The organism is Thalassotalea sp. PS06 (genome assembly GCF_007197775.1).
In the GTDB taxonomy this organism is placed as follows: Bacteria; Pseudomonadota; Gammaproteobacteria; order Enterobacterales; family Alteromonadaceae; genus Thalassotalea_A.
Genome location: NZ_CP041638.1, coordinates 2,825,900 through 3,056,585, shown reverse-complemented (window position 1 = coordinate 3,056,585; position 230,686 = coordinate 2,825,900). Strand labels below are relative to the sequence as shown.

Genomic DNA, 230,686 nt, shown 5'->3' with positions numbered 1-230,686 from the left:
TTTCGCAGCCAAAAATTTCCCGCCATCTGGCGCTGTTAAAGCAGCAAGGGCTAATTGCAAGCCGCCGACAAGGGCAGTGGGTGTTCTATTCCCTGGCTGATTCTTTACCCGACTGGTGCTTACAGACACTAAAACTGTGTTTTGAGCAAAATAGCAGTTACCCCGCCGAGGCACTTGCAAGTCTAACCCGCTTAGCACCCAATTGTTCTTAAATTTAAAAATGAAATGTTATTAGGAAGTTCGTATGACGATTACAGTAGGTATCAATGGCTTTGGCCGTATGGGGCGATTAGTCCTGAGAGCCGCATGGGACTGGCCGGAAATTGAATTTGTTCACATCAATGACCCGGCGGGTGATGCCGCTACCTTAGCCCACTTAATTAATTTTGACTCGGTTCATGGCCGCTGGAATAAAGAAGCATCAGCAACCGAAGCGCAAATGATTGTTGAAAATAAGGTGATTACCACCAGCCAAAATAGCACGATTGAAGATACCGATTGGTCATCTTGCGATATTGTCATTGAAGCCAGCGGTAAAATGAAAACCAAAGAAAAACTTGCTGCCTATTTGCAGCAAGGGGTAAAAAAGGTTGTGGTAACAGCGCCTGTGAAACAAGAGGGTGTCCTCGATATTGTCATGGGGGTTAACGATGATTTATACGATGCTGACAAATACGATATTGTTACCGCGGCATCTTGTACCACCAACTGCCTGGCACCTGCGGTAAAAGTTTTGCATGAAGCCATCGGCATTAGCCACGGCAGCATGACCACCATTCATGATATTACCAACACCCAAACCATTCTTGATGCGCCGCACAAAGATTTACGTCGCTCACGTGCTTGTGGCATGAGTTTGATCCCAACTACCACTGGCTCAGCCACGGCGATTACTCACATATTTCCTGAGCTTAAAGGGCGTTTAAATGGTCATGCTGTGCGCATACCACTTGCTAATGCGTCATTAACCGATTGTGCGTTTGAAATGAGTCGCGATACCGATGTTGAAGAAGTGAACCGCTTGTTTGCCGAAGCTGAACAGGGCGAATTACAAGGTATTCTTGGTTATGAGGAACGTCCACTGGTATCAATCGATTACAAGACTGATCCACGTTCTTGTATTGTCGATGCCTTGTCGACCATGGTAATCAACAAACGTCAGGTGAAACTGTACCTTTGGTACGATAACGAGTGGGGTTATGCTAACCGCACCGCCGAGCTAATGTTAAAAGTCGCGAAATCTTTATAGGTCTCTGGGTTTTCCAATGCTAGCTAAGATTCAAGCTTTACCGGATAAGGTGCGCCAGTATTTGCTGGTCACCATGAACTACTGGGCCTTTACTCTGACCGATGGCGCTCTTCGCATGTTAGTGGTTCTGCATTTTCATGAGTTGGGATACGACGCCCTGCAAATCGCCATGCTGTTCTTGTTCTATGAGTTCTTTGGTGTGGTTACTAATTTAGTCGGAGGCTGGCTTGGCGCCCGGATAGGCTTGAATCGAACCATGCAAATAGGTTTAGTGATGCAGGTTATCGCATTGCTAATGCTAACCTTGCCGTCGGAATATCTGTTTATTCCTTGGGTGATGGCGGCGCAGGCCCTGTCGGGTATCGCTAAAGATCTCAATAAAATGAGTGCCAAATCCAGCGTTAAGCTTTTGGTTTCGGCTGAGCAGCAGGGGCGTTTGTATAAGTGGGTTGCAATATTAACGGGCTCGAAAAATACTCTCAAAGGCGTTGGCTTTTTCCTTGGCGCAGTGTTGTTGTCCACCCTTGGTTTTCAATACGCGATGCTGGCGATGGCGCTGTTTTTGTTGGTGATGGCAATTATCTCAGCAATTTATTTGCAGCAGGATATCGGTAAGGCCAGCTTTAAAGCCAAATTCAAAGAAATCTTTTCCAAAAGTCAGGCGATTAACCGCTTATCGTTAGCGAGAATGTGTTTGTTTGCCGCCCGTGATGTCTGGTTTGTGGTTGCATTACCGGTTTACTTTGCCAGCCAGTCTGGCTGGGATGACTGGAGTGTTGGTGCGTTTATGGCGTGTTGGGTAATAGCCTATGGGGTGGTACAGGGTATGGCGCCAAAAATCACAGGCCGAAGTAAGCGTAATGCGGTGCAAAGCGCAACCTTCTGGGGCTGGGCACTGACAACCTTAACCTTAGTATTAACCCTGGTTTTCATTTTCTATGCGTCCGACACTCAACCTTTAACCTGGATACTGGTAGCGGGGTTAATGCTATTTGGTTTTACCTTTGCCATTAATTCCTCCTTGCACAGTTATCTAATTGTTGCCCTTGCCAAATCCGATGGCGTTTCTCTGGATGTTGGATTTTATTATATGGCCAATGCCATGGGTCGTTTAATTGGCACCCTGGCATCTGGGTATATGTATCTCAACTATGGGCTAGAAGCTTGTTTGGCGGTGGCAACCTTCTTGTTGGTGATTGCCAGTATTACGGTCAAATTAGTACCGTCTCCAGAGGCCCCTTCGCAAGAGCCACCCGAATCATCAATACATACATCAAATTAGGAAGAGAAGGTTATGTCAGCGAAAGATAAAATGTTAAAACAATCGCAAAAAAGCATCTGTCACCTGTCTTTAGGATGCAATAACCTGGAGCAGATGATTGCATTTTACACTCCACTTTTGGCGACTCTGGATATTGAAATTACTGCTGAGCACACCGATGCGATTGCATTTGGTAAAGGCTACCCAACTTTCTGGCTGCAAAATCCTTACGATGGCGGCGTGGCGACGGTGGGCAACGGTAGCCATATTGGTTTTATGGCCACCAGCAAATCTCAAGTGGATAACTTCTACCAGCAAGCACTGGCTTTAGGCGGTCAGTGTAATGGAAAACCCGGTCCGCGTAAGGACTATGGAGAAGCCTATTACGGTTGTTTTATTGTTGACCCGGAAGGGCACAAAATAGAGGCAAGCTTTTGGGATTTTGAACTTGCCGAAGCACTTAAGAATGAGTAATGATTGCCTAACTTAGGATGAATTTGGCGACAAACTAATTAAATTTTAAGGAATATTTTATTTTCGCTATTTAGCAACAGCTAAATATCGGATAAGCTAGGGTAATAACAATAATACGCAGTCAGGCCGACAGGCGAACCTCCAGGAAATTGTAATACTATGTCTGATGCAATTGATATGAGTCTGGAAGGGATTGAACAACTTCCCTTACGACGATTCACAGAAGATGCCTATCTCAATTACTCCATGTACGTCATCATGGACCGTGCACTTCCCCATATTGGTGATGGCTTAAAACCCGTTCAACGACGCATTATTTATGCAATGTCTGAGTTGGGTTTAAATTCACTCGCTAAATATAAGAAATCTGCCCGTACCGTTGGTGATGTATTAGGTAAATTCCATCCTCATGGTGATTCTGCCTGTTACGAAGCCATGGTGTTAATGGCACAGCCATTCTCCTACCGTTATCCATTGGTCGACGGCCAGGGTAACTGGGGTGCGCCAGATGATCCGAAATCCTTCGCGGCAATGCGTTATACCGAAGCGAAATTATCCAAATTCAGTGAGGTGTTATTATCTGAGTTGGGTCAGGGAACCGCAGACTGGTTACCTAACTTTGACGGTACGTTAAAAGAACCAAAATCCTTACCAGCACGTTTACCGCACATCATGTTAAATGGTATTACCGGTATCGCCGTTGGTATGGCGACCGATATTCCGCCACATAATGTTCGCGAGGTTGCAGATGCTTGTGTGCATCTTATCGAGCAACCCAAAGCCGAACTGAGTGAATTACTTGAGCACGTTAAAGGTCCGGATTATCCGACCGATGCTGAAATCATTACGCCAAAAGCGGACATCGAGAAGATCTATCAAACCGGCCGTGGCAGCATTAAGATGCGCGCCGTTTATGAGATGGAGCAGGGTGAAATTGTCATTACCTCGCTACCACACCAGGCTTCCGGCGCAAAAATTCTTGAACAAATTGCCGCTCAGATGCAGGCCAAGAAACTGCCAATGGTTGTCGATCTTCGCGATGAATCGGATCATGAAAACCCAACGCGATTGGTCATTGTTCCGCGCTCAAATCGTGTCGATATTGAACCGGTAATGGCGCACTTGTTTGCATCGACGGATTTGGAAAAGAACTACCGCGTTAACCTGAATATGCTAGGTCTGGACAATCGCCCGGCGGTTAAAGACCTTAAACAGATTCTAAGTGAGTGGCTTGAGTATCGTCGTGAGACCATTCGTCGTCGCTTGCAATATCGATTAGATAAGGTTTTAGCGCGATTACATATTCTTGATGGTTTATTGATTGCTTATCTGAATATCGATGAAGTGATTGCCATTATTCGCGAATACGATGATCCGAAAAGCGAGTTAATGCAGCGTTTTGGCCTGTCGAAGATTCAGGCTGAAGCGATTTTAGAAATCAAACTTCGTCAGTTAGCCAAGCTAGAAGAAATAAAGATCCGTGCAGAGCAGGAAGAGCTAAGTAAAGAGCGCGACCAACTGGAAAAGATCTTAGGTTCAAAAGCTCGTCTTAATACCTTGATGAAAAAAGAGATCCTGGCCGCAGCCAATGATTACGGTGATGAGCGTCGCTCGAAACTGGTTGAGCGCGCAGAAGCCAAAGCCATGTCTGAGAAAGATTTAGTGCCTTCTGAGCCGGTCTCTGTTGTAGTTTCCGAAAAAGGCTGGGCACGTTGTGCGAAAGGTCATGATATCGACCCGCAAGCCATGTCTTACAAAGCTGGCGACGGTTATATGTGCTCGGCTAAAGGTCGAAGCAATCGACCTGTGGTCTTTATTGATTCCTCCGGTCGAGCGTTTGCTACCGATGCCCATACACTTCCTTCGGCGAGAAGCCAGGGCGAGCCATTAACCGGACGCTTTAATATTGCCGCTGGTCAAAACGTCACCCAAGCAGTGATGGCCGACGATGAACAGGCATTTTTATTATCCAGTGATAGCGGTTACGGCTTTATCGGCAAGTTTGCCGATATGGTATCGCGTAATAAAAATGGTAAAGCTTTGTTGAGCTTACCCCAAGGCGCACAGGTAATGACGCCACAACCGGTAACCGATATCGACAATCAGTCTTGTCTGGCGATAACCTCGGAAGGGCGAATGCTGTTGTTCCCGATGAAAGATTTACCGCAGCTTAGCAAAGGTAAGGGTAACAAGATCATCAATATTCCTTCCGCCCGCGCGAAAGCCAGAGAAGAGTTGTTGGTTATCCTCAGCGTTATTGGTAGTGAAGATTCTGTCACTCTATACGCAGGTAAGCGCAAGCTGACGTTAAAACCTGGTGATCTCGAGCACTATCGTGGTGAACGTGGACGCCGTGGTAATAAACTACCGCGAGGATTACAGCGGGTTGAGCGAATGGAAATTGATTCGCCAAAACCGGCAGAAGCAGAAACTCCTTCGGAAGAATCATAAAAAAAGCCGGCAATCGCCGGCTTTTTCTTTTTCTAAATTGTAAGAAGCTTTCCTCAATTCCATACAATTGTGTATAATTGCGCACCTTATTATCAGGCTATTTGGGCTTCAGAGGTATATTGTGTTAGCTATTTTGCGCATTTTGACATTAGCAATTTCGTTAATTTTGACGTCACTTGCATCGATTTTGATGTGTATTGTTCGTCCGTTTCATCGAGATAATGTTTATTTCCCCGCTAATATCGTTGGTAGCCTTTCACCAGTCATTGGTGTTGAGCTGGATATAAGACGACCTAAAGAAGTCGAAGATTTAGGTTCGGTTGTCTATGTCTGCAATCATCAGAACAGCTATGATATTTTCACGGTGAGTAAATCATTGCCAAAAGGCACGGTGAGCATAGGTAAGAAGAGCCTGAAGTGGATCCCATTCTTTGGGCAAATGTATTGGTTTACTGGCAATATTTTGATTGATCGTGCCAATCGTTCCAAAGCTCACAATACCATTGCTTCAGCAGCACAGAAAATCAGAGAAAAGAACATTTCGGTTTGGTTGTTCCCAGAAGGTACCCGTAGTTATGGTCGCGGCTTATTACCATTTAAAACCGGCGCGTTTCATACCGCGGCACAGGCAGGCGTACCTATTGTTCCTGTTTGTGTGAGTAATTCTCACGACCTGGTGGATTTAAACCGTTGGAACAACGGCAAAATGATCATCGAGTTTTTACCGCCGATACATATTCACGACACTTCAAAAGAAGGTATCCGTCACATCGCCAACAATACCCATGAGTTAATGCTGGCGAAAATTAACGAGCTAAGCGAGGAAGCGGGAAACCCTTTCCAAACGCTTCATAACAGTCAACAGGCAGAGCAGAGCTAAAATGGAACAGTCAGATTTAAATGAGTGGTTAGCCCATACTTCAGGTTTAATTGAAGAATTACTGGAAGATGGTTCCAACCCTGAAGCCGTGCACACCATTGAACATCACTTTGCCAGTGAAGACTTTGGAACCCTAGAAAATGCAGCAGTGATGGCATTTAAACAAGGCCTTGAAGTTCAGGAACCTGAACAGGCTGAATTGGAAGACGGTACCCCGGTATTTTGTTTCGACATCGTTACCGAGCAATATCTCGATGAGGACGTGTTGTTGGAAGAAACCAAGGCAATGTTTGCATTGGCAGAAAAATTTCAGGTCGAATATGACGGTTGGGGCACTTACTTCGAAGAGTAATGTTTCTTTAGTTATATATTGATGGGAGATGTTTAAATCTCCCATTCATCCTCATCAAGCAATTCTTTTAAACGTTTTTTCTCCAGTAATTCATCGATTCTCTTTCGCGTTTTGGCATTCGCCTCATCGTCTTTCGGCATATCGGTATCGGTTTCTTCGGCATCCACGCCGTCGTCCATATTCTCTTCGAAATCGTCATCTATCATGTCGTTGCCAGTCATTGGGTTTACCTCAGAATATAAAAGAAAAATAGAAAATGGGGTCGTAAACTGAAGGATAGAGCCTGCGTTATCGCGTCACTTCCTGCTCCATAAATGCAAAAATAGGCAAAAATTTTTATAAGATCAAATGAAAAAATAACTGTCTGATTTGATTGTTTTTAAATTGCTCAAAATGTCGAAAATTTGCATATTAATTGCTGTTAACGTCCACAGCACAAGGGCTATGGGGAATGTGGCGATTATTTTGCTAGCGCTTTTTATCTGGAATTCTACGCTGATCTTTGCTTAGGATTTGCAATCTCTTTTGGTATTCGTGAATAGTTAGGTTAACGTATAAGCAAGGTTAAAATTGCAACTAGAATAATGGCTTATGAGAAACAACATTCTGATCACAGGTGCCAGCTCCGGGCTTGGCCAGGAAATGGCACGACAATATGCAGCGATGGGCAGGAATTTGGTTCTTTGTGCCCGTCGTGAACAAGCATTAAGCGAACTTGCGACTGAATTAACGGCAAAATATCCGCAGCAAAAAGTCTTAGTTATGCCTTTAGATGTGAACGATCATGATGAGGTCTTTAAGGTGTTTAAGGCTGCCAGAGAACAGCTTGGACAATTAGATCGAGTTATCGTTAATGCTGGAATCGGCCAGGGTGGCTCCATTGGTAAGGGTTTTTTTGCGGCAAATCGTCGTACCGCTATGACCAATTTTGTCGCCGCTCTTGCACAATGTGAAGCGGCAATGGAAATCTTCAGGGCGCAGAATGATGGTCACTTAGTTACTATCTCATCGGTGAGTTCCGAGCGCGGCTTTCGCGGCGCCTTTACTACCTATGCTGCTACCAAAGCGGGCCTTGCATCTTTAACCGAAGGGATCCGCATTGATGTTCTGCACAAGCCAATATCGGTGACAACGATTCACCCTGGCTATATCGCTACGGAAATTATCGAAGAAGGCAAAACTCCGCCTTTTATCGTCGATGCTGAAACTGGTTGTAAGAGTATTATCAAGGCGATTGAAAAAGAAGTAGATAAGGCATTCGTTCCAACCTGGCCATGGGCGTTCATCCGTTTTGCGCTTGCCTGGTTACCTCTAGGTATGATGCGAAAGTTCAGTTAACGAAAAGAGTGACAAACGAAATAAGCGCCTCTTCCGAGGCACTTATTCCTGAGCTTATCCATTATTTTAACATCGCTAGATCTGTGATTTGCGTATCACCGATGCTATGTTCAAGGCGATTCGCGGTTTTGGTTGCGCCTTGTTGTTGAGCGAAGCTGATAATGTCCTGCTCGTTACACATTACATTCAACGCTACGGTTTGATGATTTAAACGATAGCTCTTGATGGTACGGTCTAGTCGAAATACGTTGTCACTGGATGCTGATTCACAGATATCCTGCAATGCTGATTCCACAAAAGGATCCATAGAAGCGTTTGCCTGGGTTGCTGCCAAAGCAAACATAGTTGCTGCACAAGTAGTAATCGCGGTTAATGTTTTCATAGTCTCTTCCCCATTTGGTCAATTTTTGCTGTTGCAAGTTATACCAATCACATTAAATTATTGCTCACTCAGTGAGAATTTAATGTGATTGGTATTAATAGTGGGGGATAAAAAGAGAAAAGTTGTTAATGGCTAATCTATGGATGTAACCAAACATTTATTGAGTAACTTATCGGTGTGCACTGTATAGGTTGGGGCAGGCCCTTATTAATGCGGCGTAGTGTCAATCAGTCGTATTTCCTGAAGACATAAACCTTTACATTGGTACATGCTTTTGCACAAAAAATATCAACGGATCTGGCAGTTAATTGATTAATTTGGTAATGTACTGGATAAATATCCACTATATTAGTCCGCTTAACAAAAAGTGGACGAAACCCGATAGATTGAAATGAAGGGATAATTATGGCTGTAGAGAGTCGATTTGTAGTAGTACGCAATGGCGTGGAGGTCGAAACGTTTATGGATAAGAAAACGGCTGATGAGTATGACAAGATGCTCGACATGGCGGATAACTTAAGCGTTTTGCTGGAGCAATCCGAATTGAAATTAAATGATGATAGCATCGAAGAAATCAGCATTTATCTGGCGAAACATCGTGAAGATATCCTGATTGCATTGCAGGCGAAAAAGCCAAAGGTAGTAAAGCCTAAAGTGGTTGAAGCATTAGAAGAAGCTGTTGAAGACGAAGCTAAGTCCGAAGCTAAAACCAAAGCTAAAGCAAAACCTAAAGCCAAGACGTCTGCGTAATTGTGGAAAGCCGATAGCAACCATTCCGATTTATGTTTTTTAAAAACAAAAATACCTCAGCCGCCGTTTTAGATGGTATTGAGATCGTCCGTTCAGCTCGTCGCAAAACCCTGTCATTGCAAATCAAGGCCGGCAAAGTTCGGGTATTATCTCCGAGCTGGCTAGATTCCTCGAAAATTGCTCGCTTTGTTGCTGAAAAGCAAACCTGGATAGATGAAAAATTGCGTCAGCAGCAGGAGATATTATCCGAACCTAAGACGTTTTGGCTTGCCCCGGGGGAAAAGATTTTTATCGCAGGGGAATCGTGGCAAATTGCTCAATGCCCGTTGCAACAATTTAATCGACAACAGATTTCTGCAGATAATACCGGTAATGGGGACGATTTCATTGAAACCAGGTATGTAACGATTCGCTTGAACTGGCAAGCAAAGCTTTGTCACTTTTATCTTTCAGAGCGGCTTTTTCAACATGACGAAGAGCAACAACAACGACTTCTGTCTGATGCATTCAATAAGTTTTGCCAGCAAAGAGCCACTTCATTATTTGCCGCACGCCTTAACAATTGGCAGGGTATTACCGGCCTTGAATCGTCTTCTCTGAAAATTCGCTTTTACAAATCTCGCTGGGGAAGTTGTGATAACCAGGCGAGAATCACCCTCAATAATCGTTTGGTTATGGCACCGGATTCGGTGGTTGATTATGTTATCGTCCACGAATTATGTCACTTGGTTCATCAAAATCATTCATCTGATTTTTGGGCGCTGGTCGAACACTTCTATCCCAATTTCAAAAAATCCAAACGCTGGTTGCAACAACACCAAGCTGCTCTTTTAGTTAGATAAAACGCTCGCCGAAACAATTGCACCTATAATTGTTAAAAACATGTTGACAGTCGATTATTTGTGCGGCAGAGTGAATCCATGAACATTTTTACGCACCTTCTCCACATTATTACTACCACCACCATTATTATGGTGGGCATTGGCTAACGCGTAAAAAAAGACTTTACCTAAGCCCGTGACCTGCAAAGCTCACGGGTTTTTTCGTTTTAGGGCCTGTCGATATATTCGACCAAAGGTTAGCAATTTTGTTTAAGGGATGTCGGTATATCAATTACATTAAATTATTGCTTACTCAGAGTAATTGGTATTAGCCCGATATAAAAATAATCAATCAGGAGTAGATAGATATGCGAGTACTGAAATTTGGTGGTTCTTCATTAGCCAATGCGGACAGATTTTTAACCGTATATAAAATTATCGTCGATAAAAGCCAGGAATCTCCGATTTCTGTGGTGGTATCGGCACCACAAGGCGTTACTAATCATTTAGTGGCGTTAAGCGAAGAATTGCCAGAAGGTGAGGCGCTGGAAACCGGTCTTGCAAAGCTGCAGCAGGTTGTGCAGTCTATCTTTAATGGCCTCGCCGAGTCTGACACTGCGTTTGATCAGGAGATTGCCGACGATGCGTTAAATACCTGGTTAAATCAATTACGACGCTACCTGCAAGGCGCGGCAATGCTTAGCCACTGTCCGGACCATATCAAAGCTCGTATCATCAGTATCGGTGAGCGTTTGAGCGTTGCCACCCTAAAAGCACTTTTAAGTGCGAGTCTTCGCCAGTGCTCGGTACTTGACCCGGAACAGTTTTTACAAACCAATGATTCTCCATTAAATGCGATCGCCGATTTAACTGCCTGTCGTGAAAAGTTCGCTGCAGCTTATCAGGAGCTGGAAAATATCGCCCTAATGCCCGGTTTTATCGGTGTTGACAGCCAATCACAATTAACGACCCTTGGTCGTAATGGCTCGGATTATTCTGCCGCAGTGTTGTCGGTTTGCTGTAATGCCGAGTGTTGCGAGATCTGGACCGATGTTGATGGTGTTTATAATACCGACCCGCGTTTGATTAAAGACGCAAAACTACTCGATTATCTTTCTTATCAGGAAGCGATGGAGCTTTCTTACTTTGGTGCGAAAGTACTGCACCCGAAAACCATAGGCCCAATCGCCCAGTATCATATTCCTTGTTTGATCAAAAACACCACCAACCCGCAGGCGCCGGGCACTTTGATTGCTAATGAAGATGAAGGCAAGAAGCAGGTTAAAGCCATTTCTAACCTTGATAACCTGACCATGGTAAATGTTTCCGGTCCAGGCATGAAAGGCATGGTTGGCATGGCTAGTCGCGTATTCGAATGCATGAGTCGTGAACAGATTTCGGTGGTAATGATCTCCCAGTCTTCTTCTGAATACTGTATTTCGTTTTGCATCCATAGTCAGGATGCACCGCGGGCGCAGCAGAGTTTGCAACAGGAATTTGAACTGGAATTATTAAACCAACTGCTTGAGCCGGTAGCTTTACAATCAAATCTTTCGATCATTTCGTTGGTTGGTGATGGCATGCAACAGCAACGTGGCGTTGCCGCTAAATTGTTTGGCTCTCTTGCCCAGGCACGGGTCAATGTCGTTGCTATCGCTCAGGATTCCTCGGAACGGAGTATTTCCGTTGTTATTGAGCAACGAAAATGTACCGACGCCTTGAAAGTGTGTCATCAGAACTTCTTCTCCCATCGTCATACCATTGATGCTTTCGTTATCGGCACTGGCGTTGTTGGTAGTGAATTACTGGAACAGATCAAGCGTCAGCAGGCCAGTCTTAAAGACCAGCAGATTGATTTGCGGGTGCATGGCCTGGCAAATAGCAAAGGCATGGTTGTTGACAGTAATGGTCTGGAATTAAGCAATTGGCCAGAGTTGTTAGAGAAAGGTCAGCCATGGAATTTAGATACCTTAAAGCAGTTTGTTCGTTCGAATCACTTAATCAACCCGGTTATTGTTGACTGTACATCCAGCGACCAGACATCGGAACAATATGAAAGCTTTCTGTCAGAAGGTTTTCACGTGGTTACCCCGAACAAAAAAGCCAACACCATGTCGATGGAGTATTACCAGAAACTTCGGGTAGCGGCAGCGAAAACCAATCGTTTATTCTTATACGAAACTAACGTTGGCGCAGGCCTGCCGGTCATCGATACGCTGCAGAACCTGTTTAAGGCCGGGGATCAATTGTTACGCTTTGAAGGCGTTCTTTCCGGTTCTCTTTCCTACATCTTTGGAAAATTAGATGAGGGCATGAGCCTTTCTGAAGCGACTGCGATTGCTAAACAAAACGGTTTTACCGAGCCAGATCCTCGAGATGATTTAAGTGGTATGGATGTGGCACGCAAACTGTTGATCATGGCTCGTGAAGCCGGCATGGCACTTGAACTTGATGACATCCAGGTGGTATCGGTATTACCGCAAGGGTTTGATGCCGAAGGCAGTGTCGATGACTTTATGGCAAACCTTAACCAATTGGACCAGGTATATGCCGATAAAGTGGCGTCTGCTGGTAGTGAAAACAAAGTATTGCGTTACGTCGGAAGTATTGATGACGATGGCTGTAAAGTTTCTATCGAAGCTGTTGACGCCTCGCATCCTTTATACGCTATTAAAGATGGTGAAAATGCGTTGGCTATTCACTCACGTTACTATCAGCCAATCCCATTCGTATTGCGTGGTTATGGTGCTGGTGCCGAAGTTACCGCCGCAGGCGTATTTGGCGACCTGCTGCGGACGTTGGCCTGGAAGCAGGAGTTGTAAATGACCATTAAAGTTTTTGCTCCTGCCTCAATCGGAAACGTCAGTGTAGGTTTTGATGTGCTGGGTATGGCAGTGCAGCCAATCAATGGTGAATTACTCGGTGATATCGTTGCGATTGAAGGCTGCGATGGCGGCGATAACCAATTGCAGATGGTTGGCCCTTTTGTTGATAAATTGCCTGCCGATCCAAAACAGAATATCGTGTTTAGCTGTATCGAACTGTTTCAACAGCATCTAAAACAACAGTCTCAGGAATTTGACTGGGTGAAGTTAACCCTTGAAAAGCGGATGCCGGTTGGCAGTGGCCTTGGCTCCAGCGCTTGTTCAATTGTTGCGGCCCTGGTAGCGTTAAATGAGTACTATCAAAAGCCATTTAATGATGCGCAACTATTGGCCATGATGGGACAAATGGAAGCACAAATCAGTGGTAGTTTGCACTATGATAACGTCGCGCCGTGTTTTTTAGGTGGCTTGCAGTTAATGGTTAACGATGCAGATATCATCAGCCGTGAAATCCCAAGTTTTCAGCAATGCTATTTTGTGATGGCCTACTCAGGAATTAATGTATCCACTAAGGCTGCGCGGGAAGTATTGCCTGAGCAATATTCGAAAGCGACAGCGATTGAATTTGGCCAGAATCTGGCGACCTTTATTGATGCCTGCTATCGCCAGGATTTGTCTCAGGCAATGAATCATCTACGCGATGTTATCGCCGAACCCTATCGCGCTAGCCTGTTACCAGGGTTCGAAGCCTGTCGCCAGGGCGTTGCCGAATTAGGGGCATTGGCAAGTGGCATTTCCGGTTCCGGCCCAACCATGTTTGTGGTTACCGAAGACAAAGAAAAGGCCGCGCAAATTCAAACATTTTTACAAGAAAATTATTTACAGTCATCAGAAGGGTTTGTTTACATTTGTCAGACAGACGTTCACGGTGCAAAGGTATTGGTAGGGTAAAGCATGCAATTTTATAATTTAAAACATCCAGAAGAGAAAGTGAGTTTTAGCCAGGCGGTTCGACAGGGACTTGGCAAGGATCAGGGGTTATTCTTTCCTGAATCGATTACGCCTTTGGACGATATTGAAGGTTTATTATCCCTACCTTTAGTTGAGCGCAGCTGTAAAATCCTGGAGCCTTTTGTTGGTGAAGACTTAACCGGCGAAGAATTAAAAGATATCGTTACCCGTGCCTTTAATTTTCCGGCGTTAGTTCAGCCAATTTCAGAGAGCTGCGCTGTGCTTGAACTATTTCATGGTCCGACTCTGGCGTTCAAAGATTTCGGTGGTCGTTTTATGGCTCAGTGTCTGCAGGCGTTTACCCGCCAGAGCAAAGAAAAAATTACCATTTTAACAGCCACCTCTGGCGATACGGGAGCTGCGGTTGCACACGCATTCAGTGGTCTGGAAAATATCAATGTGGTGATCCTGTACCCGAAAGGCAAAATCAGCTTGCTACAGGAAAAAATGTTCACAACCTTAGGTGGCAATATTTCTACGCTTGCGGTAAATGGTAGCTTTGATGATTGTCAGCAATTAGTGAAAGATAGTTTTGATGACCATGAACTAAGTAAATCCATCGGCCTGAACTCTGCTAATTCGATCAATATTTCCCGCTTGTTGGCGCAAATCTGTTATTACTTTGAAGCGGCCGCGCAGCTGTATCGCCAACGTGGCAAATTTGATGATTTAGTATTCTCTGTGCCAAGCGGTAACTTCGGTAACCTGACAGCGGGTATGCTGGCAAAAGCTTTAGGTTTACCCATCAAACGCTTTATTGCTGCCACCAACGCTAATGACACTGTGCCTCGTTATCTTCGCTCTGGCACCTGGTCGCCGAATCCGACGATAGCGACTATGTCCAATGCTATGGATGTTTCGCGTCCTAATAACTGGCCTCGGGTTGAGCATCTGGTAACGGCGGGTTTTATTCCGAAAGAGAGTCTTAGTGCGCAAACCATCGATGAAGAGCAGACGCAAATGACCCTGATCAAGCTAAACGGTCTTGGGTATATCAGTGAACCCCATGCCAGTGTTGCTTATCGTGCATTGCAGCAGGATCTGGAAAACGACGAATTTGGCGTATTTTTAGGGACTGCGCATCCAGCGAAGTTTAAAGAGACGGTTGAAAGTGTTTTAGGTCAGCCGTTGGCATTGCCAAAAGAGCTGGCAGCCTGTGCCTCAGAAAAAATTCTGTCATTGCCTATGGACAATGAGTTCTCACAATTAAGAACTTTATTGATGGGCAAATATGCATCACCGCTTTTAAATGAGGCCGTCAGTTAGTGTCTGACTGGAAAATTCCGCAAGGTACCTGGCAGGACTTTTTTGCATCGCAAACCAGCCTGCCTTACTTCAAGAACATTAGCGAAACTGTAAGGTCTGAGCGTGATGCTGGTCAGGTTATCTACCCTGAAGATGTTAACGTATTCAGAGCATTTGAACTCACACCTTTAGATATGGTTAAGGTTGTGGTGTTAGGCCAGGACCCCTACCATGGCCCGCAACAAGCCCATGGTCTGGCGTTTTCCGTATCCAAAGGCGTGAAAATTCCACCATCACTTCGAAATATGTTTAAAGAGCTGGAACAGGATATTGCCGGTTTTTCAGCACCTGATTCCGGAGATTTAACCGCCTGGGCAGAGCAGGGTGTGTTGCTACTCAATACGGTTTTGACGGTTCGCCAGGGTAATGCCCACTCCCACAGTAAACTCGGTTGGGAGGACTTCACCGAACAGGTTATGGCCGAGTTGAATCGTCAGCAGCGGCCAATGGTTTATTTACTTTGGGGGAGCCATGCTCAGAATAAGGGTAAGGTTATCGATAACCCGCAGCATAAGATTTTAACCTCAGCCCATCCTTCACCATTATCCGCTTACCGGGGTTTTTTTGGATGCCGGCATTTTTCCAAAGCCAATGAGTTCTTGCAGAAAAAAGGTTTGCAGGAAATTGACTGGTCGCTGCAATCGAGCGATCCAAGGGATCAGCAGACACTGTTTTAAACCAGTGTCTGCAAGCTTTAAGAGAGCAAAGGACAGGGGTTCGACTAGTTGTCGAAATAAATGATCATTTCCGCCGCGACACAATGGCACTCGCCACTACAAACAGGACAATCATAACCTTCGACCGAATCCTGATGCCATTTATCCGGATGGTCTTTAATCAACTCGCCACCACATTTGGTAAAATATTTTACCGCGCTATTACCCGGGCTTTGTCGCCATAAATGGCTGACTCCCGCTTTTGCACCTTGCTGCTCTAGGGCAGCTGTCGCCAGTTTCAATAACTTTGAGCCGATACCATAACCTCGGTAAGTGGCATCAACGGTATTGCATTTAAAATAGGCCGTTTGTGCTTCACTGGTTTTCCAAAGGGCTGGGCTCGACCATTTATCCGTTTGCCATTGTCCCGGACTGTAACAAATGCGGAAACCCACTAATTTGTCTTCATCCATGGCGACAAAATTAGAATTAATCTCGTCTTTGATACCTTTCTCGACCCATGACGCCATTTTCTCTGCGTCCAGGTAGCCATCTCCATGTACTTCATTGCCCAGCGCAATTACCGCATCGTAATGACTTTTATCCAATTCTTTGTAGTTAATTTTACGATCTTGCATAGACTTTTACGTAATCAAACCTGTTAAACCATGGTGTATTTTGCCATGATAAGCGCCTTTATGTCTGCAAGTGATTATAACAAACCATGTACGATCCGCTTCATCATACCTCCCCAGGAGAAAATCTTGCCTACCCTGATAGCTATTGGGCAGATAGCCTAGGCCTGAAACCAAAAATTCAACCGGGTTTAGAAGGTGAGTTTGATACCGATGTATTGATTATCGGTGCTGGCTATACGGGGATGTCGACAGCATTGCATTTGGCTCGAGAGCATAACATTGAACCCATGGTGATTGAGGCGAATCAGACGGCTTGGGGATGCAGTGGCCGCAATGCTGGTTTTATTCTCAAATCCACTGGACGTATGGCCTGGACGGCGATGCAGAAAAAATGGGGTGAAGAGGTTATGCGAGGTATCTACCAGGAGGCCTGCTCCGGGGTGGATATCGTTAATAGTCTGATAGCCGAAGGAATAGATTGCCAGGTACAGGACAAGGGGTATATCAAGGTTGCGCACAAGCCGAGTATGATGGCAGGCCTTGAGCAACAGGCGAAATTGCTGAATCAGCTATTTAGTTATGATGTCGAGGTATTGAATCGACAAGCTCTGCACCAGCAATACATGCGCGATGAGAACGCCTATGGAGCGATTCGTTTTAATGATGGTTTTGGCTTAAACCCTCTAAAGCTTGCCCTAGGTTATGAACAGCTGTTGGCTAAGTCTGGGGTAAATATCTATACCGGAACCCCGGCGCTGGCTTATCAGCGCTTACCCGATGGCCATCAAATCAAAACCCCAAATGCCACTATCAAGGCCAAAAAACTGGTGATTGCCACCAATGGTTATACTCCCAAAGGCTTTAACCCTGTTGTTAATAATCGCTTTTTACCGGTATTGTCGCAGATTATTGTCACCCAACCGTTGACTGAAGATCAGCTCAAGTCATGTAATTTCCTAACCTCTAATGTGGTAATGGATACTCGTGCGCTCAAGTATTACTATCGCAAGCTACCAGATAACCGCATCCTGTTCGGTGGCCGTGGTGCTATCACAGGCAAGGGGGCGGAAAATCCCTATTACGCCAACCGATTATTATCAGTATTGAAACAAAGTTTCCCTGCTTTGGACAATATCTGTTACGACTATGCCTGGGCTGGCTGGATTTGTATGTCGCTCGATGATATTCCTCATGTCTATGAAGATGATGAGATTTTTTATGCAATGGGATATTGTGGTTCTGGTGTATCCTTCTCGGTACAGGCAGGTAAACGCCTGGCTGAGCGCGTCGCTGGCGTGAAAATACCCGAACTTCCTCTTTATCAACACGGATTGAAGAAATTTCCGCTACCAGCGCTCAGGAGGTCGGGGCAGTGGTTGTATTTTCAATATGGTAGGATTCGAGATAACTATTTGTAAAGCCGTACAATAAATAGTTGTCAGTGATGATTAACTTAGTTACATTAACTGGCGAGATATGGAAAGGATTCTGAAACTAGCTGGTTCGGGGAGGCTATACCAAGTCCACTAAGTGTTTCCCACTCAGTGAGAATTTAATGGAATTGGTATTAAATCAGCTTATATTGAACAGATAATAAGAAAAATTAAAATTTCATATCGGATAATACATGAAGGTTACCGTAATCTACTACGACAACAACTCACTTGAGTTACATCACAAATACCTGACCGTAAAAACTAAAAGTAATGGTCGGGTTATTATCCCGGAAGACTATAAGAAAGGTAAATCCATTATTGCTGTTTGCGAAGGCGAAGTGGATGTTCTCAATAAAGTCGGCGATCGTATCTTACCCGTTTCGGCTTGTGCTTAACGGCGAGGGGGCTGAGGTAACCGAGTTGTTGCCTGTTAACATCCATCTAAAAGGTCATTTAATACCAGTTTCTGAAGCTTAAGCTACACGATTGGTTAAATGGCCTTTTTTGTAGTTAGAGATATTACTGCCCGTGGTATCAATCAGCCTTTGCTGAGCCTGACGGCTTCCCCAGGCGATGTGAGCGGTGATCATCAGGTTAGCCATTGACTGCTGTAGCAACACATGATCCGCTGACGGAGGCTCTTGCTCCAGGACATCAAGGATAGCACCAGCGATACGCTTGCTGCGCAGCGCAGTAAGTAAATCCTGACTATTTACCAGTTGCCCTCTGGCGGTATTAATAAGTACAGCAGAGCGTTTCATTAACCCAATGGTTTGTTTATTAATGAGATTGTCAGTTTGCGGCGTTAACGGGCTGTGTAAACTGATAATATCGGCTTGTGCCAGCGCATCTTCAAACTTCACTCTTCCCGGGCGAACATCACGGGCACCCTGACGCTCACTGACCAATACCCGCATATTAAAGGCTTTGCCGACGTTAGCTACCGATTGACCAATGGCACCAAAGCCGACAATTGCCAGAGTCTTCCCTGCTAATTCATCAATTGGAGCGGCGAAATGGCAGAACACAGAACTGTTTGGCCAGGCACCAGCATTAATATCCGCTACCTGATGGCTGGTTTTTTGAAAATACTCCAACAACATGGCAAAAACGTATTGAGTGACGGACGTAGTAGAATAGCCGGCAACATTACAGACCTGAACGCCAGCTTGTGCGGCTGCCTGTAGGTCGACATTGTTGGTCCCGGTGGCGGTAATACAAATCAATTTTAATCTTGGTAGTTGAGCAATAACGTCAGCGCTAATCACCACTTTATTGGTGATAATGATGTCGGCAAATTTGGCGCGAGTAACGATTTTTTCGTCACTGCTACTGGCGAAATGACTAAAATTATCAACAGCATTCTCAATTGAATGGAAACTGATGTCCTGATTGATGGTGCTGCGATCCAGAAAAACGGCGCGCATTAATTGACCCTGCCAAGATAAATAAAATAGCTTGGTATCATAAATGGAAACTTTTAACTTTGCCATAAAAACGATAGGTCAGGATGTTTTGTTCTGGCGCCAGTAGCATCGGTTTTAGTAAAGGTTGTATGTAATGCCTACAGCAAATTCGAACTCGCCGTTTTTGCTATTATCATTGAATACCAGATCGTTGAATTTCCCTTCAAAGAATATCTGGCCGCTAATATGATCAAAGCGATACTCGCCACCAAACAAGGTGTGATGAAGGTGATATGGAGTCGACGAATCTCTTGCCTGAAGGTCATTGTAGCCCGCATAGATTCCGTAGTTATTCGTAAAATTATATTTCACCATTAACTCCGAACCCCTGGCATCGTAAAACAGACCGCTGTCGTCAACTTCATGCAAAGATGATTCGTTGTACATTAACGCCATGTAAAGCCCATCACTGCCAAATTCCCCATATTTAATGCCGGCTCCCCAGATTTCATCTTTGCCATCTTCAACCCCAAGATTCCCGAAGATTGGGTCTATATCAATCGTATTTAAGTTGTAAGCTACCGTAAATAACCAGTCTCCAAGATTATAACCAAGGGAAGCACCATAGCCATTGCCTGTTCGGCCCAACTGTTCCCCGTCAAACTGGCGAAATAACCGGCATAGGTCCTGACTTAAATCAGTTTCCTCACACGTTCCGATATCAATGTTTAATGGCTCGTCCTGGATATGTATTTGAATACCAAAATCGAATGCACCGTATGACTTAACCCAGCTTAGTGCTTGCTCTGCTCGCCCTGTTCCGGAGAATCCTCCATCGGTTCCTAAGTTAAAAGCACCATTTGCAGAACCTCCCCAATAGTTGTACCAGTCTGTGTGATAGAGAGCGAGATAGTAGATTGCGAGTTGCTTACCAAGCGTTATTTGTCCCCAATCATCATGTTTTACAAAGACATTCCCCAGCCTTGAAGTTAATGCGGCATCGCTGCCATCGGCCGGGGGTTGCGAATTGCCGCCAATAGAGAAATTGCCGTTAACCTCAAACTGGGTACCCCATTCGACATTAATTCCTGTGGTCCAGTCATTCTGAATATCGTGGAATATCTTAAAACCCAGGCGCGAACCTGAATCCGTAAATTGATCAAAGTCATCGACTTTTTGATAAACCACACGGATAAAACCCTGGGTTACGATGGAAGTATTCTCGTCTTTATATACTTCTATTGCTGAAAAGGCTGGTGCGCAATAGCTGGCAAGTAGAACCGCAAGACACGACAACTGCTGGTTTGTTTTCATTGTTCAGTTCTCAGTGTTGCTATTACCAATTTATTTATTTGTTAAATCGGAAATTTTTAAAAGCGATGTTTTTCAAGTATATGCAAGGAATTCCTGCTTTAACAAAAACTTTATCGAAAGGCGATAATATTCAGATACATTATTCGTTAAATTCAGAAAAATCAGCAGCTTTGACATTGTTCAAAAAGTCAGGCTTATAACCTAGTGTTACTAGATATAATTATGTAGAATAAGTCCTCGTTGTTTCCCGATCATCCTTAATTGTTATGTTGAACCTTACCGATATTCAGCCGCAGGCAGACGAAATTTATCTTGATAATAATGCAACTACGCCTGTGCTTCCCCAAGCCGCTGAAGCTGCTATCCATACCATGAACCTTTGTTATGGCAATCCAAGTTCCAGCCATATGACGGGGTTAAAGGCAAAATACATACTCGAATCGACCCGTATGCTTGCTCGTCAGGTTATTGGCGCTGACTCTGGTGATATCATCTTTACATCGGGCGCTACCGAAGGTATTCAGACTTCCATTATTTCTGCGCTAAATGCATGTCGGGAAAAAGCGAAAACCATCGCTAATCCGGTTTTACTGTATGGCGCAACTGAACACAAAGCAGTGCCTGAAACCTTAAAACACTGGAATGCGATGTTAAATATCGATGCCAAAGTGTTAGCGATACCGGTCGACGAAAGGGGCATTCTTGATTATCAATTTATCGCTAGACACGCGAGTGATGCCTTGATGATCTGTACCATGGTTGCCAACAACGAAACTGGTGTTTTTCAGGATTTGAAGGCGTTAGAGCAGGTCATTAGAGATAACAATCCGGGCGTACTCTGGATGGTTGATTGTGTTCAGGGGTTAGGAAAAATTTCCTTAGATATTGCCAAAACCAGTATCGATTATGCGCCATTTTCGGGGCACAAACTTTATGGTCCTAAAGGCATTGGCATGCTGTATGTTCGCCATGGGTCGCCTTATACACCAATTATTGCCGGCGGTGGTCAGGAAAGTGGCTTAAGATCCGGTACTGAAAATTTACCGGGTATTGCTTCGTTGAATGCAATCTTCAAGTTGCTAAACGATGAGCAGGATGACACCTTTAAATCTCATGATGTGTTGTGTGGTTACCGCCAACAATTAGCAGATACGCTGAATAAGGCATTTGAGAATATCGTTTATAACCATGATTTTGATTGCTCGTTACCTACGACCCTGAACTTTTCAGTAAAAGGGTTATCTAGCAAAGACATTATGGATTTGTTTGATGCCGCTCGCATTCGTGTTAGCAGTGGTTCAGCTTGCAGCTCAAAAGTCACAGGTAGCTTTGTTCTCGATGCAATGGGTAAACCTAAATGGCAGAGTGAAGGGGCGATACGTTTGTCGTTTGGACCGGCTTCTACGCAAGAAGAAATTGATCGAGCCTGTATAGCCATCGAAGATGCTGTGGTTGCCATGCAACATCACTGCTTATTGCTTACTGACGCCAATGGCGAATCCGACGCCGATGTAGATGGTTTGCAACAGTGGGGATACGATAATCAGGTGACCTGGTGTTACGTGAGCCAGGCATCTCGACAAATTTTATTAATTGATCCGGTTGCTGAGCTCAGTGAACGTTTTCAAACCTTAGTTAATTGCCGTCAGTTTGAGGTAGTTGGGGTATTAAATACCCATCTCCATCAGGATCAGGAAGATTGCTCACAAATGCTGAGAAGCCTGATGCACGATGCAATGCAACAAACCATTGTAGATAATCTGGGCTGGCCTGAAACTCATGGTCAGGTAACGCTGGAAAACGGTCAAACCGTCAGTGCTATTGAAGTCGGCGACAAGGTTTTAGCAAACCTGCCTCTACCTGGTCATACCGAAAATTCTCGTGCCTATTTGTTAGGTAAGCCAGCAGATGGGGTATTAAAGAAAGAGAATATCGATTATGTATTTGCCGGCGATTTGATTCAGATTGGTGGTATCGGTCGCAGCGATTTACATGGGTCGATGCCTGAACATTTATTTGATTCTATTCGGTTACTTGCTGAAGTTGTTACACCGGATACACTATTGTGCCCGGCTCACGATTATCAGCAACTGTTTTCAACGACCCTTGCTCTGGAAGCAAATGCTAATCCATTGCTTGCAAAATTATTAGCTGATGAAGTGTCAAAAACCGAGTTTATTGAGCAAAAGGCGCAACTAGACGCACAAATTCTGCAAGCAGGTGAACAACAGCTGTGTGGTTTGATTGCCCAGCAAAATAGTACCCTCATAGATGTTTTTCCGGATAAACTGCAAAACTTTCTGGCTGACAATCCGGACGTTCAGGTGGTTGATGTCAGGGAACCTCACGAATTTGAGGCTCATCGTCGCGAGTATTTGGATGACCAGAAAATCGTCAATATTCCATTAACCCGGATCACTGACTTTATTCATCGTTTTAATGGCGAAAAGGCAGACACTAAGTTTATTTGTATTTGTCGCAGTGGTAGTCGCAGTGCCGCCGCCGCTAACGCGTTAAAACGACTGGACTTCGAACACGTTTATCACGTGCCAGGTGGATTCGCGCTGGTTAATTAATACAATATTTTTTCCCATCTAAAAACCCGTGTTTTCACACGGGTTTTTATTTTTACTATGCTTTAGGGTGTCGCTTTTTATTGGAGATTTCCTATGGGATTAAAATGGATCGATTCGTTAGAAATCGCATTGGATTTGATCGAACAACATCCCGATGTCGATCCCCGTCAACTGCATTTTCCAGAATTGATGCAATGGGTGCTGGCGCTCGAGCGTTTTGATGATGATCCAAACCATTGCGGTGAGCGCGTCCTTGAAGCTATCCAACTCGCCTGGATGGATGAAATGGACTAAACACGCCTGAGTGAATCTTTAACCATAATGTTCAATTAAGTAAGGCCTTGGTATTACCAGCGCGGCGTTTTGTTAAAATTCGGCAACAAATTACTTATAAACAGGTCTGATCTGCAACGAACAGGTGTTAACCTGCGCTAAAACTCAGTACAATACGCGGCCTTCTGCACCATTGGTATTCATTGACAAGCGACGTAGTTATGACAAAACCTTCTGAAAAAGGACCCTTATACATTCCCTATGCTGGGCCGACTCTGTTAGAGACGCCTCTGCTTAATAAAGGTAGTGCTTTCTCTGCTCAGGAGCGAGTGAGTTTTAACCTGACAGGATTATTACCACCGCGTTTTGAAACGATTGAAGAGCAGGTTGAGCGCGCATACATGCAGTATTCGAGCTTCCGTGATTCGCTGAATAAGCATATCTATCTTCGTAATATCCAGGATAAAAATGAAACCCTGTTTCATGCGTTGGTGCAGGCACATCTGGAAGAGATGATGCCAATTATTTATACCCCGACCGTTGGCGATGCCTGTGAGCGATTTTCTGATATCTACCGCTCTAACCGTGGTCTGTTTATCTCTTATGCAGAACGTCATCAAATTGACGATATCCTCCATAATGCAACAAAACAAAAAGTAAAAGTTATTGTTGTTACCGACGGTGAGCGTATTCTTGGTCTTGGCGACCAGGGTATTGGTGGCATGGGGATCCCGATTGGTAAGCTATCTTTGTATACCGCCTGTGGTGGTATCAGCCCGGCTTACACGCTACCGGTGATGTTAGATGTTGGAACTAACAATGAAAAACTACTGAATGACCCTATGTATATGGGCGCTCGTCACAAGCGTATTAGTCAGGAAGAGTACGACGAATTTGTTGATCTGTTCATTAAGGCGGTGAAACGTCGCTGGCCAAATGTTTTGTTGCAGTTCGAAGATTTTGCGCAACCGAATGCCATGCCATTGTTGCAACGCTATAAAAACGAAATCTGCTGTTTCAATGATGACATTCAAGGTACCGCATCGGTTACGGTTGGCACCTTAATGGCTGCCTGTCGTACTAAAAAGCAGGCGTTGTCAGAGCAAAAGGTGGTGTTTGTCGGCGGTGGAAGTGCAGGTTGTGGTATTGCCGAACAAGTGGTCGCGCAAATGAAGCAGGAAGGCCTGAGCGATACCGAAGCCCGTGGACGTGTCTATATGATTGATCGTCATGGTCTGGTAACCGACGATATGCAGGGGCTTCGTGATTTCCAACAACGATTAGCACAACCAACTGCCTTAACCTCTGGCTGGGCAATTGAGGGTGAGCACGCGTCATTACTGGAGGTTATGGCAAATGTTGAACCTACGGTTCTGGTTGGTGTTTCCGGAGTTGGTGGTTTGTTTACTGAAGAAGTTATCAAAACCATGAAACGCGGCTGTGACACGCCAATCGTATTTCCATTGAGTAATCCCTCACGTCAAGTTGAAGCCCGCCCTGAAGAAGTGATTGAATGGACCGATGGTGACGTCATTGTTGCCACAGGTAGTCCGTTTAAGCCAGTAACCTATGACGGCAAAACCCATACGATTTCCCAGTGTAATAACGCATACATTTTCCCGGGTATTGGTCTTGGGGTATTGGCTGCTAATATCAAATTTATCAGCGATGAAATGTTGATGGTAGCCAGTGAAACGCTTGCCAATGCGTCGCCATTGGCGAATGAAGGCGAGGGCGATCTGTTACCACCGTTAACGCAAATAGCCTCTTTGAGTAAAGATATTGCGTTTGCGATTGGTAAGCTTGCTCAGCAGCAAGGCTTAGCATTGGAAATAAGTGATGAGCAACTGTTGAAAAATATTGAGAGGAACTTCTGGAAACCTCAGTATCGACAGTATCGCCGTTCAACCATTTAAGGCTTATTCCTATCTAAAAAAACCGGGACTTCTCGGTTTTTTTAGATTTTAGTCAAATAAAAACTATTCTTATGTCCCTGTCACCATTCTAGAACACGTGCATCGCTAATTGTTTTTGAGTACTCGTTCATAAACTTTAAAGCAATAGTTATGAGGGTTTTTATCGTCTGCAAGATGCTCTTGTTCTGAAACACATTGCCAGGCGTTATCGGATAAATAGTCGGGGAAATAGGTATCGCCATCGGTATTCAAAGCAATCTCGGTAATATAAAGGCGATCAGCAGATGCCAGGCAATGCTCGTAAATACTGCCACCGCCAATAACCATAATCTCTTCGCTTTCTTGTGCGGAAGCTAATGCCGCATCAATACTGGAAACCACTTCAATACCATCGGCGCTATAATCTTTGTCTCGGGAAATAACGATATTTCGACGTCCAGGCAGAGGGAATCCGATGGATTCAAAGGTTTTACGTCCCATAACTACAGGCTTTTTCAATGTAGTTTGCTTGAAGTATTTAAGGTCCGCAGGCATGTGCCAAGGCATTTGATTATCTTTGCCAATAACGCGGTTATCCGCATGGGCAACAATCATGGATAAAACAGGCATGAGATACGCTTATTCAGTTGTATTGAAAGTGAGGCAATTGTGTCATGAATCCTTTATGTCAGCAATGACATAGCGGTAGCCTAAAAACAAAAAACTCCCGTTTAGGGAGTTTCTAATTGAATAGCTGAAGGCTCTCTAATGGCTGAGGGCTCTCTACTGGCTGAAGGCTCTATTTACGATATTCGACTTCTACGTCGTAATCGTCTTCATCCCAGTCATCATCGTCGAGATCATCGTCTTCGAATTCGGAAATGGTATCCTTGTGATAGGTATCCCACTTGAATTCAACTTCCTGTTCCTCTTCCAGAGCTTCTTCAACGCTTGGCAGGGTTTCAATAAAGTTCATTAACTTTTCTGTTAATGTTTTCGTGCCTTCATGGTTGAATGCAGAAATTTCAACAACCTCACCTTCCCACTCAAGGGCATCGATCACGCGGTCCATCACTTCTTTGGCTTCATCTTCTAACAATAAATCCATTTTATTGAAGACCAACCAGCGAGGCTTATCCGCAAGCTCTTCAGAGTATTGCTCAAGCTCACGAACGATTGTCAGGGCATTTTCTGCCGGATCGCTCTGATCAGCCGGTAATACATCGACCAGATGCAACAACACGCGACAACGTTCTAAGTGCTTCAAAAAGCGAATACCAAGGCCTGTACCATCGGACGCACCTTCGATTAATCCCGGGATGTCAGCGATAACAAAGCTGCGCTGTGCATTTAAGCGAACCACACCCAGGTTTGGTACTAAGGTTGTAAATGGGTAATCGGCAACTTTAGGCTTGGCTGCAGATACACTGCGAATAAGGGTAGATTTACCGGCATTCGGTAAACCTAAAAGACCAACATCAGCTAATAACAGTAACTCGAGTTTCAGGTTACGGATTTCGCCTGGCGTACCATTGGTTTTCTGACGCGGAGCACGATTGGTACTGCTTTTAAAACGCGTGTTACCAAGACCATGCCAGCCGCCTTTAGCGACCATGAGTTTTTGTTTATGGTGGGTTAAGTCACCAACCTGCTCACCTGTATCAACATCAATGGCACGGGTTCCCACCGGAACTTTTAGTACCAGATCGTCACCGCCTTTACCGGTACAGTTTCGAGACTTACCATTTTCACCGCGGGTTGCGCTATGAAAACGCTCGAACCGATAATCGATCAAGGTATTGAGATTTTCGTCGGCAATTAGATAAACGTCACCGCCATCACCGCCATCGCCACCATCAGGGCCGCCAAATTCGATATATTTCTCACGGCGAAAACTGACACAGCCGTTACCGCCGTCTCCGGCTTCAACGCGAATCTCAACTTCATCAACGAATTTCATGAGAGGTTATATTACTCCGATTTCATCTATTGAAACTTAAAGCTCAGTAGACTCTCTATTTGAGAGAACAATAGATTTCGATTAAAAACTTTGTCTATTAATTCTAGACTCTATTTTGTATATAAACCCTTCAGGGTAAGTAAAGGGATTTACAATGTCGATATATCATCGACGCCAATATCTCGACGAAGCATATCTCCAGCATACCCGTACCGCGTCCTGCTATACGAAAATTGCTCCTGCATTTTCGATATATACACCATCCATGGCGAAATCCGGGCATACTTAGCCTTCTTAGACATAAACCCCCACTAGAATCGATTGTCAGTTCCAGACACAATCGATATATCAACATCCTTGTAGGAAACCATCCATGGGTCGTGAGGATATGTAAAAGGATTTACGGTATGTCGAGATATCATGGACGCCAATATCTCGACGAAGCATATCTCCTGCATACCCTTACCGCGTCCTGCTAACCGGGCATACTTACATCCATGTAATAAAAAAAAACCTCGCAGAGCGAGGTTTTTTTGGAACTCTGTCCCGTAGATTACTCAGCAACGATGCTTACGTACTTACGGTTTTGAGGACCTTTAACTTCGAACTGAACTTTACCGTCAGTTAGAGCGAATAGAGTGTGGTCTTTACCCATACCCATGTTGTTACCAGCGTGGAATTTAGTACCACGTTGACGAACAATAATGTTACCCGCTAAAACAGTCTCACCACCAAAGCGCTTAACACCTAAGCGTTTGCTTTCTGAATCACGACCGTTACGAGTACTACCAGCTGCCTTCTTATGTGCCATTTTTAAAGACTCCTATTAACCGTTAATACCAGTAATCTTCACTTCAGTGAACCACTGACGGTGGCCCATTTGCTTGCGTGAATGCTTACGGCGTTTAAATTTAACAATTTTTACTTTATCGGCACGGCCCTGGCTGACAACTTCAGCTGTAACCTTACCACCTTCAACGTAAGGCGCACCTACGTTGATATCGTCGCCATTGGCAACCATTAATACATTATCGAACTCAACTGTCGAACCAACTTCCAGCTCTAGTTTCTCTAGGCGAATGGTTTGACCTTCACTCACACGGTGCTGTTTACCACCACTTTGGAATACCGCGTACATAGCTACTCCGTAATGCGTCGAATAAATTGACGCGCAAATTAAAATAATAGGTCGCGGATTCTACGCTAAGAATCTTCCCAGAGCAAGCCTAATTATAAAATTTCTGTAAGTTTTTTCGCCAAAGTTATATTTATGTCAGAAGCAGCTCTGTCGGGCGTTACCTTTAATTCACACAAGGGTAACCGGGCTTTTAATTGCAAACCTTAATAAAGGTTTGTTATCCCTTAAAATCGTGTAAAATCAGCAATCTTATTTTACTATCAATCTATGGCTTTTTCGTTAATTACACTTACCGTAGAAGAACTAGCGAGTAACAGTAGCAAATCTATATGAAAATTGAACAGATTCAGTCCTTAGCGCAATCGGATATGGATGCCGTCAATAAGCTGATTTTTGAGCAGTTGGCATCGGACGTGGCGTTAATTAACCAGCTCGGGATGTATATTGTCAATGCTGGTGGCAAGCGTATGCGACCATTACTTACGGTCCTTGCCGCTCGGGCAATGGGATACGAAGGAAAAGATCATGTATGCCTTGCGGCGATTATTGAATTTATTCATACCGCAACACTGTTACATGACGATGTAGTTGACGAGTCAGAATTACGACGTGGTCGAGAAACCGCAAATGCATTATTCGGCAACAGTGCCAGTGTTCTGGTTGGTGACTTTCTTTATACCCGTTCATTTCAGATGATGGTAACGCTGCAAAATATGACGGTGATGGAAGTGCTATCCGATGCAACCAATATTGTTGCCGAGGGTGAAGTCCTGCAGTTGATGAATTGTAATGATGCCGACACGACTGAAGAAAGCTATATGCAGGTTATCTACTGCAAAACCGCGAAGTTGTTTGAAGCGGCTACGCGTTTAGCTGCGGTTATTATGAAGCAACCTCATGATGTCGAAGATGCAATGACGCTTTATGGTCGTCATTTAGGTACTGCATTCCAGCTCGTAGATGATTTATTGGATTACACTGCGGATGCTCAGGAAATGGGTAAAAACGTCGGTGATGACTTAAGTGAAGGAAAGCCTACCTTGCCATTGCTCTATGCGATGCAAAAAGGAACCGATGCTCAGGAAAAGCGTATTCGCGAAGCGATTGAAACCTGCAATGGTATGGAACATCTGGAAGAGATCCTTGGTATTTTAGAAACCACAGGGGCACTGGAATACACGTATCAAAAAGCGATGGAAGAATCGCAAAAAGCAATTGATGCGTTAAAAGACCTACCCGAAAGTGATTACAAACAGGCATTAATCGCATTAGCGGGAATTGCCGTGGAACGTTCCGCTTAACTTATCTCTGTTACAAACTTTAGAATTACTCTGCAATATCTTTAAATGGCGCTTGTTGAAGCGCCTCCTCAACGGCCTGGCTATGCGGGTTTTAGCCATTGAACCTTCCGCTATATCTATAAAGTTGACCGTCATCCCGCACTTGATGCGGGACCTGCTAACGCATGCTGTTATCCTGTTTATTTCAACTTCTTAGCTCAAGAACTAAGTAAACAAGTCTCAGTACACCGAAGGGAGGTCCCGTGTCGGAGCACGGGATGACGATGTAAATAAACAGGATGGCATGTGGTTCCGGCTAGCACTTTCGAGATATGTAGCTTGAACCAAGATTCCCTGTAGTATCAGGGAATGACGCAAGGGTTTTTGCTTTTCACTCGAAGCGACGTTTTATGTCGCGTACCTGGAACAATCTTTGATTGTGCGCTCGAAGTATCGCTTGCGATACATACCAAGAGAAACTCAATTTCTCGACAGCGTCCTCTACGACAGCGTCCTCACAGAAAATTGCTCCCGCATTTTCTGCATATAAGCCATCCATGGCTAAAACAGAAAATTGCTCCTCGATAACTGCTCCTCGATAACCGCTCCTGCGTTATTCTACCTACATACTTCCGTGTATTAGTGCGTTATTCTATCTACATACTTCCATGTATTAGTGCATTTTCTGCATATAAGCCATCCATGGCTAAATTCGACGCAGTCCTCTCCCAAAAACAAAAAAGCCCGCGAAGCGGGCTTTTTTAGAAACTCAAGTTCGGATTACTGGTTGATAAAATCAACGCCTTCCTGAATGTCTTTGTTAAGGGTTGCTAGCATGTCGTCTTTTGCTTTTTGCTCAAACGCGCTTAGCTCACCGTAAGGTAGGTATTCTTCAACACCGTTTTTACCTAGACGAACTGGCTGCGCGAAGTATTGTGCGTCGCCAGTGTTACCTTCAACGTATGCGTAATCGATAACGTTTTCTTCGCCTTGCAGACCTTTAATAAGAGAAAGACAAAAACGCGCTGCAGCTGCGCCCATAGAAAGTGTCGCAGAACCGCCACCGGCTTTAGCATTAACAACTTCCGTACCCGCGTTTTGGATGCGTGGAGTAAGTGCGGCAACTTCTTCTTCAGTGAACTCAACACCTTCAACTTGGGAAAGAAGAGGAAGGATAGTGGTACCAGAGTGGCCACCAATTACCGGAACCTTAGTGTTAGCAACATCAAGACCCTTAAGTTCTGCAACGAAAGCTTCAGAACGGATAACGTCAAGAGTGGTTACACCGAAAACACGGTTTGCTTCATAAGTACCGGCTTTTTTGAATACTTCAGCAACGATTGGCACAGTGCCGTTTACTGGGTTAGTAATTACCCCAACTAACGCTTTCGGACAGTTTCTAACGATGCCTTCAGCAAGAGTTTTGATGATGCCGGCGTTTACAGCGAATAGATCAGCACGATCCATACCGGGCTTACGAGGCATACCTGCAGGGATCAATACAACGTCAGAACCCGCAAGTGCAGAATCTAAGTCTTCTTTACCGAAACCTTCAACAGATACTGCAGTAGGGATGTGTGATAAATCTACAGCAACACCAGGAACTACTGGAGCAACGTCATATAAAGACAATTCTGAACCGGCAGGTAATTGGGTTTTTAATAGTAAAGATAACGCTTGACCGATACCACCAGCTGCGCCTAAGACAGTAACTTTCATTTAACTTCTCCGAGGATTGAGTAATTACTTTAATTTATGCTCGATTGATAGTCGTCCTGGATTCAGGATACGTCAAAGTTTAGTTCAAAACTTATATGAGAAGTGGCAGGAATTTAGGGGGCAAAATCTGTCGCTAAACCAGCTACTCCCGAAAACGTTAATATCCTGGTTGAAGCAATTTGAACTTCACCGGAAAAAATCAACCAAATTTTGGGTGCACAAACGATACAGAAATGTAACTAAAAATACAATCGATTTATATCAACATCAGGTATTTGATGGTATGCTTTCGGGAAAAAGATTCAAGTTTACTTTCGTTAGATAGAAGAACAATCAATATGTCATTACAGCAAAAGCAGGAAGCATTGGTGAATGCTTTTAAAGATTTACTGAAACAGGAAAGATTTGGTTCTCAAGGTGAGATAGTCGAAGCGCTTCGCGCTCAGGGCTTTGATAATATCAGCCAGTCGAAAGTGTCCCGGATGTTGAGTAAATTCGGTGCCGTGCGCACCCGTAACGCACGGCAGGAAATGGTTTATTGTCTGCCAGCAGAGCTTGGTGTTCCTACCGCCAAAAGTCCGCTGCGTCAGTTAGTACTCGATATCGAAGCCAATGAAATGATGATAATCCTGCGCACCAGTCCGGGTGCGGCACAGTTAATTGCTCGTTTGTTGGATTCATTGGGTAAAGCCGATGGCGTACTGGGTACTATCGCCGGTGACGACACCATCTTTATCGCACCCACTAAAGTCAGCGAGATTGACGCAACGTTAGAGAAGCTGCACGTACTTTTCCAGAAAATGTAACGTTAGCAGCAATCGCACAATGAGCACTTGCTTATACCAATCCACTTAATTATGTGGTCTAGTCAGAATGTCAGCCGAGGGAATTATACAAGGCGTCGGTATTTAGGAATGGTCATTCCATTTCAAATAGCGAGTACGCCGTAGAATTACCTCACGGGCATTCCCGGATGGGCAAGTTTGAATGAAAAATCTATTAAATTGCCCCAGTTTTTTCTTCATACCATTCGACGAATTAATTTGTGAGCTATACCTTCTAGAAAATTTGCTGAGTGACTAGAAATTAATGTGGAATGGTATCATTCTCAGGTGCCAGATTCTCAATAAAGTCTATTGATGGTGCAAAAAACGCTGCACCGGTTTCAGCTTGTGTGTACTTGAGGATATGGTCGTAGTTACCCTCAGAGTCGCCGTTAATCATACTGTTAAGAATCAATTCAAAATTATCGGGATTGTTGCAATAAGCGACAAAAAACAGCCCCTGAACTTTCATGTGACCGTACGGCATGCTTTGTCGAACTAACTCCAGGGAATTACCTTGATCATCCTTTAGGTTTGCTCGTTTAGTATGAGCGGTATCGGCTTTATCTGCCGCGGCATATTCAATGTCATCACGTTTGGTTCGACCATAAACATCTTCCTGCTGCTTGGTTTCCAGGGTTTGCCAAAGCTTCATGTTGTGGCGATATCGTTGAATATGCAGGTAACTACCATTCGCAAATGTCGGTTGGTTTTCACCTTTTACCAGCGCTACTTCGCGTTTATGTGGTCCTTTAGGGTTCTCTGTACCGTCAACAAAACCGGTCAGGTCCCGTCCATCCAGGTAGCGAAACCCTTTGACCTGTTCAACCAATTCAACGCTGGAGTTGAGCATCTCGCATACACGAGTGCTGACAATATGATTTACATCAGCGCGATCGCTGCGAATTTCGATATAAAGGTCTATGTTATTTGCTGGCGCTACTCTATCATCCCGCTGCATTGCTGCAAACGGGCGCAATCCGACGGGCTTAGCCCGAGGGTAAAATTCATCCCAATAGGCGGCACCAATGGCAATTACAGCATTTAAGTTTGATTCAGAAAACTGCTCCTGGTAGTCGGCAAACATTTCTGGAAGCTTTGCCAGAGTGTGACGAACATAATCATTTTTATTTTCAAGAACATTAAAAAGCAGGTAATAGCTGTGTAAATTCGGTTCGGCACAGACACCAAATTGCTCTCTTGCCATTGAAACTTCCATCTAAGGTTTGGGGGTTTAAGCCTAAGTATATGGTTTTATCGGTTAATGAAAAAGAGTATTTGTTGCCTAAATGTTATGGAGATATAAATGAAGTGTTTTTGCCTACTGTAAGGAAGGAATAAATTACCCGGCACGTTTGATCGACGGAACACGAAAAATTTTCTTATCCTGCCAACGTAGCAAAGTCATATATCCACCCCAGACGCAACCGGTATCCAGAGCGTAAACGTTGGGATTGGAACAATTGCCATCGAGGGTCGCCCAATGACCAATAACCCATTCTGTCTCGCCTAGATTACCATCCAGTTCGAACCAGGGATACAGGCCATTATCAGGATTGTGGTCGGGGTGTTCTTTATGAGTAAATTCCAGATCGCCAGAAGAGGTGCAGTACCGCATGCGGGTCAAGGCATTAACGCTGTAGCGAAATCGCTGCTCGGCATCTTCAGCCTGGTTCCATGCTGCAGGATTGTTGCCATACATAATGCCAAGATAATAACGGCGATCCCGTTGCAGGCAAGACTGGACATAGGCGGCTTGCTTTATCGCGGTTTCCACATCCCATTGTGGAGCAATACCCGCATGGCTCATGTAGGCATTGCTATCAGGAAGTTTTCTCAATAATGGTTGCTGTGCCAGCCACTCGATAAGCTCAGGTGCATCACTGGCTTCTAGCAAGGGCTCTAATAAATCTTTTTTGTGTGGCTTTTTAAAACCTTCCCAAATCGCAAGCAAGTGTAAATCGTGATTACCGAGGACAGGTTTGGCAACACTACCAAGCGATTTAAGAAACCGTAATGTAGCAAGAGAATCGGGACCGCGGGCGACGAGATCGCCGGTTAGCCAGAGTTCGTCATGTTGCGGGTCGAAGTTAGCCTGGTCGAGTACCTGTTGTAACTCAACGTAGCATCCTTGCACATCACCGACCAGATATATCGCCATACAACTCTTCGTTTATTAATTCAGTATGTTTGGCACCGCTAGACGGAATACCGGGATCTGAACCTTATGTTCGTTTCCACTTAGATCTTTTAAGGTATAAAAGCCTTCCATGGTGCCTAAGGGGGTTTTAATAATGGAACCACTGGTGTATTGATAAGATTGGCCTGCGGCAATAACGGGTTGTTGGCCAACTACGCCGTCGCCTTCCACGGAGACTTTATTGCCATTGGCATCAGTGATCAGCCAGCTGCGGGCAAGAAGCTGTAAGGTTTCTTCGCTGCGATTTTCTATGGTTATAGTGTAACTGAAGACAAAACGCTCATTATATTGATCGGACTGCTCTTCAATAAAATGTACCTGAGCATTAATGTCTACCTGAGAATTATCCTGGCTACTTAGGGTGTTCATCAAATCGATTACTCTGGTGAATTATCGGCTAAATAATTGGCTATCTGCACATACTGCTGCAGGCTAAGGTTCTCGGGACGCAAACTTGGTTTGATACCCAAAGATTCCAATTGTTCAGCGGATAGCAATTTACTCAAACTGTTTCGGATTGTTTTTCTTCTTTGGTTAAAGGCTTCTGTACAAACTCGGCTAAGCCATTTGACATCCTTGGCAGGAACAGGGATTTCCTTATGAGGGATTAATCGCACAATCGCACTGTCAACTTTCGGTGGTGGCTGGAATGCTTCCGGACCAATTTCCATTACAGGAACCACCTGACAGTAATATTGGCACATAATAGACAAGCGGCCATACGCTTTGCTATCCGGTGCCGCGGCCATGCGATTAACCACTTCTTTTTGCAACATGAAGTGCATATCTTTAATTTTATCTTTAAATGTCAATAAATGAAAAATTAAAGGCGTTGAAATATTATAGGGGAGATTCCCAAAAACACGCAGTGGTTGTTCATCGGCCAGTGTACCGAAATCAAATTTCAGTGCATCAATTTCATAGATAGTAAGGTGTTTGGCAATGAACGGATGATGGCGCAGGCGGTGGGCCAGGTCGCGATCTAATTCGACAACGCTAATATCGCCAGCTCTTTCGATAACCGGTTCTGTCAGGGCGCCTAAGCCTGGGCCAATTTCAATCAGGTTTTCACCCGAGCTTGGGTCGATAGCATCGACAATTCGACTGATGACGGCATCGTCATGTAAAAAGTTTTGACCAAACCGTTTCTTGGCCTGGTGCCCTAAATGGCTTTTGTTACTCATTTTCTGTTGGTTACCAACTCTATCGCGTGGTTAAGGGCGGCACGAAAACTGCCGCAATCCGCTTTGCCTTTACCGGCAAGCTCAATGGCGGTGCCGTGATCGACACTGGTGCGGATAAAGGGTAGGCCAAGGGTGATGTTTACCGATGCCCCGAATCCTTTATATTTTAGTACGGGTAATCCCTGATCGTGATACATAGCCATCACAGCATCGGCCTGAGCCAGATATTTTTCCTGAAAAATAGTGTCAGCAGGCAAAGGGCCAACCAAGTGAATACCCTCGGCTCTGAGGCTATCAAGTGCAGGTGAAATCACATCGATTTCTTCACGACCTAAGTGACCATCTTCTCCAGCATGGGGGTTCAGGCCACACACGTAAATTTTCGGCTCTTGAATACCAAATTTCTGTTTTAAATCGGTATCAAGGATACGGGTAATTTTCTGAATACGTTCAAATGTAATCGCTTTAGAGACATACGCCAAAGGGATGTGGGTTGTCATTAAAGACACTCTTAAACCTTCGGTTGCCAGCATCATCACTACGTCAGAGCAATTTGCCTGTTGGGCAAAATATTCGGTGTGACCACTAAATGGAATACCTGATTTATTGATCAAGCCTTTGTGCACAGGACCGGTGACAATGGCATCAAATTCACCGCTCATGTTGCCTTCACAGGCAAGACGCAAGGTTTCTACCACATAGGCGCCATTATTTGGGTTTAAGGCGCCCGGTACACAGGTGTCAGCAAGCAAAACAGGTTTGACCGTAATCCGGCCAGCCTGGTGAGCTTTTGCAGCCTCAGACTCGTCGTATAAATCGACTTCGATGCTAAGACCGAGTTGCTCTGCGCGCTGCTTCAGGAGCTCAGGGTCGGCAATCGCAATTAACTGCACCGGCCAGTTTTCCTGAGCCAGTTTTATTAAAATATCGGGACCGACGCCTGCCGGTTCACCTGGTGTAATTGCGATTTTGGAGACCATTAGTCGCTGTTTCCTTCATCCATAATTTCAATATACGCTTCGTCGCGAATTTCTTTCATCCATCGAACAGACTCAACACCAAACTTACGGTTGTATATGAGCTGGTAAGCACGGTTGGAGTTATTGGTGTCTGTAGCATCTAAGGTGCGACGACCGGTTAACTGCACTAAGTGCCAGCCAAATGATGAACGGAATGGCTTGTGGTATTCATCAACGTCTAATGTTGCCAACGCGTTTTTAAACGCTGGGTCATAGCTTTCTGGATCAGCCCAGCCTAAATCACCGCCACGAGTCGCTGTCGGACCTTCGGAGTTTTCACGGGCTAAGGTATCAAAATCTGCTTCGCCAGCTTCAATTTTCGCCAACATATCAAGTAGCATTTGCTCGGCTTTTTCTTCCGATAAGATGATCGACGGCTTGATAAGGATGTGACGGGATTTAACCTCCTGCACTTCGACTTTTTGCTTACCGCGGATATCGAGAATTTTGATGATATTAAAACCTAGGCCAGTACGAACCGGGCCGAAAATGTCACCAGAGTCTTTTCCATCTACTAATTCTGCAAACAGGGTTGGCATTTCATTGATGCCTCGCCAGCCTAGATCGCCACCTTCTAACGCAGTAGGAGCACTTGAAGATGCAATGGCAATCTTTTTAAAGTCTGAACCGTTTTTCAGAAGATCAACAACTTTGTCGGCACGCTCTTTTGCGGCTACTAAGTCTTCCTGGTTAGGATCATCTGGGAAAGCGATGAGGATGTGACCAAGGTTGTATTCGATATCAGCATTGGTTTGCTGTTGCATCATAGAAACCAGGTTATCGATCTCCTGGGTAGTAATAGAGACGCGGCGACGAACACTGGCACGGCGGACTTCACCGGTTATCAATTCCTTGCGTACGTCTTCACGATAGCTGTCCCATTGCAGGCCGCTATTTAAAATTTGCATACGAAAATCGACGATATTGTTAAAGCCGTTTTCACGGGCGATATTTTTGATGGTCTCATCCAGTTGAGCATCACTGATTTGTACACCCATCCGTTCACCAAGCTGCATCATCAGGCTGTCGGTGATCAGCTTTTCCATGGCCTGGGTGCGAAGTGCGTTATCAGATGGTAACGCCTGGCCTTCATCCTGGGCACGTTGTTTTACCTGATCAACCAGAGCCTGTACTTCAGATTCCAGGACGACACCTGAATTCACAATAGCTGCGACTTTATCAAGAGGTTGTTCCTCGGCTTTTACAGCAGCGTTGAAACTCAAAGCACTGATCATCAGGCCTGATGCCAAAACGGCCTTTCGGATTATTGTTTTATTTAACATACATCTATTCATTAGTTTGAGAGGAAATATGGCCGCTTATAGCCAAACAGTCCTGAGCGTAACATATCATCAATCGCCAGAGGCTTCTGATCGCCACCTAAACCTTTGAGCACAAATTGCAGGGAAACCCCAGTATCAAAGGCATCGCGATCTTCGGCCAAAAAGTCCTGTTCGTCAAGGTTGGTATTGATATTACGGTGGTAGGCAACGCGTACCGCCCAACAGCAACTCTCGTATTGCAGGCCTGCATAGGCTTCCAAAGAGCGACTACGTACCAAATCTTCGGTGACATGACCGATAAACTGCCAATGGCGGCTCAACGGAAAACTGGTCAATGCAGAGACTTGTTCGATCTCATTACCCGATAAATTTCGGATGTAATGATGGTTCAGTTGCACCAGATTACGTTCATTTTTACGATAATCAATAGTTAGCTGACTTTTTTCGGTACTATTTTGCTCAGTGTCATACTGAATATCACCACGAAATTGCCAACGTTCGGTCAACTGAAGGAATAAATCTGCGGCTAAAGCAGACTCGCTTTCTGGCTCATTGTCTTCGTTCAACGCGATATTGCTATCGTTGAAGTAGACGATTTGACCCAGGCTAAGGTGGAAAAGTTCCGTGTTTGATTCATCTAAAAGGCGTGATGTCAAACCCCAGGAAATCTGATTGGCCTGAGCGATTCGGTCTAAACCGGAAAAACGTCGGTCTCGAAACAGTCCGTCAAAATCATCCTGCAATGGCGTGGTATCGTAATTGGCGATCATCGACTGATCTTCGTCCGGTATATACAGGTACTGCAATTGCGGCTCTAGGGTTTGCACAAAGTTCTGTTTGAAGTAATTGGCAAAACGGTCAAATCTTAACCCTGCATGGATGCGGGCTTTTGGAAGTGTCCGGCTGACATCTTCGTCCAACAGAGGGTTATTGTCGATATTGTGTTGCTGATACTGGGTATGCATCAACCGCAAATCGGTATTTACGAACCAACCTGGCATAGTGTAAGGAAGCGCAAACCCCGCTTCAACGTGGAAACGATCCGCTTCTGGTTTAGTCGGATCACTGATCTCAAACCGGGTATATTCGCCAAATACATTAAATGAGCTATTCAAAAATCCAAGCGGTTGATAAGCCTGAAAATCCAATTGCGGGATCGTTTGATAACTGTCCTCGCGATCACCCAATACTTTCAGCCCCTGTACTTTCATGCTCGTTTGCCAGTTCTCAGCAAAATAGGATAACTCACCGATACGCCACAAATAGGCATCGGTAGAAGAAAATTGATCACTTTCTAAATCGACCAGATAGTTGTCATCACTGATGTCACTGTAATCGACAAATACCCGAAAGTTTTCGGCAAAAGTTCCCATGTGTTGATAACGACCTAGGTAACGTTCATCGTTACTGGATAGTTCGCTGTCAGAGCCCAGATATTCAAAATCTACCTGACCAAATTGCTCACCAAATAAATAACGAAACTGGCTTCGTAACTGGGTTCCACGCTTGGACATATAATATGGCGTAATCGTGGCGTCCATATTCTCGCGAATATTCCAATAAAACGGCAAACCTAATTCAAACCCGGATTTACTGGAGGAGGATATTTGTGGATATAAAAAACCAGTCTTACGTTCATTGGTAAGTGGGAAGGTGAAGTAAGGTAAGTACATTACCGGAATATCTTTTACCCGAAAGACCGTGTTGTAGGCACTACCGGTATTGTCTTCTGTCGATAAATCGATTTCACTGGCGGAAATTTGCCAATCTGGTGTCTCTCCCAAACATGAAGTGAAACTTGCATCTTCGAGGATTACACCTTGTTCGGTAATTTTTAATTGATCAGCGGCGCCACGGCCTGGGGACAACCCCAGCTGATAATTGGAATTGCTCATCACCACCGAATTCTTGGCATTGTCAGCTTCTAGCTGGCTCGATTGGATGGTGATATTACCATCCTGAAATTTGGTATCACCGGCGGTGCGAATCTTTCCGGCGTCGCGGTCGATCAATATTTCGTCGGCGACAATGCGTTTATCTTCGTAAGCGAGTTTCACGCCACCGGAAAATTTGGTCGCTTTGTCGGCGACGGTTTCTGAAGATTTCGATTCGATAACGATGGAATCAAAACGTTGGCTTAAATCTTCTTTAAGCTCAATTGGAACTACTTCGGGTAAAGGACATTGAATGAAGTCGCCAGACAGCGCCAGGTTATTGGATTCCTGGGCAAACACGGGTACGCTAACAGCGGTTAACAATACAGCAATACGGGAGCTTGGCATGTACTTTCCGAAAGAATTAGACAATTTATTGTTATCAAATAATTCAATTATTATAGTCTTGGCCTGATACCACATGTTGATGGTTTGGTATACTTCGACCCGCTCTGCGAATCGTAAGGGATAACTTCAACTTACGAATATTTACATTGGCGACTATGATATAGCAATTCCTTCGAAATTACATTATACCAATCACATTAAATTATCGCTCACTCAGTGAGAATTTAAAGGCTTTTAGACAAGGCTTTGATTGCAGAGAATGGTCTAAAGCTGAGTTGCTGCAAACTAATTGTTGCGAGGCTTTCGGGGATTGATACATTTGAATACCAAAGTAGCATTGCAATAGTCGGGGGGAAGTTTGTAACATAGACGCCATTATTGAAATCAATTTAATGACTTGATGGTTTTCTAATGGGTTGTAAAACCGGTCATTTTTATTTGCGAAAGGTTAATTGATGAGAATTTGGGGTAGAGTTTTTGGTACCTTATTTGGCTTTTTAGTCGGACGAATTATTGGCGCCGTTTTAGGTTTCTTTGTTGGCTGGAAATTTGACAAAGGACTTGGTGGAGATTTTGCGGCCTTTAATCAGCAAAATGAAACGGAACGTCAAAACCAGTTCTTTTATATCACGTTTTCGGTAATGGGGCATATAGCCAAGGCCTCAGGACAGGTCAGCGAAGATGAAATCGCCTTTGCTACCGGCCATATGAATCGCTGGGGGCTAAGTGGAGAGACACGTAAGGCAGCACAAAACGCCTTTCGAGAAGGCAAACAACCGCATTTCAATCTGCAGGAGCAAATGAAAAAGTTAAAGCAAGTTTGCTTTGGCCGTAAAGACTTATTGCAGATGTTCGTAGAAATTCAGATTCAGGCGGCGTTTGCCGATGATGACTTGCATCCGAAAGAGCGTGAGATCCTTCATGGTATCGGTGGTGCTTTGGGTATTCCGGCTCGTCACCTGGATTTCATGCTGGATCGCATTATTGCTGGCGAGCACTTTCATCAACAAGGTTCGCAACAATCGCCGCAACAACAGCAACAACGTCTTAACGACGCCTATAAGATCCTTGGGGTGACACCTCAGACTCCTGCCAGAGACATCAAAAAGGCGTACCGCAAGCTGATGGCGCAACATCATCCGGATAAATTGGTGGCTAAAGGCCTGCCACCGCAGTTAATGGAAGATGCCAAGCAAAAGGCGCAGGATATACAGGCCGCCTATGAGTTGGTAACTAAACAAGCGGCTTAATTGACGACTTAGTGACATGATGTTGCTCCATTATTTCTTTGCCTCCCAGCTAGCTTCCCAACGTTGTTTTGCCACGCCCAAACACATATCCTCAACCTCTCATTTTGTTAGTTAAAGCAGCGATAAATCAATGATTTATGCTATTGAAAAAATCTATCGTAACAATCTATTAAAACAATTTTTTCTATTCTAAATCACCCACTACACTTAATTGGTCGAAAACAAATAAACAATCGCTGAATTGTTGTGCGATTTTTATCGTTGCACAACATCTCAGTTGCAATACCTGAATACTGGAGGGTAGCAAATGAAGTTTACTTACAAGTTTCAACGTTCCGCGGTAGCAGTGGTAATTAGTACATTGCTGGCAGCAACGCCGGCCGCTGCTGAGCAAACCTCAAGCAAACCAGCTGGGGTAATGGGGTCTGGAGATGCTACGGCGCTTCAACCAAAATCCAATCAATTCTGGTGGCCGGATCAACTTGATTTGTCACCGCTTCGCGATCATCGTCCAAGTTCAAATCCTTATGGCGTAGAGTTTGACTATGCAGAGAAATTTAACGCTCTGGACTTGGACCAGGTTAAAGCTGACGTCGATAAGTTGCTGACCGATTCACAGGACTGGTGGCCAGCAGATTTCGGTAATTACGGGCCTTTCTTTATCCGCTTGTCTTGGCACAGCGCCGGGACCTATCGCACCCTGGATGGCCGAGGTGGTGGCGATGGCGGGCAGATGCGTTTTGATCCTCTCAATAGCTGGCCGGACAACGGTAACCTCGACAAAGCTAAACGTTTGCTCTGGCCTGTTAAACAGAAATATGGTGAAAGCCTTTCCTGGGCCGATCTAATGATTCTGGCGGGTACTGTGGGCCTTGAAAATATGGGCTTTAAAACCTATGGGTTTGCCGGCGGCAGAACCGATGACTGGGAGCCTGATTTGGTTTACTGGGGGCCGGAAGTGGAAATGCTTGCCAGTGACCGAGAAGACAAAGATGGTGAACTGCAACGTCCTTTAGGGGCTACCCATATGGGGTTGATTTACGTAAACCCGGAAGGTCCGAAAGGCAAACCTGACCCGAAAGGCTCGGCGAAAAATATTCGCGTCGCCTTTGGTCGTATGGCGATGAATGATGAAGAGACGGTAGCTTTGATCGCTGGTGGCCATACTTTTGGGAAAATGCATGGTGCCGCGAAAGCGGGCGAGTGCCTGGGCAAAGAACCTGGCGGAGCGGGCATAGAAGAGCAGGGCCTTGGCTGGAAAAACGGCTGTGGTAAAGGCCACTCTGAAGATACGGTTACTAGTGGGTTAGAAGGTGCCTGGACGCAACAACCAACGCAATGGACCACCCTGTACCTGCAAAACCTGTTAAATTTTGAATGGGAACAAACCAAAAGCCCTGCAGGTGCCATCATTTGGGTACCAAAGGACAAATCCTTACATGAATCGGTACCCGACGCCCACGTGAAAGGTAAGCGTAATCCACCGGTAATGACCACCGCAGATCTGGCGATTAAGTTTGATCCTGCATATCGTAAAATTGCTGAGCGATTCTTGGAAAACCCAGAACAATATCGACTCGCGTTTGCTAAGGCCTGGTACAAGCTAACCCATCGTGATATGGGCCCGAAAAGCCGCTATCTGGCCGACTCAGCTCCGGACGAGGCGTTAATTTGGCAGGATCCCGTGCCTGCTGTTGAGTTTAAAGCCCTTGATGATGATGCTATCGAGTCATTGAAGAAAGAAGTGTTAGATTCCGGCTTATCGGTTTCGGATTTGATTCGAACCGCCTGGGCTTCTGCTGCAAGCTTCCGGGCTTCGGATATGCGCGGTGGTGCCAATGGCGCGCGTATCATGTTGGCGCCGCAAAAAGACTGGGCGGTTAATAATCCTGAATCTTTAGCAAAAGTGTTAGATAAGCTTGGCGATATTCAAAAAGACTTCAATGATGATGCTTCCGGTGGCATGGGTGTCTCCATGGCAGACTTGATTGTTCTGGCTGGCAATGCCGCGGTTGAAAAAGCTGCCAAAGATTTCGGTTATGAGGTAACGGTACCTTTTGAATCCGGCAGAACGGATGCAACTCAGGAGCAAACGGATGTTGAATCATTTGCCTTGCTAGAGCCTAAAGCCGACGCATTCAGAAATTACTTCAATGCCGAGACCAGCTATAAAGGCCCGGCTGAGATGCTGGTTGACCGTGCCGATCAACTCAACCTGACGGTACCTGAAATGACAGTATTAGTTGGCGGCCTTCGGGTACTTGGTGCCAATGCTGAAGGCGACAATAATGGTGTGTTCACGGACAAAGTGGGTACGCTGAGTAACGACTTCTTCGTGAACCTGCTGGATATGTCAACTAGCTGGCAAAAAGCCGGTGAAGAGGGTATTTATCAAGGCATGGATCGCGCAAGTGGTAAGCAAAAATACACCGCAACTACCGTAGATTTGATCTTTGGTTCTAATTCAGAGCTCAGAGCGGTTGCCGAAGTTTATGCTTATGACACCTCGAAAGAGAAATTCGTTAATGATTTTGTCGCGGCCTGGAGTAAGGTAATGCAGCTCGATCGTTTCGACCTTCGCCATCATTTGTAAAATGTGATGAGTGTGGCAGCACTATGTCGCTGCCACGCTTACTTTTTAACGTTAGCTTCGGCTAACCTCGACTTGCCTTAAATAGGCATTCACTTGTTTACCTATTTCTAATAACGATTTTGCCTCAGCTTCCAATTCTGCTTTTTTGACTGTTTCTGAAAAATTCGTATCAGCGTCAACGTTAATTGCTTTTACATCCTGAGTGCTGACCACAGACTGAATGATGATCCCTGATCTGACATCAACAACAATGGCTTCAACGGCACAATAAGCTTTACTCTCGTTGGGGTCGAGAAAACGATACTTTTGATAGGAATCACATTGGCTGCGATACGTTAAAAGTAAGTCAGCCTGAAATCTTGCCGCAGCTTCTCGCAATGCGTTGATGGATGTTTTTTCTGGGATCAACATAGCCGGCAAAAACGAAGCATCATAGACTTTCTCGGATGACCGTAATTCACGAATAAATCCATCACTTAAAGATTGCGTAAGAGCAGTAAAATCCGAAGAATAATATTGCCAATGCTGATGGTTATTCAGCTTGAGTATGGCAATGCGATTTAATGCCGGCAAGCTGACACGGTAGGCCAACAGCTCATTAATTTTTTGATCGTTGTCATCTGCGAGAAGCTGGCTGGTAAGTCCCGGCTGAGTGGTCTTATCATTGTAATAGTTGGCTGGCCGATGCTGGGAGCCTACCGTTGTGCATGCACCAAGCATGAGCGTCATTGCAATAATGATGATTCTATTCATTGTGTTCCTTTAGTTTATTCTTTGGTTATTTAAGGAAGATTTGTAGCTGTAACGTATCATAAAAAATCGTAAGCCCTTGCGACCATGATTTGCCAATGATTCTTAAAAGCCCGGAACTTTGACTGAATTGATTATTCAGGGCTTCTCGCCAGAATCAAATTCCTGGTCAATTACTGACAATTCTTTGAGCTTTTCTTCGAGTTTGGAAATGCGCTTGTGGGCCATTAGTGCAAAGCTAAATCCACACAAGCCAAAGATAAATCCGAGTATGTCCATGTTATTTTCTCAGCAATTAACAAAGGTTATTTTTCCCATAAATACTGAGAAAAGTAAATTGTGTTTGAGCAGAGGTTAAAAGGTTGGCTCGGTCTCGAAAGTCATCTTTTCACCACTATGGGGGTGAAACAGGGTAAGGGCTTTGGCGTGCAGTTGCAGGCGTGGACTTAGCGCTAAAGCTTGTGGATGAGCATATAGCCTGTCGCCAATAATCGGATGCCCCAGGCTTAACATATGGACACGCAACTGGTGGGAACGACCGGTTACTGGCATCAGTTTTACCAGGGTGGTTTGCGGTTCTCGTTCTAGCACCTGATATCCCGTTATGGCTTTTTTACCACGTTCATGATCGACCATTTGTTTGGGACGATTTGGCCAGTCACATATCAAGGGTAAATCAATTTCCCCGGTATCTTTTTTAACGCTGCCAAATACCCGTGCCAGGTAATATTTTTCGGTTTGTCTTTTTTCAAATTGACGGGATATAGCGACATGGCTGGGCTTGTTCAACGCCATAACCATCACCCCGGAAGTGGCCATATCAAGACGATGCACTATGGTTGCCGTTGGCAACACCCGTTGCACTCTGTGTTGTAGACAATCCTGATGCTCGGGCAAACGACCGGGTACGGTTAATAACCCACTTGGTTTATTGACAATCAGCAAGTCATCATCTCGATACAAAATATCGAGATAAGGCGTCATCGGCGGCTTGTAAACAAAATCTGGATTGGCTGACATAAGAAAAATTACTTCAAAACAAATTTAGAATTCGGAATTTAGAATTAAGAATTCTAAATTCTGACGGCAGACGGCAGACAGCGGACATCTTGGCAAGTATGCTCTTTTCTTTGGTCTGCTGTCTGTGCACTGTGCGCTTCGAGATTTTACCTGAAAAATAAAATCTCGAGAATTTAGATTGCAGACGGCAGACAACGGATATCTTGGCAAGTATGCTCTTTTCTTTGGTCTGCTGTCTGTGCACTTCGAGATTTTACCCGAAAAATAAAATCTCGGGAATTGAGATTGCAGACGGCAGACAACGGATATCTTGGCAAGTATGCTTTTTCTGAACTCTGCCGTCTGTGTACTTCGAGATTTTACCCGAAAAATAAAATCTCGGGAATTCGGATGGCAGACAACGGATATCTTGGCAAGTATGCTCTTTTCTTTGGTCTGCTGTCTGTGCACTTCGATATTTTACCCGAAAAATAAAATCTCGGGAATTGAGATGGCAGATGGCAGACAACGGATATCTTGGCAAGTATGCTCTTTCTAAATTCTGTCGTCTGTACACTGCCGTCTTTGTTCTTCCGTTTAGTGACTCACAACGATTAAGCGAATCGCTTCAAACTTTAACTGCGCGTGCTCGATATAATGGGTAAGTTGCTCCTGCTGTGCAACAATAAATTCAAGTTCCGATTCACGAACATTCGGATTCACTGCGGCTAAGTCTTTAAGTCGAGTTAATTCTTCGTTTAAACCTGACTGCATCTTTTCCAACGCCTGTTGCTGTAGTCCTGCGACTTGCTGTTTGCACAGGGCTTCGGCTTTATCAACAATCGGCGGTACAAAGCTGCGCAGGGCTTTCACTAATTGCATCCCGGTTTGCTTCTTCACCGGTTTTAACTGCTGATCAAACCCGGCTTCATTCACTTTATCTGCGAGATTATTACCATTTTTATCCAGCAACAAACGAATTGGTGTGGTTGGTAAATAGCGACCCAATTGTAATTCACTCGGCGCCATGCCCTCCAGGGTATAGATACATTCTACAAAGAAGCTGCCCACTGGAATCGCCGGGTTTTTAAGGATAGCTAAAGAAGCGTTACCGATTTCATCGCTAAGCACTAAATCAAGGCTGCCACGAACCATAGGATGATCCCAGGTTAATAACTGATAGTCCTCGCAGCTAAGCGCGGTCTGGCGATCAAAGGTTACCGTTGTGCCGTCTTCCCCAAGACCTGGGAAGTTAGGGCTTAGCATGTGCTCACTTGGTGTCAGGGCAATGGCATTGTCGGCTTTGTCGTCCTGATTAATACCAAACACATCAAATACCGAGAACATATATTGCGCCAGTTTAATATCTTCATCCTGGGCTTCAATATCCTTGACCAGTTGCGCGGCTTTACCATGACCAGATGAGTGGATTTCTAAAAGCTTGTCGCGGCCGGTTTCTAATTCTGCTTTAAGTTTGAGGTGCAGCTCACGGCTGGCGTTAACCAGGTTTTCGAGGCTGCTATCGTCCCAAATTCCCTGCAATGCGCTTTGCACCAAAGGTCTGGAAAATTCATCATAGATGGCGCGGGCGGTTACACAGGTTTGTTCGAATGCATTCATCGCATTGTGATACCAATTCATCAGCATTGATTGCGGAGATTGCTCAAAATACGGGACATGAATTTTTATCGTTTGGGTCTGGCCAATACGATCTAATCGGCCTATACGCTGTTCCAGTAAGTCCGGGTTTTGTGGTAAATCAAACAGCACTAACTGATGAGCGAACTGGAAGTTACGACCTTCACTACCAATCTCTGAACACAACAGCACCTGGGCGCTATCTTCTTCCTGAGCGAAATAAGCCGCAGCTTTATCGCGCTCAAAAATACTCATACCTTCATGGAACACTGCAGCGCGAATACCTTCTTTAACGCGCAATGCTTCCTCTAAATCTTTCGCAGTTTGCGCCTGTGCGCAAATGACCAGGACTTTGGCTTTGCGATCCTGATTCAGTAACTCAATCAGATAATCAACACGTGGGTCGATGTCGGTCCATGAAGATTGATGAGGGCCAAGCTGATAAAAACATTCCGGGGTGAATATGTATTTGCAGCGATTATTGGTTAACAGCTCATCGGTATCACCTTGAGCAATAAAATCCTGAATGCATTCGTCATAGGCTTCTGGTAACGGCAGGGCTTTGGCATGAAGTTGGCGTTCAGGGAAGCCTTTGATGGTATTACGAGAGTTTCGAAACAGAATACGGCCGGTACCGTGCCGATCCAGCAATTGATCGACTAAATCGGCTTTGATTTTATCGCTGTGTTCATCATCGCTATTGATTGCCATCAACTCAGCGCTGATATCTTTTTCCGAAAACAATACCTGCAGGCTATGTTGTTGAGCATCATTCAATGCTTTATCTGCCAAAAGGGCATTGGCGGCATCGGCTACATCAGCATAGTGCTGTTCTTCTTCGACAAATTTTTGATAATCAAAAAAACGATTGCGGTCTAACAAACGCAGACGGGCGAAATGGCTTTGATGTCCCAGTTGATCTGGGGTCGCCGTTAAAAGTAACACTCCCGGGATATATTCGGCCAACATATCAATGCATTGGTATTCCATGCTTGGCGCGTCTTCGCTCCAGGCAAGGTGATGGGCTTCATCAACAACCATTAAGTCCCATTCTTCATTGGCAATGTTTTCGAATTGGTCGGCGTTGCTGGCTAGAAAGTTAAGATTGACCAACACCAACTGCTCACTACTAAACGGATTTTCTTCCTCGCCGTACTGTTGACAGCGCTCTTCATCGAAAATGCTGAATTTCAGATTGAAACGTCGCATCATTTCCACCAACCATTGGTGGGTAAGGGCTTCAGGAACGACGATTAATACCCGTTGGGCACGACCGGAAACCAGTTGCTGGTGGATAATCAAACCCGCTTCAATCGTTTTACCTAAACCGACTTCGTCGGCGAGTAACACCCGCGGTGCATAACGCTGGCCAACTTCTTCAGCGATATATAATTGGTGTTCAATCAGGCTGACGCGGCCACCAATTAACCCGGTTAATGGCGATTGTTGTTGCTCGTTGGCAATTGCCAACGAGCGTTTACGTAACTGATACCAGTCAAGGCGATCAAACTGACCATTTAACAGGCGGTCGTGAGGTTTATTAAACTTGATGAAATGATCCAGCATCATTTCTTTTAGCTGCACGGTTTCGTCTGTATCCTGATGGGTACCTTCATAGGTGTAAAGGTTGTTATCTTCGATAACGTTGGTGACGGTTATGGAGAATCCTTCATGGCTGGGAATCGTGTCGCCGACATTGAATACTACCCGGGTTAACGGGGCATCTTTAATGGCATACTGTCTGGATTCACCGGTAGCAGTAAAAAGAATGGTGACAAATCGATTTTCTACCGCAACCACGGTGCCTAAACCTTGATCTGACTCACTATCTGAAATCCAGCGTTGACCAAGAAAAAATGACATAAAACTCTCCGTAAAAATCCGCGCTTGTCAAAACGGGCGCCATGTTAGCGCTTTCTTGTCCCGGTTGAAACTAATTTAAAACTTGTTTGTTTTCAGGGGTCACTATTAATGCAATTTGTAGTAAAAACAACCAGCGAATATAGCCCACAGCCAAGCAATTGCTAAGAATACCAATTCCATTTAATTCTCACTGAGTGGAAAAACACTTAGAGGAATTGTTTTAAGGATAGATTCGAATCCGTCTTCTTGCCGTCAGCTTTTAATCAAGGGCTAAATCGAATCGTTTGCAATGGTGAATAACTTTCATCCATTGACTTCAAATTGTTACTTGCTAGTTGCTTAATAAACTGTCAAAGTGGTTACAAGGTAATCGCTTAAAGGGAGGTTTTTCTTGCTCAAATAGCACCACAGGCTCCGATGGCCGGTCTGGGAGAGACAAGGACGGTGACCCAACGATATGCTTACCCTTTGTTCTGCTCCGCACAGCTCCGGTATTGGCTCACAATGAATTTGTAGGCAGCAGGATTTTATATGACAGAACAAAGTACCATCTATGTGTTAGATACCAATATTCTTCTACACGAACCTTTCGCATTCCTATCCTTTCAGGAACATGATGTGGTCATTCCGATGACCGTACTCGAAGAACTAGACAATATTAAAGACCGCAAAAAAGACGTTAGCCGAGATGCCCGCGTGGCGATCCGCGCACTCGAAGACACCCTTGTTGATGCAACCCCTGAAGAGGTAATGGCAGGTGTTGAACTGGCGAATAAATCGGAAACTCAGATAAAGCCGGGCAGATTGTCGATCTTTAATGATTTTAAATTACAACAAAAAGCCGGTTCATTATCTGATAACGAAAACGACAACCGCATTATTAATACCGCGCTTTATATTCAGGAGATGAACCCGAAAAAGCGGGTTGTGCTAGTTACCAAAGATATTAATATGCGCCTTAAAGGCAAAGGTGCAGGTCTTGCTTATGTGGAAGATTACCGTACCGATCAGCTAGTCGATGACATTAAGTTTTTAACCTCGGGCTACCATAAATTTGAAGGCGATTTCTGGGAGCAGGTCAGTAATTGTCAGAGTGAGACCGATGGTCGTTATACCCAACACTTTATCGATAAAAACCTCATTCCAGCCGCTTTCATTAATGAGTACCTAATAGATGAGAATAAAACCTTTGCGGGTAAAGTTGTTGGTATTGAAGGCGATACCGTTGCGGTTCAGGATTTAGGCTATGAACGCTTGATGGGGCGGCAGGCCTGGGGTATTCACCCGAAAAACATTTATCAGGGCATGGCGCTGGACGCCTTACTCGACCCGAATATCGATTTAGTGATATTAACCGGACCGGCAGGTTGCGGTAAGACACTGTTGGCACTGGCTTCAGCGTTAGAATTAACGGTTGAGATGGGGCAATATGATAAAGTGATTGTTACCCGCTCAACACCGGAAATAGCCGAATCTATCGGTTTCTTACCAGGCACCGAAGAAGAGAAAATGGCGCCCTGGTTAGCAGCCATTACCGATTCCCTGGAAGTGCTGCACAAACAGGATGAAAGCATGGCCGGCAGCATGAATTACATCATGGAAAAAGCTAATATTCAGTTTAAATCCATCAATTTCATGCGAGGTCGTTCGATTCAGAACGCGTTGGTAATCTACTACCCCGGAACTAAAAACTCTTTAAACTGTTCACATCCTTGTGTTTTCGCGGCTTCTAGCGTGGTGAACAAAAAATTTGAACAAAAACCAAAAATACGTCCTTATTACGTTTCTGAAAAACGAGAGTATTCACCAATTAACCTTGTTCGTGAAAGTGAAAACCCCACTTTAAGCATGAATTTTTTAACTCAATTAGATAAGGCGGCTTAATATGAATATTGAAACTTATACCCCTCGCGTTTTAGATACAAGTGCCTTAGTACACGATCCCAAATCACTGCTTTCTTATAGTGAAGATATTTATGTGTGTTTAACTGTTTTAGAAGAATTAGACAATTTGAAAGAAAGAGTAGACAAGTCAGTTAGCGCAGATGCGAGAGTTGTCATTCGTATGTTGGAGGACATTATTAACGGCCATTCTGCAGAGGAAATGGAAAAGGGAATTGATTTACCTGCTCCAGAAATTGGTACCCGTGGAAAACTTTTCGTTTCAATTGACACTAATGTCGAGTTAGATGATGCCTTGAAACATGGTATAGGCAGTGATGCTGATAATAGGATCATAAACTTTGCTATATCCCTCCAGAAAAAATTGCATCAGAAGGTATGTATTGTTTCTAGGGACATCAATATGCGATTGAAAGCTAGGACAATGGGGGTGCAATCAGAAGATGTTAAAGTAGATAATTCCATTGCTGATGTAGACCTACTATATACAGGCGTGGAGGAGTTTCAAGGGGATTTATTTGATAAATTAACTGGAGACAATGACTTTAAGTTAAGTGGTGAAACTTATCGATTTGACCGAAGACTATTTAATGAAAACTGTCAGCCTAGAATGTATTGGTACGATGAGGCAGGACATATTGGGAAAATATTAGAAGTCACCGAAGAACATGTATTTACTGAACTTCTTCTAAGAAAGCAGGGTTCGGTGTGGGGAATCACACCGAAGAATGCTAGGCAGGCTGTAGCGTTAGAACAGCTTACTAATGATGACTATGATCTTAACATTATTCTCGGGCCTGCAGGTTCCGGAAAAACTTTTTTAGCTGTGGCGGCTGCGTTGCATCAGGTTCTTGAAACTAAAAAATATAAAAAAATAGTGGTTGTTAGAAGTAGAGATTTTATGGATGACGATCCAGGCTTTTTGCCCGGGGATTTAAAAGAAAAATCTATGCCATTAATGGCAGGCGTTACGGATGCACTGATTTCAATGCATAGCGATGATTCTGACACGGAAAATACCTATGCAACGATTGAACATATCATTGAGAAAGCGTCGATTGAATTTACTTCAATGGCCTATTTTCGTGGTCGCTCGTTGGATGACGCATTTCTGATAATCGATGAAAGTCAGAACATGACCAAAGCTCAAATGAAAGGTATGTTGAGCCGAGGGGGGCGGAACTGTCGCACAGTTGTACTTGGGAATCTTAGTCAAATAGATGATAAGTTCATAACTCCTGCCAGTTCAGGAGCAGCGGCAGCTGTGAATACATATAAAAATTTTGAACGGGGCAGTGTGCTTATTTTTGATGAGGTAGAGCGAAGCCCATTGGCACAATTTACTGAACAAAATTTCTAAAAGGTCTATTGAATAAAAGGCTCTCGAAACATATTAGAGAGCCTTTTTCTAGTTTTAGCTTACAACTAGGAACTAATCTGATATTTGAAATTGAAAGGCTCTGATTTTGTCTGGAAGTTAGTAGTCAGCTGTGGGGGCGAAAGGTCAACGCGATACCTTAGGTAAAAAGTTGTATCGCTCTTCATTAACCGAGTCTAGAAAAACTAATCGTAAAAAGGTTTCCTTACATTTGAGCCGATGACACGGCCTAGGCAAACGCCCTAATTACAATTACTCCCCGCGACATTAATACATTTCAGCTTAATTTCTTTAGTGCTAGCAATTAGATATCGGCTTTGCTAAAAATAGTTTTCAGAAAGCTGCGCATTCGACTCACTGTAAACAAGTTATCTATACAAATGGTGATTGTATGAAGGAAATTTTTTTTATGTGGTTATACTTTTTGTTAGTTTGGCTAAGGGTTGGTTTGTGCATGATTGGCTCAAACCTAACCCGACTGAAAAGATCTACATTACCTTTGAACAAGCGACCAAACAGTCAAAATTCAATTTAGCCAGAGATGATATGACTGAGTATTGCTACATTTGCGAAGATAAAGGGACAGGGCCAAACGTTAGTTTTGGCGCACAAGTAACATCGAAGCTAATAGGGCAAACATACAAGATGTTGCGAGCTAGTTATTCTTATGAACTGGGCGCATGAACAGAACAAGACAGGTATGGTCTGAATCAGATTGGGGTGTAAAATGCGAATTATAATTTTAGACCTCTTAAATACGCATAGACGATGCTTGTTGGCTACGAACATTTTTCGAGAATCATATATTGATCTCTGCTCTCTTCAATTTAGTTAGAATACATTACTCCGTCAGTACCATTGACGAATGATATGTCGGCCTCTTTGTCACACGCCAATAATCCTAAGAAAATGAAATATCTTTAAATATCTTATAGACTGGCTCCATCTTTAATTTGAACTTTATATTTTTTAAATGGATTTACTTGAAAATATTGTTGTAAATTTACTAAGTGATACTTACACATTGATTGTAGGTTTTGTAGCAATAGGTATACCTTTAGCCCTTCAAATGGCGGTCAATGCCTCGGAAAAGTATGATAACGCACTCGTCATAAAAAGACTTACAACCGGATGGATTATCAATCCTATAACTCTAATATTGTTCTCAACAATATATGTGACCTTAAGCTTGTCTTTGGAGGTTGCGTTTCCTGAACTCTCTAAATTTGATTATTTTGTGAGTCATTATTTAACTGAAATAAGGTCCACCCTAGGTGGGGTGTTTATTTCAATTATTATTGGCGCTGGTTACTTTTATATTCGCTTTTACTATCGTGTTTTACAATCTACGGAGAAGTATATTGATGGTTTTTTATTCCCAAATACATCTTTGGTACCAGCAATATATTGGCTAAACGGAGCATTGACATGGAGAGTGTTTTCTATACTTGTTGATAAAATTGAATCGAAGAAAATCGCAAAGAAAGATTTCAAAAGCATTAATGCTGGTTTGGAAGTATTGATTACTCAGTTGGAGGAGAAAAGCTGGGAAAAACGTTATATCGATATATTATTCAAATTTAATTGCAAAATAAGAAAGGCCTATTTGAAAGAATTTAAAAAATCAGCCCCTAAACTATCCCCTTCAGATATATTGATTATAAAGATGTATTGGGATGCGTTAATAAGAATAGTTAAGTTATCGAGGGGGAATCAAGATACAAAATTATCCTTTCATTCTCAGAGACTTTTATCTTCTCTAGCAGTAAATTTCATACATCATCCTCAATATAACGACATTGCGTCAAGCAATTTTAGCACCACAACAGAAGAAAAAATAAATTGGTCACATGATTTGTATGAACTAGCTCGATGGCAATCTCAACAAGATTCGAAAGGGATTGATTTAGTTCTTGAATGTGAGTGGATTCGTGACCTATGCGGAGTATTAGCGGAACCTGATTATAGGTATAGTAGGGCAGGTACAATGGAGGCATTCAAAACATTTGAGAATATTTTAGAGTTAGTTGCACAAAATCATCCAAACAAAATATTCAATGTGTACAAAAATTTCTCAGAAGGTATGCCGAGCTTTCATGGATATGATCATTTTCCGGCTGCCTGTGATAAAGATACTGTTTGGATAAATGACTTTTGGGCAAGTTTTGATAGAAAAAATTTTAGTCTTGAAGGAGATGATAAAGTCTCTGAAGAACTTTTGTCATTAAAAGATGGAAGGGCTTACATCAAACACGCCAGCTATGGAATGTCTCGCCCTTTGACAGAGCAAGAAGTGGTCTTGGAGTGGAATAGATTGAACTATAAGGAAATATATAAAAAATCTTATCTAGACTATTGCGGCTTTTTAGCTCTTAAATTTGTAGCTATATTAGCTTACTTTCAAAAATGGAATGAGCTTAAGTATTGTCTTGAATGGGCCAAGCCAAGGGATTCTCAAGTAAATTACATTGGGAATGTGCTGTTAGCTAGTACCGATAAAGAAATTGAGCGAATTATTTTTTCAAAATTTGAAACAATAAACAATAATCATTGGTTTTTCGAACGCCACGATATTTTGCCTTTTGTATGCCGAGGGTTATTGTTTCAACTCGTATTTTATTATGAAAAAACAGGTGATTTTAGTCACTTTTTCACTAGTGGAGGACTATCCGAATCAAGGAAACAAACCAGAATACTGGAATTATTAATTAATCAGCAACAATTTATAGAATATTGCGGAGTCTTTGATTCTAGCTTGATTTCGAGAGTTGTATCTTATCTTAAAGACTCACTGGCAAATTTAGAATCAAGAACCAATAAATTGTTGGTAAATTGCGAGCCATCTGCTAGCCGCTGGGAGCAGTTTAAGATTGCGATCGAAGAGGGGTGGCACACAAAAGCAACTACAGATCCTCTGGCTAACATGTTTTTGAGTATGCTGAATTTCAAGTTCACAGAAAAAATTTGCCCAGTTGAAATTAAATTAGTTATTCAGGAGTTTCCAAAAGAAGATTTTATTGAAGGTTTTCCATCTGTAGCCAATAATGAAATATTTGGCGAAATTGCCTTAGATAGAACCTTACACTTTGTTTATGAGGAAATAAAACGTAAAGCTGTTGAAAAGCCAGGTGGTGATATAAACCCTACTGACAAAGCTCTAGTAATAGCTTCTGCCGCAAAGTTAGCCGAAATGGGTGTTAATTTGCACTTAAAACTGATCCACGATTTGCATTGAAAACTGATCCGCCTAAGTTGGTCTTATTATGACCAATATCTTGAAAATATCTCCAGTTATTTTTCCTTATTTTTTGCAGCCGATGATTCTTTGAATCGATAACTGTCGTTGCCAGTTTCGATGATATGGCAATGATGAGTTAGTCTGTCGAGCAGTGCTGTTGTCATTTTTGCATCACCAAAGACTTTGGCCCACTCAGAAAATGACAAGTTAGTCGTAATGATGATGCTGGTCTTTTCATAGAGCTTGCTAAGAAGATGAAATAGCAGTGCACCGCCATTTTGGCTGAAAGGTACATAGCCAAGCTCATCTAGAACCACCAAATCAACGCTGCTAAGCCGATTGGCAATGCGGCCGCTCTTGCCATCTAGCTTTTCCTTTTCAAGCGCATTGATAAGCTCTACAGTCGAGAAGAACCGTACTCTGAGGTGGTGATGCTGTACCGCTTGGACAGCAATGGCCGTTGCCAAGTGCGTCTTGCCTGTGCCTGGGCCACCGATGAATACGATGTTTTGACTGTCTTCGACAAACTCACATCGATGTAAGCCCCGTATCACCGTTTCGTTAACCGCACTGTATTGGAATTCGAAGCCGAATAAGTCTCGATAGGCAGGGAATTTTGCGACTTTCATCTGATAAGCGATTGAACGAACTTCTCGGTCTGCGACCTCGGCTTTAAGCAGGGTTTCGAGAACGGGTAATGCTTGTTTGAACGCTGGTGAACTCTGAATCGATAAATCGTTCACGCTGGCCTTCATGCCATGCAGTTTTAGGGTTTTTAAGGTGTTTAATAAGGCTTCAATGTGCATGGCGTTGTCCTTTCAATTGCTCATAGATACTTGTGTCTGCCGTTGGCTCTTGCTCAAGCTGTAACGCTTTTTTGATGGGTAATGGATCCGGTGTTGGTATATCCATCAGTCGATGCAAGCAATTGATCACATGCTGCTTTGACGTCAGGCCAACGTTCAGGCTTTGCTCAATGGCTTCTTTAACCAGTTGCTCATCGTGGTGCAGCACCAATGACAAGATATCTACCATATCTCGATCACCACCTTCATATCTCAACAGGGTATCCTGAAGGTGCTGGAAGCACTCGGGAAGTTCTTTAAACGGGGCACCGTTACGGAGTGAGCCAGGTTTACGCTGAGCAACGGTAGTCCCCCCAACAAGCAGGTAGTGACGCCAGTCATAAGTCACAACCCCTTTGGAATTGTGATCTCGGCTGAATTGTCTAACGTGCTCTGCGACTTTATTGCCCTCGGCAATAAACAAAATGCGATCAGGGTACACACGAAGGCTTACCAAGCGATTCGCAAAACTGGTTGGGACACTGTATTTATTGCGTTCAAAGTTCACCAGGCAAGTCGATGACACTTTCTTAGTGTGTTCAATGAATCCGTCAAATGGTGCCTGGACCTTCATCAGGTGTTTCCTCTCGTCGAGCCAGACTTGTTCAATCGTCCGGTCACCATAATTTGGATGCGTGGTTGATTGCCACAGTGACATGCATTTTTGCTCAAGCCAGTCATTTAATTCATCGAGCGTTTTGCATTTTGGGGCATCGTGCCAAATGCTTTGACGAGCATCTCTGACCATCTTTTCCACTTGGCCCTTTTCCCAGCCTGCGGCAGGGTTACAAAACTCCGATTCAAACAAATAGTGGCCAACCATGGCTTGAAAGCGACGATTTACATCACGTCTTTTTCCATTACCAACTCTATCGACAGCGGTTTTCATATTGTCGTAGATACCGCGCTCAGCGGCACCTTGAAACACGCGAAAGGCATGATTGTGTGCATCGACTAGCATTTCATGAGTCTGAGTCCAGTAGGCACGCAGATAGAACGCTCTGGAATGGGATAACACAAAGTGAGCAACCTGAAGCTTTACCTTGCGAGTACCGACATAAGAATAATTTTCACCCCAGTCAAACTGAAACGCTTCACCTGGCGCAAACACTAATGGGGCATAGGCTTTTTTGTTCAGACCGTGAGCCGCAATTTTCTGTTCCTCCCGCCATTGCCGAGCGAATGCCGCAACGCGATCGTAAGAGCCACTAAAGCCCAGATCAACGAGTTCTTTGTGCAGCCTCCTGGCTGATTTTCTTTCTTTGCGCCGACGCTTCGATTCACGCAGCAACCAAGCAGATAGCAGTTCTTTGTAGCCATCAAGTTTGCTAGTGGATGTTCGTTTGGGATACGCAGGTTCAACGCATTCCTTGGCTAGGTATTTCTTAACGGTATTTCTTGAAAGTCCGGTTCTTCTGGCTATTTCACGTTGGGACATCCCTTCCCGAAAATGCCAGCGCCGGATAACGCTTAGTAATGACACATCAATCACTCCAATATTTCTCCCGCAATTTGAGTGCGAGAACTAATTAAAGAAGTGGATCAATTTTGGATGCAAATTAGGGGTTGAAGTGGATCAATTTTCGATGCAAATTAACAGATATTTGGCTCAAATTGAACTGGCTGAAAAAGATTAATTCAGTACTTACATGAATATTACTCTATGTGGCTTAAGATCTAAAATGGCATGTTATGACTGGTGAATATAAATCTTAAACAGGTATTTCGGGGTACACGGTGAACATTTAGATCCGGGGTAATTCTCGATGAATGCCAGAACCTTACCGCATCGCAATTAAAAACCATTATCACTCGTTGTGGTGAAGGCACTAAGATTGTCTGTTCTGGAAACCTGGCACAAATCGATAGTAATTACCTGACTGCCCTGACATCCGGTTTAACCTATATTGTTGAGCGTTTTAAGGATTACCAGGGAAGCGCTACCATCAACCTAAACGGAGTGGTTCGCTCGTCTCTGGCATCTTTTGCCGAAGAAAACCTTTAAACTAAGACAAAAAATTAAATGTTTTGACTGCCTGTTTAATATCATTCATTTGATGTTAGCAGGCAGTGTCACTTTGATAAGCGTGCGCTTTCGCGACCATTGCCCATTGGGCAGTTTATTTATTGATTTAATACCATTTACTGCAATCAAAGCCTTGTCTAAAAGCCTTTAAATTCTCACTGAGTGGACAATAATTTTATGTGATTGGTATAAAGTAAACCTTCCTCGCAAACAATACGTAGCGAATAAGTAATATTGGACGGCGAACCGTTAACCTTTTGCTCAACTTAACTTAGTTTTAATGCTGCTCATCGATTTACCCGTATCCAAATAGGTAAAAGATTGGTTAACTTTTAAATATTTACCTTTAGAATATTCATCAAATACTGGGCGACCACGAGTTAAAGGTACGAATGACGTCCTGTTCGTTGTTCTAAAAAACACTACTTAATCTTCTGTTTTATTGAATGTCTCTAGAAGATTTTATTCATTAAACTACGTTTGACGTAAATTAGAACCTATTTAAGGGATTTATGAAACTTTTCATTGTTTATGCCATGGCAGCAACCTTATTATCGACATCGGCGATTGCCAACGAGCGCAAAAGACCGCCAGCCAATGTCGTAACCGAACAACTGGTGTTTGAACCAATAAAGGTGACGATTGAAACCGTTGGTACGGCCGAGGCTAAAAAGTCCGTTAACCTGTATCCTGCCGCCGCTGATCGCGTTACTAAGGTCGCATTCAAACCCGGCGATTACGTGGAAAAAGGCGATGTTTTGTTGGAACTGGATTCTCGTCGTCAGGTAGCCGCTCTCAAAAGAGCGCAAATCGATTTAGCGAATAAGCAACGAAGCTTTGAACGTTTGATTAAAAGTAAGGCCAAAGGTGCGGTAACTGAATCACAAGTTGATGATGCGCAGGCGTTGCTGGATTTAGCCCTGGTGAGTGTTGCCGAAGCCCAGGCAGATTTGGACGACAGACGTGTGGTTGCGCCATTTAGTGGCTATCTGGGCCTGACAGAAGTCGAAGTTGGTGATCGTATCAATCAATCAACAATGATCACAACCATTGATGACAGGGAACAATTGTTCATTAATTTTACCGTTCCTGAATCTTCTTACAGTCTGGTTGAATCAGGGACAAGCATCTCAGTACAACCCTGGAATAATCGTGACACCCGTTATATCGCAGCGCTTGAACATCTCGATAGTCGTATCGATACCCAAAATCGTACCTTGAAAGTCCGGGCATTGCTGGGTAATAGCGATGATATATTTCGTCCCGGCCTGAGTTTTAAAGTGACCCTGGATGCCAAGGGTAGTGTCTACCCGGTAATCCCGGAAGCTGCATTAGCCTGGGGCGCGACAGGCTCCTACATTTGGCTGGCTGAAGATGGCAAAGCTCGCAAGAAAAACGTGGTGATTAAACAACGCCTGCGAGGGTCAATACTTGTCGAAGGTGATTTGGCCGAGGGCGATATTCTGATTGTCGAGGGGATACAGCGTTTACGGGAAAATACACCCGTATCAACAGCAAATACGCTGGCAAATAGGTAAGTCTATTAAAGGATTAGCATGATTAAATTATTTGAAAACCGAGACGACCTGCCTTCACTCTCAGTTCGAAGACCTGTCACCGTTGTTGTATTAAATATCCTTATCATTATTGCCGGCTTGTCGGCGATTCTTGGCCTCGAAGTTCGGGAATTACCGGATGTTGACAGACCCATTGTCAGCGTTGTGGCTAATTTTCCGGGTGGCGCTCCGGAAACTGTGGACAATGAAGTTACCCGCAGAATTGAGGGAGCAGCAGCCAGGGTCAGTGGCGTTAAATCGATACGAGCTTCCAGTGAAGAGGGCTCTTCGCGGGTGCGAGTTGAATTCCGTCCGGGCATTGATTTGGAAGATGCCGCCAATGAACTACGCGAGTCGGTAAGCCGGGTGCAGCGTCAACTGCCAGAAGAAGTGGAGCGATTATCTATCGTTAAAGCTGACAATGATGCTCAGTCGGTTCTTAATCTGGCAATCGGGAGTGAGAGTATTGATACTGAAACAATTGCGCAAATCGTTGATCGCGACATATCGCCAATGTTTCTGTCGATCCCGGGTGTCGCTGACGTCAGGTTAAATGGCGAAAGAAAACGAGTGCTGCGTGTCATTGTTGACCCCATTCGCCTGGCAAGCTATCGCCTGTCATTTACCAACGTTGCTAACGCACTGAAATCCGTACCTTTTGATGTCGCCGCTGGCAGCCTGCGTTCAACCGATCATCAGGTGATTGTTCGCGCAGATGCAACCTCGGTTACCGCAGCAGAAATTGAAAAAATTATTGTCGCCAATGATATTCGTCTAGGTGATGTTGCCACCGTTTACTTTGGCCCGGAAGATGCAAACAGCATTGTTAGGCTAAATGGCCAGCCAGTGGTTGGTTTAGGCGTAATTCGTCAGGCAAGTGCCAATACAATAGAAATATCCGATCAGGCACTGGCTATGGTCGAAGAGATTAAATTACGCTATCCAGAATTGCAGATCTTTGTCACTTCGGATGATGCTCAGTTTATTCGCAGTTCCGTAGAAGAAGTTGTGAAATCACTTGGTTATACGATAGCGCTAGTGGTATTTACCCTTTGGCTGTTTCTCGGTAGCTGGCGAGCAACTATCGTTCCGGCACTATCGATTCCTGTATCGTTAATCGGTGTGTTAGTTATTGTCTGGGCACTTGGCTTTTCTATCAATATTCTTACCTTGCTGGCATTGGTGTTAGCGACTGGTTTGATAGTCGATGATGCCATTGTGGTTTCGGAAAATATTCAACGCCATAAATCCCTGGGAGTGAAATCGAGAGCGGCGGCAGTGGTTGGTTCCAGGGAAGTATTCTTTGCCGTTGTTGCAACTACCGCAGTGCTTGTTGCAGTGTTCCTTCCTATCGCCTTTTTACCATCAACAGCCGGTAAACTATTTCGAGAGTTTGGTGGTGTCCTGGCTGGTGCGGTAATCATTTCTTCATTAGTAGCACTGACTTTAGTGCCAGCGTTGAAAGCTAAATTAAAACCAAAAAAACAAACTGATCAGGCAACCAGGTTTCAAAATCTTGGTAGTGGTTTGGTGAACGCTTATGGCAGCTCTTTGCAGTATTGCATTAAATATGGTTGGTTAGTTTTATTGCTTAGCCTGATTGCGGGTACCAGCGCGACATTTTTATATAACAGTATCGATAAAGAACTATTACCAACCGAGGATAGAGGTACGGTTATGATTTTTGCCCGAGGCCCCGATGGAGTCGGTCTTTCCTACATGGACAGGCAAGCTCAGGCCATGGAAGATATAATGTTGCCTTACGCCGAGCTTGGTGAGATTGATTCGATCAATACCACCGTAGGGCAGTGGGACCCAAACATTGTATTTATGAGTGTGAACCTCAAAGATTGGGCTGAACGGGATAATAGCCAACAAACCATTGTCAATGAAATCCGTCCAAAACTTGCGGCTATTCCCGGTGCTCCTGGTCGCGCCTTTGGTGCCAACAGCCTAAACCTGCGAGGACAGGGCGGTGGTCTGGAGTTTGCAATCACCGGTAATGATTACGAAGAGATTTTTTCAATCGCTCAATCATTCAGTCAAGTTGTAGAGTCTCAATATCCACAATTTGGTCAACTTAAAATTTCTTATCAGCCAACTCAGCCGCAAATGCGTGTACACATTGACCGCACTCGAGCCGAGGAGTTAGGTGTTCCATTTAGTGATATTAACCAAACCTTGCGTGCTGCAATTGGCGGTGATGATTTAATTGATTTGAATGTCGGCGATGAAGCGGTGCCGATAATCTTGCAGTCTTCCTATAAAGATTCGGCAAACCCATCTGATTTAACCAACCTATACGTTGCCGGGGAAAATGGCGAGTTAGTATCATTATCATCTATTGCTTATATCTCTGAGGAAGGTATCGCGGCGGAATTGGAGCGTCATGCACAACGTCGGGCGATTGAAATGGACGCGGAATTACCGGAAACCATGCCAATGGCTGAGGCCGTGCAAATTTTGCGTCAACTGGCACGAGAAAACTTACCTAATGGCTTTGATTTAATCTTGTTAGGCGAGGCAAAAACTTATCAGGAGACCGATCAACAGGTTTCAATGACATACGTGGTTGCCTTCTTAATCGTGCTGCTGGTATTAGCAGCGCAATTTGAAAGTGCCTTAAGTGCGTTGGTGGTGATGTTAACGGTTCCGTTTGGTATCGCCGCGGCAATCTTTGCGGTATGGCTTACCGGCACAACTATCAATATTTACTCGCAGATTGGCTTAGTAATGCTGATCGGATTGTTGGCGAAAAACTCGATTTTATTGGTTGAGTTTGCTGATCAGTTAAGAGACCGTGGGGTTGCGATTGAAACAGCCATTGTGGAAGCAGGTAAAGTACGCTTACGACCCATCATGATGACCTTGCTATCAACCGTCTTGGGTGGATTACCCTTGATCCTATCCAGCGGTGCCGGTGCGGAAGCAAGAAATGCTATCGGTTGGGTGGTTTTCGGTGGCTTAGGTATTGCTGTCATTTTCACTTTGTTTTTAACCCCGGTACTTTATGTTTGGTTAGCGCGTTTTGCTAAGCCCAGAGCTGATCAGGAAAAAATTCTGGTTGATGAATTAGCCAGCGCCCGCAATTCGCAATAACCCTAACGGGGTCAGAGTCAATTATGAGATTGTCTTATCTTTAAATTACAATAAGATAACCTCGATTACTTGATGACTCTGTCCCCGTTTCTCGTATCCCACAGTCCTTATTCTGCCGCTTTTTCACCTGCCTTCATCAAAAAAGACTTTACACCTTAGGTTCGCTGTCGCTATATTTAAACAGGTGTTTAAATTAGTGGTTTTAATTAAGGGTTTGAATTCGGCGCATTGATGGCACTTTGTTTGTCATACTTCCCAAATAAACTCGGTCCTATACCTGTACCTATACTAATAACAAACCACTGAAGTTAATTTTCCAATAAGATTTCATAATGGAGGCCATGGTGGCTGAATATAGTGTTGCATTAGACGATATGAATTTTCTGCTGTTTGATGTGTTTCAGGCGGACAAAATGTGGCAGGAATTGCCAGAGCTCGCAGAAGCGATTGATAAAGATACTGCCCAGGCGATTCTGCAGGAATGTGCAAAGATTGCCGAGCAGGAAATTGCTCCTATCTCTCGTCAGGGGGATGAGGTTGGCGTTAAGTTCAATGAAGGTAATGTGACTACTCCTCCAGGGTTTAAACAGGCCTTTGATACTTACGCTGAAGGTGGTTGGATTGGCCTTGGTGGTGACATCAACTATGGCGGCATGGGCATGCCGAAAATGCTTACCGCGCTTCAGGAAGAAATCGTTTGTGGCGCCGATATGTCGTTCTCGCTATATCCAGGCTTAACCTCAGGTGCGGCATTGTCGCTTTCTAACCACGGCTCTGAAGAACTGAAAGAGCAGTACTTACCACGCATGTACAGTGGTGAGTGGACCGGGACTATGTGTCTGACCGAAGCCCATGCCGGTACCGACTTAGGGATCATCCGTACCAAAGCAATTCCAAACGAAGATGGCAGCTATAGTCTCAACGGTGGCAAGATTTTCATCACCGGCGGTGAGCAGGATCTAACCGACAACATTATTCACCTGGTACTCGCGAAACTTCCAGATGCACCAAAAGGCCCGAAAGGCATTTCTCTGTTCCTTGTGCCTAAATTCAATGTTAACGATGACGGCACACTGGGCGAACGCAACGGCGTTAGCTGTGGCTCTATCGAACATAAAATGGGTATTCATGCATCCGCGACCTGTGTGATCAACTTTGATGGCGCTAAGGGTTATCTGGTTGGTGAAGTTAACAAGGGCCTTGCGGCAATGTTTACGATGATGAACTATGAGCGTATCGGTGTTGGTATTCAAGGCCTTGGTGCAAGTGTTCGCTCTTACCAGAATGCTCTGGAATACGCGAAAGAGCGCTTACAAAGCCGTTCTGCAACCGGACCAAAATCGCCGGAAAAAGAAGCAGACTCTATTATGGTTCATGCCGATGTTCGTCGTATGCTGTTAACCATGAAAGCAATGAATGAAGGTAACCGTGCCCTTGCGATGTATATCTCTCAGCAGCTGGATCTTGCCAAATATGCTAGCGGTGAGATGCAAATGAAAGGCGAAGCTCTAACAGCCCTGATGACGCCATTAGCGAAAGCCTTCTTTACCGATGTTGGTCTGGAAAGCACTATTGCCGGTCAGCAAGTTTTAGGTGGTCATGGCTATGTTCGTGAGTGGGGTCAGGAGCAGTTGGTTCGTGATTGTCGTATCGCTCAGATTTATGAAGGTACCAATGGTATTCAGGCGATGGACTTAATTGGCCGTAAGCTAGCAGCGAACCGCGGCGAATTTATGAAGCTATTCATTGGTGATGTTCGTACCTTTATTGCTGAAAATTCTTCTGCTGAAATGGAAGAATTTATTACACCATTAGCGCAAGCAACGGACGATTTAGAAGCCTTAACCAAAGATATTCTGGTTGCTGCTGCGGCTGATCCGAATCAGCTTGGCAGCGCCGCTTGCGATTACCTGCACGTATTTGGTTACACAGCGGTAGGCTTTATGTGGGCGCGCATGGCACTTGCCGCATTACCGAAAGTTGAAAGCAGTGATTTTGCAAAATCCAAGATTCATACCGCTCGTTATTACTTTGCCCGGTTGTTGCCGCGTCGTTTATCACTGACGGCATCTGCGCGCAGTGCTGCTGAGCACTTGTATAACCTTGAAGATGAGTTGTTTTAGGCTTGCCTTTAGACGGCAGACGGCAGACGGCCGCTGAATGCTGCCTCCTGCGAGCAGTCGACCAATACTTTTATTGTCGACTGCGGTCTCAGAAAGAAATAAGCATTAAATATGCTTATTTCTTCATATTCATATAATCGATAGTCAGATTGGTTAGCAAGGCTACCCCGGTTTTTAAACCGCTTTCATCAATTTTAAATTCCGGCGTATGATGGCCCGGTGCCTCTTCTGCTGACATGCCTTTAGGTTTGCCGCCAACAAATAGGTAAAGTCCAGGAACTTCCTGTTGGAAGAAAGAGAAATCTTCGGCACCGGTAACGGCTTTCGTCAATTTTACATTTTCAGAGCCTGCACTGCTGCGAATGGTTGGCAACATCTTCGCCATTAACTCCGGTTCGTTATAGGTTACCGGATAGTTGGCACCATACGGCACTTCAACATCAACGGTGGCATTCATGCTAGCGGCAATGCTCGTTGCTTTACGGGTTACCGCCTCGCGAATTTGCATGCGCATATCGGTATTTAACGAACGTAGCGTACCGATTATTTCCACTTCCTCAGGAATGATGTTTGAACGGGTACCACCATGAATAGAACCTACGGTTACAACCGCAGCTTCATCAATGAGTTTTAATTCACGGGATACAATAGTCTGTAGCCCCATAACTATTTGTGCGGCGGTGACAATAGGGTCAACACTGATCCACGGGTAAGCACCGTGAGATTGTTTTCCCTTCACTAAAATACGGTAAGTATCTACCGCGGCCATAATGCCACCAGGTTTGTATTCAACATCGCCAACGGTTGTGTCGGAGCTGATGTGCAGACCAAATACCACATCTACGCCTTCCATAACGCCTTCTTTAACCATCATCTCGGCACCGCCTTCTTCACCGGCTGGTGCACCTTCTTCGGCCGGCTGGAAGATGAATTTCACTTTACCGTTTAATTCACCTTTCATGTCCTTAAGGATTTTTGCGGCGCCTAATAGCATGGCAATGTGGGTATCGTGACCACAGGCATGCATTACCCCAACGTGCTGGCCATTAAATTCTGTGGTTTCTTTCGACGCAAAATCCAAATCAACCGATTCCGTTACCGGCAATCCATCGATATCGGCACGAAGCGCGACCATAGGGCCAGGCTTACCCGAATCCAGGATAGCAACCACGCCGGTGTGGGCGATGCCAGTTTGCACTTCATAGCCCATGGCTTTTAATTCTTTCGCTATGGTTTCAGCGGTTTTAAATTCACGGTTAGATAGTTCAGGGTACTGATGGAAATGACGTCGCCAGTCAATAACCTGCTTTTCGTTTTCCAAAGACAGTTTTTCTACCGTTTGATACTGATCTGCCATAACAGCAGGTGCGAACGTAAAGAGTACAGCACTACAAAGTGCCAGACGTGAAAGGCGTGTTTTCATTGAGTTACCTGTTATTGTTTTACTATTGGTTAAGGGGATTCCATATCGGGAGTTACTCCGAGTCTACCTTAACTAGCGGGAATTAGAAGGAATATTTTACTCCGAAAATCAGCAGGATATCTGTTTTTTCAGGGACTTCCCCCAACTCATTCGGTATGGGATCAGCAATAAAATCGAAAATCGTTTTAAGTTGAAAGTCGAGGTCGTCTATTAACTCAATATCCAAAGACGTTTCTATGTGGTGTATCAAGCGCCCTGACTCGTTGGATGTGGAACGGCCGACATATTGGGCGGAAATGGTGATATCTTCAGTAAAGTCATACCCTAAATCTGTACCAATTAATAGTCCTCCAGATGTATTAGAATCAGGGTTCCCCGCTTCTACTTCAACGAATCGAGTGTATTGAATACTCGGCCCGATATAAGCTCTCCAAAAGTAATCATCGTGATCCAAAATTACCAGGCCCGCCGCTAAAGATAGCGTAGTTTTTAAATCGATGTTTTTAAATTTATCTTCCTGATATTCAATGTCGGGTATTCGAAAAAAAATTTTACGACTGTAGAACCAATCGTACGCAAATGTCACCCGCTGGTTTTCTTCAGTCTGTACGGTTTCGCCGGTTTCAAAATCTTCGGAACGCGCTAACAGCCCTAAGTAATTCAAGGATATTCGGTCCAAAGCGGTCAATCGTTCAATGTTGAGAGATATTGTATAATCAAGCCGCTCAGAGTTGCCGGTTTTAAAATTAATACCTAGACCGAAGTTGCCGCTCCAAATACTGTCTTCGCTATCTCTTGATGGCGATATCGAGAGTAACTCATTTCTGGGGAAGCTTAAATGTGGCTTATTAAAGAAGGTAACTTTGGTGCGATCAATAAGTAGCTGACCTTCGTAAATTTGATTGTTTTCAAGGCGGATGCTCATAATATCATTGCTACGAATTTGTCGGATGTCTTCGAAATCGAGTTCAACTAAGCCCAGTTCATCGCTGTCAAACCGAACTTTGTCTCTGTACATGGACAGTAGATCGCCACCAAGTAATTCGCCGTTTTCCAATAGCACCCAGTCGAAACGGATTGGCATAGTTGGGCGGTTAATCGGCCATTCATCGGGCTCCTCCCATTGTGCTAGTGCAAAAGGCACAGCGGTGCTCCACCCGATAAGGGCGAACAACAGGCAGGCGAATAGTCGAAAAGACGCTGGTATCACTTAGCTTATTCTTATTCTGAGATTTATTTTAGTTAATCTTAACTTTAGGAAAAAACTGAAAATTTTCCAGATAGGGCGTTGTTTTGGGAAATAGAAACCAGTTTGTGAGACAAATAAAAACCCCCGGAGATTGCCAGGGGTTTACTATGTGCTATTCAGTGTTAACTACAGAGCTTCGATACTCTGCTTTTGTTCATTGAGCTTCTCAAGCTGCGATTTTGCATCGCTCAGTTTGGCTCGCTCTTTATCGATAACTGCGGCAGGCGCTTTGGAAACAAAGTTTTCGTTGGCCAGTTTGCCTTCGGTGCGTTTCACATCACCGCTCAGCTTTTCAATCGCTTTGCTAAGACGAGCAAGTTCCGCTTCTTTATCGATTAGACCTGCCATTGGAATTAACAGGCTCATATCGCCAATAACCGCCGTTGCAGACGCAGGGCCATTATCATCATCGGCAAGTACATCGATGCTCTCAAGCTTAGCAAGGGCGCTCAGGAATTGTTGGTTGTCTTCAAGACGACGCTTATCTTCGCTGTTCACCTGTTTTAACATCACCGGTAATGGCTTGCTCGGCGCAATATCCATCTCACCACGAATATTACGAACGGCGATAATAAACTGTTTCACCCATTCGAGATCGTCAATGGCCTGGTTATCCAATAACTGCTCATCAAATTGCGGGAAGCTTTGCATCATAATGCTATCGCCTTCGGTAAAGTTACCGGTAAGCGGTGCAACACGCTGCCAGATGGTCTCGGTAATATAAGGCATTACCGGGTGCATTAATCGCAACAAGCTCTCAAGAATATTTACCAACGTGTGACGAGTGCCACGTTGCTCGGCTTCACTGCCTTTGAAAAGAACTGGCTTAGTCAATTCCAGGTACCAGTCACAGAACTGGTTCCAGGTAAATTCATAAAGGGCTTGTGACGCTAAATCGAAACGGAATGAGGCAAAGGCTTCATGCACGGTTTTTACCGTTTGCTGGAACTGACCGATAATCCAACGGTCGGCTAATGACAGCACCATATCGCCGCCATTGGCACCACAGTCGTGCTCTTCGGTATTCATCAATACATAACGGCTGGCATTCCAAAGCTTGTTGGTAAAGTTTCGGTAACCTTCCAGGCGCTTCATATCCCAGTTGATATCGCGACCTGTAGAAGCCAATGCGGTTAAGGTAAAGCGCAGGGCATCGGTACCGTGAGCTTCTATACCGTTCGGGAATTCTTTGCGGGTAGCTTTGGCTATTTTTTCTGCAAGCTTCGGCTGCATCATGTTGCCAGTGCGTTTTTGCAGTAAATCTTCCAAAGAAATACCATCGATCATATCTAATGGATCGATAACATTACCTTTGGATTTACTCATCTTATCGCCGTGCTCATCACGGATAAGACCGGTAACATAAACTTTCTTAAATGGTACCTGAGCCTTGCCATCTTCATCTTTATTGAAATGCATGGTCATCATGATCATGCGGGCAACCCAGAAGAAAATGATATCAAAGCCAGTAACCAATACATCGGTAGGATGGAAGGTGGCTAAATCTTCAGTCTTCTCTGGCCAGCCTAAGGTTGAGAATGTCCAAAGGGCAGAGGAGAACCAGGTATCAAGAACGTCATCGTCCTGAGTAAGGGTTACATCAGGGCTTAAGCCATTTTGCTCGCGAACTTCGTCTTCACTGCGACCTACATAGACATTGCCGTTGGCATCGTACCAGGCCGGAATGCGATGACCCCACCAAAGCTGACGGGAGATACACCAATCCTGAATATCACGCATCCAGGAGAAATACATGTTTTCGTATTGCTTAGGAACAAACTCGATATCACCGTTTTCTACCGCTTCGATGGCCGGTTTGGCTAATGGCTCAACACGTACATACCATTGGTCGGTAAGCAGAGGCTCGATGACCACGGCAGAACGGTCACCATATGGAATGGTTAATTCGTGATCTTTAATTTCATCAAGAAAGCCAAGCTGTTCAAATTCAGCAACGATTTGCTTACGGGCTGCAAACCGATCAAGGCCAGCATAAGCTGCAGGCAGTTCGCTGCTGTAGGCATCGCTTGGCTCACCGTTAACATCATAAACTTCAGCAGTGGCAAGCACCGCAGCGTCCTGATCAAAGATATTGATCATTGGCAGTGAATGACGCTTACCAACTTCGTTATCGTTAAAGTCGTGGGCTGGGGTGATTTTTACACAACCCGTGCCTTTTTCCATATCTGCATGATCGTCGCCAACAATTGGAATTTTACGGTTCACGATTGGCAATACGACGTGTTTACCAATCAGATGCTGATAACGCTCATCGTCCGGGTTAACGGCAACACCGGTATCACCTAGCATGGTTTCTGGGCGCGTAGTTGCCACAACGATGTAATCTTTACCATCTTTGGTGGTTGCGCCATCGGCTAGAGGATAGCGGAAATGCCACATATGGCCTTTCTTGTCTTTGTTCTCAACTTCCAGATCAGAGATGGCAGTATGCAGTTTCGGATCCCAGTTAACCAAGCGCTTACCACGATAGATAAGGTCATCTTGATATAGGCGAACGAATACTTCCTGCACCGCTTGCGACATGCCCTCATCCATGGTGAAGCGCTCGCGGGACCAATCAATGGAGTTACCTAAACGACGCATCTGCTTGCCAATAGTGCCACCGGAGTGTTCTTTCCATTCCCAGATTTTGTCGATAAAGGCATCACGGCCGTAGTCGTGACGGGTTTTGTCTTCTTCAGCCGCGATTTTACGTTCCACTACCATTTGCGTGGCGATACCAGCGTGGTCGGTACCCACTTGCCATAGGGTATTTTTCCCCTGCATGCGTTGATAGCGAATTAGCGTATCCATAATGGTTTGCTGAAACGCGTGGCCCATGTGCAAACTACCGGTTACATTCGGTGGCGGGATAGCGATGCAATAGCCATCGCCTTTGCCCGTTGGACTGAAATAGCCTTTCTGTTCCCAGTGGGAATACATGGCTTGCTCAATAGCTGAAGGATTAAATGTTTTTTCCATGGAATTACTGCTTGTTATGCGACTTTGCTGGCAGGGCGAGTCTCAACATGAAAGCCAGCTTGCTGGTAACGACGATAGCGTTGCCTGGCTTGCTGCTTTTGCTCTTCCTGCTCGATGACAAAATCAATAATTTGAGAATACTGAGGCGCAAAGTCCGGGACTTCGCTGGCCAGATTAATTAACACCTGTCTGGAAGAAGTGGGGGCGAGCCAGCTGATTTCAACGGGGGAACCCTGATTTCCTGCTTCTCCCGGCAGGTTATGTGGCACAAAACTTTGTGCATCTGAAGACCATAACAGCTCATCTATCTGATGCGCCTCATCCTGATCTTCGGTGTAAATAAAAACGCGTTTATTTTGACGAAAGGCCAGAGTTGCCTGAGCGCAAACAAAGCGCAGCAACTCCTGTTCACTGGCATGACCCAACAAATAGAAAATGGCCTGAAGGGTCATTTATTCGCCTTGCTCCTGACCGCTGCGGTTTAATAAAAACTGCGTCAGCATACTTACCGGACGACCAGTAGAGCCTTTGTTTTTACCACTGCGCCAAGCAGTGCCAGCGATATCGAGGTGAGCCCAATGATATTTCTTGGTAAAACGAGCCAGGAAACAAGCAGCGGTTATAGTACCGGCAGCTCGGCCACCTAAATTGGTGAAATCCGCAAACGGGCTTTCCAATTGTTCCTGGTAATCGTCCCATAACGGCAGACGCCATGCGCGGTCACCACTTTGTTCAGAGGCATTTAACAGCTCGTGCGCAAGAGGATTATGATTACTCAAAAGACCTGTTGCATGGGCACCTAACGCGATAACACAAGCACCAGTTAAGGTAGCAACATCGATAACCAGCTCTGGCTCGTATTGCTCTACGTAGGTTAGGGCATCACAAAGAACCAGTCGGCCTTCGGCGTCGGTATTTAATACTTCGACGGTTTGGCCTGACATAGTGGTTAAGATATCGCCCGGACGATAGGCGTTGGCATCAGGCATGTTTTCACAACCGGCCAACACGCCGATAACATTGATAGGTAAGTCAAGCTCTGCAAGGGCATGCATGGTACCTAGAACACCAGCGGCACCACCCATGTCGTACTTCATCTCATCCATGGCTTCGCCTGGTTTTAGAGAAATACCACCGGAATCGAACGTCAGGCCTTTACCAACAAGTACAATTGGCGCTGCATCTTTTTCGCCACCACCGTAGTGGATAACACTCATCATCGATTCATTGGCGCTACCGCGACCCACGGCTAAGTACGAACCCATACCGAGTTCCTGCATTTGCGCTTCATCAACCACTTCGGTGGTGATCTTGCTGTATTCCTCGGCAAGCGCATGGGCCTGATCGGCAAGATAAGCTGGGTTACAGATATTAGGTGGCAGGTTAGCCACATCTTTACATTCTTTAATACCGGCTGAAATACCTAAGCCGTGAGCGATTGCACGCTCACCAATGGGCAGTTCACGGCGGGTAGGAACGTTAAATACGATTTTGCGTAAAGGACGGCGAGGTTCTTCTTTGCGGGTTTTTAAGCTATTGAAGCTGTATAAACAATCCTGAGTGGCTTCCACTGCCTGGCGCACCTTCCAATAGGTGTCGCGACCTTTAACGTGCAATTCAGATAAGAAACAAACCGCTTCCATTGAGCCGGTTTCATTAAGAGTATTGATGGTTTTAGAAATGATTTGACGGTAATGGCGCTCATCCAACTCACGCTCTTTACCACAGCCAACGAGTAATACTCGTTCGCTTAAGATATTCGGTACCTGATGCAATAACAGCATTTGACCAGACTTACCTTCGAGGTCACCGCGACGTAGCAGGTTGGAAATATAACCACCACTAATTTCATCCAATTGCTCAGCGACAGCAGATAAACGACGTGGCTCATAAACACCGACAACAATGCAGGCACTGCGTTGTTTTTCCGGGCTACCACTTTTTACACTGAACTCCATGAACACTCCTAATTTATGGTTAAATACAAATTTCAGGCTTAAATTGTTGCTATATGCTTGCTAAAATCTGTTGCCAGAAGATAGACTTAAACCGATAGCGAACTCTCTTCAGGCTATTATTATAGCCAGATTCGTCGCCATGACGGCATATTAGCCATATTAATTTTTTATAAAAACGGTAAGTTTACTTAAAAATCCTTTAGTTGTCAGAAAAAAACTAAGTTTTTTGGATTAAATCTGTGATTATTTTTCGATATTTATTAGGTGAAGTCAGCCGCACGCAACTGGGCGTATTTTTGGTGTTGATGACCATCTTTATCAGTCAGAAGTTCGTGCGTGTACTGGGCGATGCCTCCGATGGTGGTATCCCTGGAGATATGGTGATGACATTCATCGGTCTTACCATTCCTCACCTGATTGGCATTATGCTGCCGCTAAGTCTGTTTTTGGGCATTTTGCTCGCTTATGGCCGCATCTATGCGGAGAATGAAATGACCGTGTTCCACGCCTGTGGCGTCAGTGAATGGTATGTGGTCAGAATAACCCTGGTAGCGGCTTTAGTAACGGCATTCATTACCGGTTTGTTTACTTTGTATCTATCGCCATTGGCGGCAGAAAGCGAATACCAGGTTAAAGAAAAACTTGCCAAAGATATCGGCATTTCGGCGCTCGTTCCCGGACGTTTTCAAAAAACCTCCAATGATAAAGCCGTGGTGTATGTGCGCGATATTGGTAAAGATAATCGCTTACAGCAGGTGTTTGTGGCGCAGCTTCCCGATGATGAAGCGGATCAAAGCAAGGATGATAAGGTTAGCCTGATATACGCAGCCAGTGGCCGGGTTATTGAAGAAGATACCGGTGAACAACGTCTGATGCTGGATTTAGGAAATCGTTATCAAAAAGATAAGCGAACTGGCGAATTCGAAACCGTCACCTTCGGTAAATATGAGATGCAGATTCAGGAACAAAAGGTTGAGCACAAGCGTCGTAAACTCACCGCGCTACCAACTCTTGAGTTGATGAAAGATAAGTCTGTGGAAGCAATTGCGGAAGTGCAATGGCGCTTCTCATTCCCGCTTTCAGTAATGATACTCACCTTGATAGCCGTGCCTTTAAGTGTGGTTAACCCGCGTCAGGGTAAGTTTGCTAAGATGTTCCCCGCACTGCTGTTATTCCTGTGTTATTTCCTATTGTTAACTAGCGGCCGAACTGCCATTGAAGATGGCATTCTGGCGCCTGAAGTTGGTTTGTGGCCAATACATATTATTGCCTTGTTCCTGGGCTGGACGTTATTACTGCGCAGCCGTAGTAGCGGTAAAAAAATAAAAGCAAAATTAAAGAGGCGCTAGGGCATGAGAATTCTCGATTTTTACATTGGCCGGGTGATCGCCTCCACCACTTTTATCACTCTCGCGGTACTGGTGAGTATTTCCGGCATCATTAAATTCGTGGAACAAATGCGTGCTGTCGGGCGGGGTAGCTACGATTTAGCCGATGCAGCCCTATATGCCCTGTATTCCGTCCCTCGAGATGTGGAAATCTTTTTCCCAATGGCAGCATTAATCGGCGGTCTGATTGGTTTAGGGATGCTGGCCAATAATTCTGAGCTGGTGGTGATGCAGGCCTCGGGTTTGTCAAAGCTACAAATCATAAAATCGGTGATGAAATCTGCTGCGTTGTTAATTCTGGTTTCGATGGCCATTGGTGAGTGGGTAGCACCAGAAGGTGAAAAAAACGCCCGTGAATTAAGAGCCCGGGCGATATCCAGTGGTAGTCTGATATCGGCAAAAAACGGAGTCTGGGCCAAAGATGGCGATCTCATTGTTCATGTCACTGAAGTTCAGGATACAATGAATTTAACAGGTATCGCCATTTATCGATTTGACGATCGATTTAAGATGTCGTTATGGAAGAATGCCGATAAAGCTACCTGGCAGGTTGATAAGAAAAAGTGGTTGTTAGAAGAGATAGAACAATCTCAGCTGACCAACAAAAAGATCACTACCTCACGCCAGGATTCTGAACTTTGGAAATCTTCGTTGACCCCAGATAAATTGCGGGTGGTAACGGTAAAACCCGAATCATTATCGGTTGCTGGCTTAGTCAGTTATCTAGACTACCTGGAACAAAATAAGCAGGAAACCAGTCGTTACCAATTAGCATTCTGGCGCAAATTAATGCAGCCGATAACCGTTGCGGTAATGTTGTTAGTTGCCCTGTCCTACATCTTTGGTCCGCTTCGCAGCGTGTCCATGGGGGCGCGGATCATGATGGGTATTGGTACTGGTATTAGCTATGATTTCCTGAACCGTATGTTTGGTTCGATGAGCCTGACTTTCCAGTTTCCGCCAATTATTGGCGCGATTCTGCCAAGCCTGTTGTTTGTGGCTATTGCTATCTACCTGTTGCAGCGAAAAGCGTAAGCGACGAAGTAGAAGGTTTTGGCCATGGATGGTCTATATGCCGAAAATGCAGGAGCAATTTTCGGTGGAAGAGTGCTCGTCAGATTCCGTCATAGCCTGCTCCGACAGGATATCAAGGCCAAAATCCTTACAATGCAAAGCTTCGGAGTTCGGGGAATATTGCGTTGTCGATAGACGCAAATCGGTTTTTTCATTAAACTCCCCAACAAGTTTTTATTGCAGAGCAATCCAACGTGGTAAACCAAACGGCAAACGACAATTCAGCAACTAATCAGGTTTCCTACATGAGCCAGTCAGGTCATCCCCGGGCAGGCTTTAGACGCCGTTTTGGTTCCTGGGTTTATGATGTGTTAATCGCCATTGCCGTGTACATGTGTGCCGGTGCTGTATCTTTTGGTATTTTTGGCGCATTGGTTTCCGCAGGAGTGATTGATAGCCAAGGGTATAGCCACCCAATCGATGTGCAGCAACATTCCCTGATTTGGTCGTTACTGATTTACCTTTGGAATCTTGGCTGGGTAAGCTTTTTCTTTATCTATTTCTGGGCCAGAAGCGGCCAGACCATTGGCATGCGCGCCTGGCGATTACGGGTACAAAACCGTGATGGTTCGCTAATCTCGAAAACCACGGGTATCAAGCGCCTGATATTTACCTTACTAGGCCTGGGTAATTTACTGGTCATTTTTGATCGCAAAAACAAGCTTGCCCTGCAAGACAGATACTCAGATACCGAAGTCGTGGTTTTGCCAACGGTTAAGTAATTACAGAACGGTTAAATACATGCGTCTTTCCGGTGTAGACCGGAATCTAAGTTTGATAACCGTCTTCAGTCGTATATTTCTTGCACAGACAAACCTAAAGGCAAAGAAAACACTTGCGAAGGTGTTATTCTTTCGTATAATGCCTCCCATCAACCAACGATGTTGATGCACGTGTTGCCGGAGTGGTGGAATTGGTAGACACGACGGATTCAAAATCCGTTGCCTTTGCGGGCGTGCCGGTTCAAGTCCGGCTTCCGGTACCATAATTAACCTGCTGATTTTTAGCAGGTTTTTTAGTTTTTGGGGTTTGAAAAATCGTTATTGCTGCATCTGATTAGCTAGTTAAGGGCACCAATTTGGGCACTTTGATTAGTCCTTGTTAATTAAGGTGGAGTTACAATGGCGACAATTCGGAAAATCCAAAACAAGTCTGGTATATCATACAAGGCGATAATCAAACTGCCGTTCGGCAAACAGAAATCTAAAAACTTCTCTCAGAAAAAGCTAGCTCAAGAGTGGGCGAAAAGGCTTGAACTCGATATTGAAAAAACTGAAGCATACTTATTGCAAGGTAATAAAATTCAACTTCAAGATTTAATAGTCGAATACCTTGAACAATGGGAAGGCAAGGATGCTTCAATGGTTCAGCGATTAGCTTTTTGGTCAAAGCATATAGGCACTAAACTACTGGTTGATATATCGACCCTACATATCCGAAACGGTCTGGATGTATTGTCTAAGACTAATGCATGTAAATATTCGGGATCTAATAAAACGAAAAAAACTGTATTCACAAGTAAGAAGCTAAGTCACTCCACAATAAACCGCTATAAGGCTGCCCTTTCGTCTGTTTTAAGTTACGGAGTGGACAAAGGCTATATCGATATTAATCCTTGTCACAGAATCAAATCATATAAAGCCTCCAAGCCTAGGTTGCGGTATTTAAATACTGAAGAAATTACTCGACTTTTGGCATCCTGCCAAGCGTCCGAATGGTCAAAGCTTTACCTGCTTGTCTTAATGGCGCTGACATCAGGAGCCAGAAAAGGAGAGCTTTTAGGTTTGAAGTGGTGTGATATCGACTATACACACAATTTTGCTTATCTTGAGAATACAAAAATAATGAGAGGCGAGTAATACCACTCTCTAAGCCCGTTGTGCAACTATTAAGTTGCAAACAAGGTCACCTTAGTGATCTGATATTTACATCAGATAAGAAAAAGCTCATATCGAGTAACATCGACAAATGTTGGTATAAAGCGTTAAGTGATGCAAAAATTACGAATTTTAGGTTTCATGATTTAAGACATACTGCCGCAAGTTATCTAGCAATGAATGGTGCTAGTTTGATAGAAATCGCTGACATTCTAGGCCATAAAAGCTTCGAAACGACTAAAAGATACGCTCACTTGAGTAGTTCTCATAAAACTAAACTCGTTAACAAAGTCTTTGGCGATGTCTATTAATTAATCGGTGGAGCAGGAAAGCAACCCAAACAAAGGTGCATTATCTGTGTGGCCTTTTTTGTGGTTACACAGTTACGCCCCATTCTTCTCAATATTTTTCAATATATTCGTTATAAGAAAAGTAAGACCTTGGTTCTAAATTCTCTAAACGAGGTGGTAAATGTTGATAAAATTCTTAAAAAATATCTTAAAGTGGTGCAAAGAGCTATGGGAACTATTAAAAGTCGTAGCTGATATTCACCCTAATACACCTACTTATTCATACAGCGAACCTGTAACCAAGAAAACGCAACGCCCAAATGTTCTACACAATTGGCAAAGTGGTGACCGCTCTACCGAGGTTGCACGCCATCGATATATCGAAGTGGATGGTTATGCTGAAAACTTTAGAATCGATCGCTTAGGACGTTACGACCTATTACAGATAGAGCGATTCTGTGAGAATTTAGTCTATATCAGCCCTGATGCAATAAATGACTTTATTGATGAAACCATCTATTACAAGCGCAGTATTATTGACGGCGAAGATGTGCTTTGGGTGCCGAAAGGTGATTGTATTGAGTGGGCTTATCACCAGTACCCAGCATTCGCTGACTTGTTGTAACTATGCGAATCTAATAGGTTGTGGTGATTTATAATTTTTGTCCTTATATTTGTTCTTGCATGATGTGCAACCCCAAAGGTTGCTACCCCCACCCTGTAATCGTATTAACTTTTCGTCATTGTCATAACATTGCTGGCAAAATGGACCATCTCTTTCGTCATTATTTTTGAGTACGAAATAATAAGGCTTCTCCCATATAACTGACTTCCTTGTATTTAATTTAGTAGTCAGCTTCGCTATCTCTTCGTCTTTACTTATTAAAATCTGCTGAACTTCTGCTAAGTCAATTTTGGTATCAGCTAGTGCACCGATTAAATCAGCCATTTGAAGTTTGATTTCCGCTTGCTCTAGCGATGCTCCACTATTCTTTATAATCTTCGCCAATTCTGTAGCACTCTTTAGGCTACCTAGCGCAGCTGCTAGTGATGTAATGTCCGCCAATTGTCACCTCATATAATCTCAATCACTTGATTAGCATACCCCTAAAGCAACTGTTTTGGAATTTGTTTTTCGCACTCTAACCCTCTAAAAATCAACGTTTTACCTGGAGTGATAGTGCATTCATCGTCGCCTTTTTTCGCATCACCTTAAAATAAATTTAGGAGGTGCCAATTAATGGACAAAAAGAAACGCAACAACATGATCCTAGCCCTAATAGTTATGGGCTATTCCCCTGCGACTGTGAGTGCATTCATGGCTTTAAACAAGTTAACTACTCGCGCAATACAAATTATCAAAAGGAAACATAAAAACGATGAAGATACAGTTTAGTGAAGACGAATTCACTTTCATCATGAATAAGTCTCAGCAAGAGAAAAAATCAGCAGTACGCGTTGTTCGCGATTGCATTAATGAAGTAATTAATCAAGAAACGAACCAAGAAGGATGTTCACATGGAAGCGACAAACAGTAATTTAACACCAGAACAATTCAGCACATTACCGCCGGCTTTTTTACAAGCGCAATTTGAAGCGTTTACCTCGTTACCTGAGGATACGCTAAAAACATTTTCGGGTGAGCAGCTATATCAGCTAGCGTACAGTGATATTCCGGCTACACAAAGTTCAGCCAAAGCAAGTCTATCCGACTTACGCACAACAAAGTCTGTATTGGAACGGTATATAGAAGACACTAAAGTCGGTATTAACATATCTTCCTACTCTAAAGGCGGTAAACCTTCGAATGTAGAAGAGGTTCTCGATGACTATATTGAGTGGTGCCAAAACAACGGTGTTAAAGGTGAGTATTACCGAACAGGTGTTGAAAATGCGCTTCGTAGTATTAAACGAAGTGTTTATAAAGAAGTGGTAAACGACACCTGGGGAAAGTTAAAAGGAGAGCCTGATGATGAACTAGTTAATCAGTTTTTTAGCGATTTGGGACTATCAAAAGCAGAGACGATAGCAATAAAGTGGTGGATGTCGGATACGAAGCGTCGGTTAAGTGACTTGGCTACGAAGATCGAGGTTGATGTTTCAGTACAGGTTCCTTATCCGGTTTTCTATGGCGGGCAAGGCGTTGGTAAGACGTTTATTTGTCGAGAGCTAAGAAAACCATTCGGTGAGCTAGGAGCTACTGACAAGGTATCGTCTTTGATGGATGAGTTTAACCAAAAGAAGTATGGCTTGATGCTTATATCTGACATGGATGACATCAGTAAAGTTGCCGAGCGAGATATGGCAAACCTTAAAAACTTTGCGACAACAGACATACTAAATCCGAGAAAAATGCGCAGTGAAGAACAGCACTTTATCAGAAAAATAACCACTATTATTTGCAGTAGCAATGACCCTATACATGAAGTGATACCTGATACTACAGGTGCGCGACGATTTTTCCAGATAGATGTACCTTCAAGCGGCTATGTCGAAGCAATAGGCAAAACCGATTTTGTAAAGCTTTGGCAATCGGTTGATATAAATTGGCAACCGAGTAAAGAAGAACGCTCTACATTAATAGAAAGCCAAAGTGAGCAGCGTAAACGAGATGTGGTCGAGGTCTGGTGGGATGAGATGTACGAGTACGGCCACTTCGGAAAAGATGTTAAAGCGGCGAACTTATTTGAGCAATTTGATACCTGGCGTGAACACTCTAAACACTTGCAATTAACCCACACAACATTTAGCAACAAAGTGGCTAAGTTTCTCAGTAACAAAATTGAAAAGAAGCGGAAGAATTCTGGCAATGTTTACAATCGGTTGACGCCAGAGCCAAGAATTAGGTCTGCAACAGTGAGGGACGTGGATGTGAATGTTGCTTCATTCGAAAACATAGACCACGGTGGTTACATAGTCTAAAGGGTGTATGGTGGTGTATGGTCATGTTTTAGACCCTACATCACTTTTACTAACTCGGCACTAGTGTTTTTGCAAAGGTGTATAGTGTGCATAGTCGAATGCCTTAAGTTGTTGTTCCATATAGGTTTTGCATTGCTGACTTTTAAAGTAACCCTACATCTATACACCATTCACTATTTCTCCAACGCATAGTTATCGTTTTCAAGTGTAGGGTTTAACTTGAACCCTACGCCAACTATGCACTTTTTATTATAACTCTACACCAGAAGGAGCAAAACTAATGGATATAGAGAAACTAATGGCAGAGTTTAATGAACCTGCTACGTTAACGATATTAAAGGCAGTATCACCAGCAGTACCAATGACTAAGATATTTACTAAAGATGGTACTAAGCCTTACCCAAATGCATACAAATTCGATGTTAAGCAGTTTGATATACCTAACATTGAAGAGTTAGCTAAAGCTTTAACTGATTTGCAACGTCAACCGCAAACTTGTGTCATTAGAGGTAAGCTAAAACAAGGTACTTCAGCAGAGCAAGTACAGCGCAAAGTAAGAGGCGATGAATCGCTTTTTACCGATGCTGCCAATAAGATAATTCACATTGATGTGGATGGCGTGGAAGCACCAGAAAGTATGGCTATTGAGCAGTGGCCTGAATATATAATTGAGAAACTGCCAACCCCTTTTCATAAAGCTAGTTACTTTTACCAATACAGTAGCTCAGTAGGCATGAAGCCAGGTATTCGGCTACACCTTTGGTTTATGTCGACAATGCCATTCGATAACAGTGAATTTAAGCGCTGGTATTCACATTTGCCTGACGAACAGCAGTTACTAATCGATGATGCGGTATTTAGACCTGTTCAGGTCAACTACATTCAGGCACCAATATTTGATGGTGTCGAGGACCCCTTAGCAGACTTAACGCGTTCAGGCTTAGTTACCAAGTCAGAGCAAACAGTAAGTCTTGTTATTCCGGAACAGCAACTGAAAATAAGACAACCACTAAATACTGAAGTACCAGAGGTGTTGCTTAGCAAAGGAAACCCAATGAACGCCTTTTATAAAAAAGAGTGGCAAATTGAGCATTCAGGCCGTTTACATATACCCATTCTAGCCGCCTGCTCAGCATACAAATGGGCATGCGAGGCTAAAGGTGTCGATGAAGATGTTGATTGGTGTGTGGATAGACTACGTGACGCGGTTAGCAGGTCATCGCATATCGACAAGGATGGTGTTTACTCAACTGATGATTACCTATATGCCCAGTTTGAAAGTGCTCAAATAGCGAAGACGTGAGGGCTGTAATATGGAACATGCACTTGTAAACAAAAAGTTGGTTCAAGCTAAGCCTGGGCAATATGGCACTTGCCCAGAGTGTGGTGGTGTGGTTTTACCTAAACGAAACCGAAATTCAACAAGCTATCACTGGTATCACAAAGAAGCAGGTGAGTGTACTCTGCCCCTGCCAGTAAAGCAAAGCGCCCTTCTTTGTCTGATAGCATTGCTATCAGGTCAGAAGAATCGCTTGTTAACTTTCCTATTTCCGGAAATAAAGACCATTATGTTAAAAACTCTGACTTTAAAAAGTATCAAACGCTGCAGAAATTGCTTAAATCTGGTAATGACATTGCCTTAATTTCTGACTGGTTTAAGGTGATGAGGGATTTGAAAATCCCACAAAAATCGATAGCAGGGAAGTGGGGGTATTTGAAAAGTAAGCTTATTCAAAAACATGGGAAAGATATAAGTTTGCTTAATAAGTACGATATTTTAGTTACTCAAAATGCTCCCTTGTAATCTACTGATTGTTGCCTATATTTTGGTGTGACTGTAAGGATCTGTTAGTGGGGACCCATTAGATTGTACAAGCGGTTAAGAGCCGCACCAACTACTAATGGAGAAACTTATGGATACACAAAAAATTTTAGGTATTGCTACCATTACAGCTGCAGCAGTTATAACACTGACTGTAATAATGGATTTCGATGATGTTGAGTTTGAATGCAGATGGTTTAAATACCGCGGCAGGAAGAAGCGAAAAGATACTTAATTAAAAGCAATCATGGGTCGTCATTATGTGGTGGCCCATTTTTTTGCTAACTCAGTTTGAAAAGTGATATCAATAAAGGTTACGTTTCAAAGGTTGGAACAGCTATATTTTATGGGCTGCAGTATATGTAACCATGTAACCCAATCAACTTTATATCACTGATAAAAAAGCCAAACGATGCTTCAAGTCGAAACATGGTTTGGCTTTACCCACCCCAATCCCTGTTTACTAAGGATTTTTTCAGCTACTTGGCGTACCGTTCACCTAGCCGTTGGCAAATCACATAGTACCGAAATGTATTATGCGACCTCATTGTTAAGATGAGGTGGCATTGCAAAGCTTACATTTAAATTTAGTTGTTGATTCCAACTATTAATGGGGGTTAACCCCTTACTGGCTTTGGGTTTCAATTGATTATCTATTATTCGCGGGTAAAGTCAAAAATATCTTCTGCTTGCATGCCTTCATGTAATAGCTTTTTTCTAACTGAATATTGAATTTCTTGCGCTGAAAATTCAAATGTCTCAGAAGGGTGAAGCTTATGAGCTCGCATGTCGTTTGCGAAAAGATCAATATTTTCGATTAGTTGATACCCTGTTAAGTTACGCATTAACCTGAATGTTAGCCAATTTGCATCTTCAAGATCACAATGAGCTAAATCATCTAACCGTATTGAATGTCGTTGCTCTTGTGGGTTGAAGCCTTTTCTATATTGTATTAGTAGATGAAATACGTCGTTATTTTGCAAAGCTACAAGCCGAGCAAGGGATATATGAGAGCTTCGTCTTTCAACGCTTACTGGGAGGCGGACAGTGTGTTTTAGAAAAACATCGCCATTTAGTTTTACGAAACGAATTCCGCCCTCATTGTCCATTGAAATAAGATTCTCAGATTGACGGCGTAATAGTTCACCAAACTCTTTACGAAAATAAGCCATTTGACGTTCAGTTGCTAAGGTTTTTCCTTGTTTCCAACGAGTCACCAGAGAAATCGATGTAGCCTTTAATCCTGCTTTTACTGCTATCTCAGCGTTTGTCATTCCACTCTCAGATGCGAGCTTAACAAGTCGTTTAGTATCTTTGCACTTGGGCCCTTCTGTTTTCTTATTCACTAGTTAATCCTTTAGCTGGTAGATAACGCATTATCTACCAGCTGCTACTTTTATTCATCCCCTAAATAGTCATCGTTATTGGGATTGTGGCAGTCAGCCCAATCGTCCATATCAGCATCATTATTTGGGTTGTTTATATCAGACCATACGTCTAACTCGTCTTGTGACATATCTGAAGTGTTCGGCATATTGCTCTCCTTACTTGTTACCTTTGTATAGCTTGTTGTTAGGGTTTAATTGGTTACTTCGGTTGTCTTGTGCTTTTTGATAAGCAGGGTTGGTACCTGGTGTTTTAGGGTTCGAGTTTTTTTGGTTTGCTTTGTGATTGTTGTTACTCATGACGTTCTCCTTTTGTTGCGTCAGAGTTATCTTAGGACGATAGGAAAATTGTCGGAAGTGATGAAACGGTGAATGTTTAGTGAAAAACAGTGAAAGTTAGTGATAGGAGTATATAAGCAACCAATTTATAGAAAGAAAGAAGAAATTGAGCAGTATTTAGCGGCGAATGACTAGGGTTGTAAACATTAATCATTATTCTTGTTATAAGTAACATGTATACAAAAAGCTTGCTTCGGCGAGCTTTTTTAATGCCTAAATTACTGGTCTACTAAGGGTATACCATACCCTTACCCCCCCTGCAGGTACATTTTAGTACCAAGCCACACCCTAACTTTACTAGTTCGATTTAATTACCCAAATCATACCAGGAGGATCGCTCATGGGGTTTATCCGTGCCTATTTGCGCGTCAGTACAGAGGAGCAAGACGTGTTAAGGGCTAAGAAAGAAATATTGGAGTTTGCGAATAGCTTTAATCAAACCATAGCTTCTTATTATTTCGAAAAGTTCACAGGGACAAGCCTGGAAAGGCCAGAACTAAACAGAATGCTTTCTGAAGTATTACCTGGTGACATCATATTGATTGAGTCAGTCGATCGAATTAGTCGTCTAAATAGTGATGATTGGCAGCAGCTCAAGCGAAGCATTCAAGCTAAAGGTGTATCTGTTGTATCACTGGATCTCCCCACGAGTCATGTCGCTCTGCGCCAACAAAATCAACACGATGAATTCGTTGGAGCTGTTCTCAAAGCGGTAAATAACATGCTGCTCGATATATTAGCAGCAACGGCTAGAAAAGATTATGACTTGCGTCGCAAGCGAACACTGGAAGGGATCGCCCGGGCAAAAGCTTCGGACCCAAGCAAGTACCAGGGCCGAAAAAGAAATAAGACTTTGTGGCTTTCAATAAAGAAGCTACTACAAACCTCGCACTCGTACACGCAGATTCAACAAATAACCGGCGCCAGCAGAATGACTATTGCTGCTGTTTCCAAAGAACTAAAACAGGAACTAAATCATGAAACAAGAAAGACCGATTAACTTTAAACAGATCGTAGATTTCGTCGCTGCAAACAATGAACGTTTTAGCGCTAAAGATTTACGGCAGCTTTATCGAGTTGATATTACCAAGTTTATTGTATTACTGGACGAAGCCATAGGTAATGCTGGCGTAGTACCTGCAGCAGTGATGCCTTTTTACAAAGAAGTTCAACAAATAAGTAAGTTAGTAGAACAACAGGAGAATCTTATGAAAAATAATGACCAATCTAACCGTAATAACGAAAATAACCAAGAAAGTAGCTACAACCAGAATCAAAAATCATTTCGTGAAAGCCTAATGGAAAGTGTCATCTCGATGTACAACCGTATAAAGTCGTTTATTGCTGGTCATATAGATAAGGTCAAAATTCTTGGAGCGACCGCTTTCGCACTAGGCGCGGCATATTTGACTAAAGCTAATGCTAGTCTTTTGGTCGCTTTAGCTGCTCTTAAAAGCGGAGGGATGTTCGCTACTTTTACGACGTATGGCAAAGTCGCAATTAATAAAGTCATGAGTGCAAAAGACGCAGTGATAGAACGAGGTAAACACTTCGTTTTATGGATTAAAGATATTTTCGCTCGTCGCATAACCGCATAATCAACATCGCCCGAAGGTTCGGCCACCCTTCGGATAATTCAGAGGTAAATATCATGCAAATACTCTCATGCATTAAACGTATGCTCGATTTCTTATCACCAATAATTATTTATTTGGCTGAATCCGTAGCGAAGATTGCAAGTGTCTTTGCTAGTTTATCCTGGCTGATAAACCAAGCTTTGGATTATTTAATACAAAAACTGGACGCTTAAGGAGGGGCGATGGCTTATGTAAATAAAGTCTCCGTGACGGACGAACAAGTCATCAGTAAAGCAATAGAAATAATTGAAAAACGATTTGCAGATGGACCATTATTTACAAGTTCGAGTGACGCTAAAGACTATTTAAAGTGCCGACTTGGTACAAAAGATCATGAAGTGTTTGCGGTAATGTTTCTTGATAATCAACATTCGCTTATCGAATACAAAGAGATGTTCACAGGCACTATTGATGCAGCAACAGTTTACCCTAGAGAAGTAGCTAAACGAGCGCTTCTAAAGAATGCAGCTGCCGTTGTGTTAGCCCATAATCACCCATCCGGAATATCCGAACCATCACTTGCTGACAAGCAAATCACCCAACGTATCATTAAAGGCCTGGCTTTAATTGATATTAAGGTACTGGATCACATTATTATCGCTAAAGAATCACTCTCATTTGCCGAAAGTGGATTGCTTTAGTTAACCACCCCTTCAAATTCAAGGAACTACTATGAAACTGACCTTTAACCATGGCCAGCGATTTGCTGTGCCTGAAAAACTAATTGCAATACTTAACAGTGAAATATCGAAAATCGATAAAATTGAGCCAGATGTTAGTGCTATTACATTCAATTTTAGAGATGAAAACTACTCAAGCAGTCATGGCGGGTTTCACCCTGTTGAAATTCGATTAGTAAATTCTGACAACCTGTGGCAATTCGAATATATAACGGATTTTAGTTATCACGGAGAACCTTATCCTGAGCTCGTTAAAGAAATAGATGTATGTTTTCTAAGTGGGCAGATTGGCACGATCTACAGTGGTTGTTTGCAAGGGGAAGCGGCAACAGAGCTTATCAGTTTATTTCTATCCAACTTTATAAATTATATTGAAATGAACGTATTTACTGTATCCGTGACATTTGATTAAGCACCTGTAATTTAAAACTTTAATTTACTGTTTATTCGCGTTTAAGTAGTATCTTAAACAAAGGCCAGAGTCAACTTTAGAACACTTTGGTTCTGGTCTAGATGTATCAACAATAATAAATAAAGGACTATATATGGCATTTGTAAATAAACTGGATAACGTATTTGGCGGCGAAGATATCTTTCTAGACGGTATTTTTAAAGGATCAACCCAGCCAAATATACTAGGTGGTAATAATGTCTTCGATGCCACAGGAAGCATGGCTGGAAGCACGCGTGAAAATATTCTAGGTGGTGAAGATATGCTCTCCTCTTCTGGTGAACACCTGGGGCACACTCAAGCATTTGGAGACAACATTGCTATATTCGACGGAACGGGTTCTTACGACGGTTTTGTTTCCCAATTTGGTGATATGACTACTGCATTTGATGCATCTGGCGGCATCGAAGCCATAAACATGGGAGGTACTATTCTTGGAGATATCGATTTAGATCCAGACGCGCTAGTGGAAACAATTACTAATTTTGTATAAGGAAATTCTCATGGATGTAAATGTAAAGGATATTAAAGCCAGAACCGCTTTGGCTTTCACCAAAATAGCAGACTCATTAATTGAATCGAAAACCATAAGTCGGCACGATGCTTACTTTCAAATGGTTACTTTACCCACTAAATTTTTAAAGCATATTTGTCAAAAATTTGATCAAGATATATGGCAGCATGTAGCCATTCCCGAAAAACAAATCCCTCAGGCTTTTATGACAGTCAAAGCTATTGCTGAAAGAGAAGTGTCAACAGCAGCCAGTGCACTTAAAACTGCATCATATATTTTTAATCCTGCTTTGGCACACGCCAAAGATCAACTTCTCGACAATAATGAGCAAAAAGCGGCAAAGTTTATTGCTAAGAATGGCACTCAAATATCGTTATCGATATTCGAAGAGTTATATCGCCGTGGTGTCTCATTTGAAGAGCTAAAAGAAGCGATTGTGGAGTTTCACTTTGATAAACTCGAATTGGATCGAAACGACAAAAAAGCGATAGAGTTTTATGAAAATGATGTCGATTTTGTAATATTGAAGAACGATTCAAAAGACTTGGCATCGAAGGCTCTGAAAGAGACGACGGAAAAAGCTAAAGACTTATCGAAAAAAGGGAAAGAAATGTTTAGCAGCTTTTTCAGCTAACAGTATGGAACTGGCTATTTAATTGAGGCTGCTAAGCTTTGGCAACCTCTATAGAACAGCTGTAATAGGGAAATGCTTTTGCCACCTTAAACAGCTGTTCACACTGTTCCTTATATTGTGGTAGCATCACTTGATATAAAAGGTAATAAATGGATTTATCGAACAAATTGGTACTGGCATATTTGCAGCCAGGTTCATTCTTTTCTGATACTTTCCTGCTTTAATTTTTCCACTCTTTCTTCAGGATTTTTATGGTTCAACAACACCAGCAAGAGCTGCAAAAACAGCTTTGGAACATCGCAAACACCCTTCGTGGTAATATGTCAGCCGACGATTTTCGTGATTATATTCTTGGTCTTATATTCTATAAATACTTGTCAGATAAACTAAACCGTTATTGTGATGGTCTTTTACTCGAGGATAACATCACTTTTTCACAAGCGGCGGAAGATGAAGAACTGATCACGGATTTGCGTGAAGAGTGCATTGAGAACCTCGGTTACTTTATTGGGCCAAGCCAGTTATTCGCGATCTTGGCAAAACGCGGTGAAAAGCATGAGTTTATTCTTGATGAACTAAGCCGTGTCCTTAATGATATCGAACAATCTACAACAGCGGCTGACTCTGCGGATGACTTTAACGGTTTGTTCGAAGAACTGGACCTCAATTCAAGTAAGCTAGGTAAGAACCCTGATTCACGTAACAAGCTCATCGGCCATGTTCTGGCTCATTTAGAGAATATCGACTTCCACATAGAGAACACTGAAATTGATCTCCTTGGCGATGCCTATGAGTATCTGATTGGTCAGTTTGCCTCTGGTGCTGGTAAGAAAGCAGGTGAGTTTTATACGCCTCAACAGGTTAGCAAGATCCTAGCTAAGTTGGTTACCATAGATGATCATGGTAATCAAAGAGCGGTGAAGTCTGTATATGATCCCACCTGTGGTGTTAATTTGCATCGAAAATTGATCCACTTCAACCCCTAATTTGCATCCAAAATTGATCCACTTCTTTAATTAGTTCTCGCACTCAAATTGCGGGAGAAATATTGGAGTGATTGATGTGTCATTACTAAGCGTTATCCGGCGTTGGCATTTTCGGGAGGGGATGTCCCAACGTGAAATAGCCAGAAGAACCGGACTTTCAAGAAATACCGTTAAAAAATACCTGGCCAAGGAATGCGTTGAACCTGCGTATCCCAAACGAACATCGATTAGCAAGCTTGATGGCTACAAAGAGCTGCTATCTGCCTGGTTGCTACGGGAATCGAAGCGTCGGCGCAAAGAAAGAAAATCAGCCAGGAGGCTCCACAAAGAACTCGTTGAGCTGGGCTTTAGTGGCTCTTATGATCGCGTTGCGGCATTCGCTCGGCAATGGCGGGAAGAGCAAAAAATTGCGGCTCACGGTCTGAACAAAAAAGCCTATGTCCCATTAGTGTTTGCACCAGGTGAAGCGTTTCAGTTTGACTGGGGTGAGAATTATTCTTATGTCGGTACTCGCAAGGTAAAGCTTCAGGTTGCTCACTTTGTGTTATCCCATTCCAGAGCGTTCTATCTGCGTGCCTACTGGACTCAGACTCATGAAATGCTATTCGATGCACACAATCATGCCTTTCGCGTATTTCAAGGCGCCGCTGAGCGCGGTATCTACGACAATATGAAAACCGCTGTCGATAGAGTTGGTAAAGGAAAAAGACGTGATGTAAATCGTCGCTTTCAAGCCATGGTTGGCCACTATTTGTTTGAATCGGAGTTTTGTAACCCTGCCGCAGGCTGGGAAAAGGGCCAAGTGGAAAAGATGGTCAGAGATACTCGTCAAAGCATTTGGCACGATGCCCCCAAATGCAAAACGCTCGATGAATTAAATGACTGGCTTGAGCAAAAATGCATGTCACTGTGGCAATCAACCACGCATCCAAATTATGGTGACCGGACGATTGAACAAGTCTGGCTCGACGAGAGGAAACACCTGATGAAGGTCCAGGCACCATTTGATGGATTCATTGAACACACTAAGAAAGTGTCATCGACTTGCCTGGTGAACTTTGAACGCAATAAATACAGTGTCCCTGCCAGTTTTGCTAATCGCTTAGTAAGCCTTCGAGTGTACCCTGATCGCATTCTGTTTATTGCCGAAGGCAATAAAGTCGCAGAGCATGTAAGACAATTCAGCCGAGATCACAATTCAAAAGGGGTTGTGACTTATGACTGGCGTCACTACCTGCTTGTTGCTCAGCGTAAACCTGGCTCACTCCGTAACGGTGCCCCGTTTAAAGAACTCCCCGAGTGCTTCCAGCACCTTCAGGATACCCTGTTGAGATATGAAGGTGGTGATCGAGATATGGTAGATATCTTGTCATTGGTGCTGCATCACGATGAGCAACTGGTTAAAGAAGCCATTGAGCAAAGCCTGAACGTTGGCCTGACGTCAAAACAGCATGTGATCAATTGCCTGCATCGACTAATGGACATACCAACACCGGATCCCTTACCCATCAAAAAAGCGTTACAGCTTGAGCAAGAGCCAACGGCAGACACAAGTATCTATGAGCAATTGAAAGGACAACGCCATGCACATTGAAGCCTTATTAAACACCTTAAAAACGTTAAAACTGCATGGCATGAAGGCCAGCGTGAACGATTTATCGATTCAGAGTTCACCAGCGTTCAAACAAGCATTACCCGTTCTCGAAACCCTGCTAAAAGCCGAGGTCGCAGACCGAGAAGTTCGTTCAATCGCTTATCAGATGAAAGTTGCAAAATTCCCTGCCTATCGAGACTTATTCGGCTTCGAATTCCAATACAGTGCGGTTAACGAAACGGTGATACGGGGCTTACATCGATGTGAGTTTGTCGAAGACAGTCAAAACATCGTATTCATCGGTGGCCCAGGCACAGGCAAGACGCACTTGGCAACGGCCATTGCTGTCCAAGCGGTACAGCATCACCACCTCAGAGTACGGTTCTTCTCGACTGTGGAGCTTATCAATGCGCTTGAAAAGGAAAAGCTAGATGGCAAGAGCGGCCGCATTGCTAATCGGCTTAGTAGCGTTGATTTGGTGGTTCTAGATGAGCTTGGCTATGTACCTTTCAGCCAAAATGGCGGTGCACTGCTATTTCATCTTCTAAGCAAGCTCTATGAAAAGACCAGCATCATCATTACGACTAACTTGTCATTTTCTGAGTGGGCCAAAGTCTTTGGTGATGCAAAAATGACAACAGCACTGCTCGACAGACTAACTCATCATTGCCATATCATCGAAACTGGCAACGACAGTTATCGATTCAAAGAATCATCGGCTGCAAAAAATAAGGAAAAATAACTGGAGATATTTTCAAGATATTGGTCATAATAAGACCAACTTAGGCGGATCAGTTTTCAATGCAAATCGTGGATCAGTTTTAAGTGCAAATTAACACCCTCCGGTTGGCGAGGTAATCGTTACAACGCATAAAGGCGTAACCGTGATTACTAAAGACAATTACCGTGAACTATTTACAGGTCGAAAGCCTTAACACTTAGGTGCTGAAACCTTGCTGTATTGGCGCTTAAATATAAAGGCTTCTAAAATGCAAAAGTCTTAACTAGCCGTGTCAGTTGACGCGAATGGCGTTTAACCAAATCGGACAATTATTTTAAAATTAGTTCGAGGAGCAATGACCGTTTTGTTAATAGGTGCCCCTTAGCAATTGATAATATTCGCGCAGTTTTGATATCTCAGCCCTCGATTTTCAGTTGGCGGCTTGATGCGATTGTTATGGCTCCAACAACTCGTTTGACCTTTTCATCACATCTTCTAGCGAATCAGGGCACTCCATATAGGGAGTAAGACTCTCGAATGAGAACGAAGACATTAAGACCGCTAATTTAAGTAGCTCATCCCTTTCTTTGCGACAATGAGGACTTGATAGATGGCCTTCACTGCCATATTGGCGAGCAATACTTTGAACACCTCCATGGGTAAAGTCATGCATGTTAGCCATTATTGGCTCTATAGTTGATTTAAGGCTGTGGAACTGATCTCGCTCATCAACAGCATTCGCGATCTCTCTTAATAAAACCTCTAACTTCTTTGGAAAATGAAGCTGTTCACACCCTTCCTCGATCTCAGATTCATCTAAGCAGTGTTTTACCCACATAGCCCTCAAGTAACTCTCAACCATCGGGCGAGCAAGAGCAAACGCAGAGCTAGTCAACTCTTCTTTATCCAAAACATGAATAGCGATACTTTGCTCGATAGAGGCAGAAAATAATGGAATATAGAGGCTATTTTTTTTGTTGTATGTAAACTCAATCGTATTACAACCATCATAAATAGCTTTGAAATAGTCCATAACACTTGTATCTAACTTCACGGAACTCTCCTGAGGTATAACGCCTCACTAAGTGGCAAATAATAGTTGGTTAAAATAAGCCAGAAAAAGCAACTAATCATACAATTCAGATTAGTAAATACCAGTTTTTTCTTTTTCGAGAAAAAGTTTATGTTGTGTGCTTTACCTCTCCCTTAAACATTGCTGCAAATCTTTCCTGCATTTCACGTTATCTCCATCTGCGTTATATTCACATAGAGTGAGAACCCTAGAAAAAATAAATATACTTGGTTTAATCAGAACTTATAAAAGGAATGAGATGAAGAAGTGGACGGAGGAAATGATCTCTGAACTTGCGAAATCGTATAGCACTAGACGTGAATTTAAGCTCTATCATCCACAAGCTTACAAAGCAGCATGGCGATATGGTTGGTTGGAGACATCATGCGCTCATCTTAAAAAAGATATCCGTTGGACTGAAGAACTGATCCAAAAGGAAGCCATAAAATATAAAACGAGATCTGAGTTTAATCTAGCTTGTAAGGGTGCAGTTAAAGCAGCTAGACGCTTAGGAATAATGGAAAGTGTATGCAGTCATATGGATTCTGGTCGAAATATTAAGTGGAATAAAGAAGCAATATTAAAAGAAGCTAAAAAATATTCAAGTAGATCTGAATTTCAAAGGAAGGCTGGCAGCGCCAGGAATGCAGCACAGAAAATGGGGATTATGGAAGAAGTTTGTACTCATATGACGCGTCCAGAAGCAAAGAATAAAAAGTGGACACCAGAAGCAATCTTGAAAGAAGCAAAAAAATATCGCCATCCAAGTGATTTTAAATGTGCAGCCCCAGGCGCATACCATGCTGCTCATAATAAATATGGAATTCTTGAAAAAGTTACTGAGCATATGAGCTATAAGCAAATTCAGTGGTCAAAGGATCTTATGCTTCAAGAAGCCAAAAAATTTCGTACTCGTGTCGAATTTACAAAAGCGTACCCAGGTGTATTTAATGTAGGAAAGCGGATGGGGATATGGGATGAGGCATGTGCTCATATGGAATGTGGTTTAGCTTTGTCAGCCACAAAGTGGACAGACGACGCTATCATCACAGAGGCAAAAAAATATACCACAATTTCAGAATTCCAAATTTGCCCTGCTGGAAGAGCGGCACGTAGGCGTAACATAATGGATGCCTGTACAGCCCATATGGATAGGAGCCATTATCATTATTGGACGAACGAGGAGCTTGCAGCCGAAGCAGCTAAATTTTTGACTCGATCTGAATTTACATTTAAATCACCCAATGCCAGAGCGGCGGCACAATCACGCGGAATTATGGAAGAAATATGCCAACATATGACTCGAATGACTGGTGATGCAGATTCCATTTATATATGGGAGGCAAAGGGGCAGTTTTTTAAGGGAAAGCAGATATACAAACTTGGAGTTACAAGTAAACGACTAGGATTGAGACGTATAAAGGAAGTTGCAAAAGTTCATGGTTATGAATATGAAATTATAATACTAAAAAAGGTAAAAAATTATACGTTTTTTCTTGAGCAACTAATCTTGTCATATGGAGATGATCCAGAATTCTCAGAAGGAGACGGTAAAACTGAATTTAGAGCGCTCACCGAAGAAGAGTTGATGGAACTATTGGATATTATTGAAGAATATGATTAAGCTTTGCCGCAAAAGAGAATAGCGAAAACAAGAATTTTGAATGCTAGGTTTGTTTTGAATGTAACAAGCTTGTTCACGGGATCGTCACTACGCTCCTCCCCGTGACACATGCGTCAGCAATTACTAATAGACCATTCTTGGCACTTAAGTGATATTCGGTTCCTAGCATAGGCTTTATTTAAATTAAACCTCACGGGTCAAATTAAAAAACGTATAAAGTTTATTCAATATCTTTCATTTCTGATAAGTCTACTTGAGGTGGAATTTTTCCTGTCGTTCTAACTTCTTGTTTCTTAGCTACTTGCAGATCTTTTCTAATTCCTCGTATCTCGTCATACATAACAATAAATAATGAACACACTGCCCTATGCTTCGCTACACTTCAGTGTTAACGGGCTCTTCGGAATTATTCATGGATGAAATTTCGCCAAGCAATATTGCCCCATTGCCTTTAATTTTTTTCCAGCATAAGAGAAGTTTTGTGGATATCATGGCGATATTTGATTGTTATACTACAATTTTTGCTTGACCCCTAAGTGCTATTAAATTCTAGGGAATAGTTAACATCACCTTTCATATAAATGCTGTGCTTTCGATTTATAATATTAGCTTTTTAAGAAAGAAACCTATCATGAAGACCTTTAGTCTTTCTGGGAGAAGGGTTTACAGGCCGGATGTTTAGATTATAGAGTGGTTTGACCATAATGAATAACCCAAGTATCAAGTCGCACACCCAGACACCTCACGAATGGATCGCGCTTATTTTAGTCACTGTAGGAACAGTGTTGGCGCCCATGTTTACAAGTTTCATGGAGAACAGCAATTATATCTGGAGCTTAATTCTTTATACGGTACTTTTGTATGCAGTAGCTTTTGTTATTCTTTATTTTGGAAAGCCCTGGAAAATTGGCTCAATCAAGTCTTTAGACTATTGGTACTATGGTATGGTTACTATTGGTGCAATAATGTTGGCAGCCCATAATACTGAAGAAAGAAAAGATATAGAACTAGATATTTTTGCAGGCCCCATTGGAGTGTTTAACGCTTCTGAATACCCGGAGCTTATGACTGTTTGCAAAAGTCATTTGTATAAAGAGTCCGCACTTTGTGACGTGTTCAGGGAATTTCCAGATTTATTCCAAAGTAATGAAATTGATGATTTAGAAGAGGCAATAAAATTAACCAAATCAGAAAATGTTGGTAGAAAAGTGTTATGGCTAAAGATAAAGAGTCTTATTTGGAAAATGGACCGTACTAAAGCATTGGATTACGGGAGTATTCATGGAGAAATGCATACAATGTATAAACTAGCCAGAAATAAGCTTTTCACGATTAATACAAACGAAAAGAAGGCAACTGATTGGATTAAAAGTTTTGTCGTATTTTTTTGGCCTTTTGTGTTGATATTAGCCTTCGCGCTTAAGCTATCAAAAACTTTGGTTGAGCATAAAGGATGGTCGGTGGTCCCCGAAAATACTCAAAACCAAGGTGTTAATGAACAAGTCACTTAACCTAGCGCCCTAAGCGGTGAAATGGTAAACAATAAAGGTTAAAGTCGTAATAGACCACAGGCCTAGTATCAAGGCATCAAAGCCACTAAAAAAGTTGGCGTATATTTTATTTATTTTGCTATCCCTCCTATTTTGATGCCTATTCCCTTAACACTTCTATGTTCGTTAGTAACCCATCTTATTGGTTGCGCAGTGTGGTAAGGCTCAATAGGTAATTTTCTTTGTGACTTGGCTGGTTGCGTGATGTTTTATTTGTAGGAAATATCACTGAAATTGGCGCTAGGCTACCACCAAAAAATAGGGGCAAAAAAGGGGGTGAATTAAAAGGCTTATAACAGTTTTTAATGTTGCAACGGAGTTTACATCCGTTTAAGATGCCCTAGCAATAACGCTTTGAAGTGTTTTAGTGTCAAGCGTTGTTTTACACGATACCTATGATCGGATTCAAAATCCGTTGCCTTTGCGGGCGTGCCGGTTCAAGTCCGGCTTCCGGTACCATTCTCTTCTTATCACCCATCCGATAAGAAGAAACAAAACCTAGCGTATGCTAGGTTTTTTTGATTCTGGGGTTTGAAAAGTTGCTTTCTTAATCTCTCGGCAACGCCTTAAAGCCCCAACGCCATAAACCCCCAGCGCCTTATAACCTCAGAGCAGATCAACTAAATGCTCCTGTCACAATATCGACATCTCAATTTTTATAGCTAGAACAGGGCGCTTGCCTGTGAATCTAGTTAACAGAATTTATGTTCAATGCAGCGGCTATAACCTGATAATAGTGTTTAGATTAAACCACTTATCGAAACAGAGCAGTGGCTCGCATAACTGGATATTTATCCCATTAAAGCTAGCATTATTAGTTAAGCCGCTTGATTCAATCTGTCGAAGCTCTCTTCTACTTTAATCCGTTAGGTGGTCCATTTTGAATAAACACATTATTCTCGTAATTTCATTTCTATTGCTTATAACGTCCTGTTCAGAAAATCGTGGTAAAGCGTCGGTATCGGCACAAACCATTTATTCGGGCGGCACCATTCTAACTATGAATGACGACCAGCCAATCGCTGAGGCGGTCGCCGTCAAAAATGGCCGAATTCTCGCTGTCGGCTCGATGGCTGATGTTTCAGATTACAAGAGTGCTAACACTAAGGAAGTTGACCTTGAGGGACGGACGCTAATTCCAGGTTTTGTCGATAGCCACGGGCATGTGGTGTTTGGTGGCCTGCAGGCATTATCCGCAAACCTTTTGTCGCCGCCTGATGGCGAGGTTGCCGATATCGCCAGTTTGCAGAACACCCTGAAAAAATGGGCTGAAGATAACGGCGATGCCGTGACGGCGTCGAAAATGATAATTGGATTTGGGTACGACAATGCGCAGCTTAAGGAAGTGCGTCACCCCACCCGCGATGAGCTTGATAAAGTATCCAAGGAGATTCCAGTACTCATTGTCCATCAATCTGGCCATATCGGGGTTGCAAACTCGAAAGCTCTGGAACTGGCAGGTATCAATAAATCCAGTAAAGCGCCTCCAGGCGGAGTGATCCAGCGAGATGAAAACGGCGAGCCCAACGGTGTGTTAGAGGAATATGCATTTTTCTCAGTATTGGCGCCGCTATTGAGTCAGCTTGGCGAAGAAGGGTTAGTAGCATTTGCTGAAGCGGGAAGTAAGATGTGGGCTAGTTTTGGGTATACCACTGGACAGGACGGACGCTCTTCCGGGGGCAGTGTTGAAGCGCTAAAAAAAGTCAGCGCTATTGGAAAATTGCCCATTGATGTGGTTGCCTTTCCCGATGTTTTGGAATCCCGGGATTATATCGAAGCGAATATGTCACAAGATTATGTAAACAAGGTAAGGGTAGGTGGTTGTAAACTGACCATTGATGGATCGCCACAAGGGTTTACTGCCTTAAGAGACCGCCCTTATTACGACCCTGTTGGAGATTATCCGGAAGGGTACAAAGGTTACTCGGCGATTACCGAAGAGCAACTTCAAGATGCGGTAAACTGGTGTTTTGAGAGAGGCTTTCAGATTATCGTTCACTCCAATGGCGAAGGCGCATCGGATATGCTTATTGCCGCATTTAAGTCTGCGCAGGAGAAATATGGCGATCCGGGTAATCGTCCGGTTTTGGTTCATGGTCAGTTTCAACGGGAAGATCAGGTAGACAGTTTTATGAAACTAGGTGTCTTCCAATCGGTATTTCCAATGCACACGTTTTACTGGGGTGATTGGCATCGCGAACATACCGTAGGTCCGGAAAATGCTGAAAATATATCACCAACCGGCTGGATTCGTGAGCGCGGATTAATGTTCGGTACTCACCACGATGCGCCGGTCGCATTTCCCAATAGTATGCGAGTGCTATCGGCGACGGTTAATCGGGTAACTCGCTCTGGCTATGTCTTAGGCCCTGAGCAAAGGGTTGATGTCACAACTGCTTTAAAAGCGATGACCATATGGCCAGCATGGCAGCACTTTGAAGAAGAGGATAAAGGCTCGATTGAGGTCGGAAAGCTCGCGGATTTTGTCGTGCTCTCCGATGATCCCACGGCCGTGAAGCCAGAAACCCTGGCCGAATTAAAGGTACTGAAAACCATAAAAGAGGACATGGTTGTCTACCAGGCCGATAACGAAGAGAACATCACTTATATGGATTTCTCTCCATTCTCCAGTGATCCGGTTGTCGCCCATCACTTTCTGCACGCTTTAGATGATGCGTTAAGTACTGTGAAAAATGAGTGAAACCCTATCTACATACTTGGCTGTAATTTGTTGTAGCCTTGTTTTTTAGCATCTAGCGGAGAGCGCGAATAGGACTCAGGCGTTAACAGATAAAAACCTAGCAATTGCTAGGTTTTTTACTTTGAGGATTAATTGCGACCTTTTCAAATACAATACACTCATAAGCCTTTGCTCCCTCTCAGGCTGACGATGCTAAACTTAGTTTTAATCTATATGCTCATTATTGACGCTATTGAAACGACCGGGGAATTCTGCCGTATCCTCTAGAATGTTATTTAATCAAGAAGTAGCAGAGGGAGATTCTGATGAGACTTATCCGCTTTCCATTAATAGTAGTTCTGGGCTTATTTGTATTGGGGTGTGCATCATCTGAGAAAGAAATACCAACCGATCAACTTGATGATGCGCCAAGCATTGTCAGGCATAGTGGAGTCGTTACCAATATCCGAGAAGTTAAAAAGGACGCTTCGTTAGGGAAACAGTTTGGCGCATCATTTCTTGGTGCTTTAGTTGGAGGACAAATTGGTGGTGGCAGCACTAGCACGATTTTGGGAACCTCAGGGGCGTTTATCGGTCAGGATATCGCCAATGAAAAATATGGTGAGGTTGTCGATCGCCTGATACTTAAAGATGCCAATGGCGTTGAATACAACTGTCTGGTTCATGGCCATGATTTTAAAGTGGGCGATAAGGTAACCTTTACGGTTGTTGAAAACCATGTTTCAGCGATTATCCATTATACCGCTGAAGCGGAGGATTAAAGGTTTTGGCTTTAGCCTGATGACGTGTAAACCTTTCAAAGTAACCTTGCCGTTTTGAGAGTAACCTTGCCGTAGAGAAACATCGCTTTATCTACTTTAACTTTGTTAAAGCTCGCACTGAAGTATTAATGTATCTCTACGAACTGGGACTTTCAGTCGCTAAAACGCATGTAGGAGGAATCTTGATTATGCGATATAGGTGTGCTTCAAAAGCAAAACTTGCTTATTAAATTCACTAACGCGTATGCTTAATATCTGAGGGTTATTCAACAAACGGAACCGGGTAACACGGTGAAGCTTTTTCACTATCTGAAATTTTCGCTGATACATGTCGTCGGCTTGTTTTCTCTTATCTCCATTCTTGCCGGAGGCAATTGGATTAGTCTGGGATTATTGGTTGTCGTGGTATTTTATGTGTTTGGTGATGCCATATCTGGCGATGACATTAGTACGCCGAAAATCGAAAAGCCGATGATACTGACGGTGCAGCTTTGGCTAGCATTGCCTTTGTTAGCCATATTAGTGTTTGCTTCGGTATGGAGTGTCAGCGCTAACGACACTTTAGGCTTTGGCGCCTGGCTTAGCAGTATCAGTGGTTATGATGTGGTTGCAGCAAAACAGGCGACTAGCTTAGGTAATCATATTTCTGGCCTGGTACTGACCGGCTTGATGATAGGTTTGCTCGGAACCATCACCGCCCATGAGCTTGTCCACCGCACCCGCAGCAAAGCCTCAGGTATCATTGGACGATGCTTGCTGGCTTTCAGTTTCGATACGGTATTTTCTATTGAGCATGTTCATGGTCATCATCGTTATGTAGCCACTGAAGAAGATCCGGCAACGGCGCCTAGAGGTCGCAATGTCTATGCGCATATTCTGATATCCACCATCAAAGGTAATATCAGTGCCTGGCAGATTGAAAAGCATCGATTAGAAAGGCGTCAAAAAGCGCTTTACTCACTGAACAACAGAGTAATACGCGGACATCTAATGAGTGTCGGTTTAACCTTAATCGCTTTTGCCATGGGCGGTATAACTGCAGCCTTGTATTTTCTTGCCTGTGCATTTTGGGGTAAAGCTCTGTTGGAAATCGTCAATTACATGGAACATTACGGGTTGGTGCGGGCTGCAAAGACCCGGGTGCAACCCCATCACTCCTGGAACACCAATCGTCGCTTGAGCAGCTGGACCACCTTTAACTTGACCCGGCATTCCCACCATCATGCCCAGGGGCAGGTGCCTTATCATAATTTAAAACCCTATGCCGATGCGCCGATGATGGTAGGTGGCTATCTCACCACGATTATCGTAGCGATGATCCCGCCGTTGTGGCACAAACTCATGACACCGAAAGTCCTGGCCTGGGACGAAACTTACGCGACCGATGAAGAGCTGGAGCTTGCTGCCAAAGCGAATGCTGTCAGCGGTATCAAGGGATTCCAAAATCAGGTGCGGTAATCGAGTAAAAGATACGGAGAATGATTTCGGCAGACGGCAGAGCGGTCAATTAAACCTGAGTTCTAAAGCTCTAACTCATTTATCAAGCTGTTTTGTAATGAGTTTTGTTTTATTATTGAGCTTTAGTTTTAAAACAACCTGCGATTTATCATATTCACCAGGTTTTCTCAGAGGTATTCATGGAAGAGGTAAAATCTACTCACGCGGGTCAGGCGGTTTATTCAAACTTCACCCTTAAACTTTACGATTGGTGGGTATTAGAGATATCAAATTCTTATCTGTGGTGTTGTCCAACGCCTATCTTGGAACAGCATTTTGCCGCACACGCATCGAAGAACCATTTAGACGTAGGTGTTGGAACCGGGTACTTTCTTGAAAAGTGTTTAGCAAGCGACACAAAACTGGCGTTAATGGACTTGAACACTAGTAGCATAGAAGCTGCCGCGGCTCGAGTACAACATTTAGCACCTAAGCTTTATCAAAAAGACATTCTGCAACCAATAGAAGGTGTTGAGAAAACCTTTGATTCCATCAGTATTAATTATCTACTGCATTGTTTACCCGGGCCGATGAGCCATAAAACTCAAATGTTCGAACATCTGGCGCCATTGCTTAACTCAGGTGGAAAGGTTTTCGGAAGCACGATTTTAGGTAATGGTATCGAGCCGAACTGGGGCGCGAGAAAATTAATGGGGTTCTACAATCGTAAAGGCATTTTCGATAATGCTCAGGATAGTTTTTCTGAGCTGAAACTAGCGTTGGAAAGACATTTCGTTGATGTTGAGATTAACCTTGTTGGATTGGTTGCAGTATTTGCAGCGGTTAAAAAGTAACAAGATCTCCGATATTAATAAGCTTAAATTTGAGTTCATCGCATTACTCACAAAAAGCGCCTAGGGCGCTTTTTTTATTGGCTAATTTTAGGGCGGCCGCAATCACTAACCCGAGTATTTGTGTTAGCTGGTCAAATATTTAAACTAATTTGTTGTAAAATTACACTTTTGAGATGTTTTTATTGAGTTTAATTATATAAACAAGAAAATTTCAGCCATAAATTGCCGTATTTTGTAAGTTTATTACAAAAGTGCGTGCAAATGTAGAGTCTATACTCTAGAATAGTCATCAGTTAGAGCTTTTACTTAACTTTTTAAGAATACATAACGGGAATGACTATGAAATACGGTTTAGCACTTACACTTTTAACATTGGTTTTATCATCAACAGCAAATGCGGAAATTTCTTATAGTAAATTTACTGATAAAGGAAAATTCGGTCCTTATGCACGCCTTTTAACCTCATTTGATCAGGTCAAAGTTGTAAAAACGACAAGTGGTAATGAAGTGAAGTGTCGTGTAGACGTAGCCCAAGGTGATACCTTTTTACAAGGTACCGAGCGCAGTGTTGCCGTCAGCGAGTTAAACAAGAACCCTCTTCGCGCTTGTTTAACCAGAGTTGAGGCTAAGCGCCTTTCTTATCGCAGCGAATACTGGGCGAACTAATTAGATTTAGTCCTTGTAGATTTAAGACTTCCCAAGACAGGCTGGCTCTAATGAGCTAGCCTGTTTTCTTTGTACATAACAAAATTCACTCAAACACCACTTTCGCGTTATTCCTCGCAATTTATTTTTATCATGGTATTGTTGACAATCAACAATAATTTATAAGCCGTGATAACCTGTGATGTCTTTTGAAATTCGAAAACCTTCTGTTTTTATTGCTTTTATCTTACTTTTCGTGGGTAGCTTTGTTCGTGCTCATGCAAGTGATTTTAATGATAACTGGCGTTTTATTCTCGATGATAATCCGAAATTTAGTACAAATGATCTGGATGATAAATCCTGGCAAATACTTACACTTCCCCATGACTGGAGTATATTGCAGCCTTTTTCAAAGGAGCTAAATGGCGCTACCGCGTATTTGCCGGGTGGTATTGGTTGGTACCGAAAATCTTTCAAGACGCAAATCGATTCAGATAAGGAAAAACAGTTCCTGTACTTTGATGGTATTTATAACCACTCGGAAATTTTCCTGAATGGCGAACGAATCGGCGGCATGATTAACGGTTACACGCCGTTTTATATCGAAATCAGTAAATACCTACAGCCAACTGGGCAGGAAAATGTACTTGCCATTCGTGTGGACAGAAGGCGTTATATCGACAGCCGTTGGTACACAGGCTCTGGTATCTATCGTGACGTAAAGTTGATCACCAAAGATAAACTTCACATACCGATTTGGGGGGTGCAGTTTTTGACACCAAAAGTTGGCGCACAATGGGCACATGCTGAAGTTAATATTGATGTTCAAAACGATTTTAATAGTGACAAGACATTTGAATTACGAGCCAAACTTTCTGACCAACAGGGTAAGGTTGTCGCAACTGCGAAACGTGATATCAGTTTGTCGGCTAAGGCGTCAGTGAGAGAGTCGTTTAACCTCGCGGTAGTTGAACCGCAATTATGGTCTCCGGATACACCGCATCGTTATCAATTAACCACACAAATCTATGTCGACGATAAACTCGTCGATCAGCAGTCACAAGCCGTTGGTTTTCGCTCTCTGCAATTTAACGCTGATTCTGGTTTCTGGCTAAATGGTAAAAACCTCAAGATTAAAGGGGTAAATTTACATCATGACGCTGGTGCTGTCGGGGTTGCGGTGGCGGATGATGTCTGGCGCCGCCGCTTTGCCAAGCTTAAAGAAGCGGGCGTCAATGCGATTCGAACCGCCCATAATCCAATGTCTGAACGGTTTTTGGAACTAACCGATGAAATGGGCTTTTTAGTTCAGGGCGAAATCTTTGATGAATGGGATAACCCAAAAGATAAGCGCCTGAACCAATGGGAGCGACATGATGATTTAATTAGTCGCGGCTATGCGGACTATTTTCAGGAAAATGCTGAGATAGATTTAAAGAACGCGGTGTTGCGGGACAGGAACCGTGTCTCCATTATCATGTGGAGCATCGGCAATGAAATCGAATGGACCTATCCGAGATACAAGCAGGCTTCGGGGTATTTCGATATGAATGCCAAGGGGAATTATTTTTACAATCCGCCTTTCATCGAAGCGGATGAAATAAAGAAGCGTTTCTTTGAACAACCAGCAGGCGAATATGTGCTTGCGGATACGGCAAAAAAATTGTCCAAGTGGGTTAAAGAGGTTGATGATTCGAGACCTGTCACGGCGAACCTGATACTACCATCGGTGAGCCATGTTTCTGGTTACACCGATGCACTGGATATCATTGGTTATAGCTATCGCCGGGTGATTTATGATTATGGTCATCAACGCTACCCGGATAAAATGATCATGGGCACCGAAAACGTGGTGCAATGGCATGAGTGGAAAGCCATTGAGGAGAGACCATTTATCGCTGGCACGTTCCTATGGACTGGCATTGACTATCTGGGAGAAGCCCACGATCGCTGGCCTGGGAAAAATATCGACGCTGGCATGCTGGATACTGCAGGTTTTGCAAAGCCTGCGTTCCATCTATACAAAACCCTATGGCAGGATAAGCCTCACGCTCATATCACCACCCAAAGTCTTGATGCGTCTAGTTATACCATGGGGAAAAATGGTGAATTCATCGACAAGCGCGAAGGTGGTTGGCGGCGTCGGGTCTGGGGCTGGTATGACGTAAATCGACATTGGAATTATCAAGACAATGAACCGGTTATCGTTGAAGTGCTGTCCAACTGCCCAACCCTGGATTTACGTTTGAATGGGAAATCTTTAGGTAAGAAACGATTGTTGGACTTTCCTGATAAGGCCTATAAATGGCTGGTGCCTTTTTCCGCTGGCACGCTGAGTGTAAGTGGAGATAATAACTGTGAAGCCATTGATAATGTTGCTACGGCAGGTAGCCCGAAGATTATCTCAGCGAGCACAGATATCAGCGAACTTGCTCAGGATAACAACCGAGTTGCCCATATCGAAATACAGTTGCTGGATGATAAAGGCAACCCGGTTTCACATGCTGAGCAGGAAGTAACCTTAGAACTGTCTGCGAATTTACAGATGGTTGCCAGTGATAATGGTAATAGTGCCACGCTTGCGAGTTATCAGTCTGATACTCTAAACACGCATCAGGGCAGGGGCCTGTTTATTGTTAAGCGAATAGGCACCGGCGAGGCTTTGGTTACCATCAAGGGTAAAGACCTTAAATCGCAGCGCCTTAAGTTACATTAGATTTAATTCAATCAAATAAAGGACCTATTATGACCATATGGAATCAAGTGGTGGTTTATGTATTTAGCCTAATCGTTTGCTTGAGCGCTTTGGTTAGCAACCATGCTTTGGCGAATTCAAATTGCAAATCGCATTTCCAGGCTCTGGCTGAGATCAGAGCGGAAATGCGTGCTGGTTATCGAGAGCCTCGAGGTGAATATTTAAGAAATAAAGAACGAAATTTAAAAGAGAAAATTCGTTTATGTCTGGGCTACCAATCACGCACCGATAACAACGAGCACTTTAAGCAAAGCATTCAAAGAAGTGTCAGCGATGAAAAAATTAAAATTCGCACCAAGCCGTCAGGCAAACCTCGATCATCTGCGGCGATAACTAAAACCAAAAATGCGGATCAACTTGGTAATCAGTCTCTGGTGATTCGCGGCAAATTTACTGGTGAAAAACAAGTGGCTTGGCTCAAGTATTATCAACCTGAAAAAGCCTGTCGACGCCCGAAAACGACTAGCATGTTTGCCAAATGTTTAGCGATTAGAGACCAGCAAGCGGAACAATTTTCTGCTCTATGGGAACAACAAGCTCAAAACGCTACCAAGAATTAAGTTGATATTGCAGTGGGAAAAGTTGGCAAGTGCTTACCTTTGTTAAGAGCCAGAACCCGTGTCTGCGATGAGAATTATGGTTGCAACTAGCTTGTTATCACGCTAGTTTATTTGCTCTGTTAATGAAAATAATAAGTATAAAACCATGTTAAATAACAAAAATTTATTGGCGCTATGTGCGGTATTTTTCGTCACAGCGTGTCAGACAACCGAACCTTTTCGGGTGCAAACCGACCTGACGACTAATCAACCAACTAAAGTTGATATGGTTATTGATACGGTTGAAGGCTTAGAGTTAAAAACTACTAGTCCACAACAGGCATCAATGTATCATATGGGGTTAGCCTATGGTCTCGCTGGTGACATGATCAATGCATCGATTGCTGCCGATCATCGCAATGGTGCGGCGCCGACCATTGAGAAACTGCAATTGGTATTATCTGAAGAAGATAAGGCAGAGTTATACTCGCAGCAGTTTGAGACGCTCAGCGCCAACTATCCTCAACTTCAGGACGCGAAGCTGGAACGACGCGCAGTGGGTAAATGGCCAAAGCGTGGTCCAGAATCCTTGCTTGTTGAAGAAGGCAAACATTTCATGGTGCTGCTACCTAAACTTTCCTTGTCCGCTTCAAAGCGCGAATTGAATGTCTCTTTATTTGCGGCTATTTATCGTGCTAACTATAAAATGGTCAAAGATGGGATAACTGATGAGAAGAAACGACGTGCAGACCATCAGCTTGTGTATCGTAATGACTTTAACTACACCTCGGCATCGATCGCCCACCTTGATTTAGAACCGACGGAAGCGCAAGTTAAACAACGTTTGGCCGACATTGAGAAAAAGTACGCGAAAGAGAAAGAGCCAACAGATGATCGCGGACGTCTGGAGTTTCGCACTAAACGCAAGCGCGCATTGAAGGCTGTAAATGATCCTCATGTTTACAATATTGAAGAGTATGTGCATCACCAGACATCGATGTGGCTTGATGATGAGGGCGCCTTTTATCAACAAGCCGTTAAAGAAGGTTTAAAGGAAGTGTTTGATATGCTTGCCTATGACATCAATATCTCATCGACGAATCCAGAACTTTACCAATTGGAAGATGTAAAACAGGTATCAGAACTTCGTGAATGGAAACGGGTAATTCGTGGCAGCTACGCTGGTACTATGTATTCACAAGTTAAATGACTATAACTGCAAATCCATTCGATGATTATATTCGAGTCTGCCTTGATTGCTCAAGGTAGGCTCGCATTCTAAGTTTTCACAATTTAGAGCATAATTTAGTTGTGCAATTTCCTATTTTATTTAGCCGAATTCTGACATTTGAGTCCATTTATTTGTCGGTCTGGGTTCACCCATCCCATAATAAACCCTTGGTAATCCTTTAATTTTTAAATCCTGCCCTCATCTAAAGGGTAGGTATAAACTCCCGTGGAACTAAGCATGTCATCACGACCCGTCGTCGAAAATGCCTCAGCAGAGCCTGAACAACAAAAACAAAAAGTCAGTAAACGCTTAAGCATTTTGTTTGAATTGGTACAATTTGTACGTCCCTATAGCGGACGCTTGATTGCCGCAATGGTAGCATTAATCTTTACCGCCGGGGTGATGCTGTCGGTGGGACAAGGAGTGCGCATGCTTATCGACCAGGGATTTGCGCAGCAATCGATGGCCGAGTTGCAATCTGCGGTATTATTTATTCTCGGTATCACAGTGTTAATTGCCATCGGTACATTTACCCGGTTTTATCTGGTGTCCTGGCTCGGCGAACGGGTTAGTGCCGACATCCGCCGAGCGGTTTTTAATCACGTTATCACCTTACACCCGAGTTATTTTGAAACCAGTGGCAGTGGCGATATTATGTCGCGGATCACCACAGATACCACCTTATTGCAGAGCATTATTGGCTCTTCGTTTTCGATGGCATTGCGCAGTGCTTTGATGTGTGTTGGCGCAATGATTATGTTGTTCGCCACCAATATTAAATTAACTCTGGTGGTGCTGGCTTCGGTACCTTTTGTGCTGGTGCCTATTCTGTTTTATGGGCGCAAAGTCAGGAAACTTTCGAGAAAGAGTCAGGATTCCATGGCGGATGTCGGTAGCTATGCCGGGGAAGCGATTGAACATATTAAAACCGTACAGAGTTATACCCGCGAGGAGCAGGAAAAAAATGCATTCTCCGAAGAGGTAGAAAAGGCATTTGATATCGGTCGCCGCCGGGTAACGCAGCGGGCAACCTTGATTGCCGGCGTTATCGTTATTGTGTTTGGCGCTATCAGTGGCATGCTTTGGGTTGGTGGCAGTGATGTCATTTCCGGTAAAATGAGCGGTGGCGATCTCGGTGCCTTTGTTTTTTACGCGATTTTGGTCGCATCGAGTCTGGCAACGATTTCGGAAGTTATTGGTGAGTTGCAAAGAGCGGCGGGTGCCACGGAGCGATTAATTGAAATCTTAAAAGTCGATAATCACATTTTGCCACCCCAGGATTCACTGGTTGATGCTGCGCCATTAAAACCGGTTGTTACCTTTGATGATGTGTCTTTTAACTACCCATCGCGACCAGACCAATCGGCGATAAGCGAATTAACGCTAACTGCTGAGCAAGGTAAAGTGCTTGCCCTTGTTGGTCCGTCAGGGGCGGGTAAAACGACTATTTTTGAATTGCTGCAACGTTTTTACGATCCTCAGCATGGCAGTATCAGCCTTGATGATGTTGATATCCGTAATCTGGATCCTAAAGCCCTGCGTGCAAAAATGGCTTTAGTGCCGCAACAACCGGCATTATTTAGCTCAGATGTGATGCATAACATTCGTTACGGTCGCCCTGATGCCACTGACGAAGAAGTTATGGAAGCTGCGAAAAAGGCACATGCCCATGAGTTTATTATCAAGCTACCCGAAGGCTATCAGAGTTTTCTTGGTGAGCGAGGTGTGCGTCTGTCTGGTGGCCAGAGACAACGCATAGCGATTGCCAGAGCAATTTTAAAAGACCCTGATATCTTGTTGCTGGATGAAGCGACCAGTGCATTAGATAGTGAAAGTGAGCATCATGTACAACAGGCTTTAGAACAGCTGATGCAGAATCGAACCACGCTTATCATTGCCCATCGCCTTTCAACGATTCTACATGCCGATAAAATTGCGGTAATGGATAATGGCGCTGTGGTAGATAGTGGTAATCATCAATCTTTGATGCAATCCTGTGCGCTTTATCAGCGGTTAGTTCGTCTTCAGTTTCGCGCTAGTCATGAAAAGTAGCCTAATTCTGTTACTCGCTGATTGACTCTATCTACATCATTTATTTGATTGCGAGTTATCATCTTCTTGCGGGATTGCTTTTTTGGCTGTAGTGCCAAGTCGCAATGTTAGAAACGTGACAAGTGATAACACAATTGCTATCTCATATCGATGCCAGGCGACAGCAATGCCGATCGCTCCTGTTGTCCATATGCTAGCAGCTGTTGCCAGTCCCGTTACCTGTGCGTCACTTTTTAAAATTGCCCCGCCACCGATAAAGCCTATCCCGGTGATAACACCCTGTATTACCCGTGCCTGAGCATTTACATCGCTGAATACGTGAGAAGCAATGAGAATAAAACCGCAAGCAGATACGCTGACGATGGGGAACGTCCTAAGTCCTGCACTTCGAGTTTCGGTTTCGCGGTTAATTGCAATCGGTAGAGCTAATAAAAATGCCATGCCCAGACTGAAACTGTGGTCTATGATGATTGGCCAGTCGATATCAAAATTCAACATATTGATTGCCGTTACACGTGATAATAAAGGGATAAAAATAACGTGAAACCTAATCCCATAATGATGGTTAATGGGATCCCGACCTTAAGAAAATCGGAAAATTTATAACCACCAGCACTAAAAATTAATAGATTTGTCTGATAACCGATTGGCGTCGCATAGCTCATATTAACGCCAAACAATACGGCCAGAATAAACGCTTCTGAGGGCACGCCAAGCTCATATGCGATATTGATGGCAACTGGTGTACCAATCACCGCCGCCGCGGTATTTGACACTACATTGGTCAGAAATGACATTAAAAATATTAATGCTCCGAGGATGACAAAGGGTGGAGAACCATGCATGACTTCGATAAATTGATGACCTAGATATTGGTCAGCACCGGTGATTTGCATGGCTTTACCCAAAGCTAAAGAAACAACAATGATCATGATAATCGATGGGTTTAACGCATGGCTGATTTCGCGCCAGTTTAAGCAACGAGTCATTAACATGACTCCTACCCCGCAAAGGGCACTGATCGATATTGGTAATAATTGCAGGGCGGCGATTGCGATTACCGCGACCATGATGAAAATGGCAATAGGTGCCTTGTTAGAGGCTGGGACATTGATGGTGTTATCTAATACCAGTAAGCGAGTGTTTTCTTTGAGCTTCTGCAGGTTATCTTCGCGCCCCTGAACCAGAAGAATGTCACCTCGATGCAATTCAACCTCGCTAATTGAACTATCGAGTTGTTGGGGTTTATTCAATCGATGCAGCGCCAATACTACCAATTCATGAAGGCTTGAAAACCTTGTCTCATTTAGAGTCTTATTAGCCAATAAAGAGCCTTCAGTTACCAGAATTTCAGCTAAAACCTGGTCGTCATCATCAAAAGGATTGTCTCGGGTTATCGGGTGTGTTTTATCATTGAGACTGTACAAATCTGCCTTAAATTGCTGGCTGTAATCAAGCAGTTGCTCAGCGGTTCCGCTTATGATTAAGCCGTCACCTTCCCTTAGGGTGATGGTTGGTAACTTAATGAGTTGATTGTCACCTCGAACAATTCTCGATACTTGCATTTTGTAGTCGGTGCTTTGCAACGCTTCCCCTAAGGTTTTTTCATGAAGCAGACTTTCGTTGGATATCATCATTGATGCTTTAAATACTCGGCTTTCTTTATGCTGAAGCGGGACATCGCGAACCGGTAAGATCTTTGGGGCAATAAATACCAGATACAACAAACCAATACCGCCAACGAGTAATACCGGCAGGGCGAAATCGAACATGGTAAATTCATGCGCTCCCAAGTCCTCAGCAACGGAGACAATCAACAGGTTGGTGGAGGTTCCTATGGTCGTGGCGGTGCCACCTATTAAGGTTGCCAGGCCGACGGGCATTAATATTTTTGAGGGAGAGGTTTTGTTGCTTAGGGCAACACCAATTAGCACTGGAAGCAACATGACAACAATCGGTGTATTATTAAGAAAACCGCTAAGCAATGCGCCAACAACTAGGGTCAATGCCAGGCTCAAAGCTGGATATTTTCCCCAGTATTTCGCCATTAACGAGGTTAAAGGTTTTAATGCACCGCTAATTTCAATTCCCCGCCCCAGCATCATCAGAGCACAAATCGTCAATAAGGCTTCATGACCAAACCCCATAAAAAATTGTGTTGGACTGAAGACTTGTCCTGTTGCCATGTTGTAAGGGTAAATCTGAAAGCCGAGAACAAGCAGAATAAGAATAAACAGGCTTGATGTTTCAAGGCGGATTCGGTCCTGAGCAAACAAAACGAGGGCAATGACAATTAATATCAGAATGGCAATACTATGAGCATTTAAAATGGGCATGATGTCATCTATTGTTTTTAAGTTTTTCAGGGACAAAAAAGTGAAATTATGGTTTTCATTATAGTGCTCCTTGCAACAATACTTTGTTTACTTGCTGACATTTTTCCTTTGCTATTCCTTAATATCATTTCTCATCCTGATTGATAGCTTTCAACGTGAACAGCGACCAGCCTGCTTCAGGAGAAAGAGAAGAGCCTACGGTGACAAAGTGTATTTTCTTCTGCTCATCTAATGCAAAAAGAAGAATAGAGTGCTCTGGGTCGTGGGTATCTAGCCAATCCGAATATTGGTAAGTCTGAGTCAATTGCGTGGTTTTAATTTGATATTCTCCTCGAATCATTCGACTTAAATCACGATATCCAATGTTTTCTGCGAACAATACCTGACCTTTGTAGAAGCCACTGGCTCGATGCTTCGCATTTCGTTTTTCATCTTCTGCGGATGCGAGAGTAAATACTTGTCGGATACCAAAGTCTTCTTTGAATCTTAAGGCCGCAGCAGTATTCTGACTATGATAGGGAGAGAGGCCAAGCATACCACCGAGGCCTGACAGCTCCATATAAATATCAGCATGCTGAGAAAGAGGGTTTCCATAATAGGTGGTTAAACCATTCATTCTTGCCTCAGAAATATTTTCCCATTGGGTATCGCAAAGTAGGGTTTTTACCCCGGCATTTTCTAGTGCTGTGGCAATGGAAATGGCAACCGGATTGGCGCCGATAATCAGGTAGCCTTCTGTATCTGGCTCGCTAACTTTTAAAAATCTGGCAAACGTTCTTGCTGTCGCGCTTTGTATAACCACAGTTCCGATGATCACGCTGAACGCGAGAGGGACAATCAGTTCAGCATTTTCAAGCTGCAGCTCTTCCAGGCGCAATGCAAAAACTGCGGATACCGCCGCGGCTATAATGCCGCGAGGCCCAATCCAGGCGAGTAACGTTCTTTCAGGTAGGCTAAATCCCGAACCGACTGTAGAGACAAATACTTTCAGCGGCCGAGCGATAAATTGCATCACCAGTAAGATAATTACCGCACCCCAGCCGAGTTGCAAAAGTGTGTCAAAATTTATGCGAGCAGCAAGAATGATGAATAATGCCGATACAAGAATAATGGTTAATGATTCTTTGAAGTTGAGGATATCGCGAATGTGCACGTCTTTCATGTTCGAAAGCCATATCCCCATGATGGTAACCGTAAGTAAGCCAGACTCATGCATTAACGTATTTGATAGTGCGAATGCGGAACCGACAAAGGCGATAGCCGCATAATTTTGCAGATAGTCTGGGATCCAGTGCTTCCTTAACAGTAATCCAAAGCAATGCCCACAAATGACGCCCAATACAATCCCAAGTAAGATGGTTTGAGTAAATATCAGTGCGACGTGAGTCAGGCTAGCACTGGTTTGTTGAGCAACGATCCATTCAAATACCAGAACCGCCAGTAAAGCGCCGAGTGGATCAATAACAATACCTTCCCAGCGTAATGCTTTACTTATTCTGGCGTTCGGTTTGACCGAGCGAAGCATCGGCATGATCACCGTAGGGCCGGTAACCACCATAATGGCGCCAAACAACGCAGACAAAGACCAGCTGAGCCCTATCACGTAATGGGTTGCTACTGTAGTAATCGTGGCATTGATAAGAGCGCCGTAGGAAACCATATTCCTCACGCTTTTGCCGATATCTCTTAGTTCTTGCAACTTTAATGTCAGGCTTCCCTCAAAAAGGATTATGGCAACACTCAATGAGATAAATGGAAATAACAGGTCACCGAACAATTCGTTAACATCCAATAGCTCGAAAGTCGGACCAATGAGTATGCCAGTGAGCAATAGAAATAATATGGCGGGTAAACTCACCCGCCATGCTAGCCATTGACAAAGAAAACCGAGTAACCCTATCAAACCTAATATGAGTAAGTCAGGAATCATATTGTCCATTCGAACAAATTGTATGAGTGATTAGAGGTTAGCTTAATTTGATTTTCGAAAATATGAAAGGTGTTATACCAATCACACTAAGTTTGTGCACAACTCAGAGTTAGGGCAGAGGTTCATTTACAACATAGACTTTATTGAAATAGTCATTCTATATGATTGGTATTAGCAGCGCCTTTTGGAGCCTCAACGGAAGTCTGAGGCTTGAAAAGGCCTCAGAACTTTGTCGAGGCTATTTGTTTTTGAAATTTGCATAGGGGTCAAAAGAACCTGAGTCTTCAGATTTTTGTTTTTTGTTTTCAGAACGATTGGAACTGCCTGAACGGCGTTTATTATCACGGTTATTAAACTTACCACGGTCATCCCGCTCACGAGCAGCCTGGGCACGCTTTACTCGTAATTTTTCTGCATCTTCAAGACTTAGTTCTCTGGGTTCTTTAGGCTTTTGATGCATCGGGACAATGCGATCACGAGGAGGTAATTCAAACATGGCATCGTCAGCACGGGGCAGGTTTTTATACTGGTATAAGTAAAAGCTTTCTACTTTATGTTGTGCCCATTCGGTTTTTTTCAAAAACTTTAAACTGGCCTTGATACTTGGGTTGTTTTTAAAGCAGTTGAGGTTTAAATATGCCGCTAAGATATCCCAACCATAATGCTCAACCAATTCGGTTAAAACCTGCTCCAGGCTGGTGCCATGCAATGGGTTGTTTTCGTATTCTTCCTGGGTATACATTTAGCTCTGTTCTCAACTGCGATAGATAAACCCTTATTATAAAGCTTTTTTTACCGCAGGTTTTAGCTATTTTGGCGCAAAGACATGATGAACAAATTTTTTCGAAAAATTCCAAGTTCTGAACCATACTCATCACTGGAGAGAACTAATGATTAAAAGAGTCAGGTCACTGACTTCAATGGAAAATGTCTGAGCAGCTTGTGGGCTGCGCGTTTCTGCACATGTTTTATTCCCATCATCATCGATTACTAATATTTACGATAAGGCTCGACGCTCTCCTGATATTTTGAAGTGAATAACTGTGGGATTTAGGATGAATAACAACAAAGCACAGCCATTAGTGTCCGTTATCACTCCGGTTTATAACGGGGAAAAATACTTACCAAAAACCATTGCCTCAATCCTTGAGCAAGACTATGAAAACTTAGAATTAATTCTGGTAAATGATGGCTCTAGTGACGGTTCAGCTAATTTACTTGAATCAATCAAAGAGCAGGATCCGCGCATTAAAGTTTTCCATCAGAGCAATGCTGGTGTTGGTGCAGCGCGAAACTATGCGGTTGCTCAGGCAAAAGGTGAACTTATCGCGTTTTGCGATCAGGACGACCTCTGGCATCGAGAGAAACTTGCCAAGCAGGTGCCACTGTTCGAGAACCCTAAAGTGGGTTTGGTTTACTGCGGCGCCCTGAGCGAATACACCGAACGACAATCGATTCATACGCCAACCTTTGAGAACAAATATCGAGGTGATGTTTTTGAACATTTAATTCGTTTGAACATGTTGACCTGTTGCACCGGTGTTATTCGTAAATCTCTGTTCGAATATGTCGGTGGTTTTGATGAATCAAAAGATTTAATGGGCGTCGATGACTGGCATCTATGGTTGAAAATCTCCTTATTTGCCGAGTTCGATTTTGTTGAAGAACATCTGGCAACTCATGTTTTTCATGGCACTAACTTTTCCCAGAATGATTTGGCTATGTATCGGGCAGAATTAGTTTGTATGGATAAAATTCAGCAATACCTCGATCAGTTAAAGCTGCAAAAGCAGATTCCCTGGAACAAAATTAAATTCTCCAGCAGTATCCGTTACGGTAAATCTTTTGTTTATTGCGGCCTTTATAATCTTGCCGGCGATACTTTTATTCAGGCCGATAAATGGGTGCCATCCCCTAAATATCGTTGGTTGGGACGGCTACTAAAACTAGTGCCGAACGCCTTATTGCGCCTGGGCCAGCAAAGCCGACGCCTGTTAACTCGATAATCATTACTCTGCTAAACATTTATTGAATTTGAACCAAGAAGAAAAACAATGAATCAAATCGCCTCAAAACACTCAGATAACAAATCGCAACAGGCTGTGATTGTCGTGGGAATGCATCGCAGCGGAACCTCAGCGCTGTCCGGAGAATTATCCCGCCTAGGTGTGTTTATGGGTAAACACTTATTGAAGCCACAAAAAGGCGTCAATGATAAGGGGTTTTATGAAAATGCCCGGCTGCTTGAGTTAAACGAAGAGCTGCTTGATCAAAACCACTTAAGTTGGGATTACCCGCTTCTGCCGCCCTGTGTCCCCGAGTCCATTCATGAAACGTTTAAAAGTAAATCGTTGAAATTTATAGAAAGAGAATACGGCACGTCGCCTTTATGGGGTATGAAAGATCCCAGAGTCTCAATATTGTTGCCGTTTTGGCACGATGTTTTTCAATCTGCAACCGTTAATCCGGTTTATGTACTGATGATCCGTAACCCCCTTGAGGTTGCCGCATCACTGCACAAACGGGACAAATTTAGTCAGGACAAGAGCCTGATGCTCTGGCTAAATTATAACTTTTTCAGTTATCTGTACTCTGCAAATAGTGCTCGGGTTATTATTGATTTCGAGCAATTGCTAGAGAACCCGAAAAAAGCCATCGCGCCATTAATTGCTTGTCTGGATGTTAAAGTTGAAAACTCAAGAGCAGAAAGCTTTATTGATAAGGGGCTGAAGCGACAGGTGGTGGTAGACAATCATGTGAGTGGAATTTTGCCGACCCTTGCGATGTCGCTATATCAGGCAATAACCACTAATGATAAAGATCAGGTAGAAGCCTTATTTGAACAGTATCAGGTTTACCAGTCGAGCATTCATCCGGTATTAAAAGAACACCTGCATCAGGTGCAGGCGAGTGAAGTACATTTTCGCCATCGTTTTGAGAACCTCTATGAGAGCGTAACCTGGCAGTTAGTACGGCCCCTGAAAAAGCTCGAGAGCATGCTGACTACGCGAGAATTTTAATTACTGATATTTCGATATTAGAGTAAATAGCTGATGCCGTAAGCTATCAATAACACACCAATAACTTTGCTAAATTGTGCGCCTTTTGGCGCGACTTTTTCAATCAGTACCAACAGGGCCAGAATCAATATCCACTGCAGGTTCATTACGCCAGTAACGAACAAAATTGCCATTAAAAACCAGCAACAGCCAACGCAGTAGCTACCATGGACGAATCCTAATTTCAGACCACCCTTAATGCCTTGTTCCCAGCCTTTGCTGATGATGGTCATTGGCGAACGACAGTATTTCAGACATTGCTGTTTCCACGGACTAAATTGATAGGCTCCGGCGACGATGAGAATTGCTGCGCTGAAATAGGCATTGGCGCTATCCATCATCGGCGTTAACAACGCCTGATGGTGCAGCCAGTATTGCAAGAAGGTCACTAATACGGAGTAAACGGTCCAGGCTAGCAAATAGCCGAGTGCGAAAAACAGCGTTGGTGTATAGGTTTGATGATTACTTTGCCGCTTTTGATTAACTTTATCGATAAGGAGAATGACCGGCATCGCTGAAGGCAGCATCATTCCCGCCATCATAATCGCCCACATCAGGAATAACAGAAAAATATCACTACTTTGCCAGGTGGCGACGGGATCCATATTCATGGTCATGCCGAACAGCATGTAGTGCCAGCAAAGGTATATAACAAATACCAGAGTGGTGATGACAAACAGCCGGTGCAGGTTAATTGACATAGTCTTTATTCCTACCAGCCAGGATGCAGCTTGAAACCTGGGTGTTGTTATTATTTTCAGTTTATAACGTTTTCAGTTTGATTATGACTAACCATTCGGCCATTCGACGATGGCGTTAGCCGCGAACGTATCGGCAAAATTAAATGCGATAGGTCCATGATTTACTTTTAAAACCTTGGTGCGACCCACTTTACCATCATTCCAGAGAAAACCACCACCCGGATAAGTAATATGAACTCGGTTTTCATCTCCCGTTACAGGATTCACATGCGGTGTCTGCTCGGTTTCAAGAATGCCATCAATGGCAACAAAGGAGTTGAACTCATCAACGCGAATATCGATGTCTGCCATGATTGGGCCGTCGAATGCACTAAACAGTGTGGCGATGGCTTCAACCGGCATGCCGCCATGTTGCCCTGACATAATAGTAGCTAAGGCTGCAACCTGTTCGGCGCTTGCGGATTTATCGATAAACAGGGCACCATCTCCATTGCCCTCATGCATAGCTTTGGGCCATGACGCAACTAGCACCATTTTCAGTCCGGCAAGATCTAACCCATCCAGATGCCCTTCGATAACTTCATAACCAATGATGGCCTGGCAGCCACCATTCTCGCTCGTTGGAAAACCGCCAAACTGACACCCACATCCATGGCTGCAGCTGCAGCTTTCAATATTGTGCATTTTCAACGACCAATTGCGGGAATCCGACATGAGGGTAACTCCGAAGATGAATTTGTAAAAAGTATAGTTCAAAAAAAATGCAGCCTTTTGGCTGCATTTTTACGAGAGTTATTAATTACTCAATTTTCGATAAATCCGGCGGGATTGAAAGTTATAGCCATAGTTCTCATCTGGACCATCAGCAATCAATCGATACATAAAATGGTATTTATCGCCTTCAATTTTATTCAGCTTGAGGTTACGGAAAAGGTAGTAATCGTTATTGTCTTTTAAGCGCTGTAAACACTCAGAAAAATTCTCAAGCTCTCCACAACCACTTTTGTACATAAATGACAGACTTCCATCTTCCTCGCGGTGACTTAAAATATCGCGGACATAGAAGCCGCTCATATCGGCATTGAATGTTAATTTGTCTACTTGCTTTTCAGCAAAAAAGTCGACAAAAGTATCTTCAAAAGTACCCCAGTAGTCCTCTTCACTAACAGGTTGATAAACCAGCTCTTCAAAACGATACAAATAATGCCAATTCGCTTTGTTTTCTACCGGACGTTCCTGGCTCATCCCTGGTGTTCCATCGGGAAAAGTGTAAAATCTGTGTTCGCTCACTTTACCATCAACAGTAAGAGCCAGTGAATTATCAATGTATAACCAGGAAAAGTTTTCTTCGAGTGGTTGTTTGGTATCAAAATCCTCAACGACCACCGCCCCTTCGGTGCTGGTTACGAATTGATAGGTATTACCACCGAACGTAATTCCTAGTGATGGTAAAATGCTTGCATCGTCATATACTATCGGGGCTCCAAGGTAAGACTTTCCGGCAGTAATCACCGGGGTTGCGGCGGGCTCTAGAGCAATCACTAAGGATTGACTTTGAATACGTTGCTGTAGCGTCTCTTCCAGCGTCACGTTTTCATAATCGATAAGATCGGATGGTGTCAGCGGAGCGATGTCTGTAGCTAACTGGTATCCGTAGGTGATCTCGTACACGGCATGATTGTAGAAGCTAGGCGTTATCTTTATTTGAGTTGCTACCAGATCAATATTGACATAATGCGATTGCATACTGTTCGAACGCTCGTTAAATCTTCCGTCCAGGGTTGCGAATGCAGAATTTTCAAAAGAGTTGATAACAAATTTATCTCCCATTTGTTCATACTCTCCGATGATAGGCCCCGTGCGAGAATTCAGATGCGTATTATTTCCTAGTTTATTCCGCACGGCCGATTTGATCATTAATTTGGCGATGCTGGTTTCTTTATCAATCACCGAAAGCGCACCAGAATAACTCGCACTAGTGTCGAGGTAGGTATCTGCAAGCGAGCCTGACTCAGTCATTTTTTCCACCGTGACAATGCTGGTGTCTGAACCTTCGGTAATGGCGAGCCTTAAACGATTATCCTGCTCAGCAATGATAACAATGGATAGCTCATTAATTGCGGCGCACTCCACAGTGCAGCCAACCGGCATAACGTTAAGTTTCAATCCTTCTACATCGTTCCATGAAAACGGGTTTAACTCACCGTTAATGGCATATACGCCAGTGTCATTCTCTAAAAAGTGAAAACCATCTTCGCTGTTTTCAAGCTTCCATACACCAGCAAGTAGGTCTGAGCTTGGAGTAATATTTCCCCATTGTTCCGGATTATCAATAACAGAGACTCCGAATTCATAGCTGGTTGTATCTTCACCATCACTTAATTTGACTTCAAACGTGTAATTTGAAATATCAAAGAATCCTGGTTGAGCAGTTAATGTAAGCTGGTCTCCGTTCACCGATGAGGTTAACCAATCGGGAGCATTGACAAGCTCTGCACTAATACTGTCACCATCTGCATCGACTAGGGTATATACAGTATCAGTTTGTGTCTGAGCTTTGGCTTCAAAAGAAAGTGTTCCAGTTAGCGTTGGCGCTGAATTTGGTGGTGGTTGAACACCTCCTCCTCCGGTATCGATATCACCACCACCTCCACCGCTGCATGCGCTTAAAAAGCATAGAAGGGGTAGTAGATACAATAACTTCTTCATTTTTATTCCTTTATTAGTTTTTATTATTCGGACTATATACTATTCCTCAAATATACTGGAAAACAAGTCCTATTCGACGAAGAAAATCTGAACAATTTTGTTAGTGAGTAAGCACTTATTTGAAAGGTCTTAAAGAGTGTTGGTGGTGAAAAAATCTACCGCTTTTTTATGTTGTAATTTTTTATTAGCCAACGAATAATATGTCTTGGTCTTTTAAATCAAATGGCAAAGCAGTTTAAATGCCTGATTCTCTATTATTCCACAAAACCTATACACATCCTTCAAGTAAGGAATGGGTGGTGTTTGTCCATGGTGCTGGTGGCAGTTCGACCATTTGGTTTCGTCAGCTAAAGGCGTTTCGCAAACACTTTAATCTTTTACTACTGGACCTTCGCGGTCATGGTGGTTCTGCGCCATTGGCGAAAAAAGGCTTTCTTCCGGGACGCTATACGTTTCAAAATGTTAGCAAGGATATTCTCAATGTGTTGGATCACTTATCTATTGCAAAAGCGCATTTTGTCGGTATTTCGCTAGGGACAATCCTAATTAAGAATATCGAAGAACTGGCGCCGGAAAGGGTCAAATCTATGGTGCTTGGTGGTGCCGTAACCCGTTTCAATTTCCGCTCGGCGTTTTTGGTAAAACTCGGTGATATGTTCAAGCACATCATGCCATACATGTGGCTGTATCGATTGTTTGCCTTTGTGTTAATGCCAAAGAAATCCCAGAGTCTGTCGCGCAATATGTTTATTCGCGACGCGAAAAAGTTATGTCAGAAAGAATTTAAGCAGTGGTTTAAATTAGCGGGAGATGTTAATCCGTTGATGAAGTTTTATCGTGATAATGCCACGAAAACCCCATTACTATATCTGATGGGATCCGAAGACCATATGTTTCTCGGCCCGGTACGAGATTCTGCGGCCCATCAACCGAGCGCGATGTTAACGGAAATCGCCGACAGTGGTCACGTCTGTAATGTTGATCAAGCCAATGCGTTTAATCGCCACTCGATAGAATTTATTCAACAGCAAGTGTCGCCGAACGAAAAACCTGAAGATCGCTGATCCCTGTTTTTATTCCACACTTTCGACCAGGTTTTCCCGGGCTTTGTTAAAGACCTTGGAAAACCAGGCGGTGAAGCGCTCAGGTGAGGTTGCTAAAGCCTGTTCGATTTCTGCCTCCTGCCACCAGCGACAAGCGCTGACTTCATCTGGGTTCGGAAGCACATCGAGAAGCGGACCTTCGGCTAGCAAAATGTGATCAAATTCGTGTTCGATTAGGCCATTACCTAATTCGGCTCGATAGACAATGTGTCCCAGCGATTTAAATCGCAACGGCTCGAAACACCCCAGTTCTTCGCCCATTCGTCTGAGCGCAGCGGCGGCAATCAATTCGCCTTTGCGTGGATGAGAACATACGGTATTGCTCCACAAACCACCGCTGTGATACTTGTGTTCAGCACGTTGTTGTAAAAAGTATTCTGGCCCCTGAACGCTATATCTTACGACCATGACCGAGAAGGCGATATGCAGATCGCCATCGAGATGAGCTGCGAGTTTCTCTTTGACGCCCGAGGGACGACCCCGTTGATCACACAAAACCACATTCTCTTGATTATTGGATTGCATAGTTCACCACAAAATTCGACCTATGTTATTTCTGTTAATTCGCAATAATCCATATGCAGATATAAGTTTAGTTGAAATCCAGGTCTACACTTATAGCAATTCCACTGGGTGGGAAAACACTTAGCGGAATTGATGTTATATCGATTCTGATAGTTTTGTGAGCAAGCCTGAACGTCCGTCGGAGATTCTATACAAGCCGTCGCGACTTTTAAATGCCTGTTGTCATTAATCGGTTACTGATTATGTCGAAACGTAACGTGGAGAATGACGAAAGGGTAAATACTGGCTCAGACTGATCCCTGAGTTATCGGAATCGGTATTAATTGAGGTGGTGAGCACCTTTTTACAATTTGTTAAATATCTAGGTAAGGACGAAATTATGTCGAAGTTTAATCGTCGTTCATTTTTAAAACTGTCTTCTGCGTCTGTGATTGGCGTCACGCTGGGTGGTATTTCGCTGAAAAGTTACGCCGCGGAAAAACTGGACCCGGAAGACCCCACCGCAAAAGCGCTTAAATACGTGCACAAATCAGAAATGGCCGACAAAAATTGTGCTAACTGCACTCACATCCAGGCTGGTGACGATCCAGAGTGGAAACCATGTGCGCTGTTCCCGAATAAGCTGGTCAACAACAATGGTTGGTGTAGTGCCTGGATGAAGAAGGCCGGTTAAGCTCTCAAGATAACTGCATAGAGCAGACAATCAGACAAGGCAATGTCGACCCGGTTGGTGATCATAAACAAATGCAGCCGGGTCTTACATTGTAGGCTGTTGTTTTTAAGTTCGAGAATATCATCAATTCTTTCCCGCCCTTGCTCATCAACAGCGGTCAGTGCCGAAAATCCTGATTCGGTAGCCCAGCCCAGCGACTGACCGGGCTCCCAACTCGCAAAGTTAAACCGGTCAATATCTTCGAGCAAGGTGATATCCGCTCCTTTTTTCGCTTGATTTCCGTAATTCAAGGTAATGTTTGCCGAGGCTTTTACTTCCAGGCGAATGGGATCGGTAAGGATAATTGCCGGTTCACTGTCTTTTTGCAAATCGGCTAAAGGCGCCATCATCAATCGGTGCATACCGGTAAAAGCGGTCTGGTTTGCCAGTTCATCGCCCGTGCCACCGCACTCTACGGTAATGCAGGGAAAAGGGGTCGGAAGTTCGAAGATTGCCCCCATGTTGATGTTTGAGCGGATAATATACGGACTAAATTGCTGACAAAGCAGTACATGGTTATCCGTGAGGTGTCGGACAACGGTAAATGCCGGGCTTGCTCCTGATGTATTGTGCAGGTCAATCAACCACCTGGGCTTGAGTTGCATGATAAATCGCCAGATTCGAAAAGCCAGCAAGTGCGGTTCACTGAAATGTAACTGAACCGCTTGTGAACTTGTACTGTCGTTGTCTGGCGACAACAACGCCGCTTGGGTTTGCTGGAGCGTTTCTGGCGAAAAACAGCGATTAAGATCTGGTAGCCCGGGCAGCATGCGATGAAAAAACATGGGTGCCGTTGAGGCGGCTTTCACCGATGCCACCAAGATGTATGTATCACAAATTGGCGTTGGTGGATTATCCACAAGACGTCGCAAAGCTTCCAGCCCGGACGTTTCATTGCCGTGTAATAAGGTAGTGAACAGTAGCGGTTTTTCCTGACTTGAAGGCGAATTAAACCTGACCACGAAAGGTTGGTTGTTAAACTTTTGAATAAAAGCGGCCAGGCTGTCTTCTGGCGACAACTGCGTAGCATCAAAGATTTTGAAATCCCATTCTGACGAGGCCTGCATGTCTTCAACAATGTTGGGCATCATGACTCCACTGGCCACTCGCTGACAGGAATATCCTGGCGTTGAAAATGCAGGTAATCCTTGAGCATCTGATGCAGCGCTTGTTGTCCTGAAAGCTTTGATTTCAGATAGTGCAAACGTTGTCGCTGCCATCTGGCACCCGATGTATTAGCCTGCCAGCGTTTTTCAAAGATCGATAACCACCGTGCTGATTCGATATCGTCAACCCCTATGTGCTGTAATCCCTGGCGTACTTTCGGCCACAGTTGCTTAAGGATTTCATCTGGCGATTGCTCCGTTAAACCAAACCCCGTCGCGCTCGGCCAGATTAGTTTGGCATCCATACCGTGTTTAGCGGCGCGATAGAAGTTATATTCGGCGTACTTGAAGGGTAGCTTAACTAAATAATCTTCGATGTCATCGGCGAGCCCGTAGGCGAGTCCGGTCATGACCGCGGCATTGGCCATCATATCCGCTATGGTAGGCCCCGCGGGTAAGGTTCTTAATTCAATTCTTAAGTGTCCGTTGTCATGGTGATCATAGATACCTCGATTCCAACTCCATACGGTACCTTGATGTAGTTGCAGTTCGTCGAGTTTCGGTAATTGTGAGTTTGATTTGTCGGTGTCGTTATAAATCTGAGCAAAAATAGGTTCGTAAAGGTAAGTATTGGCGGCAAATAACTCCCAGATCCCATGACGATTCCAATCCTGGCCATAGACAACACGAGGCGGATGACTCCACTCTTTATCATCATTTCGGGTGTCAATCGACTGTTTGAACAAGGCAATCCGGGTTTCATCCCAAAGCTCGTGGCCAAGCAGGGAGGGTGAGTTGCCACAATAGGCCAGTACCGGAGCGGTAATCAACTGTATTGCGTTGTATATATTAGAGAATTTCTCTTTTGGCACTCTGATATGGAGTTGAAAGGACGTGCCGGCTCCCTCAAACGCAATCGACTTAGTGCTAATTTTAAATGGGTCGTTGCCATCGATGTTCAATTGGAACGGCTCGCCTCGGTCTTTCAGTAATAACGTCGAGAAAAGCTTGTAACGCTGAACATCCGATATGGCCTCATCGCTCAGATCGCTATCGGTCAGGGTCGGCAGAATGCCAATACTTACCAACTGTTTCTGGCGTTGTTCTGCAATCTGATTGGTGAGTTCCATTAACTCTTTAATTTCTTTAGCAAGTAGGGAAAAGGGCATGCTTTTCGCTGGTTGCGGGGTGAGGTTGAACTCAAGATTATAGCGATTTAACTCCAGTGTTTGCCTGGGATCCTGGCAGGTATCGATAAGCCATTGATTACAATGACTCGCTCGTCCGGCTTTATCGATGATATTGGTCTCCAGTTCAGCGCCAATACTCAAAGGTCCCTGACCAAAATCGGGTTGATTAATGATCTCTTTTAATTGCTGTAACTGCTGTACCAGACGACGTTTGAACAGTTCCGTATTTTGCTCATTCTGTTGAGAGGTGATTTCTCTGCCCACAGTGAATCTCCATTTTTATTATCCGATTCAGGGTTTTATATTAATCGTACTCGGTGAAATAAATTGTAAATAAACCCTTCTGAATATTTGCTGAGTGATCAGTAAGTCATGTGGATTGGTATTATCTCTTTAAATTTAGAATACGATAGCCAATTGTGCCTGTAAGTTTATTCTGTGCTTACTTTGATCTGGATCAGGTAATTGCCGTGGTAACACCAATGCCTTTAAATTTTGCACATTCCAGAGTCAGGGCAGAGGTTCATTTGCAACGTAGATTTGATTGATATAATCATACTGTATCGATCAAATCTAGAGCCAAAAATGCGGCTCAGATGAACTATAATTTACTAATGGTAATCGCCTCATTTTCTCTATTGCCATCGGTGCCAGGTTGTATTGCTTTAACCTGCCTGATGACAATGTATTTATAACACTGAGTGTTGATTCGGAGGTAGCAGTTATGACGATTTCTACAACACTTGAATCCTATTTACAGGACCACGACATTCCTTTTCACAGTGTCGTCCACCCCCACAGCAGCAGTTCGATTTCAACCGCAATTTCAGCGAATGTGCCATTGCAGCACATTGCCAAAGCGGTAGTGCTTAAAGATCATCAAGGAAGGAACCTGCTGGCAGTACTTCCTGCTAACTACAAGATAAGTTTATCGGCATTAAATGATGAAATGTTAGCGACATACCGGTTAGCCAGAGAGCAGGAAGTCTATACCATGTTTGAAGATTGTGAACATGGCGCAATACCTGCGGTGGGGGCGGCATACCACATCAATACCGTTTGTGAACAGGTGCTAGACGAACTTGAACATGTATACATTGAGGCGGGTGATCATCAGACCTTGATAAAAATTGATAAGGCTAATTTTCACCAGCTAATGAAAGATAGCAAGCACTTACACTTTAGTCGTCAGGTAATCCACTAGTAGGAAGTTAGAGTGGAAGGCGGAAGTCTAAGGCGGAAGTAGCAACGCAGACAGCTTTTACTGTCTGCTTTTCAGGTGCTTTTATAGCTGCCACTTGATGCCGGTGAAGATCAGTTTGCTATAAACACTGCGTTGACTGCGGGCGGAAAATCCTTCCATCCCTTCCAGATCTCGGATTTTTTTACGCATGGCGAGCCAATCCGGTTCTCCCCAGAGATAACAGCGCTTTTTCAAATCATCAAAGATTTGATTGAGCTCGTTATTAACCCCTTCTCCGAGCATAAAATAGCCCATTTCGTTGTTAATAAAACGCGAGCGATAGTCCAGGTTAGTGGTACCGACAAAGGCAACGTTATTGGTAACGATAAACTTGGCATGAAGCTTACCGTAGGTTTCGTCACCACCGATGAGATCGGCATCAAGTTTTCCCAGTTGATAGACTTTGATACGCGGGTTACTGATCGCTTTCTGAAAATCTTCCGATGCAATGAAATCAGGATTTTCTTCACTGACCTCCAAATCATCCTGCCATTTGTCGATGAATTGTGGGTCATCACTTAACATCCTCGGTACCATTTCCATATCGATAATCGATTGCGTCATAAAATTATCGGAAGACATCACTGAATTGGTGATGATTTCGATGGTCCGTTCAGGGTCATCCGCAAGCCATTGGCGCATGCCTTCAAGCTCTTGATAACGACCATCTTTTTCCTCGGGTTCTTCATTGGCAAGAAAGATATATGGTGAGACTAAGCGTACGTGTTTAACGTTGTACTTTTCACTACTGAGCTCAGCAAGGATTTCAACGATAGAATTGGGGTTGCGCCCCTGAACATCGGCATATTTTTCAAATACCTCATAGCTGACAATGTTTGCCATTTCATGGGCAAGGCGAAGTTTAGCAGGGTGATAACCTTCCTGCATTTCTGCTTCAATATTGGCGTAAGATTTTGCAAATAACGGCCCGGTTTTTAACTCATCGAGAGACTCCTGGAGTTTTTCCCGTTGTCCTGAGTAAGGGAACCAGGCGGTCAGGAACTTGTTGCCACTATGGCTATAAAGCAGGGTCAGGTAGAGTTCGGATACTCGGGAAATGGTGATCAGATGTCCAAACTTGCCACGTTTGTGATTTTGCTCCAGATCGGTAATCGAACCTTCCGGGTTCTTTATCAAAATTTCCAGATCCTGAAACGTATCCTTGTTCAACTCTCCCTCTTCATTGATACCGTAATAATGCAGGGAAATATTGCGGCCGCCCGTCATTACGTAAGCATTTTCCGGCGAATTTCCATCAATCACTAACAGTTTATCGTGGGAGCGACGGTTGATATTAACGAAGATTTTTGACGCAGCATTGAATATTATCACCTGAACACGGGCACGCTTATTGGTGAGTTTGCCGTCTGGGCCACGGATAAACCCTGCTTCATCGGCGCAGCGAAGCAAGCCTTTTAATTCCTCATGGCGCATATCAACGGAGCCGAGAGAATCAACCATCAGTCTGACATCGACGCCACGTTTTACCGCATTACACATGGCACCTAAAAAGGCGTAACCGGCGAGATCGTTGTCGAAGATGTAATAGGTGGCATCAACCGTATACTTGGCGTTCTCAATCATCCAGATTTTCATCGCCAGTGAATTTACCCCATCTTCGACGGTGGGTCCGACGATTTTAACCTGTCCTTCGAGAATCGGGATGTCGGCATCGATACCTAGCTGCAATGGCTCTTTTTCCTGCTCACTGGAGCTGCGCCAGCGGCGTTGCTCATACTGCTGGTTAATAAGCTGGTTGTCATTGGTGCGGGCTTGCTGACATTCTTCAGCTTTATATTGAGGGGGACAGTAATCGTCTGGCTGCGTGCTACAACCCCAAAGCAAGGTGAACACAGAGAGTAAAAGCAGGGATAGCTTTTGAGAATAGTTGCCCATATTTCGACCTTTCCGGGACCATATCTGCGATCCCGAGTTTAATGTTTGCCTCAGTTAATCTTAGACGGGAACTTTTAAAATGGAAAAGGTAAGCGTTGCTAGCGAAAACCGGAAATTTAGAGCCAAGCAAATAATATTTAACGCGTTATTTTTTTGTGAACCACTCAATTTGCTCACATTTGAAGCTACTGCTTAAAAATTCCAGCAGTTCGGCCTTTTCCTTTTGCTGTGCTTCTTCAATCCGGCATTCCTCTAATGTGCCATAGGTGCCGATTTGCAGGATAACTTCGTCATCGCTATTGTATTTAACTAATTTAAAGTGATCACCTACGTATTGATGTGCAAGATAGGCAATCGCGGTTATTACAATTAAATTTTTCATACCATCACTCCGTGAAGCTTATTTTTATTTAGTTTACCGAGATGAAAAAAAACTGCTGTTAACAATGTGTAATCTTTTGGTTATTTTTCGTTGAATTTGGAAGTGGGCGTCAACGCTTAAATCGAGCGTTGAAAATCAAAGGTGCTATCGCAGTTTCGTTTCATCCCCACGAGAATTTACATAATGAAATTGATAACGCAGTGAGCTTTAGCAGGTCGGTGTTGTATGGATTGGTATGATTAGGGTCAGCGAGGTGGTTGTGTGGGAATGGCCACGGTAGCTCTGGCGCCGCCTAATGGACCCGATGACTTCGATAAACTACCGTTGTGGCGGTTAACGATGGACTCGACAATATATAATCCAAGGCCAAAGCCTGTGGTTGTTCCCTGATTATTGGTTCTCTGTTTTCCGTTATTAAAGCCCGGGCCGTCGTCATCAATATGAAAGTTAACCCAGCCGTCGTTTACTTCAACATTTACCTGTATTTGCTGTTCTGCGTAGCGCAAGGCATTGTTAAGCAGGTTTGATAGAGCCAAATCAAGCTGTGCTTCATTGCCATGAAATTGGCTATCTTTATTGTTGAGGATGAAGTGAACGGGCGTTTCCAAATTTTGATATTTATGACTTAGTCTTTCAAAGAACCAATCCAGTTTTAATGGTTGCAGGTAATCGGGATCGAGTTGTTGGGAACGACTGAACGCCATGTAGTCGGTGGCTAAGGTTTCAAGCTCGGCGATATCCATCAACATGCGCTTTAAATGCTTGTCTTCGATTTTTCCTTCAACGCGCTTTAACACAAACTTCATCCGCGCCAAAGGTGTACGGACTTCATGGGCGATGATTTTCGCGAGATCCCGCTGCAAGGTTACAAACTCAACCAGACGACTGCTCATTGCATAAAGTGCATGAGCAAGGGGATAAACGGTAGATTTCTTACTGACGGTTAAGGGTTGAGACTGAGGGTTTTCGCCAAATTCCACCGCGCATTTTTGCAGGAATGACAAATCTCTGAACATTGGCCACATTAACAACAGGAATACAATTGCCAGAGCGCTGTAAAAAAATAGAATCAGATAATTATCATCGACAGGGGCTTCGTTGATTTCAACCGGTCCCCATTGAATATAACGGCCTTTGTCGTGATTACGCAGATAATACATTTGATTATTTACCACGTAGGCAATCGTTTGATTACCTTGTAATTGCGCCAGTAAATCGGATGACAGCTGAATATTGGATTTCTTGATGTAGCGAAACGTCGCTGGATTGGGGGTTTCCTGAGCCGCAAAAACCGATTCGACCGGAATATTGTATTGTACGGGCGGCGCGTAGAACTGGCTGTACAGCTGACCGAAACTAAAAACCAGAGCGAATACAGCAAGTAAGATGAATAAGTAAAAGCGGATAAAATGACTATGCATTGTTTAAGTGCGCCCAATACTTAAATACATATCCTTTGTTGCGAATTGAGATGATAGTGAGCTCATCAAGACCCACGGCACTAAGCTTTTTACGCAGACGGCTGATGCGCAGGTCAGCTGCTCGATCTTTACCGTCATAAGTTCTGCCAATAATATCCGTAAACAGACTATCGCGGTCGACAACATCGTCACCACGCTGGGCGAAATACCAGATAATGGCAAAATCCTGAGCGGTCAGATCTAACGCTTTACCATGATAAGTAGCGGTTGCGGTAGTCTTATCAAGAAACAGGTTACCCAGAGTTAAAGACGTCGCTTGGCCTCGTCTTTCCACCATACGGATATTAGCGCGAACCCGGGCAAGCAGAACTTCCGGATCTACGGGTTTTAAAATGTAGTCAGCAGCGCCAGCGTTAAGACCTTTAATTTGCGACATACTGTCGGTCATCGCCGTTAGAAAAAGTATCGGTACCTGTGGCCCAAAAGGAAGATTAGGTAGTAATTCAAACCCATCCATATCCGGAAGCATGATATCGCAAAGAATCAGGTCATATTGATTTTCGGAAACGACTTTTAATGCTTCCTGACCACTATTTACGCAGGTAACCTCGAATTCGTAGTCATTGAGAAAGTCACTCACCAGCTCTGCCAACGGGATATCGTCTTCAATGAGAAGTAATTTATAGGTTTTAGCTGCCACTATAGGATCCAACCCAGGTTTCTTCGTGGTCGTAAATTAACAGGCTGAAACTCCGCTAGCTTCAATATTGAGCTATAAAGCAGTTCTCCGGTGTCGCGGTTGATAATATCGATCTTAACGTCTTCATTGATGGTTAACAGGCGCTGGAATTTTGCTTCGCTAACCTGTTCCAGGCATTGCCTGATGCGCAAAGACTCGATTACCATGCAAACATCCATTTTTGCTTTCAGTTGCAGGTTCACGTCGAGCTTAAACTGACACTGGGCATTACTTTTGTGACGAACACAAATTTCCGGCAGGATATTTATTTCAGAAATATCCGCCGAATAAGTAGAGTCGTCCTGTGCCTGGGCAGCTAAGGTGCTCAGGCAACATATAAATAAACTGCCAAGTCGTGTCGAGAGTGGCTTCAACGTCATCTTAGTACCTATATGAAACCCCTATAAAACCAGAATAAAAACTCGTATCTTCCACTAACACACTGGCTTTCATTTTGCTGTCAAACCAGGTTTTCTTTAAAGAAAATCCAATCGACCAGGTCGGATTAAAATGGTATCGCAAACTTACATTAGCCCAGGGCGAGATGGTATCGCCTACCGCAGTCTGACGGATGGATATGTTGTTTTCATCGTCTGTCAGATAGTAATAATAGTCGGTGATATCGGAAGATTTGTAGGTTGCACCAGCCTGAATGGTTGTGGTTAACGACTTCCATTGCATTGGTTTGGAAAACGTCAGGGATATTTCTTCACCGTAATGAACCGAAGTGACATCTTTGGCAATCGAAAGGTTGGTTCGATACCAGTTGGTAATATGACTGATGTTGATACCTGCCATATAACTTAAATCTCGTTCAACATCTTCAAGGTTTAAGGGGACTTTGGTAACTCGCCAAGTGTTTTGGGTTATGCCTGCCAAAGAGACGATTTTCTCGGTATTTGAGTCGGCAAAGAAATAACCATCGTTGTTAAAGTAGCCGTAGGCATCGACCATCCAGTTGCGAGATTCATAGAGGCTATATCCCAATACCAGGTTTTCGACAAAGAACTTTTCGCCGTAATAACTAAATTCCGGTAGTAAAGGAGAGCGAATATTTTCGCGCTGACGCAGAGGATTTTCAATACCGCCATACCCTGCAGTCAGACGAAAATCAAACGTGCCCGGTTTTACCAGGCTCTGTTCAATATCCTCTTGTGCCAGGGGCGCGGTAGCGCTGAGGAGGCTGGCAAGGGTGATAAAAAGGAAAACAGCATACTTCATTGTTGTAATTTATTGCTTGTAAGGGAAACAGCTTAATTCTTGGGCAGTAGTTCTATTATAAATGCTGGGGCTTTGCAATGAATTACGCGAATTTTTGTGTACATATTTGTAGCATTGACCTGCAGTTTACAATGAATTTTTATCCGGTTTACATTTATCCGTTAAGCGCTGCGGTAGCTACTAGAGCATCATCTGTGCAGGTTTGGCTTTATTCAATTAACATGCTTTTAACTTATTGAATGATAAACACTGTTTTGCAATTTACTGGCAAACTGGAAACTATCTTATAGACTTTAACCAAGAGCGGTAAAACAATAATGATTCGTTAAGAGAAGGGACCTGCCTTGAAATCGCTAATCCTCCTGCTGCCCCTGCTGGTTTTTGCTAATGTTAGCTTTGCTCAGGAACAAAACACTGAAGAGTCGACAGTCAATAACGACGTTGTTGAAGCAACACCGGCTAAACCCATTCCCGGACAAGAGCCTGAAAGCACGGCTGAAGTCGATGAAGAAGTCACTGGCGAGGAATCGCTGGAAGAACCGGTATCTGAACCGAAAGAAGATAGCTTCTTTGCGTTTGATGATTATGGCTATGGCCTGGGTTTCGGAATTTTATATACCGGCCTTGGCGCCAACATCAACGTTACTAAACAATATGATATGAAATACGCATCAATCGGTTGCCTTGGCCATTCCTCGGAAGGTGGCTTAGCTTGCGGTGTCGGTGTCGGCTGGATCCAAACCAACCTCTTTGATGTCGACCCTTTCTATGCCGATAAGCACGGCATTGGTATCTATATTGGTGCCGTTGGCAGCGAGAAGAGCAGAGAGCCGACTAACCGCAATCCAGAATATGACAATGAAATCGTCTGGGGCCTGGCCGGGAGTTATCACTACTTCCTTAACGGAATTACCGAACCGGGTACCAATTTAGGAGCAAGTTTTGTCATTGGTGACGGTCGGGATGACGTCGAATTCGGTTTGTTATTACAGGTAGGTTATCAGTTCTAATTTATAGGAATATTTAATCTTTATTGTTGGGTTGTTGTTGGTGTAATTATTCAGGGGTGATTCAGGGTTTATTCTGAATATTGAATTTCGGTTCAGGATGTTGTTTTTAAAAAGAATTTGAGTAGCCCGTTGAGCTATAAATAAGGATTGTGCTAGTATTTCTGGAAATATTTTATTACTCAGTGGGAAGGCTAATGTCGGTACTGGTTAAAATCCGGGCTATACGGGATTCACTAACATCCAATGAAGCAAAAATAGCAGATTTTTCGCTTCAATCTCCAAACGTTATTAAAGACCTTTCTTCACAGAAACTGGCGATGCTGGTTGGCGTTAGCCAGTCTTCAATCGTTAAGTTTACGCAAAAACTGGGTTATAAAGGCTATCCAGATTTTAAGTTTGCCCTAATCGAAGCAATCAACTCCGAAACTGACGATGTACAGCTACACGGAAAAATCACCGTTAATGATGATTTTGAACAGCTAAACAAGAAGTTATTAGCTAGCAAGCACAAAGTGTTGGTGGAAACGTCAGGGTTGAACGCCGATAAGAATATCGAGCAAGCGGTTAATCTGGTGAAATCGGCTAAACGTGTTCTGGTCAGTGGTATCGGTGCCTCCGCATTAGTGGCTAAAGATTTTAGTTATAAATTACAAAAAATTGGCAAAATGGCATTGGCCGAAACCAGTGGCCATATCCAACTTTCCTACGTGTCTACTTTTGGACACGATGATTTAGTTATCTGTGTTAGTGAATCCGGTAATACCAGTGATGTCGTTGCGGTGGCAAAACTTGCCAAAGAGCGTGGTGCAAAAGTCATTACTATCACTAATTACAGCGACAACCTGTTGATGAAGTATGCCGATATCAACCTGCATACCGTTGCCGAGCAATCTTCGATGCGTTTGTCTTCGATTATTTCCCGCACCTCTCAAGAGTTCGTGATTGATTTGTTGTTTATTGCTTTAACTCAAGCATCACGCAGTGCCAGAAAAATGGTTGAGGAATCGAATAAAGCGGTTCGCGATTTCGTGAATCAAGGAGACTAAATCAAAACACTCTTCTACATCGTGTTTTGTGAGGGATTCTAACGAAGAGGGAGTAAATACTCCCTTGCGTCGTATTTAGGGTGGAGTCTAACGATGGTGGAGCAAAACACTCGACTTCCTCGTGTTTTGGGAAACCTGAAAATCAACATTGCAGCTTTGCTGCAACTCCACCCTCAAAATTCCATTTTGACTCCACCTTTAAGGCTTTGCGTTAACTCCACCTTCAAAACTCCGTTTTGACTCCACCTTTAAGGCTTTGCCTTAACTCCACCTTCAAAACTCCGTTTTGACTCCACCTTTAAGGCTTTGCCTTAACTCCACCTTCAAAACTCCGTTTTGACTCCACCTTTAAGGCTTTGCCTTAACTCCACCTTCAAAACTCCGTTTTGACTCCACCTTTAAGGCTTTGCCTTAACTCCACCTTCAAAACTCCGTTTTGACTCCACCTTTAAGGCTTTGCCTTAACTCCACCTTCAAAACTCCGTTTTGACTCCACCTTTAAGGCTTTGCCTTAACTCCACCTTCAAAACTCCGTTTTGACTCCACCTTTAAGGCTTTGCCTTAACTCCACCTTCAAAACTTCATTTTGACTCCACCTTAAAGGCTTTTTTTTGTCCTGACATTAAAGTCAGGACAAAAAAAAAGCCCCTTTCGGGGCTGCAGGGAGTCGAATCTGCCGAAGCGTGCACTTCGGCATCATCCGATGAGCTTAGAACTTCACAGAAGCGTTAACGAACCAACGGGTACCGTTATCGTTAATTAACTGGAAGATTCCGCCCCAGCTATCCGGTGAGTTCTGTGTGCGGTAAAGTTCACCTGTCAGGTTAATACCTTGCACACTAAGTTTTAGGTTCTCAGTTACGTCGTAAGAGAATGCAACATCAACGGAAGTGAATTCTTCTGTTTGAGAGTCTGCGCCGATTCTCACGCCATTAAAGAAACCACCACGGTGGTTGGCCATTACCCGAGCTGAGAACATATCATTTTCCCAGTAACCGGTAACGTTCCACATGTCTTCCGAGTTACCCGGTAACGCCAGGCCAGAAACGCCCTGATCATTGGTTACTTCGGAATCGGTGTAGGTGTAGTTAGCAATCATACCGAATCCAAGGCCAAATTCGGTTTGGAACTGAAGCTCGATACCGCTTAGCTCGGCATCACCACCATTACGCCTACGGGAGATGTTGAACTCCTGGTCGTAACCAGGAATGGATTCCATTTGCGAACTTGAGAACAGGAACTGCTCGATATCTTTACTAAAGTAAGTTGCACTTAATAGTGACGCTTCATCAAAGTACCATTCCGCACCGATTTCCCATTGGGTAGCACGCCAAGGTTCCAGGAATGGATTACCCGCAGAACCGGTAAAGGTTGTATCGTTAAAGCTGAAGGTGTTTTTCAGATCCTGGTAGTTAGGCAATGACATTACTTTCGCCCAGGCACCACGAATAAGAAGGTCAGGGATCACTTCATAGGTAACGTTTAAGCTAGGTAGTGTCTCGCTGTAATCGTTCTTGGTGCTTACCCCAAGAATCCAGGTATCGGACGTCTGGTTGTATTGGTTAGCAATAGAGTCCAGGGAGTAATCAACATAGCGGATACCAAAGTTACCGCTTAGTGTGCTGTTACCAATTTCGGTTTCGAAATTAGCCATGACGTAAAGCGCTAACGTGTCTTCGTTGATTTCATAATAATCATTCAAAGACTCGTCAGTTTTGGTGTTCGCTGGCTGATTGTCTAAAGAAAAAGACTTAACGCCACCCAGGCTAAATTGTGGTAAACAATCCAGGGTGTTGGCTTTGCCTGCTTCTTCAAACTGACCACAAACGCTATTAACAAAACCCAAATCGGCAAGGGTCTGATATTGCGCCGATAAACCATCGTAATTGTCTAACGTGAAGTTATACAAGTGACGGTCATTTTTGTGCTCTTTGTACTTAACACCGGTCTTAATGGATTCAATGAACGCAATTTCCAGCGGGAAGGTTAGATCTAACTGATAGTAATCTTCTTCATCAGAATCTGTGATGTGAGCGTTACGGTCACGGATCTCAAGTGGGTATGAACCAGGATCGGTGTGGTCGAAGTTTACAAAGTCGACACCTAAGGCATTATCTGTCAGGTCCAGGGTAAGCTGTTGACTACCGTCAAGGCCAGCTTGTCCCATAAGAGCGGTGTTGATCTTACCGAAATAACCATAGACCTTGATATCACCAGCGGCTTCGGTGTGACCGATTTGCGCGTGCAGGTCAAATAAATCATGGCTATATTCGATTTCTAAGTCATAAGTCTTAGCTTCTGGCTCTGTATTACGGAAGAAGGTATCCGGACCAAACCAGTAATCATTGCCAGCACTACCGTCAATATCACTTAGGTAAACATCATGTTTAAGGGCTGCATCACCACCGCCGTAAGAGGTTACATCGCTAGCGTTGCGCAATACACCAGCGCGACCAGGAACAACCAGGTAGTTCGAGTTGACGTTATTTGCGGCCAGAGAGAAATCTAAGTAGTTAAAGGTAAAACCTAATGCATCAGTAGGCTGATACTGGAAAGTGATATTGTAGGCATTACGCTCTCGTTCCTGTTGGAAAATGGCGTGACCTGCACCCCAGGTTGCGTGAGTGGCACCAGATGTATCACCACCTGCTTCAAACTTAGAAGCGGCACCAGTGGCCATATAGTTTTCCATCGCGTCATAGGTAGTAAAACGCTCTTGATGGGAGACAGTAGCTAAGAAACCAAACTTTTCATCGTCGGACTTCCAGCTATATAGACCTGAAATTGCTGGATCCCAGCGGTCGGCATTATCAGAATATTGATACTCTAATGAGCCTTGAATGGTGTTGGCGTCAAGATCCAATGGCTTACGAGTTTTTATGTTTAAGGTACCACCGATGGACCCTTCAGGAAGGTCAGCTTGTGGTGACTTATAGACTTCAAGGCCAGCAACCAATTCAGCCGCCAACATATCCGAACGGAAACCACGAGTAGGGCGATAACCTTCAAACCATTGTGCGGTAGAAATTGATTGACCATTTAAGAAGGTTAAACTTAATTCAGGTGCTAAACCACGAATGGAGATACCATCGGCTTCACCGAAACGGCGCTCAATACCGACACCAGCTAGACGCTGTAATGAATCACCGATGTTTTTATCTGGGAATTTACCAATATCTTCAGCGGTAATTGCGTCAACGATGTTGGTGGCAAAACGTTTAGCGTTAAGGTTTTCACGAGCCGAGGCTCTAAAACCTGTAACTTCAATTTTTTCTATTTCTTGTTGCTCTGCGGTTTGAGTATCTTCTTCTGCAGCGATTGCATTTGGTGCATACATGGCAGCAAGAATGGATGTCGTCAAAACAGAAAGCTTTAATTTCCCAGTGACCCGATTAGTCATTTGAGATTCTCCCGTGTTGTTATTTTATCTAATTGTTATTTTTTACTAAAAATATAAAAGGAACGTGGATTATTTTTACACAGATTTCTCACAAAAAACAAATAATTTATTAACTAAAAAACAACCAAAAGGAATATTTTCTTCCAAGGATGCTTTGTTGAAAGATTGTACAAATGTCTACAAAAATGCCCGGGTATTTTCTGTCGTTATCCCTCACCCCAGACAGTTCAAGGGTTTTCCATGACAACGTTGTCAATCTAGAGGCTCAAAACTTCAGCAAAAAACTTACTGTAAATTATCAATTTAGTTTTGAAATTAGTCCTTTAGTGGGATGGGTTTTTTGCTCGTTTTTTGTTTTGGCTTGGTAAATATGTGCTAATTAGGTAATTAAATTATTAGTTAATGTGGGTATCAGGAATAATTTATGGCTTAAAGAGTTTGCTTCAGGCTAATATGAATACTCTTAGTTTTATTAGGTGGCGAAGTCATGGAAAAAGCGCATTTGATTGTTCTCGGTGGTGGTACTGCTGGATGGATGTCGGCTCTGCTTATGGCCAAAAAGCTCGGTGTACATGCAAATATTACTTTAGTTGAATCGCCTGACATTCCGGTTATCGGCGTGGGCGAGGGAACCACACCCTATATAAAGCAGTTTTTTAAGCAGTTAGATATCGCTGAACAGGATTGGATGCCAGCCTGTCAGGCAACCTACAAGTGTGGAATTCGATTTCCTGACTGGTCGACGAAAAACCAATATCAAAGCTATTTTCACCCGTTCTTTTCGCCTTTGGATAAGCAAGTGGGTGAGGCTTTCTTTCACAATGCCAATTGCCGCCGCGCTGGAATCGATGTCGATGCCAATCCAAATCATTATTTCGTCACCTCATACCTTGCTAAGCAGGGCTTGTCTCCCCATTGTCAGCAGCCGTTACCTTTTGAATTAGATTACGCCTATCATTTTGATGCCGGATTGCTGGGTACATTCCTGCAATCCATTGGGACAAAAATGGGGGTCACCCATCAGCAATGTAATATTATCGATGTCGAGCGCCATCTTAATGGTGATATCGCAGCCATCATCAGTGATCAAGGTGAGCGGCTAACAGCAGACTATTTTATTGACTGCAGTGGCTTTCGCGGTCAGTTAATTGAGCAGACTTTGGATGTGCCTTTTTACTCCTACGCTTCAAGCTTAAAAAACAATGCTGCCGTTGCCATTCAGGTAGAGCACCAACAGCCATCAAAGTTGCCTGACAAATTGCCAACGGAAACCCGATCCAGTGCCTTAGCAAATGGCTGGATGTGGAATATTCCACTGACTCAACGCTGGGGCAACGGCTACGTCTACTCCCGGGATTACCTGAACCAGGAGCAAGCCGAACGAGAGCTTCGAACAGCCCTTGGAATTAGCGACGAAATTAGCGCCCGTCATCTTAGTATGAAAGTAGGGCGCCGCCAGGAACACTGGCGTAACAACGTTTTCGCCATAGGTTTATCTCAGGGCTTTGTTGAACCGTTAGAAGCGACGGCGTTGATGTTGGTGCAATATACGATTGAGCATGCCTGTGAGGCGATTGCTGGCCAATTGGGCGGTGAAGTCGCTCGGTTAAATGATTCAAAACAAAAGTTCAACGACACCATAAATGATATGTTCGATGGCGTCAGGGACTATATTCTGGTGCATTACCTGACGAATTCGCGTAACGATAGCCAATATTGGCTGGATAGTCGCAATGAACTTTACGTTCCCGATGCGGTGCAACATTTACTGGAAGTCTGGCAATCGGATGCTGATATCGATAAGGAACTGGAACATTACTTTCAAACCTCGATGTATTCCAGAGCCAGTTGGTATTGTTTGTTGGCGGGAATGGGAGTCTTTCCGAAAGTGAAGCAACGTAGTGTTCAGGTATCAGCGCAAATCGCGCCGCTGCAACCCGTCGTTAAATACAATCAAAATTGCACTCAGCACTTTCGTGCACAGCAGGACGTACTGGCGGGCTATTGATTGACGACAAACGGTGTCAAAGGTGTCAAAGGTGTCAAAAAGCAGGCTAGAGACCAGTTGCTTCTGTCACCGTTTAAGCACTTCAGTGCGAACCAGACACCGCTCGAAGTTTTTCATTCGAGCTGACACCTGAAGCGGTGTTCTTACCGCTTCTGTCACCGTTTAAGCACTTTAGTGCGAACACGACACCGCTCGAAGTTCATTCGAGCTGACACCTGAAGCGGCTTTTTTGCCGCTTCTGTCACCTAATGCTGCAGTTAGTAAGTCTGCAGCGCTCTTCGTTAGAGCTTCTGAAAACCGTTCTCTTTGAGACGATTTAATAGTTCGCGGTTGGTCGGCAGTTGCTGCTGCGCCTGTTGCCAGCTTTCCTGAATCCATTTTGATTGTTTTTGCGCTTTGTCCCTGAGGGACGGGTCCAGGATAGGGGCCGAAATACTTAAATTCGGCCGCATTCCATAAAGAATAAATTCATAACTCTCTTTGGTAAACGGCTCAAACTGACTGGCAAAATCGTACTTACTGACAGGGTTTTGTAGCCAATGACTTAATCGTTTCTGGAGCTCTTCAGGAATTGAGTCTGGGTGCTTATTGTCACGCCAGAAAGGGGTATCGTCGCGCTCTGACAAGACATAGTGCATCTTGATAAACTCGACGGTTTTTTGCCAACGAAATGCAAATGAATCATTAAAGTTATCGCGAACATAACTCATGCTCTGTGAGTCTTTTGGAAACTGTTCGGCGAGCATAAAGCAAGCTGCTTCCACCAGAAATATGGCGCTGGCCTCAAGAGGCTCCATAAAGGCGGCAGATAAGCCGATAGCGACGCAATTCTTTTCCCAAAACTTCTGGCGATGACCAACTCGCATTTGCAGGTGTCTGGCTTCGAGCTTTTGTTCCTTATCGCCAAGATATTCCCGAAGCAGTTGCTCTGCTCTTTCAGGAGACGAATATTTGCTGGCGTAGACATAACCGGTGCCGCGACGAGATTGCAGGCCTATGTCCCAAATCCATCCGGCTTCCTGGGCGGTACTAATGGTTTGCGAGGCAATCGGGCCTTGCTGATCTTCATAAGGCGCCTGGATGGTGACGGCGCGATCAACAAACAAAACATCGTTCAAATCTTTAAATGGAACATTCAACGCCTCGCCTAACAGCAGGGACTTAAATCCGGAACAGTCGATAAACAGATCCGCGGTCAGAGATTGTGTTCTATCGGTGCTAAGGAATGCAATGTCTCCGTCATCGTCAAGATGGACGTCGGTAACGTTGGCACTGATGTGATTCACACCTAACTCTTCAGTGGCGACAGTTTTCAGTAACTGCCCGAATTTACCGGCATCGAGGTGATACGCGTAATTGAATACCCCTTGGTACTGTGGAGTGACCATCATTTTCGGCGCTAAGTTATGTTGACATACCTGTTCCTGCAACGAGATGGCATTGGCAAAACTGATGTCACCTAACGAGCCATCAAGCCAAAAAGGTACGGGATTGAACTCCCAGGAAAAACCAGGACCATCAAAAAGGTGATAATAAAAATTATCTTTGCCGTTGTCCGCGGGGCGGTGCCAGTTGACGAACTTAGAGGCTTGCTTAAAGCTAACATCACACTCACGAATAAACCGAGACTCATCAATACCGATGCGTTGCAAGGTTGTGCGCATGGTTGGCCAGGTGCCTTCGCCAACGCCAATGATCGGAATATCCGGAGATTCTACTAACGTAATGGTGATGTTTTGCTGCTGTTGGTTTAATTGCTTTGCCAGGTAACAGGCACTTAACCAGCCAGCGGTGCCGCCACCGACAATGAGGACGGATTTTACGGAATTGGTGGATTTTGCATTCATATCGGTGTCTTATTATTTTTATACCAATGACATTAAATTATTTGCGTAGATTGAGCCGATTCAGCTCAACATCATTGTTTTTACTAGCAGGCAAGATGACACAAGGCTTAATAAACTGCAACCTATGGGTACAACAGGTACTTATCGCGCATCTTTTTGTACTTGCTCAAATCCTGTTGCCAGCTTTGTTTTATTTGTTTTTCCGAAAGGCCTGCTGCGATTTTTAAACGCAGTTTGTCTGTGCCCGCTAATTTGTCAAAAAATGCGGCTCGGGTAAAAAATTCTTGTTGTTGTGCAGCGAAAGCTTCAAACCAGGCGATCAGGTAGTCAAGCTCAAGTCCTGATACCTTGGTTTGGCGAAGATCCTGGCCCTGGAGTTTAACATCCATCAGTTTAGGATTGAGGGCAGCACCCGCTGTTGGAACCGGAGTGAACTCAAAATCGCCAATATGGATTTTGCTAGCTTTATCATAGCCAATTACCTGAAATGGAAACGGCGTACCACGGCCGATACTCACGGGTGTTGCTTCAAAGAAACACAACGATGGGTAAAGGGCTATTGACTGACTATTCGGCAAATTCGGGCTAGGCTTTACTGGTAAATCATATGGCATCTGATGATGATAATTGGCCACTTTTACCAGGTTAAGCTGTAATTGATTTTCGCTTTCCAGCCAGCCCTCGCCAACTATCATCTGTGCCAGTTCAGCAACCGTCAGGCCGTGCAAAACCGGGATAGGATGCATACCCACGAAAGATTTAAACTCAGGCTCCAGTATCGGACCGTCAATAAAGGCGCCATTTGGATTGGGCCGATCAAACACCCAGAAATCCAGGTTATTATCTGCCGCCGCCTCCATCATGTAATGCATGGAACTGATGTAGGTATAAAACCGTAACCCTACATCCTGAATATCGAATATCAGTACATCCAGGTTTTCTAAAATCTTATCTTCCGGACGCTTGTTGCTGCCATAAATCGATACGATTTCGATACCAGTTTTACTGTCTATGGAAGAATCAACTACGGCTCCTGCATCGTGATCACCTCGAAACCCGTGCTCAGGCGCAAAGATGTATCGGATGTTTATTTCGTTGGCCAGTAGAAAATCGACCAGATGCTGGTCTTTAACCATAGACGTTTGATTAACAATCACCCCTACGCGTTTGCCTTTGAGTGCGGGCAGGTATTGTTTGCTTAATTCAGCGCCGGGGATTGGCGCTTCATTGAAGGAGGGTTCAGGTATCAAGCCTTCCTTGGCCTGAATACCTGATGTCGTCAACTGAAGGCATAATGCAACCAGCACTATGCAAATTTTGTGTACCGTTAACCAAGTCGTGTTCGCCGATTTGTTAACTAACATGCCGATAATTAATCCTCTTGAGCAATACGGGACGCAGCTTGTTGTGTTTGATAAGCTTCTACCGCTCGGCGAAGAAAGCCTTGCTGCTCTTCCAATAACTGTTTGCCTTGTTCGGTATCTACGCCTGTTAACACATGCAATATCGCCAATTTAGCTTTGTAGCCAGACTTGTTTAATGCTTCCAGTGCAGTCTCTCTATCGCAATTGGTTGCCTGCATTACAATACGTATCGCACGGGCGTATAACTTTTCGTTACTGGCATTAACATCAACCATCAGGTTTTCATAGCTCTTACCTGAGCGAATCATGCTGGCTGTGGTTAACATATTAAGCACCAGTTTTTGTGCGGTGCCAGATTTTAATCGGGTTGAGCCGGTTAGTACTTCCGGACCTACCACAGGGCAAATACTGACTTTCGCGTGTTTAGATACCTCTGAACCAGGGTTACAGGTCAAAGATACGGTATTGGCACCGAGCGAATTCGCGTGATCTAAACCACCAATTACATAAGGCGTACGGCCACTTGCGGCAATACCAACGAGTACGTCATCGGCACTAAAGTTAATGGCTTTTAAATCATTAACCGCACCCTCAAGGCTATCTTCAGCGCCTTCAACGGCTTTGTAAATTGCATCATTACCACCGGCAATTAATCCGATAACCTGTTTGTGCGAAACACTGAATGTCGGCGGACATTCAACGGCATCAAGAATACCAAGTCGGCCACTGGTGCCGGCGCCGATATAGACAAGGCGACCACCTTTGGCAAAGGCACTAACGATCATTTCAACAGCATCGCTGATCTCACCAATACAACGCTGAACGGCAACTGGCACGTAGGCATCTTCATCATTCAGACGTTCAAGAATTTCCTTGGACGTCATCAAATCTACCTGCATGGTGTTTGGGTTGCGCTCTTCTGAAACCATGGAATTTAGCTGCGCTAACAGCAGGCTTTGCTCATCCATTTCTTCAACTTTACGCTTGGTGTGTACTAAGGTTTCATTGGCGGCAAGCTGACGAGCAAGAAGACATGCTCCATCGAGAGAGCTGCCTTTGGTTAACTGACATTTTTGCTGATAAGGTTTGCTCAGAAAAGCCAATGTTGGTACTGCCAAGCCACCCATCAATACAACAGGCACGGTTTCGTCTTTTAAGGTTAAATCGATAAGCTGTTCAACATCTTTAGCGTGTTTGGAAACTAATGATTTCGCCTTCGGACAGCTTTGCGCTAACTCAAACACATGCGGCGCAAATTTGGCAAAAGCCGCAGGTTTGGCGTTTCTTAACCAGTTAAGAATGTCATCCTGGCTTTTACCTATTTCTGATTGTATGTATCTTGCCAACTCACTCTTGTTGCTGCGCTGCTCATCAATTTCGTGCAGCAAAACTTTAACGGCATGGAAACCAAGCTTGGCACCGCTGCCTTCATCACCTATGGGAAAGCCCCAACCGCCAGCGTATTCTTCTTCACTTTCTGATTTTAATAACGCACCTACCGAACCAGTACCCAGAGCGATAACGGCTACGGGGTTGCCAAGATTGGCGCCATATAACGACGTTCTTGCATCGTTGAAAATTTCCAGGCTGGCGAAAGAATAGCTCAGGCGATTACGCAGTCGCTGAACCTGAGATTGATTACCAGCACCCGCCAGACCCATGACTACAGCGATTTCTTCTGGCGCCACGTCTGAACGTTGCAATAAACGGTCAATCAATCCCATTAAGGCGATGCAGGCGCCTTCAAAATCATTAGTCAATGAACTTGAACCGGCACTATCATCAAAACTAAGTCCAGAATCGATTTGCTGTAGGCGACCTAAGGTTTTGGTTCCGCCGCCATCGATACCGAGTATATATTTAACCGCCATTTACGGTTGAACCTCCATTTGTTTGACCTTCAGGGGATCGTGGTTATTCGTGCCTGCAAAACAGACTAAGAAAGACAATAGGGCACCAACGCATAATTGCCAGGTAAAGCCCAGATTAAACTGCCATTGCGTAGGTAAAATGTTGTCGATTATGTACGGCTGGAACATCAGGCTGACGACAAAACCTGTAATCAGTGCCAATGGCACAGTAGTCGCATTACCTCGCTTGGTAAACACTGCAGTGAAATACACGCCTAGCAAGCCGCTATAGGAAAAAACCATCACGCTCAACGCGAAAGCCAGAAGCGGGGTATCTGAATACTGTTGCCAGTAATAGCAAAGCACTGCCATACCACTTAGTGATAACGCCACTAGTAGCATGCTTATTTGCCCGGCTTTGACAAAATGAACGTCAGCCTTGGAAATGCCTTGTTTTGCTAAATAAGGACGATAAATATCTTGCACCAATACTGAAGCCATAGAATTTAAGCCGGAATTTAGTGTAGATAACGCTGCAGCTATTACTCCTATGGTAACCAGCCCTTTTACACCTGCTGGTATTTCATTGAGCACATAGTACATGAAAATGGTGATTTTTTCCCCTGAAAAGGTCTGGTTGATAGTTTCCGCGGATTCACCCATTGCCAAATCAGGACGCTGATACAGCACGTATAACAGCAGGCCAATAGCAATAAACAGGAACATTACCGGAATTACCATAACCACAGAGTAAATCATTGCAAAGCTGCCTTGCCTGGCGTCTTTACAGGTTAGTACGCGTTGCGTCATATCTTGATCAAGACCAAAAGCGGCGATATTCAGCAGTACAAAGCCAGTGATAGAAGACCAGAAGGTAAAGACACCGGCAGAGGTAAAATCCAGATCGAAATTAAGAATCGTAAGCTTAGACTGTTCGCGGTCTAAGGGATTTCGCAATGCATCGACAATTTGCGAGAAATCAGCAGGAATGGCATCTAATAAAAAATACAATACCAAAATGGCAGCACTGACATAAACGGCACATTGAATGGCGTCGGAGTAGATTACCGTTCTTATGCCGCCAACGATAGAATATAACAGACCTACTGCGGTCAATACTAAGGTGGAAATTACCACATTCTGAGCGTCGATATTACCGAACAAAATCATAGAAACGGCGATAGCTGCCATATATAAGCGAGCGCCGCTGGCAAATACCCGACCAAACAGATACATAATGCCGGCTTGCTTTTGTGCTTTTTTACCAAAACGTTGTGAAAGCAGCTCATAAACCGTAGTGACATTACTCTGGTAAAACTTAGGTATTAAATAAAAGGCGACAAAAAACGCGGCAATAAAAGCACCTATATTGGTAGCTAAGTAAGAAAGGTCGTTTCGATAACCCTGATCCGGTCCGCCTAAAAATGTTGCAGCCGACTGCGAGGTTGCCAATACCGAGATGGCAACCAGAAAAACCGGCATTTTATGTCCGCCGAGAAAATATTCATCGGTGTTGGCGGATTTTTGTCGATTGAAGTACCAACCTGTTGATATCATCACCAACACGTATACGGCAAATACTATCCAATCGGCGGTGGCGAACTGTGTCGTCATTATCGTTTTCCGTGCAAAAATTCTGGTAAAGAATATATAATTCCTGATAAATTAAAAAAATAATAATAAATTATTTCTTAAGAGTCCATTGCTTAGTGTTAAATATTTTTAAAAAGTTCCAAAACAGGGGAAGCGATTTATGAATAAGCGGGTTTTATCCTTGGTAAAATTATTGGCTTGTATGCTTGTGGCTTCATCACTGATGAGCTGTGAGAGTGCCAACCGGGATTCCATGAGTAAGGTAAAAGGTAACTTGCGAGTTGCTTTAGCACAAAAGATCATGCTTGATCTGCGCTATTATTGCCAGCCCGACCAGCTAATCACCTACCAGAATAAACAAGTGTGTCGTACACCGTTAACCGAATTGCCCGAAGAATTGGCGACTATGATTACCGACAGCAATATTGGCGGCATCATCTTGTTTGCTGAGAATCTGCAATCTGTCGATCAGGTGGTAAAGCTTAACTACGATATGCAGCAGGCAGCCCGTGATTCCTATTCGGGATTGGAATTATTTATTTCTATTGATCAGGAAGGAGGCCGGGTGGCGCGAATGCCGCGCGAGCAGGCCACATCTTTCAGCGGCAATATGGCGATTGGCGCTACTTATTCACAAACCGGAACCTACTATGCCCAGCAAACGGGGATGGTGCTTGGGACAGAATTATCGGCACTTGGTTTTAACCTCAATCACGCGCCAAATGTGGATGTTAATGTTAATGCGGATAATCCGGTTATTAATGTGCGCTCGTTCAGCGAGGATGCAAAGGTCGTTGCCGAGCTGGGAGCTTCGCAACTTGCAGCGATGCAACAGCATGGTGTCATAGGTACACTAAAGCATTTTCCTGGACACGGTGACACGAATGTAGACTCCCATACCGGACTGCCTCGAGTTGATCACAGAATTGAAGAAATTGTTAGTGTAGATTTACTGCCTTTCCAATACGCTATCGATCAGGGATTGGCGAAAATGATTATGACCGCCCACATTCAATATCCGCAACTTGATAGCTCCACATTTACTGCCAGTGATGGTAGTACGATGATCAAACCTGCCACCATGTCGAAACGCATCCTTACAGATTTGTTGCGAAACAAGATGGGTTTTAATGGCGTTATCATTACCGATGCCTTGGATATGGCAGGCATTAGTCATTTCTTTACCGCCGACGAAGCCATTATCGAGACTTTCAGAGCAGGTACAGACATCGCTCTCATGCCGTTTCGAATTCGCAAGCCTGACGATATTAAACTTCTCGACCAGACACTGGATAAGTTGCAGCAGGCGGTTGCTAACGGCCGTTTATCAGAGCGTGAACTGCTTGATTCGGTGCAACGCATTTTTACCCTGAAGCAACAATTACCCCGAGGGTTCAGTGAAAAATTACTGAGCGAGAACCAGGCTATCGCCAATGGCGTGGTTGGTAAAGCCGAGCACAGAGCCTTGGAGACTGAGCTTGCTGAGAAGTCGATTGTAATGGTTAAGAATAATCAGGCGGTGCCTATTACCGGTAGCCAATCGGTGCATTTGTTAATGCCTGACTTGGGTAAATGTCGGGCGCTCGAGCAAGGTTTTGCGAAGCAAAATACTAACCTCAGCCTTAGTTGTAGTGACCTTCATCAGTTTGATTATGCTAAGACCCGACATCATATGTTGCAGTCTGATGTCCTTATCGTCGCCAATATCACTCCGAAACAAAGTGCCGTGGAAATGGGGGGCATGGAAGATATTGAATTGAGCAAATCAAGCGGCAAGAAATTGAATAAAAAAGAGCAGGATCAATCTATCGAAAGTTTGTTGAAAATTGCGAAAGAAAATAACAAAACAACGATATTTGTAAGTCTCAGAGCGCCTTATGAAATGACTCGGTATGACCAGTTTAGTGATGCGCTGATAGCGACCTTCTCATATAATGTGCATTCGCAAAAATGTGAACAACCCTGCGTTGGTGCGACAGGCCCTGCATATGAGGCACTGGCAAAATTATTGACGGGTAATATATCTGCAGTCGGCCAGCTACCGGTTACGGTTGAACGTCATCAATAGAACGCTGACAAACATTAATAACGAATAAGAAAAAATATGAGCAATCCTATCTCGGCTTATGCCCGCAACATTATCGATCAACTGCCAACCGAGCGACTGCTGGCACTAGATGTTTTTCGTGGCATAACGATAGCGGCAATGATCCTGGTGAACAATCCAGGTAGCTGGTCCTACGTTTATGCGCCAATGGCTCATGCGAAATGGCATGGCTGGACGCCAACCGATTTGATCTTCCCATTCTTTATTTTTATCGCAGGTGTTTCCGTCGCCATAGTGATGAATCGTGAACTCGCTAAGGGAACCGATAAGCTGTTTTTGTTAAAGCATGCCGCGGTGCGAGGGATTAAACTTTTTGCTCTTGGCCTGTTTTTGGCGTTGTTTTACTACAACTTTACCGATCCTAACTTTAGCTGGGTGGATGCCAGACTCTTCTCTGTCAGGGTTATGGGCGTATTGCAGCGTATTGGTCTGGTCTACTTTGCAACGGTGCTGATTGTCCTTTATTGGCGCGACTTAGGCCGTTGGTTATGGGCTATTGGTTTATTGCTGGGATACTGGGCTTTGGTGATGTTGGTGCCATACAGTGACAGTAGCGGCAATAGTTACCAGGGCTTATTAGAATTTGGTAATTCGTTACCAGCTTTTATTGATGATTTTGTATTTGCTTCAAAGCATCTGTATTACAAATCCGCTACGCCATTCGCTTTTGACCCGGAAGGGGTGATCAGCACTTTGCCGGCAATTAGCGGCTGTTTAGCGGGCGTATTCACTGGGAATATTCTCACCGATAAGGCTTTGTCACTGCAAAGTAAGGCCAAGAAAATGTTTATCGTTGGCGCATTATGTGCCGCAATAGGTGAGCTTTGGGGCCTGGTTTTCCCAATCAACAAAGCGCTTTGGACTTCAAGCTTTGTAGTGATGAGCAGCGGCTGGGCATTATTAACCCTGGCATTTTTAACCTGGTTGATTGATATCAAGGGTAAAAAATACTGGAGCGCACCTTTCGTTGTTTGTGGCGCCAATGCCATCTTCTTTTACATGTTTGCAGGTGTCCTGGCGCGATTGCTGATGATGATACCAATTGCGGATACCAGTCTCGGTGGCTGGTTGTTTTCCGATGTGTTGCAACCAATATTCGGCAATTACAATGGTTCATTGATGTTTGCCTTAAGCTTTCTGTTTATTAGTTATTGGGTATTGGATTATCTCTATCGAAGGAAAATCTTCTTTAAAGTTTGATGCATCTATCAAAAACAAAAAAGTTACGCCTGTCATACCAATCCCACTGAGTTTGTGCACAACTCAGAGTTAGGGCCGAGGTTCAGTTACAACATAGATTTTACTGATATAGTCATTCTATATTAATGAAATATAGGGCAGTAAATGGGCCTTAAGATAAACTCCCTTCGGGTGAGTTTTAAAGGCGTTTGAATTGCATTCCTGATTTTGGCTAATTTGGGAATGGAATAACCATTCTCTGCAATCAAAGCCTTTTCTAAAAGCCTATAAACCCTCACTGAGTGAGCAATAATTTAATGGGATTGGTATCAGATTCTGATGGGCGTTTTTTTTACAAAATATTTTTCGCTCTGATAGTCAAAAGCGCGCCATGGTTTTCGGATTTTTGGCGATTTCCATCAACCGCTCAGGTTAGGAAATTCGCCAGCTGCACCCGGATTTTTAGCACCAAAGTAAAGATTAAATTCTTATTTAATCGTATGAAAAATAGTCAAAAATAAAAAATGATCCTAATCATTTATGTTGCCGTAAGGATGAATGCGACTTCGAAACTTACATACTTACATGAGGAAACAACAATGAAAAGGATCACTAAGATCATTTTACCAGTAATCATGCTCGGCGTCATTGCGGGCTGTGATGACGACGATAACGGTTCTGGTACAATCACACCACCTGAGCCGCAAACTCCACAGGCCATGGTTCGGGTTATCCATGGTTCACCTGATGCACCTGCAGTTAATGTTGTAGCTGCGGGTAGCGCGGTTGAAGCACTGTCTAATTTAGACTTCGCGATGGGTACAGAGTTCTTGTCACTTGACGAAGGGACCTACCCACTAACCGTTGACGCCATTTTAGCTGATGGCTCGACCACTCAAGTATTGGATTTGGGTGATGTTGAACTGATGGGCGATTACGAGTACACCGTATTTGCACACGGCACGGTGACTGACATGACATTGGCTCCAGCGGTTGTTGCTAACCCGGTAATGCCAGTGGGCGACGGTAACATTCGGGTTCAGGTTTTACACGGTTCTTCCATTGCACCTATGGTGGATTTGCACGTTACCGGTGTTGACGACGAGTTAGGCGAGCCGCTTGCAACGCTAATGTACGGTGATGTAACCGGCCAGGTTGAAGTACCTGCGGGTGTTTATCGCGTGCGCTTAGTTGTTGCTGAAGGCGAGAGCATGGGGGCTGTAGCGTTTGACGCGGTACTACCTGATTTACCAGCTGGCGCTGATTTATTCGTTGCGGCTACTACCAATACAGGCGTTCCTACGTCACCGGTATTCTTGCTTGCAAACGATGGCACCGACACGCTAAAAATTATCGATGACCGCACCCAGGCTTGGGTTCGCGTTGTTCACGCCGCAGCTGATGTACCAAACGTTGATATTTTAGTGAACGGCAATAAAGTTGACGCCTTAAGCAACGCTCCGTTCACCGGTGTTACTGGTAACGTACCTGTCGATCCGGGCACTTACATGGTGGATACCGTACTTACTGCTGATAACAGCGTTGTAGGTATTACTGGTGACTTGATGCTAGAAGCTGACATGAAGTATACCGTAAACGCGGTGGGTACCTTGTCAGGTGATGATGATGCACCTCTAGAGTACTACGTGCAAATGGATACTGGTCGCATGGTTGCCACCGAAGCTCAGGTTCGTTTGACCCATGCGCACCCTTCTGTGGGGAACGTAGACATCTATGTGACAGCGGATGGTGACATCGCCAATGTTGATCCAGTATGGTCCGACGTACCATTCAAAGCTGACACCGGTTTTGCTTCACTACCTCCAGGTGACTATGTGGTTCAGGTAACGCTTACTGGTACGAAAACCATTGCTATTGATACCGGTATGATCACCTTGATGGGCGGCAAAGTTTATGCAGCGACTGCGGTAGATAACCCAATGGGTATGCCTGCTAACTTAATTCTGATGGATGCGTTTACTGAGTAAGTTTCGGTAAGTCCATTAACGGGCCCGCAAGGTCAACACCTTGCGGGTTTTTTTGTTTAGTAGTAAATAGCACGTGACGCAGAGCGTCACTCCCGGCACGCTGATGCAATCAGCTCCTAGCACACGTTGTTCCTAGATAATCCGCAAATTAAACCAAGGCAACTTGTCAGCTTACAGAATATAGCTGAGCGGATATGGCAAATTCTGATGTCAGCTGATGTGGCGCTGTCTGCCGCATCTGTCACCTTAACGCTTTATCTCTTAAAGCGTTTGTCACCCTAACGCTTGTGTTTATCAAGCGTTGCCATCGTTTGTCACCCTAACGCTTGTGTTTATCAAGCGTTGCCATCGTTTGTCACCCTAACGCTTGCTTTTACCAAGCGTTACTGTCGTCTGTCACCTTGAAAAATTTATCATCGACTAACAGGCAAATTTTTCACTTTGCTGATCGCCTTCGGCCTCTCACCCGTATAAATCTTTACGTAAAACGAACGGATGTATTAATGAAACTAGCCATTTTTCCTTTACCTGTTTATTTGTTGCCCGGAGGGATCACCCGGCTTCGGATCTTTGAGCAGCGTTATCTCAAAATGGTAAAGCAAGCGGTAACTGGCGAAGGGTTTGTCATCAGCCTGTATCAGCAAGATCAGGAAAACCATGTTTCCGGTTGGGGCAGCCACGTGAAAATTATTGATTTTCAGCATGGCGACGATGGTTTGCTTTATATCGATGTTCAATGTGAAGCCATTGTCTCTGTAATTAATACCGAGGCCGATGAAGACAACCTGCTGCATGGCAATGTTGAAATTAGTAATCACTGGCCGATGCAACCTGACAGTATGGACAGTCGCTTGTTAGCCGACGAGCTGAGTAAGTTCTTTGTCGATAATCCGACCTACGCCAGCCTTTACCCAAAACCAAATTTTGATTCGCCGGTTTGGGTTTGCAGTCGTTGGTTAGAACTTATACCTATTAACTCTGAGAAGAAACGCTGTTTTATCGAACCTGACAGCTTTCCTCAAGCGATGTCATTTTTATCAACGGTGATTATCCAAGAAAATGAACAATAAACTGATCTGGATGGGAAACGTAAGCGTAAAAACATTCATCTGGGTTAAACAGTAGAGCGACTCATGACGCAAACTTGCACAAATATATTGCCAAATCAGAAAACTAGCTTACATAATAGGGCTATGAGTACTGATAAGAATCATCAACAACTGGCAGGTTGGTTAGCCGCCGTCGCGGAAAAGAGAGATAAAATAGCTTTTACCGGGCTGTTTAAGTTTTTTGCGCCTAAAATTCAGCGAATCGCTCACCAGCAGTTCAGTAGCGAAGCGCAAGCGCACGAGGTAGTTCAGGAAACGATGTCGAACGTGTGGCGCAAGGCGCACTTGTATTCACCCGAGAAGGGTGCTCCGACAACTTGGGTTTACACTATCATGCGAAACGTCAGTTTCGACATGTTACGTAAAATCAAGTCGAAGAAAGAAGATAACCTCAGCGAAGATATCTGGCCTTTAGTTGAAGCAAGCAGTGCAGAGGCTGATGTTTACCCTGACCATCTTCAGCAAAATCAGATTCTGGCGTATTTGGACAAACTGCCGGAAAACCAGAGACAAGTGGTGAAAGGATTTTACTTTCTGGAAATGTCGCAAGAGCAACTTGCCAGACATTTGAACTTGCCCCTTGGAACGGTTAAATCCCGATTAAGATTGGCATTAGCCAAGTTGAAGCACCAATTATCAGAACAGAACGCGGGAGAGCATGATGATTAAGCATCACCCAAATTTAAAACTACTCCAATCATTCTCTGCCGGAGAACTACCAGCATCTTTGTCCGCGGCAATCAGTATCCACGTGGACATGTGCCCTGTATGTCAGGCGAAGGTAACTGATCTGACCGAGCAGTTTGCAGAAAATTGTTTCGACCAGGATGTGTTCGACGGTAACGATATAAACGTCGACCCGTCTCCGATGTTAGCCTTGATTGATTCGATTACTGTTGACGACAGCATTGACCACGTGCGCCAGGACGCCCTGGGTGATGGCGGGGAAATCGTTGTTAAAGAACAAACTTATGTCTTGCCTCGGGCATTGCGCTCGATGCCATTGAGTCGATTTTCAGGTATTGGCAAGTTGACTCGCGCTCGCGTGGAATTAGACGAAGGCGAGATTCATACGAGCCTTCTGCAGATTCAGCCTGGTGGAATGATCCCTGAGCATACTCACAAAGGCTTTGAAGTGACCTTGCTGCTCGATGGCGAGTTCAGTGACGATATGGGAACCTACGAGGCAGGTGATTTCATTATGCTTGACGGTAATCATCAGCATAATCCGAAGACTGAAGATGGTTGTCTTTGTCTAACCGTTGTCAGTGATGCGCTGCACTTCACTCAGGGGTTCGGCAGATTATTAAACCCATTCGGGTCTCTTCTGTACTAAAATTTAGTCACACCGGCCACACATTATGGCCGGTATCCTTCTTAAAGTGTTCTCGTGTTTCGGGAGGATCCCATGAGCTATCAGCAATTCGATTCAGATATTCAAATTGGTATTAGTGCCTGCCTTATCGGTCAAAAAGTTCGTTTTGATGCCAGTCATAAACGCAGTCACTTTTGTGTTAACGAGTTTGGCCAGCATGTTAAGTTTGTTCCTTATTGTCCGGAGGTGGCAATAGGCTTGCCAGTCCCCAGACCTACGGTCCGTCAAATCGACATCGATGGCGTGATTCACGTGAGTCGCCCTGATGGCACCATGAACGTGACCGAGCAGCTACGTAACTACGGTAAAGAAGTTGCGCCAAAGCTTGAGGACATCAGCGGCTACGTGTTTTGTGCAAAAAGTCCAAGCTGTGGCATGGAACGAGTGAAGGTCTATACCGAGGACGGCAAAGGGTCGACTTCTGACGGTATTGGCATTTTTGCCAGAGAAATTATGGCCCGGTATCCGCATCTTCCCTGTGAAGAAAATGGTCGACTCAACGATGCCCGGTTGCGAGAAAACTTTGTCGCTCGAGTCTTTGCCTACAAGCACTGGCAAACCATGGTTGCTGAAGGCGTCACCAAGCACAAGCTTATGGTGTTTCACAGCCAATACAAGTACCTGATCATGTCTCACGACTTAATCCGCTATAAAGAGGCGGGGCGCCTGCTGGCAAACATGAGCGATGACATCAACGATGTTGCGGAACAATACCTGGCTATCTTGATGGCGGCGATGAAGAAAATGGCGTCTCGAAAAGGTCATGCCAACACGTTGCAGCACATTCAGGGTTATTTTTCTGACGAACTGAATCGGGCTGAGAGAGAGGAACTGTGCCAGCAGATCGACGATTACCGTACCGGCCTCGTGCCTTTGATGGTGCCGCTTACGTTGATCAAGCACTACCTGATGGAATTTCCAAAAGACTATCTTGCCCAGCAAGTTTATTTGCAACCTCACCCGGTGTCTCTAAAATTGCGATACGGCTATTAATGGCTTAACCATGATGTATTGGATTCGAAATGACTTGCGAGTGCATGACAACCCAGCACTGATACAAGCATTACAGCAGGGATGCACAGAAGCGGTTTTTCTCAGTTGCGAAAAACAGTGGCAACAACATCATCAAAGCCCGGTTAAAACCGACTTCATATACCGACACTTACAACTTCTTAGTAAACAGTTAGCGGACCTTGGAGTCCGCTTTCGCATTATTGAAGTCGACGATTTTCAAGGTCAGGCACATTGGCTTAAAGCATGGCAAGACGGGCAACACAGTAAAGGATTAACCGCCCAGGTTTTTGCTAATGCAGAACTTGAACTCAATGAAAGGCTGCGTGATAAACAAATTATCGATAGTGGCGTAAGCCTCAACCTTTTTGAAGCCGATGTGATTATCTCGAAAGGGCTGGTGTTAACCGCTGGCGGCGATATGTATCGGGTATTTACCCCGTTTAAACGGGCTTGGATAACTCACCTGCTCAATAACGGCTTTGAGTGTCTTCCGAAACCGAACCCAATAAAGGGGGAGGCCCCCAACGTAAACAACAACGACGTCATTGATAGTATCGAGCAACGTCGGAAATCTATCAATAAATCGTCAGAGCACTGGCCCGATGCTAGCGAAGTTTTATCTGGGCCGTTAAGGGAGTGGCTTGATAATGGTATCCACGACTATGGAAACGCCAGAGATTTTCCGGCAAAACCCGCGACCTCGAGGCTTTCACCTCATCTATGTATTGGTGCCATCAGTCCTCGCTTGCTGATTCGTTTGCTGATGCAATCGTACCCGATGATATTGGAGCACCAGCAGTCATCAACGTTTGTCTGGTTAAACGAATTGATCTGGAGAGAGTTTTATCGGCACTTGCTCCATGCTTATCCGAATTTAATCAAAGGTGAAAACTTTAATCGTCAATATGACACATTACAGTGGCGAAACGATCCGCAAGAGTTTGCTCGTTGGTGTCAGGGAAAAACCGGTTATCCAATCGTTGATGCGGCGATGCGGCAATTAAATCAGACCGGCTGGATGCATAATCGCTTGCGAATGATAGTGGCCAGTTTTCTCACTAAGGATTTACTCATCGACTGGCGCTGGGGCGAGCAATATTTTATGGAGCAGCTAATCGATGGAGATTTTGCTGCAAATAATGGTGGCTGGCAGTGGGCGGCGTCCACGGGTTGTGATGCGCAGCCGTATTTTCGTATATTTAATCCGGTCAGGCAAAGCCAAAACTTTGATCCTAATGGAGAATTTATTCGTAAATATGTACCAGAGCTGGCGCAGATCCCTGATCGTGATATTCACTTTCCACATCAGTATCTTACTGATAATAATTGTGAAAATCTGTACGAATCAGCTATCGTAGATCATAAGCAAGCCAGAGAAGTTACTTTAGCCGCGTACAAAGCGTGCCGCTAGCCCCCACAACCGACGTTTGCTGAGGACTTATGGAAACATCGATGAACAAAGACAAGGGTCAGGTCTTGAACTTAGATGGCGGCGCCTACGACACCGCGAACGGTTCCTCTGATTCCTTACAGAACCGACAAGGGTATCCTGTCTGGCTTGCCACGTTTGTAGATATCTACCAGCGTTTAGGTACGGATAATCTACAGCTGTTGTTGCAGGTCTATGCTCCGAATGTACATTTTCAGGACCCTCTCCATGTTATTGAAGGCCGTAAGCAACTGCTTGAGTACTTCGATGCCATGTATACCAACTTAAGCCATTGCCGTTTTACCATTGACGATGTGATCTACAATGATCAGGAAGCGGCAATCTATTGGCACATGAACTTTATCCACTCTAGCCTGAATAACGGTAAGGCCATTGAAGTTCAAGGCCACACCAGACTTCGGGCCGATGGTGATAAGGTATCTTATCATCGCGATTATCTGGACGCCGGTGCCATGCTATATGAGCACATTCCAGTGCTTGGTCGATTAGTGAAAATGGTGAAAAACCGGGCTGGCCAATGAAACAGGTACTAATTACCGGTGCAACTTCCGGCATAGGACAATCCCTTGCGCTGCATTATGCAGCGCAAGACGTTTCTGTTATCGCCTGTGGGCGCAACCAAGACAAACTTGATTCCTTGTGCCAGGGCAAAACTAATTTATCACCACTTGCATTCGATATAACCTCTGAGGAGCAGGTGGCCAATGCAGCGAAGTCCATAGATGGCCTGGATATCGTGGTTTTAAATGCCGGTGATTGTGAATATATCGATGATGCTGGTAATTTTGATGGCGCTCTGTTCAAACGAGTGATCACAGTCAACCTGCTATCGATGGGCGATCTGTTACAACATTTCATCAAAAAAATTCGTCCTGGCGGGCAACTGGTTATTGTCAGCTCTAGCGTTACCTATCTGCCTTTGCCCAGAGCTGAAGCCTATGGCGCATCCAAAGCTGGTGTTGATTACCTGGCAAAAACCCTGGCTTTCGATTTAGCGCCACAGCGTATCGACGTAACCCTGGTTCAACCCGGGTTCATAAAAACCCCCCTTACCGATAAGAATGACTTTTCGATGCCGTTCTTGCTGACCTCAGAACAGGCAGCAGAGCGAATTTATAAAGGCGTCGAAAAACGAAAGAAAATACTCGATTTTCCCAAACGGTTTACTTACCTGTTACGTCTTCTGTCATGGATGCCGTTTAGTTGGTGGTGCTGGTTGTTAACAAGGAAGAAATAATAAATGAAAAAGAACATCGCAATTATAGGTTCGGGCGTCTCTGGCTTAACCTGCGGTTATTTGCTTAGCCAAAAACACCAGGTCACGGTATTTGAGAAAAACGATTACATTGGTGGCCATACCGCCACCAAAGATGTGAGCGTGGATGGTAAAGACTACGTCGTTGATACCGGCTTTATCGTCTTTAACAACAAAACCTACCCAAACTTTTTAAAATTGATTGCGCAACTTGGCGTCAATAAACGAGAAACCGAAATGAGTTTTTCGGTGCACAATCGCCATACGCAAATGGAATTCAACGGGCATAATCTCGATACCCTGTTTGCCCAGCGTTCGAACATTTTAAAACCAAGCTTCTGGCGCTTGATTCTGGAAATTTTGCGTTTTAACAAGCAATGTAAAAAGCTTTATGCCTCTGGCGACATTCCCATGGATAAAACTCTTGGGCAGTTTCTTAATGAAGAAGGCTTTTCCGATCACTTTTCTCAACACTATATCTTGCCGATGGGCGCTGCTATCTGGTCGAGTTCGATTGAGCAGATGATGGACTTTCAGCTCGATTTCTTCATTCGCTTTTTCCACAACCATGGACTGCTCAATATTGCCGACCGTCCACAGTGGTATGTGATTGAAAATGGCTCTCGCGCATACATCGAGCCTTTAATCAAAGCCTTTAAAGACAACATCCATTTGAATACTGATATCACTGGTGTCTATCGGGAGCAAGACCAGGTGAAAATCACGTTTGCCGATGGCAGTGAACAGTTTTTCGATGACGTGGTACTTGCCTGTCACTCGGATCAAGCCCTGGCGTTGCTTAAAGATGCAAGTGAAGACGAGCAACAGGTGCTAGGGGCTTTGCCGTATAGCCAGAATCAAGTGGTTATGCATACCGATGTGTCTGTGTTACCCAAACGCCGCAAAGCCTGGGCGAGCTGGAATTACATGCTGGATAACGATCGCCAGCGTCCGGCAAGTGTCAGCTACAACATGAATATTCTTCAGCACATTGAAAGTGACCATACCTTTTGTGTGACCCTTAACCAAAGTGATGCAGTGGATAAAGATAAACTGCTTGAAGAATACGTGTACGAACATCCGATTTTCTCTACCCCGGGTATGGCAGCGCAACAACAACGCCATCAAATCTGCGGCCAAAATCGTACCCATTTTGCTGGCGCATACTGGTACAACGGCTTCCACGAGGATGGCGTTCGTTCAGCGGTCGATGTCGGCGAACGTTTTGGATGTCAGCTATGAGCGACGACGGCCAAAGCCAGCAAACGCTAAAGAGCCAGCCAACCCTGAATAGCGGCATTTATGCCGGTGATGTTCGTCACCGTCGGATGGCTCCGGTTTATCATGCCTTTAATTACCAACTTTACATGTTGGTCATCGACCTGCAGGAGTGGCAGCAGGGCTTATTAGAAAGCGCCTGGCTTGGAAAAGCCTGGTACAAACCGATTCGAATCAAGCCAGAAGATTATGTCAGCGGTGAACCTCAAGACCTTAAACAACGTATCCAAAACAAAGTAGAAGCGTTGGGGGGAACCTGGCCAGGCGGCAAGGTGATGATGACCATCCAGGGGCGTTGTTTTGGCTTGTATTTTAGTCCGGTCAATTTCTTCTTTTGTTATGACCCGGAGCACAGAGCCCGCTATATGTTGGCGGAAGTCAGCAACACCCCCTGGAACGAACGTCATTATTACCTGGTAGATTTAGAGGCGATCAAGCCTTCCAAAAAAGAGTTTCATGTCTCGCCATTTATGGACTTGGATATGTCCTATCACTGGAAAGTCAGAGCGCCTGAATTAATGGCCGAGGGCGAATCTGGTAAGGACAACAAAGCCAATCGCTTATTGGTACATATTGAGAATCATCGTAGCGAAAAGGTATTTGATGCGACGATGGCGTTAACCCGGCAGCCGTTAACCGCGAAAGCGATTTTTGCAGTCTGGCGCAGTCTACCGGCGATGACGCTGAAGATATGTGCAGGTATCTACTGGCAAGCGCTGAAACTTTGGTTAAAGAAAGTACCTTTTGTTGCACATCCTAATTCCTGATTTGAATTCAAATTGGCATGTTAAGCAAAATCGTAATATTTTAAATTATAAGAGAAAGTTATTGTGAACTCCTTAGATCAACCATTGGAACAAAATCTGGAGCAAAATGTGGAACAGTTTGCCTCAATTCAAAACCTGGAACAGTTATCGTTTTTCCAAAAACGTTGTCGACAGCTGGTGCATGCCGTACTTGGCAAAATTACCAACGGCAGTTTAGAGCTGGTCGAAGGAACGAATCGGTTTCAGTTTGGATCTGCTGATAGCGACGTCAGAGCTCAAATTAAAGTAAACGATGTCAGTGTCTACACCAGCTTTGTCAAAGGCGGTAGTATCGGCGCAGCTGAAGCCTATATTGATAATCGTTGGACCTGTGACGATCTCACCGCACTGATTCGTATTTTTGCCAGAGCTCAAAACGTCACCGATTCCATGGAATCGAAAATGGCCTGGGTTGGAAAAATCAAAAATGCCTTGTTCCATCGCAATAACCGCAACACAGTAGCTGGCTCTAAACGTAACATTCTTGCCCACTATGACTTGGGCAACGAGCTATACACCCGTTTTCTCGACCCAACGATGATGTATTCATCGGCGATTTACCCGAGCGAAGATTCGACATTGGCAGAAGCACAGCAACATAAGTTAGCGCGGATCTGCGATCAGTTGGAGCTGAATGAAAACGACCATGTTCTGGAAATTGGTACAGGGTGGGGTGGTCTGGCGATCTTTGCCGCGCAAAACTATGGCTGTCGCGTTACCACGACGACTATTTCCGAAGAGCAGTTTAAATTCGCCGAGCAACGTGTGAACGAGTTAGGGCTGCAGGACAAGATTACCTTGCTGAAAAAGGATTACCGTGAACTGGAAGGCGAGTATGACAAGCTGGTGTCTATCGAGATGATTGAGGCGGTTGGCCATGAATACTTCGATTCGTTCTTCAAGCAGTGTAATGCCCGCTTGAAAGCTGGCGGTAAAATGCTAATTCAGGCCATCACTATCGCCGATCAACGGTTTGAGTATTACAAGAACAACGTCGATTTTATTCAGCGTTATATCTTCCCAGGTGGGTGCCTGCCGTCGATTAATATCATGAGCGAGCAAATCACCAAAAACACACAAATGGTGATCGAATCAATCTCCGATATCGGTCTCGATTATGCCCGAACCCTATCTGACTGGCGTGACGCGTTTTTCAAATCCTGGCCAGAGCTTAGCCAGCTAGGCTATGACGAAACCTTCAAACGCCTGTGGACTTACTATCTGTGCTACTGCGAGGGCGCCTTCCTTGAGCGCTCCACCAGCACCGTCCACCTGCTGGCTAGAAAATAGATATTGCTCTTGGCAACATTAGAAAGCATCGTTTTCACGATGCTTTTTTTTATGGGGTCAGTGTCAATTATTATAAATGGATGTATTTAATTATCAGAGGGTTAGTGTCGTTATCCTAGTGGCTGTGTCCCCTTTAACCGCGCCAGGTAACGTTGATAGCCTTCAACATTAAAATTATCGGATTTTCGATTCATAAAGCCGTGTAAATACTTAGTTCTCTCTATCGAGACGTTTTCTAGCTGAGTTAATTTAATACTCAGCTTATTAACATCAAAATGCGGCTCAGATTTTGGCTGAATAATATGAGTAGGAACCTGAGGTGAGTTAAGCGGCATATTGCGAATTTGAGAGCCATAAAACAATACCGCTTGCTGAATACTCATCGATTTAGATTGGCTTAGGTATTGCCACAAGGCGGACGCACCGACGCTAAAACCTATGGCTAAAGAGTACTGGGTATTGTTCAACTCCTCAGCGATTAAGCTTTCGTAGTTCGTCAAACCCATGTGCTGTTGAAAATACCCATAGGCAGAGGCTTCATCGGTAAAGTCATGACGCACGCCTTGGTAAGGGTCCAATATCCGCCACTCTGCTAAAGAACCGGAATCGGTATTGGAATCAGCCGATAGTTCAGCAGCTAATTCTTCCATGGCATCGGTTCTGCCAAAAATATCCGTTACCAAACAACTAATCATATTGGGTTACACCAATTCCTTCAAAGTTTGTCCCATATGGGGTCAGAGTCAATTATCAAAAAACAATATGCAATCATATCAGATAGTTAATGTCGTTATAACGATGACTCTGACCCCGTTTCTTTTTTTGATAAAAAGGTCGCAGGCAATTTCACAACTGCCGGGGATTTTTCTGTATAAAATTTTGATAAATTATGTTTGGTCGAATTAATAACGGATTCTGTTCTTTTGTTGGCTTTTTATTCAAAAAGTGTATAACAAGCAATTGATCCTTATACTTTGTGGGCGTATAATTTTTTCCAATTTTTTAAGAGGGCAAAATGCCCTGTCAAAGCAGTTTGAACGAATACATTTAAGTGGCCTCCTATGACAAATAAAACGGTACTACACGCCAAACATCTTGAAGCTGGCGCGAAAATGGTTGATTTCCACGGTTGGGAAATGCCAATCAATTACGGTTCACAAATTGAAGAACACCATGCGGTTCGCACCGATGCGGGTATGTTCGATGTATCTCACATGACCATCGTTGATATCCAGGGTGCAGATGCCAAGCCGTTTTTACGTCGCTTAGTGATTAACGATGTAGCGAAACTGGAAGACGCTGGTAAAGCCCTATACACAGGTATGTGTAACGAGCAGGGTGGTGTTATCGACGACCTTATCGTTTATTTCTACACAGATACTGAGTACCGCTTAGTAGTAAACTCTGCAACTCGTGAAAAAGATTTAGCCTGGATCAACAACCAGGCGGCAGATTATCAGGTAACCGTTACTGAACGTCCTGAGTTCGCGATGATCGCCGTTCAGGGCCCTCAGGCAAAAGCGAAAGTCGCTACTTTGTTAGACGCAGAGCAAACCGCTGCGGTTGATGGCATGAAGCCATTTTTCAGTGTTCAGGCTGGCGATTTATTTATCGCGACCACAGGTTACACTGGCGAAAACGGCTATGAAATTGCGCTCCCTGCAGATATGGCAGCAGATTTCTGGCAACAGTTACTAGATGCGGGTGTAAAACCTGCTGGCCTTGGTGCTCGTGACACCCTTCGTTTAGAAGCAGGTATGAACCTTTACGGTCTTGATATGGACGATAACGTATCGCCATTAGCGGCAAACATGGCGTGGACCATCAGCTGGGAACCAGAAGATCGTAACTTTATCGGTCGTGAAGTTTTAGCCGAGCAACGTGCTGCTGGCGACCAACCTAAGCTAGTTGGTTTAGTGTTAACCGAGAAAGGCGTTTTACGTTCAGGTCTTAAAGTTGTGACCGAGCACGGCGAAGGTGTTATCACCTCAGGAACCTTCTCGCCAACCTTGGGTCACAGTATCGCCATGGCTCGTGTACCACGCGCCGTAAAAGTGGGTGATACCATTCAGGTTGAGATGCGTAAGAAACTGGTAGATGTTGAAGTTATCAAGCCAAGTTTTGTGCGCAATGGTAAAAAAGTTTTCTAAACTAGAGCTAACCATATTAAACTTGAACTGCGCAGTGATTCAGTGGCGCAGGTCATACGAAAAACAGATTTTAAATCATTTATTTTTAGGAACAAAAAATGAGTAACATTCCTTCTGAGTTAAAATATGCGTCGTCTCACGAGTGGGTACGTAACGAAGGTGACGGTACAGTAACAGTAGGTATCACCGAACACGCTCAAGAGCTTTTAGGCGACATGGTTTTTGTTGAGTTGCCAGAAGTCGGCGATCAGGTTAGCACTGGCGATGACGTTGCTGTTGCTGAGTCTGTTAAAGCGGCATCAGATATCTACGCACCAGTAAGTGGCGAAGTAGTAGAGGTAAACGAAGACCTTGAAGACAGCCCCGAGTTAGTTAACTCTGACGCCTTTGGTGACGGTTGGATGTTCCGCGTTAAGCTGGACGACGCCAGCGAGCTAGACGCACTATTGGATGCGGAAGGCTACCAAAACGTTGTTGATGAAGAATAATCAGCAATATTAATTAGTTAAAGCCCTGAACGGTACGTTCGGGGCTTGTTGTTTTAAAGGCGGTAGGTTTTTCAGGTTTCGGACCCCAGAAATTTCTGAACAGAAAAACTTGTCGCAGTCGTTATATCTTTTTCGGGACCTGTTGTTTATGTCTACTCAATCGTTGACACAATTAGAACAAACTCAAGATTTTATTCGCCGTCATATTGGCCCAGATGCCGACCAAACCAAAGCCATGCTTAATGAGATTGGTGCGGAATCTGTCGATGCCTTAATTGATGAAATTGTACCAAGCAGCATTCGCCTGTCTGACCTGCCAAATATCAACGAGAGTAAGACAGAAGTTAAAGCGCTAGCCGACCTTAAAGTTCTGGCTAGTGAAAATCAGGTGAACACCTCTTACATCGGTTTAGGTTATTTCCCTACATTAACGCCGAACGTTATCTTGCGTAATGTATTGGAAAATCCAGGTTGGTACACAGCTTACACGCCGTATCAGCCAGAAATCGCTCAGGGGCGTTTAGAATCGTTGCTTAACTATCAGCAAATGTGTATCGATTTAACCGGCCTTGAACTTGCCAGTGCCTCACTTCTTGACGAAGGTACGGCTGCGGCAGAAGCCATGGCGCTTGCCAAGCGTGTTTCTAAGAACAAGAAATCAAACCTGTTCTTTATCGCCGACAACGTATACCCACAAACTCAGGACGTAGTGCGCCAACGTGCACAAATGTTCGGTTTTGATATCGTAACGGGTCCTGCTGCAAGCGCTGCTGAGCACGATATTTTCGGTGCGTTATTACAATACCCGGGTGCAGAGGGTGAAATCACCGACATCAGCACCATCATTGCTGATGTTCAGGCGAAAAAAGGTATCGTTGCGGTTGCTGCCGATATCATGAGTCTGGTTATGCTAAAAGCTCCAGGTGAGCTAGGCGCCGATGCGGTAATCGGCTCATCACAACGCTTTGGTGTGCCTATGGGCTACGGTGGTCCACACGCGGCTTTCTTTACTACCAAAGATAAGCACAAGCGTTCGCTTCCAGGCCGTATCATTGGCGTTTCTAAAGACACCCGTGGTAACAATGCATTGCGTATGGCAATGCAGACCCGTGAACAACATATCCGTCGTGAAAAAGCTAACTCAAACATTTGTACGGCACAGGTGTTACTAGCCAATATGGCAGCTTTCTATGCGGTTTATCACGGCCCGCAAGGTCTGAAAACCATCGCTAACCGCATCCATCGCTTTACCGATATTTTATGTTTGGGTACCGCGAGTAAAGGCTTAACCGCCATTCACCAGAATTACTTTGATACCTTAACGTTCGCAACTGACAACAAAGATGAAATCGTCGCCCGCGCCCTTGCGGCTAACGTAAACCTTCGTGTTGATCAGGAAGGCAAAGTCAGTGTTTCTTTAGATGAAACTACTAACCGTAACGACATTCATCAGCTATTCGACATATTACTAGGCGAAGGCCATGGTCTTGATGTGGCTGAGCTAGATGCGAAAATCCTTGAGTGTGGCCATTCTTCAATTCCAGCGGAATTAGTTCGTGAATCTGAGTTCTTAACCCACCCGGTATTTAACTCGTATCACAGCGAAACTGAGATGCTGCGTTACATCAAGAAACTTGAAAACAAAGATTTAGCATTGAACCACTCAATGATTTCTTTGGGTTCTTGTACCATGAAGCTAAACGCGACGGCGCAGATGATCCCGGTTTCCTGGCCAGAATTTGCTAACATGCACCCATTTGCACCGCTTGAACAGGCAAAAGGTTACACCAAAATGATCAACGAGCTGGGCGACTGGTTGGTTGAACTTACCGGTTACGACGATATCTCGATGCAACCTAACTCAGGTGCTCAGGGTGAGTACGCCGGTCTTATCGCTATCCAGAAGTACCACCAGAGCCGCGGTGACGCTCACCGTAATATCTGTTTGATCCCATCTTCTGCACACGGTACTAACCCAGCTTCTGCACAAATGGTTGGTATGAAAGTTGTGGTGGTTGATTGTGACAAGCAAGGTAACGTTGATTTGGTTGATTTGAAAACCAAAGCCGAAGAAATGGCTGACAGCTTATCTTGTATCATGATCACTTACCCGTCTACGCACGGAGTATATGAAGAAACCATCAAAGAAATCTGTGACATCGTTCACGCCAACGGTGGTCAGGTATACCTTGATGGTGCCAACATGAATGCTCAGGTAGGTATCACTTCTCCAGGTTTCATCGGTGCTGACGTATCTCACCTTAACCTGCACAAAACCTTCGCCATTCCACACGGTGGTGGTGGCCCAGGTATGGGCCCAATCGGTGTGAAATCACACTTAGCGCCATTCTTACCGGGTCACGCGCTAGTTGATTTTGACAGCGAGCTAAAAGGCAACGGTGCAGTTTCTGCGGCGCCATTTGGTAGTGCCGGTATCCTGTGTATCTCATACATGTATGTAGCTTTACTAGGTAAGCAAGGTGTTACCGATTCAACTAAGTACGCAATCACTAACGCTAACTACCTGGCACACAAACTTAGCCAGCATTACCCAATTCTCTATACCGGTAATAACGGCCGTGTTGCGCACGAATGTATCGTTGATTTGCGTCCGTTGAAAGAAGCCTCTGGTATCACTGAAATGGATGTAGCTAAGCGTTTGATGGACTATGGTTTCCACGCTCCAACGATGTCATTCCCTGTTGCTGGTACCTTGATGATCGAACCAACCGAGTCGGAATCAAAAGTTGAGTTAGACCGATTTATCGAAGCCATGACCTGTATTCGCGATGAAATCCGCAAAGTTGAACAAGGTGAGTGGACACTGGAAGACAACCCACTTCACAACGCTCCGCACACATTAGCTGATATCACTGACGCTGGTTGGGATCGTGCTTACACCGTTGCAGAAGCGGTATTCCCGGTAGCAGCTGCGGCGGCTAACAAATTCTGGCCAACGGTAAACCGTATCGATGACGTATACGGCGACCGTAACCTGATTTGTTCTTGTCCTGCGGTTGAGACGTATATCGACGCTGAATAGAAACTAGTAACTTTCAGCTACAAGGTTAAAACCTAAAGTAATTTGCAAAAGCCGCGACAATGTCGCGGTTTTTTTTCACCTTTAAAAACAAACCACTGGTCTCTTTTTACTTGCCTCTCGTAATCTCTGCGAGGATTGTTGTATAAATAACGAAGACTTATACCAATTTAAATTTAAGAACTATCTGACTGTTCTGATTAAAAGAGAAATAGAATGAAGAAAATATCTCTACTTATTGCCAGCACTATGATGCTGTCCGCTACTGTCATTGGCGCTGAAAAGGCAAACAGCCCGAAAGACAGCACTTTAGATAAACGCACTATTATTGATGATGTGACCGGCGAGCCGGTTCAAATGCGAGAAGATGGAAGAGGTGACCGCGTCGTTGGTGCGCCTTGGGCTACCCGTTCTCCAGTGCTTGCGGTTAATGGTATGGCGGCAACGTCACACCCGCTATCGACTCAGGTTGCCATTGATATTTTGCAACAAGGCGGCACAGCCATGGACGCGGCAATTGCGGCAAATGCGGCGATTGGTTTGATGGAGCCAACCGGTAATGGCATTGGTGGCGATTTGTTCGCCATTGTCTGGGATCCGAAAACCAAGCAGTTACATGGTTTAAATGGTTCAGGGCGCAGCGCCAAAGGTCAGACACTGGCGCAGCTAAAAGAAAAAATCGGTGAGGTTTCACAAATCCCTAACTGGGGTACACCGCCAGTTACGGTGCCGGGTACCGTCGATGCCTGGTTTGCTTTGCACGAAAAGTTCGGCAAATTGGACATGCAGGAAAACCTGGCTCCTGCGATTCAATATGCCAGAGAAGGTTTTCCGGTTACCGAAGTTATCGCCTATTACATGGATATCTACCAAAAGCGCTATGAAAAGCTTTTTAAAGAAGGTGAGATTGAAGAGATCACTAACTATCAGGCAACATTTTTGATTGATGGTAAAGCGCCAACCGAAGGACAGGTATTTAAGAACCCGGATTTGGGCAATACCTTAGAAAAAATCGCTAAAGGCGGACGCGATGCGTTTTACAAAGGTGATATCGCCAAAACCATGGATAGCTATTTCAAGCGCATTGGCGGGCCACTTCGCTATGAAGATTTTGCCAGTCATTCGAGTAACTGGATTGACCCGGTTTCGGTAAATTATCGCGGCTATGATGTCTGGGAATTACCGCCTAATGGCCAGGGCATTGCCGCATTGCAGATGCTAACGGTTCTGGAAAACTATGATCTGAAAAGCATGGGGCATAACAGTGCTGATTATTTGCATGTAATGACCGAAGCGAAAAAACTGGCGTTTGAAGATCGCGCCCGTTTTTACGCGGATCCGGATTATCAAAAGATTAACCTCGATTACTTATTGTCGGAAAAGTACGGTAAAGAGCGTGCCAAGCTGATTGATATGCAGCGAGCTGCTAAAGAAGTGGAGCATGGCGATCCTAAACTAATTGAAGGCGATACCATCTACCTTACGGTTGCCGATAAAGACGGCATGATGGTAAGCCTGATTCAAAGTAATTATCGCGGTATGGGAACTGGGTTGGTAGCCGACGGCCTTGGTTTTATTTTCCAAAACCGCGGTGCTCAGTATTCATTAACCGAAGGCCATCCGAATGTATACGCGCCGGGTAAGCGACCTTTCCACACCATTATTCCAGCGTTTATCACCAAAGATAATAAACCTTATATGAGCTTTGGTTTGATGGGGGGCGCCATGCAGCCGCAAGGCCATGTACAGATGGTTACCAATATTGTCGATTTTGCGATGAACGTCCAACAAGCCGGCGATGCCGCCCGTTTTCATCACAAAGGCTCAACCTCACCGACCTGGGAAGGACGAATGAAAGACAGTGGTGTACTAGAGCTGGAAAGCGGCGTTAAAGCCGATGTCGTTAAAGAGCTGCAACAGCGCGGTCATAAAGTGCATATCACCAGTGGTCCGTTTGGCGGCTATCAGGCTATCTTAAAAGATCTTAGTAACGGTGTTTATCATGGTGCCAGTGAAATGCGTAAAGATGGCCAGGCGCAGGGGTATTAATTTCTTCAATTAACTGTACCTTATAAAAAAGGCTGTGTTAAACAGCCTTTTTTGATCGGGTCGCGGAATTAGACTTAACGATTTTCCAGTCGGTTGTAATCAAAGTAGCCAAAGTTAATAATGGCTTGTCGCTGATACGTTTGGTGTAACTCATCACTAAAGGTCCAGAATGCATTATCCGTCCTTCTTATCCCGAATTTATCCATGAATTTTTCATAATCCGATTCATCCTCAATCTGGCCAATCATCTGGGTAAATTCAGCGACCTCAGTGTGATCTATTTTAAATAGTGCATTTGGGTGTGATGTCATAACACCGTGGGCCATGGTAAGGCTATCTTCATTGGGGCGGCGACGACCTTTTTCATCAAACATGTGGGAAATATTGGTATAGGCGTTATGGGATAACAAACTATAGATGTAAGGTTTGTTATCATTGCCCTGAACCAGAACCAAAGAGGCCTGGGGTAAAATAGAGGCAGCGATGCCAACAGAGCGGTTCAATGCTTGAATGTCGGATATTGCCTTATCTTCCAGCCCCGGATAAATCGAATGAGCCTTACTTTGTGCTTCACTTATGTGGTCTTTAATCATGCTAAGTAGCTCAGGCAAGGGCTCTGAAGTTTGGTAGTTTATATGGGTTTCATGGGCAAAGTTACTGCCATTTTGAATATATTTTTCTACCGGACTGATCGAGCCTCGATACCATTGCTCCCGCACCGTTTTACGATCGGCTTTTGGCAATAACGACAGAAAACTGGTTTCCCCCTCCATTCTCAAAAAGTCCATATACATGCGACTATTTAGCTGGTGACCGACATTGCCATAGACGTCATACCCGGCAACTAAAAGGTAATGTATGCGCTCAAATAATGGGTAGCTAACTACCCAGGCGGTCTGCGGTTTTTCACCGACTAAGCCCTTAACGACAGTCGCTGCATCAAAGTGACGAAAAATAGTGAGAGCGACATTGTCATTATTACCATCACCATCCCAGATCAAATCCAAGGTGACTGGTACCTGACCTTCCAGGTGATCCTTAATATATTCAGCTTTGCTGTCGAGGTACTCGCGCTCGGATCTGGCATACGCCAGCCAGCTTGTCGGCAAGGCATTGCTATCCGCTTCTGCCGGTAACTCAATCGTAGCCCGGGCTTTTTCCATAAACACTTCGTCATATTCAGGCAAATCGATATCTGGGTTGGCGAACACCACCCAAAAATGGTCATTGATAACGTTTAATGCTATCTGCCCGCGACAAACTGCACCTTTGATAAACTGCATAATGCTGTATTGGGCTTCATCAATCATAAACCGATAACGAGCATCGGAAGGCAAAGCGGCGAATGTAATGAAAGGATTGGATGCATTTTCTGGTTGATAACCGGGAAGTTTATCTACCTGATAATCGGGCTGATAAAACCAGCCCTGCCATTTGCTTTTGCGCTCTTTGGTCAGCGCGAATGGCATATGGAGTTTATCCACTAAGGTTTCCTGCAACGGCACTAATCGATAGTAAACGCGGTCAACTTCGGGGTCGTCAAATGGGCGACGGGTGGCGATGATGTCTACAGGTTGCCCCGGTGGCGTTTTTGAACGGTAGAGGCGAAAAAAGCTTGGTTGGCTATCGTCAGTTTCTGCTTCCGGGAAATAAAGGTGAGCGAGAAACAGGTGCTCATATAAGTAGCGGTTAATTAGCTGCGCTTTATTGGAGTCTTGATTGAAATATTTCTCCCATTCATCAATTTTGTTCAACAGTGATTTTGATAGTGGCTCGGCACGACTGTCAGCCGCTCCGGCCGTTATCCAATCGATGATTAACTGATGCTCAGTGTCAGTTATGGCTGGCAGCGCATAGGGCATGCCCCAAAGCGGATTTTTCTTAAGATACTTTTTATGCTCGTCTTCGGTTGGGCATTGCAGGCTACGATTCAAACTTAACTTAAAGCTATCCGGTAATTTTTTGCTTTCAGGCAGTGGATGAGCGCGCTTTTGCTCGAGCATTTTTACCAGCAGGCTCTGTAATGGATCTCTCTTACCTTCTTTATTCCCCTCATTCACAACCGGATGAAAGTCCATGTCTCGCCATTGTTCCGTGGTTTGCGCATCTTCAAAAAGACGTGTTGGCTCCGCCGCGAGAATACGTTCGCCTTGATAAACCGGGTCCTTATTTGCACCTCGAGTTATGCCTTCATAGCTGCCAAGTTTTAACTGACAAGGGGCGTCGTAACAGCCATGGCATACGACACAACGTTTATCGAGAAGCGGCTGGATTTGTTGTTGAAAATCTACCTTGGATTGGTTTGGCTCAGGATTAAGGTATGGTGTCGTTGTTGATATATCGGTTTCTCTGGTATCCGACTCAGCAACAGTGGGCAGGGTGACTAGCACATGCAATGACGTTAACAGAGCCGGTAAGCGCATCATCAATTTAATCCTCTTGTTATTAACCGGTATTGCAACCGCTACTAAAACTAAGTGTAGACAACCCTGAAAAGAGGGTTGAGTTTAGCCTCAGGCTGAATTTCAAGGAATGACAAATGGCCAAATGGCCAAATGGACACGCACGGTGCTGGCCATTGAGGAGCGATGGAAGGTATAAAGGGGCTAATGAGTCATCAGCCCCTTAAGGAAAGTCGAAAAATTAACTATTTTTCAAAGTGCTTTTTGATATAGCCATTCATCAATTGCACACCAAAAGAGGTGGAACCCGGCGATGCTTTCATTGGTGTTGGTGTGCTGTTCCAGCCGACACCGGCAATATCTAAATGCACCCAAGGCGTTGATTCACGCACAAATGCACCGATAAACGCAGCGCCAGCGCTTGCACCGGGCGCGCCAGGACCGGAATTCATCACGTCGGCAACTTCATTTTCGATGGCTTTAAAATGATTGTCATTAAGGGGCAATGGCCATACTTCATCACCGGTTTGTTTACCCATATCGATGAAATCAGCGGTAAGCTCTTCATGTCGGGTAAACAAAGCGCCATAGTCTTTACCTAATGCGCGAGCGGCAGACCCTGTTAACGTGGCTAAATCCACTAGCAGGGCCGGGTTATAAGTGACATCGCCATAATACACAGCATCAGCAAGTACCAATCGGCCCTCAGCATCGGTTGAACGAATTTGAATGGTTTTACCTGACATCGAGGTAACTACATCTCCTGGGCGTTGGGCATTACCACCGGGCATATTCTCCGCCATTGCCGCAATGCCTATGGCATTTACTTTCGCGCCGCGGCCCGCAAGAGCATAAAGGGTGCCCATGGTGCTTGCCGCCCCTGACATATCGAACTTCATATTCCACATGTTCTCTGAACCTTTAATGCTGATACCGCCGGTATCAAAGGTAATGCCTTTACCGACGATCATCACCGGCGCATCATCTTTTTCGCCGCCGCGATATTCGACAATCATCATTCTAGGTGGGCGCTTACTACCGCGGCCAACTCCGTATATGGCGCCCATGTTTTTCTTGATCATATCCTTTTCATCAAAAATGGTAATTTTGATGTCGTCCATATCGTCGAATAAATCTTCCCAGTATTCGACAAAACTCTCGGGATAAATGATATTTCCGGGCTCGTTAGAAACATCTCTGGTATACCAGATTGCATTCGCAACCGGGTCTAGCTCTGCCTGATAATATTCTGACGTCGCATCAGGGTCAGGCGTCACTACCGTTAATGATGGCTGGTATTTAAGGCGCTTTTCATCGGTGTAATACTTATCAAAATAGTAGCTACCAAGTTTGGCGCCATACGCCAGGTTCGCACTGACATCTTTAGGTAAATCAAAGGCCATTGCCGGCGCTTCTTTAAAGGCTTTAATAGCGGCTTGGACGGCGTTACCGCCAATCTTCTGCCAGTCCAGTGATGTGTTGCTGTTGTCATCTTTACCAAGGCCGACCAGCAGTATCTGGTCGTAGCCAGAGCCTTTAGGTGCAGTGATGACTTTAGTCGCCATTTTCTTGCCTTTAAAACCGGCAGCTTTGATGGCATAGCTCAGGCCCGCATCAGTGGACGAGTCGAGTGTTTCGCCATACTGACCGCCATTGCCATTTTCATATATGCCAAGCACCAGATTGCCCGATTCAGGCAAAGCTTCATCAAAAGTTACCTTGGTCGGTGGCTTAGATTCGTGATCTTTCGCTTGTGCGACAGTCATGCCGATTGCCAAAGCAAACGGGATAATTAATGAGAACCAATATTTCATAACAGAGTTCCTATGTTTTTCAATTATCACAAATGTTAACAGATGAGGTCGTCTGTTGCGAAAATCTCTGGGTAGATTGATGCAATCTCTAGTGTTCAAAATGCTTAAAAATATCCCGCAGGGTTTTCTGGCATTGTAACGAGTCGGGCTTAAGTTGATGAACAAGGTGTTAGCGATTTGCCGTAAAGTTTTTGGTTTATATCGGTTTTTACTTAGTCGTGAAGTTAGACAAATTTTCAACTTCAACTACGCTTTCAACTCGGGAAGCTAGTGTGGCTTGCCCTGTGAGGAAATCAATATGAATACCAATTTACTTAGAAGTGTATTGTTCTGCCTGTTGAGCATATTCGCAATTCAGCATGCACAAGCGGATGATAATGAGTGGCCTTTCAAGGAAGGTAATTACTGGGAAGTTACTGGAATTAAGGTTGCCGATGGCGCCGGCCTTAAGTATGCCAACTGGCTGGCCAAAGAATGGCGAAAAAATCTTGAGTTTGCTGTTTCTGAAGGATGGCTGGAAAGTTACTATGTGATCAGTAATGTTCACCCGCGAGCAGACGAACCGGATCTGTACCTGGTTCGCATTTTTAAAAATATGGCGACTGCAGAAGAAAACGAAAAACGCCAGGAAAAGTACATGGCCTGGGTCAAAAAAAGTATGGAAAAAATGCAGGATGAGAGTGGCGACAGGGCAGAATATCGTACTATCATGAGCACTTCATTGTTGCAAGAAATGCACTTTAGAGATAAGTAATTGATGTCGCTATTTCCGTAGCAACAAAGGAACGAACCGAAAGGTTCGTTCCTTTTATTCACAATTGAGGTTATACACAACCAACCAAAATTTGATTGCCACCGTCCCTGATGTTCATTAATTTCATTTTTAACCTAATCTCAAGTCACCATTGTTAACATCTGCTGGGCTGTATAAGTTCAGTTAGTTGCGTTGACGACAATCGGTGTCATTTGTTTACAGACCCTGAATAATTGACAGTGTTTGTCACAATCATGTCACCTCACAGAGTCGGCATTCCCCCTCGATTACAATGCTTTTAACAACGTTGATAGCTCTCGTCATAAGCTTCTGTCTTAATCCTGCGTTGCTGATTTTGACAATGGAATGACCATTCTCTGCAATCAAAGCCTTGTCTACAAGCCTTTAAATTCTCACTGAGTGAGCAATAATTTAATGGGATTGGTATTATATAAGAACAACGAAAAACTGTTAATGAATGAGAGTTGATAGTCATTGCAGAGTTTAACGTCTGTGTCATGGTCGGTCTTTTAACAAAGGTGTTTTTTCGATACCCTAACTAATGAAAACTTGACAACTTGAAAATTATAATGAGTTAAAGGATTGATATGAGAACTTTGCTCTTGAGCTTAGGAATGCTTGTTTTATTAGCAACTCAAGGCGCTAATGCCGCAAATTTAACCTATGCGGATTACGCCAAACTTCCCGAAAAAAGTATGATGGTGGTCTCTCCATCCGGCACTAAATTAGCCTATCGTTTAACTGACTCTGAACGCGACTTTCTGGTTGTCCTTGATCTGAGCAAAGGCGAGATGATACGCGCGGTGGATATTGCAGCGGTAAACCCAGACAACGTTTACTTTGTTGAAGAGAATCGCATCGTATTGGTAGCCTCTGATAATACCAAGCTGTTTGGTTATCGCGGACGTTACGATATCAGCGTTGCTTTTGCTTTTAACCTCGAAACCGGTGATTTGCATCAATTGCTAACCGCAGGTAAAGGGATTCATGAAGGGCAGACACAATTAGGTAGCGTAATCGGCATTTCTCCTGAAAGAAAGCATGTGTACATGCCTGCTTATGATGAGAAAAGTAATTACAGCCTGTTCCGAGTTGATTTAGGTAAGCGTAAGACACCACGTCGTCATAAAAAAGGTACCAAAGATACCATTGACTTTTTCGTCGATAAAAATGGCGAATTATTAGCGCGTGAGCGTTTCAGTAACCAGCGTAACCTGCATCGTTTAGAAGCATGGCATAACGGCGAATGGGTAGAAATTTTCCGGGAAGAAACCGAAATACGCCATGTTGGTTTTACCGGTTTGACACCGGACTATAAAAATATCGTGATGATCCGTCAGGATGGTGACCATGGTCGCTGGGCTTATTACACCAAGTCGTTAAAAGATGGTACCGAAGCTGGTCCTTTCTTCAGTCGTGAAGACCGAGATGTCGAAAGTGTGATCATGGATATTAACCGTATCGTTTATGGGGTTACCTACTCTGGTTTTAAGCCAAGTTATGAGTTCTTCGATAAAAAGTTAAATGCGCGAATTAAAGGTATTCAAAAAGCTTTACCAGGCATGGCATTAACGCTTTCAGATTACACGCCGGACTGGTCCAACATTGTTTTACACATCAGCGGTGCTGGGAATGCAGGACAATTCGTGCGCTATCAAAGTGGCAAGCTGGATTCCCTTGGAATGACTCGCCCTGAGATTGGGGTTGAACATGTAAATACGATTCAGGAAGATACATACAAAGCCCGGGACGGTTTAAATATTCCTACATTGCTGACCCTGCCAAATGGCAAAAAAGCGGAAAAGTTACCGGCAATTATGCTGCCACATGGTGGTCCTGAGAGTTACGACAAGATCACCTTCGATTATCTTGCTCAATACTTTGCAACTCAGGGGTATCTGGTAATTCAGCCACAATTTCGTGGCTCTGAAGGCTTTGGCGTTGACCACTTGTTTGCCGGTCGTGGCGAATGGGGTCGCAAGATGCAGGATGATTTGACCGATGCGGTAGCCGAATATGCTAAGCGTGGTTTAGTAGATCCTGAGCGCGTCTGTATTGTCGGTTCAAGCTATGGTGGCTACGCGGCCCTTGCTGGCGCTACTTTTACCCCAGACGTATACAAGTGTGCGGTTTCTATTAACGGTGTTTCCGATGTCGAGCAGATGATGCGCGATGAAAAACGCAATTTTGGACGTAACCACTGGGTAGTATCTTATTGGGATGATGTCATCTCCAATGGCAGTGTCGAAGATGATCATCTGGAAAAAATCTCGCCAATTAACTCAGTTGATAAGGTTAAAATTCCAGTGTTGTTGATCCATGGTGAGCATGATTTAGTGGTGCCGTTTGATCAATCGGAAGAGATGTTTGATGAGTTGGAAGATGCTGGCAAACAGGTTACCTTTGTAGAACTTGAAGAAGGCAATCATAACCTTGATAAAGCCGAGAATCGTGCCAAAGCATTGGAAGCGATCGATAAGTTTGTAAAACAACATCTGTAATCGAAGAGTAACGCAATAAAAAAGCCGCTAAAATAGCGGCTTTTTTGTTTTAGCTAATCAGCAAAGATTAGAAACGATATGCTGCACCAAAGATCACACGACGATCCGTCAGACCTTGGAAACAAAGCAATGCGCCTTCGTTAACACAGTATTGGTTAACTTCTGATTCAGTAATGTTTACGGCCTCAAGACCAACATTAAACTGCTCAGTTACATCGTAATTAATGCTGGCGTTTAACTGACCACGATCATCTTGAACCACCGGATATCCCCACGGGTAACTAGAGGTGCTACCGAAGTCATCTGAACGATAAGCTTCACGCCATGTGTAACGCATACGCGCTGATAAATCGTACTTCTCGTAATACAATGTGAAGTTATATGCGTTTTCAGAGTTATTCAATAGCCCTTGCACTCGGGTAACAGCCAGAGAATCTTCTGAAGAGCCCGTTGTCGCAGCAAATACCTGGCTAGCACGGCTAGTTGACGTGTTTGTCGCTTCACCACCGGAAAATTCCTGCATGGTATAGTTGGCAAGAACACCAAAACCTGACGCCCAACCTAGCTCATCTTCAAACTGTGCGAGATCATATTGGAACGCAATCTCAATACCTTTTTGTGTGGTTTCACCAGTATCATTTACTGTTGTACTCCATGGAACACAGATACCTGGTGGTGTGCCGTCTGGCGCGAATACATTCGGATCAGCGATGGGGTTGAAAATACCACCCATTGAACATTCCGGATCAGTTTCACGATAACCTGTAGCTGGATCTTCCCATGCATCAATTTGTTGATTCACGAACAAATCTTTACGTTTCTTATGGAAATAACCGATGCTTACTACACTGGCTTCCGCAAAATACCATTCGGCACTAATATCAAACGAAGTTACTTCTTCCGGCTTTAAGTCCGGGTTACCGACTGCTACAGGCGGGTTTGGACTTGTGCTAAACGTTGTCGATGTCGATAAATCATTATAATCAGGACGACGTATATCTTTACCCCAGGATGCACGTAATAATACATCTTCAGTTACGTCAGCAACTAAGTTGATTCGCGGTAACAGGAAGTCATAATCGCTGGTATTGGTTACTTGAGTGACGATTTGATTTCCATTTTCGTCTTGAGTAACAGAATTACCAATAGACTCTACGTCAGTTTGCAAATAACGGACACCGAAATTACCGCGGAACAATTCTGTTTCAAAGCTCATTTGCGCATACAACGCATGAGTTTCTTCACTGATGTTGAAATTGGCATCTAATTCTGAAGTAGGCGCATCTAGAGGTCTTGAACCTCCATGGGTTTCAATAGCTGCAGCTAAAGTTTCGATAACGTACTCTGGATCGGAGGCGACTAGCTCCGGATTTACAATTAAAAAGTCCTTCACAAACAAATTACGACCATCAGCGTCACCGAAGTTATCTGGACCTGCAGTTAGAATGTCTGCAAATAGTGAACCGCGTGGACTATCTGCCATCGTTCTTAAACCAAGATTTGAACGAATTTGATCAGTACCGTTTTTGGCTTTGCTATAGCGATAACCGAAATCTACAGAGCTAAAAACTGAGAAATCTAGGTCATAAGTGAAATCCGCGCGAAAAGCATCTTCCTCATTAATAATTAAATCATTTGCGATCTGCACATCTCGAAGTACAACGTTATCTGGATTAAGCAAATCTTCAGCGGTTGGAGAATATGGTGTACCAGAGGCAATGCCAAAAGCCAGAGAACCGCCAGTGAGATCGTACTCAAATGGGACACTGTTATCATTGGCTCCGCCTGCATCTAAAGGTGCATTTGGGTTGATGAAATTAAGAGTGGTGTTAACTCTTGGGTTACGCGATTCTGACTTCGATTTTGACGCTTCAATACGAGCGTAGAATCGATCTGTTTGCCAATCACCACCAATTCGAAAAATTTCACTTTCGGTAACACGAGAGTTGGTATCACCAGAGAAACGTAAGTTTGGATCATCGTCATCGTCAGCAAGGTCGACAGGGATAACACCACGAAGTGCCGCCTGAATGCTACCCAGCTCAACGCCATCAAGAGAACCAAAATTTACCGTTTCAAACTCATCTGGTATTGAAATATCACGTAAATTACTAACACCAGAAGCCTGTACACGGGTACTTTCTTCACGTCTGTCTTGATCATTAATAACGGCATCAAACCACAACTTAGTATTGTCGTTTGGCGCCCATTCGAACGTTGCTACATAGTTTTTGGTTTCGTACTCGTAGTTATCATAATCCTGATTCAAGAACTGGATAGGCAAGAAATCAAATTCCTGAGCGCTAGCATCACCACTGTCACTCCTGACAATGTTGTCACGGTCAACACGCGGACGGAATGCGGTAACATCCTGTTCGGCATAACTCGCACTCAAAACAATACCGAACTCACCGGCATCGGTTTGCCAATTGTCTCCAAACGAACCGGAAATACGAGGTTTAATTCCGTCAGTTGATAAACTGCTGTCTTCACCCTGTACTCGAACTGCTGCTAGCATTTCATTTAGTTGCAGTGGGCGAATGGTTTCAAGATTTACGGTACCACCAACAGAACCTTCAATGGTTTTTGCCTCTGGCGCTTTGATTATTTCAACGGACGAAATAATCGATGCAGATACATCTTCAAAGTTTATGCCTGAACGACCTGCACCAGAGCCGACTGTAGAAACACCGTTAATTTCTGTACGGTTGGCGTCAGTACCACGGATTTGTACGCCAGTACCAACACCCGCAGAACGAGTAATTTGAATACCTGTTACGTTTTCCAGAACTTCGGCAAGGTTTTGGTCAGGTAGCTTACCAATGTCTTCAGCTTTGATGACTTCAATAAGGTTGTCCGCAGAACGCTTTTCTGCAAGCGCGCTGGTTAAAGATGAACGAATGCCAGAAACCTCTATGACTTCAATGTCTTCAGAGTTGTCTTCTGCTTCTTGTGCATAGGCCATTGAACTTAAGGTCATGGTCGATGCAGATAGCAATGCTATCGAAACCGGTGAAAGTTTAAATTTCATGGTTCTCCCCTAGATATTATTTTTTGTTTTATCGTTGTCCCGGTTATGGGTAGGTTAAATATTGCACATTGTTATGCGTTGTTCAACAAGTGGTATTACAAAATTTACAGATAATTCACATTATTGGTATTACATAAAATCGGTTTTTAATTGATTTATGGTATTACCAAGTTGTTCAGTGATAATCGTTGTGAATCCTTAAGGTCTTATTTTTAGGGGGTTGTATAGTGGTTTTTCGAGGTTTCAATAAATTGAAAACGATAAGAAAAATTCCTTCCTAATAGTTGATTGTTGATAAAAGCTTTCATCATTGAATTCAATATTATAAAAATCAATCAAGCTAGGAGTATTGCCAAATACACTGGTAAGGGCTTTGTTCAGGCTGAGGAATAATGGCTTTGGTAATGCCTAAAATCAAACTGTAAAACAAAATGGTTAACCAAAATGCTTGACAATTGTTTTGCCTATTGTTTGAATTAACACATCGATACATTCGAACAACATCGCCAGCGTCTGCTGAGATAACAATGCTCGTTAGTGCTCAATTGCCTGGTAGTTATGTGTAAAGCGAAATTCTAATCATTGGTTAGTACTTTTGCGGATAGCCACCGTGGTCTGTTTGCAAAAGATTATGAATATGAAGTCCTGTTATCTGAGTTTGTTTCCTGGGGCTTTATTGAATCTAAATATAAAAAATGTAGTGCACGGAATCTGGGGAGGATAATTTGACTATCCTCAATGAAGTTTGGCGCTAAACAATTCAGGAGTGAAAAATGTCAAAACCTGTCATTGGTTTTATCGGCCTTGGCCTTATGGGCGGCAACATGGTCGAGAACTTACAAAATAAAGGCTATGAGCTGAATGTAATGGATCTTAACCAGGATGCGGTAGCAGCCTGTGTTGCCCGCGGTGCGAAAGCGGCAAGCTCAGCAAAAGAGCTGGCTGAAGCGAGTGATATTGTCATGCTGTGTCTGACAACTTCTGCCATTGTTGAGAAAGTGGTATACGGCGATGAAGGTATTTTGGCCGGTATCAAAGAAGGTTCTGTTTTGGTTGATTTTGGTACATCAATCCCAACCTCTACCAAGAAAATTGGAGCTGATTTAGCTGCCAAAGGTGTAGGCATGATTGACGCACCACTTGGTCGTACACCTGCTCACGCAAAAGATGGTCTATTAAACATCATGGCTGCTGGTGATATTGATACCTTTAATAAAGTTAAGCCAGTGCTTGAAGAGCAGGGTGAGAACGTATTCCACTTAGGTGCTCTGGGCGCAGGTCACACTACTAAGCTAATCAATAACTTTATGGGTATGACTACGGTTTGTGCCATGTCACAAGCGTTTGCCGTAGCTGACTTAGCTGGCGTTGACCGTCAACAATTATTCGACATCATGTCGACGGGTCCTTCCAACTCTCCATTTATGCAGTTTTGTAAAAACTACGCGGTTGATAATAACAGCGACCTTGGTTTTTCAATTGCTAATGCCAACAAAGACCTTGGCTACTTCTTAAAGATGGTTGAAGATTTAGGTACGGTTTCAAAAATTGCCGAAGGTTCTTCTGAGAACTTACAAGCTGCTTTTGATGCGGGTATGGGGAATGGCAACGTTCCGGAAATCTTTGATTATTTCCTTACTTTAAAAAAGTAAGTTAAAAAACAAGTTATTAGAAAGGCGCGGCGAAACCTAACTCATCGGAGATATGGTTACCGCGCTTTTTACACAAACGGTAAAGGTACTTTGGACTTTATAAGCCTGAGAGAAAAAAGGTAAAGTCCAAATGAAACCAGCAAGCGGTTTTTTAAAGTATCAATACCATTAGGAAATATGAAAATGCAAAAGCAAAGTGAACATTTTTTATTTGGTAACGAGACCGAAATTGAAGATTTAGGTGGCGGATTAAAGCGTCAGATGCTCGGTTATAACCATGAATTGATGGCAGTTAAGGTTTGGTTTGATAAAGGTGCAGAAGGCTATGTGCACAAGCATCGCCATTCTCAGGTAACTTATGTAGAAGAAGGTGAGTTTCACTTCAGCATTGACGGTGTAGTGAAAGTGATGAAAGCAGGAGACAGCTGTTTGATCCCTCCTCATGTTGAGCACGGCGCGGTATCTCCAACCGGCGGTATCCTAATTGATACCTTTAGCCCGGCTCGTGAAGACTTCATCGAAGAATAATTAATAAAAGAAAAATTAAAAAAATACGAGGTACAACAAGATGCAAGTGAAAGGATTACGTTGGTGGGTGATCATGCTGATCGCTCTAGCCACCATCATTAACTACATCGACCGTCAGTCTCTGAGTGTACTTTGGCCAGATATTGTCGAAGACCTATTCCCAGATGAATCTGCCTTAGAACGTAAGCAGATCTACGCTAATATTTCTATCGTGTTTGTATTTGCCTATGCATTTGGTCAGGCAATTTTCGGTAAAATTTTCGACTGGGTTGGCACCCGAATCGGTTTTGTACTTTCCATTGGTGTCTGGTCGTTAGCTACGGTTGCCCATGCATTTGCGCAAGGCGTTCTAAGTTTTAGTATCTTCCGCGCAATTTTAGGTGTAGCGGAAGCCGGTAACTGGCCGGGCGCAGCCAAGGGTAATGCGGAATGGTTCCCAACCAAAGAGCGAGCCCTGGCGCAAGGTATCTTTAACTCAGGTGCTGCCATCGGTGGTATCGTTGCTATTCCTCTAATCGCATTCTTAACCGTATATTTCAGCTGGAAGATGGTGTTTGTAATTGTTGGTTTAGTGGGGCTGTTATGGCTTATTCCTTGGTTAGTGCTGGTGAAAGCGCCTCCGGGCTCTCACCCTTGGATCACTGAAGAAGAGCGTGAATATATTCTTACTGGTCAGCGCCGCAGCGAAACGACCGAAGGCGGTGTTGAAGAGGAAGAGTATAACCCGAGCACCGGTGAGCTATTATCACACAAGCAAAGTTGGGGGGTGATTATCGCATCGGCGGCTATCGATCCAATCTGGTGGTTGTTTGTATTCTGGATCCCAATCTATCTGAACGAAGTTTATGCAATGGATGTGAAATCTATCGGTATTTACGGTTGGGTTCCTTATGTAGGCGCTATGTTTGGTGCATGGTTTGGCGGGCTGCTGGCACAAAACCGGATGAAAGCCGGTTGGAGTACTGATAAAACCCGTAAGCTAACCATTACTTTGGGGTGTTTAATCATGTTGCCGGCATTACTGGCAATGGCAAACCCAGGTGCACCAGTTGTTGCGGTATTGATCATGGCGGTTATCCTGTTTGGTTTCCAGACAGCAATCGGTAACGTACAAACCCTGCCAAGTGACTTGCTAGGCAAAAAAGCGGTGGGTACCTTAGCGGGTATTTCCGGTATGGCGGCAAAACTTGGTGCGGTTGGTCTAACAGCGCTTGTACCAATTTTAACCGCTGATGGTAACTACACGCCGGCGTTTGTTATCGGTGCCTCGTTGGCAATTATTGCCATGTTAGCGGTATGGATTCTTATCCCGAAAGTTGAGCCGCTAACCAGAAAAAGTGCAACGCCGAATGTCACCAATACTCAGTCATAATCGACATCACTGTGTTAGATAAACAAAAGCCGCTCAGAGAGCGGCTTTTATTTTTTAAGGTTTAAGTGAATTTACTTTAATGAGTTCACTATGAAATCTAATATCGGATTGCCACTTTCCTGGTAATTAAGTTCAAACAGAGGCTCAGGTTTGTTGATCATGCCTCGTTCCACCAACTCATTGGTGACAGCAAAGTCCAGCAGACCGGTTTTGCCGACTAAAAGGTTATCTATCGAACCTAGTTTGGCAAGCCCCATAACATCGCGAAAACCCTTTAGATACAAATAATCTTTAGTAAATCCGCCGCCCCGGTAAACCCGGGTTGTCAGGGTAAATGCCTTGTCTTTTTCAAGGTCATAATCATTTAACAGGGCATGATAGGTTTTAACAAAATCGCCGTGTTCTAACATGTATTTCACCGCGATTACCCGCAAGGCGATGGTCTGAAGTCTATCTATCGTCAAACTTCCTGAGCAATATTCGCTGTATAGTGCAAGACCTTCCTGAGCATAGGTATTGCCCGGCAACCCAAGACCAAACACCCTGAGTGGTTGTTGCTTAGCATTGATAGTCGTCAGCATATGAATACCAAGCTCATGATACGCAAACGCATGGATTTCCTGTTTGGAAAACATTGCATCCTTATTAATCAATAACTGGGCTTTTTCATTGTTAACCATAGCTTTTGCCACAATCTTGGATGACTTTTCAATGCGGCATTTTAGTCCCCAGTCAGAGGCTTGCTGACGGAAATATTCAATCGCCCGATCGGCCGTTAATGGCTGGGCATCAGCTGCATCTTCAGGGTTTAAGTGCAGTAAAAATCTGGCATTAGCAATATCTGCCTGACTTGGCTCACCATAGTATTTTAACGAGTTGTAAACAAAATCCTCAGTACCTATGGAGGTCAATAAATCGATTTTGTTCGCCAGATTATCAATGACATGGCGATAAAGCTGGCCAATGCTGGCATCCGAAACATCATCAACAGGCAATTTATATAGCTGTTCTCTGAAGTCATAGGGATTGATATCCAGTTGCTTGTATTTAAACGCCGGCGCCAGGTAACTGTTACGCTTTAAAAACTTATTGCGCTCAGCTACTAAATTAACCGGGTTAATAAAGTTTAGGGTCTCAACGTGACGGGCAAGAGTGAAGAGTTGCTTGTCAAGATTAATCACTTCTTTGCCAATGCTCGATGATAAAACGTCGGCTTTTCGTACCCGCTTTTTCTTGCCATAGCGACGCATAAAATACGCCGCGGTTTCAGATATCGCGTCCTTAAAGCCGGCTTTAAGCTCTTCTAAAACCAGGGGATAGACATCACCGCTGGTTTCATCCATAAAGACTTTTTTTACCTCGGTTGGTAATACTAAGGTGTTGTCAAAATGCGAATTTACATGGGTTATCAGATACCCTCTGCCATGAAACACTTCATCGGTTGCAGCCCTGACTTCCAGATTCGGCAATTCAATTTGATTGAGCTGCTTTTCAAAATGGCCTACTACTTTGCCCCAGCGTTCGACATCAATTTGTCCCGAGCCGATATTGAAGGTTGGCGTGTCTTTCTCAATTCGCCTGTAATTGTATGAATGGATATCAAATACAATCGCATTGTTAAATTCGATTTCAATCGCTTCAATAATGGTCTCAAGCACATTGTAAAACGACTGGTGCTTTTGATGGCTGATATGGCGCTGTTTTGGGCTGAGCGGCTTTTGCCACACCTGTTTATTCCATGCCGTTTTAAAATACGTCGACAGGGTTTTGGCGCGGTTTAGATCATACTCAAAGCGCGAGTCGTTGCCGATCAGTTGGATCGGAAACGACGAAATTAGCTCATCGGTGAAAGGGTCTTCTTCAAAGAAGCGCTCTTGCCTGGTTAGCAAAAACGTTTTTTGCAGCTCGCTGCGCAAGCGATGACCATTATGGATGGCCGCACAGATAATCGGCGCATATTCGTCAATCTTTACGGTAAAGGCGCCATCGGCAACACTGGCATGAAAACATTCACGCTTTTTGATGCGGCGGATGCATTCTTTTTCAGACAGCGTTAGCATCTTCAATTACCTGGCGAAACTCATTCTTACGGCTCATTACCAGCTCTTTGGCATGAACCACACTTTCAACAAAATCAATGACCTGTGACTGTAACTTAACGCGATTAAGTTTATTGATGCGGACTATGCCGCCAGGGCTTAACACATTAACTTCAATGAGTTTGCCGCCAATCACATCAATCCCTGTGAAATACAAACCATCCCGGACTAATTTAGGACCGATATATTTACACAGTTTTTTCTCTTGAGCGGTGAGCTTATGTTTCACGACTGAACCGCCGGCATGCACGTTTGCGCGCACATCATCCGATGCTGGAATTCGCTTCATCGCGCCAATGGGCTCGCCATTTAGCATCAAAATTCGTACATCACCTTCCTGAGCACCTTCAACATAATCCTGCAAAATAACGTAGTTACTGCCTTTACCATGTTCGTCACCGCCAATGTAAAAATCCAGCAATGAGCGGAAACTTTGTTTGGCGCTTTTCTCAAGAACAATTACGCCACGGCCACCAAAACCATCGAGGGGTTTTAAGATCATGCGGTTACTGTCTGATTCCTGAAAAATGCGTTCCAGGTAATCGCGGTTTTTCGACACGTGAGTGGCCGGAATAAATTCACTGGCAGTGTCCTGAAACGATGCGGTATAAATTTTATTGTTAGCAATACGCAAGCCGTCGAGATCATTCATGATAAAGGTGTCACCACGGACGGAATCGAGAAAGTTTAATGCCAGCGTATCCAGCGGCGGGTTGGCGCGCATAATAATGGCATCAAAGCCGGCTAATGGCAGCTGTACCCGTTTAAAAGAAGCATTTTTATAAAAGCTGGGGATGTTGTCCGAGCATTTGTTGTTCTTCGTGAATACATCGCAAAAACCACTGGCAACACTGTCTCTGATGGTTAAATTATTAACCGTAGACAAGGCCACGGTGTGGCCTCGTTTTACGCATTCATGAATTAAGCGTAGGGTTGAATCTGTTTCTGGGTCCACGCGGTCCCAAGGGTACATAATGAAGCAAATTTTCATTGTCGTATTCTTCAATTTGGTTAACTAAGAACTGTCGTCGGACAGTGATAAAATTTGTGCGGAGCATATATAAAATAGCTTAAATATACCCTTTAAAAATTTTTATCGATACGAAAAAAAATGCTTATTAAAACCGGCAGTTAAAAAACGGCCTAGGCAAACTCCTCTGAGTAACCTGAATAAGACTTTCCATTACTGCGGGAAAAGCTGTGATGGACGCGGCTTTTTTGCACTGCATCTAGATATTTTTTCCATAAGCGAACCGGATAAAGCGTGCTTTCATCACTGGTTTGCATATCATGGACAAAACGAAGCTCTTCATCATTTTCAGGAAGCAGGGCGCCAGTGCATAAATCCTGAAAGGTTTTGCCGTATTCCAGTAATTCCTGGGACTCGCGGCGATTAAAATAACCGCTTCTTGACAGACCGTAGCTGAATGATTGTTCACCGTAAAATGGTGATTTTCCCTTGCGAATTGTCGTAAACATGTGATTCTCCTGAACAAACATGAATAACAAGTTGTAACTCAATAGAGCTCGAGGGCATCGATCCTCTATTGAATAGAACAAGCAACGATAGAGTTAAAGGTAATTAGCACATGAGACTAATTGAGTTGAATGTAGGAAAATATTTTGTAAAAGAAAATCAAAAAATATTTGTCGTGAAGACAATATTTATTTACTTTTGTGTTAATTAGAATTTTGTGGCGAACAACATGGATATCAGAGTTTATAAAACTTTTCTGGCGGTGGCCGAATACAAGCACTTCGGACGCGCTGCAGAAACGCTTTATATTACCCAGGCGGCAGTAAGCGCGAGGATAAAACAGCTAGAGGAATTTTATGGTACCCAGCTATTAATTCGCGATAAGAATAATCTCAGATTAACCTCTGCGGGCGAAGCGCTGCTTGCTCACGCCCACTTACTTGTCAGTCAAATGGAGCAATCAAAGTTAAGTGTTTCCATCGCTAATCAGCAAAAAATTTCTTTTAATATTGCCGCCACCCCAAATGTCTGGGATGCCTTTTTCAGTTCTCGTATTCATGATGCGCTGCAATTATTTGAGCAGTTGGTGCTGGGTACTGAAATTTCAGTAAGAGAGGCGATACAGCGTAAATTGGACGAGAGGATGTTGGATGTTGGTTTGTTAACCGACCCGATTAAAGATGACGATTTTGCTAATGAATTAATTGGTCACTTTGATCTTTCCCTGGTGGGCAATCGCCCTGACTTTAACGCTAAAGTCGACGATTACATTCTCATCGATTGGGGCATCACCTTTCACAAAGAACATGCATTACATCACAAAGTGGTTCCTAACTTTAAAACCTCAACCGCAATGATTGCTTTAGAGGTTATTCTTTCAAAAGGTGGATTTGCCTATCTGCCGCATTCACTGGTTGAGGGGCTGATCGCAGAAAACGCCCTGTATCTCATTGAATCGCCATTGCAAATTAAGCGTCCTATTTATATGGTATATCGGAAAAACAGTAGTAACGAACTCCTCGTTAATGAATTTCGCAAGCTATTCCTCAATATGCAATAACCGAATCGCTATCCTGATTAACGTGTTTTGAACCGTGTCCCTGTAACAAAATTATTTATCTTAACCATAGAAATTTTTCGTTGGTGAATTGCGTTTTAACTTTCTATGCTTGCAGCGTTTTTTAGGAGAAGACAATGAAAAAAATTTACTTTCTAATCGCCATGTTTACCTCTGTTTGTTTCGCTAATGAAGCAGAGCAGGAACAAAGTATAGATACCGAATTTGTTAAAGAAGTTTATGAGTATTGCATCAGTATGCAGTCGATTGATTATCTGGATAAAGACCTGCTGTTAGAATGCATTAACTTAGAGCTTAAATATTACGAACATGTCCAGTTTGCGAAAATTGAGGACATTGAAAAAATCGCACGGGTTGAAGTAGCGGAAGAGTAATAACGATTAAAGTTCTTCACCCAGTTCGCTGGCAATTGAGTTGTTAACGGTAAATAAGCTTAAATGACGACTTAATAATTACGAACATATTACGCCATTATTGTTGTTTTACTCGCGGGCGCGTCTAACCGATATACCGGTTACACGTGTTCGCGTTTTTATTTTTCAGGGATTTTCAGATGGAATTCAAATTGGTTATCAGCGCTCTCATCGTGCTTGGTTTCTGGTTACTTAAAGTGTTAATCTCAAGAGGCTTTAAGTCTAAATCTAGCCGTACAGGGACGGATAATAGGCATGCGCTAAATACCATTAAAAATATCATTAACCTTGGCATGGTTATTGGTATCTTTATTCTTTGGAGCGTCGAACTGCAAAAGTTCGCGTTTTCAATCGCTGCATTTATAGTGGCGATTGTACTCGCGACGAAAGAAATTATTCAGTGTTTCATTGGTTTTATTTACATCCAGAGCACGTCGCCATTTCGAATTGGTGACTGGGTTAAGATTGGTGACTTTACCGGTGAAGTTTCTCAAACCGATTGGGCTAAAGTGAGTTTGCTTGAAGTTAATCCTGAAACTTATGCATATACGGGTAAAAGTGTTCTTATTCCGAATAATCAGTTTATGGTTTTACCTTTGAAAAACTTAAATTTTATGCCTCGATATGTTAACCATACATTTAATGTGGTGCGTGAATGCAGTGAGTTGAACCCTTTTCAGCTGAAAGCCAACTTACTGCAACGAGCGAAAGATTACTGTAAAAATTTCAACGAGGTAGCTGAACGTTACAATGCGCTGATAGAAAACCGGCTTGACGTAAAAATTTCAGGTCCTGAGCCAACTATCAATATTTCCACTACAGACTTAGGGAAAATTAAAGTCAGTTTTAGTGTGTTTTGTCCCACCCAGGAAGCATTTAATATTGAACAAAAGCTGACGGAAGATTTACTGCAATTGTGGTTAGAAAAACAAAACGAAATAAAACAAATTACCTAGAAGGGCGGAGATATGAATGATAATAAAGTCGTAAATATTGATGTTAATAAATTAATTCAATCTCTGGACGAACCTGATTTTACCCTTCCAGAAGAATTTTTATCATTCAATTCCTATCAATGGGCATCTGTATTTGAAAGTCTGTTGAATTCGCAGCGCCTGGCGCTGTGGAAATTTGTACCGGTAGATTTGAAAAGTAGTTTGCTGTCAGAGATGCGTGAAGACGCGCGGGGTCACTTCCTTTCCGAATTACCGCAAACCAAAATTGAAGAGGCAGTTGTAACTGGCAGCAATACAGAAGTTGTTGAAATATTTGACGCTCTGCCAGAAAAAACGGTTGTCAGGTTAATTAAAAAATTGGAGCCTGGCTCACAAAGTCAGGTAGAAACGTCACTGAGCTACTCGAATGAGCAGGCTGGACGCTACGCAAATCAGGAAGTCTACACTGTGGTCTCCGATGCTTTGGTTAAGGATGTTCTGCAGGAGTTGAAATTAGCTGAGCACGCCCAGGACAGTCACTCCTATGTGGTCGTTGATTCAGGTGGTACCTATCTCGGTGAGGTGTATATCAATGAATTGCTGGCATCGTTAAAAACAAAGACCATCGCCGAACTTGTTCACGTACCAGACGCCATTATCACTGGTAAACAGACATTGTTAGAGGCTTCAAACCTGGTTCGTGGAAGTCAGAAGTCCACCTTACCGGTCGTCGATGAACACGGACGTTTTATCGGCACTTTCTCGATTCAGGATGCTCTCGATGTTTTCCAGGAATACTACGAAGGACAGATGGCTCACTTGGGGCAGGTCAGTGATGAAGACTTGTACGCGCCCATTTTACTCAGTGCCAGGCGCCGCGCAATTTGGCTTGGTATCAACTTGTTAACGGCATTTTTGGCATCTGCGGTTATCGGTTTGTTCGATAAAGTGTTGATTGAAGTGGTGGCATTAGCAGTGTTAATGCCAATCGTTGCCAGCATGGGCGGTATTACCGGAAGCCAGACGTTAACGCTTTCCATCAGAGGTCTGGCTACAGGTCAGCTAAATAGTTCTAATTTCAATTACTTGCGCCGCAAAGAAGTTATTGTCGCGGCTGTTAACGGCGTCGTTTGGGCTTTAGTTGTAGGCGCAATTGCCTATGTATGGTTTGAAGATGAGATAGTCGCGCTGATATTAGCTGCGGCGTTAATCATCAATATGCTGGTAGCATCTATATCTGGCATATTGATCCCTAAGCTATTGGATCGCTTAGGTATTGATCCGGCTCTTGCGGGTTCCGTTATTTTAACAACTATCACCGATGTCGTTGGCTTTATGATATTTCTGGGCGGCGCCACGATTATCTTCTTGACTTAGTTAGTCGCGAGGAAATTTTCCACCAAAATAAACGGCTCACATTCTCAGGTGTATGTGGGCCATTTATGTATTTGTAAGCTCATCGGTTTTAATGACTAATTTGTGGCAGCTGAGTTATTCATCTTTCTGACTTATCCAAAACAGGGTAATTGCACAAGATACAAAGAACTGAAATGCGCCATTCATAGAATTGGTTCCGGCGGCGGTTTGCCACATCTGGAAAAATGCCGAACCAATTACTCCAAACAGGCCGAACCAGACGAAAACGCCAATACCCGCGCCAATTTGAGCCCATTTTTTCGCATCATTGAATGTGTCCTGATTGCGGGCCTTAAACATATGCCAGGTTCCTTTTAACAGTAGAAATGCGGCTGCGAGTTCAAGCGCGATTATGATGACTAAAGCGAACCATGCGAGAATTGGACTCGCGGATTTGAAAAATAGAGTTTCAGGATAGATTTGGTGATCCTGGCCGCTTAGCACGTAAATCAGGGTACTGTGCGCGGCATTGATATTGGCAATATTCTGAAGTACATAAAACAGTGCCATAAAGCCGCAGATGCAGGCAAACATGATTTTTAACAGACGAATATGCTGTTGCATGACAAACCTCCCAGAGAAATTTAACGAGCTGCAATCATTAGAAATGGTAAAGCAATCTTTTCACCACTATATAATCCTAATTTTTTCAATGGGTTAAGCGAGGTGGGTGAGGGGCGTTAATAAATGTTTCAGAAATTTTGACGCATTCACCGGGGCAAAAAACTAGCAAAATTCCGGCAAAGCTGAGCTTGGACGAGGTGATATTCAACGAATCGTCTAATCTTTCAATCAGACGGCTACGTATAAATCGATAACGCGTTGACGACAAGATTGAACCATGCGAAATACCCTTTACTGCTTCACCCTGGATTTGCGAATAGCGGACAACCATCTGTTGCAAGCAGCTATCGATCAAAGCAAAGCCATTAGTTTTGTTTATGTCGTTGACCCATCCTGGTTTAAACCAAGCAATTACCATCATCAACCAGTCGGGGAATTGCGGCGACAGTTTATTTGGCAGTCGCTACAGGATTTGCAACAAGAATTATCCTCACAGGGTTTTGACTTAACCATATTATATGGGGAAACCGTAGGGGTTCTGTCGACGTTATTGCGAACCGGTCACTTTGATTCGCTGGCCATGGCTGAAACCGCCGGCGTTTATGAAAGCCAGCAACGTCAGGCATTATTGCAACTCCACCCTGACGTGCAGCTATTAAGTGACTGGTCACACACCTTGTATACCCCATCTCAGCTGCGATCAGCGAAGTGTCATCCGGAGCAACAACAAGGCTGGAAAAGTTTCAGTTATTTTCGCAGAAAAGTTGAGAAGGCAAACCTTAAGCCTTTTGCTCTGCAATCAAGCCACTTCATTGGTGTGCAGCCAATACGGCTTGAACACATTATTAGCCAGGATAAAGAACTGAAGACAGCGACACTTGAGCATCTGCAGATTGGGAGTCTCGCCGCAAGGGCTGCAAGCGCTGCCGGGAGCGACTTATATGGACATTACGCGTATCAACTTCTAGGTGGCGAACGTGCAGCGCATGATCATCTACAGGATTATTTTTTAAGTGGCGCTGCATCGACTTATAAACAAACCCGAAACGCCCTTGATGGGCGTTACACCGCCACCGGCTTCAGTCCTTACCTGGCAATAGGTAACCTTTCGCCACGACAGGTTTATTGGTCTCTCAAACAATTCGAGCAACACCATGGTGGCAATGAATCCACCTACTGGATTTATTTTGAATTGTTATGGCGGGAGTATTTTCAATGGCTGGCGCTAGCCGCAAAGCATCGTTTGTTTCGCTTTCGTGGTCTGGTAGATTCCGGCCCGTTAACCAGCTTTTTTCCGGAACGGTTTGAAAAATGGTGTCAGGGTAATACGCCTTATCCTATTGTTAATGCCTGTATGCATCAGTTAAATGCGACCGGCTTTATGTCAAACAGAGGTCGACAGTTGGTTGCCAGCTGTCTGGTGAATGAGTTGGGCGTTGACTGGCGATATGGCGCCGCATATTTTCAACAGCAACTCATCGATTATGACGTCGCCAGTAACTGGGGTAATTGGCAGTACATTGCCGGGGTAGGCGTCGACCCTCGAGGTGGCCGCCATTTTAATCTCAACAAACAAACCCAGATGTTTGATCCAGACGGCGATTTTATTCGTCGCTGGCAGGGGCAGGGCGATGGCGCTGCTCTGGATTCCGTCGATGCCGTAGACTGGCCGGTAGTTTAAGGTAGTGCTGATGACTAGAGCAATTAAGCAATCTGGGCGACACAAGCCAGTTAAGCTTTTGAAGCCAGCTAAGCCTCAAAAGGCATTTAAGATTTGCGTAGTCTGCGAAAGACCGTTTACCTGGCGGAAAAAGTGGCAAAGGGACTGGGCCAATGTGAAGTATTGTTCAAAACGGTGCGCTGGGATGCGCAAGCGCACTTCGGGTACAGATGTCAGTTTATATGAGCAGGGTAACAATAGATGAAATCAGGCTATCAACAATTGCGGTTGATCCTTGGTGATCAGCTCAATGCCAATCATTCCTGGTATCAAAACAAGGATGATGACACTCTCTATGTGATTGCAGAGTTGCATCAGGAAACCGGATATGTTCGTCATCACATTCAAAAGGTTTGTGCGTTTTTTGCCTCGATGCAGCAATTTGCCAATGCCTTGTCCCAGTCTGGTCATCAGGTGTTGCATTTAACCCTGGACGATACCGCTGAATACGGCGATTTGCCTCAGTTACTATCTCATCTTATTGAGAAATTTCAGGTCCAAGTTTTTCAATATCAACTTGCTGATGAGTATCGGCTACGTAAGCAGCTTACAGAGTTTTGCGCGTCACTTTCTATCGCGACAAAGGCGTTTTCGACAGAGCATTTTATGGTGGATGATGCTCAGCTGTCACAGCATTTCGAGTCAGGTAAACGCCATCAGATGGAAGCCTTCTATCGTAAAATGCGTCGCCGGTTTAATATCCTGATGGAAGGGGATAAGCCAGAGGGCGGGGAATGGAATTACGATAAATACAATCGGCAAAAACTAAAACCCGACGATTTAAAACAGGTTCCCGAGCCTTGTATGTTTGCCAATGATGTTAGCGACATTGTTGAGCGAATTGAACGGCATGATGTCGAGACCATTGGCGTTGCCCAGCAGCACCTGTTTTGGCCGGTTAATCGTCAACAGTCGTTAGAGTTACTGGAGCATTTCTGCCGTTATTGCCTGCCAAATTTTGGCACCTTTCAGGATGCGATGACCGATAAGCTCGACCCTTTTGGTGAGGACAAACAATGGAGTTTGTTTCATTCCCGCCTGTCCTTTTCTCTGAATAGTAAAATGTTGTCTCCGCAATTGGTGGTTGAGCGAGTAATCGAGTATTACCGGCAGCATCAGCAGCAAATCGATCTGGCTCAGGTGGAAGGATTTGTCAGGCAAATCATTGGTTGGCGCGAATTTATTCGTGGTATCTACTGGGCTAATATGCCCGAATACGCGACCCTCAATGCGTTAAATGCTGAGCGTTCATTGCCTTCTTGGTTCTGGAGCGCGGACACTAAAATGCAATGCTTACATCATGCGGTTAATCAGTCATTGCAATTTGCTTATGCGCATCATATTCAACGGTTAATGATCACCGGAAATTTCTGTTTAATTGCCGGCATTGACCCATGGCAGGTTGATGAATGGTATCTGGGTATTTACGTAGATGCTATCGAATGGGTGGAACTGCCCAATACCCGTGGTATGAGCCAGTTTGCCGATGGTGGTATCGTTGGCTCAAAAGCTTATGCTGCCAGTGGTAATTACGTCAATAAAATGAGCGATTACTGTGCGGATTGTCATTATCAGGTAAACGAAATTGATACCGATAATGCCTGTCCTTTAAATGCATTGTACTGGCATTTTATGAGCAGCAATATCGATAAATTTTCCGCCAATCCCCGAACTCGCATGGTCTATGCCAACTGGCAAAAGAAATCTACTGAGCAACAGCAGGCTATATTGAGCCGGGCCGAGGATATTCTTGAGGATCTGAATAACCTGTAGGCGTGTTGCTGTCTGAATATGCGAGGTTTACGATGCAATAAGTCGTTTGCCTCGAGATATTGTTGACCTTACAGCGAGTGATTTTTCATCCATTAACACCAGATCTGCATCCAGTCCTTCGCTTATGCGACCTTTTTGATTGAGTTTGAGGATATTCGCTGGTGATAAGGTAATACTCGTTAACGCATCCTCAAGGCGCACCTTATGCTCTTTCACGGCCGATACAAAGGCTTGATGCAGACTGGTTACCCGGCCCATTTGCAGCTCGATTAAATTGCCCTGTTGATCAAATAATGGCAATGATGCGTTGCCATCACTGCTCATGGTGATGTTGGCGATATCTACACCCGCATCCAGCGCTCTTGCAAGCGCTTGTGGCGCATCAATTTCACCGGAAGCGAGGATTTGTTCATTGGTGCTGGTGGTAAAATCGATGTAGCCGCCTTTTAGCGCTAGATTAATGCCCGCCTTGAACAAGGCTTCACTACGGTTAATATGGGTCGGGTAAAACTGCTGAATAGGAATATTGGTTTGCTCACTTACCTGGTGTAACAGCGCCAATTCATCATCGCCGTCACCAACATGAATGCTGACGATGCCGGCTTTTCCTGACAACATGCCACCAACTCTGGCTTCAGAGGCGAGGCGCGCCATATCGTTAACGCTTGGTTGTGAACCTCGGTGGTCGGCTATGGCAACTTCACCGACACCGATAATTTCCTCAATCATCATGATGTCTTTATCAACGCTTCCGGTTATAGTTTTCGCCGGAAAATGATAAGAGCCGGTATAGCAATAAGCATTGATACCGCGCTGATTCAGTTCTTTGGTTTTGCCAATCAGGGCTTCCAGCGTCTGGGTTACAGAATCCGTTCCTAAAGCGCCGACCACTGTGGTAACACCACCGGTAATAGTATCAGCCACATCCAGCTCCGCAGTCCGAGTGGTATAGCCGCCTTCGCCGCCGCCGCCGGTAACATGTACCAGGCTATCGACAAATCCTGGGGCTAGTATCTGATCTTTGCCGTCAATAACGTCAACACCATCTAATTGAAACTCGCCGAGATCTTTGGCTATCTTCAGAATCTTATCGCCACCAATCAGGACATCACATTTTCCCAGGTGGTTTGGCGCATAAACATCAGCCTGTTTAATCAGTATCATTGGTTTTCCTTGAAAATTGGCAACCGGCTTAACGTGTCCCGTTGCCCATCCATTTATGAAAAATTAATTTGCACGGCAACGACGATAAAGGTCATCGCGATTGCCATTAATAGTAGTAAAAATCGATAAATAAACTTCGCCCAGACCAGCCAGTCTACCTTCGCCACACCTAAGCAGCCGATCAACGACGCTGACGTTGGAATGATAAGGTTGGTCAGGCCGTCGCCCAACTGAAATGCCAGTACCGCTGTCTGACGGCTCACCCCGACCAAATCACTTAATGGTGCCATCAGCGGCATGGTGAGTGCAGCTTGTCCGGAACCGGAGGCGATAAAGAAATTAAATACCGACTGAAATACGAACATCAGTAACGCCGAAAAGGTTTCCGATAGTTGCCCTATGCCTTCTGACGCATAAAATAAAATGGTATTGAGTACCGATGCCTGGTCGGCCTGATCGCCACCAAGGATGATGACAATCCCTTTTGCCATGCCAACGATCATTGCTGCGGGCAACAGGTCTTTGGCACCTTGTTGGAATGCATCCGCTACATCATTTACCGCCAGGCGCTTACCGACAACGGCGATAAGGCCAACGACAACCCCGAGGGTGAAAAACTGACTGGCCAGTTCTGGAATGTAGTAACCTCTGGCAATAACACCGTATATTACCCAAACAATACCGGCACAAAATGCGGTAAGAATTAGGGCGTCAACGTTATCAAATTTAGATTGCGAATCAGCATGTTCAACCGGTGCTGAGTAATCTTTATCAATGGCATAATTGGCGCCAAGTTCCGGAGTCTGTTTTATCTTTCTCGCGTAACGAACGGTAAATATGGTACCCGCAAGCGTGAACACAAACCACATAATCATCCGATATTCCATACCTGACAATAGAGGAACCTCAGCGATACCCTGGGCAATAGCCACACTAAACGGGTTCATCCAGGAGGCGGCAAATCCGATTTGCGTGGCAATATAGGTAACCAGAACTGTGGTTATCGAGTCATATCCCAGGGCGAACATTAATGGCAGCAGGACAATACAAAACGCGATTGCTTCTTCGCCCATACCGAATACCGCACCGCCAAGGGAGAACAGTACAAAAAGAATAGGAAGGAACGCCTGTTCAAAATTCTTGGTTTTCGCGACCAGAGAAATCACCCCATTGTTGATGGCACCGGTTTGCATGACGATACCAAAGGCACCACCGGTAAGTATGATAAACATCATTACACCGATGGCCGATCCCCATTTGGAACCGGAAACCATGCCTTCGAAGGCAAAATTCAGAAAGCCAACTTCACCGCCTTCGGCGAATAGTGGTACGCCCTGATAGTCCTCTACCACCCGATAGCTGTCAGCGACAAGCTGGGTCTTCCCGGTAACCTCATTTACCTCAGTCGTAAACTGACCGGCAGGAATCAAGTGCGTGGCAATAGCTGCCAGTAACACCACAAAAAATAAGATGATGAAAGCGTCGGGCATACGACTTTTGGCCGCGACGGTATTACTCACAGTCATGCTTGTTACTCTTGGTGAAATTCGATGATGGTGGATAGTATGAACTATCCACCGAATTGGTTGTGGATAGTATGCACTATCCAAATGATCAGGTGTTATTCAAAAAAGTAGGTGAATGACACACGATAGGTTGCCCCAAGGGCATTGTGGTTAATAGAGTCAAATCCTCGGCGTGAACCGTAAGCCACTGGTGGCTCTTCATCGAACAGATTGTTGATGCTCAGATTCAGGTTCATATTGTCAAAGTCATAACCAATGTTGGCTCTGACCGTAGTCCAGGAGTCGACATCGCGTTGACCGTCAGCATCTAATTCGCCAAGGTCTTCCAACTCATCGATATTACGGCCGCGCAGACCATCGATATCATCCATGTAACTGCCGGTGTAGTTAACCGTTAGGCTACCGTATAAGCTATCCATTTCGAAGTATACCTGCGCTGAAGCGATATCTTCAGGATAACGCCAGGTGCCAGCTAACTCTTCAATTTCATCGGAGCCCGGCTTGTTGCGATCAAACTCAAGATAGTGGGTCCAATCGACACTCAGGCCCACAGTTACACTGTCAAAATCAAACTTTTGGTCATAGGCGAAATCAACACCTTTTACCGTTTGCGTGCCAGTATTTTCCAATTGGATAATGTGATCACGGTATAGAGGTAATTCGAAGAAACGTGGATCGTCGAAAGCAATCCAGGCGTCAAGGATTTCGCCAAGGTTAGCGCCATTTTCTTCGATGGTTAAACCTGAACCATCGGTTACCAGACATAAGTCCGGATCGTATGAAATCCCCGTTTGTCCTTCAGGCACCAAACCACAGTGACGAAGTGAAGCGTCGGTGATGGCCGCGTCTAATACCGCCGTCATATCGGTATCAATCAGGTCGTCATGGTCAAACTGCCAGTAATCCAGCATTATCGTGGCAGATGTAGTCGGGCTATAGGCGATACCAAAGCTAACAGACTCTGATTCTTCCGCTCTAAGTCCGGCATTACCAAGCTCAAGAACGTTTTCGGTACGCTCATCGCCAAACCCTTCACAGTATAAATCGGCAACCGCCTGATTAGCGCCACAGTCAAAGGTTGCGGTGGTTGTGCGTAACTTAACACCCGCCTGAGTTAAAGAAGGAGCACGGAATGATGTGGACCATGAACCGCGGAAGATTAGTTCATCAATCGGGCTATAGCTAAACGCTACTTTTGGGTTAAAGGTGCTACCAAAATCATTGTAATCGTCGTAACGACCCGCCAATTGAATTTCGAAATCGTCAGTTACCGGAATATAAAATTCAGCAAAGGCACCCCACTGAGTTCTATCTGCTGCTGATAAGCTCGAACCAAAACCGAATACGTCTACCAGATAGCCATTTTCAAGACGTGCGCGAGAATTAAGAGATGGTGTATCGGTTATTTCCTCACGGCGGATTTCAGCACCAAATGCAGCGCTAATCATCTGATCGTTAAACTCAAAAAGCTCACCGCTGATGCGACCATCCCAGGAATACACGGTACTTTCACCGTCACGGGTTGGTACTTCCTGTGCCATCGCCAGTAGCGCGTCATTGTTGGCATTACCTTCGAGGAATGGGTTATACATGCCAAGTAGGCTGCTTCCGCCACAACTTAATGTATCCGCATCAAAGTTATAATCGGCAATATTACCATCAGCACATAGCTCACCAGCGAGCAATGCGTGGTACTTGTAGCGATTGTAGATACCAGCTACCGCTTCCTGCTCTGATTCTGATTTCGAAAGGGTTACTGCCGTTTCCCATTGCCAATTTCCCCAGTCACCTTGTAGACCAGTTACCAAACGAAGGGCATCGGTTTCAATTTCTACGGTTCTAGGGTCGCTAAAACGTGCATCAAATTGAAAGCCCCAAAGTTCGCGACCAGCAATAGTATCGAATGGGTCGATATATAACTGATCTAATAAATCATTAGCGATATCGTCAGGGAAGGCATTTAGCGCCGTTTCGTCAACAAAAGGTCCTTCGCTATCGTCAACCTGATTAATCGGCGCAGGACTGGAAACTGCCACGGATTTTGTTCGGGAGTAGAAGAACTCCGTGTTCCAGTCCACATCGCCTAATGGTTTAGTAAAGGTAAAACCTGCTGATGCAGACTCTAACTCACTCTGTAGCTGATCATCTTCGTTGTGATAATACGCACAAATTTCTTCGCCAAACTCAGTCGTTACAAACTCGGTTTTACAATTTGGGTTGCCAATTTCATTACCTGAACGGGCGGAAAAATAATAAATGTTTGGCGTGTCTTTTGGTAAGTATGAGTAGTTACTTTCCAGCACCGGATCGCGGGTGTAATCGCGGTCTACGGCGTTAAATGCGTTGCGGTCAAAATAATCGGCAAAAACGGTAAGGTTAGCATCACCGATGTTGGTACCGAGTACGAAATTAATGTTGTAGCGACCTTCGTCACTGTCGTCAAAACTATTACCATAATTAAGGTTTAGCTCTGCGCCCTGATAATCTTTTTTAAGGATGTAGTTGATAACACCGGCTACCGCGTCGGCACCGTAGATAGCAGATGCGCCGCTCGCTAATATTTCAACACGCTCGATTGCCGCTAGTGGAATTGAGTTGATGTCGACAAAGTTTTGCGTTCCTGCAGCGAATGAACTGGCGGCCACTCGACGACCATTGATAAGGGTTAAGGTTGAGCTTGGACCTAAACCGCGCAATGATGCAGCCGCCTGGCCAGCTGGCGTTGAGGTAGATAACGCACCACTTTCTGCAGTGGTGAAAGAGCCAGTACCGCCTCGGGTCTGGTTAACCTGCAACATTAATTCGGAAAGCGATGAAGCGCCAGAGCGTTCAATGTCTTCGGTTGAAATTACTGTTACAGGCTGCATGCCTTCCATGTCAACGCCACGGATTTGCGAACCCGTGACACTAATTCGCTCGATTTCTTCCTCAGCCTGCTCTTGTGCCAGGCCATAAGACGAAAACGTCATGCCCGCGATCAGGATCGCCAGGGGAGTTTTACTAAACTTAGTCATTGTAGATCACCTTGTAATGCCCAGACTACCGGCGCAACTATGCACAGAGGCAAAACGCAGACGTAGGGCGATTTATTGTTTTTGTTAAAAAATTACGGGGTGAGGAACGGTTGCTGCACGCGCAGGGCTGCGCCCTCAAAATAGATTGGGGAGTAAGGGGTTACTCGTCAAACCACTCCGAAAGGTAGTAGTTTTGATAAGAATATGTTGTAAGCGAGAAAGCTTTTTTGTACATATTAAAAATAGAATCGAGCTAGCGCTCTGTCCTGTTTATCATTTTGGTGCTTATGGCGGTAAGCACGTTTTTAAATTCACTATTTACAGAAGTACCTCGACTGAAAATTTTTGTCAACACCTGTTAATGAGGATTTTTACAACCTTTTTCAGTAATCAATAACGAATTGGATGGTTCAAGTAATGTTTTTAAATTTTGTGAAATTGCCGCTTATTTTGTCGATCATGATGCTATCGTTAGTAAAATCGCATGCATCTGATGAGCGTTTGTATCTGGTTGGTGGTGGGATCAAAACCTGTGCTTCAATGTCCCCTCAGCATTGTGCTGACCAGGCTGAAATTAATTCATCTATCAAGGCGGCAGGTAAACCCGTTAAAACCTCGTCTTTTTATCAGCTTACTCCAAAAAATATTCAATTATTTGCCAGTCACTGGCCAGTCGATGAATTATCTCAATTGAGAAAACCCACGCTTAAATTGTTAAACAAGGCTGTACAGGCTAAAGGAAAATGGCTCACAAGAAGAGATTTACTCAGAGCACTGACGAAAAAAGATAACAAAAATATTATTAGTCAGTTACCAGACCGGCAGTATTTTATGATGCTTGATGCTCTCGAGGTACCAATGATTAAAGAGGGAAATCGAGTTAGCGAAACTGTATTTCTTGAGCAGACAAGAAGCCCATTTTCGAAAGAAATTTATCGAACTTTTGTGGGGTATGCCGAGCAGAAACGCCTTGCTAAAAAAGCAAGCAATGCAGAAGTAAATGCACAGCAAAATGCATTGCCGCAACCACAAATTTTGGTGGTCACAGCGTCTGCAAGAGATACGTTTGAAGCGGTGGACTTTTATCTTCAGGCGTTTACACAAGTGGGAGCCAAGGTCGAATGGTTACCCATAGATGCGGCGGTCAATAAAGCCTGGCAAGCGGGCGACAACTTATTAGAAAACTGTGGAGATATCGAAAGCTACCGAGCCGATATCCATGGCGCCATTAAACGCGTTGAGGTATATCCTGATTTAGCCAAACAACAACGCCAAGCCTGTGAAAATCCGGATTTAATGGTGCAAAAAATCAATAATGCCGATGGTATTTTCTTTAATGGCGGCGATCAATCTTTTACGGTTACCAGTTTTAAACGAAAAGATAACAGCGACAACCAAGTGCTCAAAGCGATTCGCAGACAATTAGAAGCCAATCGACTCGTGGTTGGCGGCACTAGCGCTGGTACCGCAGTGATGGCCGGCAATGCCAAGGCGCCATATCAAATACCTATGATTACCAACGGACGCAGTGAAGTGTCGATGTTTCGCCCGGCTCAGGCGGATGTTTTACCTGATGCAGGTTGTCAGAAAACCGAAAGCTGTGAAGGCTTATTAAATGATGATTTAACCTATCGCAGCCAAGGAGGTATTGGCCTTTTTCCATTTGGGATAACCGACACCCATTTTTCCGAACGCGGCCGCGAGGGACGTTTGGTGAATTTGTTAAAACAAACACCTGCCAGGTTTGCATTCGGTGTTGATGAAGCGACGGCGTTAGTGGTTGGATGGCAAGAAATTGATAAACCGCTATTTCGCATTGTCGGTCAGGGAGGCGTGTTTATCGTTCAGCAAAGCCCTCAACAAAGCGCTCAACATAACCCTCAACTAGGCCCTGAACAGGTATACACTCACTACTTAACCCGTGATGATGTGTTTACTTTAGAACAACAACAGCTGAGTGTTCGCTTTGCTGACTGGAAAAACCACGTAGAAGCGGTACAAACAGATGCCACGTTTAAGGTACCTGCGGGGAATATCTTCAAACAAGATCAATTCCAGCAAACATTAGATAGATTTTGTCGCTCGGGTAACAATGAATTGTTACTTAAAGCGGTTTGGGAAAATAACAGCAGAGACTTTCAGTTAACGTCGTCAAAGGGGAGTCAATTCCTGTCGGGACAATATAATCATCATTCGTTGAGTAAAGATTATTGTTCGTATACTCGTTTGCTTTTGCGTGACAACGCCGCATATTAACGCACAGTGAAGCAAGATTTGCAGCGATTGCTTCAGGTCTTGCTCGAATCTCAATCCGTGCTTTAGGCAATTTCCGTTAACCGCCTAATACTGTTAACAATAAATGACTCTGGGAACAGATACTTTAGCCGCCATTGCTTTTCCGAGGGCAACTGAACTGCTAAGATGATGCACAATCACACCCGTTAAAGAGAATCCTATATGTCATTAATCAATGCCGAAAACCAGGGCATCCCATTACACATAATTAACCAAAAAAATTATCCAACCTGGTTACAGGCTCAGCCTGAAAATGTGGCGCAGTGGCTATCAGCGACCGCATACGAAGGCAAAGGGTTAAGCCTTATTCCAGCGACGGATGGCAGCATCCAAGGCGTGGTATTTGCCACCGAAAACTGCGGTGAGTTTTTCGCCTGTGGCGACTTAGCAAAGCAATTACCGGCGGGGCAATACCTATTGCACGCTGAACCAGATAATAAGGTGGCTATCGCTTTTGCGTTTCTTGTCGGAGCTTATCGCTTTGAACGCTATAAATCTTCTGGCAAATCCTTACCTGTACTAGCAGTGGCTGACGAAAACGTTGTTGCAACGGCAACAAAACTCGCTACTGCTACGGCTTTAGTCAGGGATCTTATCAATACTCCAGCAGGGGACATGATGCCGCAGCATTTGTCGGAAACCAGTGCCCAACTTGCTGCTGAATTTGCTGGTGAGTTTACTGAAATTGTTGGTGATGATTTGCTTGCGGAAAACTATCCGACTATCCACGCAGTGGGTCGTGCCAGTCAGCATGCGCCAAGATTACTGGACATTCGCTGGGGTGACAAAAATGCTCCGAAATTGACCCTGGTAGGAAAAGGCGTTTGTTTTGATAGTGGCGGTCTTGATGTCAAACCCGCTGCTGGTATGCGCTTGATGAAAAAGGATATGGGCGGCGCTGCGCATGTGCTTGGTCTGGCAAGAATGATCATGGCCTTTAACTTAAACGTCAATTTGCGGGTTCTGATCCCAGCGGTAGAAAATGCCATTGCCGGTAATGCCTTCCGTCCAGGTGATGTTATAACGACTCGTAATGGCTTAACTGTGGAAATTGATAATACCGATGCTGAGGGGCGCCTTGTGTTATGTGATGCACTGGATGTAGCGCTTGATGATGAGCCTGAACTGATTATCGACTTTGCTACCTTAACCGGAGCGATGCGAGTTGCATTGGGTACCGAGCTTCCGGGCTTTTTTGCAACCAAAGATGCAACCGCGCAAGGTATTACCGAAGCGGGTTTGAACAATCAGGATCCGGTATGGAGAATGCCTTTGCATCAACCGTATATGAGCATGTTACATAGCGATATTGCTGATATCAGCAACTGCGCAGCAGGACCGTTTGGTGGTGCGATTACCGCCGCTTTGTATTTGCAGAAATTCCTGCCGGCCGACGTTGATTGGTGTCATTTTGATGTAATGGCTTACAACATTCGTCCATTGCCGGGTCGTCCGAAAGGTGGTGAGGCTTTTGGTATTCGGGCGGTGTTTGATTATTTACAAGCGCGTTTTAGCTAGTCCGCGCTTTAATAGGTGTCAGTGCAGGACCATTGAGTCCTGCATGGTGACAGTGAAGAACTGAAGTTCTCCACGGTGTCAACGGTGTCAACGAAGGGCCTTAGTCGTCACCCTATCGCGATGTCTTTTTCGCGATTGTCGCCTCATGTCACCCTGACAATATTTGTTTTTTAAATTTTGGCTGTCACCTGGAATAAAATTTTCAGCGCAATTTTTATTCCGCTCAGATTATTGATTGTCAGCTTATCGCGATGTCTTTTTCGCGATCGCCACCCAGGATAAAATCCTATCTGCTAGTCTTTTCTAAAACACATCACGCGGAGATACGCGATGAGTAAAATAATCTTGTTAACGGGGGCTACGGATGGCATTGGATTGCTGACGGCAGAAAAACTGGCATCAGCAGGACACCACTTATTGCTGCATGGGCGCAATGAAGCCAAACTGGCAAAGGTGGTCAATGAGCTCAAGGGCAAGTACCCGGACACTGACATTGAAGTATATGTCGCGGATTTATCGAGTTTTCGCGATATCGCTGAATTTGCTGATAATGTTGCGGAGCATCATTCCCACCTGGATGTGATTATCAATAACGCCGGGATATTTAAAGCTACGGAAACCCTCACCGCAGATAACCTCGATGTCAGGTTCGTCGTCAATACTCTGGCACCCTATGCATTGACTCAAATGTTGCTTAGCAAAATGGACAGTCATGGGCGCGTAGTGAATTTGTCATCTGCGGCACAAGCATCGGTAAATCTTGATGCATTAAAAGGCAATATCACTTTGGATGACAATGGTGCTTACGCCCAGAGCAAGCTCGCCCTTACCATGTTTTCGAAACACCTGGCCGATACATTAGGGGACCAGGCTCCTGCCATCATTGCCGTTAATCCCGCCTCGTTTTTAGGCAGTAAAATGGTGAAAGAAGCCTATGGTGTTGCTGGCGGCGATTTGTCTATTGGTGCTGATATTCTCTTTCGGGCGGCCTTATCTGCAGAGTTTAGTGATGCTTCCGGGAAATATTTTGATAACGACAGCGGTCGATTTGCTAAACCCCATAGCGACGCACAAAACCCGGATAAAAACGCCGCCTTGGTCGCCACTATGGATGAAATTCTGTCACGATTTGTCTAGACCCGAATAGGAAATACAATGAGTAAATTCACCATTCACACCCTGGAATCTGCCCCGGATAAGAGTAAGCCTTTATTAGAAAATTCGCACAAGGCTTATCATATGATCCCTAACCTGCACGGGGTGATGGCCGAAGCATCGAGCCTTTTAGCTGGCTACCAGCAACTGGGAACCTTATTTGAGCAAACCTCCTTCAATGCCCAAGAGCTTACTGTGGTCTGGCAAACCGTCAATGTTGAACATGAATGCCATTACTGTGTGCCTGCCCATACGGGTATTGCCCACTCAATGAAAGTTGATCCAGCCTTAACCGAAGCCTTACGCAATCGCCAGCCGATGCCGAATGATAAATTGCAGGCCTTGCAGGATACGGTATTGATTCTGGTGAGAAACCGGGGACATATCAGTGACGATGAAGTTAAGCGTTTTTATGATGCCGGATATGCTCAGCAACAGCTGCTCGAAATCATTCTTGGTATCGCCATGAAAGTGATGAGTAACTACACCAACCATGTTGCCGACACTCCGGTTGATAAGCCATTTCAACAGTTTGCCTGGGATCCAAAAAGCTAAGTCCTGAAGCTACATATTTCTCCTGAAATTACTGCCGGTTTGCCGTAAACTGGCGGTTTTATTTTATCTAAGTTTCAGAGTTCTCGTGCTTAAAGAATACGGATTAGGGCAAGCAGGCGCACAATTTCAGGTGTACATAGCCAATAAACCTGACTACCAGGAATTACCCGAGTTAGATCATACTCAGGCTCTGCATGATGGCGATATTGCCGCCATAGGCCTGGCTTGTGGTAATGGCTGGCGTAAAGTGTTTAATGTTTATGCCAAGCTAGTTTATGCGCTGGCGGGAATCAACAACACCGTTAACTGCTTTGCTAACGTCACCAGCGATTACTCAAGTTGGCAGGCTTATCGAGATCAGCAACTACTACAAGCAAAAAGCCAAACGTCGTTATTATTTTCAAAGCCGGTGTTTTCAAAACCGGACTTTGAGCAATTCCCAGACTCAAGCATACGTATTGTTATGGGGCGAACCTACGCGAAAACATTGGCGATACCAAATCTGGTATGGCTGAATGAAGAATTCGCGATTAGTGAACGCCAAAACCTGATTGTTTGTCCCTATTTCGATTATCGGCAGTTATCGAATATTAAGATTATTTATCTGTGTGAATTGATCAGCAATCTAAAGCAATAATAGACGGCAGACGGCAGACGGCAGACGGCAGACGGCAAGAACCATACTACATAGAGATGTATTTCATCTCGACTCCACCATCGAAGTGATGTTTACTTCGACTCCACCTTCAAAATATATTTTGACTCCAACAGCGAAGCTTCCCTCTTAAGGCAAAAAACACCCTGGGGCTGTTTTTAAACCTAGTTGTCAAACAAATGCCTCGTTCTATTCGCTATCGCCACCAATGACAGCATCACGGGAACTTCTACCAGCACACCAACCACGGTTGCTAATGCGGCGCCAGAATGTAATCCAAACAGAGAAATGGCAACAGCAACGGCTAATTCAAAGAAATTTGATGTACCTATCATGCAGGCGGGCGCAGCAATATTATGAGGTAGTTTCATCGCTTTGGCAGCGCCATAACTGATAAAAAAAATGCCATAGGTTTGGATTAATAGGGGAATCGCAATAAGCACAATGATCTGTGGTTTTTCGGTGATCACTTCCGCCTGAAAGCCAAATAGCAGAACCACGGTGCCTAGCAGTCCCGTCATCGACCAGGGTTTAATTTTTTCGAGAAAGTGTTCCAGCTCGTGCTTATTTTTTTTCGCCTCGAGTTTTTTCCGGGTCCAGATGCCGGCAACCAGGGGAATTAATACGTATAACACCACGCTCAGTAACAGAGTCTCCCATGGTACCTGGATATCGCTTACACCAAGCAGAAACCCTGCTATCGGCGCAAATGCAAACACCATGATGACATCGTTAACCGATACTTGTACCAGAGTGTAATTGGCATCTCCTTTGGTTAGTTGGCTCCAGACAAAAACCATCGCCGTGCAGGGCGCAACGCCAAGCAGTATCATCCCGGCAATGTATTCGTTGGCTGATTGCGGGTCGACTAAATCGGCGAAAATTACCCGGAAAAATAGCCAGCCTAATGCGGCCATCGTAAAAGGTTTAATAAGCCAATTTACGACCAGAGTCAGAATCAAGCCCTTAGGTTTCTTGCCTACATCTTTGATAGATGAAAAATCGATTTGCACCATCATCGGGTAAATCATTACCCATATCAAAATGGCAACGACAAAATTGACATTAGCGAATTCGAAAGAGGCTAGAGTTTCAAAGATGCCAGGGAATAGATTTCCAAGAACCACACCGGCGACTATACATATCCCAACCCAAAGTGATAAATAACGCTCAAATACGCCCATCGCTAATAATTCTCTATTGTTTAGGCAAATAATTAGCATAGATTATAGAGGCTTAGGTCGGGAGATAGCTACTGGTGTCGGGCATACGTGGAAAAAGTTCTGTAAGCTTGTGAAGCAAACTAATGGAAATTATAAAAGAAGTTTCCAGGGTAAAGACCCCACAACCTCACTTATGTAGGGATTGTGGGAGCCGGATTTTTCACTTGGAGGAATGAGTACCTAGTTGATTGAATCAGCGATTGTAACTAGTGCCGTTTCATATGCCCTGACCTGGGTTTCGAGCTCACGGACATTGTTCTTGTCTATCTCAGGTAGTTGCGCTTCAATGGCCCGCAATTCTTTTTCTTTTTTACGAATCACCGCTTCTGATTGTTTGGTGACTTTCTCAAGTTTTTGCTGCAGTGTTTCCAGCTCACTAAAACCTGCCTGTTTAATTTCAACGTCAACCATGACAGTTTCGATTTTTCGCGCTTCTTTTTCGATTTCCTTAGCTTTTACTTCAAGTTGCTGAGCGATTTCTTCAAACCCTTCGGTGTCTTTTTTGAGTTTTTGTTCCGATATCTTCAGCTTATTCTGAATTGAGGTCAGCTGATTTTGCTGCTCTGCGGTTAAATCTCTCCAGGTAAAGGTCTTGCCGTTTACATGAAAAATTGTCTGTTCGTTACTATCGTCATTGCCTGGATTGACAACCTGAATATGGTTTTTGCCAGTAATTGCTGATGTTACCTTAGATTCTGCAGAAACAGACGTTGCTGCGACTAAACTAAAGCTAATAGACGCGGACGCCAACACTGACAGCAAAATTTTATTTGATACCAACATGATATTTTCCTTGGTTTGTTGATTTACGTTATTTTTAAAGTCGAGCGAGTAAGCAAAAAAGTTTGTGTTTAAGGAATTAATTAATGGAAATAGCGACGAAAACTAGCCTGGTTAGGTGGGTGCTAGCGCTTTGGTTTATGGCTATGGCCGCAGGTTGTAGCGTTAATCATGCACCACAAGCAACGACGACGGAACAGCCAAATACGACTCAGGTAATGGTGATGATTTACTTTGGCATGGCCGAACATGACGGAACACCGATATCTCAGCAGCGTTGGCTGGAGTTTGAGAAACATGAATTAGCCAGGCATTTTGAAGGTTTTACCTTATTTGATGCGAAGGGCTACTATCAGGGACAGGCTGAAGTCAGTAAAGTCGTTTTGATTATTATTAATAAATCTCAATTAGAGACGGTTAAAAATATCGCTGATAGTTACCGTCAGCAGTTTAATCAACACTCGGTTATGGTGACCGTTTTCAACCTGCAACAGTGGCATTTTATTAAAGGTGATTAAATCGATTTAAATTGCCTGCGGGCATTATCGTAATAGCAACCGGCCTGTTGCAGTCTTGCGGTTACGGTTGTTTCATCTAACTGCAAACGCTGGCAGGCCATGGTTAAGTCCGTTTGCTCATTTCTCATTTTCATATTAAGCAGGCTGAACAGTACATTGATGTCCAAATTCTGATGAATCTTCATTACATGTGTCCTTTGATGATTTGCTCATAGTTTTAGTCGACCAGACCTTTTCGTGGATATGGTATGCGCAGGTATTTACCAATGGCTCAATGGTGGCCACCAGACTACCTAATAGTAAATCTCCAGTTAGTAAATACGTTACCGCAAAAGCGACGGTAAAGTGAGTGATAGCGAAGCTCATGGTTTTCTTCATGGATTTAACCTCAGTGCAAAAGTTCATTGTCGTATAACGGCGGGATAAACAATATTGAATTTTTAAGATGTTGAGCTTCAGATAAACCGAACATGAAAAGTTTGTGTCGGGAATCTTTACTCCAATAAAAATTGGTAATTAAGCTCGCTTTCGAATGTACTGATAACCTCCTGTTTATCAGCATAATTCCCATTTCTTTAAATTTTGGCGCGGGAAATGCATCGGTTGTGGTGCCATCCTTTTCGATAATAAAGATTTTCCAGGTAGCACAGTTTGTACGAAAAGATAGGGCTCCCCATGCAGTTATTACTGGGGAAGATGTAACTGCAATAAATAGTGTTAGATGTAATTGGTCGTACAATACTAATAAAAATTCTCCATTTATGTCTTTCGAGTAACTTCTAATGAATCGAGGGGCAACCTATGAAACTTCTTTCTAAATTTTTAACCGCAGGCTTGCTTGCATTTTCTTTTAGCGGGGCTAACGCTGCCGTCGTTGAAGGGCAATCTGACTTCATTGAAAATGAAGATGGATCGCTAACGCTTATCTTCGACTTGGTATCGGCTGATATCGACGGAGAAGGTGATGGTCTGATGTTCACTTATGTTAGCGAAGAGGCGTTTTTCACTGTAGAACTGTTGGTAACGGGTGGTGGTATTGTAGTACAAGATTATCCAGCAGACGGTGGTTTAGGTCTGTATAACGGTGCTGATGGCGACAACTTGGCTGGTGGTGAAAGCCTGACTTTTGAATTTCCTTCTTTAGGGGAAATTGAATTTATTAATTTAGTCAGTATTTCTTTTAACGGTTTGATTGTTGGTGACGGTCACCAGGAATTAGCAGACGGTATGGTAACCGTAAATGGCTTTAGCGTTGATGCTTCAGACTTTTCACTCACTGGACAAGGCATGTTGCCTGATGGTGGATTAGTGAAGAGCTTCGACGTGTCAGCTACCGCAGATTTTACCGGTTATGTGGAGTCTATTACTTTTTTCATTGAAGAAGATCCGCAAGGTATCCCAGAACCCGGAACTATATTGTTAATGTTATCTGGTTTACTTGGCGCGAGATTCATCAAGTACCGAAAATAAGCTAATTACAGTTGCAGAAGTTTGGCTTAGCCAACTTCTGCTTAGCTGTTATTTTGCTTACATATTTTGTACGTTATCCGCCTTAACACCTTCTTTAACCTTGTTCTCTACTTTATCATCCAACAATTGCTCATGGGCTATGTCTTCATCAATCCTAGGGTCGAGTGTCGCTGCTAGCGGCGATGAACTTAAATCGGATGTGGTTACCACAAACTCACTGTTTTTCGGGTTTTCGCTACGAATTCTTGTGTTCATAGATATCAGCAATACCAACAGTAACGTGGCTACGCCCGCCATAATGGCGTAAAGCAGCGAATATCCAAATATATCCATAGTTCTGGCAATGATAGGAGTACCAAACCCTGCACCAACACCAAAAGTAACAAGTAGTGCGGAAGATACACCAACTCTGTCATCCTGACCGACTCTGGAGTTTGCTAGTGCAGAGGCTAGCGGATAAAGGGAGAATGCGAACAGACCGAATAAGGTGCTTAGCATAATGCCATGGAGAAAATTAAAAGGCAGAATGAACATCGCTCCGCATATTAGCGCCAGACAAAATACATTAATGCGGATCAGCCGACTGCGTGAAAATTTATCTGATAAATACCCCATAGGCCATTGCGCTAACAAGCCTGCAAATACGGTAGCACTCATAAACCAGGCAATTTGTTGGGCGTTAAAACCTGATTCTTTCATTAATACCGGAGATAAGCCGTAAAAGCTGGCGATGATCATACTTGAAAGTAAAATCGTGGTTAATGCCTGAGGCGTTTTCGACCAAAAAGAAAGCACAGTTAAATGCGTTGGTTTTAGATGAGATGGGTGAATTCGTTTGGTGGTTGCAATAGGGATAATGCATAAAGCAACACAGATAATCACCAGCAACAAAGGTTCACTTCCAAGGTCGGGAAACAATGAAATGGTATATTGGCCGATGACCATTCCCAGATAAGCGGTAATCATGTAATACGCAAAAACTTTGCCACGCTGTTCATGCTCTGCTTGTTCATTAAGCCAGCTTTCCAGCACCATGAAATTACACATCATACCGAGGCCAAACACGAAACGAACCGTCAACCAGATGACAATATTGTCGCTTAAAGCATGGGAAGCACAACAGGCGATAATAAGACCGGTACTGGCGGCATAGGCACGAATGTGACCGACTTGTTTTATCAGGTGGAAACCGAACTTAGAACCCGCCAACAACCCTGTATAATAGCTGCTCATTAGCAGGCCAATCCAAAAGGCATCGACATTATTAACCGTTAGGTAAAGCGACAGGTAAGTGGTCAGCAAACCTGTGCCGATGGCCAGAAGCAGGTTACTAAAATAAAGGGATAGGAAGGATTTCACTGTTATTTGTTAGCAAAAAGCGCACGGTAGGTTAAAGCTTAGCTTAAAGAGTTAAGCTAAGCTTGTTTTCGTAAGAGGACGCTGTCGGTGAAGACGCCGTCGTAGGCAACAGGCTTTTTCCTTACAATCACATTGCAACGCCACCCTTTCAGCTTCGCTGAAACTCCACCTTCAAAATCTCATTTTGACTCCACCTTCGTTAGAGTCCCTCTTCTTACTACCGCCCCTCAGGCGAAACTACGCTGCGCGCAACAAGTAATCAAACGCGGATAGCGACGCTTTTGAACCTTCTCCCATGGCAATAACAATTTGCTTGTATGGTACGGTTGTCACGTCTCCACAGGCGAAAATGCCAGGTTCTGAGGTTTGTCCTTTTTCGTCAATGATTATTTCGCCAAAGGCATTGCGCTCGACTAAACCATCGACAAATTCCGAATTCGGTACCAGTCCGATTTGTACAAACACACCATCAAGGTCGACATCGACAATTTCTTCACTATTGCGATCCTGGTAACGGATACCGGTGACCTTGCTGCCATCACTGAGTATTTTTTCGGTTTTGGCACTTTTGATGATAGTGATGTTATCGCGTTGTTCGGCTTTTTCGACCAATACTTTATCGGCTTTCAATTCTGGTAAAAATTCAAATAAGGTTACGCTTTTAACCATGCCCGCTAAATCGAGAGCCGCTTCGACACCTGAGTTACCACCACCGATTACGGCGACATCTTTGCCTTTGAAAAACGGCCCATCACAATGCGGACAATAAGCAACACCCTGGCCGATGTTTTCTTTTTCGCCTTCAACACCCAGCTCACGCCACTTGGCGCCAGTAGCGATAATCAGAGTTTTGGTGGTTAACACTTCACCGCTTGAGAGCGTTAAGGTTTTGATATCACCTTTTTCGATTTTATCGACGCGAATATGCTCTTTAAGATTAATGTCATAATCGTTCATGTGGCTAATCAGATTGCCTGTTAATTCCGTCCCTGTGGTTTGCGAAACGGAAATCAGGTTTTCAATACCCACAGTGTCTTTTACCTGGCCACCAATACGATCGGCGATTAGCGTTACTTTCAAACCTTTACGGGCACTGTAAATGGCCGCTGAAACTCCCGCCGGGCCGCCTCCGATTACGGTTACGTCCTGAGTCGGTAACTGCTCGGTGTTTGCCGGGGATTTCAACTTGTCCCCAAGGTGCTGTTGTAGTTTTTCAATCAACACTGCGGTATCAACTTTACCGTTGGCAAACGGTTCGCCATTGAGGTAAACACTCGGTACCCCTTGGATGTTGCGCGCTTCGATAAGCTCTGGATACAAGCCGCCATCGATCATTTCACTACTAATATGCGGGTTTAATAATGCAAACTGATTTAATGCCTGAACGACATCCGGACAGTTGTGACATGACAGGCTGACAAACACTTCAAAGTGCAGGGGCGCTGAAACGGATTTGATAAGGTTTTGCAAACTGCTATCAAGTTTTAATGACGTGCCTGATGATTGCAGTATTGCCAGGATCAACGAATTAAATTCGTGACCGGCAGGAATGCCTGAAAAAATCACGCCATTAAGCTCATTGTCAACTTCCAGAGCAAAACTAAGTGGACTATTTAACCCAGAGTCAAACGTATCCGTTCGCCATTTTAAGTTATCACTGACCGAACACAGTTTTTCTATGAAATCCTGTAATTCCTGACGTTTAGGGTGGTCACCCGGCTGCAAAACCAGAGTGACGCTGTTTGCCATGTTTTTAGTGTAAGCCTTTAAAGCATTTAGAATATCGTTATTTAGCATAGGTTTTACATCCCGGAAAAGTAGAAAGGTAAAGCGGGCTTTTCGGGCCCGCTAGCTAATGAATGTGCGGATAGTGGCGTTTAGATTTTGCCAACTAAGTCCAGGCTAGGCGTTAATGTTTGTTCACCCTGTTCCCAGGCTGCCGGACATACTTCGCCGTCATTAGCACGCACATATTGAGCCGCTTTTACTTTACGAACCATGTCTTTAGCACTGCGTCCGATACCACCGTTGTGAATTTCTGCTACCTGAATAATGCCGTCAGGGTCAGCCAGGAAGGTACCGCGCATTGCCATATGATCTTCTTCGATCATCACATCAAAGCCACGGGTGATGTGACCGGTTTGGTCGCCGAGCATCGGGAATTTGATTTTGCCGATAGCGTCGCTGGTGTCGTGCCAGGCTTTGTGAGAGAAGTGAGTGTCAGTAGAGACCGCGTATACCTCAACACCTAATTCCTGAAGCTCAGGATACTGGTTTGCCATATCTTCTAACTCGGTCGGACACACAAACGTGAAGTCCGCTGGGTAGAATAAAAAGATTGACCATTTGCCTTTTACGTCATCGCTGGTGATGGTTCGGAATTCACCATTGTGAAATGCTTCAGCTTTGAAATCAGGGATAGATTGGTTAATGTTAGCCATTGTTGTTTTCCTCGTTAGCTAGATGGAATTAATCGTTAATGTCGGCTCGTTCCGACTCGATGGGTAAAGATTAAAGGGATGGGGTTGATTAATAAAATTAATTAAATAGAATTTAATAATCAGTTTTATTGAACTAAAGGTGGAGTCTTGATTTCTCTTAAACAAATTAACTATGCCCTGGCGGTGGAAAAATACCTGCACTTTAAAAAGGCTGCCGATCATTGCGCGGTGTCTCAATCTGCGCTCAGTACCGCTATCAACGAACTTGAAAAACAATTGGGCGTAACCGTCTTCGAGCGCGACAATAAAAAGGTTCTTGTTACCGAGCTGGGGAAGGGGATTTTACAGCAGGCGCGGAAAATAAAGCTTGGCGTTGATGAGCTGTATGTAATGTCGCAAATGCACAAGCAGCCATTGTCGGCTCCGATAAGTATCGGTGTGATACCGACCATAGCACCTTTCCTGTTGCCAAAAGTATTACCTGGGGTGCGGCAAGAATATCCGCAATCGCAACTAAAAATTGTCGAAGAGAAATCCCATGTATTAGTGGATATGGTGCGTCGTGGAGAATTAGATACGGCGATTCTGGCGTTGCCTTTTCCCCATGAAGGTTTGATAGCGTTTGAGTTCTGGCAGGAAGATTTTTACTGGGTGACCCATGAGCAGGATGAATTAGCGCGGCTTAAAGAAATTCGTTCTGAAGAGATGGATTTGTCGCATTTATTATTGCTCAAAGACGGTCATTGCTTAAAAGATCATGCCTTGGCGGCCTGTCATATGCCCAGTAGCCAGAGTGACTCAAGCTTTAGTGGCACCAGTTTGACGACACTAGTACAAATGGTGGCGGGTAAACTGGGTAGCACGTTAGTGCCTGAGATGGCGCTTGATTCGCTGGTTAAAAACAGTGCTGAGCTTCGAGCCGTGCATTTGGATGAGCCCGGACCGCATCGAAGATTAGCATTTTTGATCCGACCTAATTATGTAGGTACTCAAAATATCGAGTGTTTAATCCGCAATTTTCGTCAGCAGTTGGCTGGTAAAGTCTGACATGCATCGGTGTCATGGAAATTTACAGTTACTCAATAGTACTAGCTACTCGATTATTTGCTTGGATACAACTTATTGAAAAAATGTAAAAAAATCAGCCATCGTAAAGTTGGTTTGAATCGTGCTTGTAAAGCGGGAATACAAAGTTTAGTGATAAACGATCCTTAAGGTTTATAACAGTAATAATAATCTCCGTGGGTAGTTGTCATTGATTATTTCGATGCAGGAGATTCCATGAAGCTTTTCAAAAACTTATTTGTCGCCGCAGTAATTACCCTGTTTTCAGGAGCTAGTTATAGTGCGGTGATCCCAGGCCAAACCGATTTCCTTGAAAACGAAGACGGTTCCATCACCCTTATATTCGACCTGGTATCGTCAGATATTGTTGGCGAAGGCATGGGCTTATCTTTCACTTATTTCGGCTTGGAACTGATTGTTACCAGTCAAGCAGTTGTTATTCAGGATTTCCCTGCAAATGGCGGACTTGGTGTCGATAGCGCCAATGATGGAGATAATCTTGGAGCCGGAGACGTGCTCATTCTGTCCTTTAATGAAGATGTCACTATCACGGGTATCAGCTTCAATGGACTGATGGGGCAAGATGGCCATCAGGAAATGGCTGATGGTCTGGTTTTGGTTAATGGTGGAGTTCTCGATACCTCTATGTATTATGTCGTAGGTTCTGAGCTAATGTTGCCAATTGCAGGTAGCGTATTTACCATTGCCGGTGCTGAAAATCAGTTCACCGGATATCTGGAATCTTTAACCTTCTTTATCGGTGAACCACCACAAGGCATTCCTGAACCTGGAACTATGCTGCTTCTTGCCGGCGCTTTACTGGGGTTCGGCGGTATGAAACTGCGCCGTAAATAGACATCTACTGCCGATAAATCGCGATAGAAGTACAGGTGAAACCCTTCGACCCTTACCAGTCTATCCATCAATACCAGGATGCTTCAAGCTTGGCGGATGCGCATACGCCGCCAAGCGCCTGGTACAACCAACCAGCTATTCATCATCTCGAACAACAAACCGTATTCCACCATCAGTGGTTGTTAGTCGCCCGGGCTGACGAAATTGCCAATGACGGTGACTATGTCGCTATGCAGGTTGCTGGACAACCGATCATTATCGTCAACTCTAACCATACGACTCGCGCTTTTTACAACATCTGTCGACACCATGGCGCCATGTTGAAAGGCAATGGTAAAGAGACGACAACTGGAAGCTGTAGAAAACTGGTATGCCCTTATCACGGCTGGACTTACAACCTGGAAGGCCAATTAGTGGGCCATAGAGAATTTGCTGGCGTTAACAACTTTAATCAGGCAGATAATGGTCTGGTGGAAATTCACTGTAAACAATATTGGCACTGGCTGTTTGTATGTTTTGACAATGACGCACCGCCATTATTCACCACCGACTCTGCAGTTGAGCAACGGCTCGATGAATTGAATATGCTTGACTGCCAGTATTATCAAAGCCGCAAGTATCAGTTGCAGTGTAATTGGAAAGTTTATGTCGACAACTATCTTGATGGTGGTTTTCATGTGCCGGTTTTACACCGAGGGTTGAGTACGGCATTAGACAACAGTCGCTATCGCATTGAAATTGTCGACAAGGCTTGCTGGCAATCATGTCCGACTAAACCTTCCTCAGGAGATATTGGCCAGGTTCGCAAGGGTACGGCTAATTATGTCTGGCTTTATCCGAACCTGATGTTTAACTGTTATCAGGGCGTGTGTGGGGTTATGCGGGTCTTTCCCGTTACCCAAGACAGCTGTGAGGTTGTGTTCGACTATTACTTTGCCGACGATATCGATGCGAAGTTCAGAGCTAATAGTGTTGCCGTAGCCGATAGCGTGCAACAGGAGGATGCGGATATTTGCGAATCCGTGCAAATCGGTTTAAATAGCCGCGGCTTTGATACCGGGCGCTTATCGGTGAGCAAAGAAGCCGGCGAACATCTATTTCACCGGCTACTTTATCAGGATTTAATCAGGGGCTGTTGACCTGAGAATCGGCTACCTTCTGCGGTTTTTGTTTTTGCAAATACCAATACATAGGAAAGCCGGCCAGCAGCAGAATCAGACCAAATATCACCGTTTTCAATCCGATGCTATAGACTATCCAGGCAGAAAATATCGCGGCAAAAATGGTGATTATGGAATTTACCGGGGAATATCTGGGCGTTGATTTGTCGGACATTTTTAAGTGAGCGATGGATGAAACCAGATAAGGCAATACGGATGTTAATGTCGATAGCAAGATCACAATCGTAAATTGATCGATCAGACTCTCATTGTAATTCATCAATATCAGCACACTGACTAACAGGGTAGAGATCACGATACCGTTAGCCGGCGTCTGAAATCGTGATAGCTTACCGAATGTCTTAAGAAACATATTTTCTTTCGCCGCTGCTAAGGGAATTTGAGCGACTGCCAAGGTCCAGCCATTTAATGCGCCGAAACAGGAGATAACGGCGCAAATGGCAATGAGATAATAGCCGGTATCACCCCATAAAAATGCGGCAGTTTCTGCATACGGTGCGTTCGACTGTTGCAGTGTTTCCGGTGGAATAATGCCCAGGACTGCAATAAATCCGAAGATATAAACGATAGCACTAATCATGGTTCCAATAAGCGCCGCTCTTGGCACATTTTTCTCCGGTTCTTTGATTTCACCGGCAATATTGTTTGCCGCTTCCATACCCACAAATGCCCACATGGTTAATGCTGCCGTTGCTGTTAATGCCGAGAAATTCGATTGTTCACTGAGATTTACCGGAGTGAAATGTTCGGGATTAATATAAAACAGACCAATAAAGGCAATTGCCAATAATGGTAATAGTTTGAGCAATGTGGTGAGCAGCTGGACCTTGCCGGCTAGCTTAACGCCGCGAATGTTTACCAGGGCCAACCCCCAGATAAAGCCTAAGGTGGTTAACATCGATAACAGGTTGGATTGTTTCAGAACCGGGAAAAATACGGTGAGGTAACTCACCAGGGCAATAGCGATTGCGGCATTAGCTGAGACTACACACAGCCAATAACCCCAGGCGGTAAAAAAGCCTGTGAGGGGGCCAAAAGCTTGTCGACAATACAGGTATTGACCACCTGAACCGCGGATATATTGCGATAATTTCGCGAACACATAAGCCAGCGATAGCGAGCCTAATGCGGTAAACAGCCAGCCACCGAGGCTGATGCTACCAAAACTAGCCAGTGATGCTGGTAGCAAGAATACACCGCTGCCGATCATGCTCCCGGTCACGATCGAGGTGGCTGTCCAAAATCCAAGATTTGCTTTACCTGTAGAACCTGATTCTTTCATCGTTAAACTTATTGTTATTTTTTAACCAGATTAAAAGGAAGGGCACTTAAAGGCAAGTTACGGTGCGGAGGCATCGTAACTTTAAAAGGTGACAGACTGGCGTCGAGATAGAAAGTACTCACTTGTCGTACTTCCGGGTGACAGACTAACGTCGAGATAGAAAGCCCTCTGTTTGTCGTACTTCCGGGTGACAGACTAACGTCGAGATAGAAAGCCCTCTGTTTGTCGTGCTTTCGGGTGACAGACTGGCGTCGAGATAGAAAGCCCTCTGTTTTTCGTGCTTTCAGGTGACAGACTAACGTCGAGATAGAAAGCACTCTGTTTGTCGTGCTTTCGGGTGACAGACTAACGTCGAGATAGAAAGCACTCTGTTTTTCGTGCTTTCAGGTGACAGACTAACGTCGAGATAGAAAGCCCTCTGTTTGTCGTGCTTTCGGGTGACAGACTAACGTCGAGATAGAAAGCCCTCTGTTTGTCGTGCTTTCGGGTGACAGACTGGCGTCGAGATAGAAAGCACTCTGTTTGTCGTGTTTTCGGGTGACAGACTGGCGTCGAAGAGGACGTTGTCGAAGTTAGGGTCGTCACCTGATGTGGCGCAGTTGGCCACATCTGTCAGCAGTCCGGTTTCTTTTCCGGACTGTCAGCTATCGCGTATTTTGCGCGATTGTCACCTTATCACGGTGTCTTTCCCGTGATTGTCACCTTTAAGAAGCCCGCTAATACCATGGCTTCTTAATCAACAATCACATGCGGTACAAATCGCGACAAATCCTGAGTGATCATCGCTTTGTCCTCACGAATCGACATGCCGCAGGCGATATCATCTATTAGCCAGGAACCTATTAAAGTGTGATCATCACCAAACTTTGGCATCGGGTAATATGCCTGATAGATATAACCCTCTTCACCATAGGGCCCATCGGAACTGACGATTTCCTCACCATCCTGATAAATGCTGATATTGGCACCTTCACGGGCAAAAATCGGTTTTTTCACGTAGCGGGACAGGGATTGTTTTGCTTCTTCTTCGCTGAAAAATGTTGGTAACAGGTTAGGGTGTCCGGTAAACATATCCCATAACACCGGCAATATGGCTTTGTTTGAAAGAACCGCTTTCCAGGGTGGTTCAAGCCATTTTACGTTAGCGCTTAACAACAGCGGTGCATACTCTTCGCGAAGCATGAATTCCCATGGATAAAGCTTGAACATCCAGGTAATAACCTGATCGTCTAAATCGGTTAATACATCGCCTTCACCATGGCCGATATCTTCGATGTAAATAAACTTGGTTTTAATGCCGGCCTCTTCAGCGCAATCCTGAAGATATTGCACCGTGCCCCTGTCTTCCTCGGTATCCATACAGCAGGACATATGCAGAATTTCGCCGGGGTATTGGTTTTTGAGGTAGGAAAATCGCTGTACCAGTTTTTCCTGCAGACTATTAAATTGATCGGCACTGCGCAGAATATCGCCTCGATTGACTTTATCCTCTAACCAAAGCCACTGCCAGAAACCGGATTCGTACAAACTGGTTGGGGTATCGGCATTGTTTTCATACAGTTTTGCCGGGCCAGTGCCGTTATAGGCGAGATCTAATCGAGCATATAAACATGGCTCCTGAGCATTCCAGGAGGATTTTATCCATTGCCAGAACTGGCGCGGAATTTGAAACTTAGCCAACAATGCATCATCGTTGACAACCTTATCGACAGCTTGCAGACAGAGTTGATGTATATCTTCAGTCGGTTGTTCCAAATCCTGCTCAATTTGCGCTAAGGAAAATTGGTAGTAATTACGTTCATCCCAGTAGGGTTCGCCATACATGGTATGAAAATGAAAACCGAATTGTTCGGCTTTTTGTTGCCAATTGATGCGCTCTGGTGTTGGAAATCGGATCAAGGTTAACCGCCCCAGCCGCCGCGTGATGAGCTGCCTCGGAATGAAGAGCTGGCCGCAACTTTAGAGCCAAATCCACCCCGGGAAATTGTTCGGGTAACTTTAGGTTTTTTATCGAATGCCTTTTTATTTACTTTGGTTTTTCCATATTTCGCTCGGCCATAGCGCTTGCCATCTACGGACGACCAGTAGCCGTAAAATGGTGAGTGATAACTATAGGAAGTATACAAAGGCGCAGAACGATAACGATTGTCCATATATCGAGAAAACAGGAATCCTGCCATTAATGGTACAAAGACGTTTTGACCATTATTCATGGTATATTGATAACAACGGTTACTACCAAATTCCTCCTCACAATGATACTTGCGAGGATACTTTGGGCCGCTTTCCTCGGCCGCATTCAAAGCCTGTTGATATGCGGTATCACATTGTTGCTCTAAACCGGGATTGTCGCTCAGGCAATGATCAATATCTTTGTAAACAACGGCTTCTTCACTGTTGCCACAGGCGCTCAGGCCTGTTACGCCGGCCACAACGGCTAGAGGCTTGATGACTTTACCAGTGGAAATTTTTCTCATCCGGCTGAGGTTAATTGATTGACTGCGTTTCATCATTTCGTCCTTTTATACCGGATTAATAAGTCATACAGGCAGCATTGAGCAAACCTACGGCAATCGACATACCGGCCAGGATGATACCAGCGGTAACTTCGTTATTGATGATGCGTTGCACGATTTTTGGCATGAATACAAAGCGGACAATAAAGAATGCAAGAATTTGTGCAATCAGCGCCACGACACCCCAGACTACAAAATCCAGTAGTGCGATCGAGTTTGCTATTGCTCCGGCCAGAGCAATAGCAAAGCCGACAACGGCGCCCATCAGGCCAATGGCTGCAGCGGTATTTTGTTCTTCTTTAACCAGTTGCCACTCATCATGAGGGGTAACAAAGGCGTAAACCCACTTAAATATTACAAGCATCAACAAGCTGATGAAAAAGTAAATGGCGAAACTGCCTAAGCCGGCTAATAGGTTGGTCACAGATTCCATGTATTGTTCCTGTTAAATAATATAAATATCGGATGGTTGTAAATCGAAGCCAGTAACGGTAACTAAGCATCTGTCATGTTGATTGTTGATGATTTTTTCTTCACCAAGCAGCATGGCATATTCGTATTTTTCGTCACCAAACTGGCGCTCGTACAACATCGCAAATTGATCGGTTTCACTAATGCTACCGTCTTTGTGGTAAGTTTTTTCGGTCATTGCTACTGGTGGTGAGCTGGTACCGCTACTTTCCCACACCCGAGTAAAGGTGTGGCCTTGCAGGTACAGATTTGGCAGACTGATATCTCGATTAAGCGCATTTTCCCAGTCCTTTTCGGAGCCTATTCCTTTAGTATCAAAGAAATACATCAACTTAACATCTTCGATATTCTCGTCTTTTAGCTCGCCTCTGACCAGGACCTGAATATAGCCTTCATCGTCGGTGTAATAACGCAGTACCGTGGTTTGCTCATCGAGTCTAACCATGCCTACGGCTTCAATAAATTGAGTTTTTGCGGCGCCGTTGATGATAAGCTCGGGTTCGATAAAAGTCATTTTTACCGTGTCCAAATCAAATGCTCCGCCAAGCCTCAATCCAAGTATTTCGGGAGCCTTATCTTCAATTTTTTCCGTTTTTTTCTTGAACCAGTTAAACATTGGTGAACAATTCCCAGTTAATATTATTCAGCCTTTCATCGGCAATGTAGTATAGCGTGCTGTCCGGTGCGACGATTTTTTCTAAATCCGGGTTCAACTCCAGCGTATCGTAACCATTTGGTGAAATACCGATTAAGGTTGCCTGATAGTGTTTTTTCAATGCGATAAATACAGCGGCGACTTGTAATGCCTGTTTCCCCTGATATTGCAACGAATACTGGGTCATACCCTGACCAACATCCAGTAATTGATGGTGCAATAGGCTGGAACCGGGATCGACGGCGGATTTTGCAATCAATTCAACTCCTACCGATGGCATACATTCGATATTCGGACAATGTTGTTTTAAAAGATTACCCAACTGGTCATCCTGAAAATAGGCGATGGTATGGGCGTCTGGGTTTCTGGATGCGCAGTACAAAGCGGTAGTCATGGTGACATCATCATCTTGGGTATCGATAACAATACAGCTGGCATTGCTTACCCCGGCACGATCCATTTCTTCGTCGCTGGTAAAGTTCAGTACTCTTACAAAGCCAATTTGTTCCGGTTGCGGGTTTTCGATATCGGCTCTGACACATAGCGCAATATCCTGTTTATCACTGTGAAAATCCATCTCCCGTTTTAACAGCTTTAATAGCTGCATGGTTCGCCCTTCATTCCAGCCGATGACCAGAATGTGATTATCGTAATTTAAGGTTTTCAAGCCTTTCACTCCTTTTCGCCACTGATCAGAGAAAAAGCCAATCACTCGACCAATCAGTAAACCAAATAAACTTAACCCTGCGGGGATAATAAATAATGCTACAACATACTTACCTGGCTGGGATTGCGGCGAGAAGTCACCATAACCAACGGTTGATGCAGTAACCATCAGGAAATATAAAAAGTTTTGTTCCTGTACCAGCTCTGATTCACCACTGAGGGTCAGTAATATCCAGCTTAGGGCGATATAACCCACCGTAAGTAGTAATACACCTTGCCAGGGAAGATGAAGTAATTGGCGCAGGAAAAGTTGTTTTAATCGCAGAAAAATAGACATTAATTATTTTGTTAGTAGCTGCTATTGCGGGACGGGCCTTGACATAATTTGTCAGTATCTTAACAGGGAGCACACGTATGTAAAGCCAGTTGCCAGGGTTGTCAAAAATTTTTACAAAATGCAGGGGTGAGCAACATCGGTCCCTGATAAATCCCGAGGATTGCCAGGGTTTTCGGTGGGTTCAGGGAAGTGATTGATATTGGTATGTTTTTTGCTGAACAGGAGGGCCATTAAAGGTTTATTGGCACAACAACAATAATTGTACAAGGATTGAATATGAAAATATTAAAACAAAGTTGTACGGCGCTGCTTGGTTTGTTTTTTGCCAGTCAGGTGCTTTCAGCTCCCGTTGCCGGAGATTCCTCAAATTGCACCACAGGTGCTACCAACCACATCATCTTTGATTTACAAAATCCCGATATTGATGGCAATGCTGACGGATTGTCCTTTTCCTGTGGCCTCGATTTTGTGGTGACGTCGGGCAATGACGGCAGTAATGTAATCCAGGACTGGCCGGCAAATGGCGGTCTTGGTGTTGATGGTGGTTCTGAGGTTGCCGGAGATAACTGGGGGTTAGGTGAAATTCTGGTATTCACTTTTGATCGTACCGTGTCGTTACTGAGCGTGCTTTTTAATGGCGATCATTCAGATACGGTTGCCGGAACCGTGCAAGTTTCCGGCGATTTTGGCTCCGTTATGCTGAACGCTTCAGACTATGATACCGGCTCAGGAATGTTTCCAGATGCACTGAACAGTAGCGTATTCACCTTTAGTGTGGTTGATACGTCAATGTTGAGAACGTTTAAAGCTCCCGAATTTCGTGGTTATATCGAAGAAATTTCATTTCGAGAAGTGCGAGAGGGCCCACCTCAGGAAGTTCCTGAACCTGCTACCATGCTAATGCTTGGTTTAGGTTTACTGGGTCTTGGCCGTTTCCGTAAATAGCAATTCCAAACACTCTCATTGAAAAACGCCCGGAAAGGGCGTTTTTTCATGGGTTACATCAACAAAAACCTTAGCTTGCCAGCGTTGTTTCGATGTAGTTGTCGATAATGTCTTCAAGCATACTTAACGGTACCGCACCGTTTTTCAACACCGCATCGTGAAAATCACGAATATCAAATTTATCACCAAGCTGAGCCATCGCTTTCTCGCGCAATTCAAGAATCTTTATCATTCCCACTTTATACGCTGTTGCCTGACCCGGCATAACGATATAGCGTTCAATTTCGGCAACGACATCGCGCTCTGCCATGCCGGTATTGTTTGCCATGTATTCGATACCCTCTTCACGAGTCCAGCGTTTGTGGTGAATACCAGTATCAACGACTAAACGTACTGCACGGAACAATTCTGCGGTTAAACGGCCGATATTGTCTTCCGGGTTGGATTGAAAACCGTGCTCCCAGGCAACTTGCTCTGAATACAGCGCCCAGCCTTCCGTGTAAGCAGTAAATGGCGCAAAGCGACGAAGAAATGGCATACCTTCCAATTCCATGGCAATGGCGATTTGAAAATGATGACCTGGGATACCTTCATGGTAGGCCAGAGTGCGCATGCCAAATTTTGGTGTAGCTTTTATATCATAAAGGTTTGCAAAAAAACGACCCGGACGAGAGCCATCCAATGCCGGCTGCTGATAATAAGCGCCTGGTGAAGTTTTCTCTTTAAACTCAGGGATTCGGACGACTTCCATTCCCGCTTTGGGACGGATATTAAAGGCGCTGTCGATACCAGCATCAATTTCGTCCAATATCGTCTGATAATCGGCGAGGATTTGGGCGCGACCTTCATCACTGTCTTCATAATAAAATTTATCCTGAGCAGAAAATTCGGCCATGGCAGCAGTGTAACCATTGCTGGTATCTACGCCTAACTCGGCAAAAATTTCCATCATTTCGCCTTGAATTCGCGCCACTTCCTGCAAACCTAAGCTGTGAATATACTCAGCACTGTAGTCGGTGGTAGTAAATAGTTTAAGCGCTAATTTGTAGGCTTCTTCACCGTTTGGCAAGTGCCAGTAACCGTGATCATTGCCTGCTTTTGGCGCTAATTCAGTGAAGTAGTCAATAAAGCCCTGATAGGCTACATAGACAGACTCGTTAATCAATTGCTCGCTTTTCGCTAATAACTGTTGCTGCTGTTCATCGCTGATTTCCTCACTGTCGTCCATTTTAGTCACCAAAGAGGTGTAGAGGATATTTTCAGTCGCCGGCGTATCCACAAAGTTTTGCATTTCTTCTAAGATTCGGTCGATCACAAAGCGCGGTGGAATAATGCCTTTTTCTTCACGAATTCGTAAATCCATTAGATACTGATCAAATTTACGTGGCAATTCACTTAACCGAGAATTGTAATTTTCCGCGTCTTCCACCGTATGTACCTGATGTGAGGCTTCCATAAAGCTTGGAAAACCGTTTTGAATACCGAATAGCTGATTAGCGGGGTAATAGTGATAACGAAATGGTTTTGCCTGTTCAGCAATATCCATCAGATAGATAGCGATGTCTTTGGACATTTTTTGCTGGCGGTCCAGATCTTGATCCGCATATTGTTCTAAACCCGCGCGAAACTCAGACAGTTCGGCAAACATTTTTTCGGAGTTTTTCGGATCGACATCATCAAGATGGGCATTGTGTCCTTTGATCCCCATGCTTTCCAAAAAGCCGAGTGAGGTCAACGTTTCCGGATCGGAAAACGCCATTTTTACCATGGCGCGGTCCAGGTAGGCTCGAAACATAAAAGGTTTTTTTGCATACCATTCATGGGCGGCGAAACTTCCGCCGAGCAGGATTATGGCTAACACCAATAATCCGAACCACTTAAATAAAGCTTTAATCATTATCGTCCCGTATTTTAGTTGTTATTTTCAGTTTGAGATTCGTTTGCTTCAGGCATGAAATAGACGAAATTAATTCGTTAAAATTCATGATGGTAATTACATTATCAGGTCTGCTGGATAGTTAGCAAATATGGCAGGGAAATACATTAAAATCAGAGGGTTTCGACCTGGTTAAAAGTTAGTGTTTAATAGTCGGTTATTCGTACAAGTGAGTTTTTTTGCTGTTCGACTAATTATTCAGGAGGCGCTGTTGTGCATTTTTAGCTTGTCTGAGCTTTATCGGGAGGGTTTTTCGCCTAAATCCGTCGGCGATTACCCGACATGCATTGATTTGAACAGTTTTAAGCTCTGATTTTGCTGTTTTACGCGCTTTTTTTTGGAAAGGTTTCCGTTTTTTTAGTTGTAGGCAAGGTTTTATTCATATCACTAACACCCTAAAAAGATTTACGAAAACCATAGAAACTTTTTCTGGTTGGGTGTTTATTCACAATCTATGCAATTTTTACTACGAAAGCTTTTGTATGATAATGCTACAAAATGCTACACAAATAGACTCACGTCCAAACCTTAAATCCGGTTATATCTTATGCTGCCCAATAAAATTGGCGATAAAAAATATAACGACATTTGGAGTTTTAAGGTGAGAATAAACAGCATTACAAGTGCATTAGCTATCGCGTTATACAGCGCTGGTTCAATGTACGCTGCTGCAGGTTTAGCGCCAACGGATGAAGTACATACGTTGAGCACACCAAACCTGACCCAGGAGCAAATTAACGAATTACAAATTGGCACCAACAACCAGGTATCAACTGGTTCTATGTTGGAAAATGATGGATTAAACGTTCAGGTTAATTCACAACGTGCCAAGTTCTTTGAAGAAGCCGATATTACCGGCGAGCACATCTACGTAGTACGTCTTAAAGACAAGCCAACTGCCCTATACACCGGCGGTATCGATGGTTTACAAGGTACACACGTTAAAACACTTAGCCGCGATATGGGCGTAAACAGCCTGTATGAAGCTGGCAAACCAACCACTGATCGTATCGTTGCTTACACTAACTACCTGCAAAACCAACAGGTAGCGGCAATCACCGAAATGAACCGCGTTGTTGGTACTAAACAAGTTCGTAAGCAATTTACCACTGCTGTTAACGCTTACACGGTAGAAATGACTCAGGAAGAAGCGAAACGCGTTTCACAACTTCCTCAGGTTGAATTCGTTCACCGAGCGAAAACCTATGAGCTACATACCGATGCTGGCCCACAAAAGATCAGTGCAGACCAGGTCTGGACGGGTTCGACCGAACAGGGCGTGCCTTTCAAAGGTGAAGGCATCATCATGGGTATCATTGATACCGGTATCAACTCAGATCACCCTTCATTCGCTGACATTGGCGATGATGGCTACGACCACACTAACCCTTGGGGTGCTGGTGTATACGTAGGTGCTTGTGCGGAAGCAGGTAATGAAGATCTGTGTAACGATAAACTTATCGGTATTCGTACTTATGACGTCATTACTGATGCGTTTGATGACATGATCCCAGGCTTCCCGGCTATCGGTGAAGATTATCAGGGTCACGGTTCTCACGTTGCAGGTACTGCGGCGGGTAACGTACTTAACGACGTTGATTATGTTTTACCCGAGTTCACCGGTCAGCCTGCTGACGGTACGTTGGTAAAAGAAGACATGTTTAACCTGTCTGGTGTTGCGCCACATGCCAACATCGTTTCATATCAGGTATGTCACGCGTCTAATGAATCTGGCTATCAAGGCTGTCCATGGGAGTCAATGATTGGTGGTATTGAAGATGCCATTAAAGACGGCGTTGATGTAATCAACTTTTCTATCGGTGGTATCGATAACGTTTCTCCATGGGATGATGGTGTAGAGCTTGGCTTCCTTTCAGCTCGTGAAGCTGGCATTAACGTTGCCGTGGCTGCTGGTAATGGCGGTCAGGCAGGGGCTAGTGAATACTTTGGCTATATTGACCATGCATCGCCATGGTTAGCATCGGTTGCTGCGACTACTCACGACCGTGTTACTCGCGTTGATACACCGATTTCATATGCGGGCTTTGCTAATGACGAAGCTGGCGCACCGTTAGGTTCAGAGGTTCCTTGGTGGAGCGAAAGCGGTCGTATGGGTGGCGCAATCAATGATACTGAATTAACGGGTGTTGTTGTTTGGGCGAAAGACTATGCTGATGTTAATGGGACCAAAGACTGGGGCGGGTACTGTGGTACCGAATATCCAGCTGGTACCTTTGATTTCTATAAAGACGGTACGCCAATTGTTGGTGCCGCAAGTGGTGAAACCAATGTAATCGTAGTTTGTCAGCGTAATAACCTGGCTGATCCAAATGGTATTGCCCGTACCGCTAAAGTTGCCAACGTCAAAGCCGGTGGCGCAGACGGTTTCATCATGTACAACTACGCCAAAGGCGATAGTGTACCGACCGTAGCTTACGACTTACCTTCAGTGCATTTAACTCGTGAGCAGTGGGATGGTGAAGTAACGACTTGGGGTGAAGATGGTTACAACTATGGTTTTGAAGACTGGATTGATTCCTGGTCCGAAAAAGGTCATATGATCACTATCGGTAAAACGGCGATTTATAACGATCACAACGAAGAAAACGGTGATTGGTTAGCGCCTTTCTCTTCACGTGGCCCGAGTAATTCAACGCCAGAAATGCTAATTCCACAAATTGCTGCTCCTGGTGTAAATATCTATGCTGCTTACGCCGATGAACATCCGTTCGTAGGTAACATGGGTAACACAGATTATATCGCAATCAGTGGTACCTCAATGGCTTCTCCTCATGTTGCTGGTGCAATGGCGCTAATCCGTCAGGCACATCCTGACTGGACGCCTACCGAAGTTCAATCAGCACTGATGCTAACCGCTGATAACGTAGTTCGTTACCGTCGTCAGAATCAGCCTAATGGTGATATCGGTGAAGCCTTTATCTATCGTGCCGGTGCAGGCCGTATCAATGTTGCCGAAGCAATTGATACCGGTCTTGTAATGGACGAAACCATTGAAAACTTCAAAGCTGCAAACCCTGGAAATGGTGGTCAGGTTCATCGCCTGAACATTCCTCAGTTAGTTAACTTTGAGTGTAAGCCTACCTGTCAATGGACGCGTACGTTTAAAGCGACCAAAGATGGTTCCTGGTCTGTCGACCACTCTGACGTGCTTAACTGGGACTTCGATATATGGAATCAGTCCGCACAAAATGGTGTAAACATCTCTGCCACACCAAGCGAGTTCTCTCTGAAAGCAGGTGAAACGCAGACAGTTGTTTTTGAAGCATCAATCATGGATACCCAGGATTGGTTCTCGAACGCCGAAGTGGAATTACACTCTGACGTTATCCTTACTGAAACTAACGGTGCAAGCACGGAAGTTCATCTTCCGGTTGCATTCAAGTTCTCGAAAAATGGCATGCCTTCGCGTCTTCGTGCCGTTGCTCATCGCAACGAAGGTAGCTTCCAGTTTAACGGTCTTGAATTACCTGCCCTAGACAACCCTTATACTCGTGTTTATGCACCTGTTAAAGCGGATGTTAAAACCGTAGCGCTACCAAAAGATGATGACGGCTATTTCCCGTGGTCTGCAAATACTGATGATGTTCCTGCATCTTTCCGTATGGATGAAGCAACTCACGTTGAAATGATCGAAGTACCAGCCGGTGCTAAGCGTCTTATGGTTGAAATGCAAGGTACCATTGAGTCAGATCTTGAAGGCTTCATGGATAAGGGTAATGCTCTTGTTTATGTAGGTAAGGATTACAACGGTAACGGTGAAGCAGATCCGTTTGAAGAAATTCTTTGTGTGTCAAACCACATTCAATACAACAACTTCTGTAACATCAACAATCCTGAAGAAGGCACATACTGGGCGGTAATCTACAACTCTGGTGAATTACGGGGTCAGGCGCCTAACTGGACTAATTTATATCCAGATATCGCTGCCGAAGTATTCAGCTACTCGATTGCTGTAGTAACCGATACCGTAGCTTCTGATATGTCTTTGCATGTAGAGCCTACTGACGGTGAAAACACCGTAAGCGCTACATTGAACTACAACATGCCGGAAATGATGGAAGGCGACATCTACTACTCGGTATTAGATTTCGGTACCTCGGAAGTTAATGCTGGTAACGTTGGTAAAGTGGCATTCAAACTAGAGCGTGGTGTTGATGATGTTCACTTAGATGTGACTCAGACTAAAGCCCGTGCTGGTGACGTAATTCCTTACACCTTTGAAGTTCAGCCGAACGACACCGGTGCGGATCGCGCGTTTACCATTACGGCTAACATGCCTGAAGGCATGCATTTCACTGCCGAAGATATCTTTACGTCAAATCCTGATGTCGTAACTGACATCGCCGTAGACGGTAGTGTTGTTACTATCTCTGGTGTGCAGCCAAACACTGCAGGTATCACGCCTTACTACATCCAGACGACTAACGTTGAAGATGCAATGTGTCGTATGCCTAACTTTGGTAACTCTAATCCAGGTGGTTATGTTGACCTTGAAAAGTTTGGTTTTGCTCCTATATTCAGTGGTTTTAACAGCGGTGTAGATGAAAATGGTAACCCAGTAGGTGATAACAGCATTCTATACCGTAGCGGTGTTGAATTACCTGTATCTGCTCTGTTCAATGGTCAATATGATTCATGGCACCTATACAACAACTCAGATCGTCTGAATGTTCATCCACAAAATTCCATTAATTTACGTGGTAATGGTCTATTTGACCTTTGGGTACAACCGACTTTCTGGCCATATCACTTAGGCTTCCCTTACAACTCATTCCCTTATGAGTCAGTAGGTCCTCTATGGCGTGGTGTAGGTCTTGGTGCAATGAATACTGGTATTGAAATGATGTCTGTACCGTTAATTAACACCTGGACTGAAAAAGCGGGGATTACACTAGCCAGCACACAAACTGGTTGGGGTATTATCGAAGTAGATAATGCACGTAGTTATGCCTCCGGTGGTCGTGACTTCTCAGCACCAGGTCGTCCTTACATCTGGGAAGAGAAAGATGATCGCTACGATTATCAGGTAATCTTCAACGTAAATACTCGTTACGGTAAAGATGAGCATGAGTTGTACTTTGCTTATGATAATATCGACTTCGGTACCCAAAATGGCCGTGGTTCGATTGGTCTGCAAGGTTTCACTGGTCCTATCTACTCTCGTGGTCCTATCGCAGGTGGCTACCTGGGTGAAGAGTATGCGTACGATGACTTAGATAGCAAAATCCACTCTGGCCTTGTTATCTGTTACGACTACTACGGTCCTGAGTCTTCAAAGTTTGAAGTCACTATCTGGACTCAAGTTAAACGTGATGCGGTAGGTGTTGATCAAGTAATGACGGCAACCAGTGTTGTTGACGGCATGGCTGATTTTGAAATGAGCCACACCCTGGAAACGCCTAGTAACATTCAGTTATCTGCAATCGCTGATATGGAAGTTGCAGAGAACGGTTCTGTAGACGTGAACGTTTACTATGCTGATAACTCTGAGCTAACCACTGTCAATGAAATCATGGTTTCTGGTGACAACGTATCTGGTGTTGTAGAGAGCCATACGTCTGGTTCAAGCATTTCTATCGTACCTGCTGCAAACTTCCACGGTATGACGGAAGTGACGGTTACCGTTGCTGATGTTGAGAACCCAGCGGATAAAGCAAGTACGACCTTTATGCTAAATGTTATCTCTGATGGCATCGAGTTAGGTTGTAACGATTCTAACGCGACCAACTTCGATTCAAATGCAAACACTGACGACGGTTCATGTGTTTACCCTGAAGAAGAGAAGAAGAAGAAGAAAGGTGGTTCACTAGGTTACTTAGCATTAATGCTTCTTGCATTTGCTGGTATGCGTCGTCGCATCAAGTAATCTAAGTCACTAGACTTAAACAATGTTAAAGCCGGGGCAGTTGCCCCGGCTTTTTTATGGGGAGACTGCGTCGGAAAGAAAACCCTAATATGTACAGGTTTTCAGGTGA

At 44.2% G+C, this 230,686-nt stretch carries 185 protein-coding genes, 1 tRNA gene and 3 pseudogenes (1 of these 189 only partly in view); 109 read left to right on the top strand and 80 right to left on the bottom strand.

What is annotated here, in order from left to right; all coding sequences use genetic code 11:
• The 7 genes from FNC98_RS13435 to rraB all read left to right on the top strand — a co-directional run.
• Positions 1-212, top strand: the 3' portion of a protein-coding gene (locus tag FNC98_RS13435) for an ArsR/SmtB family transcription factor (RefSeq protein ID WP_144034819.1). It extends 127 nt beyond the left edge of the window; 212 of the gene's 339 nt are visible here — the last part of the coding sequence; the start codon falls outside the window, past its left edge; the stop codon is at positions 210-212.
• Between the two features lie 32 nt (positions 213-244).
• Positions 245-1,249, top strand: coding sequence for an ArsJ-associated glyceraldehyde-3-phosphate dehydrogenase (locus FNC98_RS13430; protein ID WP_144034818.1), 1,005 nt, complete (start codon positions 245-247; stop codon positions 1,247-1,249).
• A 16-nt stretch (positions 1,250-1,265) separates the two neighbouring features.
• Complete coding sequence (gene arsJ / locus FNC98_RS13425; RefSeq protein WP_144034817.1) at positions 1,266-2,531, top strand: organoarsenical effux MFS transporter ArsJ; 1,266 nt, start codon at positions 1,266-1,268, stop codon at positions 2,529-2,531.
• A 12-nt stretch (positions 2,532-2,543) separates the two neighbouring features.
• On the top strand, positions 2,544-2,984 hold the full coding sequence (locus tag FNC98_RS13420) for a VOC family protein (RefSeq protein WP_221932889.1): 441 nt from the start codon (positions 2,544-2,546) through the stop codon (positions 2,982-2,984).
• Between the two features lie 159 nt (positions 2,985-3,143).
• Positions 3,144-5,435, top strand: coding sequence for a DNA topoisomerase IV subunit A (parC, locus tag FNC98_RS13415; RefSeq protein WP_144034816.1), 2,292 nt, complete (start codon positions 3,144-3,146; stop codon positions 5,433-5,435).
• 121 nt (positions 5,436-5,556) lie between these two features.
• Positions 5,557-6,315 carry a 1-acylglycerol-3-phosphate O-acyltransferase gene (locus FNC98_RS13410; protein ID WP_144034815.1) on the top strand — a complete coding sequence of 253 codons (759 nt, stop codon included), beginning with the start codon at positions 5,557-5,559 and terminating at the stop codon, positions 6,313-6,315.
• Between the two features lies 1 nt (position 6,316).
• Positions 6,317-6,667 (top strand): ribonuclease E inhibitor RraB, encoded by a 351-nt coding sequence (gene rraB / locus FNC98_RS13405; protein ID WP_144034814.1) that lies wholly within the window; start codon positions 6,317-6,319, stop codon positions 6,665-6,667.
• 32 nt (positions 6,668-6,699) lie between these two features.
• Here rraB and FNC98_RS13400 read toward each other — a convergent pair whose 3' ends face one another.
• Positions 6,700-6,888, bottom strand: coding sequence for a PA3496 family putative envelope integrity protein (locus FNC98_RS13400; protein ID WP_144034813.1), 189 nt, complete (start codon positions 6,886-6,888; stop codon positions 6,700-6,702).
• Between the two features lie 370 nt (positions 6,889-7,258).
• On the opposite strand from FNC98_RS13400, the gene FNC98_RS13395 reads away from it, so the two are divergent.
• Positions 7,259-8,005 (top strand): SDR family oxidoreductase, encoded by a 747-nt coding sequence (locus FNC98_RS13395; RefSeq protein WP_144034812.1) that lies wholly within the window; start codon positions 7,259-7,261, stop codon positions 8,003-8,005.
• Between the two features lie 61 nt (positions 8,006-8,066).
• Here the strand turns inward: FNC98_RS13395 and FNC98_RS13390 are convergent, their stop codons facing one another.
• On the bottom strand, positions 8,067-8,387 hold the full coding sequence (locus FNC98_RS13390; RefSeq protein ID WP_260680361.1) for a DUF3718 domain-containing protein: 321 nt from the start codon (positions 8,385-8,387) through the stop codon (positions 8,067-8,069).
• 405 nt (positions 8,388-8,792) lie between these two features.
• Between FNC98_RS13390 and FNC98_RS13385 the strand changes: the two genes are divergently transcribed.
• The 6 genes from FNC98_RS13385 to ung all read left to right on the top strand — a co-directional run bounded on the left by FNC98_RS13385 (position 8,793) and on the right by ung (position 15,776).
• Positions 8,793-9,137, top strand: coding sequence for a YebG family protein (locus FNC98_RS13385; RefSeq protein WP_144034811.1), 345 nt, complete (start codon positions 8,793-8,795; stop codon positions 9,135-9,137).
• Between the two features lie 32 nt (positions 9,138-9,169).
• Positions 9,170-9,979: a M48 family metallopeptidase gene (locus FNC98_RS13380; protein ID WP_144034810.1), complete on the top strand. Its 810-nt coding sequence runs from the start codon at positions 9,170-9,172 to the stop codon at positions 9,977-9,979.
• A 347-nt stretch (positions 9,980-10,326) separates the two neighbouring features.
• The gene (thrA, locus tag FNC98_RS13375; protein ID WP_144034809.1) at positions 10,327-12,780 is read left to right on the top strand and encodes a bifunctional aspartate kinase/homoserine dehydrogenase I; all 2,454 of its coding nucleotides are present in this window, start codon (positions 10,327-10,329) and stop codon (positions 12,778-12,780) included.
• A complete protein-coding gene (gene thrB, locus FNC98_RS13370) occupies positions 12,781-13,734 on the top strand; it encodes a homoserine kinase (RefSeq protein ID WP_144034808.1) in 954 nt (317 codons plus the stop codon).
• Between the two features lie 3 nt (positions 13,735-13,737).
• Positions 13,738-15,060: a threonine synthase gene (gene thrC / locus FNC98_RS13365; protein ID WP_144034807.1), complete on the top strand. Its 1,323-nt coding sequence runs from the start codon at positions 13,738-13,740 to the stop codon at positions 15,058-15,060.
• A gap of 14 nt (positions 15,061-15,074) precedes the next feature.
• Positions 15,075-15,776 carry a uracil-DNA glycosylase gene (ung, locus tag FNC98_RS13360; protein ID WP_144035571.1) on the top strand — a complete coding sequence of 234 codons (702 nt, stop codon included), beginning with the start codon at positions 15,075-15,077 and terminating at the stop codon, positions 15,774-15,776.
• A 44-nt stretch (positions 15,777-15,820) separates the two neighbouring features.
• Here the strand turns inward: ung and FNC98_RS13355 are convergent, their stop codons facing one another.
• Entirely contained in the window at positions 15,821-16,393 is a 573-nt protein-coding gene (locus FNC98_RS13355; protein WP_144034806.1) for a GNAT family N-acetyltransferase, read from the bottom strand.
• A gap of 86 nt (positions 16,394-16,479) precedes the next feature.
• Between FNC98_RS13355 and FNC98_RS13350 the strand changes: the two genes are divergently transcribed.
• Positions 16,480-17,811, top strand: coding sequence for an NAD(P)/FAD-dependent oxidoreductase (locus tag FNC98_RS13350; protein WP_144034805.1), 1,332 nt, complete (start codon positions 16,480-16,482; stop codon positions 17,809-17,811).
• A gap of 209 nt (positions 17,812-18,020) precedes the next feature.
• Positions 18,021-18,224, top strand: coding sequence for a TIGR02922 family protein (locus tag FNC98_RS13345; protein ID WP_144034804.1), 204 nt, complete (start codon positions 18,021-18,023; stop codon positions 18,222-18,224).
• A 78-nt stretch (positions 18,225-18,302) separates the two neighbouring features.
• Here the strand turns inward: FNC98_RS13345 and FNC98_RS13340 are convergent, their stop codons facing one another.
• Together FNC98_RS13340 and FNC98_RS13335 are read right to left on the bottom strand one after the other, a co-directional pair.
• Positions 18,303-19,256 carry a D-2-hydroxyacid dehydrogenase gene (locus FNC98_RS13340; protein WP_144034803.1) on the bottom strand — a complete coding sequence of 318 codons (954 nt, stop codon included), beginning with the start codon at positions 19,254-19,256 and terminating at the stop codon, positions 18,303-18,305.
• A 114-nt stretch (positions 19,257-19,370) separates the two neighbouring features.
• The gene (locus tag FNC98_RS13335; RefSeq protein ID WP_144034802.1) at positions 19,371-20,549 is read right to left on the bottom strand and encodes a porin; all 1,179 of its coding nucleotides are present in this window, start codon (positions 20,547-20,549) and stop codon (positions 19,371-19,373) included.
• A 266-nt stretch (positions 20,550-20,815) separates the two neighbouring features.
• Here FNC98_RS13335 and FNC98_RS13330 point away from each other — a divergent pair, with 266 nt between their 5' ends.
• The 3 genes from FNC98_RS13330 (at position 20,816) to FNC98_RS13320 (ending at position 25,314) form a co-directional block, all read left to right on the top strand.
• Positions 20,816-23,125: an aminotransferase class V-fold PLP-dependent enzyme gene (locus tag FNC98_RS13330; RefSeq protein ID WP_144034801.1), complete on the top strand. Its 2,310-nt coding sequence runs from the start codon at positions 20,816-20,818 to the stop codon at positions 23,123-23,125.
• Positions 23,126-23,218: 93 nt separating this feature from the next.
• The gene (gene iscX, locus FNC98_RS13325) at positions 23,219-23,419 is read left to right on the top strand and encodes a Fe-S cluster assembly protein IscX (RefSeq protein WP_144034800.1); all 201 of its coding nucleotides are present in this window, start codon (positions 23,219-23,221) and stop codon (positions 23,417-23,419) included.
• Between the two features lie 200 nt (positions 23,420-23,619).
• Positions 23,620-25,314, top strand: coding sequence for an NAD-dependent malic enzyme (locus FNC98_RS13320; protein WP_144034799.1), 1,695 nt, complete (start codon positions 23,620-23,622; stop codon positions 25,312-25,314).
• A gap of 105 nt (positions 25,315-25,419) precedes the next feature.
• Here the strand turns inward: FNC98_RS13320 and folA are convergent, their stop codons facing one another.
• From folA to rplU, 4 genes are all read right to left on the bottom strand, one after another.
• Positions 25,420-25,923: a type 3 dihydrofolate reductase gene (gene folA / locus FNC98_RS13315; RefSeq protein ID WP_144034798.1), complete on the bottom strand. Its 504-nt coding sequence runs from the start codon at positions 25,921-25,923 to the stop codon at positions 25,420-25,422.
• A 169-nt stretch (positions 25,924-26,092) separates the two neighbouring features.
• The gene (gene cgtA, locus FNC98_RS13310) at positions 26,093-27,253 is read right to left on the bottom strand and encodes an Obg family GTPase CgtA (RefSeq protein ID WP_144034797.1); all 1,161 of its coding nucleotides are present in this window, start codon (positions 27,251-27,253) and stop codon (positions 26,093-26,095) included.
• A gap of 553 nt (positions 27,254-27,806) precedes the next feature.
• On the bottom strand, positions 27,807-28,064 hold the full coding sequence (gene rpmA / locus FNC98_RS13305) for a 50S ribosomal protein L27 (protein ID WP_144034796.1): 258 nt from the start codon (positions 28,062-28,064) through the stop codon (positions 27,807-27,809).
• Positions 28,065-28,079: 15 nt separating this feature from the next.
• Positions 28,080-28,391, bottom strand: a complete 312-nt coding sequence (rplU, locus tag FNC98_RS13300; RefSeq protein ID WP_138318594.1) for a 50S ribosomal protein L21 — start codon at positions 28,389-28,391, stop codon at positions 28,080-28,082.
• Between the two features lie 329 nt (positions 28,392-28,720).
• Between rplU and ispB the strand changes: the two genes are divergently transcribed.
• A complete protein-coding gene (ispB, locus tag FNC98_RS13295) occupies positions 28,721-29,692 on the top strand; it encodes an octaprenyl diphosphate synthase (RefSeq protein ID WP_144034795.1) in 972 nt (323 codons plus the stop codon).
• Positions 29,693-30,451: 759 nt separating this feature from the next.
• Here ispB and mdh read toward each other — a convergent pair.
• Positions 30,452-31,390: a malate dehydrogenase gene (gene mdh / locus FNC98_RS13290; protein ID WP_144034794.1), complete on the bottom strand. Its 939-nt coding sequence runs from the start codon at positions 31,388-31,390 to the stop codon at positions 30,452-30,454.
• A 338-nt stretch (positions 31,391-31,728) separates the two neighbouring features.
• On the opposite strand from mdh, the gene argR reads away from it, so the two are divergent.
• Positions 31,729-32,196, top strand: coding sequence for a transcriptional regulator ArgR (argR, locus tag FNC98_RS13285; RefSeq protein WP_143581690.1), 468 nt, complete (start codon positions 31,729-31,731; stop codon positions 32,194-32,196).
• A gap of 280 nt (positions 32,197-32,476) precedes the next feature.
• Here argR and FNC98_RS13280 read toward each other — a convergent pair whose 3' ends face one another.
• From FNC98_RS13280 to lptD, 7 genes are all read right to left on the bottom strand, one after another.
• Positions 32,477-33,421, bottom strand: a complete 945-nt coding sequence (locus tag FNC98_RS13280; RefSeq protein WP_143581689.1) for a Dyp-type peroxidase — start codon at positions 33,419-33,421, stop codon at positions 32,477-32,479.
• A gap of 135 nt (positions 33,422-33,556) precedes the next feature.
• The gene (locus FNC98_RS13275) at positions 33,557-34,375 is read right to left on the bottom strand and encodes a symmetrical bis(5'-nucleosyl)-tetraphosphatase (RefSeq protein WP_143581688.1); all 819 of its coding nucleotides are present in this window, start codon (positions 34,373-34,375) and stop codon (positions 33,557-33,559) included.
• 15 nt (positions 34,376-34,390) lie between these two features.
• The gene (gene apaG / locus FNC98_RS13270; RefSeq protein WP_143581687.1) at positions 34,391-34,783 is read right to left on the bottom strand and encodes a Co2+/Mg2+ efflux protein ApaG; all 393 of its coding nucleotides are present in this window, start codon (positions 34,781-34,783) and stop codon (positions 34,391-34,393) included.
• Between the two features lie 8 nt (positions 34,784-34,791).
• Positions 34,792-35,598, bottom strand: a complete 807-nt coding sequence (gene rsmA, locus FNC98_RS13265; RefSeq protein ID WP_143581686.1) for a 16S rRNA (adenine(1518)-N(6)/adenine(1519)-N(6))-dimethyltransferase RsmA — start codon at positions 35,596-35,598, stop codon at positions 34,792-34,794.
• Entirely contained in the window at positions 35,595-36,578 is a 984-nt protein-coding gene (gene pdxA / locus FNC98_RS13260; RefSeq protein ID WP_143581685.1) for a 4-hydroxythreonine-4-phosphate dehydrogenase PdxA, read from the bottom strand. Before pdxA ends, rsmA begins: the two co-directional genes overlap by 4 nt.
• A complete protein-coding gene (surA, locus tag FNC98_RS13255) occupies positions 36,578-37,900 on the bottom strand; it encodes a peptidylprolyl isomerase SurA (protein ID WP_143581684.1) in 1,323 nt (440 codons plus the stop codon). Before surA ends, pdxA begins: the two co-directional genes overlap by 1 nt.
• A gap of 11 nt (positions 37,901-37,911) precedes the next feature.
• Positions 37,912-40,182, bottom strand: coding sequence for an LPS assembly protein LptD (gene lptD / locus FNC98_RS13250; protein WP_185967972.1), 2,271 nt, complete (start codon positions 40,180-40,182; stop codon positions 37,912-37,914).
• A 455-nt stretch (positions 40,183-40,637) separates the two neighbouring features.
• Between lptD and djlA the strand changes: the two genes are divergently transcribed.
• On the top strand, positions 40,638-41,432 hold the full coding sequence (gene djlA, locus FNC98_RS13245) for a co-chaperone DjlA (protein WP_143581682.1): 795 nt from the start codon (positions 40,638-40,640) through the stop codon (positions 41,430-41,432).
• A gap of 307 nt (positions 41,433-41,739) precedes the next feature.
• Positions 41,740-44,025, top strand: coding sequence for a catalase/peroxidase HPI (gene katG / locus FNC98_RS13240; RefSeq protein ID WP_143581681.1), 2,286 nt, complete (start codon positions 41,740-41,742; stop codon positions 44,023-44,025).
• 51 nt (positions 44,026-44,076) lie between these two features.
• Here katG and FNC98_RS13235 read toward each other — a convergent pair whose 3' ends face one another.
• The 4 genes from FNC98_RS13235 to rapA form a co-directional block, all read right to left on the bottom strand.
• Positions 44,077-44,778 carry a hypothetical protein gene (locus FNC98_RS13235; RefSeq protein ID WP_143581680.1) on the bottom strand — a complete coding sequence of 234 codons (702 nt, stop codon included), beginning with the start codon at positions 44,776-44,778 and terminating at the stop codon, positions 44,077-44,079.
• Between the two features lie 135 nt (positions 44,779-44,913).
• Positions 44,914-45,054, bottom strand: coding sequence for a hypothetical protein (locus tag FNC98_RS16835; protein WP_185967971.1), 141 nt, complete (start codon positions 45,052-45,054; stop codon positions 44,914-44,916).
• 75 nt (positions 45,055-45,129) lie between these two features.
• Complete coding sequence (gene rluA / locus FNC98_RS13230; protein WP_143581679.1) at positions 45,130-45,795, bottom strand: bifunctional tRNA pseudouridine(32) synthase/23S rRNA pseudouridine(746) synthase RluA; 666 nt, start codon at positions 45,793-45,795, stop codon at positions 45,130-45,132.
• A 576-nt stretch (positions 45,796-46,371) separates the two neighbouring features.
• Positions 46,372-49,275: an RNA polymerase-associated protein RapA gene (rapA, locus tag FNC98_RS13225; RefSeq protein ID WP_143581678.1), complete on the bottom strand. Its 2,904-nt coding sequence runs from the start codon at positions 49,273-49,275 to the stop codon at positions 46,372-46,374.
• A 531-nt stretch (positions 49,276-49,806) separates the two neighbouring features.
• On the opposite strand from rapA, the gene FNC98_RS13220 reads away from it, so the two are divergent.
• From FNC98_RS13220 to FNC98_RS13210, 3 genes are all read left to right on the top strand, one after another.
• The gene (locus FNC98_RS13220) at positions 49,807-51,159 is read left to right on the top strand and encodes a PhoH family protein (RefSeq protein WP_143581677.1); all 1,353 of its coding nucleotides are present in this window, start codon (positions 49,807-49,809) and stop codon (positions 51,157-51,159) included.
• A gap of 1 nt (position 51,160) precedes the next feature.
• The gene (locus tag FNC98_RS13215; protein ID WP_143581676.1) at positions 51,161-52,537 is read left to right on the top strand and encodes a PhoH family protein; all 1,377 of its coding nucleotides are present in this window, start codon (positions 51,161-51,163) and stop codon (positions 52,535-52,537) included.
• Between the two features lie 991 nt (positions 52,538-53,528).
• Positions 53,529-55,790, top strand: coding sequence for a hypothetical protein (locus tag FNC98_RS13210; RefSeq protein ID WP_143581675.1), 2,262 nt, complete (start codon positions 53,529-53,531; stop codon positions 55,788-55,790).
• A 56-nt stretch (positions 55,791-55,846) separates the two neighbouring features.
• Here FNC98_RS13210 and istB (FNC98_RS13205) read toward each other — a convergent pair whose 3' ends face one another.
• Positions 55,847-56,599, bottom strand: a complete 753-nt coding sequence (istB, locus tag FNC98_RS13205; protein ID WP_143580152.1) for an IS21-like element helper ATPase IstB — start codon at positions 56,597-56,599, stop codon at positions 55,847-55,849.
• Positions 56,589-58,130 carry an IS21 family transposase gene (istA, locus tag FNC98_RS13200; RefSeq protein WP_143581674.1) on the bottom strand — a complete coding sequence of 514 codons (1,542 nt, stop codon included), beginning with the start codon at positions 58,128-58,130 and terminating at the stop codon, positions 56,589-56,591. Before istA (FNC98_RS13200) ends, istB (FNC98_RS13205) begins: the two co-directional genes overlap by 11 nt.
• Before the next feature lie 264 nt (positions 58,131-58,394).
• Between istA (FNC98_RS13200) and FNC98_RS13195 the strand changes: the two are divergent.
• The 4 genes and pseudogenes from FNC98_RS13195 to FNC98_RS13180 all read left to right on the top strand — a co-directional run.
• A pseudogene (locus FNC98_RS13195) lies at positions 58,395-58,643 on the top strand (PhoH family protein); the annotation flags it as partial.
• 533 nt (positions 58,644-59,176) lie between these two features.
• Positions 59,177-60,202, top strand: coding sequence for an efflux RND transporter periplasmic adaptor subunit (locus FNC98_RS13190; protein WP_143581673.1), 1,026 nt, complete (start codon positions 59,177-59,179; stop codon positions 60,200-60,202).
• Positions 60,203-60,220: 18 nt separating this feature from the next.
• The gene (locus FNC98_RS13185) at positions 60,221-63,319 is read left to right on the top strand and encodes an efflux RND transporter permease subunit (RefSeq protein ID WP_143581672.1); all 3,099 of its coding nucleotides are present in this window, start codon (positions 60,221-60,223) and stop codon (positions 63,317-63,319) included.
• Between the two features lie 344 nt (positions 63,320-63,663).
• Positions 63,664-65,442, top strand: a complete 1,779-nt coding sequence (locus FNC98_RS13180; protein WP_144035570.1) for an acyl-CoA dehydrogenase C-terminal domain-containing protein — start codon at positions 63,664-63,666, stop codon at positions 65,440-65,442.
• Positions 65,443-65,557: 115 nt separating this feature from the next.
• Here FNC98_RS13180 and FNC98_RS13175 read toward each other — a convergent pair whose 3' ends face one another.
• The 5 genes from FNC98_RS13175 to pepA form a co-directional block, all read right to left on the bottom strand.
• Positions 65,558-66,865 (bottom strand): amidohydrolase, encoded by a 1,308-nt coding sequence (locus FNC98_RS13175; RefSeq protein WP_143581671.1) that lies wholly within the window; start codon positions 66,863-66,865, stop codon positions 65,558-65,560.
• Positions 66,866-66,947: 82 nt separating this feature from the next.
• On the bottom strand, positions 66,948-68,009 hold the full coding sequence (locus FNC98_RS13170) for a DUF481 domain-containing protein (RefSeq protein ID WP_143581670.1): 1,062 nt from the start codon (positions 68,007-68,009) through the stop codon (positions 66,948-66,950).
• A 231-nt stretch (positions 68,010-68,240) separates the two neighbouring features.
• Positions 68,241-71,096 (bottom strand): valine--tRNA ligase, encoded by a 2,856-nt coding sequence (locus FNC98_RS13165; protein WP_143581669.1) that lies wholly within the window; start codon positions 71,094-71,096, stop codon positions 68,241-68,243.
• A 14-nt stretch (positions 71,097-71,110) separates the two neighbouring features.
• Positions 71,111-71,548, bottom strand: coding sequence for a DNA polymerase III subunit chi (locus FNC98_RS13160; protein WP_143581668.1), 438 nt, complete (start codon positions 71,546-71,548; stop codon positions 71,111-71,113).
• Positions 71,549-73,054: a leucyl aminopeptidase gene (gene pepA, locus FNC98_RS13155; protein ID WP_143581667.1), complete on the bottom strand. Its 1,506-nt coding sequence runs from the start codon at positions 73,052-73,054 to the stop codon at positions 71,549-71,551. It lies immediately after the preceding gene.
• A gap of 239 nt (positions 73,055-73,293) precedes the next feature.
• Between pepA and lptF the strand changes: the two genes are divergently transcribed.
• From lptF to FNC98_RS13120, 6 genes and pseudogenes are all read left to right on the top strand, one after another.
• Entirely contained in the window at positions 73,294-74,403 is a 1,110-nt protein-coding gene (gene lptF / locus FNC98_RS13150; RefSeq protein ID WP_143581666.1) for an LPS export ABC transporter permease LptF, read from the top strand.
• Between the two features lie 3 nt (positions 74,404-74,406).
• Complete coding sequence (gene lptG / locus FNC98_RS13145; RefSeq protein WP_143581665.1) at positions 74,407-75,477, top strand: LPS export ABC transporter permease LptG; 1,071 nt, start codon at positions 74,407-74,409, stop codon at positions 75,475-75,477.
• A gap of 233 nt (positions 75,478-75,710) precedes the next feature.
• Complete coding sequence (locus FNC98_RS13140; RefSeq protein WP_260680360.1) at positions 75,711-76,238, top strand: RDD family protein; 528 nt, start codon at positions 75,711-75,713, stop codon at positions 76,236-76,238.
• A gap of 176 nt (positions 76,239-76,414) precedes the next feature.
• Positions 76,415-76,501 (top strand) — tRNA-Leu (locus FNC98_RS13135).
• A gap of 136 nt (positions 76,502-76,637) precedes the next feature.
• Positions 76,638-77,704, top strand: a pseudogene (locus FNC98_RS13130) (tyrosine-type recombinase/integrase).
• 160 nt (positions 77,705-77,864) lie between these two features.
• The gene (locus FNC98_RS13120; protein ID WP_143581663.1) at positions 77,865-78,308 is read left to right on the top strand and encodes a hypothetical protein; all 444 of its coding nucleotides are present in this window, start codon (positions 77,865-77,867) and stop codon (positions 78,306-78,308) included.
• On the opposite strand, the gene FNC98_RS13115 is transcribed toward FNC98_RS13120, so the two are convergent.
• The gene (locus tag FNC98_RS13115; RefSeq protein WP_143581662.1) at positions 78,309-78,749 is read right to left on the bottom strand and encodes a hypothetical protein; all 441 of its coding nucleotides are present in this window, start codon (positions 78,747-78,749) and stop codon (positions 78,309-78,311) included.
• A gap of 452 nt (positions 78,750-79,201) precedes the next feature.
• Here FNC98_RS13115 and FNC98_RS13110 point away from each other — a divergent pair, with 452 nt between their 5' ends.
• From FNC98_RS13110 to FNC98_RS16830, 4 genes are all read left to right on the top strand, one after another.
• Positions 79,202-80,605, top strand: coding sequence for a VapE domain-containing protein (locus FNC98_RS13110; protein ID WP_143581661.1), 1,404 nt, complete (start codon positions 79,202-79,204; stop codon positions 80,603-80,605).
• 280 nt (positions 80,606-80,885) lie between these two features.
• Complete coding sequence (locus FNC98_RS13105) at positions 80,886-81,908, top strand: hypothetical protein (protein ID WP_143581660.1); 1,023 nt, start codon at positions 80,886-80,888, stop codon at positions 81,906-81,908.
• Positions 81,909-82,061: 153 nt separating this feature from the next.
• The gene (locus FNC98_RS13100) at positions 82,062-82,409 is read left to right on the top strand and encodes a hypothetical protein (protein WP_143581659.1); all 348 of its coding nucleotides are present in this window, start codon (positions 82,062-82,064) and stop codon (positions 82,407-82,409) included.
• A gap of 109 nt (positions 82,410-82,518) precedes the next feature.
• The gene (locus tag FNC98_RS16830) at positions 82,519-82,662 is read left to right on the top strand and encodes a hypothetical protein (protein WP_185967970.1); all 144 of its coding nucleotides are present in this window, start codon (positions 82,519-82,521) and stop codon (positions 82,660-82,662) included.
• A 421-nt stretch (positions 82,663-83,083) separates the two neighbouring features.
• Here the strand turns inward: FNC98_RS16830 and FNC98_RS13095 are convergent, their stop codons facing one another.
• From FNC98_RS13095 to FNC98_RS13090, 3 genes are read right to left on the bottom strand one after another with little or no spacing between them, the layout of a single operon-like run.
• Complete coding sequence (locus tag FNC98_RS13095; RefSeq protein WP_143581658.1) at positions 83,084-83,773, bottom strand: hypothetical protein; 690 nt, start codon at positions 83,771-83,773, stop codon at positions 83,084-83,086.
• A 50-nt stretch (positions 83,774-83,823) separates the two neighbouring features.
• Positions 83,824-83,961: a hypothetical protein gene (locus FNC98_RS16825; protein WP_185967969.1), complete on the bottom strand. Its 138-nt coding sequence runs from the start codon at positions 83,959-83,961 to the stop codon at positions 83,824-83,826.
• A 10-nt stretch (positions 83,962-83,971) separates the two neighbouring features.
• On the bottom strand, positions 83,972-84,112 hold the full coding sequence (locus tag FNC98_RS13090) for an alpha-amylase (RefSeq protein WP_143581657.1): 141 nt from the start codon (positions 84,110-84,112) through the stop codon (positions 83,972-83,974).
• A gap of 379 nt (positions 84,113-84,491) precedes the next feature.
• Between FNC98_RS13090 and FNC98_RS13085 the strand changes: the two genes are divergently transcribed.
• The 9 genes from FNC98_RS13085 (at position 84,492) to istB (FNC98_RS13045) (ending at position 91,389) form a co-directional block, all read left to right on the top strand.
• Positions 84,492-85,151 (top strand): recombinase family protein, encoded by a 660-nt coding sequence (locus FNC98_RS13085; RefSeq protein WP_143581656.1) that lies wholly within the window; start codon positions 84,492-84,494, stop codon positions 85,149-85,151.
• A complete protein-coding gene (locus tag FNC98_RS13080) occupies positions 85,129-85,749 on the top strand; it encodes a hypothetical protein (RefSeq protein ID WP_143581655.1) in 621 nt (206 codons plus the stop codon). The genes FNC98_RS13085 and FNC98_RS13080 overlap by 23 nt, the downstream gene beginning before the upstream one ends.
• Positions 85,750-85,970: 221 nt before the next feature.
• Positions 85,971-86,429: a RadC family protein gene (radC, locus tag FNC98_RS13075; RefSeq protein ID WP_143581654.1), complete on the top strand. Its 459-nt coding sequence runs from the start codon at positions 85,971-85,973 to the stop codon at positions 86,427-86,429.
• 31 nt (positions 86,430-86,460) lie between these two features.
• Positions 86,461-86,880, top strand: coding sequence for a DUF2787 domain-containing protein (locus FNC98_RS13070; RefSeq protein ID WP_143581653.1), 420 nt, complete (start codon positions 86,461-86,463; stop codon positions 86,878-86,880).
• 133 nt (positions 86,881-87,013) lie between these two features.
• Positions 87,014-87,412 (top strand): hypothetical protein, encoded by a 399-nt coding sequence (locus FNC98_RS13065; protein ID WP_143581652.1) that lies wholly within the window; start codon positions 87,014-87,016, stop codon positions 87,410-87,412.
• 10 nt (positions 87,413-87,422) lie between these two features.
• Positions 87,423-88,067 (top strand): hypothetical protein, encoded by a 645-nt coding sequence (locus FNC98_RS13060; protein WP_143581651.1) that lies wholly within the window; start codon positions 87,423-87,425, stop codon positions 88,065-88,067.
• Positions 88,068-88,318: 251 nt separating this feature from the next.
• Entirely contained in the window at positions 88,319-89,053 is a 735-nt protein-coding gene (locus tag FNC98_RS13055; RefSeq protein ID WP_260680359.1) for a type I restriction-modification system subunit M N-terminal domain-containing protein, read from the top strand.
• Between the two features lie 67 nt (positions 89,054-89,120).
• On the top strand, positions 89,121-90,647 hold the full coding sequence (gene istA, locus FNC98_RS13050; protein ID WP_143580153.1) for an IS21 family transposase: 1,527 nt from the start codon (positions 89,121-89,123) through the stop codon (positions 90,645-90,647).
• Positions 90,637-91,389, top strand: coding sequence for an IS21-like element helper ATPase IstB (gene istB, locus FNC98_RS13045; RefSeq protein ID WP_143580152.1), 753 nt, complete (start codon positions 90,637-90,639; stop codon positions 91,387-91,389). Before istA (FNC98_RS13050) ends, istB (FNC98_RS13045) begins: the two co-directional genes overlap by 11 nt.
• 433 nt (positions 91,390-91,822) lie before the next feature.
• On the opposite strand, the gene FNC98_RS13040 is transcribed toward istB (FNC98_RS13045), so the two are convergent.
• Positions 91,823-92,422 carry a DUF6988 family protein gene (locus tag FNC98_RS13040; RefSeq protein ID WP_143581650.1) on the bottom strand — a complete coding sequence of 200 codons (600 nt, stop codon included), beginning with the start codon at positions 92,420-92,422 and terminating at the stop codon, positions 91,823-91,825.
• A 277-nt stretch (positions 92,423-92,699) separates the two neighbouring features.
• Between FNC98_RS13040 and FNC98_RS13035 the strand changes: the two genes are divergently transcribed.
• From FNC98_RS13035 to FNC98_RS12985, 11 genes are all read left to right on the top strand, one after another.
• The gene (locus tag FNC98_RS13035; protein WP_143581649.1) at positions 92,700-94,064 is read left to right on the top strand and encodes a hypothetical protein; all 1,365 of its coding nucleotides are present in this window, start codon (positions 92,700-92,702) and stop codon (positions 94,062-94,064) included.
• 704 nt (positions 94,065-94,768) lie between these two features.
• Positions 94,769-95,575, top strand: a complete 807-nt coding sequence (locus tag FNC98_RS13030) for a hypothetical protein (protein ID WP_143581648.1) — start codon at positions 94,769-94,771, stop codon at positions 95,573-95,575.
• Positions 95,576-96,494: 919 nt separating this feature from the next.
• Positions 96,495-98,315, top strand: coding sequence for an amidohydrolase (locus tag FNC98_RS13025; protein WP_260680358.1), 1,821 nt, complete (start codon positions 96,495-96,497; stop codon positions 98,313-98,315).
• Positions 98,316-98,620: 305 nt separating this feature from the next.
• Positions 98,621-99,076, top strand: a complete 456-nt coding sequence (locus tag FNC98_RS13020) for a hypothetical protein (protein WP_143581647.1) — start codon at positions 98,621-98,623, stop codon at positions 99,074-99,076.
• 291 nt (positions 99,077-99,367) lie between these two features.
• Positions 99,368-100,534, top strand: a complete 1,167-nt coding sequence (locus tag FNC98_RS13015) for an alkane 1-monooxygenase (protein WP_143581646.1) — start codon at positions 99,368-99,370, stop codon at positions 100,532-100,534.
• A 179-nt stretch (positions 100,535-100,713) separates the two neighbouring features.
• Positions 100,714-101,367: a class I SAM-dependent methyltransferase gene (locus FNC98_RS13010; RefSeq protein WP_143581645.1), complete on the top strand. Its 654-nt coding sequence runs from the start codon at positions 100,714-100,716 to the stop codon at positions 101,365-101,367.
• A gap of 339 nt (positions 101,368-101,706) precedes the next feature.
• Positions 101,707-102,033 carry a hypothetical protein gene (locus FNC98_RS13005; RefSeq protein ID WP_143581644.1) on the top strand — a complete coding sequence of 109 codons (327 nt, stop codon included), beginning with the start codon at positions 101,707-101,709 and terminating at the stop codon, positions 102,031-102,033.
• Between the two features lie 181 nt (positions 102,034-102,214).
• Positions 102,215-104,728: a glycoside hydrolase family 2 TIM barrel-domain containing protein gene (locus FNC98_RS13000; RefSeq protein WP_143581643.1), complete on the top strand. Its 2,514-nt coding sequence runs from the start codon at positions 102,215-102,217 to the stop codon at positions 104,726-104,728.
• 29 nt (positions 104,729-104,757) lie between these two features.
• Positions 104,758-105,327 carry a hypothetical protein gene (locus FNC98_RS12995; RefSeq protein WP_143581642.1) on the top strand — a complete coding sequence of 190 codons (570 nt, stop codon included), beginning with the start codon at positions 104,758-104,760 and terminating at the stop codon, positions 105,325-105,327.
• Positions 105,328-105,472: 145 nt separating this feature from the next.
• Complete coding sequence (locus FNC98_RS12990; protein ID WP_143581641.1) at positions 105,473-106,516, top strand: hypothetical protein; 1,044 nt, start codon at positions 105,473-105,475, stop codon at positions 106,514-106,516.
• A 258-nt stretch (positions 106,517-106,774) separates the two neighbouring features.
• The gene (locus FNC98_RS12985) at positions 106,775-108,589 is read left to right on the top strand and encodes an ABC transporter ATP-binding protein/permease (RefSeq protein WP_143581640.1); all 1,815 of its coding nucleotides are present in this window, start codon (positions 106,775-106,777) and stop codon (positions 108,587-108,589) included.
• Positions 108,590-108,625: 36 nt separating this feature from the next.
• Here FNC98_RS12985 and FNC98_RS12980 read toward each other — a convergent pair whose 3' ends face one another.
• The 4 genes from FNC98_RS12980 to FNC98_RS12965 form a co-directional block, all read right to left on the bottom strand.
• Positions 108,626-109,087 (bottom strand): MgtC/SapB family protein, encoded by a 462-nt coding sequence (locus FNC98_RS12980; protein ID WP_185967968.1) that lies wholly within the window; start codon positions 109,085-109,087, stop codon positions 108,626-108,628.
• A gap of 11 nt (positions 109,088-109,098) precedes the next feature.
• Positions 109,099-110,925 carry an SLC13 family permease gene (locus FNC98_RS12975; RefSeq protein ID WP_143581639.1) on the bottom strand — a complete coding sequence of 609 codons (1,827 nt, stop codon included), beginning with the start codon at positions 110,923-110,925 and terminating at the stop codon, positions 109,099-109,101.
• Between the two features lie 124 nt (positions 110,926-111,049).
• On the bottom strand, positions 111,050-112,864 hold the full coding sequence (locus FNC98_RS12970; RefSeq protein ID WP_221932888.1) for a cation:proton antiporter: 1,815 nt from the start codon (positions 112,862-112,864) through the stop codon (positions 111,050-111,052).
• 229 nt (positions 112,865-113,093) lie between these two features.
• A complete protein-coding gene (locus FNC98_RS12965) occupies positions 113,094-113,597 on the bottom strand; it encodes a VF530 family DNA-binding protein (RefSeq protein ID WP_143581638.1) in 504 nt (167 codons plus the stop codon).
• 313 nt (positions 113,598-113,910) lie between these two features.
• On the opposite strand from FNC98_RS12965, the gene FNC98_RS12960 reads away from it, so the two are divergent.
• Together FNC98_RS12960 and FNC98_RS12955 are read left to right on the top strand one after the other, a co-directional pair.
• Complete coding sequence (locus FNC98_RS12960; RefSeq protein ID WP_143581637.1) at positions 113,911-114,861, top strand: glycosyltransferase family 2 protein; 951 nt, start codon at positions 113,911-113,913, stop codon at positions 114,859-114,861.
• 48 nt (positions 114,862-114,909) lie between these two features.
• The gene (locus tag FNC98_RS12955; RefSeq protein WP_143581636.1) at positions 114,910-115,875 is read left to right on the top strand and encodes a sulfotransferase family protein; all 966 of its coding nucleotides are present in this window, start codon (positions 114,910-114,912) and stop codon (positions 115,873-115,875) included.
• Between the two features lie 17 nt (positions 115,876-115,892).
• Here FNC98_RS12955 and FNC98_RS12950 read toward each other — a convergent pair whose 3' ends face one another.
• The 3 genes from FNC98_RS12950 to FNC98_RS12940 all read right to left on the bottom strand — a co-directional run bounded on the left by FNC98_RS12950 (position 115,893) and on the right by FNC98_RS12940 (position 119,324).
• Positions 115,893-116,615, bottom strand: coding sequence for a DUF2182 domain-containing protein (locus FNC98_RS12950; protein WP_143581635.1), 723 nt, complete (start codon positions 116,613-116,615; stop codon positions 115,893-115,895).
• 87 nt (positions 116,616-116,702) lie between these two features.
• On the bottom strand, positions 116,703-117,329 hold the full coding sequence (locus tag FNC98_RS12945) for a DUF1326 domain-containing protein (RefSeq protein ID WP_143581634.1): 627 nt from the start codon (positions 117,327-117,329) through the stop codon (positions 116,703-116,705).
• Between the two features lie 81 nt (positions 117,330-117,410).
• Positions 117,411-119,324, bottom strand: a complete 1,914-nt coding sequence (locus FNC98_RS12940) for a hypothetical protein (protein ID WP_143581633.1) — start codon at positions 119,322-119,324, stop codon at positions 117,411-117,413.
• Positions 119,325-119,563: 239 nt separating this feature from the next.
• Between FNC98_RS12940 and FNC98_RS12935 the strand changes: the two genes are divergently transcribed.
• Positions 119,564-120,388, top strand: a complete 825-nt coding sequence (locus FNC98_RS12935; RefSeq protein ID WP_143581632.1) for an alpha/beta fold hydrolase — start codon at positions 119,564-119,566, stop codon at positions 120,386-120,388.
• A 9-nt stretch (positions 120,389-120,397) separates the two neighbouring features.
• Here FNC98_RS12935 and idi read toward each other — a convergent pair whose 3' ends face one another.
• Positions 120,398-120,952, bottom strand: a complete 555-nt coding sequence (gene idi, locus FNC98_RS12930) for an isopentenyl-diphosphate Delta-isomerase (protein WP_143581631.1) — start codon at positions 120,950-120,952, stop codon at positions 120,398-120,400.
• Between the two features lie 379 nt (positions 120,953-121,331).
• On the opposite strand from idi, the gene FNC98_RS12925 reads away from it, so the two are divergent.
• Positions 121,332-121,625 (top strand): high-potential iron-sulfur protein, encoded by a 294-nt coding sequence (locus FNC98_RS12925; protein ID WP_143581630.1) that lies wholly within the window; start codon positions 121,332-121,334, stop codon positions 121,623-121,625.
• On the opposite strand, the gene FNC98_RS12920 is transcribed toward FNC98_RS12925, so the two are convergent.
• Together FNC98_RS12920 and FNC98_RS16820 are read right to left on the bottom strand one after the other, a co-directional pair.
• A complete protein-coding gene (locus FNC98_RS12920; RefSeq protein ID WP_185967967.1) occupies positions 121,622-122,752 on the bottom strand; it encodes a succinylglutamate desuccinylase/aspartoacylase family protein in 1,131 nt (376 codons plus the stop codon). The genes FNC98_RS12925 and FNC98_RS12920 overlap by 4 nt on opposite strands.
• On the bottom strand, positions 122,752-124,224 hold the full coding sequence (locus FNC98_RS16820) for a glutamate--cysteine ligase (RefSeq protein ID WP_185967966.1): 1,473 nt from the start codon (positions 124,222-124,224) through the stop codon (positions 122,752-122,754). Before FNC98_RS16820 ends, FNC98_RS12920 begins: the two co-directional genes overlap by 1 nt.
• A gap of 460 nt (positions 124,225-124,684) precedes the next feature.
• Here FNC98_RS16820 and FNC98_RS12915 point away from each other — a divergent pair, with 460 nt between their 5' ends.
• The gene (locus FNC98_RS12915) at positions 124,685-125,164 is read left to right on the top strand and encodes a YbaK/EbsC family protein (protein WP_143581628.1); all 480 of its coding nucleotides are present in this window, start codon (positions 124,685-124,687) and stop codon (positions 125,162-125,164) included.
• An 81-nt stretch (positions 125,165-125,245) separates the two neighbouring features.
• Here the strand turns inward: FNC98_RS12915 and FNC98_RS12910 are convergent, their stop codons facing one another.
• The 6 genes from FNC98_RS12910 to FNC98_RS12885 all read right to left on the bottom strand — a co-directional run bounded on the left by FNC98_RS12910 (position 125,246) and on the right by FNC98_RS12885 (position 130,862).
• Positions 125,246-127,099, bottom strand: a complete 1,854-nt coding sequence (locus tag FNC98_RS12910; protein WP_143581627.1) for a phospholipase D-like domain-containing protein — start codon at positions 127,097-127,099, stop codon at positions 125,246-125,248.
• 145 nt (positions 127,100-127,244) lie between these two features.
• Entirely contained in the window at positions 127,245-127,481 is a 237-nt protein-coding gene (locus FNC98_RS12905; protein ID WP_143581626.1) for a hypothetical protein, read from the bottom strand.
• Between the two features lie 245 nt (positions 127,482-127,726).
• Positions 127,727-128,902 (bottom strand): sensor histidine kinase, encoded by a 1,176-nt coding sequence (locus tag FNC98_RS12900; RefSeq protein ID WP_143581625.1) that lies wholly within the window; start codon positions 128,900-128,902, stop codon positions 127,727-127,729.
• Positions 128,895-129,602: a response regulator transcription factor gene (locus tag FNC98_RS12895; protein ID WP_185967965.1), complete on the bottom strand. Its 708-nt coding sequence runs from the start codon at positions 129,600-129,602 to the stop codon at positions 128,895-128,897. The genes FNC98_RS12900 and FNC98_RS12895 overlap by 8 nt, the downstream gene beginning before the upstream one ends.
• On the bottom strand, positions 129,602-130,021 hold the full coding sequence (locus FNC98_RS12890; RefSeq protein WP_143581623.1) for a DUF3019 domain-containing protein: 420 nt from the start codon (positions 130,019-130,021) through the stop codon (positions 129,602-129,604). Before FNC98_RS12890 ends, FNC98_RS12895 begins: the two co-directional genes overlap by 1 nt.
• A gap of 1 nt (position 130,022) precedes the next feature.
• Positions 130,023-130,862, bottom strand: a complete 840-nt coding sequence (locus tag FNC98_RS12885) for a MipA/OmpV family protein (RefSeq protein ID WP_143581622.1) — start codon at positions 130,860-130,862, stop codon at positions 130,023-130,025.
• Positions 130,863-131,206: 344 nt separating this feature from the next.
• On the opposite strand from FNC98_RS12885, the gene FNC98_RS12880 reads away from it, so the two are divergent.
• Together FNC98_RS12880 and FNC98_RS12875 are read left to right on the top strand one after the other, a co-directional pair.
• The gene (locus FNC98_RS12880; protein WP_143581621.1) at positions 131,207-131,872 is read left to right on the top strand and encodes a hypothetical protein; all 666 of its coding nucleotides are present in this window, start codon (positions 131,207-131,209) and stop codon (positions 131,870-131,872) included.
• Between the two features lie 194 nt (positions 131,873-132,066).
• Complete coding sequence (locus tag FNC98_RS12875; RefSeq protein ID WP_143581620.1) at positions 132,067-132,918, top strand: MurR/RpiR family transcriptional regulator; 852 nt, start codon at positions 132,067-132,069, stop codon at positions 132,916-132,918.
• 709 nt (positions 132,919-133,627) lie between these two features.
• Here the strand turns inward: FNC98_RS12875 and FNC98_RS12870 are convergent.
• Positions 133,628-136,318: a TonB-dependent receptor gene (locus FNC98_RS12870; protein ID WP_143581619.1), complete on the bottom strand. Its 2,691-nt coding sequence runs from the start codon at positions 136,316-136,318 to the stop codon at positions 133,628-133,630.
• A gap of 487 nt (positions 136,319-136,805) precedes the next feature.
• Between FNC98_RS12870 and FNC98_RS12865 the strand changes: the two genes are divergently transcribed.
• On the top strand, positions 136,806-138,326 hold the full coding sequence (locus FNC98_RS12865) for a tryptophan halogenase family protein (protein ID WP_143581618.1): 1,521 nt from the start codon (positions 136,806-136,808) through the stop codon (positions 138,324-138,326).
• 281 nt (positions 138,327-138,607) lie between these two features.
• Here FNC98_RS12865 and FNC98_RS12860 read toward each other — a convergent pair whose 3' ends face one another.
• The 5 genes and pseudogenes from FNC98_RS12860 to FNC98_RS12845 all read right to left on the bottom strand — a co-directional run bounded on the left by FNC98_RS12860 (position 138,608) and on the right by FNC98_RS12845 (position 145,001).
• A complete protein-coding gene (locus FNC98_RS12860) occupies positions 138,608-140,173 on the bottom strand; it encodes a tryptophan halogenase family protein (RefSeq protein WP_143581617.1) in 1,566 nt (521 codons plus the stop codon).
• Positions 140,174-140,295: 122 nt separating this feature from the next.
• Positions 140,296-141,537, bottom strand: coding sequence for an exo-beta-N-acetylmuramidase NamZ domain-containing protein (locus tag FNC98_RS12855; protein WP_143581616.1), 1,242 nt, complete (start codon positions 141,535-141,537; stop codon positions 140,296-140,298).
• Positions 141,538-141,545: 8 nt separating this feature from the next.
• The gene (murQ, locus tag FNC98_RS17000) at positions 141,546-142,505 is read right to left on the bottom strand and encodes an N-acetylmuramic acid 6-phosphate etherase (protein WP_260680675.1); all 960 of its coding nucleotides are present in this window, start codon (positions 142,503-142,505) and stop codon (positions 141,546-141,548) included.
• 156 nt (positions 142,506-142,661) lie between these two features.
• Positions 142,662-143,408 (bottom strand): annotated as a pseudogene (locus tag FNC98_RS16995) (BadF/BadG/BcrA/BcrD ATPase family protein); the annotation flags it as partial.
• Positions 143,409-145,001, bottom strand: a complete 1,593-nt coding sequence (locus tag FNC98_RS12845; RefSeq protein ID WP_143581614.1) for a sodium:solute symporter — start codon at positions 144,999-145,001, stop codon at positions 143,409-143,411.
• Between the two features lie 232 nt (positions 145,002-145,233).
• Between FNC98_RS12845 and FNC98_RS12840 the strand changes: the two genes are divergently transcribed.
• The 13 genes from FNC98_RS12840 to FNC98_RS12780 all read left to right on the top strand — a co-directional run bounded on the left by FNC98_RS12840 (position 145,234) and on the right by FNC98_RS12780 (position 159,831).
• Positions 145,234-147,048 carry a glycoside hydrolase family 3 protein gene (locus FNC98_RS12840; protein WP_409574585.1) on the top strand — a complete coding sequence of 605 codons (1,815 nt, stop codon included), beginning with the start codon at positions 145,234-145,236 and terminating at the stop codon, positions 147,046-147,048.
• 36 nt (positions 147,049-147,084) lie between these two features.
• Positions 147,085-148,287, top strand: coding sequence for an acyltransferase family protein (locus tag FNC98_RS12835; protein WP_143581613.1), 1,203 nt, complete (start codon positions 147,085-147,087; stop codon positions 148,285-148,287).
• Between the two features lie 578 nt (positions 148,288-148,865).
• Positions 148,866-150,254, top strand: coding sequence for a DUF4397 domain-containing protein (locus FNC98_RS12830; RefSeq protein WP_185967964.1), 1,389 nt, complete (start codon positions 148,866-148,868; stop codon positions 150,252-150,254).
• 503 nt (positions 150,255-150,757) lie between these two features.
• Entirely contained in the window at positions 150,758-151,324 is a 567-nt protein-coding gene (locus tag FNC98_RS12825; RefSeq protein WP_143581611.1) for an LON peptidase substrate-binding domain-containing protein, read from the top strand.
• A 63-nt stretch (positions 151,325-151,387) separates the two neighbouring features.
• Complete coding sequence (locus tag FNC98_RS12820; protein WP_143581610.1) at positions 151,388-152,032, top strand: sigma-70 family RNA polymerase sigma factor; 645 nt, start codon at positions 151,388-151,390, stop codon at positions 152,030-152,032.
• A complete protein-coding gene (locus tag FNC98_RS12815) occupies positions 152,025-152,699 on the top strand; it encodes a ChrR family anti-sigma-E factor (protein WP_143581609.1) in 675 nt (224 codons plus the stop codon). Before FNC98_RS12820 ends, FNC98_RS12815 begins: the two co-directional genes overlap by 8 nt.
• A gap of 72 nt (positions 152,700-152,771) precedes the next feature.
• Positions 152,772-153,731 (top strand): 2-thiouracil desulfurase family protein, encoded by a 960-nt coding sequence (locus tag FNC98_RS12810; protein ID WP_143581608.1) that lies wholly within the window; start codon positions 152,772-152,774, stop codon positions 153,729-153,731.
• A 10-nt stretch (positions 153,732-153,741) separates the two neighbouring features.
• Positions 153,742-155,163: a deoxyribodipyrimidine photo-lyase gene (gene phrB, locus FNC98_RS12805; protein ID WP_143581607.1), complete on the top strand. Its 1,422-nt coding sequence runs from the start codon at positions 153,742-153,744 to the stop codon at positions 155,161-155,163.
• 41 nt (positions 155,164-155,204) lie between these two features.
• Positions 155,205-155,723, top strand: a complete 519-nt coding sequence (locus FNC98_RS12800; RefSeq protein ID WP_143581606.1) for a nuclear transport factor 2 family protein — start codon at positions 155,205-155,207, stop codon at positions 155,721-155,723.
• Complete coding sequence (locus FNC98_RS12795) at positions 155,720-156,439, top strand: SDR family NAD(P)-dependent oxidoreductase (RefSeq protein ID WP_143581605.1); 720 nt, start codon at positions 155,720-155,722, stop codon at positions 156,437-156,439. The genes FNC98_RS12800 and FNC98_RS12795 overlap by 4 nt, the downstream gene beginning before the upstream one ends.
• Positions 156,440-156,442: 3 nt before the next feature.
• On the top strand, positions 156,443-157,699 hold the full coding sequence (locus FNC98_RS12790; RefSeq protein ID WP_143581604.1) for an NAD(P)/FAD-dependent oxidoreductase: 1,257 nt from the start codon (positions 156,443-156,445) through the stop codon (positions 157,697-157,699).
• Positions 157,696-158,502: a DUF1365 domain-containing protein gene (locus FNC98_RS12785; RefSeq protein WP_143581603.1), complete on the top strand. Its 807-nt coding sequence runs from the start codon at positions 157,696-157,698 to the stop codon at positions 158,500-158,502. The genes FNC98_RS12790 and FNC98_RS12785 overlap by 4 nt, the downstream gene beginning before the upstream one ends.
• 108 nt (positions 158,503-158,610) lie before the next feature.
• Positions 158,611-159,831, top strand: coding sequence for an SAM-dependent methyltransferase (locus tag FNC98_RS12780; RefSeq protein WP_144035563.1), 1,221 nt, complete (start codon positions 158,611-158,613; stop codon positions 159,829-159,831).
• A gap of 110 nt (positions 159,832-159,941) precedes the next feature.
• Here the strand turns inward: FNC98_RS12780 and FNC98_RS12775 are convergent, their stop codons facing one another.
• On the bottom strand, positions 159,942-160,526 hold the full coding sequence (locus FNC98_RS12775) for a hypothetical protein (RefSeq protein ID WP_143581602.1): 585 nt from the start codon (positions 160,524-160,526) through the stop codon (positions 159,942-159,944).
• A 366-nt stretch (positions 160,527-160,892) separates the two neighbouring features.
• Here FNC98_RS12775 and gcvT point away from each other — a divergent pair, with 366 nt between their 5' ends.
• From gcvT to ggt, 4 genes are all read left to right on the top strand, one after another.
• The gene (gene gcvT / locus FNC98_RS12770) at positions 160,893-161,981 is read left to right on the top strand and encodes a glycine cleavage system aminomethyltransferase GcvT (RefSeq protein ID WP_143581601.1); all 1,089 of its coding nucleotides are present in this window, start codon (positions 160,893-160,895) and stop codon (positions 161,979-161,981) included.
• Positions 161,982-162,079: 98 nt separating this feature from the next.
• Positions 162,080-162,469: a glycine cleavage system protein GcvH gene (gene gcvH / locus FNC98_RS12765; protein ID WP_143581600.1), complete on the top strand. Its 390-nt coding sequence runs from the start codon at positions 162,080-162,082 to the stop codon at positions 162,467-162,469.
• 148 nt (positions 162,470-162,617) lie between these two features.
• Positions 162,618-165,512 (top strand): aminomethyl-transferring glycine dehydrogenase, encoded by a 2,895-nt coding sequence (gene gcvP, locus FNC98_RS12760; protein ID WP_143581599.1) that lies wholly within the window; start codon positions 162,618-162,620, stop codon positions 165,510-165,512.
• A gap of 354 nt (positions 165,513-165,866) precedes the next feature.
• A complete protein-coding gene (gene ggt, locus FNC98_RS12755; RefSeq protein WP_144035562.1) occupies positions 165,867-167,558 on the top strand; it encodes a gamma-glutamyltransferase in 1,692 nt (563 codons plus the stop codon).
• A gap of 74 nt (positions 167,559-167,632) precedes the next feature.
• On the opposite strand, the gene FNC98_RS12750 is transcribed toward ggt, so the two are convergent.
• Together FNC98_RS12750 and FNC98_RS12745 are read right to left on the bottom strand one after the other, a co-directional pair.
• Positions 167,633-169,984, bottom strand: a complete 2,352-nt coding sequence (locus FNC98_RS12750; protein WP_143581598.1) for a fatty acid cis/trans isomerase — start codon at positions 169,982-169,984, stop codon at positions 167,633-167,635.
• 221 nt (positions 169,985-170,205) lie between these two features.
• The gene (locus FNC98_RS12745; protein WP_143581597.1) at positions 170,206-171,774 is read right to left on the bottom strand and encodes a leucyl aminopeptidase; all 1,569 of its coding nucleotides are present in this window, start codon (positions 171,772-171,774) and stop codon (positions 170,206-170,208) included.
• Between the two features lie 298 nt (positions 171,775-172,072).
• Here FNC98_RS12745 and FNC98_RS12740 point away from each other — a divergent pair, with 298 nt between their 5' ends.
• Together FNC98_RS12740 and FNC98_RS12735 are read left to right on the top strand one after the other, a co-directional pair.
• Positions 172,073-172,528 (top strand): hypothetical protein, encoded by a 456-nt coding sequence (locus FNC98_RS12740; protein ID WP_260680356.1) that lies wholly within the window; start codon positions 172,073-172,075, stop codon positions 172,526-172,528.
• A 608-nt stretch (positions 172,529-173,136) separates the two neighbouring features.
• Positions 173,137-175,050, top strand: a complete 1,914-nt coding sequence (locus FNC98_RS12735; RefSeq protein ID WP_143581596.1) for an alpha/beta hydrolase family protein — start codon at positions 173,137-173,139, stop codon at positions 175,048-175,050.
• Positions 175,051-175,117: 67 nt separating this feature from the next.
• On the opposite strand, the gene FNC98_RS12730 is transcribed toward FNC98_RS12735, so the two are convergent.
• On the bottom strand, positions 175,118-178,081 hold the full coding sequence (locus tag FNC98_RS12730; RefSeq protein WP_143581595.1) for a TonB-dependent receptor: 2,964 nt from the start codon (positions 178,079-178,081) through the stop codon (positions 175,118-175,120).
• Positions 178,082-178,854: 773 nt separating this feature from the next.
• On the opposite strand from FNC98_RS12730, the gene FNC98_RS12725 reads away from it, so the two are divergent.
• From FNC98_RS12725 to FNC98_RS12715, 3 genes are all read left to right on the top strand, one after another.
• On the top strand, positions 178,855-179,733 hold the full coding sequence (locus FNC98_RS12725; RefSeq protein ID WP_143581594.1) for an NAD(P)-dependent oxidoreductase: 879 nt from the start codon (positions 178,855-178,857) through the stop codon (positions 179,731-179,733).
• Positions 179,734-179,916: 183 nt separating this feature from the next.
• Complete coding sequence (locus tag FNC98_RS12720) at positions 179,917-180,261, top strand: cupin domain-containing protein (protein WP_143581593.1); 345 nt, start codon at positions 179,917-179,919, stop codon at positions 180,259-180,261.
• A gap of 40 nt (positions 180,262-180,301) precedes the next feature.
• On the top strand, positions 180,302-181,633 hold the full coding sequence (locus FNC98_RS12715; RefSeq protein WP_143581592.1) for an MFS transporter: 1,332 nt from the start codon (positions 180,302-180,304) through the stop codon (positions 181,631-181,633).
• Between the two features lie 71 nt (positions 181,634-181,704).
• On the opposite strand, the gene FNC98_RS12710 is transcribed toward FNC98_RS12715, so the two are convergent.
• The 3 genes from FNC98_RS12710 to maoP all read right to left on the bottom strand — a co-directional run bounded on the left by FNC98_RS12710 (position 181,705) and on the right by maoP (position 185,211).
• Positions 181,705-183,693, bottom strand: a complete 1,989-nt coding sequence (locus FNC98_RS12710) for a flavohemoglobin expression-modulating QEGLA motif protein (protein WP_143581591.1) — start codon at positions 183,691-183,693, stop codon at positions 181,705-181,707.
• Entirely contained in the window at positions 183,677-184,723 is a 1,047-nt protein-coding gene (gene gshB, locus FNC98_RS12705) for a glutathione synthase (RefSeq protein ID WP_143581590.1), read from the bottom strand. The genes FNC98_RS12710 and gshB overlap by 17 nt, the downstream gene beginning before the upstream one ends.
• A 152-nt stretch (positions 184,724-184,875) precedes the next feature.
• The gene (gene maoP / locus FNC98_RS12700) at positions 184,876-185,211 is read right to left on the bottom strand and encodes a DUF413 domain-containing protein (RefSeq protein WP_185967963.1); all 336 of its coding nucleotides are present in this window, start codon (positions 185,209-185,211) and stop codon (positions 184,876-184,878) included.
• Between the two features lie 227 nt (positions 185,212-185,438).
• Here maoP and FNC98_RS12695 point away from each other — a divergent pair, with 227 nt between their 5' ends.
• The 4 genes from FNC98_RS12695 to FNC98_RS12680 all read left to right on the top strand — a co-directional run bounded on the left by FNC98_RS12695 (position 185,439) and on the right by FNC98_RS12680 (position 189,012).
• Positions 185,439-186,269, top strand: a complete 831-nt coding sequence (locus FNC98_RS12695; RefSeq protein WP_143581588.1) for a LysR family transcriptional regulator — start codon at positions 185,439-185,441, stop codon at positions 186,267-186,269.
• Between the two features lie 134 nt (positions 186,270-186,403).
• Positions 186,404-186,661: a hypothetical protein gene (locus FNC98_RS12690; protein WP_143581587.1), complete on the top strand. Its 258-nt coding sequence runs from the start codon at positions 186,404-186,406 to the stop codon at positions 186,659-186,661.
• Between the two features lie 179 nt (positions 186,662-186,840).
• Positions 186,841-187,656 (top strand): mechanosensitive ion channel family protein, encoded by an 816-nt coding sequence (locus tag FNC98_RS12685; protein WP_143581586.1) that lies wholly within the window; start codon positions 186,841-186,843, stop codon positions 187,654-187,656.
• Positions 187,657-187,668: 12 nt separating this feature from the next.
• A complete protein-coding gene (locus FNC98_RS12680) occupies positions 187,669-189,012 on the top strand; it encodes a magnesium transporter (RefSeq protein ID WP_143581585.1) in 1,344 nt (447 codons plus the stop codon).
• A gap of 114 nt (positions 189,013-189,126) precedes the next feature.
• Here FNC98_RS12680 and FNC98_RS12675 read toward each other — a convergent pair whose 3' ends face one another.
• The gene (locus FNC98_RS12675) at positions 189,127-189,615 is read right to left on the bottom strand and encodes a DUF2165 family protein (protein ID WP_143581584.1); all 489 of its coding nucleotides are present in this window, start codon (positions 189,613-189,615) and stop codon (positions 189,127-189,129) included.
• 277 nt (positions 189,616-189,892) lie between these two features.
• Here FNC98_RS12675 and FNC98_RS12670 point away from each other — a divergent pair, with 277 nt between their 5' ends.
• The 3 genes from FNC98_RS12670 to FNC98_RS12660 are packed head-to-tail and all read left to right on the top strand — an operon-like array spanning position 189,893 to position 193,108.
• Positions 189,893-191,296: a DASH family cryptochrome gene (locus tag FNC98_RS12670; RefSeq protein WP_143581583.1), complete on the top strand. Its 1,404-nt coding sequence runs from the start codon at positions 189,893-189,895 to the stop codon at positions 191,294-191,296.
• 58 nt (positions 191,297-191,354) lie between these two features.
• Positions 191,355-191,540, top strand: coding sequence for a DUF2256 domain-containing protein (locus tag FNC98_RS12665; protein ID WP_409574584.1), 186 nt, complete (start codon positions 191,355-191,357; stop codon positions 191,538-191,540).
• Positions 191,537-193,108 carry a cryptochrome/photolyase family protein gene (locus FNC98_RS12660; RefSeq protein WP_143581581.1) on the top strand — a complete coding sequence of 524 codons (1,572 nt, stop codon included), beginning with the start codon at positions 191,537-191,539 and terminating at the stop codon, positions 193,106-193,108. The genes FNC98_RS12665 and FNC98_RS12660 overlap by 4 nt, the downstream gene beginning before the upstream one ends.
• Before the next feature lie 27 nt (positions 193,109-193,135).
• Here FNC98_RS12660 and iadA read toward each other — a convergent pair whose 3' ends face one another.
• From iadA to FNC98_RS12645, 3 genes are all read right to left on the bottom strand, one after another.
• Positions 193,136-194,272, bottom strand: coding sequence for a beta-aspartyl-peptidase (gene iadA, locus FNC98_RS12655; RefSeq protein WP_143581580.1), 1,137 nt, complete (start codon positions 194,270-194,272; stop codon positions 193,136-193,138).
• A 53-nt stretch (positions 194,273-194,325) separates the two neighbouring features.
• On the bottom strand, positions 194,326-195,798 hold the full coding sequence (gene yfcC, locus FNC98_RS12650) for a putative basic amino acid antiporter YfcC (protein WP_143581579.1): 1,473 nt from the start codon (positions 195,796-195,798) through the stop codon (positions 194,326-194,328).
• A gap of 95 nt (positions 195,799-195,893) precedes the next feature.
• The gene (locus FNC98_RS12645) at positions 195,894-198,812 is read right to left on the bottom strand and encodes a TonB-dependent receptor domain-containing protein (protein ID WP_143581578.1); all 2,919 of its coding nucleotides are present in this window, start codon (positions 198,810-198,812) and stop codon (positions 195,894-195,896) included.
• A 417-nt stretch (positions 198,813-199,229) separates the two neighbouring features.
• On the opposite strand from FNC98_RS12645, the gene FNC98_RS12640 reads away from it, so the two are divergent.
• The 5 genes from FNC98_RS12640 (at position 199,230) to FNC98_RS12620 (ending at position 204,972) form a co-directional block, all read left to right on the top strand.
• Positions 199,230-201,068, top strand: a complete 1,839-nt coding sequence (locus FNC98_RS12640; protein ID WP_185967962.1) for a cyanophycinase — start codon at positions 199,230-199,232, stop codon at positions 201,066-201,068.
• Between the two features lie 201 nt (positions 201,069-201,269).
• Complete coding sequence (locus FNC98_RS12635) at positions 201,270-202,625, top strand: leucyl aminopeptidase family protein (protein ID WP_143581576.1); 1,356 nt, start codon at positions 201,270-201,272, stop codon at positions 202,623-202,625.
• Positions 202,626-202,955: 330 nt separating this feature from the next.
• Positions 202,956-203,762, top strand: coding sequence for an SDR family NAD(P)-dependent oxidoreductase (locus tag FNC98_RS12630; RefSeq protein ID WP_143581575.1), 807 nt, complete (start codon positions 202,956-202,958; stop codon positions 203,760-203,762).
• 18 nt (positions 203,763-203,780) lie between these two features.
• The gene (locus tag FNC98_RS12625; protein WP_143581574.1) at positions 203,781-204,335 is read left to right on the top strand and encodes a carboxymuconolactone decarboxylase family protein; all 555 of its coding nucleotides are present in this window, start codon (positions 203,781-203,783) and stop codon (positions 204,333-204,335) included.
• Between the two features lie 85 nt (positions 204,336-204,420).
• Positions 204,421-204,972 carry a DUF6942 family protein gene (locus tag FNC98_RS12620; RefSeq protein ID WP_143581573.1) on the top strand — a complete coding sequence of 184 codons (552 nt, stop codon included), beginning with the start codon at positions 204,421-204,423 and terminating at the stop codon, positions 204,970-204,972.
• 182 nt (positions 204,973-205,154) lie between these two features.
• On the opposite strand, the gene arsB is transcribed toward FNC98_RS12620, so the two are convergent.
• Together arsB and FNC98_RS12610 are read right to left on the bottom strand one after the other, a co-directional pair.
• Positions 205,155-206,174 (bottom strand): ACR3 family arsenite efflux transporter, encoded by a 1,020-nt coding sequence (arsB, locus tag FNC98_RS12615; protein WP_143581572.1) that lies wholly within the window; start codon positions 206,172-206,174, stop codon positions 205,155-205,157.
• Between the two features lie 219 nt (positions 206,175-206,393).
• Positions 206,394-206,996 carry a hypothetical protein gene (locus tag FNC98_RS12610; protein WP_143581571.1) on the bottom strand — a complete coding sequence of 201 codons (603 nt, stop codon included), beginning with the start codon at positions 206,994-206,996 and terminating at the stop codon, positions 206,394-206,396.
• Positions 206,997-207,079: 83 nt separating this feature from the next.
• Between FNC98_RS12610 and FNC98_RS12605 the strand changes: the two genes are divergently transcribed.
• A complete protein-coding gene (locus tag FNC98_RS12605; protein WP_143581570.1) occupies positions 207,080-207,511 on the top strand; it encodes a DUF3574 domain-containing protein in 432 nt (143 codons plus the stop codon).
• Here FNC98_RS12605 and FNC98_RS12600 read toward each other — a convergent pair.
• Positions 207,508-207,645, bottom strand: a complete 138-nt coding sequence (locus FNC98_RS12600; protein WP_185967961.1) for a DUF4250 family protein — start codon at positions 207,643-207,645, stop codon at positions 207,508-207,510. The genes FNC98_RS12605 and FNC98_RS12600 overlap by 4 nt on opposite strands.
• Position 207,646: 1 nt before the next feature.
• On the bottom strand, positions 207,647-207,889 hold the full coding sequence (locus FNC98_RS12595; RefSeq protein WP_143581568.1) for a DUF2061 domain-containing protein: 243 nt from the start codon (positions 207,887-207,889) through the stop codon (positions 207,647-207,649).
• A gap of 423 nt (positions 207,890-208,312) precedes the next feature.
• On the opposite strand from FNC98_RS12595, the gene FNC98_RS12590 reads away from it, so the two are divergent.
• Complete coding sequence (locus FNC98_RS12590; RefSeq protein WP_143581567.1) at positions 208,313-208,981, top strand: PEP-CTERM sorting domain-containing protein; 669 nt, start codon at positions 208,313-208,315, stop codon at positions 208,979-208,981.
• Between the two features lie 57 nt (positions 208,982-209,038).
• Here FNC98_RS12590 and FNC98_RS12585 read toward each other — a convergent pair whose 3' ends face one another.
• From FNC98_RS12585 to ahpC, 3 genes are all read right to left on the bottom strand, one after another.
• Positions 209,039-210,340, bottom strand: coding sequence for an MFS transporter (locus tag FNC98_RS12585; protein WP_185967960.1), 1,302 nt, complete (start codon positions 210,338-210,340; stop codon positions 209,039-209,041).
• Positions 210,341-210,577: 237 nt separating this feature from the next.
• On the bottom strand, positions 210,578-212,137 hold the full coding sequence (gene ahpF, locus FNC98_RS12580) for an alkyl hydroperoxide reductase subunit F (RefSeq protein WP_143581565.1): 1,560 nt from the start codon (positions 212,135-212,137) through the stop codon (positions 210,578-210,580).
• Positions 212,138-212,217: 80 nt separating this feature from the next.
• The gene (gene ahpC / locus FNC98_RS12575) at positions 212,218-212,781 is read right to left on the bottom strand and encodes an alkyl hydroperoxide reductase subunit C (protein WP_143581564.1); all 564 of its coding nucleotides are present in this window, start codon (positions 212,779-212,781) and stop codon (positions 212,218-212,220) included.
• Between the two features lie 147 nt (positions 212,782-212,928).
• Here ahpC and FNC98_RS12570 point away from each other — a divergent pair, with 147 nt between their 5' ends.
• The 3 genes from FNC98_RS12570 (at position 212,929) to FNC98_RS12560 (ending at position 215,840) form a co-directional block, all read left to right on the top strand.
• Positions 212,929-213,828 (top strand): hydrogen peroxide-inducible genes activator, encoded by a 900-nt coding sequence (locus FNC98_RS12570; RefSeq protein WP_143581563.1) that lies wholly within the window; start codon positions 212,929-212,931, stop codon positions 213,826-213,828.
• Between the two features lie 234 nt (positions 213,829-214,062).
• On the top strand, positions 214,063-214,701 hold the full coding sequence (locus FNC98_RS12565; RefSeq protein WP_143581562.1) for a PEP-CTERM sorting domain-containing protein: 639 nt from the start codon (positions 214,063-214,065) through the stop codon (positions 214,699-214,701).
• A gap of 35 nt (positions 214,702-214,736) precedes the next feature.
• The gene (locus FNC98_RS12560; RefSeq protein WP_143581561.1) at positions 214,737-215,840 is read left to right on the top strand and encodes an aromatic ring-hydroxylating oxygenase subunit alpha; all 1,104 of its coding nucleotides are present in this window, start codon (positions 214,737-214,739) and stop codon (positions 215,838-215,840) included.
• On the opposite strand, the gene FNC98_RS12555 is transcribed toward FNC98_RS12560, so the two are convergent.
• The 6 genes from FNC98_RS12555 to FNC98_RS12530 all read right to left on the bottom strand — a co-directional run bounded on the left by FNC98_RS12555 (position 215,827) and on the right by FNC98_RS12530 (position 221,809).
• Positions 215,827-217,164, bottom strand: coding sequence for an amino acid permease (locus FNC98_RS12555; RefSeq protein WP_143581560.1), 1,338 nt, complete (start codon positions 217,162-217,164; stop codon positions 215,827-215,829). The genes FNC98_RS12560 and FNC98_RS12555 overlap by 14 nt on opposite strands.
• 732 nt (positions 217,165-217,896) lie before the next feature.
• Positions 217,897-219,063 (bottom strand): glutathionylspermidine synthase family protein, encoded by a 1,167-nt coding sequence (locus FNC98_RS12550; protein ID WP_143581559.1) that lies wholly within the window; start codon positions 219,061-219,063, stop codon positions 217,897-217,899.
• Positions 219,064-219,065: 2 nt separating this feature from the next.
• Positions 219,066-219,674 carry a DUF1190 domain-containing protein gene (locus FNC98_RS12545; protein WP_144035560.1) on the bottom strand — a complete coding sequence of 203 codons (609 nt, stop codon included), beginning with the start codon at positions 219,672-219,674 and terminating at the stop codon, positions 219,066-219,068.
• 22 nt (positions 219,675-219,696) lie between these two features.
• Entirely contained in the window at positions 219,697-220,113 is a 417-nt protein-coding gene (locus FNC98_RS12540; protein WP_143581558.1) for a DUF350 domain-containing protein, read from the bottom strand.
• Between the two features lie 12 nt (positions 220,114-220,125).
• On the bottom strand, positions 220,126-220,767 hold the full coding sequence (locus FNC98_RS12535; RefSeq protein WP_143581557.1) for a YjfK family protein: 642 nt from the start codon (positions 220,765-220,767) through the stop codon (positions 220,126-220,128).
• Positions 220,760-221,809 (bottom strand): potassium channel family protein, encoded by a 1,050-nt coding sequence (locus FNC98_RS12530; RefSeq protein ID WP_143581556.1) that lies wholly within the window; start codon positions 221,807-221,809, stop codon positions 220,760-220,762. The genes FNC98_RS12535 and FNC98_RS12530 overlap by 8 nt, the downstream gene beginning before the upstream one ends.
• A 276-nt stretch (positions 221,810-222,085) precedes the next feature.
• Between FNC98_RS12530 and FNC98_RS12525 the strand changes: the two genes are divergently transcribed.
• The gene (locus FNC98_RS12525) at positions 222,086-222,754 is read left to right on the top strand and encodes a PEP-CTERM sorting domain-containing protein (protein WP_143581555.1); all 669 of its coding nucleotides are present in this window, start codon (positions 222,086-222,088) and stop codon (positions 222,752-222,754) included.
• A 70-nt stretch (positions 222,755-222,824) separates the two neighbouring features.
• On the opposite strand, the gene FNC98_RS12520 is transcribed toward FNC98_RS12525, so the two are convergent.
• Positions 222,825-224,651, bottom strand: coding sequence for a DUF885 domain-containing protein (locus tag FNC98_RS12520; RefSeq protein WP_185967959.1), 1,827 nt, complete (start codon positions 224,649-224,651; stop codon positions 222,825-222,827).
• A gap of 640 nt (positions 224,652-225,291) precedes the next feature.
• Between FNC98_RS12520 and FNC98_RS12515 the strand changes: the two genes are divergently transcribed.
• Complete coding sequence (locus FNC98_RS12515; protein WP_143581554.1) at positions 225,292-230,577, top strand: S8 family serine peptidase; 5,286 nt, start codon at positions 225,292-225,294, stop codon at positions 230,575-230,577.
• Positions 230,578-230,686: the final 109 nt, after the last annotated feature.

Excerpts from the sequence above, each read along its gene's own strand:
- FNC98_RS13430 (WP_144034818.1), top strand. The coding sequence starts at position 245 with ATGACGATTACAGTAGGTATCAATGGCTTTGGCCGTATGGGGCGATTA.
- arsJ (WP_144034817.1), top strand. The coding sequence starts at position 1,266 with ATGCTAGCTAAGATTCAAGCTTTACCGGATAAGGTGCGCCAGTATTTG.
- FNC98_RS13420 (WP_221932889.1), top strand. The coding sequence starts at position 2,544 with ATGTCAGCGAAAGATAAAATGTTAAAACAATCGCAAAAAAGCATCTGT.
- parC (WP_144034816.1), top strand. The coding sequence starts at position 3,144 with ATGTCTGATGCAATTGATATGAGTCTGGAAGGGATTGAACAACTTCCC.
- rraB (WP_144034814.1), top strand. The coding sequence starts at position 6,317 with ATGGAACAGTCAGATTTAAATGAGTGGTTAGCCCATACTTCAGGTTTA.
- FNC98_RS13400 (WP_144034813.1), bottom strand. The coding sequence starts at position 6,888 with ATGACTGGCAACGACATGATAGATGACGATTTCGAAGAGAATATGGAC.
- FNC98_RS13395 (WP_144034812.1), top strand. The coding sequence starts at position 7,259 with ATGAGAAACAACATTCTGATCACAGGTGCCAGCTCCGGGCTTGGCCAG.
- FNC98_RS13390 (WP_260680361.1), bottom strand. The coding sequence starts at position 8,387 with ATGAAAACATTAACCGCGATTACTACTTGTGCAGCAACTATGTTTGCT.
- FNC98_RS13385 (WP_144034811.1), top strand. The coding sequence starts at position 8,793 with ATGGCTGTAGAGAGTCGATTTGTAGTAGTACGCAATGGCGTGGAGGTC.
- FNC98_RS13380 (WP_144034810.1), top strand. The coding sequence starts at position 9,170 with ATGTTTTTTAAAAACAAAAATACCTCAGCCGCCGTTTTAGATGGTATT.
- thrA (WP_144034809.1), top strand. The coding sequence starts at position 10,327 with ATGCGAGTACTGAAATTTGGTGGTTCTTCATTAGCCAATGCGGACAGA.
- thrB (WP_144034808.1), top strand. The coding sequence starts at position 12,781 with ATGACCATTAAAGTTTTTGCTCCTGCCTCAATCGGAAACGTCAGTGTA.
- thrC (WP_144034807.1), top strand. The coding sequence starts at position 13,738 with ATGCAATTTTATAATTTAAAACATCCAGAAGAGAAAGTGAGTTTTAGC.
- FNC98_RS13355 (WP_144034806.1), bottom strand. The coding sequence starts at position 16,393 with ATGCAAGATCGTAAAATTAACTACAAAGAATTGGATAAAAGTCATTAC.
- FNC98_RS13350 (WP_144034805.1), top strand. The coding sequence starts at position 16,480 with ATGTACGATCCGCTTCATCATACCTCCCCAGGAGAAAATCTTGCCTAC.
- FNC98_RS13345 (WP_144034804.1), top strand. The coding sequence starts at position 18,021 with ATGAAGGTTACCGTAATCTACTACGACAACAACTCACTTGAGTTACAT.
- FNC98_RS13340 (WP_144034803.1), bottom strand. The coding sequence starts at position 19,256 with ATGCGCGCCGTTTTTCTGGATCGCAGCACCATCAATCAGGACATCAGT.
- FNC98_RS13335 (WP_144034802.1), bottom strand. The coding sequence starts at position 20,549 with ATGAAAACAAACCAGCAGTTGTCGTGTCTTGCGGTTCTACTTGCCAGC.
- FNC98_RS13330 (WP_144034801.1), top strand. The coding sequence starts at position 20,816 with ATGTTGAACCTTACCGATATTCAGCCGCAGGCAGACGAAATTTATCTT.
- iscX (WP_144034800.1), top strand. The coding sequence starts at position 23,219 with ATGGGATTAAAATGGATCGATTCGTTAGAAATCGCATTGGATTTGATC.
- FNC98_RS13320 (WP_144034799.1), top strand. The coding sequence starts at position 23,620 with ATGACAAAACCTTCTGAAAAAGGACCCTTATACATTCCCTATGCTGGG.
- folA (WP_144034798.1), bottom strand. The coding sequence starts at position 25,923 with ATGCCTGTTTTATCCATGATTGTTGCCCATGCGGATAACCGCGTTATT.
- cgtA (WP_144034797.1), bottom strand. The coding sequence starts at position 27,253 with ATGAAATTCGTTGATGAAGTTGAGATTCGCGTTGAAGCCGGAGACGGC.
- rpmA (WP_144034796.1), bottom strand. The coding sequence starts at position 28,064 with ATGGCACATAAGAAGGCAGCTGGTAGTACTCGTAACGGTCGTGATTCA.
- rplU (WP_138318594.1), bottom strand. The coding sequence starts at position 28,391 with ATGTACGCGGTATTCCAAAGTGGTGGTAAACAGCACCGTGTGAGTGAA.
- ispB (WP_144034795.1), top strand. The coding sequence starts at position 28,721 with ATGAAAATTGAACAGATTCAGTCCTTAGCGCAATCGGATATGGATGCC.
- mdh (WP_144034794.1), bottom strand. The coding sequence starts at position 31,390 with ATGAAAGTTACTGTCTTAGGCGCAGCTGGTGGTATCGGTCAAGCGTTA.
- argR (WP_143581690.1), top strand. The coding sequence starts at position 31,729 with ATGTCATTACAGCAAAAGCAGGAAGCATTGGTGAATGCTTTTAAAGAT.
- FNC98_RS13280 (WP_143581689.1), bottom strand. The coding sequence starts at position 33,421 with ATGGCAAGAGAGCAATTTGGTGTCTGTGCCGAACCGAATTTACACAGC.
- FNC98_RS13275 (WP_143581688.1), bottom strand. The coding sequence starts at position 34,375 with ATGGCGATATATCTGGTCGGTGATGTGCAAGGATGCTACGTTGAGTTA.
- apaG (WP_143581687.1), bottom strand. The coding sequence starts at position 34,783 with ATGAACACCCTAAGTAGCCAGGATAATTCTCAGGTAGACATTAATGCT.
- rsmA (WP_143581686.1), bottom strand. The coding sequence starts at position 35,598 with ATGAGTAACAAAAGCCATTTAGGGCACCAGGCCAAGAAACGGTTTGGT.
- pdxA (WP_143581685.1), bottom strand. The coding sequence starts at position 36,578 with ATGGTCTCCAAAATCGCAATTACACCAGGTGAACCGGCAGGCGTCGGT.
- surA (WP_143581684.1), bottom strand. The coding sequence starts at position 37,900 with ATGTTAAATAAAACAATAATCCGAAAGGCCGTTTTGGCATCAGGCCTG.
- lptD (WP_185967972.1), bottom strand. The coding sequence starts at position 40,182 with ATGCCAAGCTCCCGTATTGCTGTATTGTTAACCGCTGTTAGCGTACCC.
- djlA (WP_143581682.1), top strand. The coding sequence starts at position 40,638 with ATGAGAATTTGGGGTAGAGTTTTTGGTACCTTATTTGGCTTTTTAGTC.
- katG (WP_143581681.1), top strand. The coding sequence starts at position 41,740 with ATGAAGTTTACTTACAAGTTTCAACGTTCCGCGGTAGCAGTGGTAATT.
- FNC98_RS13235 (WP_143581680.1), bottom strand. The coding sequence starts at position 44,778 with ATGAATAGAATCATCATTATTGCAATGACGCTCATGCTTGGTGCATGC.
- FNC98_RS16835 (WP_185967971.1), bottom strand. The coding sequence starts at position 45,054 with ATGGACATACTCGGATTTATCTTTGGCTTGTGTGGATTTAGCTTTGCA.
- rluA (WP_143581679.1), bottom strand. The coding sequence starts at position 45,795 with ATGTCAGCCAATCCAGATTTTGTTTACAAGCCGCCGATGACGCCTTAT.
- rapA (WP_143581678.1), bottom strand. The coding sequence starts at position 49,275 with ATGTCATTTTTTCTTGGTCAACGCTGGATTTCAGATAGTGAGTCAGAT.
- FNC98_RS13220 (WP_143581677.1), top strand. The coding sequence starts at position 49,807 with ATGACAGAACAAAGTACCATCTATGTGTTAGATACCAATATTCTTCTA.
- FNC98_RS13215 (WP_143581676.1), top strand. The coding sequence starts at position 51,161 with ATGAATATTGAAACTTATACCCCTCGCGTTTTAGATACAAGTGCCTTA.
- FNC98_RS13210 (WP_143581675.1), top strand. The coding sequence starts at position 53,529 with ATGGATTTACTTGAAAATATTGTTGTAAATTTACTAAGTGATACTTAC.
- istB (WP_143580152.1), bottom strand. The coding sequence starts at position 56,599 with ATGCACATTGAAGCCTTATTAAACACCTTAAAAACCCTAAAACTGCAT.
- FNC98_RS13190 (WP_143581673.1), top strand. The coding sequence starts at position 59,177 with ATGAAACTTTTCATTGTTTATGCCATGGCAGCAACCTTATTATCGACA.
- FNC98_RS13185 (WP_143581672.1), top strand. The coding sequence starts at position 60,221 with ATGATTAAATTATTTGAAAACCGAGACGACCTGCCTTCACTCTCAGTT.
- FNC98_RS13175 (WP_143581671.1), bottom strand. The coding sequence starts at position 66,865 with ATGAAAACACGCCTTTCACGTCTGGCACTTTGTAGTGCTGTACTCTTT.
- FNC98_RS13165 (WP_143581669.1), bottom strand. The coding sequence starts at position 71,096 with ATGGAAAAAACATTTAATCCTTCAGCTATTGAGCAAGCCATGTATTCC.
- FNC98_RS13160 (WP_143581668.1), bottom strand. The coding sequence starts at position 71,548 with ATGACCCTTCAGGCCATTTTCTATTTGTTGGGTCATGCCAGTGAACAG.
- pepA (WP_143581667.1), bottom strand. The coding sequence starts at position 73,054 with ATGGAGTTCAGTGTAAAAAGTGGTAGCCCGGAAAAACAACGCAGTGCC.
- lptG (WP_143581665.1), top strand. The coding sequence starts at position 74,407 with ATGAGAATTCTCGATTTTTACATTGGCCGGGTGATCGCCTCCACCACT.
- FNC98_RS13120 (WP_143581663.1), top strand. The coding sequence starts at position 77,865 with ATGTTGATAAAATTCTTAAAAAATATCTTAAAGTGGTGCAAAGAGCTA.
- FNC98_RS13110 (WP_143581661.1), top strand. The coding sequence starts at position 79,202 with ATGGAAGCGACAAACAGTAATTTAACACCAGAACAATTCAGCACATTA.
- FNC98_RS13105 (WP_143581660.1), top strand. The coding sequence starts at position 80,886 with ATGGATATAGAGAAACTAATGGCAGAGTTTAATGAACCTGCTACGTTA.
- FNC98_RS16830 (WP_185967970.1), top strand. The coding sequence starts at position 82,519 with ATGGATACACAAAAAATTTTAGGTATTGCTACCATTACAGCTGCAGCA.
- FNC98_RS16825 (WP_185967969.1), bottom strand. The coding sequence starts at position 83,961 with ATGCCGAACACTTCAGATATGTCACAAGACGAGTTAGACGTATGGTCT.
- FNC98_RS13090 (WP_143581657.1), bottom strand. The coding sequence starts at position 84,112 with ATGAGTAACAACAATCACAAAGCAAACCAAAAAAACTCGAACCCTAAA.
- FNC98_RS13085 (WP_143581656.1), top strand. The coding sequence starts at position 84,492 with ATGGGGTTTATCCGTGCCTATTTGCGCGTCAGTACAGAGGAGCAAGAC.
- FNC98_RS13080 (WP_143581655.1), top strand. The coding sequence starts at position 85,129 with ATGAAACAAGAAAGACCGATTAACTTTAAACAGATCGTAGATTTCGTC.
- radC (WP_143581654.1), top strand. The coding sequence starts at position 85,971 with ATGGCTTATGTAAATAAAGTCTCCGTGACGGACGAACAAGTCATCAGT.
- FNC98_RS13070 (WP_143581653.1), top strand. The coding sequence starts at position 86,461 with ATGAAACTGACCTTTAACCATGGCCAGCGATTTGCTGTGCCTGAAAAA.
- FNC98_RS13065 (WP_143581652.1), top strand. The coding sequence starts at position 87,014 with ATGGCATTTGTAAATAAACTGGATAACGTATTTGGCGGCGAAGATATC.
- FNC98_RS13060 (WP_143581651.1), top strand. The coding sequence starts at position 87,423 with ATGGATGTAAATGTAAAGGATATTAAAGCCAGAACCGCTTTGGCTTTC.
- FNC98_RS13055 (WP_260680359.1), top strand. The coding sequence starts at position 88,319 with ATGGTTCAACAACACCAGCAAGAGCTGCAAAAACAGCTTTGGAACATC.
- istB (WP_143580152.1), top strand. The coding sequence starts at position 90,637 with ATGCACATTGAAGCCTTATTAAACACCTTAAAAACGTTAAAACTGCAT.
- FNC98_RS13035 (WP_143581649.1), top strand. The coding sequence starts at position 92,700 with ATGAAGAAGTGGACGGAGGAAATGATCTCTGAACTTGCGAAATCGTAT.
- FNC98_RS13030 (WP_143581648.1), top strand. The coding sequence starts at position 94,769 with ATGAATAACCCAAGTATCAAGTCGCACACCCAGACACCTCACGAATGG.
- FNC98_RS13020 (WP_143581647.1), top strand. The coding sequence starts at position 98,621 with ATGAGACTTATCCGCTTTCCATTAATAGTAGTTCTGGGCTTATTTGTA.
- FNC98_RS13010 (WP_143581645.1), top strand. The coding sequence starts at position 100,714 with ATGGAAGAGGTAAAATCTACTCACGCGGGTCAGGCGGTTTATTCAAAC.
- FNC98_RS13005 (WP_143581644.1), top strand. The coding sequence starts at position 101,707 with ATGAAATACGGTTTAGCACTTACACTTTTAACATTGGTTTTATCATCA.
- FNC98_RS13000 (WP_143581643.1), top strand. The coding sequence starts at position 102,215 with ATGTCTTTTGAAATTCGAAAACCTTCTGTTTTTATTGCTTTTATCTTA.
- FNC98_RS12995 (WP_143581642.1), top strand. The coding sequence starts at position 104,758 with ATGACCATATGGAATCAAGTGGTGGTTTATGTATTTAGCCTAATCGTT.
- FNC98_RS12990 (WP_143581641.1), top strand. The coding sequence starts at position 105,473 with ATGTTAAATAACAAAAATTTATTGGCGCTATGTGCGGTATTTTTCGTC.
- FNC98_RS12985 (WP_143581640.1), top strand. The coding sequence starts at position 106,775 with ATGTCATCACGACCCGTCGTCGAAAATGCCTCAGCAGAGCCTGAACAA.
- FNC98_RS12980 (WP_185967968.1), bottom strand. The coding sequence starts at position 109,087 with ATGTTGAATTTTGATATCGACTGGCCAATCATCATAGACCACAGTTTC.
- FNC98_RS12975 (WP_143581639.1), bottom strand. The coding sequence starts at position 110,925 with ATGCCCATTTTAAATGCTCATAGTATTGCCATTCTGATATTAATTGTC.
- FNC98_RS12970 (WP_221932888.1), bottom strand. The coding sequence starts at position 112,864 with ATGGACAATATGATTCCTGACTTACTCATATTAGGTTTGATAGGGTTA.
- FNC98_RS12965 (WP_143581638.1), bottom strand. The coding sequence starts at position 113,597 with ATGTATACCCAGGAAGAATACGAAAACAACCCATTGCATGGCACCAGC.
- FNC98_RS12960 (WP_143581637.1), top strand. The coding sequence starts at position 113,911 with ATGAATAACAACAAAGCACAGCCATTAGTGTCCGTTATCACTCCGGTT.
- FNC98_RS12955 (WP_143581636.1), top strand. The coding sequence starts at position 114,910 with ATGAATCAAATCGCCTCAAAACACTCAGATAACAAATCGCAACAGGCT.
- FNC98_RS12950 (WP_143581635.1), bottom strand. The coding sequence starts at position 116,615 with ATGTCAATTAACCTGCACCGGCTGTTTGTCATCACCACTCTGGTATTT.
- FNC98_RS12945 (WP_143581634.1), bottom strand. The coding sequence starts at position 117,329 with ATGTCGGATTCCCGCAATTGGTCGTTGAAAATGCACAATATTGAAAGC.
- FNC98_RS12940 (WP_143581633.1), bottom strand. The coding sequence starts at position 119,324 with ATGAAGAAGTTATTGTATCTACTACCCCTTCTATGCTTTTTAAGCGCA.
- FNC98_RS12935 (WP_143581632.1), top strand. The coding sequence starts at position 119,564 with ATGCCTGATTCTCTATTATTCCACAAAACCTATACACATCCTTCAAGT.
- idi (WP_143581631.1), bottom strand. The coding sequence starts at position 120,952 with ATGCAATCCAATAATCAAGAGAATGTGGTTTTGTGTGATCAACGGGGT.
- FNC98_RS12925 (WP_143581630.1), top strand. The coding sequence starts at position 121,332 with ATGTCGAAGTTTAATCGTCGTTCATTTTTAAAACTGTCTTCTGCGTCT.
- FNC98_RS12920 (WP_185967967.1), bottom strand. The coding sequence starts at position 122,752 with ATGCCCAACATTGTTGAAGACATGCAGGCCTCGTCAGAATGGGATTTC.
- FNC98_RS12915 (WP_143581628.1), top strand. The coding sequence starts at position 124,685 with ATGACGATTTCTACAACACTTGAATCCTATTTACAGGACCACGACATT.
- FNC98_RS12910 (WP_143581627.1), bottom strand. The coding sequence starts at position 127,099 with ATGGGCAACTATTCTCAAAAGCTATCCCTGCTTTTACTCTCTGTGTTC.
- FNC98_RS12905 (WP_143581626.1), bottom strand. The coding sequence starts at position 127,481 with ATGAAAAATTTAATTGTAATAACCGCGATTGCCTATCTTGCACATCAA.
- FNC98_RS12900 (WP_143581625.1), bottom strand. The coding sequence starts at position 128,902 with ATGCATAGTCATTTTATCCGCTTTTACTTATTCATCTTACTTGCTGTA.
- FNC98_RS12890 (WP_143581623.1), bottom strand. The coding sequence starts at position 130,021 with ATGACGTTGAAGCCACTCTCGACACGACTTGGCAGTTTATTTATATGT.
- FNC98_RS12885 (WP_143581622.1), bottom strand. The coding sequence starts at position 130,862 with ATGAAGTATGCTGTTTTCCTTTTTATCACCCTTGCCAGCCTCCTCAGC.
- FNC98_RS12875 (WP_143581620.1), top strand. The coding sequence starts at position 132,067 with ATGTCGGTACTGGTTAAAATCCGGGCTATACGGGATTCACTAACATCC.
- FNC98_RS12870 (WP_143581619.1), bottom strand. The coding sequence starts at position 136,318 with ATGACTAATCGGGTCACTGGGAAATTAAAGCTTTCTGTTTTGACGACA.
- FNC98_RS12865 (WP_143581618.1), top strand. The coding sequence starts at position 136,806 with ATGGAAAAAGCGCATTTGATTGTTCTCGGTGGTGGTACTGCTGGATGG.
- FNC98_RS12860 (WP_143581617.1), bottom strand. The coding sequence starts at position 140,173 with ATGAATGCAAAATCCACCAATTCCGTAAAATCCGTCCTCATTGTCGGT.
- FNC98_RS12855 (WP_143581616.1), bottom strand. The coding sequence starts at position 141,537 with ATGTTAGTTAACAAATCGGCGAACACGACTTGGTTAACGGTACACAAA.
- murQ (WP_260680675.1), bottom strand. The coding sequence starts at position 142,505 with ATGGATGAGCAAAGCCTGCTGTTAGCGCAGCTAAATTCCATGGTTTCA.
- FNC98_RS12845 (WP_143581614.1), bottom strand. The coding sequence starts at position 145,001 with ATGACGACACAGTTCGCCACCGCCGATTGGATAGTATTTGCCGTATAC.
- FNC98_RS12840 (WP_409574585.1), top strand. The coding sequence starts at position 145,234 with ATGAGTAAGGTAAAAGGTAACTTGCGAGTTGCTTTAGCACAAAAGATC.
- FNC98_RS12835 (WP_143581613.1), top strand. The coding sequence starts at position 147,085 with ATGAGCAATCCTATCTCGGCTTATGCCCGCAACATTATCGATCAACTG.
- FNC98_RS12830 (WP_185967964.1), top strand. The coding sequence starts at position 148,866 with ATGAAAAGGATCACTAAGATCATTTTACCAGTAATCATGCTCGGCGTC.
- FNC98_RS12825 (WP_143581611.1), top strand. The coding sequence starts at position 150,758 with ATGAAACTAGCCATTTTTCCTTTACCTGTTTATTTGTTGCCCGGAGGG.
- FNC98_RS12820 (WP_143581610.1), top strand. The coding sequence starts at position 151,388 with ATGACGCAAACTTGCACAAATATATTGCCAAATCAGAAAACTAGCTTA.
- FNC98_RS12815 (WP_143581609.1), top strand. The coding sequence starts at position 152,025 with ATGATTAAGCATCACCCAAATTTAAAACTACTCCAATCATTCTCTGCC.
- FNC98_RS12810 (WP_143581608.1), top strand. The coding sequence starts at position 152,772 with ATGAGCTATCAGCAATTCGATTCAGATATTCAAATTGGTATTAGTGCC.
- phrB (WP_143581607.1), top strand. The coding sequence starts at position 153,742 with ATGATGTATTGGATTCGAAATGACTTGCGAGTGCATGACAACCCAGCA.
- FNC98_RS12800 (WP_143581606.1), top strand. The coding sequence starts at position 155,205 with ATGAACAAAGACAAGGGTCAGGTCTTGAACTTAGATGGCGGCGCCTAC.
- FNC98_RS12795 (WP_143581605.1), top strand. The coding sequence starts at position 155,720 with ATGAAACAGGTACTAATTACCGGTGCAACTTCCGGCATAGGACAATCC.
- FNC98_RS12790 (WP_143581604.1), top strand. The coding sequence starts at position 156,443 with ATGAAAAAGAACATCGCAATTATAGGTTCGGGCGTCTCTGGCTTAACC.
- FNC98_RS12785 (WP_143581603.1), top strand. The coding sequence starts at position 157,696 with ATGAGCGACGACGGCCAAAGCCAGCAAACGCTAAAGAGCCAGCCAACC.
- FNC98_RS12775 (WP_143581602.1), bottom strand. The coding sequence starts at position 160,526 with ATGATTAGTTGTTTGGTAACGGATATTTTTGGCAGAACCGATGCCATG.
- gcvT (WP_143581601.1), top strand. The coding sequence starts at position 160,893 with ATGACAAATAAAACGGTACTACACGCCAAACATCTTGAAGCTGGCGCG.
- gcvH (WP_143581600.1), top strand. The coding sequence starts at position 162,080 with ATGAGTAACATTCCTTCTGAGTTAAAATATGCGTCGTCTCACGAGTGG.
- gcvP (WP_143581599.1), top strand. The coding sequence starts at position 162,618 with ATGTCTACTCAATCGTTGACACAATTAGAACAAACTCAAGATTTTATT.
- ggt (WP_144035562.1), top strand. The coding sequence starts at position 165,867 with ATGCGAGAAGATGGAAGAGGTGACCGCGTCGTTGGTGCGCCTTGGGCT.
- FNC98_RS12750 (WP_143581598.1), bottom strand. The coding sequence starts at position 169,984 with ATGATGCGCTTACCGGCTCTGTTAACGTCATTGCATGTGCTAGTCACC.
- FNC98_RS12745 (WP_143581597.1), bottom strand. The coding sequence starts at position 171,774 with ATGAAATATTGGTTCTCATTAATTATCCCGTTTGCTTTGGCAATCGGC.
- FNC98_RS12740 (WP_260680356.1), top strand. The coding sequence starts at position 172,073 with ATGAATACCAATTTACTTAGAAGTGTATTGTTCTGCCTGTTGAGCATA.
- FNC98_RS12735 (WP_143581596.1), top strand. The coding sequence starts at position 173,137 with ATGAGAACTTTGCTCTTGAGCTTAGGAATGCTTGTTTTATTAGCAACT.
- FNC98_RS12730 (WP_143581595.1), bottom strand. The coding sequence starts at position 178,081 with ATGAAATTTAAACTTTCACCGGTTTCGATAGCATTGCTATCTGCATCG.
- FNC98_RS12725 (WP_143581594.1), top strand. The coding sequence starts at position 178,855 with ATGTCAAAACCTGTCATTGGTTTTATCGGCCTTGGCCTTATGGGCGGC.
- FNC98_RS12720 (WP_143581593.1), top strand. The coding sequence starts at position 179,917 with ATGCAAAAGCAAAGTGAACATTTTTTATTTGGTAACGAGACCGAAATT.
- FNC98_RS12715 (WP_143581592.1), top strand. The coding sequence starts at position 180,302 with ATGCAAGTGAAAGGATTACGTTGGTGGGTGATCATGCTGATCGCTCTA.
- FNC98_RS12710 (WP_143581591.1), bottom strand. The coding sequence starts at position 183,693 with ATGCTAACGCTGTCTGAAAAAGAATGCATCCGCCGCATCAAAAAGCGT.
- gshB (WP_143581590.1), bottom strand. The coding sequence starts at position 184,723 with ATGAAAATTTGCTTCATTATGTACCCTTGGGACCGCGTGGACCCAGAA.
- maoP (WP_185967963.1), bottom strand. The coding sequence starts at position 185,211 with ATGTTTACGACAATTCGCAAGGGAAAATCACCATTTTACGGTGAACAA.
- FNC98_RS12695 (WP_143581588.1), top strand. The coding sequence starts at position 185,439 with ATGGATATCAGAGTTTATAAAACTTTTCTGGCGGTGGCCGAATACAAG.
- FNC98_RS12690 (WP_143581587.1), top strand. The coding sequence starts at position 186,404 with ATGAAAAAAATTTACTTTCTAATCGCCATGTTTACCTCTGTTTGTTTC.
- FNC98_RS12685 (WP_143581586.1), top strand. The coding sequence starts at position 186,841 with ATGGAATTCAAATTGGTTATCAGCGCTCTCATCGTGCTTGGTTTCTGG.
- FNC98_RS12680 (WP_143581585.1), top strand. The coding sequence starts at position 187,669 with ATGAATGATAATAAAGTCGTAAATATTGATGTTAATAAATTAATTCAA.
- FNC98_RS12675 (WP_143581584.1), bottom strand. The coding sequence starts at position 189,615 with ATGCAACAGCATATTCGTCTGTTAAAAATCATGTTTGCCTGCATCTGC.
- FNC98_RS12670 (WP_143581583.1), top strand. The coding sequence starts at position 189,893 with ATGCGAAATACCCTTTACTGCTTCACCCTGGATTTGCGAATAGCGGAC.
- FNC98_RS12660 (WP_143581581.1), top strand. The coding sequence starts at position 191,537 with ATGAAATCAGGCTATCAACAATTGCGGTTGATCCTTGGTGATCAGCTC.
- iadA (WP_143581580.1), bottom strand. The coding sequence starts at position 194,272 with ATGATACTGATTAAACAGGCTGATGTTTATGCGCCAAACCACCTGGGA.
- yfcC (WP_143581579.1), bottom strand. The coding sequence starts at position 195,798 with ATGACTGTGAGTAATACCGTCGCGGCCAAAAGTCGTATGCCCGACGCT.
- FNC98_RS12645 (WP_143581578.1), bottom strand. The coding sequence starts at position 198,812 with ATGACTAAGTTTAGTAAAACTCCCCTGGCGATCCTGATCGCGGGCATG.
- FNC98_RS12640 (WP_185967962.1), top strand. The coding sequence starts at position 199,230 with ATGTTTTTAAATTTTGTGAAATTGCCGCTTATTTTGTCGATCATGATG.
- FNC98_RS12635 (WP_143581576.1), top strand. The coding sequence starts at position 201,270 with ATGTCATTAATCAATGCCGAAAACCAGGGCATCCCATTACACATAATT.
- FNC98_RS12630 (WP_143581575.1), top strand. The coding sequence starts at position 202,956 with ATGAGTAAAATAATCTTGTTAACGGGGGCTACGGATGGCATTGGATTG.
- FNC98_RS12625 (WP_143581574.1), top strand. The coding sequence starts at position 203,781 with ATGAGTAAATTCACCATTCACACCCTGGAATCTGCCCCGGATAAGAGT.
- arsB (WP_143581572.1), bottom strand. The coding sequence starts at position 206,174 with ATGGGCGTATTTGAGCGTTATTTATCACTTTGGGTTGGGATATGTATA.
- FNC98_RS12610 (WP_143581571.1), bottom strand. The coding sequence starts at position 206,996 with ATGTTGGTATCAAATAAAATTTTGCTGTCAGTGTTGGCGTCCGCGTCT.
- FNC98_RS12605 (WP_143581570.1), top strand. The coding sequence starts at position 207,080 with ATGGAAATAGCGACGAAAACTAGCCTGGTTAGGTGGGTGCTAGCGCTT.
- FNC98_RS12600 (WP_185967961.1), bottom strand. The coding sequence starts at position 207,645 with ATGAAAATGAGAAATGAGCAAACGGACTTAACCATGGCCTGCCAGCGT.
- FNC98_RS12595 (WP_143581568.1), bottom strand. The coding sequence starts at position 207,889 with ATGAAGAAAACCATGAGCTTCGCTATCACTCACTTTACCGTCGCTTTT.
- FNC98_RS12590 (WP_143581567.1), top strand. The coding sequence starts at position 208,313 with ATGAAACTTCTTTCTAAATTTTTAACCGCAGGCTTGCTTGCATTTTCT.
- ahpF (WP_143581565.1), bottom strand. The coding sequence starts at position 212,137 with ATGCTAAATAACGATATTCTAAATGCTTTAAAGGCTTACACTAAAAAC.
- ahpC (WP_143581564.1), bottom strand. The coding sequence starts at position 212,781 with ATGGCTAACATTAACCAATCTATCCCTGATTTCAAAGCTGAAGCATTT.
- FNC98_RS12565 (WP_143581562.1), top strand. The coding sequence starts at position 214,063 with ATGAAGCTTTTCAAAAACTTATTTGTCGCCGCAGTAATTACCCTGTTT.
- FNC98_RS12555 (WP_143581560.1), bottom strand. The coding sequence starts at position 217,164 with ATGAAAGAATCAGGTTCTACAGGTAAAGCAAATCTTGGATTTTGGACA.
- FNC98_RS12545 (WP_144035560.1), bottom strand. The coding sequence starts at position 219,674 with ATGAAACGCAGTCAATCAATTAACCTCAGCCGGATGAGAAAAATTTCC.
- FNC98_RS12540 (WP_143581558.1), bottom strand. The coding sequence starts at position 220,113 with ATGGAATCTGTGACCAACCTATTAGCCGGCTTAGGCAGTTTCGCCATT.
- FNC98_RS12535 (WP_143581557.1), bottom strand. The coding sequence starts at position 220,767 with ATGTTTAACTGGTTCAAGAAAAAAACGGAAAAAATTGAAGATAAGGCT.
- FNC98_RS12530 (WP_143581556.1), bottom strand. The coding sequence starts at position 221,809 with ATGTCTATTTTTCTGCGATTAAAACAACTTTTCCTGCGCCAATTACTT.
- FNC98_RS12525 (WP_143581555.1), top strand. The coding sequence starts at position 222,086 with ATGAAAATATTAAAACAAAGTTGTACGGCGCTGCTTGGTTTGTTTTTT.
- FNC98_RS12520 (WP_185967959.1), bottom strand. The coding sequence starts at position 224,651 with ATGATTAAAGCTTTATTTAAGTGGTTCGGATTATTGGTGTTAGCCATA.